We start from the raw sequence: 220,139 nt of genomic DNA, 5'->3' as shown, positions 1-220,139 counted from the left end.
AATAGGATCCTTGTGGGAGCTGGCTTGCCAGCGATGAGGCCAGTCCAGTCAATACATCAAGTGCTGACCGGACTACGACCGCTGCGCGCTCGATCGCTGGCAAGCCAGCTCCCACAGTTCAACCCCTGACCGCCGCCTCAATCGCCGCAATATCAATCTTGCGCATCCCCATCATCGCCTCGAAGGCGCGCTTGGCCGCAGCACGGTCTGGGCTGGTCACCGCCTCGACCAGCACCCGTGGCGAGATCTGCCACGACAGCCCCCACTTGTCCTTGCACCAGCCGCAGGCGCTTTCCTGGCCGCCATTGCCGACAATGGCACTCCACAAGCGATCGGTTTCGGCCTGGTCTTCTGTCGCGACCTGGAACGAGAACGCCTCGTTATGCTGGAACATCGGCCCGCCGTTCAACCCCACGCAGGGGATGCCCAACACGGTAAACTCCACGGTCAGCACATCCCCCTCCTTGCCTGAGGGAAAGTCGCCCGGCGCCCGATGCACTGCACCGACCTTGCTGTCGGGGAAGGTTTGCGCGTAAAAGGTCGCAGCCTCCAGCGCGGTGCCGTCGTACCAGAGGCAGATGGTTGTTTTATTGCTCATCCTGGTTCTCCACGGTTGGTGAATGGCAGGTTGATTCTAGTCATGAAGACAGCGCACATACGTGAGGATTTATACAGCATGACCAGAATCAGCATTGCCTGCGCCTCACCCACCCGTGACCTGGAAATCGCCGTGTTTTTGCATCAACGGCTGAACATGTCGATCAGCGGCGCCCGCAAGCTGTTGGCCCTCGGCGCGCAGGGCTTTTTCTATAGTGCTGACCTTTACGGCAATGACCATCTGCAGCGCGACAGCGACATTCGCGACATCCTGGCCTTCTTCCAGCAAAAACAGCTGGCGCTGCTGTTGGTGGAAACCGACGAAGGCCAGGCGCTGCCTGTAGAGGATCTTGAGCAATATTCAATACCCGAAGAGTACCTGCTGAACGCGCTGGATGCCTGCCGAGGGCGTTACCACTAGCGGCTTCATGCACCGCCAAGCTCACAACGCGCCATTCAACTGCCCCAGATCCGCTGCCAGTTGCAACCGGGCGGTGTACCAGTTGACCAGCGACTCCACGCGCCGCTGCTCGGCGATGGCCAGATCGTTCTGTGCCCTGAGCAGCTCGATGATGCTGCCCACCCCGGCCTTGTAACGCCCCAATGCCACCTGATGGGATTGCCCGGCGCTGGCGACAAAACTACGGCTGATCGCCAGCGCCCGGGTGCGCGCATCCAGAGCCTGGCGGCTCTTCCAGACGTTGAGGGCGACCGTGCGCTCGGCCTGCTCCACCGCCTGCTCGCGGGCACCGGCTTCGTAGTCGGCGGCACGGGCACGACGACGGCTAAGAAAGCCATCGAAGAGCGGCACGGTGATCTGCACCCCGACACTCCAGGTCTCGATCTGCTGGCGCGTCGACACCTGGTCGATCGGTGTGTCCTCCTGCTGGTAGCTGCTGAACAGCGACACCTTCGGGCGCCCCTCGGCACGCGCTTGATCTGCCTTGGCGCGGGTGGCGGACCACTCGGCGCGAGCCTTTTCGATGGCCGGGTGCAGGGCCCTGGCTTGCGCCATCAAGGCATCGACGCTGGCCATGAACTCGCCCTCCTGCCCCGCTGGCTCGTTCAAGGCCGTAAGCTTCAGCGGCGCCGAGGGTGACAGCCCGAGCGCGCTGGCCAGGGCCCCCTGGGCCGCCGCGTATTCACCCTCGGCCAGCACCCGTTCGAGCTGCGCCTGCTCATGGGTGGTCTGGGCCTGCAAGCGGTCGGTCTGCTCGCCGGCCCCGGCCTGGTATTTGGCCGTGGCCGCCTTGAGGCTGTTGGCCGCCAGCGATTCGGCGCTGCGCTTGGCCTCGAGCAACGCGGCGTTGGCCTGGACCTGGTAGAAGGCTTTGCTGGTGTCAAGCACCGTTGCCTGGATTTTTTCCACGCGACTGCTGGCGGCGGCATTCAACAACTGGCGGGCCCCCTCCACTTTCGCCGCCCGCAGGCCAAAGTCATACAGCACCCAGCTCAGGTTCACGCCATAGCTGTTGGTGCGGGTGTTCAAGGTTGAGTCCGCTTCGGGAAAGTTGTCATAGCGTGTCTTGCGGCTCGCCCGCCCGCTGCTGAGCTGGGCTTGTGCGGTCGGCCAGTACGCCGAGTGCTCGGCATCGAGGTTGGCCTGGCTGCTCAGCTGCGACAGCCAGGCTTCGCGCACCTCAGGATCGGCGCACAGGGCAATGGCGACTGCCGTGGACAACCCCAGCGGCTCGTCCAGTTGCACGCGACCGGGGCAGGCATCAAGCGGTTCGGCGGCCCAGCCCGGCGCAGCCAGGCTGGCTGCCAGCAACCCTGCCAGACACAGGCTGAGCAGGTGCCGGTTCATGACGACGACGCCGCACCGCGGATAATCTCGCCCGACTCGGCTGGCGCGTGCTCATCCGTCTCGATCAGCGGGCCGTCATAGACCACCCGGCCGTTGTCGAGCGCCAGCACCCGGCGCGCCGAGCGGATGGTATCGGGGCGATGAGCGACAATGATGCGGGTGATGTTCAGCGCTTGCAGCGCCTGGTTGACCGCCGCCTCCCTGGCGATGTCGAGGTGGCTGGTGGCTTCATCGAGAAACAGCAGCTTGGGCCGCCGGTACAGGGCCCGCGCCAGCAAGATTCGTTGCTTCTGCCCACCCGACAGTACCGTGCCCATGTCGCCCACCAGGGTGTTGTAGGCCATGGGCATCTGCGCGATGTCATCATGCACCGCAGCCATGCGCGCACACTGCTCGACCCAGCGCGGGTTGGCTTCGGCACTGAAAAAACTGATGTTGTCGGCAATCGAGCCGGCGAACAGCACATCGTCCTGCAACACCGTGGCGCTGATCCGCCGCAGGCGGTCCAGGTTATGGCTATCGATGGCAACGCCGTCGAGCAACACGCTGCCGCTGCTGGGCGTGAGGATGCCGAGCATGACGTTGAGCAAGGTGGTCTTGCCGCCGCCCGAGGGGCCGACAATCGCCAGTGAATCCCCGGCCTCGATGCGCACCGACACCTCATCCAGCACATAGGGTTCATGCTCGCCGTAGCGGAACTTGAGCTGGCGTACTTCAAGGCTCGGTACACACTCATCGGCGTCGCTGTCGCCGGCGGCCGGGAACTGCCTGTGTTCGGGTACCTGCAGCAGGATATCGGCCAGGCGCTCGCCATGCAGGCGCAGCATCAGCACATCGACCAGCTTGTCGATCAGCCCGGCCACACGGCTGTTGAACTGCTCCTTGTAAGCGTTGAAAGCGATAAGCATCCCGGCGCTGAACTGGCCCTCGAGCACCAGCCTTGCGCCGAGCCAGATCACCAGCAACGTCACCAGGCCAAACAACAGGCCGTTGAAGGCGCGATAGGCCAACTCCAGTTTCTGCGGGCGCAGGCCGGCGTTGATTTCCTCGACCAGCAAGCTGCCCCAGGTGCTGGCGCGCTGCTCCTGATGGCCGAACAACTTGATGGTGCGCACCCCGCGCATGCTTTCCAGAAAGTAGCTCTGCTGCCGGGCGGCGTGTACCAGTTGCTCTTCGCTGGCGCGGCGCAACGGGCCGAACCAGGCCCAGCGCGCCAGTGCATAGATGACCATGGCCAGCAGGGCGATCAGCGCCAGCAGCGGGCTGTAGGCGAACATCAGGCCCAGGGTCACCAGGGTCATCAGGCCATCGAGCAAGGCCTCGACAAACGAGGTGGTCAGGGTGTGCTGGATCGATTTAAGCGAGCCGAAGCGCGACACAATATCGCCCAGGTGGCGACGCTCGAAAAAGGCCACGGGCAAGCGCACCAGGTGGCTGAATACATTGATCTGCCATTGGCTGCTGAGCAGGGTGCCCAGGTACATCAAGGCCCAGGAGCGGGCCAGTGCCAGGGTTTGCTGCATCAGCAGCAGCAAGCCAAAACCGATCGCCAGGACCGCCAGCAGGTCGAGGTCGGCGCTGACCAGCACCTTGTCGATCACCGTTTGCAAAAAAAACGGGCTGAGCACAATACACAGCTCCAGCGCCGCCGCCAGCAACAGCACATGGCTCAGCACCCCGGCAAAGCCTTGCACCCGGCCCAGCAGCTGGCGCAAACGCAGCGGTGGGTTGGCCGGCCCCGGCTGGAAGTCGCCCTGAGGCCACAGCTCCAGGGCCACGCCGGTGAACGCCGTCGAAACTTCATCGAACGACAGTTTGCACACCCCGCGTCCCGGGTCGTGCACGGTTACCCCGCGCGGCCCGACCTCCTTGAGCACCACGAAGTGGTTGAAGTTCCAGTGCAGCACACAGGGCAATCGCAACTGCCCCAGCGCTTGCAGCTCCAGGCGCAACGGCCGGCTGGCCAGGCCCAACTGAGCGGCCATGGCCATCAGTTGCTTGAGGGTTGCGCCCTTCATTGACGGCGACAGCTTCTGGCGCAGCGAAAACAGGTCGTGGTGCTGGCCATGGTAACCGGCGATCATCGCCAGGCAGGCCTGGCCGCACTCGGCGGCTTCGGCCTGGAGCACCATGGGCAGCTTGCGACCGATGCCGAAGGCCAGCGATTGGCGAATATTCAAAGGCGTTTCCCTATGCCGCGCAGGGGTTCAAGCAGCCACTCATAGAGAGGCATGTTCTCCTGCAGGATGTCTGCGTCCAGTTGCATGCCCGAGCGCAAGCGCTCGTTCAATCCGCGCCCGAGCATGCTTTGTTGTTCGAGGGTGACCCTGACCCGGTACAACGGGCCCTGTTCGCGCTGCTGCTCGGAGACGCCGCCCACGGACATGATTTCATCGGCCGGCAGCGCACTGCGCGACACCGACGCCACAGTGCCGCGGGCCAGGCCAAAATGCTGATAGGGATAAGCCTGATAACGCAGCAGTACCGCATCCCCAGGGCGCACGAAGCCCACCGAGCGGCTGGGCACATAGAGTTCGGCATACAGCTGGGCATCCTTGGGCACGATGCTCAGCAACGGCCTGTTACTGTCGGCGCGGGTGCCATTGACCACGCCAATGGCCGTCACTTCGCCACTGGCCGGCGCGGTAATCACCACCTGGCGTTTGACTTCGCTTTCCAGCAGGCTGCCCTGGCTCTGCGACAAGCGCCGCTCAAGCTCAGCCAATTGCTTGCCCTGGTTGAACGGCAACTCGGCAAGCTCGGCGCGCAACGTCGCAATATCGTTGCGCAACGACAACAATGAACGGCTCAGTTCCTCGCTGCGCAGGCGCACTTCTAGCACCGCATCCTGCTTTTCCTGAAGCTGGTCGCGGGACACGTAGTCCTGGCGCTGCAGGTCGGCGTAGCGTGCGGCGATGCCCTGAGCCAGGCCCAGGCGCTGGCGGCTGATGTCCATCTGGGTGACGACTTTGTGCTGCTCGCTTTCCAGCACGGCCAGGCGCCGTCGCTTGCCCTCCAGCTCTTGCAGGTGCAGCGCCCGGGTAGTGGCGATCTCCTCGGCAAGGCTATCGTTACGGCGCTTGATCAAACGGCTGATGGCGACCTGCGCGCCACCGGCCTCGGCATACAGGTCACTGCCTAGTGCCATCAATGTCGCGCCCGCCTCGACGGTCTGCCCCTCGACTGCGGCCAGGCCTTGCACCACCCCCGCCTGCGGCGCAAACACCTTGATCAGGCCCCCCTGGGGTACCAGCACACCGGTCACGGTGGCGCGGCGGGTGTAGCTGGCGCAGGTCAGAAACACGATCAACAGCACGCTGAACAGCAGCGCAGCAAGTGCCGCCCAGCGCAGGGGCACGGGCGCCACCAGCAGCACACTGCCCAACTCCTTGTCACGCCGTGCGTGCACGGCTTCGCTCCTGAATAACATGCCAATCCATGACCCGGCGGATAACGTTAATCACACTGAACAGACTGTTCACCTGAGTCCGTAGCAGCATAACGGCGGGTTAATCCGCAGGCACTAGCACACTTGTACTATTGCACGTGAGCCCGTGGCATTACTAACTTGGCCGGGGATCGAAACAGCGAACAACTGTAATTAAAACTGTGATCGGTCTCTCATTTTTAAAATGAGTAATACGCTGCGCCCAGGCCCTCTCCTGGGGGGATCAACCTAGGACGAACCCACTGTATCAACGAGGTAACTATCTCATGACCCATGCACAAAACATCGACATGACCACCGCCACGCCAGCCGCCCTGCGGGTGCTGGACGATCAGGAAGTAGACCAGGTAAGCGGCGGATTTTCCGTCAGCGCAGGCTCCTGGACACTGACCGGTGGTTCCTACAACTTCGGCGCTGGCGCCGGTTACCGCTTTGACTTGTACAGGGGCGGTGCGCACCAGGGCAGCTATACCCTGTGCAAATAAACGCGGCACTTAGATGAGTTGGTTGTAAGTAAAGGGCCATTGCGGCCCTTTACTTAATATAAAACTCAACCGTGTGAGCAGGCTTGCCCCGCGATCTTTTACACCTGCCACAACATCAATTACCGTCCGCCACCTTGCGCTCGATTTCAGCGATCTTGCGGCTGAGCTCTTCGGCGGCGTCTGCCTGGGTACGATGGGTGGTCGGGGTGATCGGCCGGTTGGCAGGGTCGTTGTCTTCAGCAGGCTTGTCCGTCTCGTTGGCGGGCTTGTCGCGGTCATTGCTGTTCATTGCAGTTACCTCCCGTGTCATACCCTTTGGATAGCACAGCAGCCTCGGAGTTCTCATCGGCAACGGCTTGAAGTTGGCCTGGCTTCTGCGATGATGCCCGGCCAAAACGCACGTTCGCTTACCCCGCAGGATTGAACCACAATGGTTGACGCAAGATGGAACTGGCTGCCCTTGATGCTCCTGCCGGCCCTGGCCCTGGCCGCGCCGGAACCGGAACAGGAGCCGGTGCTCAAGCAGTTCAAGGAATGGGTTGTGGGCTGCGACAACACCCGGCGCTGTACCGCCGTTTCCCGTAGCGTCGACCAGGGCGTGGGCCTTGAGCTTGTGCGCGAAGCCGGGGCCGAAGGTTCCACCGCCTTGACCCTGTTCACCGACGCCAGTGTCGACCTGGGCGCCAGGCTGCTGATCGACGGCGGCCCGGCGCCAGCGGGATTTCGGCCAGGCTCGCAGGGGCAGATGCGTTATCACGCAAAAGGTGACGTCGCCGTGAGGTTGCTGCGCCAACTGCGCAACGGCCAGACCCTGTCATTGGACACTACCAACGGCCAGCACCCGGTATCGCTGCAGGGCCTGAGTGCCTCCTTGCTGTTTATCGACTCAGTGCAGGGACGCATCGGTCACCCCAGCGCTTTCGTAAACCCCGGCACGCGACCCGACAGCCAGTTGCCGCCAGCACCGCCGACACCCACCCTCGCCCCCTTCACACCGGCGCCAGGGGTGAGCGATGGTGAGCAGAAGGCCATCGCCGACGCAGTCATTGCCATCACCCGGCATGAATGGAGTGAACCTGAGTATGACAACTGGCAAGCCGAAGCCGAGGTCTCGGCCCTGGACGCGACCCATGTGCTGGTAGGCCTGCGCTACGGCTGTGCGGCCCAGGGCTGCATGTACAGCTATTACCGCGCCTTGCGAACCGCGCCCTATCAACCCACCTCGCTGCACATCTCGGTTCCCAAGCATGATGTGCTGGGCGGCGAGATGTATGGCTTTTTCAAGTTCGACCCGGCCCGCGGCGAGCTGACCCAGTTGCAGCCGGGAGGGCGCTACTGCGGCGCGAATGCAACCTGGCGCTATGACGGAGCCGTGATGCAGCTCAAGTCATTTAGCCGGATGAGCTGGTGCGACAGTGTGGATACCGCCCATTGGCCGCAGATCTGGCGTACCAAGGGATAGCGCCAGGCATACAGCTTGGCGCAGGCATTTGGTACACTCCGCGCTTTGACCCTAGAGCTCATGCGCATGGATGCCCTCACCCGCTTCGCCCTCAAGCCGCTTGCTGCGGGTCTCGGTGTGTTCACCCTGGCCGCTTGCAGCCTCATCCCAGCAGGTGGCGAGACCGACCCGCCAGGCGACGGCCACCTGCCCATGCACCAGCGTCAGGCCCCCGACTGGCGAGCCCTGAACCTGGACGCGGATCAGGACTGGCTGCTGATCGACCTAAACAGCCTGCAGCATGAGGGCGGCATTACCTACGCCTGGACCGGCATCCAGCGCCACCGCTATCCAATGCAATACGGCCACGCGGTGATGGCCCTGCACAGCCGCGAGCACCTGGCGTTTTATTGCGAGCGCCAGCTCATCAGCCGGCAAAGCCAGTTCTTCCTCGACAACGACAACCGCGTAGACAGCACCCGACTCAAGTCGCAGCCCTTCAGCGCGTTCTACCGTCAGGCCCCGCTGTACTATCAGCAGTTGTTCAACGCCGCCTGCCAACCGCCGGCCGAGCTTGCGCCGCTCAAAGCCCGTACGCCGTTGCCGCCGCCGTTCCTGCCGCCCAGGGCCAGGCCTGAAGTGCTTGCGGCCATCGCCGCCCTGGAGCTGCCGGCGCCACGCCTGACCCTGCACAGGCTGGACTATCGCTACGAGGCGAAGCTGACCGACGGGAACGCTACCGTCGACAGGCCGCGTCAGGTGTTCTTCAGCAACGACAGCCGCTCCGGCCAGCTGTTACTACAGGCCGTGGACCCGACGATAGCGCAACAGCTGCAACTGAGTTTTCGCGGCCTGTTCGATCTGGCCGCACGCGGTATCGACATCATGACCGGGCAGGAACAGGACGCCAGCGACAGCTTGACCGCGCTGTCATTCAACGGCGCCTGGCAAACCCTGCCCGCCCATGCGCAACTGAGCTACACCATCAGCTATGCCGGGCAAACCGCGAGCATTACACGCACCACCCACTGCCAGGTCGGCAAGGCGCGACCGGCCAGCACCTTGCACTCGGCCCTTCAGGGCAGCGCCAAGCCGTTGACCTGCACCTGGCAGAGCCCACGCGGCAACCGTTGGGTCGAAGGCTACAGCTACCTGAGCGACTATGGCGTGTTCGTCCGTACCCGAGAAGACAACCCGCTGGGCACCTGGCGCTGGAAAATCGAGTCGCTGCAGTGAGTCAATGCAGGACGGTGGCGAAAGTCGCGTCCATGCGCTCGCGGTCGTAGTCCAGCAGCCACGGCTGATGCTGACGGTACAGCAGCGAGAGCACGTCATGGTTGGGGCCCACCACATCCATGCCCCGATCGTCATAGGGCAAGGCCATCAACCGCTGGTTGAGGTTGAACAGGTAGACAGCGCAGCAAGGGTTCGGGCGAATGGTCCCCGGGTTATCGGCCAATGCGCACCAGAGCACCGGTTGCAGCAGCGACAGTGGCGCCTCGAAGGCGAGGTGCAGCCAGTACTCGGGCTGATGCTCTTCGAACCAGTCGTCCGGGTCCAGCCGCTGGCTCCACAGTGAGCGCTGGGCGGGGATGCGAATACCGGCGGCACGCAGATCGCGCAACACGTCGCGATGGGCAAAACCGTTACCGTTGGAGTGCACGCGCAGGCACACCACCATCGATTGCTCGCCGGCAAACAGGTCGCGGCACACCGTGGTTGCCTTGCTGACCGCCAGCAGAAAGCGCTCGAGGGTCCCGGCGCCTTCGGCCAGCTCGAAGCGCAGGCCTTGCGGGTAGCGATAGAACAACGGCCTGGCAAAGGCCAGGCCGCTGAAGATCTGTTGGATTTGCAGTTGTAGAGTCACATTACCTTCCTGGCTGTCGGCCCCACACTTCAGGGGCCAGAGTCCGTTCAGGCATACTACTGGAAATCAACTGGCTACCGCCACGCTGTCTACTGAAAGGAGTTCACATGGACGTACACTGCACCTCGATCGAAGAAGTTCGCCACCACATCGACGGCATCGACCGCGAACTGGTCGCCCTGCTCGCCCGGCGCGGCAACCTGGTCAACCAGGCGGCGGCGTTCAAGAAAACCCACGACGATGTCCGCGCCCCGGCACGGGTCGAGCAGGTGATCGCCAAAGTGCGCGCCCTGGCCGCGGAGTCCGGCGCCTCTGAAGAGGTGGTCGAGCGGGTTTACCGGGCAATGATCGCAGCCTTCATCGATGCAGAACTCAAGGCGCACGCGGCGCTGTCAGTGCAGCCTGCACCTTAGTTACGATCGCGGGGCGACGCTTCGACTTGCCCCGCGATGCCTCACTCAGTGCGGTGCGCGGGGGATGGTCTTGAGCAGGTCTTCAGGGCTGATGTGGCCCACCACCTGCTGCACGCTACCCGGTTGCGGCAGGCCGAGGATGTGGCCTTTCATCTTGCCGATCACGTGCATTTCGCACGGTTTGCAGTCGAACTTCAGGGTCAGCACTTCATCGCCGTGAATCAACTGCATCGGCGCGACCTTGGTGCGCACGCCGGTAACGCCCTTGGCCTGCTTGGGGCACAGGTTGAAGGAGAAACGCAGGCAGTGCTTGGTGATCATCACCGGCACTTCGCCTGGCTCTTCGTGGGCCTCGTAGGCGGCGTCGATCAGCTTGACCCCGTGACGGTGATAGAAGTCGCGGGCCTTCTGGTTGTAGACATTGGCCAGAAACGACAGGTGCGACTCCGGGTACACCGGCGGCGGGCTGGTCTCGGCCTTGCGGCCACCGCGCGGGTGCGCCTGGATGCGCGCGGCGGTCAGCGCTTCGATGACCTCGCGGCGCAGCGCCTTGAGCTGCGAGTTGGGGATGAAATACGCCTGCGGCGCATCAAGCTGAACGTCGGTGGCATGGTACTCGGTGGTACCCAGCTGGCCGAGCAGGTCGCGCAGTTGCTCCAGCGCCTGCTCCGGCTTGTTGGCCAAACCAAACGGACCGTCCAGGGCGACGCTGGCGCTGATGCCCTCCTCGCTGGTGGCGGTCAGCGCCAGGCGCTGCTCGCTCAACTGCGCAACCCAGGCCAGGCCGATACGGCGCTCGGCCGAGGTCTTCTGCAGGGCCTGCTGCCAGTTGTGGTCGAGGTTGCGGCTCAGCGGGTGATTCGGCCGCAACTGGTGCAGGCCCTTGGGCATCTCGTTGGGCTCAACACGGTAGCGGTAGCGCTTCTCGCCTTCTTCATCGAACTCGCCCTTGGGCTCGGCGATGTTGGCGCGAAAACCCACCACTTCGCGCTTGACCAGCACATTGAGGCCGTCGCCGTTGGACAGTGGCTCATGGGTGACCACCTGCAGGTCACGCTTGCCGACTTTTTCAACCACGCCCACCGGCAGGCCGGTGAAGGTCGGCGAGTCGAAGGCGCCGATGTCGATCTTGCGCTCGCTGACAAAGTAATCGGTGCTGCCGCGGTGGAAGGTCTTGTCCGGGTCGGGCAGGAAGAAGTGCGCGGTACGCCCGCTGGAGGCGCGGGCGAGGTCCGGGCGGTCTTCGAGCACGGCGTCCAGACGCTGGCGGTAGTAGGCGGTGATGTTCTTCACATAGCCCATGTCCTTGTAGCGCCCTTCGATCTTGAACGAGCGCACACCGGCCTCGACCAGGGCACGGATGTTGGCGCTCTGGTTGTTGTCCTTCATCGACAGCAGGTGCTTCTCGTAGGCGATCACCCCGCCCTTCTCGTCTTTAAGGGTGTACGGCAGGCGGCAGGCCTGGGAGCAGTCGCCACGGTTGGCACTGCGGCCGGTCTGGGCGTGGGAGATGTTGCACTGGCCGGAGAAGGCCACGCACAACGCGCCGTGAATGAAGAACTCGATCGCCGCGTCGGTTTCGTCGGCGATGGCACGGATTTCCTGCAGGTTCAGCTCACGGGCCAACACCAGCTGGGAAAAGCCGGCCTGGTCGAGGAACTTGGCCCGGGCCAGGGTGCGGATGTCGGTCTGGGTGCTGGCGTGCAGCTCGATCGGCGGGATGTCCAGTTCCATCACCCCCAGGTCCTGGACGATCAGCGCGTCGACGCCGGCATCGTACAGTTCGTGGATCAGCTTGCGCGCCGGCTCCAGCTCGTTGTCGTGGAGGATGGTGTTGATGGTGGTGAACACCCGGGCGTGGTAGCGATGGGCGAATTCCACCAACTGGGCGATATCGCTGACGTCGTTGCAGGCGTTGTGGCGAGCGCCGAAGCTCGGGCCGCCGAGGTACACGGCGTCGGCGCCATGCAAAATGGCCTCGCGGGCGATGGCGACATCGCGGGCGGGGCTGAGCAATTCCAGGTGATGCTTGGGCAGGGACATGTTTTTTAGTCAGGCTGTCACGGTCGAGGCGCGCATTGTAGCGGCGAAACGCCCGATCGGCACCCGTAGCCTGCCCGGTGGCCTGTGTAGGTCTATCGCTGGCAAGCCAGCTCCCACAGGTTCGGCGCTGTTCCCAGGATTAGCGCAAGACCTGTAGGAGCGGGCTTGACCCGCGATGAGGCCAGCCCAGCCACCGCAACAACTCAGGCCTTGGCCGCCATCGCCGTTACTTCCACACGCATGCCTTCCACCGCCAGCGAGGCCACGCCGACGGCGGCGCGTACCGGCCAGGGCTTGGCGAAGAAGCGCTGGTACACCTCGTTGAAAGCAGCACGCTCGGCCATGTCGGTAAGGTAGATGGTCAGGTGCAGGACCCGGTCCATGGAGCTGCCGGCACGCTCCAGGGCGACCTTGAGCGCTTGCAGGGTGCACTCGCTCTGGGCAGTGATATCGCCCAGTTCCAGGCTGCCGTCGGCACGGGTAGGGATCTGGGTCGAGACCAGGATGCCAGCGAAACCGGCAACGTCGGAAGAGATCGACTCGGCGTCCGGATCGGGGATGAAACTGATGTCTTGGTTAGCCATGGATATCTCGTGTCTGGGGAACTAAAAAAGGGCGGTCACCCGCCCCTTTTGCTTACTTGCCGCTGGCCAGCGCTGGCGTGCGCGGAGGCACCAGGCGCTTGGACCCGGTCGACTCAAACGCCGCCGCCAGGCGCAGCAACGACGAATCGTCGTAGGCGCGGCCGGCAAAGGTCAAGCCCACCGGCATGCCGATATCGGCCATCACGCCCATCGACACGGTCACCGTCGGCACGCCCAGGTGACGGATCGCCAGGTTGCCGTTGGCCACCCACACGCCGTTGCTCCAGGCAATGTCGGCGGACGCCGGGTCGACATCGGCGTTGGCCGGGCCAACGTCGGCGACGGTCGGGAAGATCACCACGTCGAGCTTGAGTGCATCCATCCAGTCTTCAAGGTCAATGCGCCGGGTCTGTTCCAGGCCGCGCAAGCCATCCGGCACGGTGCTGATCTGGTCCCACGGGGTGATGCCGCGCTCGGCCATGCGCACATATTCGTCCATGCCGGCCGCCAGGTCGCCTTCGCGGTTGGGCAGCGTGCCCGGATCATGCGGGAAAATCTTCGGCCCGTCGACGTCGACCAGGCGGTTGAGTTTGGGGTCGCCGTTGGCCTGGAGGAAATCATCGAAGGCCCAGGCGGTCAGGTCCCATAGTTCATGGTGGAGGAACTCCTTGGACACCAGACCGCGGTTGAACACGGTCGGCGCGCCCGGGCGGTCGCCCTCGCAGTTGGACACCAGCGGGAAGTCGACTTCGATCACTTCGGCACCGGCCGCTTCCAGCGCCTTGCGCGCCTGCTCCCACAAGGCGATCACCGACGGCCGGGTGTTGATCCGCTGCCCGGTCGGGCCACCGATGCCGGGGGCTTCGCTGGTGCCGGCTTCAGGGTCGGCGTTGATGTACATGCGCGGCACGCCGAAACGCTTGCCCTTGAGCGCGCTGGCATCGGCCGCAAGCTCGTGGTAGGACGCCGGGCGCACCGAGTCGACGCTCGGGATCGGTACCCAAGGCTGCAGGCGCCACAGGTCGCCGCGTTTGTCCGGGTCCTCGGCGACGACGATGTCGAGCACTTCCAGCAGGTCGGCCATGGTCCGGGCAAAGGGCACCACCACGTCCATGGTCGGCGTCAGCGGCCAGTTGCCGCGCACCGAGATCACCCCGCGCGACGGCGTGTAGGCACACAGGCCGTTGTTCGAGGCCGGGCCGCGGCCGCTCGACCAGGTTTCTTCCGCCAGGCCGAAAGCCGCGAAGCTTGCGGCGGTGGCGGTACCGGCACCGTTGGATGAGCCCGAGGCAAAGGGTGCCGTCAGGTAGTCGGCGTTGTACGGGCTTTCGGCGCGGCCGTAGGCCCCGCGCTGCATGCCGCCGTTAGCCATCGGCGGCATGTTGGTCTTGCCCAGGCAGATGGCGCCGGCAGCGCGCAGGCGTTCAATGGTGAAGGCGTCGCGATAGGCCACCAGGTCAGCGAAGGCCGGGCTGCCGGAGGCGGCGGTCAGGCCCTTGACCAGGTAGCTGTCCTTGGCGGTGTAAGGGATGCCGTCGAGCGGGCCGAGGGCCTGGCCCTTGGCGCGGCGCGCATCGGAAGCCTGCGCTTCGCTCAATGCTTCGGGGTTACGCACCACCACGGCGTTGAGCTTGGTGGCAGTGTTCGGGCCGTCGTACGCGTCGATGCGCGCCTGGTAGGCTTTAACCAGTTCAACCGCGGTGGTCTGGCCGGACTCGAGCGCAGCGCGCAGCTGGGCAATGGAAACCTCTGTGACTTCGATCATGCTGCTACCGCCGACTGTTGATGGCTGACTGGGTGAAGGCTTCCATCACAAGGGGTCTGGAACACAGGGACTTCACGGGTTTCAAGATGGGTTCTCATAGCTGTTCTCATTGCACGGCATGACGCTGCAGGGTCTGGACGAATTACCTGAGCGGCCTATTTAGCACCAAAAATGCCCACAGAGGAACGGGTGGCCAGCGGGCAGCGGTGCATTCAGCCGCATGCGGGGTTGCAAAATCGGGCTGAGCCCCAGCTCCGGCGCCAGCCTCGATTCAGCTTTACCCTTCCCGACGCCACGAGCATCATGCGCAGTTCGCGTTCACGGAGGACTTCGCACATGTTCAGGGCACTTTTCGACACGCTGTTCAGACGCACACCTACAGAGGAAGGGTTTGCCCGGACCTTCATCAAGGCCGCCCGTGCCAGCGGCTATGCCGAGCCCCTGGACTACCTGGCCGACGAATTTCGCCTGCGCTACGGCGACAGCGGCTATTTCAACCTGCACAACGCCTACCGCGACTACCTGAACGCCGACAAGTCGCGCAAAGCCGATGTGCTCGCCAGTTACCTGCGCGCCTTGATCGACACCCGCAACAGCACAGCGCCACAACCGCTGGAGCAGGTGCGCCCGCTACTGAGGCCGGTGATCCGCAACCTGGCGATGCTCGAAGAGATCCGCCTGCACCATGTGCGCAGCGAGGGCTGGGACTCGCCCTGCCCGCTGGCCTGGCAGCCGTTCTCGGAGGATTGCGTCACCTTGCTGGCGGTGGACTACCCCGACACCACCTCGACCCAGACCATGGGCCCGCAACAGGACTGGGGCATCACCCTTGAGCAGGCACTGGCAATCGCCCTCGACAACCTGCGCGACGCCAGCCCCGATGCCTTCGAACAGATCCTCCCGGGGTTGTACCAGGGCGCCTGGCAGGACGGCTACGACACCAGCCGGGTGCTGCTGCCCGACGTGCTGCAGCGCGTGCCGGTATTGGGGCAGCCAGTGTTCATGATGCCCAGCCGCGATGTGCTGATGGTCACCGGTGACAAGGACGCCGAAGGCCTGCGGCAGATGGTCGAGCTGTGCTTCCATGCCCTGGAAAACGGCCGCGCGCAGTCCAGCCGGATCTACACCTACCAGGACCGCCGGATCGTTCCCTTCCAGGTGCAGGACGGGCACCTGCAAGCGCGCCTGGGCGACCTGCAGCGCTTGTTGCACCACGGCCTCTATAGCACGCAAAAAGAGTTTCTCGACAAGATCCACGAAGCCCACCCCGAGGACATCTTCGTCGCCACCCACAGGCTCTACAGCGATGCCGACAACCCCGGCAGCAGCTTCTCGATAGCGGCCTGGACCGAGGGCGTGTTCACTTCACTGCCGAAAACCGACCGGGTGATCCTGGTCCAGCCTCAGGCCGATGGTTCGGCACAGACCCGGATGGTTGCCTGGCACGAGGTCGAGTCGCTGCTGGGCGAGCTGCTGAGCAAAGACGGCGAGCTCTACCCGCCACGCTTTCGCACCCTCGGCTTTCCCAGCGCCGAGCAGTTGAGCCAGTTGACGCCCATGGACTGACCCCGCGGCCTGCTCGCGCCCTTGACGCTGCACATCAGCCGCTCAGGCAGACGTGCGCCGCCCGGCGTTCTGGTAAAATTTGCCAACCGCTATCCACCACCAAGAACCACAGCGATGAAGCCCCTGAACCCGCCCCGCCACATTGCGTTCGTCGCCTACCCACAGATGGGCCTGCTCGACCTGACCGGTGCGCAAACGGTGTTCTGGGCGGCGTCCAGGGTCATGCAGGCGCGCGGTCTGCCCGGTTACCAACTGCATACCGCAAGCCTGGAAGGCGGCCTGGTACCCAGTGCCGAGGGCCTGGCCGTGGATACCTCGCGCCTGGAGCAACTGGCCGCCGTGGCCATCGACACCTTTATCGTCCCCGGCGCCCCGGCAATCTGCCAGACCCTGGACGACTACAGCACCCTCACCGACTGGCTGCACGCCAATGCCGCGCGGGGCCGGCGTATCGCCTCGGTGTGCAGCGGGGCCTTTCTGCTGGCCAAGGCCGGCCTGCTCGACGGACGCCGCGCCGCCACCCACTGGGCCATGTGCGACACCCTCAAGCAGGCATTCCCGGCCATCGAGGTGGATGCCGATGCGATCTTCATCCAGCAGGGTACGGTATGGACGTCGGCCGGGGTCAGTGCCGGCATCGACCTGGCCCTGGCCCTGGTAGAGGCCGACTGCGGTCGCGAGGTCAGCATGGCCGTAGCCCGCGAACTGGTGGTGTACCTCAAGCGCCCGGGCGGCCAGGCCCAGTACAGCACTCTGCTGCAGTCACAAAGCCGGGACGCCGCAGCGTTTGAGCACCTGCACCTGTGGCTGAGCGAAAACCTCGGCGACCCGCGCCTGAACGTCGAGCGCCTGGCCCAACAAGCGTGCATGAGCCCGCGTAACTTCACCCGCATGTACAAGCTCAAGACCGGCCGTACGCCGTCCAAGGCCATCGAACTGTTCCGCCTGGAAGCTGCCCGGCGGCTGCTGGAAAGCTCGACCGGCAACATCGAGCAGGTCGCCCGCCAGTGTGGTTTTGCCGACGAGGAGCGGATGCGCAGCACCTTCCAGCGCCACCTGTCGATCTCGCCGCGCGACTACCGCAGCCGCTTCAGCGGCACCGCCTGACCCGCCTGGCCGAAACTCAGGGGTATTTGGCCTGGGGCCGCCGCCGCCCTGCCCTTACGATTGCGCCATCGGCAGTCAGCCGTAGCGGTTGATGCCCCGTGGTCATTCGTCGTCAGGAGCTCTCCCATGCAACAGCACATTCTGGTTATCGGCGCAGGTTTTGCCGGCGTCTGGAGCGCCTTGAGCGCGGCGCGGCAGTTGGACCTGCATGACCGTCAGGACGTCACCATCTCGGTACTCGCCCCGCAGGCCGAGTTGCGCATGCGTCCTCGCTTCTACGAGGCCGACGCGCATACGCTGTTTGCCCCCTTGGGCGCGTTGTTCGAGGCGGTGGGCGTGCGCTTTGTCAAAGGCTCGGCAATGGCTATCGATGCCCAGGCGAAAACCGTCGGCTACCACAACGAAACCGGCACCTTGCAGCAACTGCGCTACGACCGCCTGGTCCTGGCGGCGGGCAGCCAACTGATGCGCCCGAACCTGGCCGGTATGCACCAGTACGCCTTCGATGTCGATGAACTCGAATCGGCAGTGCGCCTTGAGCAGCACCTCAATAGCCTCAAGTCCCGACCCTTGAGCCTTGCGCGCAATACCGTGGTGGTCGCCGGCGGCGGCTTTACCGGCATCGAAACCGCCACCGAAATGCCTGCGCGTTTGCGAGCGGTCCTGGGGGATGACAGCGAAGTGCGGGTGATCATTGTCGACCGCGCCAGCAAGGTGGCCGCAGCCATGGGCGAGGCCATCGCCCCGGCGATTGTCGAGGCCAGCGAGCAGCTGGGCGTCGAGTGGCTGCTCGGTGCTACGGTGGAGTCGGTCGACGCCCAGGGCGTGACCCTCGCCGATGGCCGGCGGATCGACGCCAGCACGGTGATCTGGACCGTCGGTTTTCGCGCCAACCCGCTGACCGAGCAGGTGCCCGGCGAGCGTAACGGCCAGGGGCGCCTGCAGGTCGATGCCAACCTCAAGGTCATCGGCCAGGAGCATATCTATGCCGCAGGCGATGTCGCCTACGCCGCCACCGATGAGCTGGGCAACTACTCGCTGATGTCCTGCCAGCACGCCATCGCCCTCGGCCGCCACGCCGGCAACAATGTCGCCGCCGACCTGCTCGGGGTTGCACCGCTGGCCTACCGCCAGCCCAAGTACGTGACTTGCCTGGACCTCGGGGCCTGGGGTGCGGTGTTCACCGAGGGTTGGGACCGTCAGCTAAAGTTGCTGAAGGCAGAAGCCAAGGCTCTCAAGGCCCAGATCAACACCGTGTGGATCTACCCACCGGCTGCGGATCGCAGCGCCGCCCTGGCCGCCGCCGACCCGCTGATTCCGGTGGCCTGACGTGCGGGGGGCTGGATAAAAACAGCACAAAGCGCCATCCTCCCCGCCTTTTGCCCGCGCGCCTGACCGGCCAAGGAGTTACCCATGCACGACCAGCCACTCGCTGCCGCCGATTTCGAGTTCCTCGAAGCCACCTTGCAGAGGTACGGCGATGACCATTCGGTGCTCAACGCCTCGGAGCTCGACGGTTATTTCACCGCGCTGGTTTCGAGCCCGGTGCAGGTGGACATCAGCGAGTGGTTCCCGGCCATCTGGGGTGGGCAGAACCCGGAATGGCAAAGCGCGCAGGAGTGCCAGCGCTTTGTCGAGCTGTGTGCCCGTCATTTGAACAGCCTGGCGACCCAGCTGGTTGAGGCGCCACAGGCGTTTGCGCCTCGTCTGGAGCAGACTGAACACCTGGGCCAGCCACTGCCACTGGCGGAGGAATGGTGCTTTGGTTACCTGCGCGGCATGGCCATCGCCAACTGGCCTGCGCTACCGGCGCCACAAGCGCAGGCGTTGCAGGTGATTACCGGATGGGCCGAGCAGGATGAATTCGAGCTGCCGGCGGATCTGGACGTGACCTTGCACCGTCAGCGGGTAGTGGCGATTGCCCCGGCGGCGCGGGCGTTGCATGACTACTGGTTGGCGCAGCGCTAGAACGCTTGTGCCTGTGTCGCCTGGATTGCGACCTCTGTGGGAGCTGGCTTGCCAGCGATGAGGCCCGGACAGCCAGCACATCGGGTGGTGTCTGGATTACGATCGCGGGCAAGTCCCGCTCCTACAGGTTTGGCGCTATACCTGTGGGAGCGGTGCCCCCCGCCTCAACTCACTTGAGGTCAAACCGATCCAGGTTCATCACTTTCGTCCACGCAGCAACGAAATCCGTGACGAACTGCTCCTTGGCGTCGGCACTGGCATAGAACTCCGACAGCGCCCGCAGTTGCGAGTTGGAACCAAACACCAGGTCAACCCGGGTGCCGGTCCACTTCAACGCGCCGGTCTTGCGATCGCGCCCTTCGAACGCGTCGTTGGCCGCCGACACCGGCTTCCATTCCACGCCCATGTCCAGCAGGTTGACGAAGAAGTCATTGCTCAGCGTGCCCGGCTGCTGGGTGAAGACGCCGTGTTTGCTCTGCCCATCGTTGACCCCCAACACCCGCAGGCCGCCCACCAGCACAGTCATTTCCGGCGCGCTCAGGGTCAGCAGTTGCGCCTTGTCGATCAGCAAGGCCTCGGCCGGTACCCGGTAGCTGTTCTTCAGGTAGTTGCGAAAACCATCGGCATTGGGCTCAAGAAAGCCGAACGATTCGACGTCGGTCTGCTCCTGCGAGGCGTCCATGCGTCCCGGGGTAAACGGCACGCTGATGTTGACCCCGGCGTTTTTCGCCGCCTGCTCGACCGCCGCACTGCCCGCCAGCACGATCAGGTCGGCCAGGGAGACTTTCTTGCCGCCGCCCTGGGCACTGTTGAAGTCGCTCTGGATGGTTTCCAGGGTGCTCAGTACCTTGGCCAGTTGCTCGGGCTGGTTGGCCTGCCAGAACTTCTGCGGCGCCAGGCGCAGGCGCCCGCCGTTGGCACCACCACGCTTGTCGGAGCCACGGAAGGTCGACGCTGCCGCCCAGGCCGTGGACACCAACTCGGCCACCGAAAGCCCCGAGGCCAGCAGCTTGGCCTTCAGTGCGCTGACATCGCTGTCATCGACCAGGGCATGGTCGACCTCGGGGATCGGGTCTTGCCACAGCAGCTCCTCGTTAGGCATTTCCGGGCCCAGGTAACGCGACAGTGGGCCCATGTCGCGGTGGATCAACTTGTACCAGGCACGGGCGAAGGCATCGCTCAACTGCTCGGGGTTTGCCAGGAAGCGCCGGGCGATTTTCTCGTAGATCGGGTCGAAGCGCAGCGACAGGTCGGTGGTCAGCATGGTCGGGTTGCGCCGCTTGGACGGGTCATGGGCATCGGGAATGATCCCGGCCCCCGCGCCGTTCTTGGGCGTCCACTGGTTGGCCCCGGCCGGGCTCTTGGTCAGTTCCCATTCGAAGCCGAAGAGGTTCTCCAGGTAGTTGTTGCTCCAGCGCGTTGGCGTGGTGGTCCAGGTCACTTCCAGGCCGCTGGTGATGGTGTCGGCGCCCTTGCCGGAGCCAAAGCTGTTGCGCCAGCCCAGGCCCTGCTCTTCAAGGCCGGCGGCTTCCGGTTCCGGGCCGACGTTATCGGCAGGGCCGGCGCCGTGGGTTTTGCCGAAGGCATGGCCGCCGGCAATCAGGGCCACGGTTTCTTCATCGTTCATGGCCATGCGCGCGAAGGTTTCGCGGATGTCCTTGGCGGCGGCGACCGGGTCGGGGTTGCCTTCCGGACCTTCCGGGTTGACATAGATCAGGCCCATCTGCACCGCGGCCAGCGGGTTTTCCAGATTGCGGCCCTGGTCGGTGCGGCTTTCTTCGTTGCCGTGCTGCTCGGGCTCGGCTACCAGGGTGCCTTCGCCGGGCTCCTGCATTGGCTGCGGGCCCTTGCCGTAGCGGGTATCGCCGCCCAGCCACTTGTTTTCCGAGCCCCAGTAGACGTCTTCATCCGGCTCCCAGACATCCGGGCGGCCACCGGAAAAACCGAAGGTTTTGAAGCCCATGGACTCCAGCGCCACATTGCCGGTAAGTACGATCAGGTCGGCCCAGGAGATGCTCCGCCCATATTTCTGCTTGATCGGCCACAGCAGCCGCCGGGCCTTGTCCAGGCTGACGTTGTCAGGCCAGCTGTTGAGCGGGGCGAAGCGTTGCTGGCCGGAGCCCGCGCCGCCACGGCCGTCACCGGTGCGGTAGGTACCGGCGCTGTGCCAGGCCATGCGGATGAACAGCGGCCCGTAATGGCCAAAATCCGCTGGCCACCAGTCCTGGGAATCGGTCATCAGCGCATGCAGGTCTTGTTTGAGGGCTTGAAAGTCCAGGCTTTTGAAGGCTTCGGCATAGTTGAAGGCATCGCCTTGGGGATCGGACTGCGGCGAGTGCTGGTGGAGGATCGTCAGGTTCAGTTGGTTCGGCCACCAGTCACGGTTCGTCGGACCACCGCCAGCGGCTTGACTGAACGGGCATTTCGATTCAGTAGACATGGGTGAGCTACCTTTGTATCCAGCGTTTTAGTTATCTCCACATCAGGTCCGGCCGGCACATGCCAGCACATCTTCAAGGCTAGTCCCGCCCCCGGTAGTCAGCAAATAGACGCAGTGTTACCCGTCGATAGCCATAATCTCTTATACCAACCCCAGGGACGGAGCAGATCGTAGGTGTAGCCGCCTCCCCCTGAGGTCATGATCATGAACAGCCGTGCGCGTCGCACCGCCTTCCACGAAGCAGGCCATGCCCTGGCCTTCTGGTGGAACGGCCTGGCGATCAAGCGGGTGACAGTGCGCACCCGCGCCGAAGCGCTGATCGGACCGATGGTTGATTTGCGTGGCAACCTGCAAGCGGTCAAGGGCCTGGTCGAGGCCGACTACCTGGTGCCATTGCCTGCCTTCGAGCCCCCGGGGATCGCCGAGTATCTGCCATCGATGATCGAGCTGATCGAACGCGATCTGCTCAACTGCTTTGCCGGGCCGGTGGCCGAAGCGGTCTATCGGCATTGCGCCGTTGATCGTTTCCTCACCACCAGCGGTGCCGGCGACCTGCGCCGGGCCCATGAACTGATCGCCCTGCTGCCCGCGCGCAAGTTGCTGGATGCCGAGCCGGTGGCGCTGGTGCGTTGTCACTGCCTGGTGCGACGTTACTGGCCGGCATTGCGCGCGCTGGCCGAGCAGCTGCGCGAGCGCGGAGCGCTGGATGGCGACACGCTGATCGCGCTGCTTTGCCAGTTGACCGGCGAGACGCCACAACGGCTCAGCAATCCGCTGACACCCCTGGATCAGCCATCACGCAGCGGTAGGAGCAGCGGCGCGACGCCTCGACTTGCCCGGCAATAAGCGCTTCAGCCCACCGACGGCACCTTGACCGGCTGGCCATGCTGACGGGTGGTGATAATGCCGATGAAGGAAATCACCAGCGCAAGGCCGATGGTGGTGGTCACCTCGGCACGGTGCTCAGGGGTCACCAGCATGACCCCGAGCGCTGCGCTGATGAACACGATGACCAGGTAGGTGAGCCAGGGGAACAGCCACATGCGAAACGTCAGCTCGACCTTCTGCTTGAGTAGCATCCGGCGCATGCGCAACTGCGACACGGCAATCACCAGGTACACCAGCAAGGCAATGGCACCGGAGCTGGCCAGCAGGAACTGGAACAAGCCGGCCGGGGCAAAATGACTGACCACGGTGATCACTGCACCCAGCACGGTGCTGGCGATGACCGCAGCGCGTGGTACGCCAACGGCCGAGGTCAGCTTGACCTGCCGGGGCGCTTCACCGCGCTTGCCCAGAGAGAACAGCATGCGCGAGGCAATGTAGATCGAGGAGTTCATGCAACTGGCCACTGCCACCAGCACCACCACATCCATCATCAGCTTGGCGTGGGGGATGTTCATCAGTTCCAGGGCGCGCTGGTAAGAGCCCACCGACGCCAGTTGCGGGTCGTTCCAGGGCACGATGGAAATGATCACGGCAATCGACAGCAGATAGAACACACCGATGCGCCAGATCACCGAGCGGGTGGCCTTGGCGATGTTCCTCGCCGGGCTCTGGGATTCGGCGGCGGCAATGGTCACCGCCTCCGTGCCGATAAAGCTGAACATCACCGTGATGAACGCACCGACCACCGCCGACACGCCGTTGGGCGCAAACCCGCCCTGGGTTTCAAGCAAACGGCCCAGGCCGCTGACCTCGCGCTCCGGCACCCAGCCCATCAGCACGGCTGCGCCGAGGGAGATGAAGGCGATGATCGCCACAACCTTGAACAGCGCGAACCAGAACTCGAACTCACCGTACTTGGCCACGCTGAACAGGTTGGTCGCGGCCAGGACGATGATCGACAACAGGGCAAACAGCCAGGTATCGACCATGGGCAGCCAGTTGTTCAGCACATGCCCGGCGGCCAGGGCCTCGATGGGGATCACCAGCACCCAGAACCACCAGTACATCCAGCCGATGGTAAAGCCTGCCCAGGGCCCGATGGCCTGGTCGGCATAGGTCGAGAACGAGCCGGTATCGGGGTTGGCCACGGCCATCTCGCCGAGCATGCGCATCACCAGGATCACCAGCAGGCCGGACAGCACATAGGCCAGGATTGCCGCGGGCCCGGCGGCGGCAATCGCATGCCCGGAGCCGACGAACAAGCCGGCGCCGATGATGCCGGCGATGGAAAGCATGGTGACATGGCGCGGCTTGAAACCCTGCGCCAACTGACCGCTCGAATCCTTGGAGCCCAGGCTGATCATTATATTTATTCTCTTGTGATCGGAACGCATGGCATTGACTGCTGGCGTCACCTTACCTGTGCTGCTTGACGGCGGATTTGCCTGAGCGCGCCGTTCGCTGTGTCTGATCTCGCCATGAAACGTTCGTGCCAGCTCAGTGCAACGCCCGCGTCACCAGGAAGTTAACCAACTCCGGCTCGTCGTCCAGTTCGATCGAACGTACCGGGCGCGGCAGGTTGTCGAGCACTATGCGCCAGAAGGCCTGGGCGGTTTCGTCCTGGTCGTAGTAACGCACCAGCCACTGGTTCTGCCCGCTCGCCAGCACCTGGCTGGCCAGGGCGCTGGCGATGCCTTTGCGCCGATAGCGCTTGAGGATGAACAGGTCGGCCAGTTCCAGGGCATCGAGGCCGGGCAGCTCGCTGCGTTCGATCAGCAAAAAGCCTGCGATGTAGCCGTCGACCAGGATCAGGTTGGCGCTCCACTGCGGCTCTTGCCAGTAGCGTTGCAAGTGTTCGTCGTGGACATAGAAACGGCCGTCGACCTCGACGTCTTCCTGCTCCCAGTCCGAAGACTCGTAGGCGTAGAACTGGTAAAGGTTGCGGATCAGCTCGGCCTGCTCGGGGCCGGTTTGCAACAGTTCGACAGTGAGGTCGCTCATGACTGGACCTCATACAGCGGAAGAATCGACGGCATTGGTATCTCGATAATTGAACGAACAGCGCGTATTGCGGGCGCTATTGTTTACAAAAGCCGGGGCCAATGCCATCGCTAAAACGTCTTACCTGCCGGGCAGCGCGGCGACCGCGTCGATTTCGATCTGCATGCCGTCCAGGGCCAGGCGCGGCACCGGGATCAGCGTGCAGGTCGGGGTCATGTTGGCGCCCCAGGCGCGCTGGGCTTCGGCGCCCCACAGGCGCAAGCGGGTTTCGTCGTGATCGACGATCAGCAGGGTCAGTTTGAACACATCGGCCAGGGTCGCGCCTTTGGATTGCAGGGCGATCTGCAGGTTGGCCAGGGCCTGGCGTGCCTGCTCGGCAAAATCGCTGGACAGCCGGCCCTCGAGGTCTTCCCCGCCCTGCCCGGCGATGTACAGCAACCGGGCATTGGCGGCGACTTCAGCCACATGGGAGTAGGCATTGCTAGAGGGGTCGTAGAGGCCTTCGGGGTTGGACAGGTGGAAAGCTGCGGTCATGGTGCTGCTCCGAGTGGTTGGAGCGGCGAGTATCAAACCTCGACCTAAGTAGAGGTCAAGCCTGATGTTGCCAGCGCTGCGCGCTGGATCGCTGGCAAGCCAGCTCCCACAATGAACCTGTATACATCGACCCTGTGGGAGCTGGCTTGCCAGCGATGTGAGCTGCAGCGGGTAAAGCCTCATTGCTCATGGCTCGCCCTCCTCAAGGATCAATGATGACTGCCGTGTTAATGTAGCCTCTCGCACGGATTCGACCAGAGAGCAGACATGCCCATAGACCTACCTGAAACCATCCGCCCGCTGTTCGTGGCTGCCGGCTGGCCTGCCCAAGTGACTGCCCCAGAGGCGGACATCGGGCCCAACGGCCACCCCGCCAACGACTTGCTCAGGGCGTTCAATGGCCTGTGCGTCGGCCACTGCGGCGCCGGTGAAGAATGCGCCGCCGGCGACATCGAGTTCAGGGCCAAGCCCGGCCTGCACGACGAAAAAGTCATCGTGGCGATGCAACGCAAGCTGAACACAACCCTGGTGTGCATCGGCGATGTGCACCACGGCCATGGCGCGCTGTTTGTCGACAGCCGGGGCGCCTGCTACCTCATGAGCCAGGTGCACGACGCCTTCTGGCTGCAGGGAAACACCTTCGCCGTTGCCGCAGAAGGCCTGTTGCTGGGCCGCAAGTCACAAACACAACTGCTGTGAAATTCAGGCGCAAATAAGGCAAATTGCTGGCCCCCTGCTACCCGCTTCGTAGGCAAACTCGCTTTCTTTTCAGCAAGTTAGGTAGGTGCTATGCGGGCTTATGGATTGACCCTGGCAGCGTTTTTTCTGGTCGCACTCCCGCTCGGCGCCCAGGCCAAAACCCTGGGCAACAATGACCGCTACATGTGCAGTTGGGGCTCGGACATCGCCGCCGGTGCCCAGCAATCGAAGCTGTCCGGGGTGACCCTGTACGCTGCGCGCAAGCGCCTGCAGGTGCGCAAATTCACCAAGCCGTGGATGCGCATGACCGCCATGGGCATCACCGAACAGACCTACAACAGCCAGTCACGCCTCAAGCCTGCGGCCATCAAGCAGACCTACTATGAGCAATGCGTCAGCCATGCGCTGGCACGGCGCTGAACACGCCGGCTGATTCGAGCGTTTCAATCAGCCGCTCCGGCCACACCGTGTCGGTGGTTTGCCGCAGTTCCTCGGCCGACCACCAACGATGGTCGGCCATCACTTCGACTTCCGAAGGCGTCCATCCCTGGCGGCACAGCTGCTGGTTCTGCGCCTGAATCAGGTAATACTGCTCGACCGAGGTAACCCACTCGCCGCTGGGCAACTGCATGGCGAAACGACGCTCGTTCAAGGGTGCGCCCACGGCGTCGACCTGGATGCCGGTTTCTTCGCGTAGCTCACGAATCGCAGCTTGCTCGAAGGTCTCCCCCTCCTCCACGCCGCCCCCCGGTGTTGCCCAGTAATCGTCGCCGGCCAGCGCGCCGTTGCGATGGACGAAGCGAAACAGCAATACGCTTCGGGAGGGGCTGATGACCAAAAGCCGGGCTGATTTTCGCTCACGCATCGTGGTGTTCCTGTCCTTGGTTTATGATCGCGGGCGAGATTCTACCGGGCCCTAAGGATGAACAACGACAAATCTGCGCTGACGACCATTGATTATCACGGCAGCTGCCTGTGCGGCGCCGTCAGCTATCACATCGACACCCAGATCAAGGCCGTCACCCATTGCCATTGCAGCCAGTGCCGCAAGGCCCATGGCGCAGCCTTTGCCACCTATGGCAGCGTGCCTGCTTCGGCCTTGAGCTGCAGCGATCCGCAAAGTCTATTGCGGGTGTTCAAGTCATCGCCAATGGTCAGCCGCAGCTTTTGCTCAGCCTGCGGCGCGAGTTTGTTCTGGGCCAATGCCAGTGGCGATTATCCAGACTGGATCAGCGTTGCGCTGGGCACCCTGGACACACCTTTCGAACCTGCCCGACAAAAACATGTGCATGTGCAGTCCAAGGCCTGCTGGCTGGTGATTGGCGATTCATGGCCACAACACCAGTGACCCGTAAAACATCAAAGCAAGGACGCCCCATGTATCGTTTGATCTACCCCTGCATCGGCGCATTCATGGCGCTGACTAGCACGGCTCAGGCAAGCAGCCTGTGCCCTGGCGCCAACACCGAAGCGCAGATGCTTGAATGCATGCAGCAGTCGTTGAAAAAATCCGATCGGCAATTGAATGAGCTCTACCAGGCCTTGGTCGCACGCTTCAAGGCGCAGGGTTCGGCGCCCGGACAACCCACCCAGGACCTGGCGCTGAAAAAAGCCCAGCGCGCCTGGATTGCCTTTCGTGATGCCAGTTGTGAGTTCGAAACGTACGAATCCGTTGGCGGCAGTGGCTTCGCTACAATCCATACCCATTGCCTGCTGAAGCAGACGCAAGCCAGAGTCCAGTACCTGAAGCGGGTTACCGGCATGCCCTGAAGGTTCAGACCGGCACGCTGGCAGCCTCGCTTTGCAGGGCTGCCTGCACCGCCGGCCTGGCCGCTACACGCTCGACATAGCCAGCCAGCGCTGGCCATTGCGCGATATCGATAGCGAACACCGGCAACCAGCCCAGCACGGTGAACAGGTAGGCGTCGGCGATGCTGAAGTCGCCCCGCAGGTAGTCATTGCAGCCCAGCACCTCGCTCAAGTAGTCCAGGCGCTTGAACAGCTTGTCGCGAAAGATCGCCTTGGCCGCCTCCGGCAGCTCGGCGTTGAACAACGGCGCGCTGCCGGCATGGATTTCCGAACTGATGAAGTTGAGCAGCTCCTGCAGCCGCGAGCGTTCCCAGCTGCCATTGGCCGGCGCCAACCTGGTCTCGGGCTTGAGGTCGGCCAGGTACTGGAGAATGGCCGGGCCCTCGGTCAATACCTCGCCATTGCCCAGCACCAGCGCGGCCACGTAACCCTTGGGGTTGATGGTGCGAAAGTCGCGGCCGTCGGCGCTGCGTTTGCTCTGGTTGTTGACCCGCACCAGCTCGAACGGCAGGCCGAGTTCGCGCAGGATGATATGCGGCGCCAGCGAGCAGGCATTGGGGGCGAAGTAGAGTTTCATCGGGCGTCTCCTGACAGTGTCGAGCGACACAGGATCAGCCAGCGCATGCCCAAGGTAAACTTAGGGTTTTACAAACTGATCATTAGCAACGCTTATGTCAGGTGACCCGTTCCCCTACCGGAACTTCAACGCCAAGCATGGCCTTGTGCACATGCTTGAGCAACGCCTGGGCGGCAGGCAATAGCGCCTGTGCTGACGAACCGAGCAGCCCGAAACGTCGGTAGATTGGCGGATCCAGGTCATACACCCGTAGCCAGCGCGGAACCTCGGGCAGCGTCGAGGCCGGCATGATCGACACGCCTAGGCCCTCGCCCACCAGCGCCAACGCCGTGTTCCAGTCGCGCACCGTCAGGCGCACATTGCTCAGGTTCAGCCCCGCCTGTTGCACCAGGCTCCGGCCATGCAAGTGACAGCCGCCCGTGGCGACAATGAACGGCTCATCGACCAGCTCGGCAAGCCCGAGCGGGCTCAGGCTCCCGCGCCGGGCCAAGGGGTGGCCAAGGGGAATGGTGGCCACCCAGCGATCATGCCCGAGCATCACCGGCGAACGTTCTGCCTGCGGGTTCATCACCACGCCCAGGTCGATATCACCCGAAGCCAGCCAGCTTTCGACCTCCTCGTCGGTGCCCTCCAGGCAGATCACCTCGATGCCCGGGTGCAGGCGCTTGAAAGCCTGCAACAGCGGCGGCAGCACCGAGGCGAACACGGACGGGAACGTCGCCAGGCGGATGCGCCCCAGGTGGCAACCACGGCTGGCATCGACCAGGTTCTGGATCGACTCAAGCTCGGCAATCATCCGCCGCGCGCGGACCAGCACCTGCTCGCCCAGCGCGGTAACGCTGGTGTGCTTGCGCTCGCGCACGAACACCTTCACCCCCAGTGCCTGTTCCATCTGGCTGATCGCCTGGCTGGCACCGGACTGGGTAATGCCGAAGGCCTCGGCGGCACGGGAGACATTGCCGGCATCGGCCACGGCCACCAGCAGCTTCCAGTGCATCAGGTTCATCATGATCGTGGTCTTCCTGGCAGCCAACACGCTGCCGCCGATCTTAGCGCCGTTGGACAAGCGCACAAAGCCCACCATACTAAGTCGTCACTGCGAGCACGTACGCCCGCAGTCTAACCAGACTTATCTGCGAAACAAGGAGTTCCCATGCCAGGTTGGTTCGAGTTGAACACCAGCAGTGACGGTCAGTACCGCTTTGTTCTCAAGGCGGGTAATGGCGAAATTATTCTTACCAGCGAGTTGTACAAGGCCAAGGGCTCTGCTGAAAGCGGCATTGCCTCGGTCCAGGCCAACAGTGGCGTGGACGATCGCTACGAGAAGAAGGAGGCCAGCAACGGCAAGTTCCACTTCAACCTCAAGGCCGCCAATCACCAGGTCATCGGCACCAGCCAGATGTATGCATCAACGCAGTCGCGCGATGCCGGCATCGCCTCGGTGAAGAGCAACGGCAGCAGCAAGACCATCAAGGACAATACCTGAGCCGATGCCCCCGCAAGTGCTACTCGTCTGCACTCGCGGGGGCTGCGGCTTGCCCCTCGGACGAGCCCCTGAGCTGCCCCTTGACGCGCATTGACACGTCGCCATCGACATAGATGAATACTCGCTCTCGACCGCTATCTTCGATAGCCAAGTAAGCACCTGCAGAATTGAAAATCACATGCACATCGCCGGTATAACCGTGCCCCGACAGGTGAATCTGGTCTTCACCCAGTACTTTTTGGAACCTGACCATGCCAGCGTAGAAGGATAGGCACAGAAGCATCCCGACAACCAGGTACAGGTACTCCTTCAACAACCGCCGCCGCAACGCCACCCGGCGCTTGTCACGAATTCGAGCGATCTGCGCCTTGCCGCGAATGAGAATGCCCGACTTGAGTATCGCCGCCGCGATGATCCCTAACGTCAGGCTGATAACCATGCCCCCGGCATCACTGAAGTCGAATTTCAAATAGGAAAAATTCAGCAGCAGCGGGAAAGCGATGACCATGACAAGGCCATAGGCAATTTTTTCCGCCAGCGGCGTTTCCTTGTGCAAGCGCACGGCTGCCTTGCGCAACCGCCCTGGCTTGATGCGCCCGGCGGCGTACACACAGGCTGCAAACGGCGCGATGAACGAATAGTAGAATTGCGAAATGGCGAAAGAAAAAACCTTCGCCACCAGATAACACAGCGTCACGTAGAAGGTGAAAACCCCGACAAAGCCAACCAGAAACGTGATGGAGATTATCGACAGCACTTCAAAAGGCACTGCCATGATAAAGCCCATGTAATGGGCGGTACCCAGCGAGGCCAAGGTTAACGCTACCTTGCCGGCCATGATCAGCCCTGGCTTGAGCTGCGACTGCCGAGATTGCGACAACAACTGCTTCCACATCTATCCAAGTCCCTTTGAGTTGTATTGTGAAGATTCAATTTCTAAAGCTGTAGCCTGCTGCGATCCGCCGCTTGGTCTCCAGCGTTAGTCAGAGCCAATACTCAACCCGGTCCGCCTCCACCGGGGTCGGCACTTCCCAGCGAAAGTACATGCGCTCGATGTCCTTGTTGCGCAGTGTGGTATCACGGCGGGCGTTGCGGCGCATCAGCTCGCGCTCGCTCTGCTCCAGGTACACCAGTTGCACATCGGCGTCATAGCTGTAGAGCAGGTCGAGCGTCTTCTTGCGCATCTGCTGCGACAGGTGCGTGCTGTTCCACACGAAGGGTTCGCGGCGGCGCAGCAAGGTCTTGGCCTTGTCGATGGCGTACTGCGCCACCGGCCCCTTGTCGCCGTGGCTCAGGCCCAGTTCCTGGCGGGCATCGTCGAACGACACCACGGCCAGGTCCGCCGCATGCTGGCTGACCCAGGTGTCCTTGCCGCTGGCCGGCAGCCCCGCCAGCATGATCACCTGCGAGCCCTGCACCTCACGGTACAGGCTGTACTGCGGCAGCACCGAGGCACCGCGAAAATAGCTGCGCCGGGTGTAGGCATCGGCAAAGGCCTTGGGCTGGTGCAGGCAGCCTTCGTCTTCGGCCAGCAGGCGGAACACCTCGATATCGTCGAGCACCCCCTGCTTGCCGGCAAAGCCGCGGCCCTGCATGTCGGCGCTGGCCACTGAGCAGAGCATCCACAGCGGCAACTCCCACGACAGGCGATGGAGGATCTGCTCGGCCGAACGCCCGCTTTTGTCCCCTGCCAGGGCAAAGAACGGCAACTGGTGCACGCTGATGATCCGGCAGATGGTTTCACGCAGCTCAAACGGCACGCCGGCCTGCCACAGCAGGATTCGCGCATCCACCGCGCCCCGGCGTGAGTGCCCGGGCTGGCCGATCTTGCCGGTGATTTCATCGATCACCGTGCACGACGGCTTGGCGATGTCATGCAGCAACGCGGCGTAGAACAGCACGAACTGCTGGTCCGGGCTGGCGCGTTGGTACGCAGGGTCGGCGAGCAAGGCATCGACCACCATCATGGTGTGGGTCCAGACGTCGCCCTCCTGGTGGTAGACCGGGTCCTGGGGGGTTGCCGCCAAGGCGCGCAGAGACGGGATCGCCTCCAGCAGCGCCAAGTAGTCGACCGCGCGGCCGGGGCCGGGCATCAGCCCTTGCAATGTGTTCATGTCCATAATCATTCAACTCCTTGTGCGGCCGCCGCAAGGCTGGCCCAGGTGACCTGGGGCTCGGGCGCATACAGGTCGACACCGGCTGCCAGCAGATTGGGGATGTACGGCTGGCGCAGGTGGTGTTCATCGGCTTCGAGGATGGCCTGGACGAAGTCGTGGCGCACCCATTTGATCCGCCCGGTGGTGTGTTCGGCGGTCTCGATTTTCAGGTACAGGCCTTCCATCAGGTCAGAGCGGTCGCCCTGGTTCCAGGCCTTGGCAAAGTCCAGTTGCTGGCGGGCGATGACCTCGGCGAAGGCGTCCTTCCAGCGCCGCGACTTGGCTTGGGAATGACCGACCAGGGCGAGCAAGTCTTTCAGCCGTGGCGGCGCAATGCCTTCGAACAGCACCGGCACCGACAGCACCGGGCCGCCCGCGAGCAACTGCTGGCGCCGCGCCGTGGAGAGGAACACCTGCTCCTCGCGGTCCCAGATATCGAACTCGAAGAACAGGTGCGGCAACTGGTCGTAGAACACGCTGTGGCGCTTGCTCATCACCTCGCCAAACAGCACGTAGCGGTCTTCCAGGTGCTCGAGCAGCCAATCTTCATGACAGGCCGCCCATTGCTTGAACTGGCTGAACTGGCGCTCGCGGCTGCCGCCAGCCAGGTAATGGCCACGGGACTGCAACAGCAGCTCGCCGGCGGCGGAAAAACTGATCGCGGCATTGGCGCCGTCGAGTTTTTCCTCGACCACCAGGTACTGGCCGTTCAAGCGGCTATAGGACAACTGGTCATGATCGCTATCGCCGGCTTGCAGGCGAGAACTTTGCAGGTGCGGAGTGCGCGGGTATTTGTACAGGTCGAGCTGCGCGAGCTCGCGGATATCGAGTGTCATGGGTCTTCTCCAAAAGGGGGAAAACCGACGACAGCGGGCAGGTGAAAGTGCGTGCGCAGGCAGGCACCAACAGGCTTAAACGTCCGTCGTCGGCATCAGGCGTGTTGGTTGGCGTGGGGCACTGGCTTCACCTAAATAATGAGGGGTGGTGGATCTGAGGGTGCGGATTGGAAACGAGATGGGGGTTGGCTGTCAAGCGGTGTGTTGTCTGGGATGGCCTCATCGCGGGTCAAGCCCGCGCCTACAGGTACTGCGCCCATCCTGTGGGAGCGGGTCTTGCCCGCGATCGAGCGCGCAGCGGTCGTAATCCAGTCAACACTTCATGTGCTGACTGCACTGGCCTCATCGCTGGCAAGCTCCCACAAATGTATCTGTGAAAATCTCAGGCAGATTGGCGCTGCGCGTCGTTGAGCGCTCCCCCCTTCGCGCTTTTACGCTCATGCCCCTGGCGCAAACGCAGCGCCGCCAACGCCGCCACCACCAGCACCACGGCGATGAACTTCAGGCCGTTCACGGCATTGCCGGTGCTCTGCTCGATCATGCCCATCAGCGACGGCCCGAAGAACCCGCCCAGCAGCCCGCAGGAGTTGACGAACCCCAAGCCGCCCGCCAGCGCCGCGCCTTTCAGGCGCGAGGCCGGGTACAGGAAGATGATCGACTGCACGACAAAGAACATCACTGCCGAGAGGCAAAAGCCCAGCAGGCTGATCACCGGCCCCGCCTGGGAGGCGATGGCCAGGCCCAGGGCCATGGTCAGCAAACCGCTGACCAGAATCCGCCGCGCCCGCTGCGCGCTGCTGGCAAAACGCGGCAAGACGATCGCCCCTGCCGCCGCCGCAAGCCAGGGCAAGGAGGTGAGAAAGCCGATCTGCACCACGCTCAGGTCACCGTACTTGCCGATGATGCCCGGCAGGAAAAAGATCACCGTGTAGATGGTGATCTGGTGGCAGAAGTAGACAAAGATCGCCAACAGGACCTGCGGCGTCAGGCATTGCTTGAATGAATGCCCACTGTGGCCCGCGCCCTCCTCGGCCTCGCTGGCCAACTGGCGCTCGATCTGCTCGGCTTCTGCCGGGCTCAGCCATGGCGCCTTGCTCGGTCGGTCGGGCAGTTTCTTCCATACCACGTAGGCGAAGAACACCGCCGGCAGGCCTTCGAGCATGAACATCCACTGCCAGCCGTGCCAGCCCATCAGGCCGTCCAACTGCATCAGCGCGGCGCCCAGCGGCCCGCCGATGATGTTGGCAAAACACACGCCGAGCAGGAAGTAACCGGTGGCGCGGGCACGTTGCTCGCGGCCGAACCAGTAGGTCAGGTAGAGCATCACCCCGGGGAACAGGCCGGCCTCGGCGATACCCAGCAACAGGCGCAGCACGTAGAACGAGGTCTCGCCCTGGACGAAGGCCATGGCTGCGGAGATCAGGCCCCAGGTCACCATGATCCGGGCAATCCAGAAGCGCGCGCCGACCTTGTGCATGATCAGGTTGCTGGGCACCTCCGACAGCGCATAGGTGAGGAAAAACAACCCGGCGCCCAACCCGTAGGCAGCCGCGGAAATCCCCAGGTCGACATCCAGTTGATGCTTGGCCAGGGCGATGTTGGTGCGGTCGAGAAAGCTCAGTACGTAGGCGGCAATCAGCAGTGGCATGAGTTTGACGAACAGCAACCGGTTGAGGGTTGCAGGATCACGGGGCACAGTCAGTTCTTCGGGCGATCGGGTAATGGTCATGGCACCAATCTCTAGTGTGACGGCAGCGGTGGGAAGGCCCCGGCCAACGCCGGCCGGGGCAGGCAGGCAAGCTAGAAGTCGACTGCGTAGCGGCCCTTGAGGTTGAGCATTTCCCGCGCCTCGTCGGGGCTGGCGACCCGCCCGCCGAGCGCTTCGATCACTGTGCGGATGCGCTTGACCTGGTCGGCGTTGGACGCCGCCAGTTTGCCCGGGCCATCCCACAGCGAGTCCTCAAGGCCCACGCGCACGTTGCTGCCCATCGCCAGGCCCATGGTGCCCAGCGGGATCTGGTTGCGCCCGGCGCCGAGGACCGACCACTCGTAGTTGTCGCCAAACAGGCGGTCAGCGGTACGACGCATGTGCGCCAGGTCCTCGGGGTGGCCGCCGATGCCGCCACGCAAGCCGAATACCGACTGGATGAACAGCGGCGCCTTGAGCAAGCCGCGCTGGAGGAAATGCGCGGCGGTGTAGAGGTGGCCGATGTCGTAGCACTCGATCTCGAAGCGCGTGCGGTTCTCGGCGCAGGCATTGAGGATGTAGGTGATGTCGCGAAAGGTGTTGCGGAAGATGCGGTCGTCGCTCTCTTCCAGGTACGGCCGCTCCCAGTCGTGCTTGAACTCGGTGAAGCGTTCGAGCATTTCGTACAGGCCGAAGTTCATCGAGCCCATGTTCAGCGAAGCCAGCTCCGGCTTGAGCTGGGCCACCGGTTGCAGGCGCTCTTCAACGCCCATGGTCGGCGCACCGCCGGTGGTGATGTTGATCACCACATCGCTTTGCGCCTTGATCTGCGGCAGGAACTGGCGAAACAGCTCGACATCCTGACTGGGTTTGCCGTCGAACGGGTCACGGGCGTGCAGGTGGACGATCGAGGCGCCTGCCTCGGCGGCGCCAATGGCCGCGTCGGCGATTTCCTGCGGGGTGACCGGCAGGTGTGGCGACATCGACGGCGTGTGGATAGCACCGGTGACGGCGCAGGTGATGACGACCGGGCGTTTCTTGGACATGCGAATTCTCCGTTTTTATTCTTGGTGAGAAAGCAATGCGGTAAAAGCGCGGGTGTTGCTCAGAGGTATTCGACGTTGCCATCGACGCTGATGGCTTGCCCGGTGATGTTGCGGGCGGCCGGTGAACAGAGAAACAAGGCCATGGCGGCGACGTCTTGCGCGCTGACCATGCGCTTGAGGGAAATCTTGTTCAGGTACTCCTTGCGCATCACCGCTTCGGGCACGCCCACTTGCGCGGCACGATCACGAATCACCCCGTCCATGCGCGGGCCTTCGACGATGCCGGGCAGCAAGGCGTTGACGCGGATATCGCTCTCGCCCAGCTCCGCAGCCAGGGACTTCATCAGGCCGACGATGGCCCATTTGCTCGCCGCGTAAGGCGTGCGCCAGGCGTAGCCGAGGCGCCCGGCCACCGAGGCGATGTGCAGCAGGTGGGCGTTGGGCGAGTCCTTGAGCAGTGGCACCGCGTGGTGGGCAAAGCGGTATTGCCCGGTGAGGTTGATGTCGAGGGTGCGCTGCCAATCGTCGTCGCTGATGGCGTCGATACCGGCGGTGGGCCCGGCAATGCCGGCGTTGTTGACCAGCACATCGAGGCCGCCGAACTGCTCGCGCTGGACCTTGAACACCGCCGCAACCTGCGCCGCATCGCCGACATCGGCGCGGGTGGCAACGCTGCCCGGGTAGCGATCACGAAACGCCGCCAGGGCCGCTTCGCTGACATCGCAGACATGCACCCGGGCGCCAGCTTCGAGATAGGCCGCCGCCAGCACTTCACCGATACCGGCAGCACCGCCGGAGATCAACACGCGCAGGCCCGGATACGGCAGCAGACGCTTGAGAACGCTCATGCTTTTTTCACTCCTGAAACAGACCGCGCACGGTCGTTGTTGAGCAGCAAACGCGCCAGGGAATCGGCGGCCTGCATGATGTCGTCGGTCACCGCTGCCCGCGCAGCCGCCGCATCGCGGCCGGCCAGGGCGGCGACAATGCGGTCGTGGGCTTGCATCGAGCGTTGCAGGTGGGCTTTGTCCGGGGCGACCAGGGCAAAGCAGGGGCCCATGTGCAGCCAGAAATTCTCCACTGCGGCGACGGTCAGCTCGGCCTGGGCCACGGCATAGATGCGCCGGTGAAAGGCGAAGTTGCCCCACAGGTAAGCCGGCACATCGACCTTGTCGGCGGCGGCCTGCATCTGCCTGCACAGCTCGGTGATTTCGGCCAGATCAGCATCCGTGAGATGGGCCACGGCCTTCTCGGCCAACAAACCTTCGAGGGCGACCCGGGCGTCGCGGATTTCGCGCAGGCGTTCGGTGGTCATCACCCGCACCCGCAAGCGCGAGGTTTCGGTGACTTCAAAAGCGTTTTCGGCGCTCAGGCGCTGCAGGGCTTCGCGTACCGGCATGGGGCTGGAACCCAGCGCTTCGGCCAGGCCACGGATGGTCAGTTTCTGCCCGGGCTGAAAGCGCCCGCTCATCAGCGCTTCGCGGATTTGCCGGTAGACCTGGTCTTGCAGGGTATCGCGGGACACCTGACGCAGGGCCGGCAACAGGACGGGACGATCGGTCATGGGAAAAGCCTGTGTTGTCGTTCTTGTGATCCGAATATGTGATCACAAATCAAATATGTCAAATAATATTCGATGCGCACGACGAAGCGCCTCTGCCTGGTTACGGACAAGGCAATGTGCAGGGTAATCGGTTCGTTCCGTGCGGCGGCAGGGGTTGGTCATTGTGCAGCGAATCGCCGCCAGCACCCGGGGCCCGGCTCACGTTGCCTTTTGCCTTGTAACGGGCCTATAGTCGCAGCCGGCGTCATCCACGCCACCCGTCCGCGGAAAGGGCTGCGCCCAGGTTGTACACCCCACATTCTTGTCTACGACTCCCGGCCTGACAGCGGACAAGGCTCGCACAAGGAGTTCGTATGTCCGCTCGACTGTCGTCGCCGTCCCACGACGGGCGCATCAACCTCGAACAACAACGCAAACGCGCCAAAGAGCTGCTCCAGCGCCTACGCTCGGGTGCCGCACCCGCACAGCTGGCACTGCTCAGCCCTGCTCCGGCCTCACCCCGCCTGGCCGATGCCCAGTGGCTGATCGCCCGCGACCTGGGCTTTGCCAGTTGGCCCACGCTCAAGGCGCATATCGACGCCATCGATTTTGCCGCCCGCCACCGGCAATTCGCTGCCGATGACGAAGCCGCTACCCAGCATTGGCGCTGCGGCAACGACATCAGCCACAGCTTGCGCCTGGCCGGGTTCACCGGCGCCTTCCACATGCTCAGCGACCCTCTGGTCATGGGCCCGGTGCGTGATTTGCCGACAGCGCCGTACCGCACCCTGCGCTGCGACTACATCAGCCAGGCCTATGGCCTGGAGCAGGTGCAGGTGCAGCGCAAGATGGAGGATGAATACGCGGCCCTGGCCCGGCTCGACGGCTGCCCTGGCGCGGTGCTCTGGTGCGAGGCGGATGCCTATGACCAGTTGTTTTTGATCCGCGTGCTGGCCGGGCTGCACAACCCGCCGCAGCGCCTGGAGCTGATCGAGATCGACCGCGTGCCCGGGGTCGAACGCTTTATCGGCATCGGCCAATTGGCCCCGGACGTGCTGGCCTGGTTGTGGCCGCAGCGCCGGGCAGTGGACGCGCCAATGCTGCAACTGGCGCGCGAGGCCTGGGCCGCGTATTGCGCACCGTCGCCGCAGGCCTGGGCACAGTTGGCCCATCGGCACGACCTGGCCCTGCCCTTGCTCGCCCCTGCGCTATTGCGCCAGCTGCAGGAGCTGCCCGGGGTGGACGATGGCTTGTCGCTCAGCGAACGCCTGGCGGTGCAGATCATCAGCGAATTCGGCCAGGTGCCGTTCGGCCGGGTGTTTGCCGAATTGATGGGCAAGCGCGAGCCGCTGCCCTATCTGGGCGACATGATGTTCCACGCCTTGCTGCGCCCGCTGATCGATTCGCCCACGCCGCTGCTCAACGAAGCCCAGGCTGAGCTGGAATGGCCGCGTCGGCCTTTGAGCCTCACCCCTTTGGGCGAGCAGGTGCTGGCGGGCCAGGCCTACTGGCTTGACCAGCAGGCCTCCGAACGCTGGGTCGGTGGTGTGCGCGTGCTGGCCGGGCAAGGTCACTGGGCGCTGGGCCGCGACCTGTGGCCGGTGTGGCGCGCAAAGACGGATTTTGTCGGGCAGAGGTAGCGCCGTGCCCATAGAGGCAGGTCGATACAGCGCCTGGCTCAGCGTTGCACGGCGGTGGTTTTCAGCCAGGTCTGAAAGTGCAGCGAGCCAACGATGGCACCGGCATCCGGGGTCAACGAACAGTCGTTGATCGGTGCGCCAAAATAGGTGGCCGCAGGGTCGGTAATGACTTCCCGGGCATCTTGATTGTGCTGCAGGTAGCTGCGCACGAAATCGGCCAGCGGCAGGCGATCGGGGCCGGCGACTTCCAGGGTGCGGTTGGCCGGCGCTTGCTCGACGAGGTTGGCCAGGGTCAGGGCCACGTCCGATGAGGCCACCGGCTGCAAGGTGGCGTTGGCCAGGCGCACGCAGTTGCCTTCGGCGCCGGAATAGGCAATGGCGCCCATGAACTCGAAAAACTGCGTGGCACGCAGGATGGTGTAGGGCCTGTTCGAGGCCTTGATCAGTTGCTCCTGGGCCAGCTTGGCGCGAAAGTAACCGCTGTCCTGCATGCGTTCGGTGCCGACCACCGACAGGGCGATGTGGTGACCAACCGCGGCCTTCTGTTCCGCGGCCAGCAGGTTGCGCCCCGAGGTCTGGAAAAATGCCAGCACGGCGGCGTCTTCGAAAGACGGTGAATTGGCGACATCGACCACCACGTCGGTGCCCTGCAGCGCCTGTTCCAGGCCTTCGCCGGTGAGGGTGTCGACGCCGGTCCGGGGCGAGGCGGCGAGCACCTTGTGGCCGTTGGCGCGCAGGTTGTTGCACAACTGGGTGCCGATCAGGCCGGTACCACCGATCACGACGATTTTCATGGCTGCTTCTCCCGAGGAGTGTCGCAACCCGTTATTTTACGCCGCGCAGCGCTGGCCCGCGCGTCAGCAGACGAGCGTCATCCTGGCTGATCCGGTACAGTACGCGCCGCTCGAGAGATAGATCCCGGGCCAATTGTCATGGAGTTATGCAGTGAAAAACCTGAGCAAAGTTGTCGCCTGCGGCCTGTTCGTCCTGGCCCTGGCAGGTTGCACCGGCACCCCGATGAAAACCCAGCAGTACAACGCCGACCAGTACACCGTGATCGGCCACAGCGAAGCGAGCGCCACCGGCTTGCTGGTGCTGGGCATCATCCCGGTGCGCCAGAACAGCCGCTTTGTCCGTGCGCAAAATGCCGCGATCAAGGCCAAGGGCGGCGATGCGATGATCAACACCCAGGTCCAGGAAAACTGGTTCTGGGCCTGGGTTCTGACCGGTTACACCACCAAGGTATCGGGTGATGTGGTCAAGCTGAACAACGTTCAGTAACGCCCGAACTGCGAGCGCTTCGCGCTCGATCGCGGGCAAGCCCGCTCCCACAATGGAACTGTACACACCACCCCTGTGGGAGCTGGCTTGCCAGCGATGAGGCCGGTACAGCCAGCACACCAGGTTTGCCTGAATTACGAGCGCTTCGCGCTCGATCGCGGGCAAGCCCGCTCCCACAGGGTTGGTGCTGGACCCGCGATCAGACCATCACCATAGCAAAAGCCGGTGATGCCAACCTTGCCGGTGGTTGCCGGATGCTTCATCAGCCATTCGATCACGGCGAAAGGGCCAAGGCGGTGCTCACTGGCTGAGGGCGATGGCCCACAAGCATAGTAGGCGTGGGCAAATAGCGTATGATCTGCCCGCCCTTCCACGAGGCTCCTCATCCCATGCCAATGAGCAAACGCGAACAGGCGCAGCTTGACCGCCGTCTGGTCGCTACCCTGACCAATGCCTGCGAGACCGCCAAGGCCGAAATCGTCGGTTTTGCCTGGCTCACTCACCTGGTCGACTACACCCGCTTCCCTTCCAGTTTGCAGGTGATCTGGGTATTCGAAAGCCGGGCCGCCAAAGACCACGCCCTGGCCAGCGGGCAAGGTGAGCGGATGATCGAGCTGACTGCTTTAGCGTTGCAGGACGCCGACGTCGAATTGCGCCCGCTTGCACCCCACGTGCAGTTCGACGTCGAAAAACGAGGCTGACACATGGCCAAGGACATCGAGAACCCCTGCATCGCCGTGTGCCAACTAAGCGGCGACCTGTGCCTGAGTTGCGGCCGCAGCAAGGACGACATCCGCAAATGGAAGCGCATGAAGCGCCCGGAAAAAATGGCTGCTGTGCAACGCGCCACCCAACGGATGAAAAGCCTGAAAAAAGCCAAAGGCTAACGCTTCAGGCACCTGCACCCTGAGTCAAGAAATCGATGAAGGCCCGAACCCGTAGCGGCACATGGCGGGCATGAGGGTACAGCAGGATGAACGGCCGTGAAGTGCCGCCATAGGGCGTCAGCACTTCCAGCAGCTGGCCGCTGTCGAGCTCCTGCTGCACAGTAAAGCGATACGCCTGCATCAACCCCGCGCCGCTTTTGACCAGAGTGGCGGTGGCGAGAAAGTCTTCCAGGCAGGTGATGCCACCGGCCACCTCCAGCTCCACGCGCTTGCCGTCGACCATGAACGACCAGGGCACCTTGCGCCCACTGCTGGGCAGTTCGAACTGAATGCACTGGTGAGTGGCCAGGTCATGCGGCGTCTGCGGCGTGCCCGCTTCACGCAGGTACTGCGGCGTCGCCACGATCACCAGCTCGGCGTCTTCCAGGCGCCGGGCGATCAGACGCGAGTCGGCCGGCTCGCGGCCGCGAATGGCCAGGTCGTAGCCTTCATCGGCAAAGTCGATGTTGCGGTTGCTGACGTGAATGTCGATCTGCACCTGCGGATACAACTGGCGGAACCCGGCCAGCCTGGGCAGCAAGCGAAAGTGGGCATAGGGCGTCGGCACGCTGATGCGCAGCAGCCCGGACGGCACGGCCTGGCCACCGCTGAGCGCACGCTCGGCATCCACCAGCTGGCTCAGGGCCTGGCGGCACTGCTCGTAGTAGCGGCGCCCGCCGTCGGTCAGGCGCATCTGCCGGGTGGTGCGCACGAACAGGCGCACGCCGAGGCGTTCTTCCAGGCGCGCCACCGAACGGCTGACCGCCGCCGGCGTCACCCCGGCCAGGGTCGCCGCGCCGGTAAAGCTGCTGGTTTCGGCAGCCAGGCAGAACAGCTCGATACTGCCCAGTTGAAGGTCGTCGAAATGGCGGGTCATGACGGCTCAATTGATTACATGGAGTATCAATTCAAATTCCATGCACACCATTTTTCAATACCTGCTTGCAAATTAAAGTCTGCCTCACCTGCCCGGCAACCCTGCCTGGCCCACTGGAGACTGACCATGCACACCGCCAAGACTGTCATCGTAACCGGCGCCTCGAGCGGCCTGGGTTTTGCCATCGCCAAGGCTTACCTTGAGCGCGGCGACAATGTGGTCGGCAACGCCCGCACCCTCGCCCGCCTGCAAGAGGCTGCCGCCAAGCTCGGCAACCCGGCCAACCTGTTGCTGGTCGAAGGTGATATTGCCCTGCCGCAAACGGCGCGCAAGCTGTTCGAGCAAGCCATCGAAGCCTTCGGCAAGGTCGATATCCTGGTCAACAACGCCGGGATCTTCATTGCCAAACCGGTCGCCGACTACACCGAAGCCGAGGTTGAAGCCATCGTCGACACCAACCTCAAGGGTTTCTTCTACCCGGCCCAGGCCGCAGCCCGGCACATGGCCAACAACGGCGCCGGGCATATCGTCAACATCACCGCCTCCATCGCCCTGCAGCCGAACATCAAGGTGCCGGCGCTGCTGCCGGTGCTGATCAAGGGCGGCATCAACCAGGCGGTGCGTGCCCTGGCCCTGGAGCTGGCGCCGTCGCAGGTGCAGGTCAATGCCGTGGCCCCGGGGATCATCGATACCCCACTGCATGGCGATGACCCGCAGACCCGCGAGGCCCTCAAAGCCCTGGCGCCCACCGGGCAGGTCGGCTCGCCAGAGGATGTGGTCGACGCGGTGCTCTACCTGACGGACTCTACTTTTGTCACCGGCACGGTGATTGCCGTGGACGGTGGTTCGGCGACGGGTACCTGGTAAATCACACAGAGGAAACAAGCATGCCGTATGTCCATATTCGCGTGACCGATGAAGGCGTCACCCGCGAGCAGAAGCAGCAGTTGATCGAACAGACCACCGAGATGCTCGAGCGGGTGTTGAACAAACCACCGGCGTCGACCTTCGTGGTGATCGAGGAAGTCAATACCGATAACTGGGGCGTGGGAGGCGAGACGGTGACGACGCTGCGCAAGCGAGAAAAAGGCTAACCCCATCGCCGGCCAGCCAGCTACCCCCCAATCGCACGGCGAAGGGACGGATGGCTGGCCCGCACGGTAGAATCGCGCCATTGCCGTTTCTGCCTGGAGTCCCCCCTACCGATGCCCGTCCTCCACCACTTCGTCGCCCCGCCCGCGGAGCCGATCAAAAGCCAGATCCTGCAGATGGTGGTCGACTACCTGACCGACATCAGCAGCGTCGCCCTGCCACCGAGCAACCCGCTGTACAGCCTGTACCAATACGGCATCGGTTTCGAAGTGCATCTGTACCTGGAGGCCATGGACGGCTCGCGTGGCATTCCGGTCGAGCTGATCGTGGCCATGGACCTCGACGATCCCGAGCAGGTGGTGGGCTTCCTGTTGTACCTGCCACTCACGGATGATCCCCTGGCGTGCTCGGTCGCCTACCTTGCCGTGCAGGCCAGCCACCGGCACCAGGGCATCGCCCGCGCCATGCTGGCGCAGATGACCGCACGCTACCCGCATGCCGAGCTTGGCTGCGTGGCAAGCAAGGTGCCGGTCTTCGAGGCCCTGGGCTTTCAGGTGATTGGCGCACGTGGCCCGCAGGTGTTGATGAACACCCGCGCCCAGGCCAGCGCCGGCATGGCGGCGGTGCTGGACATCGCACCGATCTACCGCACCCTGGAAGTGCAGCAGATTCACAGCTACCTGCTCAAGCAACACGGCAAGCGGGCCATGGTCGATGCCGAGAAACAGCGCGACCGCCACCTCGACCAGCTCAGCCGCAAGGCGCGGGCCCTGGCCCTCGAGCGCCTGGGTGAAGGGCCATGGCTGGACGGTGGTCGCGGGCTGCGGCTGGTCTAGCCGGCCTTCGCCACCTGGCTCATCAGCACCTGCAGCACGTACTGGGTGCCCTGCTCCACCTCGCCCTGGCGGCAGGCGATGCCCAGGTGCCGCCACAGACCCGGGCGCAGCGGGCGCATGCTGATTCGCCCGTCCGGTTCCGGCGCTGCCGACTCATGGGGCAGCAAGGTCGCGCCGTAACCCGCCGCTACCAGGCTTTTCACCGCATCGTTGTAGTTGAGCTGGATGCGCGCTTGCGGTTGCAGGCCGGCGCTGGCGAACCAGTCGTTGGTGACCCGCGACAGTTGGGTAGTGCTGTCGTTGAGGATCAAGGCGCGGCTGGCCAGCCAGGCCGGGCTGATGCGCGCCGGCGGCGACCAGCTTGCGGGGACGAAGGCCATGATCGGGTCGCGCCGCCACGGGCGAATCGCCAGGCCCTTGATCGCCGCTTGCGGCAGTGCCACCAGGCCGATGTCGAGGCTGCCGTCCTGCAGGCGGGCCAGCGATTCGCTGGAAGTCAGCACCTGTACCTGGACGTCGATGCCCGGGTGCTGCACGCCGAGGAGGTCCAGTGCCTGCGGCAGCAAATGGGCGATGGCGCCGGTCGAGGCGCCCAGGCGCACCCGCCCGGCCAGGCCCTGGACCTGACGCTGGACATCATCCAGCGCCTGTTCGGCATCGGCCAGCAGGCGCCGGGCGCGTTCGAGCAGGGTTTCACCGATGGCCGTGGGACGGACCTGCCCGCGTTTGCGCGACAGCAACGGCGCGCCGATGCGCGCCTCGAGGTCGGCAATGTGCAGGCTGACCGTGGGCGGCGCCAAGTTGAGCGCCCGCGCCGCCTGGGCGAAGGAGCCAAGGTCGGCGATCACCACCAGGGTACGCAGCCGGTCGAGGCTGATTTCACGCATGGGCTTGGCATTCAGAAAAAGTGAAGCTGAGCATCATGATATTCAAATTTTCTTTCGTCCAGCCGCAGGTGAAGATGGCCGCTCATTTGTAGCCTTTGCACGAGAGCATCCATGCACCAGCCCCTAGTCTTTATCGACGGCGACCAAGGCACCACCGGCCTGCAAATCCACGCTCGCCTGAACGGCCGCAACGACCTGCGCCTGCTGACCCTGCCGGCGGCCGAGCGCAAGAACCCGCAGCGGCGCGCCGAAGCGATCAACAGCGCCGACGTGGCGATCCTCTGCCTGCCGGACGATGCCGCCCGTGAAGCCGTGGCGGCCATCGTCAACCCGCACGTGCGCGTGATCGACGCCAGCTCCGCGCACCGCACCAGCGCGGGTTGGGTCTATGGTTTACCGGAGCTGGATGAACAACAGGCCGAGCGCATCGCCCGGGCCAAGCGGGTCAGCAACCCCGGTTGCTACCCCACTGGCGCCATCGCCTTGTTGCGGCCGTTGGTCAGCGCAGGGCTGGTGCCGGCGGACTATCCGCTGACCGTGAACGCGGTGTCGGGTTACTCCGGTGGTGGCCGTGCGGCGGTCGAGCAGCATGAAGGGCCGGATGCGCAGGCGGCCCAGGGTGTGCGGGTGTATGGCTTGCACCTGGATCACAAGCATGTGCCGGAGATTGCGCAGCATGCCGGGTTGTCGCAACGGCCGGTGTTCGTACCCAGCTATGGCAGCTACCGTCAGGGCATTGTGCTGACCATTGCCCTGCAGACCCGGCTGCTGCCGGCGGGCGTGACTGCCGCGCATGTGCAGGCGTGCCTGGCTGAACATTACCACGGTGCCCGGTATGTGCAGGTGGCGCCGCTGCAGCTAGGTGCGTCGGCGGTGCAACTGGACCCGCAAGCGGTCAACGACAGCAACGACCTGCGCCTGGCCGTGTTTGCCAATGAGCAGCATGGCCAGGTGCTGCTGACGGCGGTGTTCGACAACCTCGGCAAAGGCGCTTCGGGCGCGGCGGTGCAGAACCTGGAGCTGATGCTGGCGGCGATGGGCTGAGTGTGCATCGGGGCTGCTGCGCAGCCCATCGCCGGCAAGCCAGCTCCCACAGGGATTGTGCATGCAGGTCCACTGTGGGAGCCGGTCTTGCTGGCGATGGGGCGCGAAGCGGCCCCTCATATCACCTGCAACACTTGCAACGGCACCCACCCCGACGCGCGCCCCTTGCTACACCATACCCACCCGTTCAACTGCCGGCCACCCACCAGGCAATCACCGGCCTGCACCTCCAGCTCCCGGGCGCAGTAGTCTTCCAGGGCAATGCCCTGATCATCGCCAAGCCGCTCAATCACCTGCCCCGGCACCCAGCCAGCCGATTGCCCGGCGGTGCTGCACCAGTACCAATTGTCCCACCCCTCCTCACCGTCATAGCGCTCGCCGATGCTCAGTGGCGCCCCCTTGGCAAAGGTAATGGGCTCGGGGTATTCACTTCGGTGCGCTTCGATCACCCGGAACTTCACTGGGTTTCACCTCCATTTGAAAATCGCCGGCACTGCCGCCATCCTCAGCGGCCTGCCTCTTATGCGGATCGCTCAGCAGGGAAGAATATTGTCATGTGTGCAAGCTGCAGGATATCGGCCAGGGCGCTGGCTTGCGATCAGGAAATTACGTAGCATCCCTCGCTTTTTTCCCGACGGCACCCCGCTGCCGGGCCGCTCTTCAGGTAGGTCATGAGAACAACCCCGCTACGCACTGATGTCCTGGCAGGACTCACCACAGCCTTCGCCCTGGTGCCCGAGTGCATCGCCTTCGCCCTGGTGGCCCACCTCAACCCGTTGATGGGCCTGTATGGCGCCTTCATTATCTGCACCCTGACCGCCCTGCTCGGTGGCCGCCCAGGGATGATTTCCGGCGCGGCCGGCTCCATGGCCGTGGTCATCGTCGCCCTGGTGGTCACCCACGGCGTGCAATACTTGCTGGCCACCGTGCTGCTCGGCGGGCTGATCATGATCGCCTTCGGCCTGCTGCGCCTGGGCAAGCTGGTGCGCATGGTGCCGTATTCGGTGATGCTCGGCTTCGTCAACGGCCTGGCGATCATCATTGCCCTGGCCCAGCTTGAGCACTTCAAGGCCGATGGCGCCTGGCTCAGCGGTGCGCCGCTGTACCTGATGCTGGGGCTGGTGGCACTGACCATGGCCATCGTCTACCTGTTGCCACGCCTGACCCGCAGCGTGCCGCCGGCGTTGATCGCGATCCTTGCCATGGGCGTCGGGGTCTACCTGCTCGACCTGCCGACCCGCACCCTCGGCGACCTGGCGCACATCGCCGGGGACCTGCCGGCCTTGAACTGGCCGCAGGTGCCGTGGAACCTTGAGACCCTGCAGGTCATCGCCCCCTACGCGCTGCTCATGGCCCTGGTCGGCCTGCTGGAAACCCTGCTGACCCTCAACCTCACCGACGAGATCAGCGAAACCCGCGGCCACCCCAACCGCGAGTGCGTAGCGCTGGGCGTAGCCAACATGACCTCCGGGCTGTTCGGCGGCATGGGCGGTTGCGCGATGATCGGCCAGACCGCGATCAACTTGAGCTCCGGCGGCCGCGGGCGGCTGTCGGGCGTGGTCGCCGGGGTGATGATCCTGATGTTCGTGCTGTTTCTGTCGCCGCTGATCGAGCGTATTCCGCTGGCGGCGCTGGTGGGAGTGATGTTCGTGGTCGCCCAGCAGACCTTCTCGTGGGCGTCATTGCGGGTGCTGCACAAGGTCCCGGTCAACGATGTCCTGGCGATCATCGCCGTGACCCTGGTGACGGTGTTCACCGACCTTGCTGCGGCAGTGCTGTGCGGCATCGTCATCGCTGCGCTCAATTTTGCCTGGCAACAGGCCCGCGAACTGTATGCCGACAGCCATGACGAAAGCGACGGCAGCAAGCTCTACAAGGTCCATGGCACGCTGTTCTTCGCCTCGACCGCGCCGTTCCTCAACCAGTTCGACCCGGCCAATGACCCGGCCCAGGTGACCCTCGACTGCCGCCACCTGAACGTCGTTGACTACTCGGCGATTGCCGCGCTCAAGACCCTGCGCGAGCGCTACAGCAACAACGGCAAGCACCTGCGCGTGGTGCACCTGTCCGAGCGCTGCAAGCAGCTGCTCAAGCGTGCCGGGCTTGAGCACTAAGGCGCCTTACGGCGCGCCGAACATCGCCGTCCAGTAGATCCCGGCATCGCTTTTGGGGTCGACCGCGTAGGCCGCGCCCAGCTCGCTGAACAGCGGGTTCATCAGGTTGGCGCAGTGGCCGGGGCTGGCCAGCCAGCCATCGACCACCTTGCGCGGGGTGTCTTGCCCGGCGGCGATGTTCTCGCCGACCTGCTGGCCGGCATACCCGGCAAGCTCGGCACGATCGCCCGGGGTACGGCCGTCGCGGTCCTTGTGGTCAAAGACATTGTTGTTGGCCATGCCCCGCGTGTGGCTCTCGGCAGCGCCGGCCAGGGTGGCGTTCCAGGCCAACGGCGTGGTGGCGTTGAATGGCTGGCCGCCGCACTGGCGCGCCTGGCCGCGCGCGCTGTTGATCATCTCCAGGACCTTCTGCCCTTCGGCCTGCCAGTCGCCCAGACGCCCGGCCAGCAACGGCCGCGCCAGGACGATGCGCCAATCGCGGCCCTCGCGGCTGACCCCGACATCGACGAATTGCGGGTCGAGCACTACCTGGCAGAAACTCTCCTGCACCGCCTTCATGGCAGACTGCGCATCCCGCGGCCCAGACAGGCTGATGGCCTGGACGTTGACCATCGGGTAGCTCTTTTGCGCCAGGACCGCGCGCAGGTCGCCCATGCTGTTGGCCGGCAACACCAGGCGCGGATCGCTGGCCAGCGGCGGCAATTCCATCGAAGCCTGGCCGGCGCAGCGCTGGGCCTGGCTGCGGTAGGCGTTGATCGACTCGACCAGCTGCGACTCGTCACTGGCCTGGGCCGTCACGGTAAACGCCAGCCCCAGCGACACAGCCGCCAGGTGCACAACGGATGAGATGACGCGCATGTAAATCTCCCTTGAACGGACTGTGCCCATGATGCGCGATTTGTCCGTCAGCGGGCAGTGCCTGGGCAGCAAAACCTGCTGGTGGTCGGTTGGAATGATTGGTCGGCCGTGTTGTCGATTCAATAGAGGGCGCTCAACTGCAGGGCGCCGCTGGCGATAGCTACAGGCCGGCATTCAATTCGACGGGTTAGCAGTGAAAGGGGCTGACCATGCGCCTTGCCATTCTCATCACTTGCCTTGCTCTCGCCCTGCTCCTGGCGGATAGTGCCGCTGCGCAAAACCAGGCCCGGGAGGCCGAAGAAAAAGCCCAGGTGCTGGAGCAAAAAGCCGCCAGCAACCCCGATGCGCCACCCGCGCCCAGGTCCCAAGCCATCACCAGGACCGAAGTCCAGGCCGTCGACCCGGCCGGTGCAGCAGCGCTGGATGACGCCATCACCTGCCTTGCGCGCAGCATCTACTGGGAATCCAAGGGCGGTAAAGCCGCGGATATGGAAGCGGTGGCCAATGTGGTGATGAACCGGGTCGGCCACGCGGGCTTTCCCGATTCGGTCTGTGGTGTGGTCAAGCAAGGCTCGGAGCAAGGCGCCTGCCAGTTTTCCTGGTGGTGCGATGGCCGCTCGGACGATGTCCAGGAAGAGGTGCGCTACACCCTGGCCAAGGAGATCGCCCGCAAGGCCCTGAACAGGCAATTGCCTGATCGCACCGGCGGCGCCCTGTACTTCCACGACCGGCACGTGCGGCCGGACTGGTCGAAAAGCTATGCCCGAACGGCCGAGACCCGTGAGTTTCTGTTCTACAAGCCGCGTAAGGGCAAGTCACACTAGCTCAATAGAAGTCGTAATAGAGCGCCCACTCGCCGCTGGCGCGATGCTTCCAGAACATCAGGCTACCGCTGTCGACCACGTTGAGGTTGATCTTGGCATCGGATGAAATCTGGAAGACGAACTCGAAACCTTCGCCAGGGTCGACGCCCGATTGGCAGAACGACGGATAGCCGCCGATCTTGTGCTCGTAGGCGTGGGTGGTCACTTCGTAGTAGCTCTCGATGTCCCCTGCCCGTTCCAACTTGAGGATTTCCTCGACCAGGTCGTCCGGCACGCCCGCGCCATCCCACAGCGGATAGTCCTCGTCGAGTTTTTCAGCCCGCAAGGGGAAGGCCTTGAGGAAGGAATTGGCGACCGGCAGGTCCTTGCGCGCCAGCTCATCGTCAGCGCGGTATTCCCGGATCAACCAATTGTTGCCCATGGCTTCGAACTGATCCGGGAAGGGATAGCCGACGAACAGGGTGAGGGTGCGGATGCCCTTGAGCGCCGGGCTGCTGAACGGCAGGCTCGGCAGGTGGAACTGGGCCACGGGCAACAGCGGCTCGCCGTCGGCGTTGGTCGGTACGCCCTCATCCGGGCGGTAGAAGAATACCCGGCCGAGCCAGCTTTCTTCATCGCTGTTACTGGGGCGAAAACCACCGGCGAAAAAGCGCGTGGCGGGTTTGGCCAGGCGTTGTTTGATTGCTTGAATGTCCATATTACTCATCTATTTGACAGGCCCTATCGCGGGGCAAGCCCGCTCCTACAGGTGTGCTCTGCAGCCTGTGGGAGCGGCGCTTGCCCCGCGATGCATTTTAACTGCGCACCACCATCGCCTTGATGGTCTCGAACAACTCCTGCTGCGCCTGCTCCGCCGTAATCTCACCGTTCGCCGCAGAATGAGACAACGCCTCGGCCGCGCCGATCATCGCCCGCAATCCCGCGACGCCAATCTCGCCACGGCCACTGAACGGCTCCAGCAGCGCCCGGCATTTGCCCATGAACACCGCCTCGTACTCGCGCTTGAGCTGCTCAAGCTCCGGCGAGCTGGCCAGCGCGGCGATCACCCCGGGAATCTCCCGGCCCTGGGTCAAGACGCAGTCGACGTAGGAGCTGGCAATCACCGCAGCGGTACTTTCAAGCGTCGGCTCACTGGCGGCCAGGGCGGCATCCATCACCGCCGTCTGGCGCACATCAAAGGACTGATACAGCGCCGCAAGCAGCCCCGAACGGGTACCAAAATGGTCATAGACCACCGGTTTGGTAACCCCGGCCAACTCAGCCAGGCGCCCCAGGGTCAGGGCTTCGGTACCCTCCTCACGGATCAGGTGCCAGGCCACGTCCAGGAGCTGCTGCTGACGGTCTTCCCGGGACAGGCGCCGACGCGGTTGCGGATCGCTTGACATGCTTACCTACCAAAAGTAACTTACCAAAGGTAACTTATACCCAGCATACAAGTTATGCCCCTTCCCCGCAATTCGCAGGAGTCCTTGCCATGCACGCACTTGTGGTTGTCGCTCATCATGATCCGCGCTCGCTGACCCACAGCCTGGCGGCCACGTTCGCTGAAGGCCTGGCGCACAACGGCGATCGCGCCGAAGTCGTCGACCTGTACGGCGAAGGCTTCAACCCGCTGTTCGGCCCTGCCGACCACGCGGTCCACCATCGCGCAACAGCGCCCGCCGATGTGCTCGCCGAGCAGGCGCGCATCGACCGCAGCGATGCCCTGGTGCTGATCTATCCGGTGTACTGGTGGTCGATGCCGGCGCTGCTCAAGGGCTGGATCGATCGGGTCTTCGTCAATGGCTGGGCCTTCGACTTCAGCCCCCAGGCCCCCCTGGTGAAAAGGCTGCGGCACCTCAATGTGCACCTGGTCGGCGTCGGCGGCGCCGATGCCGCAACCTATGCCAGGCATGGCTATGAGCAGGCAATGAAGACCCAGATCGATCACGGCATCTTCGATTACTGCGGCGCCCGGGTGCTGAGCTCGACCTTGCTGCTGGACTCGGAAAGCGCAGACCCCGGCGCCCACCTTCAAAGCATGTTCGAGCGCGGCCGCACCTTGTTCGCCGAAGTGCCCGAGCCCCCTGAAGCGGCGGCCTGCTCGAGACCAAGCGATCCATTGATGCCGCTGGTGAGCTGAGCGGCTCAGGCATGTGACAGCAACGCAAACATCAGCCTGGCATCCTCGATGAACCGGCCGGCCTGGCCCAGCACGAACAGGCTGTCATCGGACTCCAGCGGCTGCGCCTCGAAGCCGCTGACATCCAGCGGCGCAAACCCCAGCACCACCCGCGTGGTCTGGGGCGTGCAGAGCTGTGCAATCAGCGTCTGCAGGTCGAGCGCTTGCCTGGCGAATACGTCATAGAGCGTCATAACGATGCGCCCATCATGGGCCAATGCACAGGGCTGGTAGCCCTCGCCCCAATAGCCATCCTGGTACCACTGCTCGAAATCGAACTCGAACGTCTGGTGGGTCAAGGCGTTGAAGCTGGCGCGCAGCCGCGTATCGTCCTTGAAGTGTTCCAGCAGACTGAACTGCTGGCCCGCGAGTGACAGGTCCATTCTCTTTCCCTTGCTTCGTCTGGGCGCCACCCTATAACTGCCCCCACGGACAGTCTGTAGGTAAATTGTAAAGCGGCGCCCCTGCAGGTGATTGCACCTTGCCTTACTGCACAGGTAATATTGAGAACGATTCACACTAACACCTTCGGAAACGCCAACCGGTGCCAACCTCCTCCACCCGCAAGCTGGGCTTTTTTTTCAGCGACCACCACCGTTGGCTCCTGCAGCATATCCACAAGCGCCTGCGCAACCGCGCCGATGCCGAAGACACCGCCGCCGAGACCTTCTGCCAGATGCTCGCGGCCCAGGTCGACCCTGCGAGTATCCAGCAGCCGCGCGCCTACCTGTCGACCATCGCCCGCCGGTTGATTTTCGACCGCCATCGCCGTCGCCAGCTGGAGCTGGCCTACCTGGAACGTTTGTCGGCCCTGCCCGAGCCGCTGGCGCCCTCCCCCGAGGAGCAACTGCTGCTGATCGAGGCACTGGTGAGCATCGACCGGGTGCTCGACGGCCTGCCGATGATCGTCAAGGCCACCTTCCTCTACAGCCAGCTCGATGGCATGAGCTACGTCGATATCGCGCGCAAGCTCGACCTCTCCGAGCGCACCGTCAGCCGCTACATGAAGCAAGCCCTGAGCCAGTGCTACCTCAGTGAGCTGGCGCCATGAACCCGCGCCGCCTCGACCCAAGCGCAGAAGCCGCCATCGACTGGATGGTGCGCTTGAGTTCGGGCAACACCGACGCCCAGTTGCACAGCGACTTCAGCCAGTGGCTGGGCAGCGACCCGGCTCACGCCCAGGCCTGGGCACACTTGCAAGAGCGCCTTGGCGGTGCCTGCCAGACCGTGCGCAACTTCGAGCGCCGCGCCCCCGGCCAGGCCGGTGAGGCTCGCCAGCTGTTGCTGCAAGCCAATGGCTCTCGGCGCGAACTGCTGCGTGCCTTCGTCGGTATCGGCGTGCTCGGCGGTGGCCTGTGGCTGGGTGCGCGCAGTGAGATGGGCGAAGCGCTGCTGGCCGATTTGCGCACAGCCAGGGGCGAGCGCCGGGACTTCACCCTGGCCGACGGCAGCCGGCTCAGCCTGAATGCCGGCAGCGCCGCCGACCTGCAGTTCGATGCCCGTCAACGGCTGGTGATCCTGCGCCGTGGCGAACTGATCATCCAGGTCGCCGCCGACCCGCAGCGGCCGTTGCGGGTGCGTAGCGCCCAAGGTGAAATGCGCGCCCTCGGCACGCGCTTTCTGGTCAGCCAGGAGGCCGAGGCCACGCGCCTGGTAGTGCTTGAGCATTCGGTACGGGCGCGGCTGTTCAACGGCAGCGAGCTGGAGGTGCAGGAAGGCCAGGCCGCGTTGCTGCGCGGCGAACGCATCGAGGCCCTGGGCAATGGCGAGCGCCAGCGTGCCGACTGGCTCAGCGGGCGCCTGAATGTGCTGGATGATTCCCTCGCCTCCGTGGTCGAGGCGCTACGCCCCTACTACCGAGGGTTTGTCCGGGTCGAACCCGAGGTTCGCGGGCTGCGCGTGCAAGGTGTATTCCCGTTGGACGAACCGCAGCGGGCCTTCGCCGCACTGGCCGAAACCCTGCCGGTCAAGGTCGATCAATACAGCCCCTGGCTGACGCTGATTCGGGCCAAGAATCAGCGTCAAGAATAATTTATGAAAATCACTCGTATTTGTGTCCGGTTTTCATTTCTCATCACACCTATCTCCTGACACGCCAACATAATCAGGAGAATTCCGTGCTCAACCCTTGGTCCCACGCCCTTCCTGTCGCCGTGGCCCTGGCTACGCTGGCCAGCACCGCCCAGGCCCAGGAACAGGCCCTGAGCTTCAACCTGCCCGCCACCTCACTGGCCAGCACCCTCAATGCCATCGCCAGCCAGAGCGGCCGTATCGTTTCCCTCGATCCGGCGTTGGTCCAGGGCAAGCAGGCACCGGCAATCGTCGGCAGGATGAGCGCCGTGCAGGCCATGCAAAAAGCCCTGGCCGGCAGCGGCCTGCAGTTGCTGGTCACCGAACAGGGCAACTTCAGCGTGCTGCCGAGCATCGACACCGGCAACGCCCTGGAGCTGGGCGCCACCAGCATCAGCGGCATCGGCGGCGGTGTCGATGCGGCCACTACCGAGGGCACGGGCTCCTATGCGGCGCGGGCGACCACCATTGGCAAGGGCAGCCATACGCTCAAGGAAATCCCCCAGTCGGTCACGGTGATGACCCGCCAGCAGATGGACGATCAGAACATTGTCGACCTCAAGGACGCGGTCAACCAGACCACCGGCCTGGTCGGCTTGCAAGGCGTAGGCCCGGGCCTGATCATTTCATCGCGCGGCTTTCAGATCGACGACTGGCAGTACGACGGCGTGGCGATCCCGCGCAACACCTACTCGCTGGGCAACTGGGCGACCCAGGACCTGATCTTCTTCGACCGCATGGAAGTGCTGCGCGGTGCCTCGGGCCTGTTGCAAGGCACCGGCAGCCCGGGCGGCACCGTCAACCTGGTACGCAAGCGCGGCCAGGCTACGCCGACCGTGACGGTCACCGGCAAGGCCGGCAGCTGGGACCACTACGGCCTGCAACTGGACGCCGGCGGCCCGTTGAACGATGCCGGCACCGTGCGCGGGCGCTTCGTCGCCGACGAGGACCAGAGCGATTCGTTCGTCGACTACGAATGGAGCAAGACCCATTCGCTGTACGGCGCGCTGGACTTCGACCTGAACGAGGCCACCACCCTGGGCTTCGCGGTCAGCCAGTCCAACGCCGAGTCGCGGCCGATGCTGCGCGGGTTGCCGCGCTATGCCGACGGCAGCGGCCTGGATGTGCCGCGTTCGACCTTTACCGGCTCGCGCTGGAACCATTCGGAAATCGACGTCACCACCCTGTACGCCGACCTTGAGCACCGCTTCAACGACGACTGGAAATTCCACGTTGGTGCGATCCGCATGAGTGAAACCAACGAGTCGACCCACCAGCGGGTACAGACCGTTGACGATGCCATCAACTTCGATGGCAGCGGTGTCAGCTATGCCGACTGGGTGACCGATTTCGACTCCACCAAGATCGGTGCCGACATGTACGTGGAGGGCAAATTCAACGCCTTCAACCTCGAGCAGGAAATCACCCTGGGTGGCAACTACTCGAAGCTGACCACCGATGACCTGTTCGCGCGCACCTTCAACGACAGCACTGACAACATCTTCGCTATCGACCATCACCGCCCGGACATCAACTACGACAGCTTGCTCGCCAAGCCCAACGGCCGTGGTTTCAGCAGTGGCTATGACGTGCGCCAGAAAGGCCTGTACGGCGTCTGGCGGGTCAAGCTGGCCGAGCCGTTGACCCTGGTGCTGGGTTCGCGGGTCAGCTGGTTCGACTACCGCTATGACTCCACCACGTATGCCGCCATCACCCGCGCCCCTTCGGTCAGCCCGACCAGCACCATGACCGAAAGCGGCGAAGTTACCCCGTACGTCGGCATCATCTACGACCTGAGCCATGAATGGTCGCTGTACGCCAGTTACGCCGACGTCTTCGTGCCGCAGACCGAACGCGCCGTCGGCGGCGCGGCGCTCAAGCCGATCATTGGCAGCAACTACGAAATGGGCATCAAGGGCGAACTGCTCGATGGCCGCGTCAATACCTCCCTGGCGGTGTTCCGCTACGACCAGGAAAACCGCGCGATCACCGACAAGGCCTCAGGCTTTGCCTGCGATGACTGGTACTGCTCCACCGCCGCCGGCAAGGTACGCAGCCAGGGTATCGAAGCCGAAGTCAGCGGCGAAGTGCTCAGCGGCCTGCAGCTGTTCGCCGGCTACACCTACAACACCACGACCTTCCTCGAAGACCCGGACAACAAGGGCAAGGTGTTCAGCACCTGGACGCCCAAGCACATGCTGCGCATGTGGGGTAACTACCAACTGCCGGGTGACTGGAGCAAGGTCAGCACCGGCCTGGGCTTCACCGCGCAGTCCCATACCCTGGGTTACGAGCATACCTACGACGTACCCGGCTACGCCGTGTGGAACGCGCGCCTGGCGTACCAGCTGACCCCGGAAGTGGGCCTGGCGCTCAATGCCAACAACCTGTTCGACAAGCACTACTACATCGCTGCCTACAACCAGCTCAACGGCAACAACAACTTTGGTGACCCACGCAACTTCACCTTTACCGTGAAGTACACGCCGCAGTTCTAGGTTGCTAGTGCCGGCCCCATCGCTGGCAAGCCAGCTCCCACAGTGGATCTGTGTACGCCGGACTTGTGGGAGCTGGCCTTGCCCGCGATCGGGCGCGAAGCGGTCGTAATCCAGGCACCACCTGATGTGCTGGCTGTACCGGCCTCATCGCTGGCAAGCCAGCTCCCACAGTGGATCTGTGTACGCTGGACTTGTGGGAGCTGGCCTTGCCCGCGATCGAGCGCGCAGCGGTCGTAATCCAGGCACCACCTGATGAGCTGGCTGTACTGGCCCCATCGCTGGCAAGCCAGCTCCCACAGTGGATCTGTGTACGCCGGACTTGTGGGAGCGGGTCTTGCCCGCGATCGAGCGCGCAGCGGTCGCAATCCAGACACCACCTGATGTGCTGGCTGTACCGGCCTCATCGCTGGCAAGCCAGCTCCCACAGTGGATCTGTGTACGCCGGACTTGTGGGAGCGGGTCTTGCCCGCGATCGAGCGCGCAGCGGTCGTAATCCAGGCACCACCTGATGTGCTGGCTGTACCGGCCCCATCGCTGGCAAGCCAGCTCCCACAGTGGATCTGTGTACGCCGGACTTGTGGGAGCTGGCCTTGCCAGCGATCGGGCGCGAAGCGGTCGCAATCCAGACGCCACCTGATGTGCTGGCTGTACCGGCCTCATCGCTGGTAAGCCAGCTCCGTATGCCGGACTTGTGGGAGCTGGCCTTGCCAGCGATCGAGCGCGTAGCGGTCGTAATCCAGGCACCACCTGATGAGCTGGCTGTACTGGCCCCATCGCTGGCAAGCCAGCTCCCACAGTGGATCTGTGTACGCCGGACTTGTGGGCGCTGGCCTTGCCAGCGATCGAGCGCGCAGCGGTCGTAATCCAGGCACCACCTGATGTGCTGGCTGTACCGGCCTCATCGCTGGTAAGCCAGCTCCGTACGCCGGACTTGTGGGAGCTGGCCTTGCCAGCGATCGAGCGCGCAGCGGTCGTAATCCAGGCACCACCTGATGTGCTGGCTGTACTGGCCTCATCACGGGCCAAGCGCGAAGCGCGTCGTAGACTATAACGGCCACTGCGCCAACGGCCAGTACTGGCCCTTGCGCGACTCGAACAAGGTGAAGTGCCGCGCGCGCAGCACAAAGGCTGCCGGCTCCAGGGCTTCAGGCTCACTGCCACGGTAGTCGCGGGCCAGGGTCAGGTGCGGACGGTAGTCCCGCGGGTCCTGGACAATGCCCAACGGCAGCATCGCCTGCTGCAACGCGTACGCCAACTGGCGCAAGGCCGCAGGCGTCTGGCTGGGCACCAGCACCAACGCCTTGGCCGGGCGCCACACCTCAAGCCGGTCGAGCACCAGCGTCAGCAACTCGCCGGGCACCTTGACACCCGCGGCAGCGGCCAGGATCGCCGGCAACTGAGCAGTGCCGGCGGCACCGACGAACATCAGGGTCAGGTGAAAGTTCGCCGACGGCACCGGCCGGGCGGCGCCCATATCCAGTTCGCCGCGCCATCGGGCAATGGCCCGGCGCTGTTCTGGCCCGCAATCAAGGGCAAAGAACAGCCGCTTGAACGGCTCACCGGTTTCGCCAATGCCTGGGGCCATGCCGTGCTCTCCTTGGGTCGAATGCTGAGTCTAACCCCTGCGCGGATGTGCCGTCAGTCGCCGAACTGATATTTTTATTTTCATAAAATTGATTTATGAAATTATTCATGTCATTTCTATGCGTACCCCACCCACCGGAGTCAAGAATATGAACAAGACCGGACTTCTAGGCGCACTGGCCCTCTGTGCCTGCAGCGCATTCGCCCAGGCCGACCAAGGCAGCCTGCGTATCGGCATCGAGGCCGCCTACCCGCCCTTCTCCTACCGCACGCCACAAGGCGAACTGGCAGGCTTTGACTACGACATCGGCAACGCCCTGTGCGCGCAGATGCAGGTCAAGTGTCAGTGGGTGATCCAGGAATTCGACGGCATGATTCCGTCATTGAAAGTACGCAAGATCGACGCGGTGCTGTCGTCGATGTCGATTACCGAGGACCGGCTGAAATCGGTCGATTTCACCGACAAGTACTACCACACGCCCGGCAAGTTCGCGATGAAGGCCGGCAGCCAGATCAACGATCCGGACACCGATCTCAAGGGCAAGCGGGTCGGCGTGCAGCGTGCCTCGACCTACGACCGCTTCGCCACCGAGCAGCTGGAAAGCGCCGGCGTCGAAGTGGTGCGCTACGCCTCGCAGAACGAAGCCTTTCTCGACCTTGCCGCCGGACGCCTGGACGCCACCCTCGCCGATATCGTCAACACCACAGAGAGCTTCATCAAGACCCCGGCCGGGCAAGGCTTTGCCCTGGTCGGCCCGGATATCAGCGATCCGCAGTACTTCGGCCGCGGCGCCGGGATTGCCGTGCGCAAGGGCGACAGCGCCAATCTGGCCAGACTCAACGCCGCCATCGCGGCGATCCGCGCCAACGGCACCTACCAGCAGGTGCAAAGCAAGTACTTCCCGTTCGATATCTACGGCCACTAAGCCCGGCTGGCGAGGACTTTCATCATGCTTCATGGCTACGGATCGAGCATTCTCGATGGCGCCTGGCTGACCATCAACCTGGCCTTGCTGGCCATGGCCATGGCCATCTGCCTCGGCCTGTTCGGCGCGGCCTGCCGCTTGTCGCCACTCAAATGGCTGGCCCGCCTGGGTGAGCTGTACACCACGGTAGTGCGCGGCATCCCCGACCTGGTGCTGATCCTGCTGGTGTTTTATGGCGGCCAGGACCTGGTCAACCGCCTGGCATTGGCCCTGGGTTACCAGCAGTACATCGACATCAACCCGTTCATTGCCGGGGTCTGCACCATGGGCTTCATCTTCGGCGCCTACCTCTCGGAAACCTTCCGTGGCGCCTTCCTGGCCATCCCCAAAGGCCAGGCCGAAGCCGGTGCAGCCTACGGCATGAGCGCCCTGCAGGTGTTCTGGCGGATCAGCGTGCCGCAGATGGTGCGCCTGGCGCTGCCAGGCTTTACCAACAACTGGCTGGTGCTGACCAAGTCCACCGCGCTGATTTCGGTGATCGGCCTGCAGGACATGATGTTCAAGGCCAAGAACGCGGCCGATGCCACCCATCAGCCGTTCACCTTCTTTGTTGCCGTGGCCGGCCTGTACCTGCTGCTGACCAGCCTGTCGCTGCTGCTGTTGCGCGGCGTCGAGAAACGCTACTCGGTCGGCTGCAAAGCCGCCGAACTGTGAGGGGAGTTGTTTGATGCTCGACTATCAGCTGATCTGGCAAAACCTGCCGCTGTACTGCAACGGCATCCTGCTGACTTTGAAGGTACTGCTGATCTCCCTGGCCTGCGGCCTGGCGCTGGCGATCCCGCTGGCCCTGATGCGGGTCTCGCGCAACTGCCTGCTGCGCTATCCGGCCTGGCTCTACACCTATGTGATCCGCGGCACGCCGATGCTGGTACAGCTGTTTCTGATCTATTACGGCCTGGCCCAGTTCGAAGCCGTACGCCACAGCGCGCTGTGGCCGTACCTGTCCAGCGCGACCTTCTGCACCTGCCTGGCGTTTGCCATCAACACCAGCGCCTACAGCGCCGAGTTGCTGGCCGGCAGCCTGCGGTCCACGGCCCGTGGCGAGGTCGAGGCGGCCCGGGCCATGGGCATGTCGCGCCTGACGATGTACCGGCGCATCCTGCTGCCTTCGGCCCTGCGCCGGGCCCTGCCGCAATACAGCAATGAAGTGCTGATGATGCTGCAGACCACCAGCCTGGCCTCGATCGTCACCCTGGTCGATATCACCGGCGCGGCTAAAACCTTCAATGCCCGTTACTACCTGCCCTTCGAGGCGTTCATTACCGCCGGGCTGATCTACCTGGCCCTGACATTCATGCTGGTGCGCCTGTTCAAGCTGGCCGAGCGCCGCTGGCTGGCCTACCTCGCCCCGCGCAAGCACTAAGGAGCTTTCATGCAGCAAATTGACCATGTTCTGCCCTGGAGCGCCTGCGGCACCCAGCGCACCCTACGCCTGTTTCGCTTCGGCAGCGGCCCGCGCAAGGCCTATATCCAGGCGTCGCTGCACGCCGATGAACTGCCCGGCATGCGGGTGGCGGTCGAACTCAAACGGCGCTTGGGCGAACTTGAGGCCCAGGGCCGGCTCAGTGGCGTGATCGAGCTGGTGCCACTGGCCAACCCGATCGGTATTGGCCAGATGTTCCAGGCCACGCACCAGGGCCGTTTCGAGTTCAACAGCGGCAAGAACTTCAACCGCGATTTCCCGCCCTTGACCGAAGCCCTGGTGGCGCGCCTTGAGGGCCAACTGGGCAGTGACGGCGCGGCCAACGTGGCAACGATTCGCCGGGCCATGGCCGCAGCCCTCGCCGAGTTGCCCGCGGCGCGCAGCGAGCTCGATGGCCTGCGCCGCGTGTTGCTGCAAAGCGCCTGCGATGCTGACCTGGTACTGGACCTGCACTGCGACTTCGAATCGGTGATGCTGCTCTACGCCCTGCCGCAGAACTGGCCAAGCCTGCGCTCGCTGGCGGCCCGCCTGGGTGCCGAAGCGGTGCTGTTGGCCGAGGACGCCGGTGGCGACGCCTTCGATGAAGCCTGTGCGGTGCCCTGGCTGCGCCTGCGCGAGTACTTCCCCGAGGCCGAGATTCCCCTGGCCTGCGTGGCCACCACCGTCGAACTGCGCGGCATGGCTGATACCGGGCGTGAACAATGCCAGGCCAGCGCCGAGCAGATTCTCGGCTACCTCGCCGACCAGGGGCTGATCAGCGGAGACTGGCCCGAGGCGCCCAGCCAGTGCTGCGTCGCCACGCCCTTTGCCGGGGCCCAGTACGCCTATGCCGAACACCCCGGGGTAGTTAGCTATCTGCAGCCCTTGGGGGCATGGGTGTCGGCGGGTGACCCGCTGTTCGAGGTGATCGATCCGCTCAGCGATCGCCACAGCGTGGTCAGGGCCAGCATCGACGGCATCCTCTATGCCCGTGAACGCCTGCGTTTCGCCCAACCCGGCCTGTGGCTGGCCAAGGTCGCCGGCACTACGCCGATACGCCACGGCCGCCTGCTCACCGACTGACACCAGCGAGTACTGACTGATGAACAAACTGCAAATCAACGACCTGCATAAAAGCTACGGCACCCACCAGGTGCTCAAGGGCGTCTCGCTGCAGGCCAGCGCCGGTGACGTGATCAGCATCATCGGCTCCAGCGGCTCGGGCAAAAGCACCTTCCTGCGCTGCATCAACCTGCTTGAGCAACCCAACGTCGGCGAGATCCTGGTCAACGGCGAGCAGCTGAAGCTGCGCAGCTGCCCCCGCGGCGGGCTCCGGGCCGCCGACCCGCGTCAGCTGCAACGCCTGCGTGCGCGGCTGAGCATGGTCTTTCAGCACTTCAACCTGTGGTCGCACATGAGCGCGCTGGACAACGTCATGGAAGCCCCGGTGCAGGTGCTGGGCATCAACCGCAAGGAAGCCCGCGACAAGGCCGAACACTACCTGCACAAGGTCGGCGTCAGCCATCGCCGCGACGCCTACCCTGCGCACATGTCCGGCGGCGAACAGCAACGGGTGGCAATTGCCCGCGCGCTGGCCATGGAGCCGGAAGTGATGCTGTTCGACGAGCCGACGTCGGCGCTCGACCCGGAACTGGTCGGCGAAGTGCTCAAAGTCATGCAGGACCTGGCCAGCGAAGGCCGGACCATGGTGGTGGTCACCCATGAAATGGGCTTTGCCCGCGAGGTGTCCAACCAGTTGCTGTTCCTCCACCAGGGCATTGCCGAAGAACGTGGCCACCCTCGTGAAGTGCTGGCCAGGCCGCAGTCCGAGCGGCTGCGCCAGTTTCTCGCCGGCAGCCTCAAGTAAGCCCCCAGGCCTCGCCCCGACTGCACGCCGGGGCGAGGCTTGGGATACACTGCGGCGCATCTTTCAGGGAGCCTTGCAACGGATGTCGAGCACGCCGAAGAACACCACCGTCTACGCCTCGCCGGTCATGCGCAAGCTGTCGGAAAGCCTCGCCGAGTTGCAACCGTCGTTGCGCAAGGTGGCCGACTACATCCTGCGTCACCCGCTCAAGGCGGCCACCCTGACCATCGAAGAGATGGCCCAGGCCACCGCCACCTCGCCCGCCGCCGTCAACCGCCTGGCCAAGGCCCTGGACCTGGGCGGCTACAGCGGCATGAAGGCCGAGCTGGTGAGCACCCTGCAACAAATGGTCTCGCCCGTGGACAAGCTGCGCAATGAACTGGCCCAGCGCCCCGGTGGCGAGTTCGGCCTGCACGAGCAGATCCACAGCGCCAGCAGCAACCTGGCGACCACCCGCAGCATCAACCCGGCGGACACCTTCGAGGCCTTCATCACCTGCCTGACCCAGGCCCGCAAGGTCTATGTGCTGGGTTTTGGCAACAGCGTCTACCTGGCGGGCCTGGCGGCCTCGACCCTGGTACCGTTCTGCGCCGATGCCTGCGCCATCAGCATGGAGGGCGGCAACGAAAACGCCGCCTACCGTCTGGCGGCGATCACTGACCAGGACGTGCTGTTGGCGATTTCCCTGCCGCGTTACTCCCAGGACACCCTGCAGCTCTCACGCTTTGCCCATGAGCGCGGCGCCACGGTGCTGGCGATTACCGACTCGCCGGCCTCGCCGCTGGCGCCCATCGCCCGTCATACGCTGTTCGCCGCCGCCGATCACCCGGTGCTGACCAGCTCCAGCATTGCCGTGCTGGCACTGATCGAAGGCCTGGTGGCCGGGGTCATGGCGCGTAACAAGGAAGCGGTGCAACTGGCCACCGAACTGACCGAGAGCGTGATGTCCTACCTGCATGTACCCGGCAACAAAATCACCCGCAAGTGAGGCGGCAAAGACGCGCAAGCTGAATTACGCTGTGTACGCGCCTGTGCGCACTCACTACCCCAGGAGCTGAACGACAATGGATTGTTTTTCACCCAGCGATAAGCTGTTCATGCATCAGGCCCTGAGCGAAGGTCGCCGCGCCTTGCCCGCCTGCCTGCCCAACCCGCCAGTGGGCTGCGTGCTGGTGCGCAACGGCCAGATCATCGCCCGCGGCTTCACTCAAGCGCCCGGCCAGCACCATGCCGAAGCCATGGCCATGGCCCAGCTGGACGGCGATGCCGACGACGTCACCGCCTACGTGACCCTTGAGCCCTGCTCCTTTCATGGCCGCACACCTTCCTGCGCCACCGCCTTGGTCAAGCGCGGCATCCAGCGTGTGTGCGTGGCCATGCTCGACCCCGATCCACGCAATGCCGGGGCCGGTATCGCACTGCTCGAGGCCGCGGGCATCGAGGTGCTGGTGGGCGTGCTGCAAGCCCAGGCCGCTGGGGACCTCGGTCGCTACCTCAAGCATCCGCCTGGCGCTGAACCGTTAACGCAAACGCTTGCGCCTAGCACTATGGTCGGGCACACAACCGGTAACATTTAGTACAAACCAGGGAGATGATTGTTTATGCTGGCGGGCTTATGCCATGGCGCATCGCCACATCGACAAGTATCCGCCCATGAAAATCTTCCTCGTTTTACTGTTCGTGTTCTCCATTGCCTACGTCCATTTCCGTGGCCGGGTGCGGCACAAAGTCACCCGCCAGCTGGGTGATCACTCAAGCTTCCTGGCCCCGGTCAACGTGTTCCTGTACCTGTTCTCCAAGCTGCCGGCCAAGCCTTACCTGCCGGTTGAATCCTTCCCCGAGCTCAAGCCGTTGCAGGACAACTGGCAGGAAATCCGCGCCGAGGCCCAGCAACTGCTGCATGTCGGCGAGATCAAGAGCTCGCAGAATTACGACGACGTCGGCTTCAACTCGTTCTTCAAGAGCGGCTGGAAGCGCTTCTACCTGAAGTGGTACGGCGAAAGCCACCCTTCGGCAATGAAGCTGTGCCCGCGCACCACCGAGCTGCTGCAAGGCATCGGCACGGTCAAGGCGGCGATGTTCGCCACCCTGCCTCCGGGCTCCAAGCTGGTGCGCCACCGCGACCCTTACGCAGGCTCGTACCGTTACCACCTGGGCCTGGACACGCCCAACGATGACGGCTGCTACATCTGCGTTGACGGCGAGAACTACGCCTGGCGCGACGGCGAGGCGGTGGTGTTCGATGAAACCTACATCCACTACGCCTCGAACCAGACCGAACACAACCGCATCATTCTGTTCTGCGACGTCGAGCGTCCGCTCAAGTACCGCTGGGCCACGGCGTTCAACCGCTGGTTCAGCCGCAGCGTGATGGCCGCGGCGGCCGCGCCCAACGATGCCGGCGACAAGACCGGTGGCATCAACCGGCTGTTCACCCGCATCTACAAGATCCGCGAGCGCGGCAAGGCGCTGAAGAAGCGCAACCGCACCCGTTACTACCTGGAGAAATGGGCGGTGGTGGCGGCGTTGGTGCTGGTGTTCATCTATATCTGATTCAGACCGCTATCGCAGGCAAGCCAGCTCCTTGTAGGAGCGGGCTTGCCCCGCGATGGGTCCCCTCCTAAAGTCCTGCTTTTCCCCGACCATCGACCAACGGCGCCCTGCCGCAAAAAAAACTAGCTTCACTGTTCTAGTTGCCAACCACACCAAGGTGAAGACAATGAGCATGATGGACTGGGATGCCTACCGTAATCAGTTGATGGCCGGCATTGGCGATCTCAAGCAACTCTCTCCCGACACGGTCAACGGTTACATGACCGCCAGCGGCGCCGGAGCCAAGACCAACCACCTGGACGCCAAGACCCGCGAGCTGATCTCCCTGGCCGTGGCGGTGACTACCCGCTGCGACGGCTGCATCGCCGTGCATTCGGCTCAGGCGGTCAAGCAAGGCGCCAGCCGCGAGGAAATCGCCGAAGCCCTGGGCGTGGCCGTGGCGATGAATGCCGGGGCGGCGCTGGTGTACTCGGCGCGGGCCCTGGATGCGGTGGGCAAGGCCGAGCAGTAAATTCCCCACAAGTGAGTGCGCGGCCAACGCCGCGCCTCACCCACTTCCTGGCATTTTCGCATAAGCTAGCAGGCGAACCGTTTTCAGGAACCCCCATGATCCACATCCGCCCCATGACCGCCGCTGACTTCGAGCGCTTCTGGCCGACCTTCCAGGCCATTGTCAGCGCCCGCGAAACCTATGCCTTCGACCCGGCCATGAGCCAGGAGCAAGCCCGCCAGCTGTGGCTGGACGCGCCGCTGCAGACCCTGGTGGCCGAAGAAGATGGCGTGCTGCTCGGCTCCTACTTCCTCAAGGCCAATGCCGCCGGCCCCAGCAACCATGTCAGCAATTGCGGCTACATGGTTTGCGATGCCGCCCGCGGGCGCGGTGTGGCCCGGTTGATGTGCGAGCATTCGCAACAGTTGGCGCGGGAGCTGGGTTTTCTGGCCATGCAGTTCAACTCGGTGGTGTCGAGCAACGAGGTGGCGGTGGCCTTGTGGCAGAAGCTTGGCTTTGCAATCGTCGGGCGCTTGCCCAAGGCCTACCGGCATGCGCGCCTGGGGCTGGTGGACAGCCTGGTGATGTACAAGTGGCTGGAGGAGCCGAAGCAGCCGGTGCTGATCGGACGCAAGAATATCGAGGCGGTGGTTTCGCGCAAGCGCGGGCGTTGAAACTGTATTGACTGTGCTGGCCTCATCGCGGGTCAAGCCCGCTCCTACAGGAGCCGGCTTGCCGGCTGATCTGCTCAGATTCCCAAGCCGTTGACTGCAAAGGCTTTCAGTGTTCAGATGCGCGCCAGTTTCAGGTGTCCTGCGCCGCCGTGCGCAGGGTGAAACGGGAAGCCGGTGCGTCATGCCAATGACTAGTCCGGCGCTGCCCCCGCAACGGTAAGCGAGCGAAGCCTTCGAAACACCACTGTGCTCCGGCATGGGAAGGTGAAGGCCTTCATGACCCTCGCAAGCCCGGAGACCGGCCTGAGGCTTTTGTTTGGCAACCCCGCGGTGGGCGGGCGCAGGCCGGTTGGCGTTCGCCTGCGCGCGCCATTCCTCCGTGCGTTGTTCCCTCCGGGATTCATTCTTCCTGTTGACTGTGGAACGACATGTCCCGTAACTCCAAGCTTCACACCCTGGCGGCCAATGCCCTGGCTCCCTGCCTGGCCTTCTGCGTGTCGGCTTTCGCCGATGACACCCGCCCTTCTACCTTGGCCCTGCCCTCGACGGCCATCACCAGCAGCAGTGACAACGAAACCATCAGCCTGGCCACCCCGCTGCCGACCGGCTCGCGCCTGAACCTCAGCGCCATGGACACCCCGGCCAGCACCAGCAGCCTCGCAGGCGAGGTCATCGAGGGACGTAACAACCTCACCGTGCAAGACGCCGTGACCCGTTCGCCGGGCATCACCTCGGTGGCCACCCCGGGCAACGGCAACACGGCGCTGTCGGCCCGCGGCTTCAGCGGTCACGGCTCGGTGATGACCCTGTTCGACGGTTCGCGGATGTACACCGGCGCCGGCACCCAGAGCTTCCCGGTCGACCCGTGGATGGTCGAGCGCATCGACGTGATCCGCGGCCCGGCCTCGGTGCTGTACGGCGAAGGCGCCACGGGTGCGGTGATCAACGTGATCGCGAAAAAGCCGTTTGCCGGCGAGATCCGCAACCAGCTGCGCCTGGGCTACGGGTCTTACGATCGCCAGCAACTGGGCCTGGACAGCGGCGGTTCGCTGAGCGAGCGGCTGAGCTACCGGATGACCCTCAACCGCCAGGCAAGCAACGGCTGGATCGACCGTGGCGACTCGAAGAACCTGGCCATGAGCGCCGCCCTGCGCTTCGACGCCAGCGACGACCTGAGCTTCACCCTCGCCCACGAGCGCGGCGACGCCGAGCCGATGAACTACTTCGGCACGCCGCTGATCGACGGCCATTACCGCGACAGCCTGGGCAAGAAAAACTACAACCTCAAGGATTCGGCTCAGCACTACCACGACGAATGGACCCGCTTTAACACTGATTGGGCCATCAGCGATTCGATCAGCGCCAGCAACCAGCTGTACTACCTCAAGAGCCGCCGGCACTGGCGCAACGCCGAGGACTACAGCTGGAACAACAGCGTCAGCCAACTGCAGCGTGGCAGTTACCTTGAAATCAAGCACGACCAGGAGCAGATCGGCGACCGTCAGAGTTTTACCTTCGACCATTCGCTGTTTGGCCTGGCCAGCAAGACCGTGGTCGGCGCCGAATACAACCGCATCCGTTTCGGCATCGACAGCAACTCGCCGTACAACGACATCGGCGGCGACTTCATCAACCCATGGCAGCCGGCGCCAGGGTACTTCCACAGTAAAGATCCGACCCGCCCGCAGACCGACAGCACCACCCGCACCTTTGCCCTGTTCGCCGAGAACCGCACGCAGCTGTCGGAGCGCTGGTCGCTGGTGACCGGCATTCGCCGCGACCAGAACCACATCGACCGCAACAACCTGGTCAACGACACCCGCACGGACCGCAGCCTCAACGGCGGCAACTGGCGCGCCGGGCTGGTGTTCGCGGTCAACGACGAGCTGAGTCTGTACGGCCAGTACTCCACCAGCGAAGATGGCGTCAGCGACCTGGTCACCTTGAGCCCGACTCAGCAGCAGTTCGACCTGACCGAAGCCAAGCAGACCGAATTCGGCCTCAAGCAACTGTTCTGGGACGGCCGCGGCGAGTGGACCCTGGCGGCCTATCACATCGTCAAGAAGAAGCTGCTGGTCGATAACCCCGACACCCATCAAAAGGAACAGGCCGGGCAGCAGACCTCCGATGGCCTGGAAGCGACCCTGGAACTGGCCCTGGCCAACCAGTGGCACGTCTCGGCCAACGCCTCGTTGGTGCGCGCCAAGTACGACGATTTCGACCAGACAGTGGGCGGGCAAACCGTCTCCCGTGCCGGCAACCGCCCAAGCAATGTGCCACGGCGTACCGCCAACCTGTGGGTCAGCAAAGGCTTGAGCCACAACGTGGATGCTGGCATGGGCCTGCGTTATGTCGATGAGCGTTATGCCGACACCGCCAACTCCCGGAGCGTGCCGGGCTTTACCGTGGTCGATGCCAACCTGGGCTGGCAGGTGCTGCCGGATGTGCGCCTGGGCTTGCAGTTGAACAACCTGCTGGACCGGCGTTATGCGGCCACCGCACACAGTGGCGAGCAGTGGCTGATGGGTGAGCCGCGGTCGTACTTTGCGACGGTGGATTACACCTTCTGAGGTGAACCCGGGCTGCTTTGCAGCCCATCGCCGGCAACGCCGGCTCCCATAGGGAGTTGCGATCACCGCTGGGCAAACCCGAAGTTGACAGCTTATGTATACTGGCAGGCGCTTGGCTCCCGGTCCGAACACCCTGCCATTGCCGGACTCGAAGCACGGCTGAGGCAACAACGCTAACCCCACTCATCGCCTATCGGGAGCGCCAAGGATGCTGCCAGGTTCTACCTCCTCGTCTGCCAGAGCCGCCCGGTTGCGCGGCAAGGTCGGTCTGTACTTTGTCGCCGCGCTGTCGGTGCTGGCCGGCATGACCGACGCCATTGGCTTCATGGCCACCGGCGATTTCGTTTCGTTCATGAGCGGCAACACCACACGCCTGGCAGTATCGCTGGGCGACGGCGAGCTGGGGCCGACCCTGCGCATCGCTGCCGTGCTGCTGGCCTTTGTCGTGGGCAACGCCCTGGGGGTGGTGATTGCGGGCCTGAGCGGTCGCCGCCCATGCCCATTGTTGCTGGTCATCGCCGCGCTGCTGGCACTGGCGGCGTTGCTGCCGAGCACGCTGCAACTGCCGGCCCTGGTGTCGGCAGTCGCCGCCATGGGCATGATCAACGCCGTGGTCGAGGAAGTGAACGGCCTGCCGATCGGCCTCACCTACGTCACCGGCGCCCTCTCGCGCTTCGGCCGTGGCCTGGGCCGGGCGCTGCTGGGCGAGCGCCGGCAAGGCTGGCGGGTGCAGTTGATTCCCTGGACCGGGATGTTCGTCGGCGCCGTGCTCGGGGTGCTGCTGGAGCAGGCTTTCGACCTGGCGGCGCTGCTGTTCAGCGCCGTGCTGGCGACGACGCTGGGTTTGCTCTCGCTGAAAATCCCGCGACGCTGGCAGCTCAGGTACATGCCCCGCTAGGCAGGCTTACAGGCAGGTGGCCAGGGCAGCCATGCGGCGCAGGGCGACACTGTCGTTGTGCTTGGCGTAGTAGCTGACTGCGGTGCTGCCGCCCTGGGCGCGGATGTCGGCAAAGGATTCGGCCTCGCGGGTGTACACGGTGAAGCCGCCTTGTTTGCCAGGCTCCAGGTAACCGCTGGCGTCGACGCCAAAGACCTCCTCGTCCTGCCAGCCGAACTGGATGCACTGGGCAACCACATCCGCCGCCTTGCTCGAACTGAAGGCCTTGGTGGGCGCCTGGCTGCGCGCCGCCTCCATGGCCGAAGACGCACAACCGGCCAACAACGCTGCAGCGACCATCGCCATTACTACCCGCATGACTCATCCTCGTCGAAAAAAAACGTGACTGTAGCATTGCCCTGGCGTCAAAGAGACAACCCGGATGCATAAAGCACCGGCCGCCCTGCAGTCGTGTGTCTTACAACCAGGAATGCGAGCCTCCGACCATGCACGTCTCCCGCACCACCCTGATCATTCGCCGCATCGGCGCCTGGTTGCTCGATACCCTGCTCGCCTTCGGCGCCTGGTTCGCCCTGGCCCTGTTGGGCCTTGGCCGTGGCGAAGACGGCATGCTGCTGATGCAACTGCTGTACTTTCCGCTGTTCGAGTACCTGATGCGCGGGCAAACACCGGGCAAGCTGCTGCTCGGGCTGAGCGTGATCAACCGTGCCGGCCAGCCCCCCAGTTTGCTCCAGGCGCTGCTGCGCGGCATCACCCGGCCGATCGAGGCAGCCTTCGGCCTGATCGTGGTCTGGCTGTGCGCCGAGTCGCGCTATTGCCAGCGGCCCGGCGACTGGCTGGCGCGCACCTATGTAATGGACACCCGCGACCTCAGGGCGCTGCGCCAGCAATTGAGCGAAGGTTGACCTACAGCGGCTCGTCGGCCTCTGCGGCTTCGATCGCGCGCTTGTTGCCAAAACCGATGGCCAGGCCGATAGCACCGGCCACATACAGCCCGGCCAGGCACAGAAAAACGGACGCCTCGAAACCGAAAATCAGCTGCGAAATACCCGCCATCACCAACACCAGCAGGCTGCCGAATACATTGGTATCGGCGTTCTTGTGATTGAGCAGAAAGGTACCCAGCACAGACAGGGCCACCAGGCTCAAGCAGATGGCAATGTAGGAGAAGGCCTTGTTATCCCAGATCAGGAACACATTGACCTTGGTGGTGTAGTCGATGATGTAGCCGATCAGCGTGATGCAGCCGATCAAACCGAAAGCCAGGGCGGTGCCCTTCCAGTTGCTGGTGTTCTGGCTCAAACCTTTCTTCCTTGAATGATGAAAAACGCCGGCAACTCTACCACCAATACCCGGTGATGCCCCTCGCGCTGCAGCACATCAACAAACACGCGGGGATTTTCTGCCAGACTTGCAGCCTTCAGGTACCAGGAAGATTGCATGAATCCCCAACTGCTCTGGGTGCTCGGCTTGCTGTTCGCCGCCGTGGCCCTGTTCATCGCCAATCGGCCGCGCATGGACGTGGTCGCCCTGCTGGTGATCGTCGCCCTGCCGCTGCTGGGCATCCTCAGTGTGCAGGAAGCCCTGGCCGGGTTCAGCGACCCCAACGTGGTGCTGATCGCCGCCCTGTTCGTGATCGGCGAAGGCCTGGTGCGCACCGGCATCGCCTACCGCATCGGCGAGTGGATGGCCGACCGCGCCGGCAACAGCGAAGCGCGGCTGATCGTGTTGCTGATGGTCTGCGTAGCCGGGCTGGGTTCGGTGATGAGTTCCACCGGGGTGGTGGCGATCTTCATTCCGGTGGTGCTGAGCATCGCTGCGCGGATGAAGGTCTCGCCCAGCCGCTTGATGATGCCGCTGGCTTTCGCCGGGCTGATCAGTGGCATGCTCAGCCTGGTGGCAACCCCGCCCAACGTGGTGGTGCACAGCGAACTGGTGCGTCATGGCGAAAGCGGTTTCAGCTTCTTCAGCTTTACCCCGTTCGGCCTGGTGGTGCTGTTGCTTGGCGTTGGCTACATGCTGCTGACCCGCCACTGGCTGGGCGGTGAAGTGCGCAAGGACGGCAGCGCGCAAACCCGCCGTACCCTGCTCGACCTGATCATCGACTACAAGCTTGCCGGCCGCGAACGGCGCCTGCGTGTGCGCCCCGGCTCGCCGCTGATCGGCCATAGCCTCAGCGAGCTGAAACTGCGCACCGAACACGGCGCCAGCGTGGTCGGCATCGAGCGCCAGCACAAGTTCACCACCCGCGTGCTCAGCCCCGATTCGAGCACCACGGTGCACGAAGGCGATGTGCTGCTGCTCGACCTGTTCGCGCCCAAGGACGACCTGCGCAGCCTATGCCAGGGCATGCAACTGGAACCGCTGCACTTCAAGGCGGCCTACTTCATCGACCAGTCCCAGGAAGTGGGCATGGCCGAAGTGGCGGTGCCGCCGGGCTCGCAGCTGATCGGCAAAAGCCTGCTGGAACTGACCTTCCGCAGCCGCTGGGGCCTCAACGTGGTCGGCCTGCGCCGCGACCAGGCCGCCATTGAAGAACAACTGGTGGAAGAAAAGCTCAAGCTCGGCGACACCCTGCTGGTGATCGGCACCTGGAAAGCCATTCGCCAGTTGCAGACCCAACCACGGGACTTCCTGGTGCTGAGCCTGCCGGCCGAAATCGACAATGTCGCCCCGGCCGGCAATCGCGCGCCCTATGCGCTGATCAGCCTGGCGGTAATGGTCGGGTTGATGGTCAGCGGCGTGGTGCCCAACGTGATTGCCGCGCTGATTGGCTGCCTGCTGATGGGCGCCGGGCGCTGCATCGACATGAACAGCGCCTACCGCGCCATCCACTGGCAAAGCCTGGTGCTGATCGTCGGCATGCTGCCATTTGCCCTGGCCCTGCAGAAAACCGGCGGCATCGCCCTGGCCGTGCACGGCCTGGTGCAAATGCTTGGCAGCGCCGGGCCCTATGTGATTCTCGCCAGCCTGTTCGCCATCACCGCAATCATCGGCCTGTTCATCTCCAACACCGCCACCGCGGTGCTGATGGCGCCGGTGGCGGTGACCACCGCCGAGCAACTGGGTGCCTCGCCCTACCCCTTTGCGATGATCGTCGCCCTGGCGGCTTCGGCAGCGTTCATGACCCCGGTGTCATCGCCGGTCAACACCCTGGTGCTCGGCCCCGGCCAGTATCGCTTCGGCGATTTCGTCAAGCTCGGGGTGCCGTTCACCCTGCTGGTGATGGTGGCCAGCGTGATCATGGTGCCTTGGCTGTTTGCCCTGTGACGGCACCGCGCTTTCGCTGCTGCAGGGTTTCGGCGGCTACCCGCCAGTCCCGCGCCCAGCCATCGAGCACCACCTTGAGGTTGTCGGCGGTCATCACCTGATCGTCGTTCTCCAACGGCAGGCCGGTGCCCTTGCGCACCACTTCGGCAACCACCGCGCGGCTGCCGCCATCGAGGAACGCCGCCTCGGTGGCGATCACGCTGTCGAGGTCGCGAATGCCCACCGCGCTGCTGACCCCGGCCGCCACCAAGGTCACCGGCAGGTACTCATAGAAGTGCAGCGCCTGGGTATGGGCCCCCACCGAGGTGATCGCCGGGCGCACGATCAAGGTGTGCGGCCCGGGTTGCTCGACCAGGTTGAGGACCTTGCCCAGTTCACGCTTGAGCGCCGCATCGTAGTACTGGGTGACCGCTTTGAGCGTGGCCGCGGGGATCTGCGCGCTGGCCCTGGGCATCGGGTAGAACTGGCTCGGGGCGATGTACACCTGGTTGTAGCGCTCCATGCGCAGCTTGGGGCTGACCCAGCGCAGCACCGCGTCACCGGAGGCGGTCTTGTGCTCGCTCAACTGGTCATAGTTGCGCAGAAAGCCCGAGTACTCCTTGGGGCTGACCTTGTTCTGGCTGCAACCGGCCAGCAACAGCGAGGCACTCAGCAGCGGTACGATCAATTGTTTACGCATCTCAGCCTCCGAAACCGTCATTGGCCGGGTTCGGGGTGCTGGTGGAGCGGTCCACGTGCAGCTCGCCCTGGCTCATGATCCAGTGCACCAGTTCGCCCAAGGGGATCTTGTAGCTGTACTCCATCCACTGGTTGCTGGTGGGGCTGTAACGCTCGAAATAGTGGCTGAGGATCATGTGCCTGCCGTCGCTGGACAAGCCCAGGCGCGAGTCCTGGTAACTGAGCAGCGCATTGCGCCAGAGTTCCTGGGTACGCAGGTCGAGGGTCAGCGACTGGCTGCTGTCGAAGCCGTTGGTCGGGTGTGTGGCCGGCATGGAAAACTCCCTTGAATGAACGGGCCACAGCGTGCCCCAGGGCTTTTGCAGGCTGATGTCCGCTTTGTGTCGGCGCTGCAGGAATGTTGCGAGATTGAAATAAATGACCGGCAGCGCAGAATGGTTTTAGATACGCACTTTTCACGGCCCATGGACCGCAACGTGAGCAGACTGCTGATTGTCGATGACGACCTGGAAATTTGTGCCCTGCTGAAGAAGTTCTTTGTCCGCCACGGCTATGAAGTCGACCTGGCCGGCAACGGCGAGGCCATGTGGGCGGCCATCGAACTGCAGCGCCCGGACATCATCATTCTCGACCTGATGCTGCCCGGCGAAGGCGGCCTGAGCCTGTGCCAGAAGCTGCGCGCCAGCACCGGCATCCCGATCATCATGCTCACCGCCATGGACGAGCTCAGCGACCGCATCGTCGGCCTGGAGCTGGGCGCCGACGACTACCTGGGCAAGCCCTTCGATGCCCGCGAACTGCTCGCCCGCCTGCGTGCGGTGCAGCGCCGGGCCGGTGAGCAGCTGCGGCCAAGCAGCGAGGAAAGCCGCCCGCTGATTCATTTCGACAACTGGCAGTTGGACGTCACCCGGCGCGAGCTGCGCACCCCTGAAGGCGTCATGGTGCCGTTGTCGGCCGGCGAGTTCGACCTGCTGCTGGTATTCCTCGAACACCCGCAGCGCATCCTCACCCGCGAGCAGTTGATTGACCTGGCCCGCGGCCAGGGCCATGAAGCCTTTGACCGTAGCATTGACGTGCAGGTCAGCCGCTTGCGGCGCAAGATCGAACCCGACAGCAAGCGCCCGGAGTTGATCCGCACGGTGCGCAATGGCGGTTACCTGTTCAGCGCCAAGGTCAGCCGCTCGTGATCCGCCTCGACCTGCGCCGCGACAGCATCAGCCGGCGCATTGCCCTGACCATCATCGCCGCGATGCTGACCTCGGTTGTGCTCAATGTATTGTTCGTGCAACTGGCCGGGGTCTGGGCGCGCCCGCCGTTGACCCAGACCGGCCTGCTCGAACAGATCGCCGTGACCACCCGCACCCTCGAAGCCGCGCCGCCTGAACTGCGCCCGACGCTGGCCAGCGCGGCCAGCAACCCATTGCTGCAAGTGCAGTGGAGCCGCCAGCGCGCCGACCTGCAACTGCCCGGTCCAGGGGCAAGAATTACCCTGGAGGAAGCCCCGCCGCTGCAGCGCCTGTTGGCCGACAGCCCGCGACACCTTGAAGGCTTTCAGCCCAGCGACTGGCCGGCAGACAGCCCTGATGCCCATTACAAACTGGTCATGCAGATCAACGATGGCAGCTGGCTGGCCTTCACCCCACCGTACCGCAGCTGGGGCCTGAGTGTGGCCATGCGCTTTACCATCATCGGCGTCCTGGCGCTGGTTGCCGCACTGCTGGTGGCCTGGGTCGGCACCCGTCAACTGGCCGGGCCCCTGCAGCGTTTCGCCCGTGCCGCGCGGCGCTTTGGCAGTGACTTTCGCGCCCCGCCCATTGGCCTTGAAGGCCCCCATGAATGGCGCCAGGCAATCACCGCCTTCAACACCATGCAGGCGCAGATCCAGCACTTCGTGGCCGAACGCACGCAGATGCTCGCGGCCATTTCCCATGACCTGCGCGCGCCCCTGACGCGCATGCGTTTGCGCGGCGAGTTCATCGACGACCCGGAGCAACAGCGCAAGCTGTTCCGTGATGTCGATGAAATGCAGAGCATGATCAATGCGGCACTGGGGTTCTTTCGTGACGAGACCCGGCTGGAAGAAACCACCCCGTTCGACCTCGCCGAACTGCTGCAGACCCTGATCGACGACTATCGCGATCAACACATCGATGTGGCCTTCGACGGGCCGTCCAACCTGGTCTTCATCGGTCGGCCGCTGGGCTTGAAACGCGCCGTGACCAACCTGCTGGAGAACGCCCTGAAGTATGCGCGCGAGCCCGAAGTGCGGCTGAGCAGCACCGAACACGCCATCGTGATCGACATCAGTGACCGTGGCCCGGGCATTCCCGACGCGTCACTGGAAGACGTGTTCATGCCGTTCTTTCGCCTGGAGTCCTCACGCAACCGCGATACCGGTGGCGTTGGCCTGGGGCTGTCGTCGGCGCGCTCGGCGGTGCGTGAACAAGGCGGCGAGCTGCAGCTGAGCAACCGCCGCGGCGGCGGCCTGGTGGCGCGTATCGAGTTGCCACGGTGATCAAGTGGCGACCGCGACGGCTTGAGCCGCGAGACCTGGGGCTGGCCCTCTACCTGCTCAGCCTGGTGCTACCCGCGGTGCACAGCGAGGAGCACAACTGGCTGCGCGAGGTCTACAGCCAAACCACCAACTCCGGCTTTCTGGCCTCCATCCTGGGCTTGCCGGTCATGCTGTTCGGCTACTTCGCCTGGCTGGCGAACCCATTGTTCCTGGCGGCGTACCGGACCCGCAGCGCCAGACGCAGGCTGATCTATGCCCTGCTGGCCTTGCTGGCCGGGTTGTCGGTGCAGTGGCAATTGGTGAGTTTGTATGACGAGGACGGTCAGTTCACCGTTACCGGATACACCTATGGGTATTACGTCTGGTTGCTGTCCTTTGTATGGTTGGGTGTTTGCGGCGCCAGGCGAGCAGGCGCCGGCTGATGAGTCGACTGGGCGGGCCTCATCGCTGGCAAGCCAGCTCCCACAATAGATCTGCATGCACCGAACCTGCGGGAGCTGGACTTGCCAGCGATCGAGCGCGAAGCGGTCGTAATCCAGACGCCACCTTATCTGGCAAGCCAGCTCCCACAATTGATCTGCACACACCGAACCTGTGGGAGCTGGCCTTGCCAGCGATCGGGCGCGAAGCGGTCGTAATCCAGACGCCACCTTATCTGGCAAGCCAGCTCCCACAATTGATCTGCACACACCGAACCTGTGGGAGCTGGACTTGCCAGCGATCGAGCGCGAAGCGGTCGTAATCCAGCCAACATGGCCTCATCGCGGCTCAAGCCCGCTCCCACAGTGGAGCTGTGTCCGCTGGACCAGTGGCGGCCAAGACAAAGGCAGGTTGCTCGTCTCAGTGTTGCAGCGACTCAAGGGTCAAGCCAGCCAGGTAGGCCACCTTCGGGTCAGCATCTTTGAGGCATTCCTGCAGCGCGGCCAGGGCCGCTGCTAGCTTGCGCTTGCCCAGGCGCCGGTTGTTCAGCACACAGGCGGCATGGCGGCGAATGGCGACATGCTCAGACGTCAGGCCGCGCACGGCTTCGTCAATATCGCTGGTGTCGATGGTGCAGTAACTGGAGCCCGGCTTGATCGTCTCCTCAGCTTCCGTTGCGCACTGCGGATAGCGCTGCAGCAGGGTTTCGAGGGGACGGTAATCCAGTACCAGCCGCTGCGCGCCCTGATCACGAAAAGCCCTGAGGCTGGCGCAACAGCCAGCCACCGAAAGGTTAGCCAGTTGCGCATCAGCCGCCTGCGCCAGCAACCAGTCAAAATCGCCCAGGTAACCCAGGGCGCTGGCACTCCAGCGACGCGTGCTCGGGTCTTTGCCGTTGACCACTTGCAGGCGCAACGCGTCGATTGCCGCCGCCTCGGCGACCCCGGCCAGGCCGAGGATCATCGCCGCCCGCCATCGCTGCGGGCCGTTTTGCAAAGTGTGCACCAGCGCAGCCGTTGCGCTGCGGCCACGGCCAATCAGCCAGCGGCTGGCCTCCTCACCATCAATAGCCTGGGGGCGGGAGAGGCAGTTCAGGTAGTAGCTGACCTGCTGGTCTTCTGCGAGCGTAGCGACACGACGGCGCTCCTGTTCGGTGGCGTCCTGCTCGGGGAAATGATGCACAAACTGGCGTGGCGAAAGGCTTTTGGCCGCCAGCTCCGGCCCGCCGTATTCATCATGGAAAAACACAATGAAGTCCTTGGCTACCCGTGGGTCTCTGGCGTAAATGCGGTTCAAGGCCTTGGCGGCGCGCGCCACAGTCCTCAAAAAGCGCTGTTCGGCGGCTTGCCAGGCATCAGGCCCGGCACGGTTGGCATAGGCCTGCAGCGGCTCATCCAAGGCATTGAGGGCAGCGTTGCCGTAATCCTCCAGCAACCAGTCCCAACGCCAGTCCGCCGGGTTCCACTGCACACCCCAGAAACCTTGCTGTTTGCGCCGGGGATGATCCTCATCCAGTGCCGCCAGGCTGTTGGCGGCAAACGATGGCAGGTCGATGACCCGTTCCTCTTCACGGTAGCTGGCATGAAAGGCGGCGCCGTAAAGGGGGGCGACCCCGTCGGCAAGCAACGCCTCGAGCGTTGCCCGAGCCGAGTCGACCAGGCTGTTTTCCAGCGCTTTCCAGTCCATGTTTGTGCCCCCCTCCCTGCGAGAAAAAACAAAAGCCCGACCGAAGTCAGGCTTGAAGGCGAGCAACTTGGCCCAGGTGTGGGTGCCTGTCAACTTCACGGTTGCTAGCGGCGACCAGCACAAGGCCTTAACGACGGCTTAACCGGCCAGGTTTTATCCTGAGCGTCCTCCCTTCAGAACGTTTGGCCCACTTCGGTGGGCCTTTTTTGTTGCTGCAAATTACAACGCTGGCGCGGAAACAAAATCCCGGAAACACAGTCTGAGTTATTACCTTCCCTACCGCCCTGCGGATCAAGGACCCTCAGTGCTGAAACAGCTGACGCAAATCGCCGTGATCGCCAGCGTACTGGCCGCCTCCGGTTGCTACTACCACGATTACGACCGCGACGATTACCGCCGTGGCGACCGTGACCACCGCTACTCCCGCGACTGGGATGATCGCGACGGTTACGAGCATCGCAGCTACAAACGCTACCGCGATGACGACCGCTACCGAAACTACGACCATGACCGCCGTCGCGACCGTGACGACGACGATGATGACGATTGATCTGCCCTGTTTCACCCCTAACTCCCGAATTACCTGAGGCTAAAAACATGCGTATTTCATTACCTGCATTGACGCTGGGTATCCTGCTCTCCCAGGGCGCCATGGCCGCCGGGGATGGTACTGCCGCCATCGGCGGTGGCCTGGGCGGGGCGCTGGGTAACGTGGTCGGTCAGCAGATCGGCGGCAGCACGGGCGCGGCCATTGGTGCCGGCGTCGGTGGCGCGGCCGGTAGCGCAGTGGGCGCGCGCAAGGGCAACCGCACCGAGGCCGCGATTGGCGGCGGCCTGGGCTCGGCCGGTGGCTCGGTGATTGGCAACCAGCTGGGCGGGCGAACCGGCTCGACCATCGGTGCCGGCCTGGGCGGCGCGGCCGGTGGCGCCCTGGGCAACAACATTGCCGATGACGACCGGCACAGTTCCGGTGGGCATAAACACAAGCACAAGCGTAAGTACAAACACCACTGAGTAAAAAGGCCCGCACATTGCGGGCCTTTTTACTCAGCAGCGGCTGTTTACTGTGGGATTCATCCCAATAACGCCCGAGGCCACCCCAGAATCTGCTTCTGCCGCGGCGTCGCATAGGTGCGCACCTTGGACGTACTCAACTTCAAGCGCACCAGGGATTCTGCCAACGCCACCGCCGCCGTCACCCCATCCACTACCGGCACCCCGGTGCGCGCCTGAATCCGTTCCTCCAGCCCGACCATGCCACCGCAGCCCAGGCAAATCACCTCGGCCTTGTCGACCGTGACCGCCTGCTCGGCTTCACGCACCACCGACTCGATCGCCCGCTCCGGGTCTTCCTCCAGCTCCAGCACCGCCAGGCCACTGGCGCGCACCGAGGCGCAGCGGCTGTCCAGCCCGGCCAGCTTCAGGCGGTCTTCGATCAGCGGCACGGTGCGGTCCAGGGTGGTGACCACCGAGTACCGATGGCCCAGCAACATGGCGACGCTGGCCGCCGCCTCGGTGATGTCCACCACTGGCACATTGAGCAGCTCCTGCAGGCCTTCGCGGCCGTGCTCGCCGTACCCGGCCTGGATTACCGCATCGAACGGCTGGTCATAGCTGAGTACCCGTTCCATCACCGCCACCGCAGCCAGGTAGCTTTCAAAATTGCCCTCCACCGATTCTGCGCCAAAACGCGGGGTCAGGCCGACGATCTCGGTGCCGGGCGAAGCCACGCTGCGCGCCTGGCGGGCAATGGCGTCGGTGATCGATACCGTGGTGTTGACGTTGACGACCAAAATTCTCATTGCGGTATTCCTTGTGCAGAACTCAGTGCTGGGCGCTGTCGACGGCAAAGTGCTCGCCGGAACAGTCCACGTAGTGTTTGTTGCGATCAGAGATCAGGTAGTACACGCCGCCGGCGATGGCGGCGCCGAAGAACCAGGAGAACGGCGTCAGGGCACTGAAGGCCGGCACCAGTGACAGCACCACGGCGGCGATGGCCGAGGGCACCAGGGCGGCCACCGCCTTGTAGTTGACCCCGCGGGTGTAGTGATAGGTGCCGCTGGCCGCTTCGCTGTACAGGTCAGGCACATGCACCTGGGCTTTGCGGATCAGCCAGTAGTCTACCATGATGATCCCGTACAGCGGCCCCAGCAGCGCGCCCAGGCCGGAGAGGAAGTAGACGATCACCAGCGGGCTGTTGTAGAGGTTCCAGGGCAGGATCAGCACCGCCAGGGTGGCGCTGATCAGCCCGGCGCGGCGAAAGTTCAGGCGGCTGGGCGCCAGGCTCGAGAGCACGAACGCAGGCGCAACGAAGTTGGCCATGATGTTCACCGCCACGGTGACGATCAGAAACGCCAGGCAACCGAGGACCAGGAAGGTCTTGTCGGGAATCGCGGCAACGATCTGGGTCGGGCTGTCGATCACCCGGCCATCGATGCTGAACTGCGCCCCGGCCAACACAAAGCTGATCACCGCAAACACCAGGATGTTCACCGGCAGGCCCCAGAAGTTGCCGACGCGGATGGTCTTGCGGCACGGCGCCGAGCGGGCGAAGTCGCAGAAGTTGAGGATCAGCGTGCCGTAGATCGCCAGCCACAGCGCGCCACCGGCAAACACCTGGGTCCACATGGCCCAACCGCTCAGCGGCTCACCGACCGACCAGGCCAGTTGGCCGTCGACCCGCAGGTACATCCAGATCGCCAGGATCAGCACGGTGGAAAGAATCACCGGCCCGGCGAAAGATTCGTACTTGCGCACCATCTCCATGCCGAAGGTGAGGATCACCAGCTGCACCAGCCAGATGGCGATAAAACTCGCCCAGCCGAGGCTGGACAGGCCGAGGATCGTGTCATGGTCGAAGCGTGCGAGGTCGGGCGACACCGCCACCAGCAGCACCCGCAACACCACCGAGGCCAGGTAGGTCTGGATGCCGAACCAGGCAATGGCGATCACCGCACGGATGATCGCTGGCAGCTGCGCGCCATAAATGCCGAAGCTCATGCGGCTGATCACCGGGAACGGTACCCCGGTTTTCTGCCCCATGTACCCCGAGAGGTTCATGAAGAAGTACACCAGCACGGCACCGATGCTCAGTGCTGCGAGCATCTGCCAGCCGGACAGGCCGAGGGCGAACAGGCCCATGGCGAAGGAATAGTTGGCGATGTTGTGCACATCGTTGGTCCACAAGGCAAAGATGCTGTAACCGCCCCAGCGCCGGCCTTCGACCTTGGTCGGCGCAAGGTCGGCGTTATGCAGCTTGGGGCTAAGCCCCCCCTGCTCGACCGATGCGGCCTGCGGCGGCAGGTAGGAGGTTTGCAGCGGGTTGGAAGTATCCGATTGCATGTTCCCCGGGCTCCTTCTGCAGCCCCTGAATGAGGGTACCGCAGCGAATTATTGTTGGATTTGAAGAGTGGGACCGCAGTGTTGGCGCTGCCCTGCGCCGATGCATACAAAGATTGAATACAATTTTTGTATTACGATTATCGATGAACAATTTGTGTGCCAGATGGCAGGCAGCGGAAAATCCTCCGGCGTCGTAAAAGGCCAATATCTCGTTGATTTTTATCTGATAAATATTTTTTTATGAGCTGCTGAACGGCTGATTAAACTGACCAAACGGTCAAACGCTAGAGGTAGAAAACTGAGAAATCAGGTAACGGGCCAGTGAATATGTACCCACTCAACAGCTACTTAAGTACACACATGAATATAAATATGTACCCAATCACCTGTGGGAGCTGGCTTGCCAGCGATGAGGCCAGTCCAGCCAGCACATAAGGTGGCGCCTGAATTGCGACCGCTTCGCGCTCGATCGCTGGCAAGTCCAGCTCCCACAGGTTCATCTGCTACACAGTGGTGCACAGCAGCCCACATTTGCGGCATGCTTATAAGGTCAAGGCATATCGGAGCTGGTAATGACGGAAAAACACCCCGCATCGACGGTAGAGCGCGTCTACCAAGGGGTTCACGAGGCCATCAGAAAGCGCACCCTGCGCCCCGGCATGAAGCTGGGCGAGTCGTCGTTGGCCGAGCTGTTCAAGGTCAGCCGCACCTCGGTGCGCGCAGCGCTCAAGCAACTGGAAGCCGACGGCCTGGTGTCCACCGAACTGAACAAAGGCGCCTGGGTATCACTGCCCAGCGACGATGACATCCGTTCGGTGTTCGAAACCCGCCGGCTGATCGAGATCGGCATTGTCACCGAGCTGTGCCGACGCGCCGACCCCGAGATCCTCGCGCCGCTGCACCAGCACGTTGCCGAAGAAGAAGCCGCCGCCGACGCCGGCGACCATGGGCGCTACGTCCACCTGCTCGGCGAGTTCCACCTGCGCCTGGCCGAAGTGCTCGACAACCCGGTGCTGCTCGATTGGTTCCGCAAGCTGATCGAGCGCGGCTCGCTGTACGCCTCGACCCTGGATGACGAGCGCCATGAAGCCTGTCGCGGCAACGAACACCTGCGCCTGCTGAGCCTCATCGAAGCCGGTGATCAGGCTGCGGCCATCGAGCTGGTGTGCACCCATTTGCGCGGTATCGAAGAGGCGATTCTCAAGGCCACGCAAACGCTCAAGGCCGACTATCACCCGCTCAAGCACCTGCTGGGCTGAGGCAGCGCCAGGCCCGGGGTTCGCATTCAGAAATCCACTGCAACCGATTCCAATATTTAATTTGTGGATAGGTACGGTCTTTCTATAGGGTGTGAATCAGTAGTAGGCAAAGGGCTGTGAAATGATCGATCGTGTATTCGTCAACGCTGTTGCTGCCGATGGCAGCCCGCTCAACCTCGCGGTTGCCGACGGGCGCATTGTCAGCTTGGGCAGCGAACGTCCGGCCAGCGCAGGTGCCGAAGTCATCGACCTGGCAGGCCACCTGGTGCTGCCAGGTCTGGTTGACGGTCACATCCATCTGGACAAGAGCTTTGTCGGCGACCGCTGGCACCCGCATCAACCGGCCGCCAGCCTGCGTGAACGCCTGGCCATCGAAAAGCGTGAACTGGCCAGTGCCCCGCCGATGCTCGAACGGGCCGAGGCGCTGATCCGCCAGGCGGTGTCGTTCGGCACCGTGGCCATGCGCAGCCATGTCGACGTCGACGCCACCACCGGCCTGCGCAACCTGCAGGCGGTGCTGGAGGCGCGGGAGAAATGGCGCGGCATCGTCGACATCGAGCTGGTGGCGTTTCCGCAAGCCGGAGTGATGTCCTGCCCCGGCACTGCCGAAGTGCTCGATGCGGCGATCCGTGAGGGCGCCGACGTGATCGGCGGTATCGACCCCACTACCCTCGACGGCGACGCCGACGGTCAGCTCGATGTGGTCTTCGGCATTGCCGAGCGCCATGCTGTAAAGATTGATATCCACCTGCACGAGCCCGGCCTGCAAGGTATCGAACAACTGCAACGGATCGCCGCCCGTACCCGTGCCGCCGGCCTCAATGGCCGCGTCGCGGTCAGCCATGCCTATGCCCTGGGCCAGGTCGACGACGAGGTAGTGGCGCGCACCGCCGCCACTCTTGCCGAAGCCGGAGTGGCGATCATGACCAATGCCCCGGGCGATCATGGCTTCCCGCCGATCCTGCGCCTGCGCGCCGCCGGGGTGAACGTGTTCGCCGGCAACGACAACATCCGCGATGCCTGGTGGCCCTACGGCAACGCCGACATGCTCCAGCGCGCCATGCTGATCGGCTACCGCTCGGGCTTCTACAGCGATGAAGAATTGAATGTAGCCCTGAGCATGGCCACCACGGCCGGTGCAGCAGTGCTGGGCAAAAGCGACTACGGTCTGAAGGTCGGCAACGAGGCGACTTTTATCGTGCTCAAGGCTGACAACGGCGCCGCCGCGGTCGCCGCCGCACCGGCCGAGCGGCGCCTGGTGCGCCGCGGCCAGCTGCTGCCGGCAGCGCCGACGCTGCAGTTCGAGGTGCGCGCCCGCTAAACAAACACATTTCTGCCGGCTTGCGCCGCAGAGAAAGACAATCGCCCACGGGCGATGCAACACAAAACCCCAGAACAACAACGACAGAAGGTGTTCCATGTCGAAGTCCAATTACTACGCTCCCCACGGCGGCCATCCGGCGCAGACCGAACTGCTGACCGACCGTGCCATGTTCACCGAGGCCTACGCGGTCATCCCCAAAGGCGTGATGCGTGACATCGTCACCAGCCACCTGCCGTTCTGGGACAAGATGCGCATGTGGGTCATCGCCCGCCCGCTGACCGGTTTCTCGGAAACCTTCTCGCAGTACATCGTCGAAGTGGCACCAGAAGGCGGCAGCGAGCGTCCTGAACTGGACAAGAATGCCGAAGCGGTGCTGTTCGTGGTCGAAGGCGAAATCGACATCACCCTGCAAGGCAAGCCGTACACCCTCAAAGAAGGCGGCTACGCCTTCATTCCGCCAGCGGCCGAGTGGAGCCTGCGCAACAACAGCGCCAAGAACGTCACCTTCCACTGGATCCGCAAGCACTACCAGGTGGTTGAAGGCCTGGCCCTGCCGGAAGCCTTCGTCACCAACGAAAAAGACATCGCACCGATCCCGATGCCGGGCACCGATGGCGCCTGGGTCACCACCCGTTTCGTCGACATGGCCGACATGCGTCACGACATGCACGTCAACATCGTCACCTTCCAGCCGGGCGGCGTGATTCCGTTCGCTGAAACCCACGTCATGGAACACGGCCTGTACGTGCTCGAAGGTAAAGCCGTTTACCGCCTGAACCAGGACTGGGTCGAGGTGGAAGCCGGCGACTTCATGTGGCTGCGCGCCTTCTGCCCGCAGGCTTGCTACTCCGGCGGCCCGGGCCCGTTCCGCTACCTGCTGTACAAAGATGTAAACCGTCACATGAACCTGGTGCTCAACCCACAGCGCTAAGGTTCACGGTTGCATGAAAAATCCCGCAGGCCACACGGCCTGCGGGATTTTTTGTTTATGGCGTCGGTGAATCAGCTGGCCGGCTTCCAGGCGCCCTGCTCTGCTGCCTCGCGGAATTTCGCCCGGTTGGCCGGAGTATCGGCGGGCTCCGACTCGCCAAAAATCGCCTTGAGCCAATGGCCGTCGGTGGGGTTGGGGAAGATGATGTACTGGCCGCCGAACTTGCTGCGGCTGGCGTCCACCAGCTGCGCACGCTGGTCGACCTTGTCGACATAGAAGCTGCGCTCGAAATCGTTGAGGTTGTCACCGAGCATCAGCAGCACGTTGTACTGCTCGGCGATCTTGTGCTGGGCCGGCTCCTTGTTCGAGCTTTCGCGCAGGATGGTCACGTGGGCTTCGTCGGCGTACGGTACCTTGAGCGCGCGCAGGTTGTTGAGCGCGTACTCGTAGGTCTTGTCGCCCTGGTCGCGGCTCGAAACGTAGAAGATCTCCACCCCGCGGGACTTGGCGTAGTCAAGAAACTCCAGCGCCCCCGGGGTCAGGGTCGGGCCATTGGCGGCGACCCAGCGGTCCCACACCGCGTCATCGAAGAACTCTTTGTCCTGGCCGATCAGAAAGCCCCAGTAGGTGTTGCTGCTGAGGATGGTGTCGTCGATATCGCTAATGATCGCAGGCTTCTTGTCGCCGGGCTTCTGCTTGGCCAGGGCCTGGTCCAGGCGCGCCTTGGCGACGTTGAAACCCTGGTAGTACAGCGCGCGGAATTCCGCCGCGGTCTGGCGCCAGGCCACCGCATCGACCAGCAGGTTGGAGCGCACAGCGGCGTCGGGGTTGGCGGTCTGCGCATGGACCAGGGGCGTGGCCAGCAACAGCAAGGCCAGGGAGATCGCGTTCTTGAGCTGAGGCATTCGGGGCGTTCCTTGTGATCTCCCGCTCTTGGATGGCGGGAGTGGGCTACTCATACCGCACACCGGCAGGGGCCACAATCGCCACGACGCGCGGGCGCAACAATGTGGCGCACCCGCACATCTTGGCTGGCTTCAAGGGCGGCCGGAGCGCGCAGTTCGTCACAGACCTGACGCCAGCGCGCTGCTGGCAAAGTAGTAGGTGCTCGGCTAGCATGCCGCTGAAAACCGGTGCTGACCGGTTGACCACACGGCCTTGAGCGGAAAGCGACACCCTTGCTGTTGAGCATCCCGACCCTGTTGCTGGTGGCCATTTTCATTTTCACCCTGATGGGCCTGCTGACCCTGCACGCCTGGAGCCGTGGCGTACGCGAGCAGACCCTCGGCTACCTGGGCGGCATGCTGCTGCTCGCGGCCTGCGGCGTGACCCTGATCAGCCTGCGCGGCATGGCCCCCGACTTTATTGCCCTGGTGCTGGGCAACGTTATCCTGCTGCTGGGCGCGGCACTGAACTGGACCGCCATGCGCGTGTTTACCGGCCGCCCGCCGCACCTGCCGGGGATGCTGGCCGGCGCGGCGGCCTGGTTACTGTGGGGGCTGATGCCGGGTTTCTACACCGACCTCGGCTTGCGGGTGACGGTGTACTCGATGCTCGTGGCGGCGTATGGCAGCTTGTCGATCATTGAGTTGTGGCGCAGCCGCCGGCAGTTCGAAGTCGCCTACCTGCCGGCGCTGATGCTGATGCTGGTGCACACCGGTTTCTACTGCGTGCGCAGCGTTGCCGACCACGGCGTGTCGCTGGATCAGGCAATCGCCAGCAATGGCCACGGCACCGGCTTCTTCTCGTTCATGCTGTTCGAATCGATGCTCTATGCCATCGGCATCGCCTATGTGACCCTGGCCATGGTGCGCGAGCGCACGGAGCTCAAATTCAAGGCCGCCGCCTACGCCGACCCGCTGACCGGCGTCGGCAACCGCCGGGCGTTCATGTCCTGCGGCGAAAAGCTGTTGGCCGACTGTGCCCGCCGTGGCGAACCGGTGAGCTTGCTGCTGTGCGACCTGGATCACTTCAAGCGCCTCAACGATACCCACGGCCACCAGACCGGCGATCAGGCCCTGATCGCCTTCGCCCAAGTCACCAGCAACAGCGTGTGCCAGGAGGATGTCTTCGCCCGTATCGGTGGTGAAGAGTTCGCTTGCCTGCTGGCCAATACCGACGCACAGACGGCACGGCAGGTGGCGCAACGCATCTGTGACAGCTTCTACGCTGTGCCGATGCTCGAACCCGGTTTTCTCAGCGTCAGCATCGGCATCGTCGGCGCCAGCGGCCCTGGCGAGCACGACCTTTCGCGCTTGCTGTCCAAGGCCGACAACGCCCTGTATGCCGCCAAGCGCCAGGGCCGTAATCGCGTGCATCTGTACCAGCCCTCTAGATGGCAGCCAACCGGGCATCCTGCAGATACGCTTTAAAGGGGTCGATCGACGCCGTCCCTACTCGCTCGCCAGGGTGCGCGCCAGCTCCGCGGCCAGCTCCTTGACCATGGCGTCTGCGGTCGGCCGATGAATGATCGCCACCTCCATGGCATCGATCGACGGTAGGCCATGCTCTGAGGTCAGCTGCAAATGCTCGGCGGTAACCGCCCGCAGCGGCAGCAGGCTGATGCCCATGCCGTTGGCCACCGCCGCCTGCAGGCCACTGAGGCTGGAGCTGGTGAAGCTGATGCGCCAGCGGCGGCCCATGCGCTCGATGGCGCCGATCATGTCGTCGCGGTACAGGCCGCGCGGCGGGAAGGTCACCAGCGGCACCGGGTCCTGGTCGAAGGCCGGGTTCTTGACGCTGTCGATCCACTGCAGCTTCTCCGGCCAGCAGGCCACCGCCTCACGGCTGTTGCGCCGCTGCTTGAGCAAAATCAGGTCGAGCTCGCCGTTGTCGTAGCTGGCGCTGAGGTCGCGGCACAGGCCGCTGGTGACCTCCAGCTTGACCTGCGGGTGCTTGCGGTTGAAGGTCGAGAGCAAATGGGTGGTGCGCCCGGCGGCAAAGTCTTCCGGCACGCCCAGGCGCACGGTCACCGCCACCGTGGCGCCAGACATCGCCTCGAGCATTTCATCGTTGTAGGCCAGCATCTGCCGGGCGTAACCGAGCAGCGTCTGCCCGGCGTCAGTGGGCAGCACGTCGCGGTTGCCGCGCTCGAGCAGCTTGTGCCCGACCATCTCCTCCAGCCGGCGGACCTTCTGACTGACCGTCGACTGGGTCGAGTGCAGGCGCGCCGCCGCCGTGGTGAAACTGCCGCAGTCGCTGACCATGACCACCGCGCGCAACAGGTCGAGGTCGAACAGCGGCCTATTCGATTTTTCACTGACAGACATGCTTTTATTTAACTTCTAAATAAGGAGCCCGACTTTTAACATGGCCCGACCCTGCGAGCAATCGCCCACCAGGAGGTACTGCCATGCTCCTTGAACGCCTGTCCACTCACCTTGCCGTGGTGTTTGCCATGCTCACATCGCTGACCGCCAATGCCGATGGCGGCACCCTCGAAAGCCAGCTGCGCAGCGCGGCCGAAAATGGCCAGGCAGCACAGGTACGCAGCCTGCTCGACCAGGGCGCCAAGCTCGAAGCCCGCGACAAAATGGGCCGTACCCCGCTGCTGCTGGCCACCCACAACAACCAGGTCGAAGCCGCCCGGGTGCTGATCGACGCCGGCGCCGACGTCAACGCCAAGGATTCCATCGAAGACAGCCCCTACCTGTACGCCGGCGCCCGCGGCCACAACGACATCCTCAAACTGACCCTGGCCCACGGCGCCGACCTGAGCAGCACCAACCGCTACGGCGGCACCGCGCTGATACCGGCGGCCGAACGCGGCCATGTCGAGACCGTGCGCCTGCTGATTGCCGCAGGCGTCGCCGTCGATCACGTCAACAAACTGCACTGGACCGCCCTGCTCGAGGCCATCATCCTCGGCGACGGCGGCCAGCGGCATGTCGACATCGTGCGGGAGCTGATCAAGGCCGAGGCTGATGTGAACCTTGCCGATGGTGACGGCATAACCCCACTGCAGCACGCGCGGCAACGGGGCTACAAAGAGATACAGGTGCTGTTGGAACGGGCCGGCGCCCGCGCCTAGCTGCTTTCCAGCAAACGATCGAGCAACCACAACCCCGCCGGCCCCGGCGGGGTCAGCTTCGACCAGGCCACATCCACCGCGATCGGCCGTGGCCAGCCGCGCAGTTTCAGCTCGGTGAGCTGGCCATGGCCGTACTGCTTGACCAGGCCGTGCGGCAACTCGGCCCAGCCAAAGCCCTCCTCGGTCATCTCCAGCAGCATCAGATAATCCGGCGCCGACCACACCCGCCCCTGGGGTTTGTTCACACTGTCGGTGTAGGTGTTCAAGTACAACTGACGATGCCCGGCCAGATGCGCCTGGGTCGGCTGCTCAAGCTGCGCCAGCGGGTGATTGCTGGCCACGAAAATCCCCATCTGCGCCTGCGCCGCCAGCCGCGTGGCGGCCACATCCGGCGGGTAGCCGGGTTGCGCGGCGAGCATGCCCAAATGTGCGCGGCCGCTCTGCAGCAGGTTCAGCACATCACCCGCCTCGGCGATCATGCATTCCAGCTCGATGTCCTGGTAGCGCTGCTCGAACAGCTGCATCACCCGGTTGTCCGGGTTGAGCTGGTGCATGTCGGAAAACACGATCGTCAGCCGCGGCTCGACCTTGTCCGCCAAGCGGATGCTCAGTTGGTCCAGGCGCTCGCTGGCGGCGAGGATCTCCTGCACATGGCCGAGTACCTTGCGCCCGGCTTCGGTCAGCACGGGTTGGCGGGCCTGGCGGTCGAACAGGGTGACGCCGAGGTCGGCTTCGAGGTTGGCGATTGCGGCGCTGATGGTGGATTGGCTTTTGCGTAGCTTGCGGGCGGCGGCGGAGAAGGAGCCCAGGGCGGCGGCTTCGACGAAGGCTTGGAGGGCTTCTGGAGAGTAGCGCATTGGGGGTATCGGTTTTATCGATGCAGGGAGCCACATTGTAGCGGGAAAAGCGATTTCAATACCGCGCTGGCGAAGCGTGCCCTGCCTGCATAACCCGCCACACCCGCGCAGCCGCCGCTAATTGAGGGTAAACAGGTCCCCTTCCACACTCCGGTCACCGTGTTTACGACGCTGCGCGGCAGCGTCGTAGACGATCAGCAAAAGCTCCCTGCTCTCCTCACCCGATTTGAACAAGCACATGCCCTCTGCATGATCGTCGCCTTTGCCGAACGGCACCTCCAGCACCGTCTCCAATTGATCGGCAAACACCACCTGCTCTTCATCGGCTGCGAAGCCGCCGCGCCAACGGAACACCGTGACCGGGCCGTCCAGGTCCATGGTCGGCCCCGCCAGAATCAGCAGGTCGTCGCCCCTGCTGCACAGGTCTCGCCCCCCCAGGCCGTTGAGCGCGAAGAAGTGCTTGCGGTAGCGGCGCCCACCCGGGCCGATCTTCTTGAGCACCAAGGTGTCGGTCGAGTCGCCATCGAGTTCGGGTTCAATCTCCAGCAGCACGGTCCAGCCGCGCAGCACCGGCCCCCGCAACCCCAACAACAGGCGCGAGCCGATGACGGCCAACCCTTCGATGTCGAAACCGTTGTCTTTGCCCGGGATGCGCAGAAAGTCGCGTAGCTGATCGTCCCTGGCAATTTCCGCGGTCAGGTCGTTGCCGAGCGCATTGCCATGCAACTGCGCCGCCGTACGTCCATCGCCATTCACCTTTGCGGCGAGCACATAGCTGCCGTTCTGCTGCACCACAGGGAGGCGCGCCAACAGAAAGCGATTGCCGTCTGCCTCTACGGTCGACAGGCGCTTGATGTTCTTCAGCGCAGACTTGTCGGCGTCCGCCTTCTTGCGCTTGAGGCTATGGGAGCCGACGATCCAGAGATACCCCCCGTCAGGGGCATAGGCCAGGCCCTCGATGTCGATCTCGGCTTCTGGATCGGGTATGGGCAGGTGCAGGTATTTCATGAGCGGGAAGGAGTGGTGCTCATCGCACGTCACGGCCTCACCGGGTGCTGCGGGCTGGATCGTCAGGCGTTCCAGGCTGGTGGTTTCGTCGTTGGCCAGCCACAGCGTGCCGCCGATCTGCAGGGCAACCGAAAGGCCATCGCGCAACGACGCAAATGCCGGATCAAAGCACAGCATCACGGTATTGGCTGGCTTGCTCATGGGGCTCTCCTGCGTTGAGGGGGTTACGCGAAGATGTGTATAGGCTAGTGGCTGTTTGTTAACAATCAAGGTTATTGGTAGGGGTCTAACTCTGCGGCAATTCTTGTTGTGGGGGCTGGGCGTGGGGCGTTTTCGTGCGTGCCGGGTTCCTTGGTCGCTGGCGTGGTTACCCGCGTGCAGCTGCCACCCCGTCGGGTAGAGTGGCCAAAAAACGACATAGCGTGAAGGGCTGCAATCGGCCAGTAGCGGACGTTCGTGAACCGAACAAAAGCCGCTTTTTGTAGGGTGCGCGGTGTGTTCATTAGGCCTTGAGGCTCGGTGCCTCGGTGCGTACGAGCAAAGCAGTTGTGGAGATTACGTGTTCGGCGGAAGCCGAAGAAGGCGCTAGCGGAAAGCGCCGCTGAAATGCCAATAGGCTGGCAGAAAAGTCGCCTGAACGAATTGCTGTTTTCGTAGTTCACTCGGTTGGGGGAATACCTCGAAACCAGGATGGGTGGTTTTCAGCAAGTGCTTGGCCTTTTCCAGACGCAGGGTCTGCAAGCAGGTTCCACCATGCCGAACACGTGGTCAGGAGACGCTGGAAGGTTTCGTGCGGGAGTAAAGTCTAGTCAAAACGTCCGCACAGCAGGCCTCTAGGATCTCGTCGGCTAGTGTTGAATCATCCGGACAAGCACGCGACAACATGAGTGCACCGACCACTTGGGCAATCACCACAATGCGTTGGGCACGTAACTCGCTTTCGGCCGAGTCCGCTTCGCCAGCTTTGCTCGCCAGCGTCGCCAGCATGCTTTCGAGGCCAGACGCAAACGCCGCTTTGATCTGCTCGGGCTGGCGTCCCGCGTCGGCAGACAGCGCTGCCATCGTACAGCCGTCACCCCGCGCGTCGCGATGTTCCCTGGACAGGTAGTACTTCACGAACCCCAGCCCATCCATCTCGTCCGCTCTGGCGGCGCCTTGTGCGAAACCACAGGTGGCCGCCTCCGCTAGCAGCTCGGCTTTGGACGCAAAGTGCTTGTAAAACCCGCCGTGGGTGAAGCCTGCGGCGGCCATCAAATCGGCGATACCCACGCCGTCGTAACCCCGTTCGCGAAACAGCACCGACGCCGTCTGGACAATGTGCGCGCGGTTTGCCTGCACCTGCGCTTTGCTGACTTTCATCTGCAGGACTCCTCTGGTTCGGCCATCAGAAATACCGGCATCATACATTGATGTTGATCATCATCAAAACTCTTGACAGTAAAGATGACGATCAACATCATAAATGGACTTTTAGTGAAACCGATCCGGCGCAGGTAACCTCATGACTGACAAAACCCTTTTCGAACCCTACACCCTTGGGCCGCTCACGCTCCCGAACCGTATCGTGATGGCGCCGCTGACGCGCAATCGTGCCGGTGCCGGTCTGGTTCCCAGTGAGCATGCCGCTACCTACTACAGTCAGCGCGCCTCGGCGGGCTTGCTGATTACCGAAGCCACGCAGGTCTCGGCGCAGGCTCAGGGCTACCAAGACACACCCGGTCTCTACACGCAGGCGCAGATCGACGGTTGGCGAAAAGTAACCGATGCCGTTCACGACAAGGGCGGGCGGATTTTTGTACAGCTGTGGCACGTCGGCCGTGTTTCCCACGTCGATCTGCAGCCCAATGGCGAAGCGCCAGTTGCCCCCTCGGCCATCCGCGCCGCGACCAAGACCTTCGTTAACAACGGTTTTGCCGATGTCTCCGAACCACGCGCACTGGCGCTGGATGAGCTGGCCGGCATCGTCGACGATTTCCGCCAGGCTGCGGCCAACGCTATTGCGGCTGGGTTCGATGGCGTTGAGGTGCATGGTGCCAACGGCTACCTGCTCGAGCAGTTCATCAAAGACGGCGCCAACGTGCGTACCGATGCCTATGGCGGCTCTATCGAAAACCGCGCCCGCCTCTTGCTGGAGGTCACTGCCGCAGTCGCCAAGGAGATCGGTGCCGACCGCATGGGCGTACGTATTTCTCCCGTCTCGCCGGCCAACGGTATTTCCTGCAGTGCTCCACAGCCGCAGTACGACTACATCGTCGACCAACTCAGCGCGTTGGGCATCGTCTATCTACACGTGGTGGAAGGCGCCACCGGCGGTCCCCGTGATGTCGCACCGTTCGACTTTGATGCGCTACGCAGCCGCTTCCAGAACACCTACCTGGCCAACAACGGTTATGACCTCGACTTGGCCAACACCCACCTGAACGCGGGCAAGGCCGATCTGTTTGCCTTTGGCCGCCCCTTCATCAGCAACCCGGATCTGGTCGAACGACTGGAGCAACGCGCGCCCCTGAACGCGCTGGATCCCACCACCCTGTATGGCGGCGGCGCCAAGGGCTACATCGATTATCCGACCCTCGAAATTTCCAGCGCCAATTAACCACCTGCTCATGCTGCGTGCGGCGGCATGGGTTCACCTTTTCGATCACGGGAAAACATCATGACCTCTAAGGCTACTGTTCTGATCACCGGCGCCTCGACCGGCATTGGCGCCATCTACGCACAGCGTTTCGCACACCGAGGCCACGACCTGGTACTGGTCGCCCGCGACCGGGCACGTCTGGACGCACTAGCCGTGCGTCTGCACGAGGAAACCGGTGTAGCGGTAGACGTTCTTGCGGCAGACCTCACTCAACCGGGCGATCTGGCGGCAGTCGAGACACGTCTGCGCGAGGACACCCAGATTGAAACCCTGATCAATAACGCCGGGGCTGCGATGTCCGGTCAGTTCATCGACCAATCCACAGACGATATCTCCCGCCTCGTCACGCTCAACACCACCGCACTGGTTCGCCTGGCCAGCGCCATCGCCCCGCGTCTGGCGCAGGCTGGCAAGGGTGCGATCGTCAATATCGGCTCGGTGGTTGGCTTCGCGCCGGAGTTCGGGATGTCGGTCTATGGTGCGACCAAGGCTTTTGCGCTGTTTCTGTCCCAAGGGCTGAGCCTGGAGCTCGCGCCCAAGGGCGTCTACGTGCAGGCCGTGCTGCCGGCCGGAACCCGCACCGAGATCTGGGAGCGTGCAGGCATCGACATCAACACGCTTGCCGACCTGATGAGCGTGGACGACCTGGTCGACGCGGCACTGGTCGGTTTCGACCGCCGTGAACTGATCACCATCCCGCCGTTGCACGACGCGGCGCGCTGGGAAGCGTTGAACGGTGCACGACTGGGCCTGATTTCTGACTTGCGTCAGGCGCAGGTCGCCGAGCGCTATCAGGTCAAGGCGTAAAGGCCGCTCCGGCACGTTGCCCCAGGAGAGAACCATGACAGCCCAGGTAAAACGCGCCGAACCAAGTGGCGTACCAAGCCCCAGCTACATCGACACCCCCACACGCTCGGTCACGGTTGGCAGCACTGCATTTGCCTACCGTGACCTGGGCCCGCGCAGTGGCGTGCCATTGATTCTGCTGAACCACTGGGGCGCGGTGCTGGATAATTTCGACCCGCGAATCGTGGATGGGCTCGCCCGCACGCGGCGCGTTATAGCCATCGACTACCGAGGCATTGGCGCCTCAGGCGGAACCGCACCAGTGACCATCGATGGGATGGCGCGGGATGTGATTGAACTGAGCAAGGCGCTGGGTTTGAACATCGTCGATCTGCTGGGTTTCTCTCTCGGGGGCTTCGTCGCACAGGACATCGTGCTGAAGGCCCCTGAGCGCGTGCGCCGGCTAATTCTGACGGGTACGGGGCCGGCAGGTGGAATCGGTATCGAACAGGTCGCCAAGGTCTCTTGGCCACTGATGCTCAAAGGTCTTTTGACCCTGCGCGACCCAAAGACTTATCTGTTTTTTACCTCCACAGCCAATGGCCGGTTGGCTGCCAGGGCTTTTTTGCAGCGGCTGAAAGAGCGCAAGTCAAACCGGGACAAAGGCCCGACTCCCTATGCCTTGCTGCGCCAACTGAAGGCCATCAAGGCGTGGGGCCGGCAGGCGCCTCAGTCGCTCGACCGCATCCGTGTCCCTGTCCTAATCGCCAATGGCGATCAGGACATCATGGTGCCGACCGAGAACAGTCACGACATGGCGCGGCGCATCCCTGGCGCGCAACTGGTGATCTACAACGATGCTGGGCATGGCGGAATTTTTCAGTATCACAGCGAGTTTGTGCACACAGCACAGGCCTTTCTTGAGGCCCAACCGGAGTCTATCGGGGCGATCAGCTCCCTTAGCGCAACGGAAACGATGAAATGAGTCAACCAACGGCAATTGTGTTCGGCGTGGGATCGGTACGCGGCGTTGGCGGGGCCGTGTGCAAAAGTTTTGCGCGCGAGGGCTATCACGTCATCGTTGTGGGCCGTACGCCAGCCAAGATCGACACGGTGGTGGCAGAAATCACCGCTCTGGCCGTCGGCAGCGCCGAGGCGTTACCAACTGACGTAACCGACGAAACCCAGGTAATGGCCGGTGCCATTGGGCCGGGGCACCGTGATCTTCACGGGCGCCTCAGGCAGCCTGCGCGGCAAGCCCGGCTATGCCCACTTCGCCGCTGCCAAAGCCGGGTTGCGCATGATCGCGCAGAGCATGGCTCGTGAGTACGGGCCCAAAGGCATCCATGTTGCCCATGTCGTCATTGACGGCGGAATCAGTGGAGATCGGCTTCAGGCCGTCTTTCCCGACAGAGACCTTTCCGCGTCGGACGGCCTGCTCGGCTATGCCATCGCCGACAACTACTGGCTGCTGCACCGCCAGCCGAAATCGGCGTGGACCCAGGAGCTCGACCTGAGACCGTTCAAGGAAAACTGGTAACTGCGTCGCCTCAAGCCCCCGGCCCCACGACACCCATTCGTTCAAAAACTCCAGAGAACCATCCCACCATGAAGGCGTTCATCATTGATCGTTACGGGAAGAAAGAGATTGGCCACATCAGCGAAATGCCCGCCCCTGAAGTACGGGATGATGACGTGCTCATCCAGGTTCACGCGGCGAGCGTCAACCCGTTGGATAGCAAGATCAAGAGCGGTGAATTCAAGCTGATTCTTCCCTACCGTCTGCCGCTTGTTATGGGCAACGACGTGGCCGGTAAGGTCGTGCGCGTTGGCGCCCGCGTTCGCGACTTCAAGCCGGGTGACGAGGTTTATGCGCGTCCGGATGATGACCGCATCGGCACCTTTGCCGAGCTTATTGCCGTCAAGGCGTCGTCAGTTGCAGTGAAGCCCAAAAACCTCAACATGGTAGAGGCCGCCGCCCTGCCGTTGGTGGCGTTGACTGCCTGGCAGGTGCTGGTCGAAACCGCTCAGTTGCAGAAAGGGCAGAAGGTATTTATCCAGGCCGGTTCCGGCGGTGTCGGATCCGTTGCCATCCAGTTGGCCAAGCACCTGGGCGCCTTTGTCGCCACTACCACGAGTACAGCCAATGTCGATTGGGCAACCGCTTTGGATGCGGACGTCATCATCGATTACAAAACGCAGGATTTTTCCAACGAACTGCGCAACTACGACGTGGTGCTGAACAGCCTGGGCAACGACGAGTTGAACAAATCTCTGCATATTCTCAAACCCGGTGGGCACCTCATCTCCATTTCCGGGCCGCCCACCCCGGCGTTTGCCGCCGCGCGTGGCCTGGCTTGGCCGCTCAAACAGGTGCTGCGTCTGCTGAATGCCGGTATCCGGAGAAAGGCAAGGCAAAAACAGGTGGATTACTCGTTTGTCTTCATGCAAGCCAGCGGCGCACACCTGCGCAAAATCACTGCCCTCGTCGAGGCCGGCGCCATCCGCCCGATCATCGACAACGTTTTTTCCTTCGCCGACACCGCTAAAGCACTGGCCTACGTTGAAAGTGGGCGCGCCAAGGGCAAGGTCGTGGTGAAAGTAATTTAGCCAGCAGCCCCCGTCGAGTTCGCAATCCAGGAGAAGACCATGACTATTTCTAAATCAGCCCGCGTTGGCACGCGCGCTATGGGCTGCGGCGACTGCCAACGGCCCTATCGACATCCTCATCAATAATGCTGGTTTCGGATACTTCCGCCGCTTCGACGAGGTCGACTGGACACGCGACGCGGAGCTCATGCAGCTCAACATGAACTCCCTGGTCGCCCTCGCACGATGCTTTGTAGACGCACACAAAACCACTAACACGCCCGCGTACATGGTGAACATAGCGTCCACCGGTGCATACCAGTCCGTACCCAACATGGCGCTCTACGCCGCCTCGAAAGCCTTCGTTCGCAACTTCAGCGAAGCGCTCCACGACGAACATAGCGGCACGCCCTTATCGGTCACCTGCATCTGCCCTGGCGGCACTGATACAGCCTTCCACAGTGCGTCAGGCGGCGACCACTCATGGATCGCCAACGCTTCGACCAAAAGCGCAGCGTTTGTCGCACAGTCCGCCATCCAGGCCATGTTGCGAGGCAAGCGCACGGTTGTACCTGGACTGTTCAATAAACTGACGTGTTTTGGCGTGCGTTTTCTGTCACGCCCTCTCGCATCACGGGTCACCACGTACGTGCTGGGCAAACCGACATTGGCTCTACCGGTACGCACTAAGGGTTGACCAAACGTCTGCTACTGGCCGTTTGCTGTCCTCCAGCAAGGGCTGCTTTGGGTCGATAGCAGCCGTTTGCGACTGGCCGCTTTCGCCCCATAGCGGACGGTGACGGCTCGGTTGTTGCTTCGACGCTTTTCAATAAGCATCATCGGGGTTCGACAAGGAGACGTCCCCATGACCAAACCTGTGCTTCATCTCATGTCAGGCAAGATTGCTTCCGGCAAATCAACGCTGGCCAAAAGCTTGGCAGCCGAACAATCCGCAATCCTGCTGAGTGAGGATCATTGGCTCTCACGGCTTTACCCTGATCAGATCAAGTCAGTGACCGATTATGTGCGCCTTGCACGCCAGATGCGGGAAGTACTGGGCCCGCTCGTCATCGATGTCCTGAAGGCTGGCGTGACTGTGGTTTTGGATTTTCCCGCTAATACTCCTCAAGATCGACAATGGCTGCGTGACTTGGCTGATGCAGCCGAGGTTTCTCATTGTGTCCATTACATCGAGGTGGACGATGACACCTGTCGAGACAGGTTGCATCTTCGCAACAACCGCGCCGAACATGAGTTTGCGGCGACTGACGCGGAGTTCGATCTGATCACTAGCTACTTTCGCGCCCCGGATGAGGGTGAGGGGCTCCAGATTGAAGTTCATCGTCTTTGACGGGCAGTAACATCGTGAGGCTGGGTTATCTGAAATGCCCGTTTTTGGGGCAGCTTTGGATCGAAAGCATCACTCGCAAACGAAAGCTAACGACCCATAGCAGACGGTCAGCACAGACAACCTTTCAAGTACACCAGGCACGGCCCCAGAACAGGTTGCCACACGATCTCATGCACAGACAGATCAGGTAAGGAGTTCGCCTGTGTCGTAGTCAAACCGGTAGACCGATTGATCGAAGTCTACGGCTCTAATATGGTCGTGCAACAAGTCAAAGCCTTCAGTAAAGATGTCTGCGCCCCACGCTTGCCAGATGAGTCGGCCATCTGTAGAAAAACGAGAGATCGCTAACTCTCCGTGAGCAATCAGTGCTCCCCGCTGACTTTGCCAATAGATACCAAAGCACGTGGCGACGTCGACCTGAAGGGACCAGAGAAGACGATAGGGATGCACGATTGAAATGCAGGCAATGTGATTGCCGACGGCCAACAGCATAGTGTCTTCGATAACCAAGGCCGAGTGTGCGTGGACATCGGTGGCACCACCCCCTGCACCCACTACCACGATCAATTCCCCGTTTAAGCTCACCCCATGGTTAGACCCTATCGAGTCCGTAAGTGGGATTTCAGATGCGTAACAGCGCCTGTTGTCAGTAGAATTGAACGAATGAGTCGGCTCATTAGTAACTGTGATCAATCCGTAATCGGTATGCAGATTCATTGGTTTCATCATCCGGAAGATCGATGATTATGCCTGTCCAGGGTGCTTGAGGGCGATGCACTGTGAGTGACGCCACTCTTGGTCATTGTCGACTGACACCTTTGGGTCGATGGCAGCCGGTCACGGATGACCGCACTCGACCCTTAGCGGACGTTTAGAGTAGAGAGAAAAATTTGCTACCCATTTGTCAAAGTTGGGCTTTCATCCGCGCCAAAGGCATCCGGCTGGGCGACTTGTTAGACTAGCCGGGTAAAACTTTTTCCTTCAGATTCAAGGCTCAAAATAGAGGACTCGATGTAATTTTTCTTCCATAGAAGCTTCCTGGTAATGTGGGGATCTTTTTTATGCTTTTCTATTTTGATTAAAAGATTGGACGTAACATTATCCTTCAGCTCGCAATGCGTAATTAATGCATCACCAAGTTGAATACTGCCTTCCATTTCCAAAATATAAAGTACATTCAGAATATACTCGGATTGGTCTGGAGAAACTATCGTAGGAATATACGATCTTTTTGGTAAAAACTTGTAGTGAGGAGAAGATGGACCGAAAACCTCTCCATAAATCCTTTTCTCATGTAGAAAAATTTTCTCGCCAAACCGTTGATCGATTAAAATTCTTGGTGTAACTGCTTTTGTTGATTCAATAAGATAGGCGTCCTCTACAGCAGGCCCAAAGAAACTTAGCTCATCAAAATAAGCACTTCCATATGTAACTCCACCTCTGACAAGATACCCTTCGTTCAGTAGGCGCAGCATCATTACTGAAGTATTAAGCAATGCGACCTGAAATAGCTTACTTAAGTCCTTTTTTGAGTCTTTCACGTCAGGCTTATATTTGTAAAATACGTAAGCGCAGTCAGAAAAACTAAAAAGTTTTCGAGTATAGGCGACATGCTCTTTTTCTTTGGTGCCTTGGAGATCCTGGCTCTGCTTCACTGACTCATGAAATATCCGGTGAATTTTGTATTTCTCTTCAAAGGAACTCATCTCCCTAGAACCTAAAATATCTAGGAAAATAACAATCATATCCTCATAGTTTCTCAAAATTTTCTCCAAGCAGCCTAGCGGCTGGATAAATCGAAACCAAGCTATCGATAGCTGCGGTGTAGTCCTCGGTGTCAGGAAGTTCCTGCCCGATAGCTTCTGAAGCTTTAGAGTAAAGGGTGTGGATCTATTTCTCTACCCTAAAATTCCGCTGTTGGCCGCAAGCCGCCACTCAAGGATGGCTACTCTCGGCCAGCAGCGGCATCTGGCCCGCCTTAGCGAAAACTTGCAGCCCTCAACATTGTCAAGGGGCTGCACTCTCAAAAGCCAACGTAATTTGTAATGCTGACTCACCGATTTATTAAAAACACGGGCTGTGCGCTTTCCCTATCACACACCCCGTCAGCCCATTCGTAGAACTAGGTAAGTATCATCTAGCTTTAAATGAAACTTTATGCGGGCTGGGGAGTTAAGCTCGGGGGTTGGTGGAGCCATACCTTGCTGACTCGAAACGCATCAAATTCGAAATCATCGGGGATAAGGTCGCGAGGTTTAATTGGACTATACATACCAAGTTGAACCCGGCGATTAAGTTCGGATTTAAGCCCTTCATCAAGATTATCCCACCACACAGGTGAAGCCCATGTATTTTCACAGAATGTGTAGCAGTATTTCACTAGCGCTGTAGATAAATCTTTGGGGGCAAGGCTTGTGAGAGAATCAATAAATCTTTTGCAAACTTTATTGTGCATGCTCAACCATGAGAATACAAAACATCCTTTGTTTTCATAGCTTATCGCATTATAGATCAGATGGCTCAACTTGCCGCCACGAAGGCCAAGATTCTGTAATCGCGCTCCGCTGAAGTCAAATTCCGGTTGAGTTGACCCACTTACTAAAATATCGGGGACGTCGCTAAGTTCAATGACAAAGTGATTCATCTCATCAAATCGCCCACTTAATAATAGGGTATCCATCTCGTTCTTAATCGAGTTCAACTCATCTAGCGCCAGCTTGATTCCGAACTCTTGCCGCTTAGCCTCCTTTTGAATAATTTCCTGGACCTGACGCGGCTGCCCTCGGTCGGAGATTTTCATAAAGTCAATGCCCAAAAGTTGTTCTTCTTTTGCGTAAAGCTCTCGGCTCGTCGAGCGATAGGCAAGCAAAAATAATTGCTCATTAGACAAAGTAATCTTCCGATCTTCAAGTGCTGCGAAAAGTTCTTTGTCGTGATATGAACAAAAGCCGGTAAAAGTAGAAGCATCATTGATCCCGACTTTTTTTGTTACCAAGACTCCTTCTGTTTTAATAAGTTCATTTAAGCTTGTCCTAGTGCCCATGACATGCCCATTTTCAGCGATTTGCTTAAGGCTTCCGCTTTTGGAGATAGTATGAGCCTTAATTACTTTGGTGGTGCACAAGCCGTCATTGAGTGTTTCAGCACAGCATGTTTTAGTATGCCTCTTTGTTTGCTTCTCAAAGTCCTGACGCTCCAGTGGCGGTTCATGCTCACGATTGAGGTGGCATTTTTTAAACTTTTTCTCAGAACCGCACCAACAGGCCTCATTCCTTCCGGGAATAATGAACATCCGTATCTCCTTTGATTTAGTAAAACATCTTATGTGCTTTGCTAGGGCAGTTCTTTAGTTGCAAAACCTTGCAGGGTGTTACCGGAGCGTGTCCGTTTTTCAAACGTCTGTCGGCCATGAATCTAAGCATGAAACGGACAAATCATAACAACAAATCGGGCAGAGTGCCATCATGACTTTTTGTAAGCTCTTGCTCTAGGGGAGTGGTTAAATGGTTAAAGTAATCTGTGCAAGATTGTTCGTGAGCGTAATGCCTATACCACCAACACATTGGACTTGGGCATAAGCTGCAAACTACTTTCGAGACATATCTTATAACAGGGCTGAATTTTCAAGCAGAACAATAGTGCACATCAGTACTGCAACGCTATTTTATATCAAATAGATGTGAGACTATGCGTACATCTCTAAAGCTGGAACTACTCTTTTTCTGCCTCTAGGTTCTGTACGAAATCCCGAGAAACCCAATCGACGTCCCTCGGAAGCTGAAGTTTTGTAGAGTTTCCAGCCATCTACGGAAAGGAATCCTGTGATGGCAAAGCGTTACGAACTCTCGGATGAGGCTTGGGCTGTGGTCGCTGATCTCTTCACCGAAACCCATGGCCGGGGGCGGCCCCGCCTGAGTGACCGCCTGATGCTCGATGGCGTGCTCTGGGTGCTCTGCTCAGGTGCAGCGTGGCGAGATATGCCGGAACGCTTCGGCCCGTGGTCAACGGTGTATCAACGGTTTCGGGGCTGGCGAAACCAGGGGGCATTCGATCAGATGCTCAAACGCTTGCACCTGAGATTGAATGAGCAAGGCTTGATCGATGTGCAAACCTGGATGATCGACTCAACCGCAGTACGTGCAACCCGAGCCTCTTCTGGCGCCGGGAAAAAAGGGGGCCTGACGAGCCTGCCGATCACGCTCTAGGCCGCAGTCGCGGTGGCCTGACAACCAAAATCCACATGCTCTGCGACGCCAACGGGACACCATTGCGCTTCCTCCTCTCTGGAGGTCAAGCCAGTGACATCAGCTATGCCCAACCCCTGTTGGACGAGGTTAGCATTCCATCGAGCCAACGTGGCCGCCCGCGTAAGCGCTGTAAATGGCTGCTTGCCGACAAGGGCTACGACGCCGAAGCGCTACGCCGTTACTGCGACCAATATCGAATGCAACCCGTCATCCCGCTGCGTTCGATGAAACGCAAACCCAAGCCTGGCTTACCAAGACTGTTTGATCGGCCCAAGTACCGACAACGCAACATCATCGAGCGCATGTTTGGCTGGCTGAAAGAGAACCGACGGATCGTGACGCGCTTCGACAAGCTCGCGAAAAGCTATGCTGCTATGGTCTCGCTGGCTTGTTCCATGCGGTGTTTGCGACATCTCTTTTCGTACAGAACCTAGATACATCCGGTCCGAAGGGCCTTCGACCCAAATAACGCAGTTGGCCTGCAATAGGTCTGCAGCTTGATAGCCTAGACGGTCAAGCGCCTGGGTGATATTGGCCTCGACAATCTTCTGTCCCAGCGCCTGGAAGATGTTCACGTCACTGCTGATGGCAGCATTGATTAGCGCTGCCGAATGGGTACTGATCACCAATTGAAGAGCCTTTTCCTCAGCGATCTGCAAAACTCGCTCGAACATGCGCCTCTGCAATCTTGGATGTATGTGCACTTCAGGCTCTTCGAGCAGGCAAATACTGTTATCTTGCACATGGTTAAGCCAGTGAAGTATCGCAGCACAGGCTTTCCAACCAGAAGGATACGAACTCACTTTGACATTGTTGGGCATGTCCATTCGTGGTTGACCCAATTCGCATTGATTGCGGAGCCAGGTGGAAACGACGCCTTCATCTAAAGCGTTGATGGCATTGCCATCCAATGGCACATGGGATTTGTTGGTATGGCTCTTCCAGTCGATTACTCCGGTGAGCAGTTCGGCGAGATCGTTGAGGTTTTCCAGTGCTTGAGCATTTACGTCTAGGGATGAGCCACCACAATTCAGATATTCGACCTGAACTAGTGCAGCTGGAGGGATTTTTCCTTTGGCCGGTTGTTCGGAAAATCTGTCCAATAATTTCTGAGTGATTTTCGTGAAATGACCGCCTGCCGGCCTGTAACCCATTTTACAAATGATTTTCTGGAATGTTTTGTCCATGGGAGTAGGGACGAAGCGATACAGATAGGCGCTACCGTCCTCGAACTCGATACAAAACTCTGGTGTGCAGCCAAACTCCGGGTTGTCCCGAGCAAGGGTTGGAAGGACGTCCGGCCAGCTCAAGGCTCTAATCATGTCAATGACCGTGGATTTACCTGCTCCGTTTTCTCCGATCAGCAAGTTGAATCTTGCGAGATTTAGCCGGGGGAGATGCTCAGCGGCTTGGCTGTAGTCGTGATGGTTGTCCTGCACAGATGCGTTGAGTTGTCGGATGGACTTGTAGCCAATGGATGTGATATGCATAAGAGAGCACCTCTTCCTTGAGTCGATTGACGTTGGGATGCATCGGACCAACCTCTTTACTGGGGTTCGTGATGCCAAGATTGCGGTGAAAGAGAGTAAAAAGGAACAGACTTACTGGGGGCGCGGTCCGTTTTTTGTTGGTTATTGTCTTTCATGACTGGCCGCTTTGGCTCGAAAGCGGAGGGGTGCGAGTGGCCGCTATCGACCCAAAGCGGCCCTTCTTGGATGCCAGCAAATTACAAGAGCCGAACGTATGGTAGGAGTTTGTACCGTACATCTTCCCTTGCTACGACTGAATAAAGCCTATGGCAGAGGAACATTTTTGGGTACTATTTTCCCCAGAAAATTTGACCGCTGACTCACTAGGAATTGACCTTTGACTACACACGCTCTCAACTACGAGGTAATGATTGCAGATTTAAAGCAAGTGGCGGATAAATTTATAAGCGTAAATCATTTCAAGGTGAAAAATGCGGAGGTCATTCTGCAGATATCCGACAGCCAAGAGATCAATGCGAGGGTTTATCTTTCCGCTAGCGATCAATACATTGTCAGGCTTTATCGTGGCGTATTGGAATCCTGCCTGAGCTTTGTTGAAGATACAGTAGATTCATATTACCCTTTGGTGGCAGCACAAACACACCTGGATAGAGAAACTTTCTTGCGTGCGACATGCTCATGCGTCACGGAATATATGTTTCTGCATGAGTACTGCCATGTCATTCGCGGCCACATCAATTATCGAGATTTTAGGAAGCCTTTGTGGGTCGAGCGCCCAGAACTTGAACTCCAAGATATACGGTTCTTGGAGTGCGATGCAGATATATATGCCGCCAACTTTCTTTTTGCTCGCACCTATTCTGTTTTCAAGGATCCTAAGGTAGCGATCAGATTATGCGATCTGATGCAGTGCTATGTGGTTGGCATCAGGTCAATGTTTGAAATGCTCTACAGAGTTAGTGAAGTAGAAGATTTGCTCCACGAAGAAAGTGAACATCCTCATTCGCTTGTACGAGCTTATATCGCCGTGTGCATGGGGGTCTCCGGTCCTGTCAGCGAGTGTTTAGATGAGGACGCGGAAGAATGCCGTGCTTTAGCGATGCGCGAACTCTTGAGCTACGAAGCTTTTCTATATAAAGATCGCCCAATCGACCCTGGTTTTCTACAAAGCAATTTCGAACGCGAGCTCAATATATGGACTACCCGTGAGCAGGACTTAGTATTTTTTAATTTGTTAAAAGTCCAAAAAGTTTCCATTTTCACGAAAGCTCGCGAATGGTTGCGAAGGTCGAAGCGATTCACCCGGGATTCAAAAATCCAGACCCAACCGTGATTAAAATTGTTTAGATCGACCAAGGTCTGCTCACCGGATTCACGGCTATGTGTTCGAGTTTTTTGGGCTCCGCTAGAAAAAACGTATCCGCCGATCTCCCCCTGATCTTCAGCGAGCACTAGAATTCTTATGTCCTAGAGCCGAAAAATTTGGTCGTTGGGTAAGCTAGAGGAACTGAGACGGCTTTCGAATGACCGCGATGGGTCCATAGCAGACAGTCGCGGCGGCCTGCTTTCTACCCGAAGCAGCCCTTACTGTAGAGCAGCTAACTGCCAAGTGGCCATTCTCTATGTTTCCTTGAATTGGTTAATTCAATTTGAGGCGGCAGGGTGCATACAAATCTCAAAGGTTAAAGACTTGCCGAGCGAGTTAATCTAATAAGCGTTAAGGCTTCTGCAATCGCTAACGATAATGCAATGTTGATGCCGCATAAAAATAGACTTGTTTACCCAGGATAATAGTCCAATGAAAGTTCAAAAGCCAAAGGGCAAACCTGCTTCCGACAACCTGCAACCCTCTGCTAGAAGCGAAGAATATTGGGAGCTTATAAAGCGCATTCTACTGGCTGGTGTGATGCTTTGTTTTTTGATTCTCGTTATCCCAAGCCAATGGAGGGTTGTTTATTCCGCAACAAGTGTGTTTTTGATTGCGATAGGAGTCGGCATCAGGATGGCGCAGATTAACCATCCAGGAAAATACGAATTTACCGAATTTCGGAGTGACGCAGTACGCTGGTACGAAAACCTTAATCGTCGCCACCAACTTTATCTTAATGTTACTATGTGCATCCCATTTCTTGGGTATTTATACGTACTGGACGCAAATGGTTTATTTGTCCCGGTCGCTGCATTATTTTTGATTTACTGTCTGGGTGTTGTTTCGTATGATGTATGTCGCATATATGCAATCATCTGCGAAACCTTTATTGGCAAGGGAGTTATCTCCGTTATATTTGTTATTGGCTCCAATCTCGCACTCAGCATATCGGGAAAAATAATCGGAGGAATGACGCATGTGCCCCCAACCACTTTCCCACACACTCTGTCTTTTTTAGCAATCCTTGCTGTTCCATTTTTGTTTGTTGCGGCGGGAACAGTTTTCATTTTTATAGCCAGCACAATGGCTCCACTTATTATTTATGGATCAAGCTTTGCGAAAAAAGCACCTCGATTTGTAAAGTGGTTTTTTGGAGTTGAGCTTGATGGCTCGAGAAGTCGCTATATTGTTGCGACGTTGATCTTTCAAGTGTTTTTTTATGTGGGTATTGGGACGTTGACACCTGCTGTAATGCTCGCTGTCATAAATAAATACAGCCAGCAAATAGAACTGACTATTGGTAGATCCATATACGAATTTGACATGTATCCCGGCACGGAGTGCAAGGCTGCTTTTGGCCATCGTCAAGCATCACTGGGTGATGAAAATTATATTCTCGCAAGTGAACAGTCAGCAGGAGTAGTGTTCGAGCCCCCCAGGAAGTGCTCTCTGTGACCGCTCCCTCACCTTGGAAAATTAAGTGTAGAGCGCGCCAGCGCAATGTGAGGCAACGAGGTGAGGTAAATTAGTCAACGCACCGCGAGGAGTGCCGTCGTAAGCGCTTCTACGATCTGCTTTTGGTCATAATCGCAGTTCATGAACGTCTGCTATGGGTCGATAGCAGCCATTCGCGAGAGACCGCTTTCGCCCCATGGCGCCGTTGGCGCACACCAGGATTCGGCCAGATGCGCCCACAAGCCACCCCAGTTCGTTGCAAGAGTTGGCCCGTCTGGCTAAAGCCGCTCACTCATAGATCTTGCCGCAGTACAAGAAAACGGCGAACTGCCGCCACGAATTGGATGGTAGAAGCCCTTGACTCAACCCGAAACCGCTACTTTCCGCCCATGAAATAGCACCCTCCAGAAACGCTTCTATCGTCGTGTTCTCCCAGTCAATACTTGTTGATTTGTCTGCCGCCAAAGCCCGGGCAAACCTCAAAAAGGTCTCAGCATCTCTGACCTGATCCAAATGTTCATGAAGCTCCACAACATTCTCCATGCAAAGTCTGCATCACAGGTGGTGCGCCAGTTTCTCCCATCAGCAATGCAATGTCTGTAATGGGTCAAAAGCTCCCATCAAGAATCCCAGCTTGAATCCCCACCCCAACCCCGTTACCCTCCCCCAGTCGCTGCAAATTCAGCGACTCGGGCTTGGCGGTCCGAGACGAAGGCGCAAAGCGCCCCACAATCACCCTCGCAGGCGCTTTTTTTGTGCCCGCGATGATGCTTTATGGCGGGCTGCGCATGGACTTCTTCGGAAGTGCCGGGTTCCTTCGTACCGGTCCGCCAACCTTGCGTAGTCCGTCACCCTTCCCTGCTTGGCGGCAGGCGGTGGCGGATCCTTTCTACGAAGGAGCACCACCATGACCAAACCCGTTCCCGATCCACCCCTCACCACTCAAACCAGCACCACCTTCGGCTCCTGCAACGGCAGCCACGATCCGCTGTTCGCCGTCCGCGCCGGTGTCTCGTCCGAAGACGCCCTGATCCACACCTCCATCCTGCTCAAAAGCGCCTACCAGACCAACGCCCACGCCTGTGAATTGGTCGATGCCGAGGTGCGCGGGTTGCTCTGGGCGACCGAGCAATCACTGGAGATGAGCCTCGCCCTGGTCGAGGCGTTGCTGGACGAGGTCGAAGCGCGCTCGGCAACCGCAGCGTTGTTACGGCGCTCGCTGCAAGCAGGCCAATCGGCGGTGGGGTAATCGCCTGCGAGTGTCCTGGGCCGCCGATGCGGCCCGCTCGTCCAGTGCCGAGCCTGGGCACCCGCCGCGTCGCCCCACTCCTTTGGCCCAAATCAAGCCGCCGGGCCTGGTTCGCGAGACGATGGCTGAAAGCCGGCCACCGCCTTGAGCTCAGGCAACGCCATCGATCCAATTGCGCGGCATTGCATACCAGCATCGAATGCGTCATCTGGACTCGCCCCGTGTCAACGTGCGTGTGATTGGGTCAGATTGCCCTGAATATATTCGCCACGTCCTTACGGCAGGCACGTTTAGTTGACCAGGCTCAGCCAGGGCCAGCGTTCACGATAGCTCGCCGCTTTTTGGCTGAACAAGCCAGGCAGCGGGTTCAGTTCGTTAAGCCTGAGCAGGTTGTTCTGAAGATCGTCCAGGCCATGTGTGCTGTATAGCGCCCCTGTGTAGACATCCACTCCCAGGCAGGTTGAGCTGATCAGGTAGCGATCTATGCCATCGGTTACTTTTCTCAATTGAGGATAGGCGGCGCCGAATTTCGATTCGTACCACAGGTGAACGCGGGCCTGATTGCGTACCTCTACGTTGACCTCAAGATGGGAGCAGGCATCGCGAACCCGTGTGATAACTCGATCCTCGGCCTCCCATGAAAGGTCCTCATCGAAATAGGCGATGTCGTAATCCTTGATACCCCATTCAGCGGGCTGTCCCGATTGATGATTCCAGAAGGTCTGGAACAGACACCCCGCTGTCAGCATGCAGTGAGGGATGTTCAGTGTCGGCAGGAGCGTAAGTAATGCGTGATTGATGGCGTTTTCTTGGGCGATCGCCAGCACGTGCTCGTTGGTCAGTGAATGCATCGTTACCCTCCATGGTGGCTGGGGTGAGCTTACCTGAGCGATGCCCGGGATGAATGATTTAATGTCCGCTTATAACTGTGGATGCAACCCAAAGCCGTCATCGGCCCATTACCCTAGTGCTTCGTTATTCTCCATCCATATCGCTCGAACTGAACCCTCGAGTGCCTTCGATTATTTCGTAACCGCGAAACTGAACGCCTGTTCTTGCAAGCTCGTTTTGATCAATGCAGCCAATTGTTGGGTGGCTGGTGTTGGGTCGTCGCCACCGCGGTGAAGCACATAGCCAAGGCTTGGCACGGCGGGTAAGCCAGAAACAACGGTGAGATGACTCGGCAGCCCGATGCGAGTTCGCAGCGTCAGGCCCAACCCGGCGGCGACGGCCGCCCAGATACCACCGACGCTGGGGCTGGTCAGGGCGATCCGCCAAGGTATTTGCGCGCAATCCAGCGCCTGGGTGGCGGCGCTGCGCAATACGCAAGGCGCGTCGAACATGATCAACGGCAGCGGTGAGTCATCAAGGGCAGTCAGCAATGGCGTATCGCGGGCCCCGATCCAGTGCATCTGGGTTTCGCCCAGTCGCGTGGCATAGGGCGACATGTACCCGGTGTCCCAGGTCAGGGCCAAGTCCAAGCCCCCGCTTTCGACCAGCGCCAGCAATTCGACATTTCGCGCAATCTTTACTTCCAGGCTCACCCTCGGGTACGTCTGGACGAAGCGTCGCAGGATATCGCTGAGGAAATGTTCCCCAAAGTCCTCTTGAAGCCCGAGGCGTATGGTCCCGGCGGCCTGGCTTTCATGCAGGGTCTGGAAAATGCTGTCGTTCAGCTCCAGCAACCGGCGGGCATGGCTGAGCAGTGTTTCTCCTACGGGAGTCAACACCAGCCCACGACCGGATTTAGCCAGTACCGGCGTGCCGACCTGCGCCTCGAGTTTCTTCAACTGGGCGCTCACGGCGGACGTCGATCGACCGAGACGATCCGCCGCTTTGGCGAAGCTGTTGAACTCCACGCCGGTGACAAAGGTGCGCAATACATCAAGATCGAAGGTCGGGCGGCGCATTCGATAGTCCACAAATTTGGGATGATTACCGCTATTAAATCTGATATTCGGCATTATCGCGAATTGATAGTTTTGCCCTGTCGATTAGCCAATCAGAGGGAAAACGTCATGAACCCATCCATGACCACTGCGCAAGCGCAACAGGCCGAATACCCGCAACCATTTGCCGAGTTGACCGAACATATGCTGTTCGGCGAGATGTGTACGCGTACGCAATGGACGCCTCGTGAACGCAGCCTCGCCACAGCCCAGGAGTAACCGGCCATGCCGTTTGCACGAATTTCACTGCACCGGGGCAAGTCCGCCGAGTATTTACAGGCGTTGTCTCAGGGTTTGCACGACGCCTTGGTCGAGAGCTTCGAAGTGCCGAAGACCGATCGCTTCCAGGCCATTCACCAACATGAGGTCGGAGAGCTGATATTTGATCCCCACTACTTGGGGGGGCCGCGTAGCCATGACTTTGTGCTAATCGCGATTACCGCTGGCCGTCCTCGAAGTGTTGAGACGAAACAGCGATTTTACCGCGGTCTGGTCGAGAAACTGGGGCGGACGACGGGACTGAACGCGGAGGATGTCATGGTGGTGATCACCACTACGGCCAGTGATGAGTGGTCGTTTGGTGGAGGGCGGGGCAACTAGCCTTCGGGTGAGTGCAGCGCCTGTATTCCATAATCGATAGCACCGGTAGGACATGCCGGTCAGACAGGCACAGCCTATTGGCGTACCTGCCAGTTTGGTTCAGCGCGCGTGCGGATGGTCGAGTACAGCCCTGGCTATTTGACCGATCACTGGTGTTGGAGGGGACATATCCTGCTGTGCCTGAAGGGTCGGTTGAATCCACCGCCGAAAGCGGTCGGTCGCCAACGACTGCTTCCGGCCAAAAGCGACCCTTGGGCAAACGATGAGTCCAGCATTTGCTGCATTAACTAAAGTTCGGCTCGGTCAACACGTTGCGCCCTGACGGGCGCAATCGCATGCGAAAAAGATAATCACGAAGCTTGGATGTTTTTTTCAGCCATTGTGCACTGTCGGGCACGCGTTCCAAATAATCGAGCATCGGCGTCAGGATGGCGTCCGCCATGCTGTAGTCCGCCCCGCAGAAAAATTGCTGCCCGCCCAACTGCTTCTCCAGCAGCCCAAGTGTTTGGGTAGCCATTGGTTCGGCGGTCGCCACAGCTTCTCTATCGATAGGGCGTGACGGTTGCGCAGGTGAAACCAGCAATAAAAGATAACGACGTATCAATCGATCATCGGCATACGTCGCCAAGGCAGCGGACCACTGATCGACCTTTACCCTCTGGGCCAAGTCTGCGGGTCTTAGGGATGCGTGCGCAAAGGCTTCATCCAGGTAGCGGCAAATGGTGGTTGTTTCGCTTACGCTCCGCTCTCCATGCAGCAATACCGGGACCTTGCCAAAAGGATGCAGTGCCTTGTGTTCAGGGCTGTGGAGCGTGATCGTTTTACCCTCCACGTGCATCCCGTGCGTGTAATCGAGCGCTTTCTCTTCGCAGTAAAGTCTGACACTACGCACGAAGGTGCTAAATCCAGGTCCCAGTATGTGCAATCGCATGAGTAGCTCCTTGAGGGAAGAGTCGGCAATTCTGGTCGGTATGACTTTATGTTCAAGAACATAAAGTCCCGTTTTGTCATACTCCCTCTCACGCTTTACTGAGGAGAAGACGTATGCCCTGGCCTGCTACACAGCGCGCAACCACTCGACAGGTGATTTTGGATAGCGCAGCACGACTCTTCGCACTGGAAGGTTTCGAAAAAGTCAGCATCGACTCAATTATGGAAAGTGCCGGACTGACCCGGGGGGGCTTCTATAGTCACTTCGCATCCAAAACGGAGCTTTACACCGAAGCGATTAGAAATGCCGCGAACGCGGGGGGCGCGATACTGGAACAGGCTGGTAAAGACGGTTTGCAGCAGGTAGTGAAAGACTACCTGCGCATGGACCATCGGGATGCAAGCCGTATGCACTGTCCGTTAGCCTTTATGGTCAATGATGCTGCTCAGCAGAACGGAGCCATCCAGGAGAGCTACACCCAAGTGCTCGAAGCTTTCATTGCACGTCTGGAATCCAGACTGAAATCGACGACAGAGACCGATACACGCCAGCATGCTTTGCAAATTGCCGTAGGGATGATTGGTGGCTTGGCACTAGCGCGAGCTGTGGCCGATGAGCAATTGGCGCAAGAGATTCTCACAGCCTGTCAACAGGGGTGTTTGCAGCTCGTTGAGCGATGACATGCCTTAGCAAGCAACGAAACGACTGCATGGGGTCGGTAGCAGCCACTTGCGAACGGCAGCACTCGACCATCACCGGCCGTTCAGGGCAAATTCACGTCCCTTGACCCACAACGCATACATTCCATCAACCAAGTCCTCGGCTATTGCCTGCTGCTTTACCGGATCACGTAGCGTAACCAGATCATCCCGCGGAAGCGTGACCAGGTCGATGTTGATTTCGGGGAAGCGCCAAAACAGGTCGGTGCTCTTGCCGGAAGAGCCTGGTATGGAGTCGCTCAGCTTGTGTAAATTTTCTCGTTCAGATGCCTTGGCTTCCTCAGGTATGCCATAGCCAAAGTAGAATCGGTGATTGAGTTCGATGTAGACGAACCCTGCCATAGCACCCAGGGCGAAGTACAAACCGTATTGGCGATTGCCGCGCGACTTGCTGTAGTAGTTGCGTATGGCATCGCGACTTGCGGTGTCTTCCGGCTTAGGCATGTCAGGGTAGGTCGCTTCACGGTAGGTGCGTATACGCCCCCAAAGCTGATCTTGCAGATCGATGAGCGCTTCTTTGTAAGCCTGCTCGATATCGGCTACCAGTAGCAGATTGTCTCCCTCCAATAACTTCTTTTTCAATTCACTCATGTACATTCCTCCCTGGTCCGTGGATGTCAGGTTCTTGAGCAGTTCGATGTACTGGAAAACGCTTTCGCGCAAGCCGGGATCTCGTGCAACCAAAGGCACACAGCGCTCTAGCCAACTGATAATGTCCGTTTCATAGCTGATCAGGTCCACCTTGACGCCTTTGCTGCTTTGCTCAGATGGCTCCGAACCATCGAGCGTCAGGTAGAGATTGGTAATGGCCGTGTACCCCTGCCTTCTAATCAACTGGTCATAACGGTAGATCTGCTCATCTTCGTCGTGATGGTAGATCTTGTTTTCTATAATGATGGCCTGGCCTTTGCTATTACGGATGAATATATCGATGTCCCTGAATTCGGCGTGGACGCTGGCGGTCTCTACGTCGAAGTCGTCAATATTAAGGACGTGGAGCAAGGTCTTGAGCAAGGCGTTACCACAACCGTGCGAAGCTTGCGGGTTCAGCAGGTAGGCCAGAAAGCGGGAGTGCAGGTAGACCTCATCGCTGTTGCTGCGCAGCACTGTAAACAAGTTAAAGCCGGGGTCGCGGTGATGGGTTGCGCGCAGAACGGCAGCCGCTTGGAACAGATCACTCATCGTGAATACTTTCCGTAATAGTCAGATAGGGATTTTTGTCGCCTCACGTTTTGCACAGACGACAGACAGCTTTTGGCCGAATGCCTCCCTCCGCGAAGGGCCGTTATCGACCCATGGAAGAATTGTGCGCTGTATTCAGCAATCTACTGGCGAGTCGACACGTTCGACGTAATCAGACTCGCCCTCTCCAGTCGCACCGGACAACCAACCCCAAACAAAGTGAAGCGTCGTGCGCCCATGATGGTCTTGGCCAATCTCGCCGCGCGACCAGCCAGCAAGGATCTCATCCGCAGTGGTAATGCAGTGATAAAGAAGCTCGATGGTGTTGCTGCCCGTCACCCGACCCACTTGACTGCCCATGCGGATCCGGCCACCGTGGTAAGTGCCAGTGATGGTCCCACCGTCGACGAGATAATGAAATACCGTTCCGTTACCCGATAGCCCTTGGGTGTTGTTGGCGACGGTGAATCGACGGTTGTTCAATCGTTCGTGAATTTCGGAAAAGCATTCCATAAGCCACTTGCCCTCACCTGGAAATCCATTTCAGAAGCGCACAGCCTATACGTAGATGGTTGGGGCTTCCATCTGAATGTCCGCTAAGGGTTGTGGATTCAACCGGTCGAAAGCGGACGGTCGCGATTGATCGCTTTCGACCCAAAGCGAACGTCCCTGGCCTGTCCGCTTCTACTACATGCTGACGCTGTTGGTCCCGCCCGGGAGAGCCTAATCCTAAGGTCCAGCCTGAATATCGCCAGGGCTACAGGACTTTAAGACCATTGGCAGTCTCGATGTATGCCTGCAAACCATATCGCTCACTGCGCAGGACACTGACCGGGCCGGAAAAGCCGATAGTCTCAAGGTGGTGTTCCACGCCCTCTGGATCGGGATGAACGATTTCCAAGCGTTGCAATTGGCAGCCGTTATCAGCGAGCGTCTGTGCTGGATGCTCCGAGTCGCCCCAGTCGATCAGGCTAGGCACGACCCCACCCAGCGGTAAGTGGCCGTCAGGCTGAATCGAAATATTCCACGACAGCGCTCCCCTGCTCATTGGCTCGATCATTCCAAAAGCCTTCTTGAGCCTTTCGTCTGCGGCATCTAGATGCTCTGTACGCGCCACCCAATGGGCCAGATAGGGAACTGCTTGTGCACTCAGCGCATCTAGGCCGAACCACCTTGGTCTAGTGGGTAAAGGCGCCGTACCGTCGGGGGCAATTACCTCGAGATAAAAAAATTCCCCTAAGCGCAGCAGCAGGTTATGTGTACTCATACGCGCATGCTTACCTCCCGGCTGCAACTGCACCCCCAGTTGTTGCTCGACGAGTTGCGCGCCTGAGGTAAGGGTCGGTGACACGATGACCAAATGATCCAGGCTGGAACGCCTCATATGCACAGCTCCAGGTTCAGAAGATCCTGTATGTCTTGTCGCCGCCTGATCATCCGAAAACTTGCGTTCTCAATCAGGACCTCGGGCAACAAAGGCCGACTGTTGTAGTTTGAAGACATCGAAGCACCATAGGCGCCCGAATCATGGATCACCAGAAGATCACCGACACGGGCCTGCGGCAGGTCTTGGCCGGCCAGGGCGTGTTCGTCCTGGGTGAAAACATCGCCGGACTCGCACAGCGGCCCAGCTACCATGGTGGGTTGCAAAGGGCGAGACACCGGAATCCCGTCGGCGTCTAGCAACGTCATGCGGTGGTAACTGCCGTACAAGGCCGGCCGTATCAAGTCGTTAAAGCCGGCATCAACCAGGATGAAAGTAGTGCGGCCCATTTGTTTCACGGCGCGGACCTCGGTCACCAGGTAGCCCGCCTCTGCGATCAGGTACCGGCCCGGCTCTATCTCCATTCGCACGGAATGACCAAGTACTTCCTCGATTTCCTTGCGGGCCGCCGCCCATGTCCGAGCGTAGCGCTGGATATCGACCGGCATGTCGGTGCGTCGATACGGAACAGACAGCCCTCCGCCAATCGAGAAAGCCTCGATATCCCTATCTAGCTGACCAACAAGCTCAATCATCGATCGAGCAACCTGCTCCAAGTGCTCGTAATCCACTCCTGAGCCGATGTGCATGTGCACGCCTACCAGATGCAAATCGTAGGTCCTGATACAGTCAAGCGCCTCGCCCAGCTGTTCGTGCCAAATGCCATGTTTGCTGTTTTCACCGCCCGTGTTGGTCTTGCGACTGTGTCCATGGCCGAACCCGGGGTTGATCCGAATCCAAACCCGGTGTCCTGGGGAGCGCTCGCCCAGCTGCCGGAGCATGTCAATTGAGCCCGCGTTCACTTCTATCCTTGACTCGATCACCCGGGCCAGGGTCACCTGGTCCAGCACATCGCACGTCAGCACCACCCCCGCTGGCTGGCCATCGAACGATGCCCCCGCAGCCAGGGCCCGTTCGATTTCACCTAGTGAGACGGCATCGAGGACCAGGCCTCGTGCCCGCATCAAGCGCAGGATATGCACGTTTGGATTGGCCTTCTGCGCGTAGCGAACCGTGTCGAAGTCTTGCAGATTTTCGATACGATCGATGATGGTTTTTGCGTCGTATGCCCATAGGGGCGAGCCGTGTCGGCGAACCGCGTCGGCCAATAATTCGAACGGTGCAGAGTCGATCATGAAGAGTCCTCGTTCAGGGGACCATGAGGATGGAACAAGACGAGTATTCATGAAAATAGCTTTTGTTCTGGAATCGATTCATATCTGATATGACTATTCCATTCTTTCTGGTACCGCTGTGAAGCTTTCCTTTCGCCATATCGAGATCTTTAGAGCCGTCATGTCAGCCGGAAGCGTCACGGGTGCCGCACGTCTGCTCTTCACCTCACAACCCACCATCAGCCGTGAACTGTCACGGTTGGAACAGCTGCTTGGGCTACGGTTGTTCGATCGCGAGGGTGGCCGCTTGAAGCCAACGGCGCAGGCGTTGCTGTTGATCGAGGAAGTTGAGCTTTCCTACATTGGCCTGGAGCGTATCGACCGGTACGCTCAGGCCATTCGCAACTTCGAACATGGAAGGCTGGCCATCACCTGCCTGCCGCTCTTCTCCCAGACCCTCCTACCCGAGGTATGTCGGCAATTCCATCAGCATCACCCAGGCGTGAGCGTAGGCATTACGGCTCAGGAGTCACCATTACTGGAAGAGTCGCTGGTCGCCCAACAACATGACCTTGGGTTAACCGAAGTCGAGCAGATCCCCCGAGGGACGTCCGGCGAATTGCTGTTCAGCGCCAGGATGGTCTGCGTGTTGCCGAACCAGCACCCCTTGTTACAGAAGACTCAGCTTGAGCTGAGCGACTTTCACGAGGTGGATTTCATCAACCTATCCAGCCTCGATACCTACCGGCAGCAGTTGGACCAGCATTTCAGAATCGCCGGAGTCAACAGGCGCACGGTCATCGAGACCACCAACGCGGCATCGGTGTGCGCTATGGTCAGGCAAGGGCTGGGCGTGGCGGTTATCAACCCGCTGAGTGGGCTGGAAGCCGCGCAGAGTGGGCTGTCGATTCGCCAGCTAGGTGTCTGCGTTCGTTACCAGGTGATGATGATTCGCCCCAACCACCGGCCAGGCTCGGCGGCAGTGGATTTGTTCAGTGAGGCGCTGCGAACGCAAGCCCGAAAAATGAGCGATATCCTGGCAAAAGATTGTTGAAAAGACCTTCACTTTATGTGCGATCTGGGGCCTTACGTTGGTGGATGGGACAGTTCGATGCGAGCCATGTACAGAAGCCGCGACCCCATTTAAGGATAATATCCAGACTAAAAACCTGACTTCAAGTTGTAGAGAAGGCATCCTGTTTCGGCATAAAAAATCGAGCAAACAATTCAGATTGCGACTTGATGTTCAATTTGCCGTAAATGTTGCGGCGGTGAACCTTTATCGTCTCCACCGAGAGGGAAAGCTTCCCGGCTATTTCTTTATTAGAGAAGCCACTCAGTAACAACCTCAGCACATCACTTTCGCGCGTCGTTATTTGTGCGCCCAGCGGGGTCATCGTTTCTGGCCATAGCGGTGGCTCCGCGTGATTTTTCCCGACGTCAGTTTCAAAACACATGCGCTGATGCATCAATGCAGTCACCCACGGCTTGACAATATCAAGTATTGTTATCTGTTCTTGATCAAAACGGACTTTGCTACCAACGGAAATGCACAAGGTTCTATCGGCGTCGAGCTGAACATTGTACTGCACCTCATCCGCAGAAATGTATTGCGCGAAATACTGATGATAATACTCAGTTTCAAGAAAATATTCTGGCGCAATATCCAGCAGGTGAAAGAAACCGCTCTGTGGGTTTTCTCGATTAGCGATATAAAATGGATCCAGCAAATAAAGCCCCTTCACGTAGCGATGAATGAACGCGTTCACCTCTTCCGCATCTGCCACCTCAGGAAGACTAACCACTTCCACTTGTTGACTGCTGAAAATCAATACAACCCAATTATCGATTTGCACGTATTCATTCAACACCCGAACCAGTGAACTCCAGAACTCTGGACGGTTCAACTGCATGATCAGCTTCCCAATCGATCGGTGCCAAGCCAGGCTCTGGAGGTCGAACGGCATTTTCTACCCCTTTTGGGTTAGGGATTCGTAGGTCAGGGGTAAGTATTCGTAGGTATTTACTATTCGGTAACGCCCGGTATATTCACTGCCAGGGCCTAGGATGGCCATGAGGGTACATCGTCTTGACAAGGATGTTGCATGAGAAAATCACATTTGCGAACCATTTTTTCGGCCACGCTTCTCTGTGTAGGGATAAGCACGTCAGTGGCGGCTGCAGAGCCTGGGATGTATCTGTATAACTGGTTCGGGCTTCTCGCACCGGAGACCCCAAAGGCGTTTGAACAGGAAACCGGCACCAGAGTGCACATGGATGCGTTCGACAGCGCCGACATCATGCAGAGCAAGGTAATGGCTGGGCGCACGGGGTATGACGTGGTTGTGGCCACCTCCGATGTGTTGCCAAGCCTGATCCAGGCGGGAGTACTCCAGCCGTTGGATCGTGAGCAACTGAGTAATTTGTCCCATATCGACCCTGATCTCTTGGCCCAGGTCGCGGTCAATGACCCTGGCAATCGCTACGCGGTGCCCTATTTATGGGGCACTACCGGCATTGGCTATGACGTTGACAAAGTCAAAGCGGCATTGGGTGATAATGCGCCGGTGAACAGCTGGGATTTGATCTTCAAAGAAGAAAACATCAGCAAGCTTCAGTCGTGTGGCGTGGCGATGCTTGACTCTCCAAGTGAGATCATTTCGATTGCTTTGCATTACCTTGGACTCCCTAGCAACAGTAAGAACCCGGATGATTACCAGAAGGCCCAAGCCCTGCTGTTAAAAATCCGCCCCTACGTCCTCTATTTCGATTCATCCCGAATCGACGCCGACCTGGCTGACGGCAATATTTGTGCAGTGGTGGGATGGGCCAATGGTGCCCTTGCTGCACAGGCCATTAACGAGAAGGCCAAGACTGGACGCAAGATTACCTACAGCCTTCCGCGCGAAGGCGCGCTGGTCTGGTCGGAAAATCTGGTACTGCTAAAAGACGCTCCCCACCCCAAGGAAGGCATGGCGTTTATCAATTATATGTTGCGACCAGAAATCATTGCCAAGACGTCAAACCACACGCTCTACCCTAACGCAAATAAAGACGCCACTGCGTTTGTCGAACAGACGCTGCGAGACAACCCTTGGATTTATCCAGACAAAAAGACTGTTGCGACACTTATTCCACTTGAGCCACTGCCATTGAAGCTGGAGCGAATCCGCACACGGGTCTGGACCAAAGTGAAGAGTGGTGTGTGATCTGACGTGATCTGTCGCTGTTGCTCGATGCAAGCCTTTATTTTTATACAGGCGTGGATCGAGCAGCACATTAATGCCTGCTACTCCCTTGAGCCCGAGATGACCCAGGGCCCTCTCCGACCCACTGATTAAACGCCCGGTGAAACACGCTCGCCTCGCGTTGGAGTTGGCGTCGGAAGCTGCCAATACTGATGGCCCTTGCTCTGGCCATTACGAGTAACGGCATTCGCGCAGCTGGGCTGAATGTACCCAGCGTCCTGACATTGCTGTCTGCGACAGCGTCAATTCAACACCTTAGGTAAAAAGAGAACAGCGGATGTTCAGCCCAGCCCATCAGACCCACTTCAGTTTGACAATCGACGGTTTTGAGCACGATTTCCAAGTGCTCGCATTCAGCGGAGAGGAGGCGATCAGCAGGCCTTACTTCTTCAACGTGGAACTTGTTAGCGAGCGGTCTGACCTGGATCTCGAAAGCCTCTTCGACCTTGAGGCTTTTCTGACCTTCGATGCGAAGGGCAACGGCATTCATGGACGGGTCTATCACATCGCTCAACGCGGTAACGGTCAGCGTTTGACGCGCTACAGCCTGGCCCTTGTACCGCACCTGTCCTACTTGCGCCACCGCATCAACCAGAGGATCTATCAACAGTTCTCGGTGCCGAAAATCGTTGCGTTGATATTGGAAGAGCACGGGATTTTGGGCGACGCTTATCGGTTTCATCTAGGGTCGACCTATCCCGAGCGTGACTACTGCATCCAGTACGATGAAACGGATTTGCACTTTGTTCAGCGCTTGTGCGAAGAAGAAGGTATCCACTTTCACTTCCAACACAGTGCTCAAGGCCACGTGCTGGTCTTTGGCGATGATCAGGCGGCTTTTCCCAGGATTGGGCAACCCACTGCCAATCTTCGTGCTATGCAGCGCCGCCACGCGGTTTATCGTCAAGCTGAAGGGCAAAGTGACCAGGCCCGGTTAGCCAGTGGCCATGTGCTGGAAATCTCCGGCCAGCCACGCCAAGCGTGGAACGCCCTATGGCTACTGACCCAGGTCATCCACGAAGGCAAGCAACCCCAGGTATTGAGTGAGCACGTCGCCAGTGGCCACACTGACAACCAGGATGACTTTCATCAGGGTTACCGCAACCGCTTTATGGTTCTGCCGTGGGACGTACTCTATCGTCCGCCTTTGACTCACATGAAACCTCAGGTGCCTAGCAACCAGACCGCTGTAGTCATCGCAGTGGAAGACGAGGAGACCCCGAGTGATCGGCGCCTTGGAAGGGTCAAGGTCCAGTTCCCCTGGGGCAGCGAAGATAGATTTGACGACAAGAATAGTTGTTGGCTGAGCGGGGCTGCCAATTGGAGTTGTGAAATTACGCCCCCGCGAACGGGCATGGAAGTCATGGTCACATTTCTCGAAAGCGACCCCGATCAGGGCCGCGGGCCGAAATACAGCGCCTCGGCGATGTACATCACCGGCCCGGCGCGCTCGGCGACGATGATTTCGTAGTCGACGCGGTTTTCCTGCAGCACGTCCACGCCGAGGATGCAGATGCACAAATCTACGCGCTACTTCGAGCCGCTGCTTCAGGGCTGCACAGAGGTGCAGTTCTCTGTACCACGACTTTACAAACTGCCTTCTTTGTAGAGCGATGATTGAAGAAACTCTGCAATCAGCGCTGTAACCTGCTGTTGGATCGCCTCGCGCGGGCGAGTGCTGTCGCCATCCTCGCAAATGATGCCATCGCCTGGTACGTCTTCTTCGAGCAGTACCTTCGCACCAGGTTTGCATACCGACAAGAAGCTGAAGTGGCTTGCGTCGCTGATTTCGACGTAACGGCTTGACGCCGCAGGCAGGCGTTTGGCCAGGTTGGCAGACTCCAACGCAGCGGGAAGTTCGTGCGACGGTGCGCCGGCAGCGATCACCAGCGCAGGTACTGGCAGCGCGGCCAGGCTTTCATCGGTCAGGCCCCGTGAAAGGCCCAGGTCCAATGTAACCACGGCAGCGACGCGTTTATCGCGCCAGTCGGCGGCCAATGCGGCCTTTGATTTTGAGCTGTTTGCAGGGTTTATCGTTGCGTAGACGGTGCAACCTGATAACTGCGGGTGTGCTTTGCATTCATTGGCGAAGCGGTCTGGATCGAAACGCGCACCGGCGATCTCCAGGGCGGTCAAGCCGCCGAGTGAATGGCCCACTACTGCAATTCGGCCATTGGCGACCACGCCGAACTTTTCAGGTTGGGTCGTGACCCTATCAATGACTCGGCGCATATCAACGGGGCGCTGCCATAACTGCGCCGCAGCCTGAGGGTTACGGTCCAGGGTCGTGGTGCCAGGGTGATTGATTGCCGCGACGATGTAGCCCCTATGGGCCAGAGCACTGGCAAGCCAGGTCTGGTTGTTCCAGTTGCCCCTGTAGCCGTGGGAGAGCACCAGCAATGGATGCTTGCCAGCAGCTGGCGGCGCGTTACGAACGGCAGAGGCACCGACAAACACCACATCATCGCCGATCAATTGCGTGGCTGCGGTCGTTGCACTGGGGTACCAAACGACCATCTCCAGTGGGCGGTCATTGTGCGAGTCCGCCAGTGTGGACGATTGGAAGCCGACAGGGTTCTCGTCAGCAAGGGCGATAGTCGTCAGACAAGTCAACAATAAGCCGCTGAAAGCTATTTTCAATGTCGTTTCTTCCTTGATTAGACAAATGCATTGCAACCTGAACCCGCGTTAGGCGCATCCACCTTCGCATGGATGGGTTTGCCCCGCAATGGCCTCGCGCTGGAGCAACTGCCCATCACCGGGCGAGCCTGCCCCGCAGACTGATGCCCTACCCCGCGCCCACACCTTTGACACAAATCAAAGCGCCGGGAGTGGTTCGCGAGACGATGGCTGCAAGCAAGGAACGGATCGATAAGCGGCCACCGCCTTGAGCTCAAGGCCATGTGCGCAGCATTGTATAAGGAGCCTCATATGACCTCGTTGAACCACGTACTGGTTGCCACCGACTTGTCCACCTCTGCCCGCAACGCGGCAGAGCGGGCTGCACTGTTGAGCAAGGCGCAGCATGCAGCACTGGATCTGCTCTACGTTGCCAACCCCGCCCCGTTCGAGCGTCTCAAGCAGGTAGTGGTACCTGATGAGCACTTGTTGAAACGCGTACTGGAGACGGCCGGAGAAAAAATTCACCAACTGGCAGCAATGCTCTTTCAGCGCTATGACATCGACGCTGGCGTACAGGTCGCACCCGGCGCGGTTGTCAGCGAAATCACCCGCGTAGTGCAGGACAAACGCAGCAACCTATTGGTGTGTGGGGCGAAGGGGCATAGCCTGGCCCGTCGCCTGCTGGGTTCTACCGTGCAAAGAATGCTGAGCCGTATGCTCTGCCCGTTGCTGGTGGTCAAGCAGGCACCCCGCGACGCTTACCGTACCTTGCTGGTTGCCGTTGATTTTTCGCCTTCATCGCTGCGCACCATCGAACAGGCAAAAGCTGTTGCCCCGCAGGCCGAGATCATACTCCTGCATGTGTTCGAGGCCCCCTTCGAGGGGAGCATGCGCTTCGCCCACATCGACCAGGACACCCTCACTCACTACCGCAACGTCATCAGGAAAGATGCCGTGGACCAACTCGCGGCATTGAGCGAGGCCGCTGGGCTGGCCAATGCCCGGCAAATCGTGGTGCACGGTGACCCCTCCTGGCGGATCCTTGAGCAGGAGCAGGAGTTGGACTGCGATCTGATCGTGATCGGCAAGCAGGGGGAAAGCGCTCTGGAAGAACTGCTGATCGGCAGCGTCACCAAGCATGTCCTCAACGATTCTCAGTGTGATGTGCTGGTGTCTTTGTAGGCTGTGTAGTGTCGAGGACGCTGAATCAGCGTCCTCGACAACACGACATTTCAAACTGCCGGCAGGCAGGTTTACCCCATCAGTAGCTATGCTTGATCTGTTGCCAGGCACTGGTAGCGACACCGTGAAAGGAGGTGTTCGAAATGCAACTGATCACGTTGAACATCGATAAGCCGCAGGTGACAAACTTCATTTTGGGCCAGACGCACTTCATCAAGTCCGTCGAAGACATCCACGAAGCGCTGGTAAACGCCGTGCCCGGTATCCAGTTTGGCGTGGCCTTTTGTGAAGCCTCTGGCAACTGCCTGGTGCGATGGTCCGGCACCGATACCGCCATGATCGAGCTTGCACAGAAAAATGCGCAAGCCATCGCCGCCGGCCATAGCTTCATCATTTTCCTGGGCGACGGTTTCTATCCGCTGAACGTGTTGAACACCCTGAAAATGGTTCCAGAGGTCTGCCGTATTTTCTGTGCAACCGCCAATCCAACCGAGGTGATTCTCGCTGAGACCGAACAAGGCCGAGCAATCCTGGGCGTAGTGGATGGCTTCTGCGCCACGGGTATTGAGGGCGACGCAGACATCCTGTGGCGCAAGAACCTGTTGCGCCAGATTGGCTACAAGCAGTGAACTGCTGCTGGTCATGGATGGCCAGCATCGGCCAGAACATCACGGCACCGTGAAACACTTGCCTTTGACCTGAAGGCAAAAGTCATTGTCCCCCAGGCTGCTGTTTCCACCCCGCGCCTGCACCCAGAATCCACTCCTGATTTGACGTCCCGTTCAGGAGAACCCGTATGAATGTCTTCAAGCCCCTGCTGCTCGCCACCGCCCTGGCCACCACCGCCCAGGCCTCCCTGGCCGCCGACTGGCAACACTCGCCCTACGGCCAGCACGACGAAATCGGCGCCGCCAACCTGCTCACCGCCGACGTGGTCAAGCAGGCGGTCGGCCTGGTCAAGACGGGCAAGACATACCCGTTGGCCGTCCCCGTGGACAAGAACCTTCCGGCTTTCCGCCATCGCAGCTTTCGCCTGTACAACGTGCAGGTCGGGCAGCAAGCCGGCAAGTCGCTGGGACCGAACCAGTTCACCTTCAACGATGAACTGGTGAACGCCTGGACCGGCGTTGGCACCCAACTCAACGGGATCGGCCATATCGGCATCGACAACGTGTACTACAACGGCAACAAGGCGGCCGACTTCGTGACGGTCGATGGCGTCACCAAGCTCGGTGTCGAGAAAGTGCCGCCGATCGTGACCCGTGGCGTGGTGCTGGACATGACGGCCTACTACGGCAAGGCCATCGTGCCCGGTGGCACGGAGTTCAGCGTGGCCGACATCCAGGCGGTGTTGAAGCAGCAAGGCCTGACCCTGCGCAAGGGCGATGTGGTGCTGTTCAACACCAGCTGGCTGGAATTGATCGGCAAGGACAACAAGCAGTTCCTGGAAGTGGAACCCGGTATCGGCATGGAAGCGGCGCAGTGGCTGGCCGACCAGGGCATCGTCGCCTTCGGCGGCGACACCTGGGCCAGCGAGGTTTATCCGAACCCGCATGGCAAGGACGAGTTCCCGGTCAACCAGTACATGCTGGCCAAGCGCGGCATCTACAACCTGGAACTGATCGACAGCCGTGCATTGGTGCGCGACAAGGCCTTCGAGTTCCTGTTCGTGCTCGGCCAGCCGCTGTACAAGGGCTCGACCCAGGTCAACATCAACCCGGTGGCCATTCACTGATAGCGCTCTGGCGTTAGTCGATGCGTCGCTTCACATCCGGTGTCTTCGCAGGCAACCAACATATCGTTTTTTACGATGGAACCTATTTTTAACATAAGCAAAAAAGCGATGAAAATGACGCCATCGAAACACACCTCAAGGTGACGTCATGAAACTGCAAGCCACCCACAAATCCTTCGCTGAACGCATCGTCCATGCCGTCGGCTTTGAAGTCATCGCCGTGCTGATCTGCGCGCCGATCGGCGCCTGGCTGCTCGACCGTTCGATGCTGGAGATGGGCGCGCTGGCGGTGATGCTGTCGACCGTGGCGATGATCTGGAACATGCTCTACAACGCGGCGTTCGACCGCTTCTGGCCCGTGAGCCGGGTAGCGCGTACGGTCAAGGTCCGCGCCCTGCACGCGGGCGGCTTTGAAACCGGCTTTGTGCTGATCGGCGTGCCGATTGCCGCGTTGATGCTCGATGTGTCACTGGTGCAGGCGTTTTTGCTGGAGATCGGTTTCTTCGCCTTCATGCTGCCCTACACCATGGCCTACAACTGGGTCTATGACCTGCTGCGTCAGCGCCTGCTGAGGGCGCCAGTCAGCGTGGCCCGGGCCCGGTAACGGTACGAGTAAAGCGCGTGGGCCTCTTTAGCATCGAGCTAAATAGTGGCATTCTGCACCCCATGGATATCTACGCGATTCGCAAGCACAACCTGGTGCAGTTGCTCGGCACCCAGCGCAAGGCCAGCTGTGCCGAGCGCTGGGGCATGAGCCCTGCGCACCTGAGCCAGATTCTGTCGATGCGCACGGAAAAAAACCTCGGTGATGAAGTCGCCCGCCGTATTGAACAGGCCGAACACCTGCCGGCAGGCTGGATGGATGTATTGCAAGGCGACGCTGGCGTGCCTGCCAGCAGCAAGGCGCTGAGCAGCGCGTTCGTCAGCATCGCCCACTTCGACATCCGCGGTTCCATGGGCAACGGCAACACGCCGCCAGCCCATGTCGAGGTGATCCGTGACCTGACCGTGCACCTGGACTGGCTGCGCGGCCAGGGCATCAGCTATTCCGGCGCGCATAACCTGGCGATCATCAGCGGCGACGGTGACAGCATGGCCGGCACCTTCAACGACGGTGACGCGTTGCTGGTCGACCGTGGCGTCAACGAGGTGCGCAGCGATGCCATCTATGTCTTCAGTCTCGACGGCGACCTGTTCGTCAAGCGCCTGCAGCGCCTGACCGATGGCGCCTTGCGAATGATCTCCGACAACCCGCTGTACCCGCCGGTGCTGATCGAGGGTGCGGCACTGGAAATGCTGCAGATTCATGGCCGTGTGCTACTGGTTTGGAACGCACGAAGAGTATGATGAGAAAACAACCGACCGCCCCGGTCGGTTAATCACCACTAAATGGCAGCAGCAGGATGTAGCGATTCCAGCAACGGATTGCTCGACCGAATCCGTGTGACTGAGATCGAATCATGAGCGGCAATCTGTGGGTGTGGGAAGAAGAAGAGCTGCTGGCACTGCGCAAGGCATTTGCCGCGCTCAAGGCCAGGCAGCGCCAGGCAGAGCGGGTGTCCCAGCGGCGCATGGCCGCCGAGCTGGGCGTCAGCGTGACCACCCTCAATGCCTATATGACCGGCAAGCGCGCGCTGGACATGAAGTTCGCATTGATGTTCGAACGCCTCACCGGCATCCCCACGCGCAGCTACAGCCCGCGCCTGGCTGACGAGATCGAAACCAGCAAGCATCAGCGCAAACCTGCGGTCTAGAGCCAGCCCGGCAATTGCGCCTGGGCATTGCTTGGCCTCGTGAAATTTATCTGGTAGTTTTTCATGAAAAAATACCAATAAAAATTCATGAGGTCCGCCATGTTCAAGCAATCCGCCCAGCATGTCGCCAGCTATTACGCCCAGACCTACCCCGCCCCTATCCCTCTGCGCCCTACCCTGCAGGAACGTCTCGATACCGAGGTGCTGATCATCGGCGCCGGTTTCAGCGGCCTGCACACCGCCTTGCGCCTGACCGAGGCCGGCAAGCGGGTGACCCTGGTGGAAGCCAGCCGGGTGGCCTGGGCGGCGTCCGGGCGCAATGGCGGGCAGGCGTTGCTGGGCTGGTCGTGCGACATGGCCCCCCTGGAAAAAGCCCTTGGCCAGGAGCGCGCACGGCGCCTGTGGGACAGCATGCGCTGGGCCGCCAGCGAGATGCGCGAGTTGCCCGAACGCCACGGCTTTGCCGTCGACTACCGGCGCGGCAGCCTGTGGGCGGCGGTGCTGCCCCGGCGCGTGGCCATGCTCCATGCGGCCCGGCGTGAGGCCGAAGCTAAATGGGGCTATGACCAGTTGCGGGTGATCGAGCGTGACGAATTGCCCGAATGGATTGGCAGCCCGCGCTACCAGGCCGCGCTGTATGACGCCGAAGGCGCCCACCTCAATCCGCTGAAACTGGCCCAGGGCCTGGCCAGCGCCATCGAGGCGGGCGGCGGACGGATCTTCGAGCAGAGCCGGGTGCTCAGCTACCGCGACACCCCGGCAGGCTTTGTCGCCCGCACCGACCAGGGCGAGATCCGCAGCGATGTGCTGATCCTGGCCTGCAACGCTTACATCGACCAGCTCGACCGCCCATTGTCACAGCGCCTGCTGCCGGTGGGCTCCTATCAGGTGGCCACCGCGCCCCTGGACCCGGCCCTGGCCCATTCGCTGCTGCCGCACAACAGCTGCGTGATCGACAATCAGTTCGTCCCCGACTACTTCCGCCTGACCCCGGACCATCGCCTGCTGTTCGGCGGCGGTTGCACCTACCTGGGCGGCATCCCCAAGGACGTTGCCGCCGCCACCCGCCCGGTGATGGAACGGGCCTTCCCGCAGCTGCAGGGCGTGCCGATCGACTACGCCTGGGGCGGCCATATCGATTGCAGCCTGCGCCGCACCCCGGACATCGGCCGCCAGGGCCAGCGCTACTGGCTACAGGGGTTTTCTGGCCATGGCGTGCTGCCAACCCTGGCCGGCGCCCGGGCGGTCAGCGATGCGATCCTTGGCAACCCTGATGTGCTGGCGCTGTACCAGGCCATCGACAACGGCCGCTTCCCCGGCGGCGACCTGCTCGCCGCGCCGCTGGAAGCTGCCGCCAAGGCCTGGTACCGCCTGCGTGACACTATCTGAGAGGACCATCCATGGACATGCAGGAAGAAATCGAAAGCCTGGCGATCCTCATCCGCGACCTGCGCAAGCACCGCAACCTGACTCTCGGCGAGCTGGCCGAACGCATCGACCGTTCGGTGGGTTTTCTCTCCCAGGTCGAGCGCGGCCTGTCACGGCCGACCGTGGCCGACCTGACCGCCATCAGCGAAACCCTGTGCGTGCCCACCACCTACTTCTACAACCTGAGCAAGCCACGGCAAGTGGACTGGGTCACCCGCCCCGGCGAACGGCGCACCCTGTACTACGCCGCCGGGGTCACCGATGTGCTGGTCTCGCCCAAGCTCAACGGTGGTTTTTCCATGCTCGAAAGCCACCTGGCGCCGGGCGCCAACAGCGGTGACGGGCACCTGGACGACAGCTCCGAGCAAGGCGGCTTTGTGCTCGAAGGCGAGCTGAGCATCTGGCTCGATGACGCACACGTACCGGTCACCCTGCACGCCAACGACAGCTTCCAGCTGCCGCCGCACAGCCAGTTCCGCTACGCCAATCTGACCGACCACACTACCCGGGTGCTCTGGGTATTCCGTTGAAACCAAGCGCAGGATCGCACGTAATGACAACAATCAAAGACTGCCCTGAACTGCTGAACGAAGTACGCGCGTTTCGCGCCGAGCATCCTCAGGTGCGTTATGTAGACCTGATCAGCCTGGACATCCCCGGGCACTTTTACGGCAAGCGTTACCCCATCGACATGCTCGAAAAGGTCGCCGCCGGCAGCGCCCTGAAATTGCCGCAGAACTGCGTGCTGCTCGGTGTTCAGGGCGGCCTGCACCCGATTGGTGATTATTGCTTCAACGACGGCGACCCGGATGCGCCACGGCGTTTGATCCCAGGCACTCTCAAGCCGGTACGCTGGGAGAACCAGCCACTGGGGCAGATGCTGATCAGCTCCGACGGCACCGATGCACCGATTGAATTCGAGCCGCGCGAAGTGCTTGCACGAGTCTTGCAGCGCCTGCGGCGGCGCGGCATCCGCCCGGTGGTGGCCTTCGAGCTGGAGTTCTACCTGTTCGACCGCACGCTCAAGGACGGCCTGCCGCAGTTCCCCCACGACCCGTTCAGTGGTGATCCGGATGACCAGCCGAACATGCACATCGAGCGCCTGTCGCGCTATTCCGATGTGCTGCGGGAAATGGTCGAAGCCGCCAACGAACAAGGCGTGGACGCCAACGTGATTACGGCAGAACTGGGCCCGGGCCAGTTCGAGATCAACTTCGGCCACTGCGACGATGGCCTGCGCGCCGCCGACTGGGCCGCACTGTTCTGCCGCAGCACCCGAGGCGTGGCGCTCAAGCACGGCATGCGCGCCAGCTTCATGAGCAAGCCCTACCTGGATGCCCCGGGCAGCGGCATGCACGTGCATGTCAGCCTCTACGACCCGCAGGGCAACAACCTGCTGGCGGCCGATGACCAGCGCCCGCTGCGCCATGCCGTGGCCGGTTGCCTGGAGCTGCTGCCGCACTGCATGCCGATCTTTGCCGCCAACCACAACGCCATGCGTCGCTACGGCGCTATGGTGAATGCCGCCAGCCGCGCCAGCTGGGGTTTTGAAGACCGCGACGCGTGCATCCGCATCCCCGAATCGGATGCGCGCAACCTGCGTATCGAGCACCGTCTGCCCGGCGCCGATGCCAACCCGTACCTGGTGCTGGCGGCGATCCTCAGTGGTCTGGAGCATGGCCTGGATGCTGGCAAGGAGCCGATTGCACCGCTCAACGACGACCGCAGCAGCGGCATCGACTTTCCCAAGGACATGCTCGCGGCGGTGGCGGCCATGCGTCATCACCCGGTGGTCAATGAGCAACTGGGCAGCGAGTTCGTCATGGTCTACTGCGAGAACAAGCGCCAGGACCACCTGGCGTTCATGCATGAGGTGAGTGCGCGGGAGTATCGCTGGTTTCTTTAACGACTGAAGGCAAAACCCTTGCTGGCTGCACCGGCCTCATCGCTGGCAAGCCAGCTCCCACAGGGTGGGGTGTATACAGATCCATTGTGGGAGCTGGACTTGTCACGTGATGTGCTGGCTAGCTCCCAGAGAAATTGCAGCCCGCACTTATTTAGCCATTGACGAAACTTTATCTTGAAGCTAAATATTAGCTCAAGCCCACATTCAATTCAGAGAGGGCCTACATCCAAAACGGAAGGAGAAACCCATGAGCGTCAACATCGACCGCCTCACTATCACCACTCCGGTGGCCAAGTCCAGCACCGACCCCACCGCCCTGGAACTGACCGGCGCCCAGGCCCTGGAGCAACTGCCCGAGGTCATCGCTACCTTGAGCGACGGTTCGGTCCGCTTCACTGCCCCGACCAAGGGCGCCTCCAGCAAAAGCACCCACCGCACCCGCTGCGAATGGAAAGAGCCCAGCTACTGGTCACTCAACAGCGCAGTCAAACACCACAACCACCAGACCATGACCCTGACCAAGGTCAACTCGGCGCAGAAGGTGGTGATCTCCCAGTTGCACGTCAAAGACGACGACAGCCCGACGGTCAAGGTGTTCTGGAACAAGGGCAAACTCACCTACGGCTTTCGCCAGAGCTACAACCAAACCGCCCCGGCCAGCGTCACCCTGTTGGCCAATGTGCCGCTGGGCGCCGCGTTCGAGATCATCCTCGATGTCACTGCCCAAGGCGTGGTCACCCTCTTCGCCACCTGCAATGGCAGCACCGCCAGCAGCGGCCCGCTGCAGATGGATTCCAGCTGGAACAGCCGCACTTTCAACTTCCACGGCGGGGTTTACAACCAGGTCGACTACAACGACAGCACACTCAGCACTGACGGTTCGATCTGCATCATCAGCGCGCTGGCGCTGGGTCACCATTAAGCCCTGAGCTGCCCGCCAGGCGCTGCTCCAGCCATTGGCAGAAGCTCACAGTCAAGGCCTCCCCTTCACTGTTGCGGTGTACCAGCCATGCCCACTTGGGGCCGCGCACGGTCTGCTCGGTCAGGGCCACCAGGCTGCCTTGCACGCGCGCCTGTTCGGCCAGCAAGGCACTCACCAGGGCAATGCCCAAGCCCTGGCTGGCAGCGTCCAGCAACTGCCCGGGGTCGGAAAAATTCAGGCCCTGCAGCTTCTGCCCTACGCCCTCGCCACCCTGGGTGTGCCAGTAGCTCCAGTCCATTTCCCGCTCGCCATGCAGAGTGGTCCGCTGCTGCACCTCTTGCGCCAGCAAGCGCGGGTGACAGGCCGGATACAAGCGATCCTGCAACAACACACGAAAGCCACAATCAGCCTGGGCGCTGATGTCGTCACGCACTGCAACGTCGATGGTTTGAGTGGTCATGTCAGGGATTTCATCGCTGGTGAACAGCCACAGGTCCACGTCCGGATACAGCCGGTGAAAGTCGCCCAGGTGCGGCACCAGCCAGTGCCGGGCAAATGCCGGCGTGGTGTTGACCACCAGTTGGTTGGGCTTGCGGTACTGCTCCAGGCGGCGGATGCCAACGGTCAGTTGCTGCAGCATCACCTGGGTGGTGCTGAGCAGGTCGTGGCCGGCATCGGTGAGCGATACGCTGCGCCCTTCGCGAAAGAACAGCGGTTGCTCCAGGTAACTTTCCAGGCTGCGGATCTGCTGGCTGATCGCCGACTGGGTCAGGTGCAGCTCTTCGGCGGCCTTGTGAAAACTGCCCAGGCGCGCCGCCGCTTCAAAGCCGCGCAAGGTGTTGAGGGGTGGCCAGTGTTTCAGCATGATTGATAAGCCCAGCTAATCATATATCGGCAAAATCCATCGTTTGTTCAGGGGCAAAGCCCAGTTATAGCATGGACACCCAGGCAATCCTGCTGAAAACAATTACTTAACTGAAGGCTATTGCAATGCACAACGACAGCGCCAACAACAACGGCTGGTTCATGCCCGCCGAATGGGCAAGGCACGCCGCCACCTGGATGGTCTGGCCGCACAACCAGGCCCTGTGGGAGTCGACCTGGGGCGTGACCCTGGCGAATGTGCAGGCCGATTTTGCCCGGGTCGCCAACGCCATCGCCCGCTTCGAGCCGGTAAAGCTGGTGGTCGACCCCAGTGCGGCCGCCCAGGCCCGGGCGCTGTGCGCGGCCAACATCGAGCTGATCGAAATCGCCGTCAACGACAGTTGGTGCCGCGACTCCGGCCCAAGTTTCATCTGCCACCCGCAGCAGGGCCTGGCCGGGGTCAGCTGGCGCTTCAATGCCTGGGGCGCCAAGTCGGCCCATGACCTCGATGAGGGCCTGGCCCGGCGAGTACTCAATGGCCTGGGCCTGCCGTGCTTCGGCAGTTTCCTGGCCAACGAAGGCGGCGCCATTCATGTCGATGGCGACGGCACGCTGATCACCACCGAATCGGTACTGCTCAACCCCAACCGCAACCCGGGCCTGAGCAAAAACGACATCGAGGAAATCTTCATCCGCCTGCTGGGGGTGAACAAGGTCATCTGGCTGCCGGGCGACCCGGATTACGTCACCGGCGACATGACCGATGGCCACGTCGACGGCGTCTGTGCATTCGCCCGACCGGGCGTATTGCTGGTCGATGCGACCCACGACCAAACCTCTACCTACGCCCAGGTGGCCAAAGAGAACCGCCGCGCCCTTGAACGGGCGACCGACGCCCGTGGCCGACACTTCGAGCTGATCGACCTGTACGAAGCCTCGGCGGCCGTCGATACCGACGCCGAAGTGTTCTGCGCCTCCTACACCAACTTCTACCTGTGCAACGGTGCCGTGATCATGCCGGCCTACGGCATCGACGCCGACCAGCAGGCCGCCACCACCCTGCAGCAAGCCTTCCCCGACCGCACGGTGGTGCCGGTACAGATCAACCAACTGGCCCACGGCGGTGGCGGCGTGCATTGCATCACCCAGCAGCAACCGGCCTGGCCACTGGCGGGGAACAACGCATGAGCGCCCTGACCGTCGCCAGCCTGCAACTGGCCTGCAACTGGAACCTGGCCGACAACCTCGACCGCGCCGAGCAGTTGGTGCGCGAGGCCGCGGCAGCCGGTGCCAAGCTGATCCTCTTGCCCGAGCTGTTCGCCACGCCGTACTTCTGCATCGAGCAATGCCACACGCATCTGGCGCTGGCCGAGCCTTATGACCACAGCCCGCTGTTGCAGCGTTTTGCCGCCCTGGCGGCAGAACTGGGTGTGGTGCTGCCGCTGAGCTGGTTCGAACAGGCCGGCAACGCCTACTTCAATTCGCTGACCGTGGCCGATGCCGACGGGCGCTTGCTCGGCGTCTATCGCAAGACCCACATCCCCAACGCCATCGGCTACCAGGAGAAGGAATACTTCAGCCCCGGCGATACCGGGTTCAAAGTCTGGGACACCGCCGTCGGGCGCCTCGGCGTGGGCATCTGCTGGGACCAGTGGTTCCCCGAGACCGCTCGCTGCCTGGCCTTGCAGGGCGCAGAAATTCTGCTGTTCCCTACCGCCATTGGCTCCGAACCCGGCGCCGCGGCGCTGGACTCACGCGACCATTGGCAGCTGACCCAGCGCGGCCACGCCGCCGCCAACATCCTCCCGGTGATCACCGCCAACCGCACCGGCGTTGAAGTGGCGCGCAGCGATGCCGAGCTGCACATGCGCTTCTACGGCTCCTCGTTCATCACCGACCACAAGGGCCGCCTGCTGGCCGAAGCGGATCGCGACAACACCTGCGTGCTGCTGGCCGAGCTGGACCTGGCACACATGCGCGAGGAGCGCCTGACCTGGGGCATCTACCGCGACCGCCGCCCGGAAATGTACGGCGCATTGTTGAGCCTGGATGGCCGTCACCCGCACACCACCTGGAGGCAAGGCGCATGAACAGCCTGAAAACCCTGCTCGCCCTCTCCCTGGCCCTGAGCTGCGGCCTGGCCAGTGCCGAAGATAAAGTACTGCGCCTGTACAACTGGGCGGATTACTTTGCCGAAGACACCCTCAAGGACTTCACCGCCCAGACCGGCATCAAGGTCATCTACGACGTCATGGACAGCAGCGAAACCCTGGAGGCCAAGCTGCTGTCGGGCCACAGCGGCTACGACCTGATCTTCCCCGGTGACACCGTGGCCGAGCGCCTGGCCCGCGCCGGCGCCCTGCAAAAACTCGACCCGGGCAAGCTCGAGCACCTGGCAGACATCGAGCCCGGCCTGCAGCGCCTGCACCAGCGCTACCCCAACTCGCGCGAGAGCACCGTGCCCTACACCTGGGGCAGCATTGGCCTGACCTACAACCGCGCGGCCATCGAGCAGCGCATCGCCAATGCCCCGGTCAACAGCCTCGACCTGTTGTTCAAACCGGAGAACGCCGCGCTGCTGGCCGACTGCGGCATCTCGATGATCGATTCGCCCGACGAGGTGCTGGCGGTGGTGCTGCACTACCTGGGCAAGGACCCGCGCAGCGGCAAGGCCGACGACTTGCTCGCCGCCCGCCAGATGCTGGGGGCGATCAAGCCGTACATCCGCAAGTTCCAGTCGCAGCCGGTGACCCAGCTGGTCAATGGCGATACCTGCATTTCGCTCGGTTACAGCGGCGACATGATCCAGGCCCAGCGCACCGCCGATGCCGCCGGTAAAAAGGTCGAATTCCGCTATCACATCCCGGTGGAAGGCACGACCATCTGGATGGACAGCATGGCCATCCCCGCCGACGCCGCCCACCCGGAATACGCCTACGCTTTTATCAACTTCGTCACGCAGCCGCAGCAGATGGCCGCCATCAGTTCCTTCACCGGCTACCCCACCTCCAGCGCCAAGGCGCGGCCACTGGTCGAGCCGCAGATGCGTGACAACCCGGACATCTACGTCAGCGATGCGACCTACGCGCGACTGATCCCGGGCAAGGACATTTCCCAGAAAGACATGCGCGCGCGCATGCGCACCTGGACCACCCTCAAGACCTCCTCGGCCCATTGAGCCGTTACTACGAGAGCCACACCGATGACACCCCGTCGTACCTTTCTCAAGCATCTGTCAGTCGCCGCCGGCATCGCCGGCCTGGGCCTGGGCCCGTTGCGCCTGGCCATGGCCGCTGACGCGCGCTGGTTCATGCCCGAAGAAGACCAGGCCCAGCGGCGGATCTTCCTGGCCTTCGCCGCCGCCGAAAATGTCTGGGAAGACCAGGCGGACGCGGTCAACAGCTGCATCGCGCAACTGGCCCGAACCATCGCCCGCTACCAGCCAGTCAGCGTACTCTGCCGCCCCGAAGACCTGGCTGAGGCGCGCCAGCAATGCGGCAGCGACAACTTCGAGTTCCTGCCGATGGCGCTGGACGACATCTGGATCCGCGACTACGGCGGCTGCTTTGTCATCGACGACGACGGCAACAGCGCGCTGATGGACTTCAACTTCAACGGCTGGGGCAACAAGCAACGCCACCGCAACGACAGCCGCGTGGCGGCAACGCTCAGCGAAACCCTGGGCGTGCCCTACCTGCAAAGCGAGCTGACCGGCGAAGGCGGCGGCATCGAAGTGGATGGCCACGGCACGGCGATCATCACCGAAAGCTGCTGGATCAACGCCAACCGCAACCCTGACTGGAGCCGTAGCGACGTCGAGGCCGAGCTCAAGGCCAACCTCGGCCTGCGCAAGATCATCTGGCTGCCGGGCATCAAGGGCCAGGACATCACCGATGCCCACGTCGACTTCTACGCGCGCTTCGTCGAGCCAGGGGTGGTGATCGCCAACCTCGACAACGACCCGGACGCCTACGATTACCGGGTCACCCGCAAGCACCTGGAAATCCTCAAACAGGCCACCGACGCCGACGGCCGCCGCTTGACCGTGCACCTGCTGCCACCGCCAAGCAAACTGCGCAGCAACCGCTTCACCCGCGACAACCCGGAGTTTGCCGCCGGCTACATCAACTACCTGCCGATCAATGGCGCGGTGATCGCGCCACAGTTTGGCGACCCGCAGGCCGATCAGCACTGCAAGCAATTGCTCGGCGAGCTGTACCCGGGGCGGATCATCGAGCAGGTCAATATCGATCCGATTGCCGCGGGTGGCGGCGGGATTCATTGCATCAGCAAGAACATGCCCGATACCCGGCAGTAATCCAGTCAGCCACTTTGTTAGCTTGACGGCGTGCAGCAGCAGGCCAATAATAGATCGATCAGTCAGTCTATTAATGAGCCCGCCATGAGAACCGTAGACCCGGAGAAAGTCGCCGCCAAACGTAAGCAGATCCTCGACGCGGCCATCGAGTGCTTCGCGCGCAGTGGCTTTCACTCCACCTCGACGGCGCAAATCTGCGCCGCTGCGGGCATGAGCCCGGGCAACCTGTTCCACTACTTTCCCAGCAAGAACGCGATCATTGAGGCCATTGCCCAGGACGACCAGCATGGCATGGCCGAGTTGATCGCCCACCACGCCAAGACCAAGGACAGCCTCACTGCCATCGAGAACATCGCCATCGCCATGATGGAGTTGTGCAGCGACCCCACCTACGCCCGAATCAGCCTCGAAGTCGCCGCTGAAGCCTTGCGCAACCCCGAGGTCGGAGCCCTGCTTGCCGCCAATGACACCCAGGTCAAGGCCGATCTGCAGGCCTTGCTCAAGCGTGGTATCAAAGCCGGGCAGATCGACCCGACGCTCGATACATCGATGGCCGCGACCTGGTTGATCGCCCTGACCGAAGGCGGCATCGGCCGCGTCGTGCTCGAGCCAGGCTTCAAGGCCAAAGCCCATGGACCGACGCTGCGTACGATCATCCGCAGGTTCCTGCAGATTCAGCCATAAGCCTCCTGACATCGGCCTGTCGTACTCGCTGTTGCCTCCCTTGTTGATGTGCCCACTCGAGATTGATCGCGATGGTATCTGTGCTGCGAGACAAACCCCGCCTGGTGATCCCCGGCCTGTTGTTACTGCTCGTGACTGGCTGGGTGCTGGTGATGCCTGCCAGCGAACAACCGGTCAGTGCCCCTGCGCAAGTGCCCCTGCTCAAGGTCAGCAGCGTGCTGGCCGAACCCGGCACCGTGAGCCAGACCCTCCAGGTGACCGGCAGCCTGGTAGCTCGCGACGAGGTGTCGATCGGTACCGCACTGCAAGACACACGCATTGCCAGGGTATGGGTCGAGGAAGGCGACACGGTGGTGACCGGGCAACTGCTGGCGCAACTGGAAACCGATACCCTCGACGCCCAGGTGCGCCAGGCCGAGGCAACCCTCAGTCGTAATGCTGCCCTGATCAAGCAACAGCAAGCGCTGGATATCGAGGCACAGGCCAGCCTGGCGCGGATCAATGAGCTGGGCAGCATCGGCGCGGTCAGCGCCCAGCAACTCGACCAGCAGCGCGCCCAGGCCCATGCCAGCGCCGCCGCGTTGGCCGCCGCCCGGGCCGAGCATCAACAGGCCGTCGCACAACTGAGTGACGCCCGCACTCGCCGCGACAAGGCCGACATCCTTGCCCCGGTCAACGGCATCATCTCCGAACGTCACGCCCGCTTGGGTGCCATGGCCGGTAGTGAGCCGCTGTTCAAGCTGATACGTGACGGGCAACTCGAGCTTGATGGCGAGCTGGCGCAAAGTGCCCTGCAGACGATTCGGGTCGGTACCGCGGTTCAGGTGCACGTCGCAGGAATGCCCGACAGCGTCGCCGGCACGGTGCGCTTGCTGGCGCCCAAGGTGGATGCTGGCAGCCGGCTCGGGCGTGTGCGCATCAGCCTCGCGGCAACGCCCGGGGTGCGCGCGGGCAGTTTTGCCAGCAGCAGGATCGAAACCGGCACCAGCACCGCTGCGGTGGTCATTCCGTTACGGGCGGTGACCTTTACCGATGACGGCGGCGCCACCGTCATGGTGCTCGATGACAATGGCCAGGCGAGCGTGCGCAGCGTGACCCTCGGCCAGCGCAACAGCCTGCGGGTGCAGGTCAGCAGCGGCCTTGCCGGCGGTGAGCGAGTGGTGGCAAGCGCCTCGGCATTCGTGCGCGACGGTGACGTGGTCAGCCTGGCGCAGGAGCCAGGACAATGAGCCTGGCGGTGTCGTCCTGGGCCATTCGGCGGCCCATCCCTACCCTGGTATTGTTCCTGGTACTGGCCGTGGCCGGCTGGGTTTCCTTTATCGACCTGCCGATCAACGCCAACCCGCGGGTCGACTTTCCGGTGATTACCGTCGCCGTTGTCCAGGTCGGTGCCGCGCCGAGCGAACTCGAGCATGCCGTCACTCAACGGGTCGAGCGTGCGGTGTCCGGCCTGGCAGGCATCCGCCACATCACCTCGACGATTGCCGATGCCATTTCGGTAACCACCGTGGAGTTCCAGCTCGGTATCGACCCCGACCGCGCCGCCAACGATATCCGCGACGCTATCGGGCAAATTCGCGCGGACTTACCGCAAACCATTGAAGAGCCGCTGGTCACCCGCATTGATGTCGAGGGCGGGGCAATCCTCAACTACGCAGTCAAATCCAGCGCCCGCAATGCCGTGGACCTGAGCTGGTTTGTCGATGACGTACTCGGCCGGGAACTGCTTGGCGTACCCGGGGTACAAAAAGTACAGCGTCTGGGCGGTCTGGAGCGTGAGGTCAAGGTCGAACTCAAGCCCGAGCGACTTGAGGCACTGGGCATCTCGGCCGACCAGGTCAACACCCAGTTGCTGCACAGCAACAGCAACGTGCCCGGCGGGCGGGCGATTCTCGCCGACAGCGAGCAATCCATACGCACCCTGGGCAGCGCCCTGACCGTGCAAGCCTTGAGTGAAACGCCAATCGCCCTGCCAGACGGACGTTGGGCACGCTTGAACGAGCTGGCAAGCGTAGTCGATGGCGCCGGCGAAATGCGCGCCCAGGCGCGCCTGAACGGTGAGCAGGTGGTCGGCTTTGCCGTATTTCGCGCCAAGGGTTCCAGCGATACCCGAGTGGCTGCAGGAGTAGAGGCTGCACTACAGCGCCTGCAGCAACATCACCCGGATATCGAGGTCCAGCAGGTCGCCTCGATGGTCGACTACACGCTGGCCAGCTACAACGCCGCGATCATGACCCTGATCGAAGGCGCACTACTCACCGTGCTGGTGGTGTTCCTGTTCCTGCGCAACTGGCGCGCGACCCTGGTGGCGGCCATCGCCCTGCCCTTGTCGATCCTGCCGACCTTTGCCGCCATGACCTGGTTCGGCTATAGCCTCAACAGCATCACCTTGCTGGCCCTGACCCTGGTAATCGGCATCCTGGTCGACGATGCGATTGTCGAAATCGAGAACATCGAACGTCACCTGGATCAGGGCAAGCGCCCCTACCAGGCCGCCATTGATGCCTCGGACGCCATCGGCTTTGCCGTGGTGGCGATTACTGCGACCATCGTTGCGGTGTTCCTGCCGGTGAGTTTTATCGGTGGCTTTGTCGGCCAGTACTTCACCCCCTTCGGCATCACCGTGTCGGCCGCGGTGTTGACCTCGCTGCTGGTGGCACGGCTGCTGACGCCACTCATGGCTGCCTACCTGCTCAAGCCCAAATCGATTGAGCATCAGCAGCATGCTACGCAGGCACCCGCCGGCTTGCTCGGTCGCTACCTGCGCCTGCTTGAGTGGGCACTGGCGCATCGGCGCAAGAGCCTGGTGATCGCGGCGGCTTTCCTGCTGGCCTCCTTTGCCCTGGTACCGCTGCTGCCTTCAGGTTTCATGCCGGTCAGCGATACCAGCCTGAGCCGCATCGATGTGTCCCTGCCGCCCGGCACGCCACTGGCGCAGACCGACCGGACCCTGCAACAGATGGCGGCAAAACTGCGCGAGCAGCCGCAGGTGCTGTTTGTCTTCAGCACCGCCGGCGGCGAAGATGCCTCCGGCACCACCGATGTCGCCAGTGGCCAATTACTCGTGCGCCTGGTGCCACCCGAGCAGCGCGATCGGAGCCAGAAGGCGTTCGAACACTCGGTGCGACCGCTTCTCGGCGAGTTCGCCGATGTGCGCTTTGCCTTTCGCAGCGACAGTGCGGCGCGAGACATCTCGGTGATTCTCGTCGGTGCCGACGCCCGGCAACTGTCCCAGGCCGCCTACGCGCTGCAAGGCGAAATGCGCATGATCAAGGGGCTGGCCAACGTCCAGGTCAATGAGCCCTTGCCGCGACCGGAGCTGTTGATCCGCCCGCGCCTGGATGAGGCCGCCCGCTCTGGCATCAGCGCCCAGGCCATTGGCACCGTGGCGCGGATTGCCACCTTGGGCGATATCAATGCCAATTCAGCGCGCTTCAACTTCCACGACCGGCAAGTACCGATTCGCGTGCAACTTGCCCAGGCGCAGCAAGGCGACCTCGACACCCTGCGCAATCTGCGGGTGGCCAGCGACAACGGCGGCACCCTGGCCCTGCACAGCGTCGCCGACATCGACTACGGCAGTGGCCCGACAAAGATCGAACGCTTCGACCGGCTGCGGCGAATCTCGGTGGACGCCGACCTCGCCGGCATAACCCTCGGTTCGGCACTGGAAGCGATCCAGGCCACACCTGCCTTGCAGCACCTGCCCCTTGGCGTGCGCGAGGTGGAGTATGGCGATGCCGAGTACATGAATGAAATGTTCGAGAAATTCGCCACGGCGATGACCTTCGGCATCCTCATGGTGTTCGCCGTGCTGGTCCTGCTGTTTCGCGACTTCCTGCAGCCGCTGACCATCCTCGTTTCCCTGCCCCTGGCAGTCGGCGGTGCCATCGGTGGCTTGCTGTTGTATGGCGCGGCCATCGACCTGCCGGTGGTGATCGGCTTGCTGATGCTGATGGGCATCGTTACCAAAAACTCGATTCTGATGGTCGAATTCATCATCGAAAAACGCCGCGCCGGCATGCCCCGGCAGCTGGCACTGATGCAATCAGGCGCCGAACGTGCCAGACCCATTGTCATGACCACCATCGCCATGGTGGCAGGCATGATTCCGGCGGTCCTCAGCAGCGGCGCCGATGCCGGCTTTCGCGCGCCCATGGCGATTGCGGTTATCGGCGGACTGGTGACCTCAACCTTGCTCAGCCTGGTCTTCGTGCCGGTGGTCTTCAGCTACATGGACGACCTGAACAATTGGCTGGCCCCGCGCCTGGCCACACTCACCTCGGTGACCGCGCATGACCGGGCGACAGCGCAACTACAACGAACAGTGGCAGAGAATGATCAGACCATTTGAAGAAAACGACATGGAAGCGGTTCTGGATATCTGGTTGGCGGCCTCGATCCAGGCCCATTCCTTTGTCGATCCAGCCGTTTGGCGCGCTCAGGTCGACAACATGCGCACACTCTATTTACCCGCCTCGCAAGTGTATGTCGCCGAAGACGACAGTAAAACGACCGGCTTTTATGCACTGCATGATAATAACCTGGCGGCGATCTTTGTCCGCCCAGCGTGCCAAGGCCAAGGTATTGGCAAAGCGCTAATTGCCCACGCCAAGCAGCAACGAACAGAATTGACCCTGTCGGTGTATAAAGAAAATCACGCCAGTGTCCAGTTTTATCTGGCGCAGGGCTTTACCCCCATCGCGGAAGCGGTGGATCAACACACCGGCCACCCCGAGTACATCATGCGTACCCGCAAACAGCAGATGTAAACGTTATTACCTCTGCCCGAAAGAACGTCCAGCACACAACTGGAGATTCCTGCCCTGCGGCAAACGGTATTGCCTGCTTATCAACATCGCCCGCCCTTCTATTATTCATCGCCTACTGTATGGCGCGGCACTACTGCGCTCGAAACTTTTGAAAGCCATTGACTGATTTGCAACTAACAAAGTTTTACATCCTGCACACGGATACTAACAACGAAGCCCCCTAGCATAAAAGATCCTTAGTTCACGAAACTCTCGTAAACCACCATGAAGACAACACGGATTTATACTGCATTGACCGGCTTCTGTCTGATAACCACTTCAGCGCACTTATTGGCCGACGATTGGCAATTTACCCTGCAAGGCGGCGCGGCCAATGCGCCGCGTTACAGCGGCAGCAGTGAACGCTCTACGGCACCAGTGCTTGGCTTCGAGATCGAAAGCCCTTACGGGTTCTTCCTCAAGGAAAAAGACCTGGGCTGGAAACAGGAATGGGACGACGCCAGTTTCAGCACCTACATCGGCACCAGCGACGAACGCAAAGACCGCAAGAAAGGCTATCGCGGCTCCGACCGTCTGCGCGGCATGGGCTCGATCAAATCCCGCGCCCTGGTGGGCATGGAAGGCTCCTACACCTGGGGGCCGCTCACCTTCGGCGCCACGTTCGAACATGCGCTGAAAAAAGACAGCAACAAAGACACCGGCTCCGCCTACCAGACCCTCGAGTTGAGTGTCGGCACCTCGCTGTACGAAGGTGATTTCGGTAGCCTGACCGGCAACGTCAATGCGCTGTTTGGTGACGCCGACTACGTCCGCACCTGGTACGGCGTCAGTGAGCAGCAAGCCGCCAACAGCCGCTTTGCCGCGCACAAGACCCATGGCGGCCTGGTCAGCCAGGGCGTCAACCTGACCTGGAGTCTGCCACTGGGCGAAAATACCCGCCTGCATACCCTGCTGGATGTACAGAACCTTTCCGGGCATGTCAGTGACAGCCCGATCGTCGACCGCCGGGTGCAAACCTCCATCGCCAGCGTGCTCGAGTACAGCTTCTAGAACGCCCACCCTTGTGCCGCAGGCTCCACGGGAGGTGCCTGCAGCCCTGTTTGACAACCGCGCGCGCCAGGCCGGAACATGAGCCCCTCACGCACACCAGGAGGTTCATCGCATGAGCAAGGCACCCTATGTCCCGCCTCGGGTCTGGCAGCACGACGCGCCGTCTGGCGGCGAGTTTGCCAACATCAACCGGCCAGTCGCCGGCCCGACACACGACAAGGCCCTGCCCGTGGGCAAGCAGCCGCTGCAGCTTTACTCCCTGGCCACGCCCAATGGCGTGAAAGTCACCATCCTCCTCGAAGAGCTGCTGGCGCTTGGGCATGCCGGTGCCGAGTACGACGCCTGGCTGATTCGCATCAGCGAAGGCGAGCAGTTCTCCAGCGGCTTCGTCGAGGTCAACCCCAACTCGAAGATCCCCGCCCTGTTCGACCGTAGCGTGCAGCCGCCGATCCGGGTGTTCGAGTCGGGTTCGATCCTGCTTTACCTGGCGGAAAAATTTGCCGAGTTCCTGCCCAGCGACCCGGCCGGTCGCACCGAGACCTTGAACTGGCTGTTCTGGCAGATAGGGGCAGCACCCTACCTGGGCGGCGGCTTCGGTCACTTCTATGCCTACGCGCCGGAAAAGCTCGAGTACCCGATCAACCGCTTCAGCATGGAAACCAAGCGCCAGCTGGATGTGCTCGACCGCCGCCTGGCTGAAAGCACGTACCTGGCTGGCGATCGCTACAGCATCGCTGACATCGCAGTTTGGTCCTGGTATGGCCAACTGGCGCTGGGCAGGCTGTACTCGGCGGGCGAGTTCCTCAGCGTGCAGGACTACCCCCATGTGCAACGCTGGGCACAGGCGATTGCCGAGCGCCCGGCGGTGGTCCGCGGCCTGCGCGTCAACCGCACCTGGGGCGATGAAAGCAGCCAGCTGCCCGAGCGGCATGCGGCGCAAGATCTCGACTGATCGAGGACCCTGTTCCAGGATGGAGCACTACACATCACTGCTGCAGGCGCTGTTCTTCTTCGCGCTGACCTTCGCCCTGGGCTATCTCTCGATTCGCCGCATGCGCACGCTGCAGGAAGCCGTCGACCGCGAGTTCCAGGCAGCGCTGCGCCGCCACCACATTGACAGCTACGAAGTACTGCGCGACCGTACCCGCAACCACTACCACCCGGAGGCGATCCAGGTGCATCGGATACTGCGCGATGACAAAGGCCAGCACTACCTGTATGTCCACATCAGCGACTCGCCCGGGGTGATGCAAGCCCTCAGCCGTGAGCGGGCTTTGGCGGCGTTAGCCTAGGCTGAGCAATCCCACCTTCGACCCATGGATGATCCTGTTGAAACCCCTCAAGCACCGTTTTCTCGCCATCGCCATGCAAGTGGTGCTCAACATCAGTACCTGGAGCGGCGGGCTCTACATGATCTGGGTATTGTTGGACCGTGATGCAACGCGGTACTTCGAAACCTACGTCGTCTTTGCCATCACCGGCCTGTGCCTGTTCTTCTTTACCGCACTGTTTGTGCGCTGCCCGGAATGCAACACGTCCATGCACCATCTGTACAAGCCTGGTGACGGACTGTTGATGCACCGGGGATTGCTGCCCCATGAGGTCTTCACCCAGAAGCTGATCGAGTGCCCTGCGTGCAAGCAGGTGGTGAAGTTTCGCGATTAGCGCACGCTGATAACGACCTTGCGTGCGAGCATCCCCACCAGCATGCCGGCGATCGTCAGGAGTACATCGGCGCTGAACTTCGCCGCGTAGTCAGGGGCGTAAATGCGGTCATGGGTGTAGAAGGTCGGACCGGTGTTGAACACCGTGTGGTAGCCATTGGGGAAGAATGCCACCAGGCACAGCACCACGATCAGACCCAGGGTCCAGCCGCCGGTACCGTCGTAGGATTGGCTACGAAACCAGAGGAGAATCCAGGTCAGCACGGCAGCGAAGATGGGGGTCCAGTATTGGCTGGTGATGGCGTCGTAGAATTCCAGGGTGAAGTACATGGCGTTGCTGAGTCCTTTCAATGAAACAGGTGGAGAGGGTTCTGTTGCCCGCCGCAAAAACGCGAAAGGTCCTGGGTTGTCAGGGCCTTCAGGTTGATGCCGGCATTCGCTGTGTGCGGTGCATTCTATCACGCTGCGCGCACTGACTCCGCACTTGTCCCGCCTCAACCGGCTGGCGCAATACGGACCGTTTCCAGACGGTCCAGGCCTACGCCGTAGAAGAACGAGAACGGCCGCCCGGCCTGATAAGCGAAGTTGCTGCACATTTCACGCAAACCCTCGCGCCCGGCATCGGCCAGGTCGAAGGGCTGGTACGGGTGCACGCCGAGCGATCCGAATTCAATCGACAGCCAGGACGAACGAAACTTGCCATAGGACATCTGACTGTCCACGCTGACCTTGAGCCCACCGGCCTCGAGGCGCACCCGCAAGTCACGGTCGTCAAAGTACAAACTCGCAGGAACGCGCAAGGCCATTTGATCGTGGGTGAGAATGTCCATGTCGCCCACCAGCTGTGCGCCGTCGGCCTTGAAGCGGGTGATGATGAACGGCAATGCCGTCTGCACGAAGCTGTCGACCTGACAAATTGCCTCGCCATTGACCGTGCGGCTACCGGCAAAGGCATGACGCCGCTCGCTGTCGCTGACCAGCGTATTGAGGCTCACCTCTGACGGAAACTCGAACCACAGCGCCAACACCTTGCGCCCCATTGCGACGACGTTTGCAGGGGCCTGCCCGATTTCCTGCCCCGCTGCATTCAATCGCCTGGCCTGGCTGTAATCAAGCGTCAGTTGCAGGCTGGGAACCACGGCCTTGCGCGCGCGCAGGATGGCTTCGAACTGACGGTTCAAACCCTGGCGCTGCGCAGGGGCAAGGGCATTCTCGGCACCGCGCAGCAGCAGCGTGTCGCTGCGCTGGGGGGCCAGCTCCAGCTGCAGCTGTTGCACGTCGAGTTGTTGCGCGGCCAGCACATGCTGCATGGCCTGCAAATACCCCTCGTGCACTTGCGTGGTGTCGTGGCGAGGATGGGCACCGCCCTGGAACTGCAGCTCGGCCAGCACCACCTTGTGGTCCTTGAGCAGCGCCACGGCGAGCAGCACACACAACCCAACGCCCGACCCAACCATCAGCTTCCATCCCGCGCTTTGACTCATTACCTGCCTGCTCCTTCAGATAGACCACAGCGTCTCGCTCAGCCACGCACTGGCACCCTTGCGCCATGCCGGCCCGAGCCAGGGCGGGGATGATAACCGGCATTGCCCGGCATTGCCGCTTCAACCGGGTTGACCAGCGGCAGGTACCACCGCGTAGGCCACCTGCTGCGCTTATACTGGCCGCAATGGGCCATGGAGGGACATCTTGGACAGCCTTGTGAAACGTCGAATCATCTTGAGCGTCAGCGCACTTGCCGGTTTTTTGCCCGTCACCCTGGTGTTTATCTGGGGCGCCTTGTACTTTCTCGCGGGAACCTTGGGCTCCTCCCCCATTGTCTGGGAGAACCTGCTCGTGGTGCTGGTACCCATTGCATTTTCGCTTTTCTGCCTCTGGGCATGCTGGAAACTCTACGCCATCTCAATGGCCACAACGCCCGAAGTCCGCCACAAACGCCTGCTGGTCATGGGTGTCCTGGGTACGATCCTCTGGGGGTTGCCCTGGGCTTATCTGGGCCGTGACTTCCCCACGACGATCTACATTTTCCTGATGCCCGGCCTCACCGCAGCGGTGATGCTGGGCATGGCGCTGAGCCGGCAAAGGTCGGCAGTGACGCGCGTTCAACCCGACGCGTGAACGGCCTGGCAGCTGACAATGCGAGCCAGCCCGGCCGACCCCGCGCCGCCTCCACGCCCCTGGCGGCCCGGCCAATGCGAGTAGCCATCCTCCCCCTCCCGTCATAGCATGCTTGCCTAACGGTCGGCACGCCAAACGGACTTGGAAGATGAACGCCAACACACAGCTCGACGCCAGCACCCTGGGCCTGAACGAACAGCGCCTGCGCGCCCTGGCCCACCGCGACACCCTGGAAACCTGCAGCCTCGACCAGTTGCGCGACGTGCAACTGCGCCGCCTGCGCTGGTCGCTCAAACATGCCTGGCGCAACGTGCCCTGGTACCACCATCAGTTCGAAGCCCAGGGGCTGCACCCCGAGGATCTCCAGCAGCTGGAAGACCTCGCCCGCTTTCCCTTCATCGGCAATGCCGAGTTGCAACATCACTATCCGTTCGAACTGTTCGCCGTACCCGCACACCAGGTCGTGCGCCTGCAGGCCTGCAATGACGGTAGCGCCCGCTCGCCGGTGATTGGCTACACGCGCAACGACCAGGAGGTCTGGGCGGCGCTGGTCGCGCGCTCGTTGCGCGCCGCCGGTGCCCATGCCGGCGACCGCCTGTACGTGCTCGGCGGGCAGGACGCCTTGGGTGCCAGCGGCGGCATCCAGTTGGGCGCCGAGCGTCTGAACTGTGCGCTGATCCCCCTGGCGGCGCGCCAGGCCGGCCAGCAGGTCCGCCTGCTCTGTGACTTCCAGCCGCAGATGCTGATCGCCACGCCTTCCCACTTGCTGGCCCTGGCCAACGAGCTGGAACGCCAGAACATCGCGGCGTCGGCACTGTCCCTGCGCATGGCCTTGATCGGCCCGCAACCCTGCAGCAGCGCCCTGCGCCAGGAGCTCGAACAGCGTCTGGGCATCCAGACCCTGGCACTCTACGGCGTACCGGCACTGATGGACCCGGGCATCGGCATGGAATGCCTGGAAACCCGCGACGGCGTGACCCTTTGGGAAGACCACTTCTACCCGGAAATCATCGACCCGGACAGCGGCACACCGCTGCCTGATGGCAGCTTCGGCGAAGTGGTGCTGACCAGCCTGAGCCGCGAGGCCCTGCCGATGATCCGTTACCGCACCGGCGATATCGGCCGCCTGCTGCCGGGTACCGCCCGCAGCATGCGCCGCCTTGAACGCCTCACCGGCAACAGCGCCACTACTTTGCGCCAGAGCGCCTGAACAGGACCCGGTCAATGACTACGATGCACCCATTAAAAGTCGCCGATATCCGCCGCGAGAGCGCCGACACTGTCTCGATCGCCTTTGAGGTGCCAGCGCACCTGGCCTCGACCTACCGCTTCCAGCAGGGCCAGTACCTGCAACTGGAGGCGCAGTTGCAAGGTGAAGCGGTACGGCGCTCTTATTCGATTTTCAGCGCCCCCACCGACGGCGAACTGCGCGTAGCCATCAAGCATGTACCCCAGGGACGTTTCTCGAGCTACGCCAACACCCAACTGGCGGTAGGCGACGCATTGCTGGTGATGCCACCCGCAGGCTCGTCGTACCGTCCTGAACCGCAGGCGCAGGTCCATCACTGCCTGGGCATGGCCTCAGGCAGCGGCATCACGGCGCTGCTGCCGATCATCAAGACGACCCTGGAAAACGATGAGCGCAGCCGCTTCACCTTGGTCTATGGCAGCCGCGACCGCGCCAGCATGCTGTTTGGCGAACGGCTGGAGGCACTGAAGGGGGTGTATGCAGAGCGTCTGCAACTGATCCTGCTGTTCAGCCGTGAAGCCAACAACAACGGGCTACCGTCCGGGCGCCTGGACATCGCCACCTGTGATTGCCTGTTCCGTGAATGGGTCGACGTCAGCCTGCTCGACGCGGCTTTTATCTGTGGCCCACAGGCCATGGTCGAGACGGTGGGTGGGGCGCTGAAGGATTACGGCCTGGCAGCCGAGCGCCTGCATTTCGAACGTTTTGCCGAGCCACAGCCTCTGCGCGAGGCGCTGCCCTCCTGAACCGCGCGGGCCTTGCGCTGCCTGGCAGCGCAAGGCGAACGTTCGCTCAATCGCGGTCGCGATGGTCGGCGACGCCGCGCATCCAGTAGCCCTTGCTGCGGACCAATCGACGTGGAATCGAACAGGCCTCAGTGAGGTAGTCACGCACCTCATTGACGCACTGCGCTTCGCCGGCGATCCAGAACTGCCCGACCCCCGACGGCAATTGCAGACTGTCGATACCCTGGAGCAACAGATTGCTGCCGGCGGGATGCTCATCGCGGAAGAACCACTCACAATTGACTGCGGCCAGTGAATCCAGCGCTTGCAGTTCGGTCATGGTTTCGGCCTCCAGCACCACCAGGGCGCGGTCCCCCGGCGACAGGCTCTCAAGGATGCTCATCACCGCCGGGGTGCCGGTTTCGTCTGCGGCCAGCAGCATCCACTCGGCATCTTCCTGGGGCTGAAACCCACCTCGCAACGCCGAGCAACCGATCTGATCGCCGAACTGTGCCTGCTCGACCCAACGTCCGGCCGGACCATGGTCATGGCGCACGAAGTCGATGTCGACATTGCCCGACTGCGGGTAGTGCCGGCGGATGGTGTAGGCCCGGCTGACCTGGCTGCCGCCACTGGGCAGGAACAGCTTCAGCCATTGCGAAGGCTGGCACGGTAGCGCGGTGGCGAACAGGTCGCCCTTGAAGGTGACACGCCGCACCAGCGGCGTGACATCGCGGATATCGATCACATCGAGGTTGTACTTCAACTTCTTGCGGAACTCGAACATGAATACTCCAGATTTACTTGGCTTTCGCCTTGGGTGAACTGGCCAGCCAGACAATGGCCAGGACAGCGCAGAACAGCCATGCGCTGGCGAGGGAGAAATCGTTCAGGGCCAGCATATGCGCCTGCCGGTCGATGGTTCGCGCCAGCGACTCGAGGGCGCCCTGGGCCGACAGCCCGAGCGAGTTGAGGTTGTCCTGGGCCTGGGCGCTCCAGTGGTCGAACGGCGTCATGCGCTCGGCCAGGTCGACCTGATGCTGGCGTGCCCGGTGATCCCAGAACGCAGGGCCCAGTGACACCGCGAAGCTGGCGCCGGTCATGCGCAGGGCGTTTTGCAAGCCGAGGGCCGCCGGAATTTTCTCCGGTGGCAGGCGCGACAGCGAGATCGCCACCAGCGGGGTGAACAGGAACGCCGTGCCGGCGCCCATCAGCACCGAGTTCCAGCCGATGAACTGAATGTCCAGGTTGGTCTCGAAGTACATGCGCCACAGTGATGCGCCGATCCAGCAAATGAACGCCATGCTCGCCAGTACCCGCGCGTCGGTATGCTGCATCAGCCTGCCGATGAAGGGCGCCAGCACCACCCCGGCGATCCCCAGGGGGGCGGTGGCGATACCGGCCCAGGTCGCGGTGTAGCCCATTTCGGTTTGCAGCCACAACGGCACCAGCACCAGCGAGGCGAAGTACAGGGCAAAGCCCAGGCTCACGCTCAGGGTGCCGATGGCGTAGTTGCGCTCCTTGAACAGGCGCAGGTCGAGAATCGGGTGTTGCGCGGTCAGCTCCCAGGTAATAAGGGAGGCGAACCCCAGCACGGCAATGACCGCCAGGACACGAATCGGCGTGGCAGAGAACCAGTCCAGGTCCTGGCCCTTGTCGAGCAGGATCTGCAACGAACCCACGGCAACCATCAGCAGCAGCAGGCCGACCACATCCACCGGCAGCTTGCGCGTGGGGTTGTCCCGCCCGCTCAGCACCTGGCCGAGGGTCAGCAGGATGAAGATGCCAACCGGCACGTTGATATAGAAGATCCACGGCCAACTGATGTTATCGGTCAGGTAGCCGCCGAGGATCGGGCCGCACACCGGCCCCAGGAAGGTGGTCATCGACCACACCACCAAGGCCGTTGTACGCCGCGCAGGCGGAAAGATCGCCACCAGCAGCGCCTGGGACAACGGCGCCAAGGGGCCGCAAACGGCGCCCTGGAATACCCGGAATACCAGCAGCGAAGTCAGGTTCGGGGCCAGGCCGCAGCACACCGAGGCCAGCACGAACAGCACCACGGCGCTGAGGAACAGCTTGACCTGGCCGAAGCGCTGGGCCAGCCAGCCGGTGAGCGGCAGGCCGATGGCCAGGGAGATGCTGAACGAAGTCAGCACCCAGGTGCCCTGGTCAGGGGCCACGCCGAGGTTGCCGGAAATGGTCGGCACCGCGACGTTGGCGATGGTGGTGTCGAGCACCATCATGAAGTTGGCCATGCCGATCGCCAGCGCGCCGAGGACCAGCGTGCCACCGCTCAATGGCTCGATGGGACGCTTGGCGCTGCTCATCGATCGTTCCTCGAGACGCTCAGTTTCGACACTTGCAGGTTCTCGGCGATGATCCGGTTGACCAGCGCTTCGCTGCCGCTACCGATGTTGCCGTAGACCTCGGTGTTGTCCTGGACGCTGGTGGGGGCCTGCTCGTCCGGCTCACCCAGGGTGGCCTTGGCGGTCATCGACAGGCCGATGCGCAGTGGGTGGCGCAACACCTCTTCGCGGTCCAGGGCGATGCGCACCGGTACCCGTTGCACCACCTTGATCCAGTTGCCGGTGGCGTTCTGCGCCGGGATGGTGGCGAACGCCGCGCCGCTGCCGGCTTCGATACCCTGGATGCGGCCGTGGTAGACCACGCTCTCGCCATACAGGTCGGCAAACAGTTCGACACGCTGGCCGACCTTGATCTGGCCCAGTTGCGACTCTTTGAAGTTGGCCTCGACCCAGACCTTGTCCAGCGGCACCAGGCCCATCAGAACAGTACCCGGTTCGATGTGCTGGCCCACTTGCACCGCGCGCTTGGTAATCAGGCCATCCACCGGCGCCGGGACCTTGGTCCGCGCCAACGCCAGGTAGGCTTCACGCACACGCTCGGCGGCAGCGGCCACCTGCGGATGGTTTTCCACGGTGGTGCCCTGGATCCGCGCCTGCAGGCCGACCAGTTTGGCCTCGGCCGCGCGCAGGCCGGATTGGGCGATCTGCGCAGCTTCCTCGGCGTGGTGCAGGTCTTCCCCGGACACCCCGCCCTGGGCAATCACTGAACGGCGCCGTTGCAGGTCCTGGTTGGCCCGGTTGGCTTCGGCCTGGCGCAGCTTGACCTGGGCGGTCAGGTCGTTTTCTTCGGCGAACAGGCTGTTGACCGTGCGTACGGTCAGGGCCAGTTGGTGGGTGGCGGCGTCCAGGCTCAGGCGCGCATCGGCCGGGTCGATTTCGACCAGGGTGTCACCGGCCTTGACCGTATCGGTGTTCTGGATGTTCACCGCGGTGGCCGTGCCGCGCACCTGGGCGGAAATCAGCACCACGTCGCCACGCACATAGGCGTTGTCGGTGCTTTCATAGAGGCGGCCATATACCCAGTACCACAGGGCGGCAGCCACGGCCGCCGCCAGGGCGACCAGGGTGATGAGCAGGAAAATCGGGCCGCGGCGCGACTTGGCCGGAGCCGGGGCTGGGGTTTGGGTGGCGTCAGTCATGGGAGGTTCCTGCAAGCGTAGTGGAGTTCTGATCAGCTTCTTTCCAGCCGCCGCCAAGCGCGCGTAGCAGGCCGGCATGGTTTTGCAGCGCCGAGGTTTTCAACTGGACCAGTTGCATGCGCGTATCGAGCACCCGGGTCTGGGCATCGAGCACATGCAGAAAATCGGTGAGGCTTTGCCGGTAACGCAGGTTTTCCAGGTCGTAGACCTGTTCGGCCTCATCCAGCCCCTGCACGGTTTTCAGGCGCTGGCCTTCGATGGCGCGCAGTTGCGAGACATGCCCGGCCACTTCGCTCAGGGCATTGACCAGGGTCTGGTTGTAACTGGCCACCGCTTCGGCGTAACCGGCCTGTTGCGCCCGGTACTGGCCACGCAGACGCCCGGCGTCGAAGATCGGCAAGGTCACCGCCGGGCCCACGCCATAGGTGCGGCTGTCGTGGTGGAACAGGTTCTGAAAACTGAAACTCTGAAAGCCTGCGAATGCGAGCAGGTCGATGTTCGGGTAGAACGCCGCACGCGCCGCGCCAATGCGTTTGCCTTGCGCTTCGACGCGCCAGCGCTGGGCGACCACATCAGGCCGGCCACCGATCAGCTCGGCAGGCAGATGCCCCGGCAAGGCCACGCTACGCCGAGGGTCGGCGACCTTGGGCTGCCATTGCTCGCCCCAGCCCGGACCCTTGCCGGCCAGGGCCGCCAGGCGCAGTTGATAACCGCGGGCGGCGCCTTGCAGGCGCGCCTGCTCGGCTTCGAGCAACGGGATCGGCCCCCGTGCCCGCACCACGTCGACCTGGGTGCCCAGGCCGGACTTCAGCCGGTCTTCGCTCAGGCGCAGGATGCTGCGGCGCTGCTCCAGGGTCTGGTTGACGATGGCCTGCTGCTCGAGCACGCCGCCCAAGGCAAACCAGGTTTCCACCAGGCTGCCGCTGAGCGCCAGACGGGCCACCGCCTGATCGGCCTGGGCGGCGCGCAGGCTGCCCACCGCCGCTTCGTTCAGGGACCGGTTCAGGCCCCACAGGTCGAGGTTGTAACGCCCTTGCAGCAGCGCTTGGCCATCGGTGTGCCAGACCCCGGCTTCATCGGCGCCGGTCTTGTAGTTCTGCGAATCCTGGCTGCGCAGGATCTGGGTCATGGCCGACAGGCTCGGCCGGGTGTTGGCCAGGGTAATGCCGGCGTCGGCTTGCGCCCGGTCGATGCGCGCGCTGGCAACCGCCAGGCTTGGCGATGTCTCCAGGGCGGCAGCCAGCAGGCGGTCGAGGTCGGCGTCGTTAAAGCTCAGCCACCAGCGATCATCCGCCTGGGATGCGGGTTGGGTCGCGGCGTGCTCGATGTCCAGACCGGCTTCGAGCTGTTCGGGTGACAAGGGTTTTGGCGGTTCGGGGCTATGCCCGGGGCTGACGCAGCCGGGCAATGCCAGCAGCAGACAGACCGCCAGCCAATGCTGAATCGAATGAGAGGGTTCCATCACAACATCCTTGGAGGGTTGGGTTGCAACGGGATGATAGGTAGCCCCTGGCATATTGAAAATTGCAATTAACCGAGACTAGACTTGCGTTTCTTGCAACAAGGAGCGTGCAATGAACCTACCTGATCTGAACCTGCTGCTGACCTTCGATTCGATGCTGCGCGAAGGCAGCGTCACCGGCGCCGCCGAGCGCATGAACCTGAGCATCCCGGCCATGAGCCGACGCCTGGCGAACCTGCGCGAGGCCATGGGCGACCCGCTGTTCGTGCTTGCCGGACGCCGCCTGGTGCCCACCCCCCTGGCACTGGAACTGGCGCCGCAGGTGCACAACCTGCTCGAAGAGGCGCGCAATGTGCTGGGCACTAAACAGAAGCTCAACCTGGGCACGGTAAAGCGAGTATTCACCCTGCGCACCGAGGACGGCTTCACCGGTGCCTGGGCCCTGCGCCTGAGCCAACGGGTGGCGCAACAGGCCCCGCATGTGACCTTGAGTTTCATGTCCCAGGGCAACGAGGATGTCGCCGCCTTGCGCGACGGCCTGATCGACCTCGACATCGGCATCGCCGGCCCCCTGGGGCCCGAGGTCTACAAGCAGCGCCTGTACATCGACACCTTTGTCGGCGTGGTCAACAACCAGCACCCCCTCGCGCGCCAGAGCAGTGTCAGCGCCGAGGACCTGGTGGCCTTCCCTCACCTGTCGGTGTCACGCCGCGGCCGCACCCGCGGGCCGCTGGACCTGGAGCTGGAAAAGGTCGGTTTGCAACGCAAGGTGCAGTTGGTGGTCCCGGGCTTTCAGGCGGCCATGCAACTGGCCAGTTCCTCGGACATGATTGCGGTGATCCCGCGGCGCTTCGTCGAATGGTCGTTGCCGCTGCTGCCACTGCACATTTTCCCGCTACCGCTGGAGACCCCCGGCGGCGAGTTCTGCCAGGCCTGGCACCCACGCGTGAACAATGACCAGGTACATCGTTGGTTGCGCCAACTGGTGCAGGAATGCTCCGGCAGCTGAATCGGTTGTCCTGCGACGGGCGCCAAATGCGAGCGCCCTGCAGCCGCCCCCTCAGACAAAAAAACCGCCCACAGTAGCCAGCGACAAAAAGCGCCCACAACCCCTCCTCCAGGCAATCGTAGATTGCGTGTTTCGAAATTTACATCCAGTCACACTTATCTCTAAGTTGTCGTCCGTGCAAACCAGCATTTACCCCATAACAACGGCGCGCCCCCCATGGGTAACCAGTGCGCGTGGTCTTATTGATACCGGAGCAGACTAATGATGGATCGTAATGGCTTCTCTCTTGATCGTCGGGGCCTTCAAACCTCGCAGGAGTACCTGGCAAGCCTGCGGGATGGCAGGGAAGTCTGGATCAACGGCGAGCGGGTCGAGGATGTCACCGAACACCCTGCGTTTCGCAACGCGGCGCTGATGAATGCGCGCTTCTACGATGCGCTGCATGACCCCAAGCTGCGTGACAAACTCACCGTTGAGATCGACGGTGCTCCCGGCCTGCGCTGCCACCGCTTCTTCCAGGCGCCGCGCACGGTCGAAGAACAGGTCGCCGCGCGCGATGCGATCGCCGAAACCGCACGCCTGAGCTATGGCTGGATGGGTCGCACCCCGGATTTCAAAGGCGCCTGGATCGGCACCTTCGGCCCTAACCGCGACCTCTATGGCGAGTACGCCGAGAACGCCACCCGCTGGTACAACTTCAGCCGTGAACGCCTGCCGTTCATCAACCATGCCGTGGTCAACCCGCCGGTCGACCGCAACCAGGACCCGAACACCTCCAACGTCTTCGTGCGCGTCGACGAAGAAACCGCGGACGGTCTCTACATCAGCGGCGCCAAGGTGGTGGCCACCGGCGCGGCACTGACCCAGTACACCTTCGTAGCCCACTACAACGTGATGTACCAGGACAAGAAGTACTCGCCGATCTTCATGATCCCCACCGGTGCCAAGGGCGTGAAGCTGATCTGCCGGACCTCCTACGAGCAGGCGGTGAGCAAGAACGGCAGCCCGTTCGACTACCCGCTGTCGAGCCGCATGGACGAGAACGATTGCATCCTGATCTTCGACCGGGCCTTCGTACCGTGGCAGGACGTGTTCATGTATGGCGTGGAGATGTCCAACAGTTTCATTCAGAAATCGGGTTTCTTCGGCCGCACCCTGATGCACGGCTGCACCCGCCTGGCGGTGAAGATGGACTTCATCTGCGGGCTGTTCCTCAAGGCCGTGGAAATCTGCGGTACCCGTGACTTCCAGGGCGTTCAGGGGGCAGTGGGCGAAGCCATCGCCTTGCGCCACATGCTCTGGGGCCTGTCCGACTCCATGGCCTATCGCACCGAAAACTGGAACGAGGAATTCCTGCTGCCCAACCTGGAATCGGCACTGGCCTACCGCGCCACCGCTGGCGATGCCTACAGCCGGGTGATCAACCTGATCCGCAAGACCGTGGCCAGCGGCCTGATCTACCTGCCGTCCCACGCCAAGGACTTCCTCAACCCCGAGGTGCGACCGTTCCTGGACCAGTACGCCCGCGGCTCCAATGGCATCGACGCCGAAGAACGCGCCAAGACCCTCAAGCTGCTGTGGGACGCGATCGGCACCGAATTCGGTTCGCGCCACGAACTGTACGAGGTCAACTACTCCGGCAGCTACGAGAAGAGCCGCCTCGACACCCTGCACATCGCCAGCCATTCCGGACGCACCGAGCAAATGCGCGCCCTGGCCGAACAGTGCATGGCCGAGTACGACCTCAATGGCTGGACCGCCCCGGACTTCAAAAAGGCGTACGCGGCACGTTGAGGCCGTCGCGTAACTGAACATTAGCTGTCGTCGAGGGGCTGCCGCCCACAGGCCAATCCCGCCTGTGGATACAGCCCCCTCACGCGTGCACCGCACGCTTGAGTGTACGCACACCTCCATGTGTGAATCCTTTCAGCGCTGCTGATGGATACACCTTAGAAGAACATTTCCAGCTTGTCGGCTGCGTTCTGTGCAAAAGTCCATTGCACGGTTGCAGGCGATGCAACATAGCGCCTGAACGCCGTCGCGCTCCCTCGCCGCGCCCTACCCGCCCTATTGCCATCGACGCCCTGGCCGATAACCCCTCCAGGCCCGACTGCCGTGCGAGCTCAACCTGATCGGCGACCTGGCCAGGACGGCTGTCTTGCGCCCTGATGGCGAGCACCGGGTAAAAACCATACAATTTTGCTGGCAGCATAAATAGGCTCATCGCTGATCAAGCAAAAACAAACTCCTATATTTTCTGTTTATACAAATAGAGCGGCAATCCATGCAAAAAGTGATTGGTATTTATGGTGCAGGCGGTTTCGGCCGAGAAGTTTTACCCTTGGTTCGCGCGCAATACCCGGATGAGCAACTGTGCTTTATCGTTGACGCAGCAGAAGAAAAACACGTCAACGGCTGCCCGGTCTACACCTTCCAAGAATACGTGGACCTGCCCCACACCGGGAAGTCTGTGATCATTGCCATTGGCAGCAGCACCGCACGTGAAGCGCTCGAAGCCAAGTGCAGGCAAGAGCACCTGGGCATCGCGTCGGTAACAGCATCCAGCTCAATCATTTTAGATTCGGTCGAGGTGGGCGAAGGCGCAGTACTCTGCCACTTCACCCACCTGACCTCCAATATAAAAATAGGCAAGCAATTCCACGCCAACATTTATAGCTACGTGGCGCATGATTGTGTCATCGGCGATTACGTCACCTTTGCCCCAAACGTTCATTGCAATGGCCATGTGCACATCGAAGATCATGCCTATATCGGCACAGGGGCAATCATCAAGCCGGGCACCTCAAGCAAACCGCTGGTTATTGGCAAAGGCGCAGTTGTTGGCATGGGTGCGGTTGTGACCAAGAGCGTGGCCGCTGGGGTAACCGTAGTGGGCAATCCCGCCAAACCCTTGCTGTGAACCACCTGAAGCGCTTGATGCGAGCGCTTCCAGAAGCTGCTGGGCAAGCGTCTGGCTTCAAGCAAGATCTGCGGGTCGTAGCCATGCTCGCCGGCGCAAGCCTCGCCTTTGGACAAACGCGTTGATAAGGACCGCTACATCTGTGCAAAACCGGGGCATGGTGTTGAGTCCTAGCAGAGGGCTGTGGCTCACGCGCCTGTAGTAGCCGGTACGCGGCCCGGGATGCCCATTGTGATCAGTACCAGCACAGCGGTAGCGAAACGGTATCGGCAACGAAGGTGAACGGCAAATCCAGGAGCACAAGCGGACCAATAAACTGTGCGAGCTGATATTCAACCTCAAGCCCCTCATAGCAGTCATACGAACCATGGGAAACTGCTGCAGTCCAGGCACAGCCACCCACTTGTGAGATGGCCAATATCAACATGAGCTTCTGTAGCATGTAATGTCCTTATTACCTTTCCGTTGTCTGTCCTATAGACGCTATCGTGAAAAGTTAGTCACCTACCTCACCCTGCGCGCCCAACGGCAACCAGCGATCCAGACTGCTCGGGTTGAGACAATCTCAAACATAGGGCAATCTTTCAGAGACGCATGCCCAGAAAAGGAGTTCTCAGATGGCATTTTCACCGAGGGAGCGAACCGCACTGCTCGCGCTCAAGGGCGTAGGCCCAACCGTTATCACCCGCCTCGAGCAAATGGGTATTGAATCGCTGGCAGAGCTCGGCAAAGCGGACGTCAGTGACATCCTGGCTCACGCATCAGCCGCACTAGGCTCGACCTGCTGGAAGAACAGCCCTCAAGCCCGAGCAGCCATTACCGCCGCCGTTGACCTGGCGAGAAGCACTCCAGAACACTCGCTCGCCGGCTAGCGTGGCTCAATCATCTGCGCAGGTGCCAACCAGCACCTTTCCAATGGTGGCCGGATAACGTTCAGACGGGGTTACCGGCGGTATAAAAAGGCAACGCATGGACCTGCAATTCAAGCGACTCAGTGAAATCAGCAGCGCCGATATCATCGAGCTCAACAACAACCCCGATGTCTTGCGCCACATGCCCTTGGGCCGCCCTGACTTTGACGAAGCCAAATGCTCAGCGTGGGTCGCCGAAAAAGAGTCACAGTGGCTGCTCAATGGATATGGCCCATGGGCTTTTTGGGTGAATCAGAAATTTGCCGGCTGGGGCGGTTTGCAGCAAGAACAAGGTGATGCAGACCTGGCCCTGGTTTTACACCCGGACTACTGGGGCTTGGGCAAGGCAATTTTTGATGAGATCGTTCGGCGAGCCTTTCAGGAGATGGGACTGGGGTCGGTCACTGTCTTGCTTGCGCCAAGCAGAACACGCATCAAGGGTATTCTTCGAATAGGCTTTCGCCGTGATGGAGAGGTCGAGGTCGACGGCATACGCTTCGCTCGCTACCGGCTGCTTGCGAGCACTCGCGCTTGCATCCAACGACGGTAACGGGTGATTTTCTGCGGCTGTTTGCCTATGGCTTTTCTCTCCCGTGCAGGGCTCGCCCCCGTGCAAACGGCCATAGAATTTGCAGCTGTCGACGCCAAGCGCCAACAGGTCAGTGAGCAGATCGCAACGTTACAGGCGCTGGACCGTCACCTGGTCGAACTCAAAGCCGAGATGAACGCGCTGTTCGGCCAGCAAACCCAGGCCTGTCCTCGTACGGCTGGATCGCTCGCCTGCCAAGATAGCTGAACGCCGACCTCAGGCTATCCTCCGCAGAGCGCGGGCTGAAGCCCAGTTCCCGGCGCGCCTTGGCGATGCTGTACTCCTGGCGCACGTCATGGAACAGGCGTACCTGGCTCAGCAGCAACTGCGCCGGCCTGCCGGTCAGGCTCGCTATCCGCTCCTGTACCCAGGCGACACACATCAGCAACCAGCGCGGTGCTCGCGGTGGCTGGCGATACCCCGGCACCCGTGCATTGGCCGCCTCCAGCAGATCGGCCAGTGACGAGGAGCGCTCGTTCGCGAGGATGTAGCGCTGCCCTGCCCGGCCCTTTTGCGCCGCCAGAATCAAGCCCTGGGCGACGTCACGCACATCGACGAAATTGAAGTGAAACCCCGGGTCCAGTGGCATCTGATGTTGGCGCACGGATTCGAGAAAGCTCATGGTGTCGGTCAGTTGCGTCGCATTGGGCCCGATCATGGCCGAGGGCAAGACCGAGACCATCCACAGGTCCAGCTCCCGCGCAGTCTGCCAGGCCATTCGCTCGGCGAGGATCTTCGACTTGTAGTAAGCGTTTTCGGTCTCGTCGTTCCAGGTGTCTTCATCCAGCGGTTGACCATCATGCCCGATCGCGGCCACCGAGCTGACGTACACGACCCGTTTCACGCCCGCGCGAGACGCGGCCTGCAACGCATTGCGCGTACCCCGCACATTAGGTTCGACGATCTCGGCTTCTGGCCGCCTGGCCCAATGCCTGAACACCGCCGCCACCTGGAACAGTACCTCGACCCCTGCCATCGCCTTGAGCAGGGACGGTTCATCCTGCAATTCGGCATAGACGAGCTCGCAATCCAGCCCGTCAAAGGGCTCGGTCCTTGTCGTATCGCGCACGCCGGCCCGCACACGGTAGCCCTGATCGAGCAACGCCCTGACCAGGGTATTCCCCAGATGCCCATTGGCGCCTGTCACCAGACACAACTTGCTCACAGAACCTCCTTGTGACAGAACCCTGCCGCGTTTAATCGCCACAGCTTAAAGTCTGTCCCTAGGGGCATAGTCAAGCGGATACTGGGCAGTAGTTCTGATTTCACACTTCGAGCGGGAAACAGCGTCGTCAGGTGATTCGCCAATGCCTGCCCGACCACGGCCATCCAAGAGCACGATTGCCGTCAGCGTCCCCCGCCGATCAGAACGTGTAGGCCACTCCTGCCTGCACCGTGCGCGGAGCTCCAGGGTAGACATAGCTATTGAAGGCCCCTTCGTCATACCCCTTGTTGAACACGTTCTTCACGTCCAGGTTCAGGCGCACGTGCTCGTTGACCTTGTAGAAGCTCAGCAGGTCCACCACGCTGTAGCGTTCCATGGTGTAGGTCAGCGCTTCGGTTTGGCCACTGCGATCGTCCACGTACTTGACCCCCACCCCCAGGCCCAGGCCCTTGGCCAAACCGTCCTGGAACTCGTAGGTGTTGAGCAGGCTGAAGCTGTTGCGCGGGATATTGGCCAGGCGTGTGCCGGTGGGCAGGCGATTGTCCTTGGTCACCTCGGCATCGACGTAGGCGTAGCCGCCGATCATCCGCCATTCAGGGGTGATGTTGCCCGCCACGTTGATGTCCAGGCCACGGCTGCGCACCTCGCCGGCCGCCAGGCTGTAGTCGGTGTTCAGCGGGTCGCGGGTGAGCACGTTTTCCTTGACGATGTGGTACACCGCGGCATCGACACTCAGTTGCCGATCCAGCGCCTCCCACTTCACGCCCAGCTCATAGGACTTGCCTTTCTCCGGGTCGAAACCACCGCCGCCGGCCGGCGTGCCGGTGTTGGGTTTGAACGAGCGGGCGGTGTTGGCATAGACCGCGACCGTGTCGGTCAGGTCGTAAAGCAGGCCAAAGCGCGGGGTGACGCCGTTCTGCCCTTTGCTGAAATCGCGGCTGTTGACGAGCTTGTCGTCATAGTCGTGCTCGAAGCGTTCAAAACGCACCCCGGCGAGGGCCTTGAGGCGCTCGGTCAGGGCCACCTGGTCCTGGATGAAGAAGGCCCAGGTCTGCAGGTTCTCCTTGTTCCAGGTGGTGATGGGGATCAGCGCCGGGCGCGCCTGGCCAAGTACCGGGTTGTAGATGTCGATCGGGTAGGCCGCCGAGGAGCGCTGGATGATCGAGTTGTAGTCGTAGTCCTCGTACTCGACGCCGGTCAGTAGCGTATGGGCGAAGCCGCCCGTGTCGAAATGACCGGTAAGGTTGAGCTGCCAGTCGCGGTCGCTCCACTCCAGCTTGCGGTAGTTGAAGTTGCGTTGCAGGGTGCGGCCGTCGGCCGGTGCGCCGTTGGCCTCCACGGCGTTGCCCTTGAGCGAGCCGTCGAGGAACTGGAAACCACCGCCCAGGGTCCAGTTGTCGTTGAGCAGGTGCTCGAAACGCACCTGGGCCATGTTGTTGTCGTTGTGCAGCAGGTTGTCGCTGCCTTTCTCCCAGATGTAGGTGTCGCGGGAGGCGCTGCCGGTCTGGGTGTTGTAGCGGGTCAGGCCGCGGTCGAGTGGGTGATTGTTGCGCATGAAATCGCCCTCGAAAACGATCTTCGTGCTGTCGTTGACCTGCCAGCTGATCACCGGTGCCACGTCGTAGCGTTCACTCTCGACATCGTCACGGAAGCTTTCACCGCCCTCACCGAGCACGTTCAGGCGGTAGGCGAGGCTACCGTCCTGGCTCAGCGGGCCCGTGGCGTCCAGGGTGGCGCGGTGCATGCCCTGGTCGTCGAACTGGCTGCCCAGGGTGACCTTCGATTCGGGCAGCGGTTGCTTGCTGACCACGTTGAAGGTACCGCCGGGGTCACCGCGGCCATAGAGGCTGGTGGCCGGGCCGCGCAGCACTTCCAGGCGCTCGACGGTGTTGGCGTCGGGGGCGTTGGGGTAGCCGCGGTTGATCGGGAAACCGTTGCGGTAGAACTCGCCGGTGGTGAAACCGCGTACGGTGAAAGTGGTCAGGCCCTGGCCGCCGAAGTTGTTGGCGCGGCCGACGCCGCCGGCATAGTCGAGGCCATCCTGCAGGCGGGTGGCGCCGGTGTCCTCCAGGACATCCTTGGGCACCACGCTGACCGACTGCGGGGTTTCGTGCAGGGCAGTGTCAGTGCGTGTCGCACTGGCCGAACGGTTGGCTTTATAGCCCTCTACAGGCCCATCGGCACGCTCGTAATCGATCGCGTCAGCATTGATGCTGACTGCTTCTAGCTGAATGTTACCCGCCGCAAGAGGCGGTTCTGAGGCCCATACGAGTGAAGGCGCAGCGTGGAGCAGACACAGCGAGACGATCGTGCGACGCATCGATTGCGGTTCCAGAACAGGGAAGAACGGACAGTGAGGGTGAGGCGCGGCGATGGTATATGGTAACAATTCGTATTAGCAATAATTTTCTGCAATCCCCCTCCCCTGGCGAGTCTCCTCAGCGGAATGAACGTCCGGGTTCACGCCACCTTTACGCCATCGAATCCGGTAAGCGTATTGGCCGGGCGCTTACCCCATCGTCAACTGTCTCCCGGTACAGGCCATTTCGACCGGTTCTGCCTGTAGCTCTGGCTCCCAGAAATCTTCCCATGTACTTTTAGCCATGGGAGTGGCGCCCCATCTGATCTCCTCGAGTGTTCGCCCGAGCGTCGGCCCCACCCGTGAGGCCATCGTACAAGTCGCCGCAGGACGAAAGACAGAGGCGATAAAACGGGCAAGACGCCCGCTACCTGCCTGAACGATATGTAAGGATCATGGATGATTGAGGTGAAGGATGTATCGCCCCCAGTTGGGCGAAAAGGGCAATACCAGGCCGAAGCATTACTGGTGTTCGTGGCCTTGGGATGGGGCCTGGGTTTTCCGCTGATGAAAGAAGCGGTGACCGGCAACCCGGTCCTGGTAATCCTCTGGCTGCGTTTCGCGCTTGCCGCACTGGTGGTGCTACCTTTCGCCTGGCGCAGCCTGAGCCAACTTAACCGTGCCGGGTTCAGCGCCGGCGTACTGCTCGGCACGCTGTTGTTCTGCTCATTCTTTTTGCTGATCTACGGCTTGCAGTACACCACGGCGGTCAACACCGGCTTTCTTGCCGGGCTATGCGTAATCTGGGTACCGCTGCTGGCAGGCCCACTGTTCAAAGTACCTACCGGTACCGGCACCAAGATCGGCGCGGTGCTAGCCCTTGCGGGGATCTTCGTGATGTCCGGTGCCGACGTGCAACAACTGCACAAAGGCGACCTGCTGGTGGTGTTTGGCTCGATATTCACGGCGTTGCACATCCTGGCCCTTGACCGGCTCGGTCACAAGGCTGGCAGCGCGGCTCTGGCCTTCATCCAGATCGCTACCATGGCCATTCTGGGCCTGCTGTGCAGTGTGTTTATGGTGGGTCAGGTATTGCCGACGCATCTGGATGCAAGTGTTGTTCGAGCGGTGGTGATCACCGCCGTATTGGCGACAGCATTTGCGTTCTGGGTCCAGACTCGCTTTCAACAACGGACAACCCCGGCACGAGCGACCTTCATCTATAACCTTGAACCGGTGTTCGCTGCGGTATTCGCAACACTGATTCTCAACGAGTCGTTGAGCCCGACGGTCTTTCTCGGCGGTGCAATCATTGTGCTGGGTATTGCCCTGTCGGAGTACTGGCCGGCCCTTCGCGGATATTGGCGCAGGCAAGCCGCGTCCTGACCGGGCGCACACCAGGAGACACAGAAGGAACGATGACCGCCTGAACGCCAGAGACGTGCAGGTGGTGACCGCACGGCGGCGATGATCCGTAGCGTATTTCTTTCCCAGGAAGGATCAAATGGCAGACAAAGTACACGACTACGAAGTTCAGGTAACTTGGATGGGTAATGAGGGCACAGGAACGTCAATTTACCTCGGTTGTTTTGAGGCCGAAGGTAATCTTGGCGTCGGGGTCTGACATCGAAAAAGCTAAGGCACTTCACCGGATCGCACACGAAAAATGCTTCATTGCCCGTTCGGTTAACTTCCCCGTCAGTCATGAACCCGAAATATCGATAAGCCTGGATAGCTAACGTAACTAGAAATGCTGCTCACGTAGATGGGCACCATTTCTGTTTCGCGCAGCTACCAACGGCAGCCCCACCCACTAGCGGCAGCACGGGCCATGTCAGGCGACGGGGCAAGTGGCGAGCCGACCAGCGTCATCACCAGGCCGATGGTCGCCGACGCCCATATATGGACGGCCAGCAGATAGAGCTGCCAGGTAAAGTCCTGGTCCGTCGCGAACGTCGGCGAGGAAGACGCTCAGCCAACAGCCAGACGATTGCGCCCAGCCGCTTTGGCGATGTAGAGCGCCTGGTCTGCTTTATCGAGCAACGATTGCCATTGATCCAGGTTCGCTCCCGGCATGGAGGAGAGGCCGATGCTCACGGTAACATGCCCAAAGGGACTGCTTTCGTGAACGATATTTTGTCCGTTCAATCGATCAAGCATCAGCTGTGCAACCACCGTCGCCCCTGCGATGTCGGTATTGGGCAGGATCACAGCCATTTCCTCGCCACCGTAGCGGGCCAGCAGATCGGTTGGCCGCCGGACACATTCTGCAAGCACACTACCAACCTCCCTCAGGCACGCATCACCCGCAAGATGACCATAGGTGTCGTTGTACAGCTTGAAATGGTCGATATCGATTATGAGTAATGCCAGGAGGGTCTCATCCCGCTGGGCTCGATGTACTTCCATGGCCAGCGTCTCGTCGAAGCAGCGCCGGTTCGCCAGACCGGTCAGCGCATCGTTCATTGCCAATCGCTCGAGCTGCTGGTTGGTCTCGAGTAGTTGCTGCTGCGCCACCAGCAACGCCCCTTCTATCTCGATCCTGCGTCGGATATCGCGGATCAGCATCCACCCGATGATTCCGGTGACCCCAAGCAGGCCCGACACCGCCAACAGCGACAACACCGCTTCGAGCTTCCAGGACGCCAGTGCCTCGCGCTTGCCCAACGCGACAGTGGTCACCAGCGGGAGCCTATCGCTTTTGCGAAAAGCGTAAAGCCGCTCCACCCCGTCCAGGCTGGAGGTGAATGAAGCCGTTCCCACCGTTTTATCGACCAGGTACTTGGCGTAGATCGGAGACGTTGAAAAATTGCGTCCCATGTCCTGCTCGCGAAACGGATAGCGCACCAGCATCGAACCGTCGGTGTAAGACAAACCGATTGCGCCTTCCTGCCCTAAATCGATCTTGCCGAAGAGCCGTAGAAAATTTTCGATCCCCAGGGTAACCGCCACCACTCCAGCAAAATTGCCCTGTGCGTCATTGAATCGACGGCTGATGGTGATCACCCATTCCTGGTTGGATCGGCTGCGGATTGGCAGGCCGATAAAGGGCTCGCGGGAAGGATCGTTGAGGTGATGAATGAAGTAAGCCCGGTCGCTGCTATTGGCGCCTGCCGGAATCGTGCGGTTGGATGACATCAACCACCGGCCTTGCTTGTCATAGATGGTGACGCCGCTCATCTGTGGCATCAGCGGCTGCTGACGGCTAACGAGCAGACTCAGGCGATCGATCTGCGCGGGGTCGCTGCCTTCCGTCTCCAGACGCTCGACCAGGCCAAGCAGCAAAAGCGAGCTCTGCCTGACGATGCCGTCAGCATAGGTGGCGAGCGCCTGAGTCAGGTTCAGTCCATGAATGTTGATTTCTTCCAGTGCTCGTTCTCGCGAGGCCACCACTTTCCACAAGGTCAGCGATGCCAAGGAACAGCCAATCACCAGTAGCAAAAGAATAACGAGGTGGATATCACGCTTCACGTCAGTACCTGATGGAGAGTCCGGATTCTCGCGCGGGCTGTCTAGGGCCGCAGCAGAAGGCAATTCCTGGCCTTGGCCAACAATACAAGGAGTGCAACGAAAGCGCAGCAGGGAAAGGCTGGTGGCATGTTTTGTCCATCGTGATCATTTCGCTTTTGGTGAGGATCAAAAGAAACCCGGTCGCCAAGCCGGGGTCTTCATTGGCCGCCATTCGTCCAATGCGCGGCACTCCTCACGGCTTTAGCATCTCTGAATGTTAAGCGTGGATGTCCCGCGCATCAGAACGGAGAGCCCGCATGGAAAGTGACGAGAATGCACCTGGTAACAGGTCGAAGCAGAACGTAACCCGAACAACCACTAACGAAACCGGCCATGATTCCCGGCGTGATGAGCCTGAGGTCCCTCTGCCGCCGGATGATGAGACACCTGTCGAGCAAGAGCTTTCTGACATGCATACCAACCATTCGCAACCAACCGAGCGTCCGCAAGCAGTCAATAAGGGCCGCACCGATCAGCCTGACGCCGACTCACAGATGAACGATCAGGATGAAAACAAGGAACCCCGCGGCGTACCTGCAAGCGACCCTGAATCGGGCGCCTGAGTCTATTCAAACATTCCGATTGCCCGCTCAGCGCGGGCATTTTCATGGCTCAAATTTACTGCAGCCAGGGTAGCCTTCGGGAGGCCTGGCCCCTGACAAAGCAGTAGTACAATGCTATGGAACAACACCGGCAGCCCGCGCACCTATTGCGCTTGCAAGCTACTCAGGTACTTTTTGCAAAAATCAGATTCTGAAATTCTATCGGCTCGGCCTTCCCAACCCTTATACGGAGCGTCGGGGGTGCCCATTATTTCATCCTTGACCTTGTCAGTCATGGCGGTTAGCTCTGCAGCGCTCTTATTGATACCGTGCGCTCGCATGTACTGCCCGGTTTCGAGGGCAGCGTTGGTAACGACTGATGGGTCGACGTTGCTCCCCATCGAATAGGCCACCGCACAACGGTTAGCTTGGTAGATGTGACCCTCAGGGTTCTCGCAGCCGTGTAAAAACAGAAACGCTGTTGCGATCAGCGCTGAGCAGGTTTTATAAGCCTTCATTTTCCTTCCCTGTAATGATTTTTGGCAGAAGCGTTCTCGGCAGGGGTTATACCGCGTGTTGCAATTGCCGCCGAGCGGATTGAAGGAGGTGGCCGATGGCGAGAACGCACGTTCAATTCATCGAGAAGGCGATCGCAAAGCGGAAATTTCAAGAAGAGGTGGCGCGGAGACACCCTACCGGGTGAAGTCTTTGGGACAATCCTTGGCCTGCCCAGATGCGCGCGAAATCTTGTCACGGTATCTTGCACCCACTAAAAGAATCGACTGCAGCCCGTCCTTTTCAAGCAATAAGGCAGAGCAGCCCAAGTTGCAAGATTCGCTCGATGTAAAGCAGACGTTCTGACCCGTGAACCGATAAAGATTCGCTGGCCAACCCGAGCAATCATACAGCCCCAGCCCGGGGCAGAAATACTCTTCAACCTCTCCGGCAGCGATTATATTGGATCCAATGGCATCCTGGAGGCTCCCTGCAGCAAAAACAGGCATACATGTAAATGTAGAAGCAAGGAGAAAGAGTGATCGTTTCAGCATGTGCAGTTCTCAAGCAGACTTAAATACAACTCTGTTCTTAAGATAGCTAATTTATATTCCAAATCAAATAATATCGATTAACCCTGCCGTGGGGTCCGGCAGCACGGCTCAGCGTTATGCGCTTTCGGATGCGCCCTGGGGAGCCGCTGGTTACTCGCTGACGCGTTACACCGCTACTACGATCGATATCGAATGCAGTCTGTCATCCCGCAGCGCTCGATGAGACGCAGCGCCAAGCCCGGCCTTGCGCCGGGATTGTCATGCCTGCCAATTGCAAAAAGCCCAGCACGGGGCTGGGCTTCGTCGGCGTACTCAAATGGCCTTGGACACGCTGCAGCGAATCGTATCAACGATCGTTCTTGGAAGACGACCTGACCGCGTTGCTCAGCCCTTTAGCATTATGATCACCCGGCGTGGTAGCGGAGATTGCAGTTGACTTGGACAAACCGCGGGTGTCCTTGGAATGAGCAATGCCGGAAGTAGAAGTGCCATGACCATTATCGTCATTGCGGTCGCTACCGTAGCGGTTACCACTCACGCCGTGATCACGTGTCGCCTTACCGGCATGATCGCCGCCAAAACTGGCACCGTTACTTTTACCACCATGGCTGCCATTTCCTGCACCCATGCCGCCACCGTGGCCGCCTCCGTTTCCACCGCCGTGGCCGCCGCCGTGGCCACCACCACCCCCTTCACCCCTTGCGTAAGCTGAGCCGATAGGAGAGAGATCGGCCGGCAACAGCGCCGCCGTCCCCATCACAAATGCACAGGCAAAAACGGCCACCAGGGTTTTCTTCATTTTTTGTACGGCTCCAGAGGTAGGACTAAGTACCTGGTAAGACTGACCACGATCTCTTAAGTTCTTGCCCTGCCGACGAAATGCAGCCACCGCTACTGCGGGCTCGGTCTCGCTTGTGTCTGTGAGGTACAAGATTACCTTTCATCGGCTACCCCATAACTGGTTTCGTAGGCGCTTGTCGAATGAAGGCAAATGGCCATAACCTGTGTGTGGTGGAAGATTCCACTACAAATAAATACACATGGAGTCATGCCTGATGAACGTCGTTTCTCTCGTGATTGCCGCTGTCCTTTCGTTCTCTTCGGTCGCTGCGTTTGCGCACAGTGGTGGTACCGACGCCAAGGGTTGTCACACCAACCACAAAACTGGCGGCTACCACTGCCACTAATCAGCCGCAAAGCCCGGCAGTTGCCGGGCCTCCACCTTGACTCACCCGAGGTGACCGGATCTTCCCTGCAGTCCCAGTGTCGTGCTTGGCTAGAGCTTGCGCAGTATTGCTAGAGACTTGGATGCTAAGCGTAGAAGTACCGGAGCCAATAGGCTTCCCGGCAGGCACTGTTAAAGCTGATGTGGCAAGGGCTAACCGTTTTGTCGAGCGGCTGGCGAACGATTTCGTAGCTAATCCAGCATTCAGCGCAGGCTGCGTCGCCGGGAAAGTTATCCTGCTCCGCGAGCCGTTTGATGAGTGCGCCGTCATCGAAGGCATAGATGTGTTCCTCAGCGCTGACGGTGAACCCCTGGTCGAGCCAGGTTTCTTGATTCGAATGTTCAAGATGCGCGATGCGCGGCGAGGACAACCCCAAGATGGCACTGACGTAGTTGGCGAGGTGATCCAAGTGAGCCATGGGCTATGTCCACAGGTGATTTAGAGCGGCTAGCGAAAGTGCCAAGGGAGAGGTGCAACTTTACTAGCCAGGTTAGCGGCTCGACAAATCTGCGTAAGCATCCGGCGAAGTCCTCGACCCGGATGCTGATGTCACATGCCCTAGATAGTTGCGAGAAGTAAACCGGTGGACCAGTCCTCACACCGAGTACTCATGAGCTGCGGCTGTGGGACGACACGGTTACTCATGTTCAGCGGCCAACATTGATCTGAACTGTAGAACAACCTCTGGCGATAGCCCCGCAGCTTCAAACACTGCGCAGGTGAAGCTAACAGGTGCAGGGCCTGGTGCAGTAATGATCCGGTCTGCAACCATAGCGCCTGTACAGCTGTGATACAGAGCCTCCCCTTTATAATTTGCAGCCTTCTGTTTTAGGAAATCAGCGCTGTTCGAGGTGTGAGGCGTCGTGTTGAGGAGGTCGGCCCTCGCCAGAGCCAGCGTTGCGCCACATATTCCAGCGATTGTCGCCCCCGCGAGTCGGCTAGCGCGAAGAAAGTCTCCAATATCTGGCGCTTCTGCTTGCTCCCAGACCATGCCTCCGACGATGACGACAACATCTGGTTTCCAGTCCAGGCATTGTTCCAAACTGCTATCCACCGTTACGGCCAACCCTCCCTGCGAGAAGAACTGCCCCGGAGCTGGGGCAAAAAAGCGGACGTCGATTCCGTAAAACGGTGATGCGGTGCCTGCAATGAAAGCGTATTCCCAATCAGCAAAACCGGGTGTCAGTACCAAACCTATGCGTGCCATCTGTCAGAGTCCTCCTTGAATCCCGGGAACATAAAGCGGTAACAACCGGATTTCAAGGCTTGTTTTAGGCAGCTCTTTGCCGATCACGTCGTCTTGGCTGCAGGGTCTCAACGCAGATATGCGACGATGTCGCCTGCGAACTTGCTCCGACCAGCGACAGGGAACAGGCCGCGAGCACTGGGCCAGACTGAACGCCCTGCCTCGCTACATGTTCCTGCTGCGCCCTTCTAGGCCCACCAACCTCCGCCGGCTTCAGCACTGGTGACAACTCACCGATATCTACCAACATGCCAGCTATCGGTGAGTTGTCACCGGCACCACTGCGCCTCACAGGGCACTCCGTCGTAGTCACCGTCCATCTCCATGCCTGGGCAATTTTGCAGAAAGTTTTTGGCCTCTTTGCACGAGGAGCATCTGGGAACAATATTTGCGCCCATCGCATTTGAATGGCGGTGAAACAAGCTTCGGAGCAATCGTAACTGAAGAGGCTGCTGTGGGAGGCGATAGCCGGACCTCAGTCAAGGATTGCAATTGAGGGGAAAGCTTCCAAGCCAACAGACCAACAACGAGCGCTACCAAAATCAGTTTCATTTTGATCCACCCGTGATGAGAGGCCGTTTGCATTTGCGCGTTGCCTGCTTTCCAGCGTAACCCACTAATCCACGTTCAGCCTGCCGGTAGGCAGGTGAGAAAGCGGCCACCGTCCACTTCCTCGCTCCCAGTCAGGTTCATTCCGACCCGGGCCATGCCGGTGATTTTCACGTCGAGCAGCTGCGGGAAAACATCGGGGCCTGGCCCTGAACCAAATATCCAGGCGCTGATAGTCGAGCGCCCAAGGCCTGACAATTACCGATCAGCAGCAGAACCGAGCGCCTGATGGAGCCTGTACGACACCAACATAAAGAGCCCCACCTTGAGAACTAGTGGCTAGATGGTTGCTCGCCAACCAGGGGAGGAATGCCGCCCAAGGCCTAGCGCTTGTGGCAAAAATGAGAATCGTCTGATTTCGAATTCGAGGTGGCGTAGGTAGCTTCACCTATCCATTTTGAACTAGTACGAATTAGCAATGAACTTACACAATTCGGAATTAACGCAAAGCAAGCAAGCAAGCAAGCAAGCAAGCAAGCAAGCAAGCAAGCAAGCAAGCAAGCAAGCAAGCAAGCAAGCAAGCAAGCAAGCAAGCAAGCAAGCAAGCAAGCAATTATAAATTAAAACCAACTTTACTTGCAAGTATTCTTATTGCAATTTCTGCTTGTGCGCCTACCGTGCAGCACGAAACTTCTGCAAGCACTCCCCTTCGCGATGAAGCCAACAAACTCAAAGCTGAAAACCCGGATTACCATTGGGAATTTGTTGAGAGGCCAGGCAAGTAATGGCACTCAACAACATAACATGGCTGCTGTTCACCCTATTGCTCTGCGCCAGCACTTCATCAATGGCCGCAATTTGCACACCAGTATCAAATTTCAAGACGCTTATACTAAATAGTTCACTTAGTGATATGAAACTTGATATCCCCCGAGATACACCTGATGGCACCACTGTCTACGAACAGTCTATGGGCAGCGTGGGCGACACAGCCTCATATGACTGCAGCGTCAACACCAATATGGGGCTTATTGCTAATCCGTCCTTCAGCACCCATACCACCAAGGGCTACTTGTTCGCGATGCCCGGGACCGGACTGTCCTGGTACATTAAAAGTGGGGATAAAAACGAGGGCCTGCCCTCCTATGACGACAACGTTGTAACAACAACAGGTAGTCGATATCTCATGGGTGCTACCTATACGCTCGGCTTGGTAAAAACAGGTAATATTCCCACCAATACCAAACCGATCAACGGGCTACTGGCCACCTATAAGAAAGGTGATCTGGAACTTATCAAGTTCTATCTTAACTTAACCATTACCCATCAATCTGCCTCCTGCAAAAGTCCGGACGTGCAGGTCAATATGGGCACTGATCACACCGTCAGCAGCCTTGACACTGCAAACACGCCCAAGGTCGCCTTCAACATTAACCTGATTGACTGCCCAAAGGCGATTAACAAGATCCATTACACGCTCAAAGCCAACACTTCCATTATTGATGCACGAGCGGGAATTGTTGAGTTAAGCGCCGACTCAATCGCTCGCGGGATTGGCCTTCAGCTATTCAACGAAAATAGTCAACCCATTGAACTCGAAAAGAGTCAGGTCTTCACCGACAGCACCGGCAACAGTGGTGGAAACTTCCAGATCCCCCTCAAAGCGGCCTACTACCGAATACCCAATGAATCACTCACACCTGGCACGGCAAACTCGAGTGTGACCTTCATCATGAGCTACCTTTGAAGCCTCCCTCAATGAAGGGTCTCGCTATAACCACTCAGGGCGCGCAGCTGGTATTCGGTGACAGCCTGGTAAAGCGACTCAGCCTCCAGCCGCAGGCGCTCGACTTCCTTTGCCGGTTGACCGGCATCCAGGGCTTCAGGATAGCGGCGCAGCGCATCGATGGCCTGCTGAATCAGCGGCTCGCCGGCCTAGATTACTCCCACCAGGGTCCTCTTCACGCTTTGTCGCTCTGGCCATTTGATCAAAGCAGTATAGGCCATCGGCCATTTCTTCTTAGCTGCAGAGCGCGCCAGATCAATGACGACCGCCAATGTCTGGTTCCGGCCATAAGCAGCCGCTGGACAGAGTAGTAACTAATAGGTAGCGTCGATCTCGTGCACTAAATCTTTACCGCAGCTGAGCTTGGCGTATTAAACGGAGGCGTTGCAATGACAACAATCGATGTGAAATCCCGATTCAAAGCAAAGCTTCTTCGTCCGGCAACGCCTGATAATGATACGTCCTGGGCGTTTGTAGTACTGCCAAAAGACGCGAGTGAACAGCTTCCAAGGCGAGGAAGGACGACTGTTGAAGGCACAATCAATGGGCACCATTTCCAGGCAACCCTTGAGCCGGATGGTCAGCTGAGCCATTGGTTGCAGGTAAGTACAGAATTACTCGAAGCCGCCGGTGCGGCCGTTGGGGATATCGTGACTCTAGCGCTAACCCCTGTGAAGAAGGAGCCCGAGCCCGACATCCCAGCAGATTTTCAGGAGGCACTGGCAGCCTCTCCTGAGGCTCGTACAGTCTGGAACAATACAACGACCATCGCACGAGTAGACTGGATACACTGGATCACTTCAGCCAAGCAACTTAAGACGCGCGCAAAACGAATTGGTAATGCCTGCGATATGCTTGCATCCGGTAAGAAGCAGGTTTGCTGTTTCGACCCGTCCGGCTACTACAGTAAGGCCTTCCGTGCGCCTGAGGCAGAAAATTGTTAAATGGGACATTCCGTTGAATACGCCCAATAATGCATTCAAATCGCTCACCGGGACCGGCTAAAAATGGCCTTTTAGCTTAATTGTCATGAATGTCTGCAGCGGGTTGTGGCTTCAACCGGTGGATGCAACACACTGGATTTTGCGAGGGCTTTGGAAGTTGCAGCAAAACAGTTGCTCGCACTTCAGAAACGGGAACGGTCCTGTGTCGCGAAATGAGGGCGCAGCCCTCGCAGCATTCGATAAGCACACGCGATCAGCCCCGTTCGCGAGCTTCAGCTACGCAATCGATCCCACTGCTGCACCATAAACACCCCCGCACTCCCAAGCCAGGCCAACCACGCGGATGCCACCTGCCAATGGCTGAACACCGCCAGCGGCTGGCCCATGAAGAACACGGTCGCAATCAACGAGAGCAGCAGCGCCATGCCCACCAGCGGCACTCGCAGCAGCGCGGTCAGCCAGCGCGGGGCGCCCCACCTTTTCAGCACAGTGAGGCCGCCCAACAGCAATGCCCCGATGATCAATAGAAACGGAATGCCAATCATGGCCATCGCCGGCTCCACTTCGCCGCCATCCTCGCCAGGCACGTAGAAGCTTGCGAACCAGAGCTCGCGGCACAGCACGTGGGTGAGATAGATCACTGCAATTGGCGCGAGCGGGTAGATCAGCACGCTGATCAGGGGGTTGCGGGTGTTCATGGTAGCCACATCCTTGTGCTTGGGTGCAGTCGACTACGGCAGTGGATAGCTCGGCTTGCAGTCCGGGTCGCGGAACGGTTCATTGCCGTAGGTGAATTCGTTGACCTCGCCGCCAGTGGAATAGGTGACAGCAGGTTTTGGTGTCAGATGCCAGCCATCTCCTTGTGCGTCGCGCTCGACCAGGCTGAAGTACATCATACACTTGCCTGACAGTAGCCGTTTATCCCGGCCGCAGACGCTGGGCAGAGATCAGCCCGACCGGCAACTGCGCCGTAACCGCCAGGCGCTAGCTCGGCCAGTCGGTCACCAGTAGCAACGCCGCCCCCCGCCGTGCGTGTCAGCCGCCACGCTAGCTGTGCGCAAAAACAAGGAGACGCCTCAGGACTTCTACGCCAATGACGCGGTATGGAATGCGGTCTACAAGAAAGCAGTACCGGAACTGAAAGACGCCATGGACTTGGCGTACCTGACGGGCCAGCGCCCCGCGGACGTACTGGTGATGAGAAGGGACGATATCGAGGCGGTTATCTGGTTATGCAGCAGTACAAGACACGCGAGAAGCTGCGCATCATGCTCTCGGTGGACGGCGTAGCTAACAGCCTGGGCAAGCTGATCAAGCAGATGGCCGCACGGAACCAGGAGCACAGTTCCAGCTACTTGATTGTCAGAGCGCGAGGTAAGCGCATGTCTGCACCGACGCGACGTAATCGCTGGGACGAAGCTCGAGTACTGGCCAGATCGACAGCTCTGGAGGAAGGCGACAGTCTCTTGGCACCCCGAATCACACAGTTCCAATTCCGCGATTCCGCCCGAAGGCGGCATCCGAAATCAAGGATATTGAGGACGCCAGCCTGCTGTTGGGACACACCAAGGGCGACATTACAGAGCGCGTCTATCGACGAGTTGGGGCCATCGCCAAGCCTTCAAAGTAGTGAGCGTTTTGGAAGTGATTCCAAAACGAATTGGAAGCGATATTCCCAAGCGTGTTCCCAAGGCCCAATTTTCCGCCCCTCAGAAACGCAAAAAGCCCTGACTAATCAGGGCTTTGAAGATGGCGGAAGCGTAGAGATTCGAACTCTAGGATAGTTGCCCATCGACGGTTTTCAAGTCTGCTAATTTTTATATATAAATCAATCACTTATGCAGACTTGTTTTCCGCAACCGCCATGCTTTCAATCCGCGCAAAGCCCCGCTACACAAGGGCTCAGGTTTCAGTTGCGGAACAGATTTACTCAAGTCTCGAGGGATGCGCCACACCGAAATCTCCAGGGAGGCGACTGCCGTTTGGAACCCTTCTAACCGATTAGTGGAGGGTATCCGAAGGCCCGCCTAGCGCACGTAGCTGATAATCCGTAACCGCACGAAACAGTGATTCAGCTTCGGCCAGGAGACGTTCTACCTCCTTGGCCGGACGGCCTTCGTCGCTCGCCACTTGGAAGCGCCTCTGAGCCTCGATGGCTTGCTGAATCAAGGGCTCTCCCGCCTCGATCATACCCTTCAGTGTTCTTTTCACTGCCCGACCTCCCGCTCGCCTGAAGTCAGTTTAGCGCCAGTCTGATCGACCCGATGATGGATTGGAGCAATTCTACCCACTCCACCCTAACAACAAGGGCTACAGGCATGTTGCCTTGTCTTTCGTACCACTTTTGTACCACTCATTTCTAATTGAACTGATGATTTCTCCTGGGTGACACCCCACCCGGAGGACTTCGAACCTCTAAAGTGCAGCAGCACGGGGCGAGCTAGCAAGAGGGCATCTCACGGCGTCCTGGCGAGCTTCACCGCCTTTGCCGATTACTGCTCCAACCCAGTCTTCTTGAGGCTCTAGGGCCTACATCACGGCAGTAAACGAATTCCGTTACCTTTTCGTCATTTCAGATCTTCCTCAGATCAGACAGATCTGATAGCTTTGCATACAAGATAGGAGTTCTTCGATTATTTTAATCTAGGGAAGAAACATGTTAGTTATTCGTCAGATCGGACGCGGCGGTTTTGGAAATGTTGATCTAGTTCAAGACACTGAAGGCAATCAGTATGCGAGAAAAACATTCAGCATCAACCAAGGTGCAGATTTTCCGCTTGAGCTGACGGATAACGTGAAACGACGTTTCGTACGAGAGGCGCAAGTACAAGCTGCGCTAAACCATAAAAACATCATGCCCGTACTTTCATCTAACCTTACAGACAACCCTCCTTCATTTTTGATGCCTCTAGCCTCCGCATCCCTATACCAAGATATCCAGTATGACCGAAGCTTAAACGGTAATGCTATGCAAGCGATTATGGACATCCTTGCAGGCCTAGAAGAGCTTCACTCGATTGATATAACCCACCGAGACCTAAAGCCGCAGAATGTATTGCGCATTTCCTCAACCGAAGGTGACAGGTACGTTATTAGTGACTTTGGACTTATATCAGTTAAGGACACTCAACTTTCAGTACTAACCCAAACGGGTATGCGAATGGGGTCTGACTACTATACCGCCCCCGAAATTGTCGGCGACCTTCGCATGGCATCTGCCCAATCTGACATATATTCCGTGGGCTGTATTCTCCATGATCTCTTTGGCGAAGGCACACGTATTCCATGTTTTGAAATCAAGGAAAGCGGCCCTTTTTCTGACATTATGCTGTGCTGCACTAGGCGTGAACCCTCACGCAGATTCGGCTCTGTAGCAGACCTACGAGAAGCCATAATTGCCCATGGCCAAATAAACGTTACCGCGGCCGAACCGCAAGTTGCAGACTTCATCACCCTTCTAAGTTCTGAGCAAGAAATTGATTTAGCAACTTGGGAACGAATCATAAATAAAATTGAAGACAACTACCCATCTCAAGACGTTAAAAATCTTCTTCAAGTAATTTCCCTCAATAGAATTAACGACCTCATCGCACGTGACCAGTATAAATCAGCTCGACTTGGCATCATGTATGCGCAATGGGTGGGTGGTGGTACATTCGATTTCTCTTCCTGCGACGGCATAGCGAATCGACTCCAAGCCTTCATGGCGGTTCCCGATTTAACTTGCCAAGCTGATGTTCTAGTCGCCCTACTTCTGATGGGAACTAGCCACAATCGCTGGTACGTAGAGCGAAAATTCGCTGCTCTGTGCAACTCCCAAATGGAAGATGGGCTCGCAAGACGCTTAGCCTTAGAACTTAGAGTACTTGGCCGCCAAGCATGTGCTGCGATCACACATCTCGAAGATAGCATACACACCAGCCGAAATAATTTTCACCCTACAATCGTCACAACTTTGAACCAGGTTTGTTAAGCGTGCAGATGTTTTCTTTTAGCGACAAGGGGCCTCGCAGCGCCAATCAAGACTCATATTATCTAAATAGACTTGATGATAAATTGGTTGCTTGCGTAGCTGATGGCGTCGGCGGAAACAATGCTGGAGAAACGGCATCCCAGGAAGCGATATCAGAATTCGTAAGAAATATCACACTTGGAGATAGCCCGACAAACAGCTTAGTCCATGCCCACAAGCATTTGCTTGAGCTTGCGACAAAAGAGCCAAGCCTTTCTGGCATGGCAACAACTTTTACCGCAATCATTTATGACGGCCAACGAATCAATGGCGTTCATTGCGGGGACTCGCGAGCTTACATCCTCCGTGGAAAAGGCCTAAAACAATTAACAAAAGATCATACAGAGATAGCAAAACTAGTTGCTGAAGGAAAAATCAGCAAAGAAGATGCTGCGCTGTACCCGCGAAAAAATGTATTGGCCAGCGCCCTTGGAACTCACAAGCCTTTGATAAGCCAAAATTTCACATTTGACATAGAGCCAAAAGACAGGTTATTGATAATATCAGACGGCATCTATGCAGATCTTTCCAAAAAAACAATATGCACCTTATCAATCGAAAATAACAACCTAGAGAAATTCTGCCTAAGTGTAATCAATGAAGTCCAGCGCGCCACACCAAAAGACAACTACACATTGATTGGTATTGAGTTTTAAATAGCGCGCAAGTCCTGACTATGTACAACTGACTCTCCAAAGCTGAGCAAGTCGGGTAGTGGAGTTACCGTCCATCATCTCTCGGCGCATGCCCCTAACTGGGGCTGCAGGTACGCTAGCAGGTCGAAATCCCTCCCCCGCCCCAGCGATCGTTTATCTGATCCAGCACCGTCATCACCCTGCTTGCCTCAGCCGGCCTAGTTTTGCCCTAAATTTTCCCCAATAAATCAATCCCCCAACGCCCGTACGCAGACCTCAGCGTGCCAACGCCTACCATTTTTTGCGCACGCTTTCGCCAAGCCTTAAACTGTATAAATATACAGCTACGCGAGAGCACCCATGCCTACAGACGAAGACGACATTCAACCCATTCGATTGGCTCTGGATGAAACACAGAAACCAACCATGGAATGGCTTATGGAAAACCTACCACTGGGCTTTCGCAGTGATCACTGCGCCGAAGCACGTACGATGCTTGGCTGGAGCATTGAAGCTTTGGCATTCCGCTCGGGCGTATCACCTGGTGCGATTAGGCGCCTGGAAAAAGGGGCCGGGCTGCGCCGCGTCACGATGCAGGCCCTCGCCTACGCCCTGGAGGCAGAAGGATTGTTTTTCCTGCCAGGGCACCAACCAATGAAGGGAGATAATTTAAGGGGCGCTACACCGTGCCCTAGGACCAGGGATGACTTTCATTTGATCGAATGATCTTCACCCAGGGGCAATCACTCAGTGAACAAGAAGCCACCGAGCAAGCCAGAAGCCCTGGCTCGCTGGAACGGATCGCTGCGCAATGAGCACCTAAGGCTGAGCAACCCCGAGGTCTACCTGCAGGTCATGCGAATGGCCACCGCCGATCTGCAGGCTCTCGAGCTGTTCGACCCGCTGGAAGTGCACGACTTAACCGAGCAAGCCCAAGCAGCCTACAGCGCTGCTCTGGAGGAGCAGTTCGCCCATGATCTGTACTGCAGAGCATCCACCTACGACGTTGTGCCGGTGGATGGGCACCGGCGAATCGGCTGCATCCGCCAGGGCAACTACTATAAGGAAAACAGAACGCAGGCATTCAGCTGCGACGGCATGGTGATCCAGGAGCCGGATCGAATTCGAGTCGTGCTGCGCACCTCAGGCGAGCTGGGGGTGATCCAGGGACTGCAGCTGGTTGGTGCCGACGGCGGGGTCTACCGCCTGGTTGAGACCGCGAGGATGATTGAAGGCAGGATGCTGCAGGGTGTTGATGACCCTGATGCATACCGCGTACTGATTGATCTGGCACAGGAAGCGTTTGAGGAGAAAGAGTGGGCGCGGTACCGCCTGTTGCGGGGCCGGGTGAGATACTCGCCATTCATATGTTGTCCGGCGTGCTGTGATTCGTTCGCTCAGCGCGAAGACTGTGAGACCTGCCATGAGCAGGGCTTCGTTGAAGTAGACTTGGCAGAACCCGAGTAAGCGGAAGAATGAACCAGTAGCGCGGGGACCAACGGAGATTCCTCTGTGACCGAAGTGCGCCGTTGCTGACGGCTGAGTAACGCCTACGGGGGATTCAGGGGGGGCCTCTTCGATTTTTTACGATCCAAATCCTAAGCTGATTTGCGAACGCAAACTACAACCCAAAATAGTTCTTTAAGATTAATTACGACCCAACTTAAAAGATTGACTACGACCACCCTCTAAGATTTAAACCCTAACTAACTTGTGACGATACGCATGCTGACCATGACCCCGATTTTACAATGGTGTATGAATCGGCCATCCGCTGGTAATTATCGAAGGGAAGTCTACCTCCTACTCGGCGAGTTGCCAGTACGGCAGGCCCTTGTAGAGGAAGGTACGAGCTCAATCGTAGCGCTCAGCGCATTCCACCCAAGAGAGATTCTCCGCGTAGATACTGGCCAGCCGCAGCCAGGCGACCGAAAGTTTCTCCTCGATGCGCAACCGCGAGGCCCGTGCTTCTAGGCCCCGCAGTGGCAGATCAGCTAGCCAATAGTAATATCCGGCCCATCTACAGTCTCAGAACTTGGATTACCAGGTGAGTAAGAGATCTTGAGTTGGTCCAAGGAGTTTTCTAATTTCTGCTTACCTTCCCCGTTCGACACCGTGGTGCCCCACCGCATTTGAGTGTACCCTTTATCGCTTGGGGTACACTGGATACTTTGGCCAGCACTAACCGGTGCGCACGTGAAAGTAATGGCCGGTTTTGCCTTCATACGTATTGGGTCCCACCACACCACGTTCGCGATCACGTTACGCGAGCCTCCGTCACTTTTCACGTCAGAAAGTGTGACACTGAACTCCGCCGAGTCGATGGGGAAAATTGCGTTATCATTGTGCAGAACCGGGGCGCAAGTGTAGCCAACATGCTGATTAAGATTAATCTGCACTGCAGTTGGCAGTTCCAGCGTAATCCTGATGTTGTTCTGATTGAAGAGGGTGAAGATTTCAGTTACCGGTGATGCGTCTCGATTTGAAAATCGTTCTTCGGCGATCTTAGACATTATAACTTCCCTATTTTCGCATTTCCATATGTACTGAAGTCCCGAATAAGAACTTCTCCATTTTATACGAATCCAACCTTGGATGCGTCTTGCTAGTAAAGAATGAAAAAACCCTCTTGTCAACACTTAGAAATTCCGACCTAAAATATTAAATTTAATTTGTTATTAATAACGGCATTCTTATCGCCAATAATTACAGAATATCTATTTTTAATGGCGCTTACGTAGTTACTAGGCTAGTGAACTGAAATAGGAAATTAAGGAAGATCGCTCTTGGTCTACTTGACAAGCCACGGACGCAGCTTTCCATAGGTAAAAAACAGCCAGGTTTTTACTGTAAACACAAACAGGCTTTAGGCTGCCGCGCTTTACGCACGGAGCAGGTTTCTCGGCTTGACTCTCAGGAAGGGGCTGCGAGCTCGGCGGACCAGTTGGATGTTGACGCATCCTGCTGGTCCGCTCCTTTTCACTTCAGCGCGTGATAGCGCGCACGTAGGCCTGACAGGCCTTGAGGGCGATCAATCCTTTGTCGCCTCGATCGGTGATGCTGATAATTCGTTGAGCATGTCTTGGGTCAAGGTTGGCTCGAACGGCGCCATGAACCACGCCGGTGCCGCTGGTGGTGGCTGGCACCCCACAGTCACCACCCTGGGCGGTGGCATCGAGTAGGACTGACAACCGCAGATCAGCAGTAGCAAGGCGGTCACGCAAGCGAGCCTGAGTCTGTTGGGCATCGAGCAGCTCCTGGTAGTGGGTTTGATCATTCGCCTGCAGGCGATCCTCCAGCGACCGACGCTGGGTTTGCTCCTGGCCGAGCCGATTGATCGCGGCGGTCGCGGCGTCTTCTCGCTCCCTCTGATGGTCAGTGTTCTGCAGGGCCAGCGCCTTCTCGTAGCTGTTTGCCTGCCAGACCCAGGCAGCACCGCCGCCCAGGGCAAGCCCCAGCAGCAGCGCCAGGGCCAGCAGTTGCCAATTCAGGCCCTTCACTGCAGCACCTTCAAGGCGCGCTCATACAGCTCTTCACGATCCGCCAGACCGTTGGTACCGCCGTTGATTTTCTTGGTGATGGCGAGAAAGTCGCCCTTGTCGGCCAGGGAGTTGAGCCCCGCCCGTTGCCAGTACCAGCCCGCCGACATCGCGGCATAGACCGGCTGCTCGAGCAGCTCAGGGGTGTTGAGCAATCTGCTGTCGCCGAACAGGGCTTCGCTGCAGGCTTGGTAGTTGGCACGCCCAGTGACCTGAATCAGCCCACGGCCGCGATACTTCTGGCCGTCGCCGTCAGCCTCTGGCGTGTTGCCCAGGCGCTGGGCCAGCCTGCCGGTGTCGTACTTCGCCAGGTAGGTGTCACCACCCAGCTCACGGACGTAGCGCAGCTGGCCAGACTCATGGCCGATCTGGGCAATGAACGCGGCCATGCGCAGGCGCGTGATGATGGCGTACTTGCCCATGGTGGCATTGAGGCCAGGAACAAAAACGCCGGCTTGTTTGCCGGCGTTGGGAAGGATCTGCAGCAGCTGCTGCGCGGTAATAGACATAGGTGGTTCTCCAGTAATGGCCACGTCAGGCCGATGGGGACAGCTCGACCACTTTCAGTGGCTTGGTTTCTTTCTTTTTCTTGCCTTTGGCCTTGGCCTTGCCCTTCTTGCCGCCGTTGCACTCGACCGTGGTGCTCCAGCCAGACTGGGTGAACACCTGCTCCACCGAGTCCACCAAGTACTCGCCATCAAGACCGCCCTTGAAGCCCTGGGCACTGATCATCCGCTCGGCAAACAAGTCAGCCCGCCCGGGCATCTCCAGACGCACACCGGCGGTGCTGCGGTTGAACGCGGCCAACCGGGCCTTTGCGGCTTGCTCGGCGGCGCTCTTGTTCGGGTAGATGTGTCGATCGGTGTGCACCGGCGGCAGGCCGTCGGGAACCTCATCGTTGCCCAGTTCGACCACCTTCAACTCCCCGCTCTTTTTGTCCTGGTGCTTGGCCTGCACCGCCTTCTGGGTCGACTTGTCACCCAGGCGAAACTGGTAGCGGCTGACGTCATGCCGGGTGATGGTGACCGTGCCCAGGGCCTTGCCGCTCGCGCTTTTCCCGGCCTGGCGCGGCAATACCAGCAACTTGCCGTCGCCGACCTTGGCGGTGCAGTCGTACTGCTTGGCCAGGCGGGTGATGAAGTTGAAGTCCGACTCGTTGAACTGGTCGACGCGTGGCACCTTGGTGGTCACCGGGCACACCGGCTGCCACCCGTTGCGTGCGGCCACGTCGCGGACAATCTGCTGCAGCGGCACGTCTTCCCAACTGCCGCTGCGCGTGGTCTTGCCGCTACCGCGCATGTCGCTGGCCTTGCCGCGTATGACCAAGGAATCCGGCGGGCCGGACAGCTCGACCTCATCCACGGTGTACCGTCCCAACCGGGCGAGCGCCTGGCCCGCGTAGCCCAGGAACACCTCGATGTGAGCACCGCGCGTAGGCAACGCCACTGCTTGATCGCGGTCATCAATGCGTAGCTCGAAGTCGTCTGACTCCATGGCGGGTTTATCCGTGGTGCGCAGCATCAGCAGCCGGTCATTGATCAACGCGGTAATGTCCTTGCCGTCAGCGACAAGGCGAAAAACTGGTTGCATGATTCCCTCTCCAGACATGCAAAACCCCGCACAGGGCGGGGTTTCGTTGGTAACAAGGTAAAGCCGATCAATCCCAGAGCCGCAGCAGCGCCTCGGTTGTGGTCGGCAGATCCGGCAGCACGATCAATACCCCGGTACGGTAGGGTTGCGGCTCGTCGGCCAACCCCTGGTTTGCATTGAGCACCGCCTCGACTGCGCCATTGAGGTGGCCGTAGTGGTGCTGACAGAGGGTGTCGAGCAGATCCCCGTCAGACGTTCTGCATGTCATCGCCATAGCTCACGAACTCCAGGCTGAAGGTTTGTTTACGCGGGATCCCGCCTGCCAGCAGGTTGCTCTGCTCTTCGTCCAGGCTGAGCAGGCACCAGTTGCCCAGCACTTCGCCGTACCCGGTGGTCAGGCTCAACGGCTGCAGGCGCCGACCGATAGTGCGCAAGGTGTCGAGCTGTTTGAGGCCACCCTTGTGCCCTGGGAAGATCGCGCCCTTGAGGCTGAGCTTGTCCTCCCCCTGGCCGATGGCCTGCTGGGCAATGCTGCGGCTCAGGCGCTCCTGGCCCGCCCAACGGAACGCGGTCTGCCGGCGCAGTTCATCGAACGCGGCGGTGTCGAGGTTGAAGAAGTACGGCTGTGCATTGGTCTGCAGCGGCTGCAGGATCAGCAGGTGCGGGAATGGCTTCACGGCCTCGGCCGCCGGAGTGGTTGACGGAGCCAGCGCAGCCGTGGGCATGATGTTGCCCAGGGACGGGCTGACCTTTCCGGCCAGTCGATTGATTTCCGCACCCGCTTTGCCCGCCTGCTCCTTGAGTGTGCCCATCCGTTCCTGGATCTGGGCGGCCGCTGCAGTGGCCTGGCCGTACTTGGCCGCGACCTCGCCAACCTTGGACTGGGCAGCGTTGATGCCGCGCATGGTGCGCTGCAGCTTCTCGCCCAGGGCAGGACCGATGAACGGAATATTTTCCAGCTCGGACGCCGCCCCGGTCATGTCGCTGATCGCGCCGTTGAGCGGGCCCAGCATGCCATCCAAGTTGCGCCGCCCAGCCTCTCCCGCCGCGACCAGGGACTTCAGCCCCGATTGCATTTGCTCCATGTAAGGCATGGCACCTCCTTATACGTGGGGTTCGTCGGACAACTGCCGGTTCGCGGCATTACGGCTGTATTCATCGAACAACCGCCGCAGGTGCGGGTCCAGGTCGCGAGCAAATTGAGCCGGGTCCTTCACATCGCCCTGTACGGTCAACTGCACACTCGGCGAGAAACTAAACTGCTGATCGACCTTTTGCGGCGCCTGCTTGGCAGGTTCTACTACCTTGGCAATAGCCGCTGTCGCGGCCGGAGGCGGCGTTGCCTCGGCCATGGCCCGCACAGCATCGCCGGGCACCGCCGCCTTGTCGGGACCATCCTGTTTGGCGACAGCCTCTTCCTTGTCTTCACCAAAGAATGATTTGCCCAACATGCCGCCCAGGCTCTCTCCGCCCATCCCGCCCAGGAACGCGCCAATAGCACCACCGATCAGCGTGCCAACGACCGGCACCACCGAGCCAATGGCCGCACCGGCGGCAGCACCGGCCATCGTCCCGGCCAGGCCACCGGCTGCGCTGCCATAGCCCTCGGCCTTTTCATCCTGGGTCGTCGCGTTCTGGTAGGTGTTCATGATGCCGATACCCGCGTCCAGCACTGCAGCGCCGGGCACGGCCTTAGTGGCCTTGAGGACGGGACTGAGCTTGCCAGCGGTTCCCGCAAGGCGCGTCATCAAGCCACCCGCCGCTGCAGGAGCTGGCACCGGGGTGGGTGGCCTTGGGACGCGGGGTGGTCGGGGGGCAGCCGACCGCGAGCCGTTGCGACCGCCACCCGAACCGCCCCCACCACCTTGCCCGGAGCGCCTGCGCGACGAGCCACCGCGTCGACGACGCGATCTGCCACCCTCACCGGCACCGCCTCCGCCGATTGCACTGGCGTTGACCACGAAGACCTTCTGCGGCTCGTTGCTTTCGCCCCCTTCAGCGCCGCCACCGTCTTCGTCATTGCTTGCGCGAAACAGGTCGAGCACCTTCAGGCCGGTATCGATGGGGTCGAACTCCTTGCTTTCACCGCCCTCCCCCGCCTCGTCGCCTTCGCCTTTGTCGCCCGCCAAAGCCTTGAGCCCTGTTTCCAGTAGACCAATGGCGATATCGCGCTTGCCAGCGGGCTTGTCATCCTCGCCACCGTCCTCGGCGTTGGTAACAAACACTTTCTGCACCTTTTCGGTACCGCCGCCCAACGAGCCGCGTGCAACGTTGAGCAACCCCTTGCCGAACTTGAACGCGCTGAAGGCCGACTTGAGCGCGACAAAGCCTGCGCCCAGCGCTACCACACCAGCGATCAACGGCTTGGCGTTATCCGAAAGCCCAGTGAACCCCTGAGCAGTGGCAGTGATCGCTTTGGCGACACCATCGGTCATCGGCCGAATGGCATCACCAATACTGCGCATCGAATCGTTGACAGCCTGGTATGTCTCCGCCCAGATCTGCGACGACGTCTGCCGACGCTCGGCCAGGTTCTTGTCGAGAATGCCCGACGCGTTCTGCGAGTCCTTCTTCAGTTGGTCATACAGCCCACGGTTGGCCGCGTAGGCCGTGAGCGCCGCCTTGACCTGCATGTCAGCGAAAATATCGCCAGTACGCAGGGACTGCTCCAGGGCGTTGAGCATTGCCTTGGCCTTTTCGGGGTCCGTCTCCTTGCTGATCTTGGCCTGGGCCTCGGCCATTTTCGCGGCCTTGGCCGGGTCAGTGGCCTGGATGTACTTCATCGCCAGGTCAAAGCTGGATTCCAGGGTCGACATGCCCTTTTGAATACCGGTGTTCAGGGACGCCTGATAATCAATGCCAGCATCCTTGTATGCCTTGACCACCTCCCCCGAACCGATCTTTTCCATCCAGTTCTTCAGGTTGTTAGCGGCCTCGTCCGAGCCACCGGCGGTCTTCATCTGCACCTGGAGCATCGCGCCCAGAGAGCTGACCGCATCCATGCCGGTGCTGCCGTTCTTCTCCATGCCCGCCAAGAGCTGCGGGAACCACCGTGCCATGTCGGCGGCCTCGAAGCTGCCCGCCTGCCCTTGCAGCGCAATGGCCTCCAGCGCCTGCTCCATGACCTTGGGGTCGGTGATCTTGGCGTTCTGCTGCAGCGCCTGGATCATGCTGGCCGTGTCGACGCCGCTGGCACCCTGGCCAATGGCGAACTTGGCCGCGACGGGGGCATAGTCCAAAGCCTTGTTTAAATCCATACCCGCGCCGACCAGCTGGTTGACCAGGTCAGCGACGTCATTGCGCGCCATACCAGTGTCATTGGCGGTTTGAATGACCGTGCGGGTCATCTCTGCTTCTTGCGGCTTGTTGGCGACATCAGCCTTGATCGCAATATCGCGGATGATCGCCTGATAGTCCGCGCTGATCTTGGTCGGTATCGCCACCGCACCGACACCCACCACCGCCTGGCCAACGCTCGACTTGAGCCCTGCCTTGCCCTGCTCGATCTGTTGATGCCCCTTGACCTTGAGGTCGGTGGCCCTGGCCGTACGCCCTAAGCGCTGGTACTCCTGATTCAGCCGCCCTACAGCCACGCCCTGCTTGCGCAGGGTTTCCAGGTTACGGTCCAGCTTGCGCAGCAACCCGGTGGCCGAGGCCGAGCCGCTGTCGTGCGCTCGCTTCCATTCGTCCCGCAGGCGGATCGTCTCGCCGATGGTGCTCTTGAGCACCTTGGCCTTGTTGCCCTGCTGCTCCAGTTTCTTGATATGGCCTTGGACTTCGGTGAAAGCAGACCGCATCGTCGAGCTGACGGCGCCGCCAATCACAAGCCCAAGTGACAGCTTGCTTCCCATGCTCTACCCCTTCTGCGCAGGCTCAGTCCGTGAGCCACCAGACCATGTCACTGAAAGACATGGCCATGAGTTCAGCGGCGGAAAAATGCAGCTCGGCGGCCAATCGCTTGGCCACCTGTTTCTGCACTACTGGGTCAAAGCTCGTCATCCTGCACCAGGCGAAAATAGCCCGCCTGCAGGCGGTTGTAATCCTTGATGGTCAGGCTCTCCAGGTCCTTGGTGCTGACCTCAGCCAACGACGCGAAAAGGGCCAGCTCGCGCTGTTCGTCATCGCCGCCCGAGGCTGCAGTGGCGGTACGCACGTCGCGCACCGTGGGTGCCCGCAGGTGCAGCTTGTCGACCTGCAGGCCATTGGCCTCGGTCGGTTTGCTCAGAGTGATCTGCACGCCATCGGTACGCAGCACCATCCAGGCCGGGTTTTTGGTTACCTTGCTCATCGGTTGTACTCCTTACAGGCCCAGGGCCGAACGTTGGGCGGCGAGCTGGTCGACACCGTTGATGACGCGTTTCATGCCAAGCGGATCGATCTCGTAGACCAGGCGACCGTCGACCTCCAGCTTGTAATAGGTGACCGCGACGTTGTGCTTGATCTCGGCCTTATCGCCGGGCTTCCAGTCGCCCATGTCGACCTCTTTCAGCGCACCGCGCAGGGTCACCACCACCGGGGTCACCCGGCCTTTCAGGCCCTTGAAGGCCCCCCGGAAAGTGCCGTTAAAGGCGGTGCCGTCCGCCAGGCCGAAGAACTTCAGCGACTCGCGGCGCACGCCGGTAGTAACAAAACCGGCCTCCTGCTTTTCCATCCCCTGGTCCAGCTCGATGGCCATATCCATGCCGCCGGCGCGGTGCTCTTCCATCTTCAGGGTGAGCTTGGGCAGAGTCAGGCTGGGCACATCGCCTTGAAAGCTGACGCCGTCGACGAACAGGTTCAGGTTGGCCAGGGTTTCGGGAATCATTGCCATGGGTTCACCTCCTTAGGCGTTTTGGTCGAGGACTTCGGTCAGCCACTGGTTGGTGACCTCGACGCGAAAGTTCGGGTTTTCGGCGGGCGGCACGTCGGTAAAGCGGATGTTCCAATACACCTTGCCCTGCTCCAGCTGGCTGGCCGTGTTCAGCTCGGGGTCAGCGAAGACTTCAAAGTTGATGATTGCGCCCTGGGCCTTGAGGTCGCGCATGAACGCCTGCAGGCCCTCGGTCACGTCCTTGACGTAGGTTGCGGTGATCGAGCGGTCGACTGCCCATTTGTGCCCGTACAGAATCGCGTCCATGACGATGTCCATGGTCCGCACGCGGGTGACGAACGCCCACTTCGGATCACTGCTCAGCGTGCGGTTACCCCACAGGCGGTAGCCGTCATCACGGATGATGGTGGTGATGTTGGCGTTGTTGAGCAGGTTGGCCCGGCAGGTTTCGTCGCCGTCGAGGAACTCGATCGGTCGGCCGGTACCGGTGATACCGACGAACTCCTTGTTCGACGGCGAAGCCCAGAAGCCGTACTCGCTGTCGGTCCAGGCGAACAGGCCGGCGACCCAGGCCGAGGCCGGGGCATCGACCGTGGCGTCTGCAGCGGTGTCCCAGTATTTGACCCCCGGATCGACCAAGTAGGCGCGCTTGGCGCCGAAGTTCTCGGCGTAGGCAATAGCCGCCTCGTCAGTGGTGTTCGGCCCGTCGATAATGGCGATGCCGCGCAGCTTGTCCGCCAGGGCCACCAGGGCGGTACCGACGGCCTGGGTCGCGCTGTGCTTGGGCGTTACCAGCAGCCGCGGCTGTGCGTTGAACCGGCTTTTGCCATCGAGCAGCGCCTGCAGGCCGGTACGGGTACCGTCGACCAGCACACCGCCAATAATCGCCGAGGTCTGCGCGGCGGCGTCCTCGAGCTTGGCCACGCCACAAGCGACGATCACCGCCTTGGCACGGGTGTAGACGGCCTTACAGGCCTTAGTGATCGCCGAGTCGAGACCGAAGGCGGCGACCGCTTCGCGCTCACTGGTGATCAGCACCAGGTCGTTGGCTTTGGCCGTTGCGCCTGGGCCAGGGGTAAAGGTGTCGACCAGGCCAATGATCGAAGACGACGGTAAGCCGATGGTGCGCGCGCCGGTGTCGACGTTGGTTACGGTAACGCCGTGAAAGAATCCACTCATGGACATACTCCAGAAAGGCAAAGGCCCTGCAGTGCAGGGCCCTCAAGAGGTGTTGCGGGAAAGAAAAAGCCCCGACAGTGCGGGGCTCTATTGGATTTGCTCAGCCAGCCAGGGCGGCGCCGCTGGGCGCGCCACGACCTCGGGAAACACCTCGGCTTGCGGCCAACTGCGCAAGGCGCGCCGATACACCTGAAGCGCCAGGTACTGCTCAGCGCTCAGGGTGGTTTGGCCAATCTCCTGTTCGTCGCGGTGGCGGGCCACCAGGCTGTCCGTAGCGGCCAATTGCTCATCACGCCAAGCCCGCTCAATGACTGACAATTGTTCAATCGACAACGGCGGACGCTCCACGGTGATCGGCTGGCCATTGCTATCGGCGCAGAGCACCCGCCCTTGGGATTCCTCGGCGCGCACCTGGGCATACCGCTCGGCGGTGATTGCGACGCCATCGACAGGCCAGCTAGCGGCCGACTCATACTGGTCTTTCAGCTCCACCAGGTAGAACGCCAGTTCACCGGGGGAGAAAACGTGTTCACTCATAGCGTAAGCCTCAGTAACCGATAGCGAGATAGGCAATGTTTCGCGCTGCCGGCGAATGCCCGGTACCGGTGCCGTACTCAGCCTTTAGCGATACGTTCTGGCGGGTCCAGGAGATAACCCGAGCAAAGGCGTCGTCGTCACCCGTCGCACCGTTCAAGGTCGTCGGAATGACCATCAGGCAGAAGTTGGGGAAAGCGGTTTGGAACGTCGCCGGGTAGACGGTTTCGGCCTGAGCCAGCACCGTGCCGTATTGGATCATCAAGCCCGTTTGACCATCCCGCCACCAACCGCTCCCGGCGCCAAAGCTTGAGGTATTGGTAATGCCAAACACGTTACGAGCTGCTGCTGGGTTGGCCGCGCCCATCAAGGCAAACAACATAGGCCCCATGTTGTCGGTATGGATAATCTTTCCCGTTGCCCCCCAATGCAAGTCACCGGCCGCACTCATCAGCAGGTGTTTGAACACCCGCTCAGCCCAGTGAAACGTAATAGCTGGGGCAAACAAGATGTCACTTTGCGCAGCGGCCACCTTGCCCGCTTCGCGAATCTGAATGGCACCGTCTTTGTAGTCCAGCCCTGGGTTTTTCGAGTTGAACGCCGGAAATTGGTCGCTCTGGGCACGTAACCCATCGGCAATACCGTAGCCCGCTAGGGTCGTGCGTTTCGGTGACAGTTCGTCCCAATCCATCCACTGGCTTCCCCCACGACGACGCCACAAGACGCGCTGGACTGAGTAAGGGAAAAGCAGCTGGAAACCTCCACCTCCATACACTTTGTGAATGACTGCCCCCTGCAAACCTTCGGGGGAGTGCAACGTGTAGGGGGTTACATAGTAGAGGCCCGAGGGGATGGATACATCGTCCATATCCGCGATAGTGGCGCTGGAGCTGACATCACCTAAACCGAGCGAGGCCAGGACGTTTCGTACAAACGCCGAGGTCGCGATACTGGTGTCATTGTCTGCTGTAGGGGGCGTGGGGGCCCGAGGGTCACCGGTCAAGATCGGGCTGTTAAAGTCCGTTTGCTGCAGCAGGGTATTGGTGGCATCGGTCATAATGCCGCTGACACACCCTTGGGTAATTTCGACGCCAGTCCCCGTCGCCATTTTGACCGTTAGTTTGAACGGCTGATTGGTGGCGTTCCGAATGACATACAGCCCCCAGCGGGTCGGCAGGACCACCGTGCGATCCCCGGTCAAAGCCCCATGCAGGTAAATGATTGCTGAACCGGCCTGAGTGGCATTCAGCGTGATCGTGCCTGAGCCGGACACGTCCACCGCTTGCAATCCGTTGATCGCAGTCTGGACATAGGCCGTCGTGGCGAGACTGGTGTCATTGTCCCCGGCCGCAGGTGTCGGGGCCCTTGGGTCACCGGTAAAAACCGGGCTCGCCAAAGCAGCCTTGGTAGCCAGCTGGTTCAGCATGGTGGTGGCAAAGTTGGGGTCGTTGCCCATGGCGGCGGCCAGCTCACTGAGCTGGTCCATGGCCCCCGGCGCACCGTTGACCAGGGCGTCGACCGTCGCCTTGATGGCCGCGTTGGTTTCCGCCTTGGTGAAGGCATCGGCAATATTGTAGCCCGCCAGGGTGGTGGCCCTGGCCGCCTTGGCCGCCAGGGCGTTGACCATTGTCCCGGCAAAGTTCGGGTCGTTATCGATGGCTCGCGCTATCTTATCCAACTGGTTGAGCAAACCCGGCGCGCCGTTGACGATGCCGTCGACAGCGGCCTGTACTTTGGAATCACTGGCCGTCTTGGTGTAGGCATCGACGATGCCATGGCCCGCCAGGGTCGTCGGGTTGCTGCCCTCGGTCACAATCCCGCGCTCATTGATCTGGACCTTGGTGTACGTGCCGGGAACCTTGTTTTTCGGCAGTACGTTCAAGATCGACGTGTCCACATACTCACGGGTCGCGAGCACCACAGACGGGTCAATCTTCAGCTGCACATTGGCGGCGCTGGTAACGATGATGTTGAGCCGTACCACCTGGGTTTTTCCCGTGCCCTGGCTCAGCAGCGGCTTGAAGCTGGGCGCGCAGTTGGCCACCGCCACCAGGTCACCCGCCGCGTCGTACAGGCCAATTTCGCGAATCCACCAGCCGCCCACGTCAGGCGGAATCACCTGCTCAGCGATGATGATGTTCGGGTTGCCTGGATCAACCTTGACCTGATTGAGCGGTGCCCGGCGGCGCTCGTTGATCAGCTTGGTTTGCGTCGGAGACGGCACCGGGTCCGTCAGGTTGGCATCACCGACGCCCATTTGGGAAAAGGTCCAGGGCACGCCCAGGGCGCTGGCGTTGGCCTGCTTGGCCTCCCCCACGGCGGTGAGAATGGCAAAGAACTGGCTGTTCTGGTCAGTCATGAGTACACGTCCAGGGTTTCAATATGGTGCTCTCGGCCGACATGGCCATAGGTACCGCTGACCACAATGTCGCGCGGGGTCGGCGGGTACACGTCGATTTCGTCACCTTCGGCCAGGCTCATCGCCAGGCGCAGGTAACCGCTGGTAGCAAGGGTGATCGCCAGCCCGGTGAGGTGACGGCTGACCGGCTTGGCGTCATCGATCAGCCGCGTCAGCTCCTGATACATCTCCTCAGTGATGCCGGTTTCCAGCACCCCGACCTGCAGGGCAAAGGTGCCCGGCACGCCCTGGGGCACCGTCTCCCACCACTCCCGTACTTCGATCAGGTAGCCCAGCGGCTCGACCACGCGGCGCAAGGCGCCGATGGTGCCCTTGTGCGCATGCACGTAGAACGCCGAGCGGATCACCGAGCGTTTGATAGCCTCGGGCCAAGCCTCGTCCCAGCGGTCCACCGACCAGGCCCAGGCCAGTTGGTGCAGCAGGTGAGCTGGGCAGGTGTCGGGGTTGTACAGCACCCGCAACGGCACCTCGGCGACTTCGTCCGTCGCGGCCTCAATGGCGCGTTCGAGCGGGGTACTGTTGAGCGGCAGCAGGCTCTTCATCTCAACTCCCCCGCTTGACGGTGATCCCTTCACACCAGGCCGCTTGCGACTTGGTCGGGCGAATGTCGGTCCAGTTCGTCAGCTCCACCCGGCTAACCCCGGCAATGTGCAACTGGGCGTCCACGCCCGAGCGGGCGACTTCAACGGCCAGGCGCCGCCGAGGGTTGACCCAGGCCAGCAGACGGCGCTTGCACTCGGCCAACGTTGCCTCGATCTCCGGGCCGTTACCGGACATGTACACCACCGCGTCGATCCGATAGCGCAGGATCTGCGCGCCCTGCACGACCAGCCGATCTCCCACCGGGCGCACATCGTCGTCACTGAGCCGGGTCCGTACCGTCTCCAGCAGTTCGGGGCCGGGCTGGCCTTCGCCCTCCAGGCCCAGCACCGTTACCACCACCGTGGCCGGTGACGGGCTTTCGGCGGTGGCGTCGGCGACCAGGCCCGAGGCGTTGCGCGCATGCAGGATGTAGCTGTTGCGCGGCCCGGCAGTGGTCAGCCCTTCATAGACCAGCTGGATACGCTCCCGTAGAGCGTCGTCCGCTTCCAGCACCGCCGGGACCGGCGGCACAGCGGTCAAGTCCTCGGCCTGCACCACCAGCCGCTGTAACCGCACATTGGCGGCCAACTGGTCCAGGTCGCTGCCCTGGGCGTAGGCCAACAACAGCGCCTTGGCTGCGTCGTTGACCCGTGCCCGGTTTTGCAAGCGCCGGTAGGCACCAAGCTCCAGCAGCTTGGTCACCGGGTCGCTCTCCAGGTTGGCGCTCCAGTTGTCCCCCATGAACTGGCGGAAGGCTGCCAGCTCCTCTTGGTACACCGCCTCAAAATCGAGGTCCTCCAGCACTTGCGGCGCGGGCAACGCCGTCAATTCGATGGTGCTCATGCCGTCACCTCAACTATTGCGCTTTCGCCCAGGTACAGGCCGGTCAACTGCAGGGTGATCTGCCCGCCGACAACGGCGATCACCCGCACCCGCTCCAGCCTCAAACGTGGCTCCCAACGCCCCAGGGCGCGGGCCACTTCAGCCTGCACCGCGCTCTTCCAGCCCTCGTTAACCGGCAGGTCTACATAGCGGCGCAACTGGCTGCCGTACTCGGGGCGCATACGCCGACTGCCCAACGGTGTGGTCAGGATGTCCGCAATGGACTGCCGCAGATGCGCCAGACCGGAAACAGGCTGACCCGTGTGGCGATCCATTCCGATCATGGGGTTACTCCGGCTGCAGCTTCAGGTCTGGGTGTTTGCCCAAGTAGGCCTGGGCGACGGAGTCGCCTGCCTCGGCGATCACCCGCGCCCCGGTCACTGCCAGGGAGCGGCCGTCCGGCAGGATCAACACGCGGGAGGTAAAGACCGTGTCGCGGTACACCTGGGCTGCCGCTTGTGGAACGGCCAACGGGGGTTCTATCTGCTTGTTTGCTTCTTTGGCCATGATGCCTCCAGGCACAAAAAACCCGCAAAAAGCGGGCATTAAAAAACTTCGATGAATAGCTCCTATGGAAGAGCGTCAGCCAACACGTACCAGAATTTGATTTCTTACCTCGCTAACACATTCCTTCAATCGGCTTACTGTGCATCCTCTAAGGCCGTATCGGTACGCTACTTCTGTAATTGCAACACCCTCAACCAGAACAAGGCGCACCAACGTCTTCGAATCGTTGCGCCTTCCGGTTAAGGGGTGATCACCGAGATTATCTCGCCTGTTCGGGCTTAAAACCCAAGCAAGTTCAAAATCCGACGCTGTCATCTTTTCAGCCATGACTGAGTACTCAATGTTTGTGGTTGGCCGTATTGCCACCGGTGTCGATGATCTTGCCGCCGCCGTTGATGTCGCCGGTCACACTCAGCGACCCGTTGATCTGTACCTGGCCCGCCAAGGTAATGCTGGTGGCCGTCGCAGCGATTGCACCATCCGTGACTACCACCGTGCTGCCACCGACCTTGATTGTCGCGGTCCCCGTGGGCAGTTCGATGGTGTAGCTGTTGGCCTGCCAGTCGTAGACCAAGGAGCCGCCATCTTCGAAACGCCATACCTCTACGTGCTCGCGGTTGTCCGGCTGGGCACCGGCATTGCCGTACAGCCCTGGCACGAACGTACCCTGCGCCGGCTCACCGCTTGGACTGATCAAGGCGCCCTGCTCGTCCAGGCTTGGCGAGCGCCAGTGCCGAGCCTTGCCGGCGGCCTGGCTGTGCCAGCGGACCCAGGCGCTGGTCCAACCCGCACCATCAGAAACCCGCACCAGCGCGGCAGCCAGATCAACCGCCACCACCCGGCACGGAATGATCAGACCGGCCAGCATGCGGTCATGCGCTGCAACTGCGTAGCTCATTCCATGGCCTCCGGCGGTTGGTAGTTGCCTTCGCTGCCAGGGCCGGTGTTGGGGCTGAAGCCCCAGACCAGCGAGCCAGGGGGTTGGTTGGGCCACGGCCACTCTTCCTCGCCGAGGTAGATGCCCTGCGTCCACTCGACAACCCACACTGCGCAGCTGTCCAGTTCGGGTCGGGTCCAGTCCTGCGCCGAGTTCACGAACTCGGCATGGTCGACCGGCAGCCCCCACGATTGAGTGCGCAGCAGCACTGCCATTTGCGCCGCCGCAAATGCGGCTTTCTGCTGGCATTCCACATCCTCACCAGCGACGATGAAGCGCACTTCCAGGCGGGCAATCAGTGCCGTTTCCCCCGTGCCTTGATCGAGGCCGGGCTCAAAACCTGCCAACTCGATCACTGCCGCTGGCAGATCTAGGCGTTCCTTCATGTACGGCATAGTGCAAACACAAGCCAAACCAGGGATTGCCCGGTCGATATGTTCTTCGATGGCTTGATAAAACAGCTCCAGGTTGAACTCATCCTCAGACACGGGCAGATCCTCGCAGGTACTTTTGTAGTTCAAAGTTCAGCTCCTGCTCCAAAACCTTCAACAGGTGCTCATGCGCTTGCTTGGTCCAGCGCTCGAAGTGCGGGCGCACGTCATCCAGGGATATCTTGGCTTTGGCCAGCGGGTAGCGGCTGCCGTTTTCACTGATCCAACCCGAACTCGCACCACCACCGCCAGAGACTTCGCTGTCGGGGTAGTCGCTGGCCTTGAAGTGCTTGCTGGCCGTGCGGATCCAGATGTCTGGCTGACCGCCATACACTCTCCGGTAGAACGCCCCCTCATAGCGGCGCCCCGCCACCGAAACGCCCGTCCGGCTTTGCCGAGGTCGGCCAGCGCGGCTGGACTCGATCGGGTTGATACCGAACCACAGCTTGCCATGGCCGTTGCCGCCGACCGGGTAAGCTCGCAAACGCTGCCGCACCGCACCAACGGCGATTTTCTCCTGCCGACTAACGGCCCGGGCGACATGCGTTCGTAACCAGCGCAGGGTTCTGTTAATCGCCCGGCGCTGGGCGGCGGCTGCTGCCTTGGGTACTAAAGCAGCGAAGTCGGCAAACGCCTTCAGGTCCGACTGGTCGGCCTGCAGACTGATTAGGCCACTGCTCGCCGACTGCTTTTGATAGCTGCCAACGCTCATCGAACCTCCCGCAATATCAGGTTGATCCAGCCCGTACCGTCCGGCTCCCGCTTGGTGATGACATAGCGTCCACCACCATCCTCAGGAGCGAGCAGGCAGACCAGGTGCTGCCCCTCCTTGATACCGTTCGCCTCTGCGATCCGTACCGCGAAGACCGGTTCGCGCACGCCGGTGTTGATGCGGCCGATCTTGGGTTGCAGCCACGGAGCCGAGAAGAACCCCGGCACCGGCTCGTCACGCCCTTCGATCATCGCCTCATCGCCCAGAACCTCCAGTAGCTGCGCGTCCATCGCCGCCACTTGGTCACGGAAGGCCATGGTTACTCACCGTCGTCTTGTTCGTCCTTGGCGGGGAGCTTCCCGCGAGGCGCGATTTTGCCTTCACCGAGCAGCAGCTCAAGGATCTCCTTGCTGGGCGGCGCGTAGGTTTCGCCCTTTTTGTAGATCTTGCTGCCGTCCTGAACGCAACCGTCTACCACGACGTATTCGATTTTCGCCGCCATGTCACACCACCTTCGCGTAGAGGAAAGCGTTGGGTTCCAGCATGCCGGCCAGTGCAGCACTCTGCAGCTTCAACCAACGTGCGCTCGGATCTGGGGTGACCCAGCTTTTCGGGAAGCGCACCGCCTCCACCAGGCCGCTCTCGATGGCGTCGATGTCCTGAATAGCGCCATACAACATCGCGTTACGCGTCGAAGTAGCGCCAAGGATCAAACCACCGGCAGGTACCATTTGCTGTTCGTCCCCCTCATCGTCCAGGTACCACTCGTCATACACGTACAGGTCGATGCCTGGGTCGTTCAGATAGCCCAGGTAAGTCACGCCGTCGGGCAGCAGCTCCGGCTTGATCAAGCCCATATCGACGCGGCGACTGTTGAGCTGTTTCAAAACAGTTTCGTTGCGCTGGAACGCGTCCTGGGCCTCGCCGCTGAGCACCGCGACGTTGCCGGTGCGGCCGGAGTCTTTGGCTATCTGCCGCTTCCACTGCCGCAGGTTGCCGATAGGGTCAGAGTCCGAACTGTTCCAGCGCCCGGTGGCAAGGGTGACCTTGTGGCTGTCTTCCATGAGGAAGTCGATGGTGTCATCCACACCTTCGCCCACTACACGAACGCGGCCGGTGCTCAGCGCTTGAGCGCACATCCACTCTTCGCGACGAGTGATCTCTTCGTCCAGCTCGGCCAGGTCACGCCCCAGTTGCTCACCGGCACGCTCCAGAGGGGTACGGGCAGAAAAGGGATTGTCACCGGCAGCACGCTTGAGGATCTGCTCGGCACGGGTCTTACGCTTCGGCTGGATGTATGGCGGGGTGTAAGTCTCGCTGCTGAAGCCGGTACGCAGCGAGATGCTGCCCGGCAGCGAAGGGTGAACGAACGGCGCCATCGTGCGCTGGCCTTTGACGATGTCGATGGTCACCGCTTCGGTACCGAAGGTCACCGGGTTGGCACCGTTGAAAAAGGTATTCATCAGAAAACGCCGTGGCAGGCTCATCTGCTCGACGGCGTCCAGCATGGTCAGGGTGTCGAAAATATCGGTCATGGGGGCTCCGGTCAGCGAATGAAGAGGCACAGAGGTCGCAGCGCGACCTTTGCGGCGGCCAGGGTCAGGCCCTCGCCGAGAGTGAGTTGACTGCCCAGCACTTGGCCGGTCAGGCGGATCGGGGCGTTCTTGGCGCCACCCGTGGTGTCGACGTCCTGGTCGAGGATCGCAGTCGGTACCTGCGACCCGTCCTCGGCAGTAGCCTTGCTCAGCAGGTATTCCTTGGTGGCCGTGACCTGGCCCAGGACGGCGCCACAGCTCAAGGTTTGCCCTGCAGCAATGACACCGGTATCCATCGCGATGGGGAAGTCGCCCGCAGACAACTGCCGTGGCTGGTAGGTAGTGCGTTTGGGGTTGCTCATGGGTGTTGTCTCCAGTTAACGGCGCGAGGCGCCTGAAACAATGGCGCTGACGGCGGCCTTGCGTTCACCTTGTTTGCCGTCGCCGCTAGGGGTGGCTCCAGTAACGCCCTGGGCATCGCTCTTGATGCTTGCCAGCGAAATACCGCGATCCTGTGCGGCCTTGAACATCACCAGCGCGGTCGCTTCAACAGAGCTGCCGTTATCGATGGCCGCCTCGATTTCCTTCTCGAAGCCCTTGCTGGCCAGCGCGTTGATACCTTTGATCCGCTCGCGCTCTTCGGTAGCAGCCTCGGTACGGATCGAGGTGATGTCCGGCTGGTCGGCCTGGGCAATCTCGATGGTGTTGACGTCGGTACCGGCAGCCAGTGCCGCACGCAGGTCTGCCGTGGTCTTGACGGTGGTCATGGTGTGTATCCTTGTGGAGGTGATGGCCGGTTTGGCCAGTTCGGTGATCAGGGCTTCCAACGAGCCCACGCGATGGGCCAGGCCGTGCTTGACGGCATCAGCGCCGACACGCAACCCGCCGTGGTCGCCCATCTCGGGGACTGTCTCGGCATCGACACCCAGGTTGCGGGCAACCTTGCTCACGAAGACATCGCCCAGGGCGTCGATGGTCTCGCCGAGCTTGCTGCGCCCTTCCTCGGTGGAGAGGTCCAGGCGCTTGTTCGGGGCGTTACGGCTGACGATCTGGTATCGCTTGCGGCCGCTGGCCGACTCGTTTTCGACAACCGCTTCGACAACGACGCCGATGCTGCCCGCCAGACTGGCCTCGTCGATGACGATTTCGCTGGCTGCCGAGGCGATCCAATAACCTGCGCTCGCCCCCGTGCCGCCGATGTACGCGACGATGCGTTTGCGGGAGCGACCGGCAAAGATCATCTCGGCCAGTTCGTTGATGCCCGACGCCACGCCACCAGGGCTGTCGATGTTGAGCACAATGGCCTTGACCTTCGGGTCATCCAAGGCGCGCTGGATATCGGTGGCCAGGACCTGGGTGCTGGTCGCGCCGCTGATCTCGGTGAACAAGTTGGCGTAGCGAAAGATCGGCCCTATGACCGGTACCACCGCCACGCCGTTGCGCAGGCTGACACTGCGGGTTTCTTCCAGCCGCTCGCCGCGCTTGGTCGCTAGTGCCACCGGATCGCCCATGCGATCAGAGATGGCCAACAGGTTGTCCAGGGCGTCGGGCAGCATCAGCCAGGGCTGCGAGGCAGCCAGCTCAAGTGCTCGCGGCATGCTTAATCCTCTTCGTTTTTGGGCTCAGGCGGGTTTTCCAACCCACCTTTGGGCAGGGCCTGCAGGTTGTGTTTGCGGCGCTGGTCGACCTCACGCACACGCTGGCGGAACACCTGCTGCCAGGGCTCACCGGTCATTGCTGCCGTTTCCAGGGTTTCGTTGCTGACGCCGATCTCGATGCGCTTGCCAGCGGCATTGGCCTCTTTGAGTTCATCGATGGCACCACGCGCCGGCCCGATCCAGATGGCCTGGCAGTACGCTTTGCGCTTGGCTGGGTCGCCGTAGCCCGGCAGATCGATCAGACCCCTGGCCACCGCTTCATCGATGACCAACTCGCGGCTGGGCTGGCAGAAGTCGCAGGCCAGCCACCAGCGGCGCAGGCTGTAGAAGCGCCAGGCCTGCAGCATCGCGGCGCGGGCAGCGCTGTAGCTGCTGCTGTAGTGCAACAGCAGCTCCTCCAATGGCAGTTCCAGGGCGGCGCCAATCTCTTTCACCACAGCGGTGAAGAACGGATCGAACTGGGCATTGGGCCGACCGGGGTTGGCCACCACCGGTTCCTCACCCACGCCGAGATCAACCACAGCGCCCTCGCCCAGGGCCAACTCTCCGTCGGTGGTGTCATCCCCGCCTGGGCTCTCTTCAGCCAAAGCCGTCATCGGCAGGTTGCCTGGCTGGAAGTCGCTGCTCTTTTTGATGAACACGGTGAACATGGCCGAGATCACCGCCGCCATAAGCTCGGCACTGGCGTAGCGCTCGAGCTTCTGCAAGGGTTCAAGCACCGGAGCCAGATAAGGCATGCCCCGCTTCTGGCCGGGCCGTTCCTTGTCCGCCATTACATGCAGCACGCGGCGGCGGCCTGTCTCAGCGCCGAACACGCTCAGCCGTTCCCAGCTCAGGGGCTTACCGGCGAGGTGTTCGCCGACATAGCCGGTGCACGCGTGATACGCCACGGGCGAACCCAGCCCGTCGAACTCGACGCCATCGACCAGGTCAACTCGGTCCATCCCGTTGTTCGGATTGCAGACCCGGTCGGATTCGATCAACTGCAAACGGGTGCTGAAGATGCAACCGGGGCGCTCCTGGTCCGGGCTGGCCACGAACACATCGCCAGCGGCCATTGACGACACCAGGACCAACGCCTGGAGCTGGTAATGGTTGAGCGTGGCCTCGGCATCGCACTCCCGTGGATCGTCGGCGTACAACGACCACAGGCGGTCAAGCTCACCGTTCAAGTCGTCCGCCGCCTCTTCGCTGATACCGAGCGCCGCATGGTCGACCTGGGCACGGCAGACCAGGCCGGTACCGACCACATTGGTCCGCAGCCGGGTGATCGCCGCACGGGCGATCAGGTGGTTGCGCATCGCATCGCGGGAGCGAGCCACCAACATCCGCCGTTCGTTCTGGTTGAAGTCACGGCGCGGGCTGCCCAAGCCTGGGAGCCAGCTGGCCATGCTACGGAGCATGCGCGAGGCACCGCGCCATCGGGTTTCGACTCCGCCACCGCCGCCCTGGGCAACGATCTGCTGGCCACCCACCGTAGCCTTGGCAAGCTTCAGGGCTTCACGCATCAGGAGGTCAGCAGCTCGCTCAGGCTTTTTGAATGGCCACATGCTCAAACCCTCACGTACGAAACGCGGTTGCGGCCACGGCGCTGGAGCGCAGCCGCCTCAGCCGCGACCTGCTCGGCGTACTGTTTCTCCAGCAGACGCAGGCTGTTGAGTTCTGCCATCTGGACCTCACGATCCGCCCGGCGCAGGCGCTGGCCGTTTTTCAGGACGGCCGAGATCGCCGCCCGAACTTCCGCAAGGCGTTGTTGTGCTTCTGTCATGGTGAACCTCGATTAGCTGACGCGGCTCCGAGTGCCACGCCCGCGAGTCACTGCGCGGCGCGGCACCGGCGCTACCGCCTGCTCAGTGTTGAAGAGGGTAGGCTGAAGCTGTTGCTGCTCCAGCTGGTCCCATTCGTGATCGCGCAGCAGGTGGGTCTTGAGGCTGCGCGCCGCGTGCAAGGCGTAAACCTCGCAGTCCAGGGCTTCGTTGCGCCGCCCTGCTTTCTTCTGCCAGACCATTTTGCTGGGCTGACGCGGGTGCGGCGCCAGCACCTCGTTGGTCACCTGCTCGTAGTAATCAGCGCGAATCTCGCTGTACCAGTGCATGCGGCCGGGCCCACTGCCCGAGAGCCGCATACGGCCATCGATCAGTGTCTTGGCCTTGTGGGTGCCAACGATGTAGACCCGCAGCCCGTACTTGGCGGCCTTGGTGTTGTCCTGGCTGGTGTCCGCTGACTGAGCCGGCTTGGTGAAGATCTCCCGGTCCCGGCTGTCGATCGATGCGCCCTTAATCGCCATGATGTTGAAGCGCTGCCGATCCCGAACGTAGGTGTAAACCGCATCGTTGGTGTTGCCGTCGGAGCTGTCGATACTCACCGCTGACACGGCCAACTGAGCGCCTCCCTCGGCGGCAATCGGCGTGGCGATGATCTTGTCCAACTCAATCCATACCGGATCGTGGGGATCGATCGGATTGCCCTCCAACTCGCCCCAGTACAGCCGCCAGGACTCTTCTCCCCTGCCCCAGCCCACGATCACCAGGGCCAGGCGGTCACCTTGAACGTCCACGCCGACGGTAACCAACAACACGCCTTTCGGCGCGGTCAACTCGGCGTAAGGTTCGGCGCGCTTCTCCAGCTCGTCCGTCTTGGGCGCATTGCTTTTGTACTCGTAGCACTCGCCCATCTGGCTGTTGGTGAACGCGATCATCGGGCCGTGGTTGCCGTTCGACGCGGCGTGTTCAGCCTGGAGCTTCTTCTCCATCAGCACTTCGAATCGAGAGCCGTGGAACGTGGCATACAGCTCATTGAGGATGTAACCCGCGATACCCCGAAACTCGGCGGTAGCCTCCCAACGGCCGTGCTGGAGGTTGGCGTTCTTCTGGTGGTCGTCCCAGATCTCGCCGCAATGAGGGCACGCGTAGTACGCCGTTTCAGGCCGACGCTTGCCATATACCTCGTGGTGATAGCTGGGATCCTCGTCGCAATGCAGGTGCTCGAAGCTCAGCGCATGCGACTGACCGCAGCCACTGCATGGCACCAGGCCAATGCGCTTGTCCGACAGCTCCAGCTCCGCGTCAATCGCCGAGAGCCCCTTGATGGTAGGCGTGCCACCGATAATGATCTTGGACCGCCGGAAGGTTTTGAGGCGCTCCTTGGCCAGCTTGATACTGTCCCCCTGCCCCCGTAGGTTGAGGTTGCAGTCATCTGGCTCTTCGACCGCGACCCGAGGCACCGGCGTGGACTTCACGCTGGAGGGGCTGTTTGATCCGACCATCTTGAGGAAGCCGCCAGGGAAGCGCTTGAAGTCCTGGCGCTGCTGCAGCTTACGGCTGCGCAGGTCGACCTTCTTACGCAAGCGCTTGGTCGCCGCGATCATCGGCTCCAGCTTTTCAGCGACGTACTGCTTGGCCGCTTCGGCCTTGGGAAACAGAATCAGGATCGGGGACGGATCAAGGTCGATCCACTTACCGATGGCGTTACCCATCACCCCTGAGGTCCAGGCCACCTGGGCGGACTTGCGACCAACGATCTCGAACACATTCGGATCGTCCAAAGCTTCCAGCGGGCCACCCGGCCAGACCAGGTGAGGCGTGACATCGAAGCGGTATTTACCAGGCTTGCCGGCCTCTTCAGTTGAGAGGTAACGGTACTTGGTGGCCCACTCGATGATGCTCATTCGTGGTGGCGGCGCCCATTTTCGGCACGCCCGGCTGATGCCCTTACTCGCCGTCTTCTTCAGAGCCCTCCTCATCGTCCGGCTCGTCAGGATCCCATTCGGGATCATCGTCATCCTCGTCATACGCGGACAACCTCCTGAGTATTAGTTCGATGGGCTCGCGGATCAGTTGGTCGTCAACTTGGACGCCGTACTGCGCGGACAAGGTTGCGGACAACTCATCCGGCAGAGTGTTGAGCAGCTCGATCTTGGCGGCGGTAATGACAGCCTCGAAGCGGGAAACCATCTCTGCCTCGATCACGACTTCGCCCAGGTCCTTGGCCAGCGCCAGCTCTTCGCGGTCGCCGCGTAGCCTGTCTAGCCGATCCCGTGTGCTTTCCTTCTTGCCGTTCAACGCAGCCTGGCGCATAAGCCACTCGATCACAGCCTGGGTGTCGTACTGGTTTTCGTTGCCGCGCCCCACGCCAAACTCGATCACCGGCATTCCGTCCTTCTGCCAGCGGCTGAGGGTGCGCTCATCTCGACCGACGATCTCACCAAGTTCGGCCTTGCTGACTGTCCTTCCCATTGCTAAGTCCTTGAAAAGACGGACATCCCTGCACACACCTCAGCTGCAGAGATTCCGCGAGTCCCCGTACCCGTGTAGGGGGCGGCCCAGGGGGAGGACCCAGAAAATCGGCAGCCCCACCCCCACCCCGCCTGGGTCACTGACCTGCACCGCCGCTCGATGGCGGCACATCGCAGACGCCCAGGCGCTTGGCGGCCCAGCGCTCGTACAACCCGATTGCCACGTCAGCACCAGCCATTGCGGTGAGGCAACCAATGGACGCCGCAGCCCAGATCGACACACCCATGGAGTACATGAGCATGATGGTCGAGAGCCCGCAGACGATGCAGGCACCCGACCGCAGGGCAATCCGGCGTACCAATCCCCAGCCTCGGGCACCGGCCTTGTCTGCCCGCCACATCTCGCCGGACACCCCGCCGACCAGGGCCAGTACGATGACCATCCAGATAGGCATATCAATCAGCGTTTGCTGCTCGCTCGTCATCGCTACTCCCCAGAATGCAAAAACCCGGCTCAATGGCCGGGTTTGGTGTGGTGTGAGAGTCGCTTTGCGCGCTCGCACGTCTCGAAGATGGGTACTTTTTACAGGTCGATTCCGGTGGCAGCAAGCGACTTTTAATGCCACCCCTGAATATGGGGTAAACGCCCTGAGAATGTCTGGCGAATGTAGGGGGAATACACCTGCCCGGCTTGCTTCTCGTTTGGTGTTGTCCCATAGGTCCCAAGGGAGTTGGTGACAGTGGGACGCTGCAACCTTCGACAATATCGGGTCTGTCCCACTGTCCTACTATTTTTACCCTTCTCTCGTGTATAGAGAGAATTTAATAACACGCTGCGCGCCATGCGCGCGTAACGTCACGCATGCGCCCTATACGTGTGCATGTGTAGGGAGGTGGGACGGTGGGACAGCCCGCGACTAACACGGGTTGCAGCAGTCCCGCCACCGGAGGGCATGGCAGGACTTTGCATTGGTGGCGGGACATAACAGAGCGAGTCATGCCGCCTTGCCCATAAGCAAGCCCTCAATGCACACATGCGCCGTATGCAGGCGCTGGTAATACGTGTCGCGACTACAGCCACAGTGCTGGTACTTCTGCGACAACAAGCTGTCTCGGTTGCAATAGTGCTCCTTGACCACAAGATATAGCTCCGGTGCCAGGTGCTTGTTGACGATGATCTCGATATCCGCTGACTCATCCAGCAGTACCCGACTCCCTCGGGTCCCGCGAATCAGTTCGCCTTTGCAGTCCATCAACAGGGCCAGCATGCTACCACCCCCTGAGCCGCCACAGAACTCCGGTGTGTGCAGCTCCTGGGCCCAAAGCTTGAGCATTTCATCGATGTGCTTGATCAAAAGCAAGCCTCCTTGACCGGTACCGACTGCTCCAGTTCGCTCGGCGTACCCCAGCCCTTGGGTTTCTGGTAAGCCCAGGGCCGGATACCACTCTTCGGCAAAGGCGGCATGCGCTTTCGCCGCCATCCCAGACGGTGCATGATCGCGCCCACGCGCATCTGCTCAGGCTTCCCCCAATGGCCGGAGTCGAGCTTCAGAGCCTGACTCAACAACTCTCCGCCAGTTGTGGTTTCGCCAATCTGCGAAGCTTCCAGCCACTCCAGAATCGGCCCTTCCCACTCATCAACGACAAAGCGTTCCTCCTGCTCTTTGGAGAACATCTCCTCCTCTTCGCGAGTCACCCACCATATGTCACCAGCCAAGTAGCAAAACATGGCCTCGGCCCATAGCTGGTCACGGACCTCGCGAAGTTTGTCGAGGTCGACCTTGATACACGCAACCGGCCAGTACCGTCGGTTCCCTGTGGCGTCCTTGAGATATTCGTCCTGGTTGGTGGTACCCACGAAAACACACTGGCGTGGCACATCGCTGGTTCTACGGCCATAGCTTTCGCGATAGGTGTCGGTAGAGGCCGAGAAGAACTGCTTGGCCTTAGTACTTTCTGCCTTGTTGAAGCTGTCTAGCTCCCCCAGTTCGACAATCCACTTACCACGAATGGCCTGGAACGCATCCTTGTCGCCGAGGGTGAACGGCGTGTCCATGAACCACTGACCGCCCAAGATGCTCATTGCCGTTGACTTACCCGCCCCCTGGGCACCTTCAAGGATCATCACCGTATCAGCCTTGCATCCTGGGCGCATGACCCTGGCCACCGCCGATATCATCCAGCGCTTGCCAACCTTGGCGCTGTAGTCGTTGAGGGTGACGCCCAGGATTTTGTGAAGCCAGACGCCGAGGCGCGGTACGCGATCCCATTCGAGCTTTGCCAGGTACTCACGGACCGGGTGGAAGGCGTTGTCATGCGCCACAACGCTGACCGCCTCGATCACATGAGTGGCTTTGACGCGCAGGTTGTACTGCTGGGCCAACCACTTCATCACCCGCGTGTCATCGATGTCGCTCCAGTCACCAGGCTCACCGCCATAGGGAGCTGCGCGAAGCTTGACGATCTTTGAACTAAAGGCGCTGTAGCCGATCACTCCGGTCCAGCGCTCGTCGTTACTCAAGATCAGCTCAACGTTCTGCATGTGCGCAATCAGGGCGCCGCTCTCGCTACGGGCCAGCATGTCTTTCCAGCCACCGGCAGCAGGAGGCTTGATCACCGCCATCACTTGGCGGCGCACAGCCTCAAGACCTTCGGCACAGTGCAGGTCGTTGAAGTCGGTCCACTTCACCTCTCGCTCACCGGAAAAGATCGGGGCGACCACTTGGCCGCCCACCACTAAGGCCGCGTTATTGGCTTTCTCTTCCCCTGGGTTCCAAGGGTCGCCATTCGGGCGTGTGGTCTTCCAGTCGTCATCGCGGCAGAGGATGATCGGCCGACCAGGGAAGCGCTCGCGCATGAGTTTGGCGACCGCGAGTAGATTTCCCGCGTCGAAAGCGACTGCCACCGCCTCCGAAGTCGCCATGTGCAGGCTTGCGCCGGTAGCGTATCCCTCACATACCAGGACCGGTTCGCCCGGCTCAGGATGGCCCCCGATCAAGTGAAATGCCCCATCCTTGGCCATGCCCGCTGGCCAATAGGATTTGTCGCGACCGGTACTCTCCTGCTTGTCTGGGTAGATCACCTGCAGGCCAACAATCTGGTCCTGAGCGTTTTGCATGGGCACCAGAAACGCACCTGTACGCGGTGCGTATCGAACCTTGAAGCCAACGATCTGCTTGCGGTCCAGATAGGTGCTACGCCCTTTCTCAGGCATCCGCTTGAACAATGCGGATGCCCGATTGGCTGCCCTGCGCGCTGCATTGGCCGCGACTTCGGCAGCACGACGCTTGGCGTCTTCCTGGCGAGCGCGCATGACCTCGCGCTCTTCAGTAGTCAGCCGCACTCCATCGGTTTTGACCTTCTGAGTTTCCCCTGTCCGCCAATCGCCGAAACTACCGAAGATCAGGGTGGTGCCCTTCTCCGTCCGGTGCTCGTGGAGCACGTACCAGCCGTTCTTTTCCTTGCCCTTGTCTTGCCGCGCCTTACAGCGGGTCAGCTTGCCGAAGGCAAGGGGCTGCTCAGGCTCGAGTCCATAATCCGCGAGCTGATCGATAACCTTATCCAGCATACCGAGCCCCCATCTTCTCGCTCAGTTCCTGACACTCTGCGCAACGAGTGCAGCCTGTGGCCGCCAGTCGGCGGGCCTCGGGAATCGGATCATCGCAATCGATGCAGTCCTTGAGAGACGCCTTCAGTGGCACCGCCTTGTGGGCAGCCAGTGCCATGTCGAGGTGCCACTGAGCGCGGTCATTTCCAATATCAGCGATGTCAGCCACGGCCAGCCCCCCGAGTGGTCTGGTTGACGTAGCGGGCGCGGTTGTACATCCCCAGCAACCCCTGAATGCCGCGAAAGACCTGGTGCTGAATTTCGGCTAACTCGTGGTCATCGACCTTGCCATCGCCAATATTGCGCGCCCAGGTTTCCGAGAGGTCGGCCACCTGCCGAAAGAAGACCGCGATACCCATGGTCAGGGTCTCGGGCATGTCTTCGGTATAGGCGCCGGAAAGCTCCTGCCAGATCGTATCGCCGACCAGGGCGTGCACCGCATCCAGGATCCGGCGATCCTTCGTCAGCTCCAGAATCTCGCCAAACTCCTGGATGTTGACCACGTGGCTGGGGTGAGTTGGTGACAGCTTGTGCTGCAGGGTGGTGGAGTTACGACCGGTGGTGGCAGCGATGGCAGCAGCACCGCCTGGATAATCACGCACAGCGTGATACAGCGCGAGATCGAGCGGCAAGATTTCCCGCTTGGCGCGCTCGACACAACTCAGAGCAGTTCGGCTCATGGCATTAATCCTTATAGGTTGCCAGTGCCAGCGGCATGTAGTGGTGGTACATTTGCCGCGTGGCTTGAAAGGGCCCAAACGCCGGGGTGGTCCACTAGACCTAACCGGCACCGTGCCGAGGCGTCGATCCGTCGACAACCTCTGGCGCAAAAGCCGCCCTATCTGTGGTGGAGAAAGGCGGCAACACCCTGGCATCCGTGCCAGGGTTACGCGGTCAAGGTAGGCGGATGCATGTGGTGTGCCCGCCTACCCTTACGCGGCCCGATAGCGCTGTGGTGGTGCTACCGGGGGAAATTAGGCGACCTTTGGGTCGCCTTTTTTCTATGCAGCTTGCACACCCCCAAGAGTCAAATCAGGCGGCGCTGACCTGCGCAGGTATGGCCAATCAATGTCGGGTCGCAACTCCTCACAGGTCACCAGTCCAGCAGTCACGCGGTCAATCGCAATAGCAAGCCCAGCACTGGCGCGACGATTGCCATACGCAACTTGCTTGAGCTGTCCGGCCGAGGTCTTACAAGCCTCCGCCAACGCCTCAACCTGAGCACTGCTCAAGCCTTTGATGTAATCGAGAAGATTCATATTCACCTCCAAATTCGAGGCGAGATTAGCAAACGCTAATCAACGTCGCAATAGCGCAACGTAATTTACATCGCGCTAACGTCACGGACATGATTTGCAGATGGATATCTATGAAAAACGCCTCATCATTCTCAAAGCCCTCATCGGCGAAAACCAGCTGAAGGACTTTGCGAGCGCTCATGCCGACGTTGACGCTTCCTACCTTTCACAAATCTTGAATGGTCATCGGACGCTGGGAGATCGCGCTGCTACCAACTTAACGAAGAAGCTGGGTATTCCTGCCGAAATACTGACCTCGGGTAGCTACACGGCAGCAGATCAAGACAGGATCACCAGGGCATGGCTTGTACTCGGGTTGAAACCCCCGGCCCTCCCTCACCCAGCTTTTTTTAATGGCTCGATCAATGAAACAGCCCAGCGAGTTGTGAATGAACGCCAGAATGCAGATCAGCTCCCTGCAGCCCCCGTTCCAGTTGTTGGCAAGGCGATTCTTGACCCCTCAGGCCACTTCAACGCCCTGGAGTTTCCATCAGAACAAGGTGAAGGCTATATCGATATAGTTAGCCCCGATGCCAGCGCATACAGTCTGAAAGTGGTTGGTAACAGCCTGCATCCTAGGATCAAAAATGGTGAATACGTACTGATCGAACCTGGCTGTCCATACCGAACGGGTGATGAAGTGCTGGTCACCACCGTAGATGGTAAAGCGATGGTTAAGGAGTACATCTACCATCGAGAGGGTCAGTACAGGTTCGATAGCATTAGCGATGGCTCCCCACCCACCTTTCTTGATGAGCGGTTCGTCGCAAAAATTCACTTCTTAGCTGCCATTCTCAAGGCTTCTAAACACCTAGATTACTAAATTTAGCATTTGCTATTGCATAATAATTTAGCTGTTGCTAATTTTGCCTCATCTCTCCACCACAGAGCTGAGGCATCACCATGCACACCACAAAAGCAACGCTGCACGTCCACCCAGCCGCGGCATCCACTTACCTGATCTTTGAAACCCGTCGGCTCGCAAGGCTGAGCGGCTGCGCGTTTGTCACTGTCAAACGTAACTCGCAGACCTGCCCTGCCCGTCCCATGGGCCCGAATGATGGGGGGCAGGCAGCATGAGCTATGCACTCCGTCAACCGTCCTTCATTCGCCTGAAGGCGCAGATGAGTCTCACCGGCCGTTTCAACCATGCGCTCTATGACAAGGTATCCCGTCGTACCGTACACGCCACAGTCGACACCGAGCGTAGCGCCCAACACCTTCACATAGTCATTCGCATGGGCTCAACGCTAAACAGTATCTGCTTGCCGTTAGACGCGAAATCGAACGCCAACCGGGTGGCCGATAACCTTGAAGCTATTGCGAACGGCAGGCTCGACACAGCTGATACCGGGATTACTCGCGAACTGCTAATCGCAGCAGCATAGGAGTGAGCCATGGAACGGACACTTGCTCAAACAGCCAAGTACTTCGGCATTAGCCGTCCAAAATTGATCGCACACATGCGTGACAAGCAGTTGATCGATGATCGCAATTTGCCCCGTTACCCAACCAGGGATCGGGAGTACCTGCGCGCAAAAGAAGGCAGCTGGTTTCATCCTGAGGTCGGCATGCAGTACAGCCAATCGACGCGGGTAAAACAGGCCGGCATCGCTTGGCTTGCCCAAGAACTGAACCTACAACTTCCGACACCACCGGAAGACTTCCGCCATGTGGCCTAGGCAATACGCCCGCCAGATCCTCGCTTTGAGAAGCCGAGAGGAGCGCAACGCTGCGCTCCTTGAGGTTCCCGAGCACTTGCGAGACCTGGTGCGGAAACACTGCGAGGTCACCTGGAGCCATCCGTCACGCCACAAGCTCAGGGAGAACCCGAAGCCTGATGAGCACTAAAACGCAAATGCCGTTGCGCCTGCCGTACGCGCCCGAGTCAACCACAGTGGAACTGCTCTATCGCACCTTTGGCGATGTGCTGATTCCATTGGACAAAGTCCGCGTGCAGTACTTCCGCAACCTCAACGAACAGTCCTTCACGGATCAACTGAACAGTGGGCGCATCCAACTGCCCGTCACCACTCTGGACAGTAGCCGCAAAGCACTGAAATTCGCCCACATCCGTCATGTGGCCGCGCTGATCGACATCCGAGCCCACCAGGCCGATGAAGAACAGGCCCGGTTAACGACTGAAGCAGAACCCAGCAGTACACCCAGCAAGGCCGCCACCACCGGACCACACACCACAAGGAGCAACATCTCATGACTCAAGAACAGATCATCGCCCTGGTCGTCATCTGCGCATTCGTTATTGGCCTATTTACCTACGCCTACATCATCGGTATGCGCCAAGGAATTGTGCGTGGAAGTGCACGCACCTTTGCCGACCAGGAGAAAACCATTAGCAAATTCGAGGCATCCCTACAGTTTCTTCGGGACGATCATGGACGCCTTGCAGCTCATTGCAAAAAGCTGCAGGACGCCAGTGCGTTCAAGGACCACCACACGCACCTACAGCAGATCGCCGAGACTTTGCGTATCGCAGCTGAGACCTTTAGCGCCTTCAAAACCGGCAAGAAACTTGAGCGGGACGCGCGAACCCTTCGCAACCACGCACTAGCCATGGCCGCCTTGATTGCCCCAATTGAACAGGAGCAAGCCGCATGAATCGCGCCCACCACCTACCCGGCTTGCTTCTCTCCGGCGTGCACTGCGCTGGAGCATGGCGCGCCGCTCACCAAGGATCGACACAGCACTTGCCTCCGGAGGAGCGCGGCACCGTACCTCAGCAGACAGATCACAAGTCCGTCACCGCGTTGCTCTGCAATGCTGCCAGCATCGACACGCTGAAGATAAAGAGTCTCTGCTGCGCAGCAGCAGGCATTATTTCTCCAGTCAGCAGCACCACTGAGGGACTGATACCCCATGGAAGGCTGCGCCAGGCAGCGCCTGCTGACACAACGCTCATCGCTTCAGATCGCCCGCACGCGCAGCCTGCCAAGGGGTATAAGCACCCGGGGAGCATCTAATGCCAACCAACCTCACAAGCGAAATACTGGCCGATGAGGAGATTGCAGCGATCACTGGCTACCTGACGCCCTCTCGCCAGATCGAATGGCTCAATCGGAATGGCTGGCAGCACGTACTCACTGCTGCCAGCCGCCCCGTGGTAGGCCGTGTCTATGCACGATTGAAGCTTGCCGGCATCAAGCCATCAGCCTCAAGTGCCGTAGCTGAAACCTGGACCTTAGATTTGGCACGAGTGAGCTGATCAATGCGCATCAAGAAAGCTGCCAACCGTGACCTGCCGCCGCGAATGCTGCGGCGGGTACGCACCCTCAAAAGCGGGGCCCAATGGGTAGGCTACTACTATGACGGTCGCGACGAGAATGGCAGACGAATCGAGATCCCGCTTGGAACAGACTTAGACGTGGCGAAAATGGAGTGGGCCAAGCTTGATCGCAAGGCCGTGCCCAAAATCGTGCGCTTGCTTGGGGATGTATTCAATCGCTATGAGCGTGATGTTATTCCCGGCAAGATGCCAAGGACCCAGAAGGACAACTTGCTGTCGCTGAAGCAACTTCGCGCTGCATTCAGCGATGCACCTATCGATGCTATCACCCCTCAGATCATCGCTCAGTACCGGGACAAACGTTCGGGCAAGGTGCGCGCCAACCGTGAGATATCCCTTCTATCACACATCTACAACATGGCCCGGGAATGGGGCATCACTGAGCGGGAGAATCCTGCAGCCGGCGTGCGTAAAAACAAGGAAAGACCACGTGACTTCTATGCAAGTCCAGAGATCTGGAATGCAGTTTATTCATGCGCTGTATCTGAGCTTCGGGATGCGATGGATTTGGCATACCTAACCGGACAAAGGCCAGCTGATGTGCTCTCTATGCGAGCAACCGATTGCGTCGACGGCCATCTCCAAGTGGCTCAGGGTAAGACATCCAAAAAGTTGCGAATACAACTAGAAACAAACGGTCAGACAAATGAGCTTGGACGACTTGTCGAACGCCTTTTAAAGCAGCGTAAGGAACGGGGCGCCCGCAACCCCTACTTGATCATCACCGGCGAAGGTAGAAATGTCAGTGCATCTATGCTGAGGCTCCGTTTTGACGACGCAAGGAAATTCGCAACCCATAACGCACGCGACGGAAAAGATGAACTACTGGCAGAAGAAATTCGAAAATTTCAGTTTCGAGACATTCGACCAAAGGCAGCTAGCGAAATTGGAGACCTAACCCATGCAAGCCGCCTTCTCGGACATACAGACAAAAGAATTACAGAGACCGTCTACCGTAGGATTGGAGAATCGGTGAAACCAACTCGATAGGGAAAAATAATTGCATTGCCGCTAAAGTTACAGCGGCAATGCATGAGAAGAAATTAGAAAACAATATTTACTATATCAGCCCCGGCATTTAACCCGCCCCGATAATCGCTACCAGTTTTGGGCAGCACATATGTGTAACGCTCGTCATCTTGATACGTCAATTTCCAATGCTTGCCTTCGCTCGTTAGCGAGAAGCCGAGCTCCTCGAATACATCCCTTACCTTTTTATTCATTTCACGGTAGCCTCGCAATACATCCTTCAAAGAGCGAGACTTCTCCTCACGCACCCCGTTAGACTCATTGCTATCAAGTATAGACTTTAACAAATGCTCACGCCTAGATCCTGGTCGGGCACTCTTCTTCAGGTAATCATCTAGCGCATCCAAGATTACGGAGAGTATTTCGCCCTCAAAGTAATCATCCTCATCCCCCGAGTCGATGAGAATACCACCTTGAACAGGGCGCATAGATTCCGAGTAACGAATGAGACTATTTAACCGCTCTATTTCTTTGCTCAATGCAGTGATAGTAGCATTAGTGTCAGCCTCATAGAGTGCTAGAACTTCATTTGCATCCTGCGCCGAAGCCCCCTCTTTCCGCAAATGCTCAATAGCAATTCTATTTTTTACGTGACCAACTTCATCCCAACTACACTTAACAGGTGGGATTAAAAAAGAAAGCGCTTCAGAGACCGTCTCGAAAATTTTATCTTCGAACACTTTTGCCTCATTTAGCCCCCTTCGACATAATGAAACTCCAGTGCCATTAGGCCAGTATATCCCAACAGCCCCACCATATACATTTCGAGAGAAAACATCACGTCTGATACTATGCGAGAAATCTCTGCTTGGCTCCACCATGACATGAGCCATGCCGCAAAGCTTGCGAGCCAATCTATCAGGGATAAGTGCGTGCCGATCACTTAAATTGGCACTGACATAAACAACAGGAAGCAAGCTTATATTATCGCCAACGATTACGCGCTTGGCAATCTCCCGACACGTCGCATCATCTTTAAGCCAAATCGGATGTATACTGATAGGAAAATCACCATCATCACCTCCACCAAAACGATCTATGAGACGAATAGCGATTAATGACTTCCTTAACCTTACACCCTCAATAGATGTAGTTGAAGCAGTTTCAGTAACAACACTAGATATGACGCTTACCCAGAAGATCTTATCGCATTTGCGCGCCGAAACCTCAGTAATATATTTTACGGCCCCATCTGACTTAGAATAGCGAAGCGAAGAAATATAAAGATCCTTCGATTCAGAGAACGAATACTCAATAAGTTCTCTGCCTTTTTGCCGAGAAAATTCGATAGTCGAATTAAATCCAGCAAACTCCTCCTGGGCAAAAAAAGTATGAGGGGAGTCAAGAATCCAGTTAATGCATTCCTGAAAGAAATCTTGGATTTTTGTCTCTGCACTTAATGGGAAATAAGACTTGATATTTTTCACCAGGACCCACCAAAACTGACGATTGGATCCGAACGATATCAATTTGACACTACAGCTGTCTAGCGCTGACAGCTAAGCAGTATGATGAGAGGTATAGATTATACAAGAGAACCGAGAGCAGAGGCTGGAGTGGTGCCAGCCTCGGAAGCAAGCCCTACCAAAGGCCCGAATCAAAAAATTGAATTGCTCATACCTCTTCGACCAAGAGTCTGTACTTATCTGATTGAAAAGGCACGAACCCCTGCGGCCAAGGTGTAACCGACTCGCAAAGAACCCGATACTGCTCTGGAGCAGTACAATTCACTTTCACGACACTCACTCGAGTAACCAAGTTAGGAGAGTCCATACCACAAGCCCTGTTCAGCCTAATCAGGTCTTCATTCAGGTAGTGGGGATAATAACCGATTGAGTTATTAGTTGCAGAATTAATGACAATCACGGCATTGGGATCTGCACTATTATTCGGCTGCAGAACACAAGAAAGTTTTGCGCCCCGCACAAGGCTCAGTACTTCAAGCTTTACATCATCAGAAAGATACGCAATCCCACTGATGAAAAATTTTAACCTATACTCACCAGCCTCAGTTCTCTCTGGGACTTTTACAATCCTGAAGTTATCTGTCTTCCTAGACCCACCTGACGCACTTAAGATCTCAATCGGCTTACTTTCACCTGGGAGCATATCCAACCAGGTTAACATTGAGTAATATTCCGGCCGACGCTCTGGAAGCAGTCTGTTTTGAAAAAATGGAAATAACTCGCTGGACGAATACTCTTTATTTAACTGATCCATTCGTGGAAAGCCAACGAACCTTTCGTTAAGAGCGCCTCGAGTATAAGAAAACTTAAAAAAACCATCGATTTCCGCTAGCTTTGCTACCGGCTCCCACATCGTAGTTCCTGGATCTTGCCAAACAACAAATGCACTACTCATAATTTTTCATCTGCCACTTTCTGAATGCTGGTTCTAAACTCTCCTCAAAGAAAGGTATTAGCGCCATCATATTCGACTTGTTACAAACAAGCATTTCAAGGGCAAACTTTTTCGACACATCGCTCATGACTTCCGTAGGCACTTTGTTGATAATAGCTTGCATTTCCTCCAACGTCAACTTCCCAAGGTGCTCAAGCCAACTCAGAGCTGCAGCTGGAGTCAGCACACCGAAGAACTGAAATGCCTTGAGAGTCCTAAGTCGCACCCCACGCAAATAGAAGTAAGACTTCGCACGAAGAACATACGTGGCTACTTGCTGCCCTTTGTCACGCGATAAAAGCCTTCGTTCCTTTTCTGCATCCGACTCATTCCTGCCCAAACTAGCCGCATGATCAAAGGTCGGGGCGAGATGGCGCTTCTTCCCAGTAACAATTAGCCCCCAATTCTCGCTATGCCTATCCTGGTTCGAGATCAATGAATCAAGCATCAGATAGCCCATAAAAAAATCAGCCGCTGTTTTCACCCCCGGCAAACTATTAAACCCAACTGGCTTATAGCGAATGATCCTGCGGAGAATCGAATACACACCCAGTATATCCTGCCTTTCAGCTTTGGCTAATTCTTCCTGCATAGCAAATGAGCTATAGTTTCTCAATACTTCGTTACCAGTCACCAAATAGGCGTTATTTTTCCCAATAAAGTTTTTGGTAATCACACCCCGAGACGAGCCATTATTAGCCAAGCTATAGTCCGCACAAGGAATAGAAAGAAACTTTGCTATTTCACATGCAATTTTCTCCGCCCAATCCTCCCCTCCCCTCGAAACCAAATTATGATTGGAGTCATATGTTTCGATAGACTTAAACAAATAGTCATGTCCATCGGGCCCTGAGCACCAATATTTCGACTTTGTACCTAGCGGTTCAACCTGATCTTTTTGATACTGGGAGACATCAAATATTTCATACTTCATTGTCTCACCGCTTCGCTTGGTTGGATCCGAAGAACAATATTAATGGGCACCCAGAGCATCCTCTTCTAGCCTAATCCCTCTCGAGAACAAGACCTTACAGAGATATCGAGCCCTGGTGAAGGGGTGTGAGACCCTTTGCGCTGACGCGGCCTCTATGCGCTTTCCATCCCAACCGCACGGTTTCGCCCCGTCGTAGGCTCAAGCCCAGAGCCTCCAAAAAAGAAGCCGAGCATCTCCAGATGGGAAGGCTTGCGGAAATGAACCCAAAAAATGCGGAAACGATGAGGGATGGACGGGGTACAAAATGGAACCCCAAAAACGCAAAAAGCCCTGAATAATCAGGGCTTTAGAAGTGGCGGAAGCGTAGAGATTCGAACTCTAGGATAGTTGCCCATCGACGGTTTTCAAGACCGTTGCCTTAAACCACTCGGCCACGCTTCCTCGTATTGCGGGCGCCATAATACCGAAATGAAACAAGCTGTCAAACTCTCTATGTGGCTGCTTTGCGCGGCTCTGTTATGATCTTTGCATCTGAACGTTTCAAACCCACAGGAGTGTCGCCATGCGCGAACAGGATTACGCCGTCAATCACGGCCAGCAGGTCGAGCAGCAGGAGGTCAGCCGCGTCCTGCGTAACACATACGGGTTGCTGGCTATCACCCTCGCCTTCAGTGGCATCATGGCCTACGTGGCGCAGCAGATGCGCGTTGGCTACCCGAACATTTTCGTGGTGCTGATCGGCTTCTATGGCCTGTTCTTCCTCACCAACAAGCTGCGTGATTCGGTCTGGGGCCTGGTCTCCACCTTCGCCCTCACCGGTTTCATGGGCTTTTTGCTCGGCCCTATCCTCAACCGCTACCTGGGCATGGCCGGTGGCGCCGAGGTGGTCAGTTCGGCGTTTGCCATGACGGCCCTGGTGTTCGGTGGTCTGTCGGCCTATGTGCTGATTACCCGCAAGGACATGAGCTTCCTCGGTGGTTTCATCACCGCCGGTTTCTTCGTGTTGATGGGTGCAGTGCTGGCCAGCCTGTTCTTCCAGATCAGCGGCCTGCAGTTGGCGATCAGCGCCGGCTTCGTGCTGTTCTCGTCGGTGTGCATCCTGTTCCAGACCAGCGCGATCATTCACGGTGGCGAACGCAACTACATCATGGCGACCATCAGTCTGTATGTGTCGATCTACAACCTGTTCGTCAGCCTGCTGCAACTGTTCGGCCTGATGGGTCGGGATGACTGATTGATTGCTGGTGTGATGCGTTGAAAGAAAGCCCGCTTCGGCGGGCTTTTTTGTGGGTGGGGTTTGGCAAGGCTTTGCCTTGCATCGCTGGCAAAGCCAGCTCCCACAGGGATAGGTGTCAACCTCAAGGCACTACCGTAATCGGGTGCGGGCCCGTAGAATGCGCTCCTTTTTTCTTCCGGGGCAGCACTCCCATGAGTTCAATCGAGCAAGGACCTGGCACAGCCGCACAGGCCAATGAACTGGTCCTCGGCCTTGAAGACCGGCCGCGGCCGTTGATTGCGATGCTGGCGGCGCTGCAGCATCTGCTGGCGATCATTGTGCCGATCGTCACGCCTGGCCTGCTGATCTGCCAGGCGCTGGGGGTTTCGGCCCGTGATACCAACCTGATCGTGTCGATGTCGTTGGTGATCTCCGGGATCGCCACCTTCGTGCAATGCCGTCGCTTCGGGCCGTTTGGTGCTGGGCTTTTGATTGTCCAGGGCACCAGCTTCAACTTTGTCGGGCCGTTGATCGCCGGTGGCGCGCTGATGGTCAAGCAAGGTACGCCGGTTGAAGGGGTGATGGCGGCGATTTTTGGTGTGGTGATTGCCGGTTCGTTCGTGGAGATGGGCATTTCGCGCATCCTGCCGTTCGTCAAACGCCTGATCACCCCGCTGGTGACCGGTATCGTCGTGCTGATGATCGGCCTGACCCTGATCAAGGTCGGCCTGATCAGCATGGGCGGCGGCTTTGCGGCGATGAGTAATGGCACTTTCGCCAATGGCGAGAACCTGCTGTTGTCGGGCGTGGTGCTGGCGATCATCGTGATACTCAACCGTATTCCGGTGGTGTGGATGCGCAGCTGCGCCATTGTCATCGCCCTGGCAGTGGGTTACGCCCTGGCCGGTTACCTGGGCCGCCTGAACTTCACCGGCATGCACGAAGCGGCGCTGTTCCAGGTGCCGGTGCCGCTGCATTTCGGCCTGGGTTTCTCCTGGGCGCTGTTCATTCCGATGCTGGTGATCTACTTGGTGACCTCGCTGGAAGCCATTGGTGATGTGACCGCCACCAGCAAGGTCTCGCGCCAGCCGGTGGAAGGCCCGCTGTGGATGCAGCGGATCAAGGGCGGCGTGCTGGTCAACGGCGCCAACTCGCTGCTGGCCGGGGTGTTCAATACCTTCCCAAGTTCGATCTTTGCCCAGAATAATGGCGTGATTCAGCTGACCGGCATTGCCAGCCGCCATATCGGTGTGTGGATCGCGGCAATGCTAGTGATCCTTGGCCTGTTCCCGAGCGTGGCCGGGGTGATCCAGGCGGTGCCGGAACCGGTGCTCGGTGGCGCGGCGATGGTGATGTTCGGCGCGGTGGCGGCTTCGGGGATCAATATCCTGGCCAGCATCAGCCTGGATCGTCGTGCGCTGCTGATCATTGCCGTGTCGCTGGCGCTGGGCCTGGGGGTGGCGCAGGTGCCGGAGTTCCTCGCGCATATGCCGTCGGCGCTGCGCAATGTGCTGGAGTCGGGGGTGGCGACCGGGGGGATTTGTGCCCTGGTGCTGAACTGGTTCTTGCCGGAGCATAAAGACAAGGCTTGAGACAGTGTTGAAGCCATCGCTGGCAAGCCAGCTCCCACAGGGGGCGAGGTAAGCCCTGAAGAGCCCGCGGCATGTTGCTGCGGGCTTTTTGCTTTATCATTCCCGCAGATTTGCTGAAAGAGCCTTCCATGAAGTTCGCCATTGCGGTTTTTTCTCCGGCCCATGCGCCCTCCTCGCGCCGCGCCCTGCGTTTTGCCCAGGCGGCGCTCGCCGGCGGGCATGAGATTGTCCGGCTGTTTTTCTATCAGGACGGTGTGCACAGCGCCTCGGGCAATGTCGTGGCGCCCCAGGATGAACTGGACCTGCCCGCCGAGTGGCGCGCGTTTGTCAGCGCGCAGCAGCTCGATGCCGTGGTGTGCATCGCCGCCGCCCTGCGCCGCGGCGTACTAAATGCCGAGGAAGCCCAGCGCTACCAGCGCCCGGCAGCCAACCTGCCGCCACCCTGGGAGCTGTCCGGGCTTGGCCAGTTGCATGAAGCGGCGCAAGGCGCCGATCGGCTGATGTGCTTTGGAGGCGATTGATATGGCCAAGTCCTTGCTGATTATCAGCCGCCAGGCGCCATGGGCCGGGCCATCCGCCCGCGAAGCGCTGGATATCGCCCTGGCCGGCGGTGCCTTCGATCTGCCGCTGGGCATGCTGTTTCTCGATGATGGCGTGTTCCAGCTCGCTCCCGGCCAGCAACCGGTCCAGTTGCAGCAGAAGAACCTCGCGTCCAACCTGCAGGCATTGCCGATGTTCGGTGTCGAGGAACTGTTCGCCGCCAGCAGCAGCCTGCAGGAGCGTGGCCTTGCCGCCGACACCTTGAGCCTGCCGGTGCAGGTGCTGGATGACGCTGCGCTGGCGGCGTTGATCGACCGTTTCGACCAGGTGGTGACCCTCTGATGAGCACCTTGCACGTGATTTGCCACTCGCCGTTTGGCGACAACCGCCTGAGCAGTTGCCTGCGCCTGCTGGGCAGCGCCGATGGCCTGCTGCTGTGCGGCGATGCAGTGTATGCCCTGCAACCGGGCAGCGAGCCGCTGCGCACGCTGCAGGCCAGCCAACTGGACGGACGCCTGTTCGCCCTGGACGAAGACCTGCAGGCCCGCGCCATTGCCATCAGCGACCTGGGCAAGGCCGTCGACTACCCGGCCTTCGTCGCGTTGTCGCTGCACTATGACAAGGTCAACAGCTGGCTATGAGTACCCTGACTGTCGGCGAGCGCAGCATCGCCCTGGATAAAGACGGCTACCTGGTCGAACTGAGCGACTGGTCCGAAGAAGTGGCCACCGCCCTCGCTGCCCATGAAGACCTGGAACTGACCGCGGAACACTGGGAAGTGCTGGCGCTGCTGCGTGACTTCTACCAGGAGTTCGAGCTGTCGCCGGCCACCCGTCCGCTGATCAAGTACACCGCGCTCAAGCTGGGCGCGGACAAAGGCAACAGCCTGCACCTGAACCGCCTGTTCAAGGGCACCCCAGCCAAACTCGCCGCGAAACTTGCGGGCCTGCCGAAGCCGACCAATTGCATATGACCGACCACAGCCCACTGATCACCGAAACCCCGGCCGAACACCCGTTTGCCCAATTCGTGCGCATCCTTGGCAAAGGCAAGCGCGGTGCCCGTGGCCTGAGCCGCGAGGAAGCCCGTGAGGCCATGGGCATGCTGCTCGATGGCAAGGTCGAGGAAACCCAGCTAGGCGCCTTCCTGATGCTGCTGCGGCACAAGGAAGAAAGCCCCGACGAGCTGGCCGGTTTCACCGAGGCCTTGCGTCAGCGCCTGCAAACCCCCGCCATCCCGGTCGACCTGGACTGGCCAAGCTACGCCGGCAAAAAGCGCCACCTGCCCTGGTACCTGCTGGCTGCCAAGTGCCTGGCCGCCAATGGCGTGCGCATCCTCCTGCACGGCGGCGGCGCCCACACGGCCGGGCGGCTGTACACCGAACAGGTGCTGGAACTGCTGCAGATTCCGCTGTGCCGGGACTGGCATGCGGTGTCGGAGGCGCTCGACACTCACCAGCTGGCCTTTATCCCGCTGCAGGACTGGGCACCGCGCCTGCAACGGATGATCGACCTGCGCAACACCCTGGGCCTGCGCTCGCCGATTCATTCCCTGGCACGGGTGCTCAACCCGCTGAATGCCCGCTGCGGCCTGCAGAGCATCTTCCACCCTGGCTACCAGGCAGTGCACCGCGAAGCCAGCCGGCTGCTCGGCGATACGACGATCGTGG

General features: G+C 60.7%; 237 protein-coding genes, 1 tRNA gene, 6 pseudogenes and 1 riboswitch (1 of these 245 running past the window's edge). Of the genes and pseudogenes, 126 read left to right on the top strand and 118 right to left on the bottom strand.

Going from position 1 to position 220,139, the window contains the following annotated elements:
• Positions 1-118 precede the first annotated feature (118 nt).
• The gene (locus tag BV82_RS11305) at positions 119-598 is read right to left on the bottom strand and encodes a VOC family protein (protein WP_036996085.1); all 480 of its coding nucleotides are present in this window, start codon (positions 596-598) and stop codon (positions 119-121) included.
• Positions 599-676: 78 nt separating this feature from the next.
• Here BV82_RS11305 and BV82_RS11300 point away from each other — a divergent pair, with 78 nt between their 5' ends.
• The gene (locus BV82_RS11300; protein ID WP_036996086.1) at positions 677-1,018 is read left to right on the top strand and encodes a hypothetical protein; all 342 of its coding nucleotides are present in this window, start codon (positions 677-679) and stop codon (positions 1,016-1,018) included.
• 21 nt (positions 1,019-1,039) lie between these two features.
• On the opposite strand, the gene BV82_RS11295 is transcribed toward BV82_RS11300, so the two are convergent.
• Genes BV82_RS11295 through BV82_RS11285 form a run of 3 tightly spaced genes read right to left on the bottom strand, consistent with a single transcriptional unit; the run spans position 1,040 to position 5,834 of the window.
• A complete protein-coding gene (locus tag BV82_RS11295) occupies positions 1,040-2,404 on the bottom strand; it encodes a TolC family protein (protein ID WP_010225608.1) in 1,365 nt (454 codons plus the stop codon).
• A complete protein-coding gene (locus tag BV82_RS11290) occupies positions 2,401-4,536 on the bottom strand; it encodes a peptidase domain-containing ABC transporter (protein WP_420831751.1) in 2,136 nt (711 codons plus the stop codon). Before BV82_RS11290 ends, BV82_RS11295 begins: the two co-directional genes overlap by 4 nt.
• Before the next feature lie 44 nt (positions 4,537-4,580).
• Positions 4,581-5,834 (bottom strand): HlyD family secretion protein, encoded by a 1,254-nt coding sequence (locus tag BV82_RS11285; protein ID WP_036996088.1) that lies wholly within the window; start codon positions 5,832-5,834, stop codon positions 4,581-4,583.
• 284 nt (positions 5,835-6,118) lie between these two features.
• On the opposite strand from BV82_RS11285, the gene BV82_RS11280 reads away from it, so the two are divergent.
• The gene (locus tag BV82_RS11280; RefSeq protein WP_010225604.1) at positions 6,119-6,337 is read left to right on the top strand and encodes a hypothetical protein; all 219 of its coding nucleotides are present in this window, start codon (positions 6,119-6,121) and stop codon (positions 6,335-6,337) included.
• A 115-nt stretch (positions 6,338-6,452) separates the two neighbouring features.
• On the opposite strand, the gene BV82_RS11275 is transcribed toward BV82_RS11280, so the two are convergent.
• Positions 6,453-6,626, bottom strand: a complete 174-nt coding sequence (locus tag BV82_RS11275; RefSeq protein WP_162835463.1) for a hypothetical protein — start codon at positions 6,624-6,626, stop codon at positions 6,453-6,455.
• Between the two features lie 141 nt (positions 6,627-6,767).
• On the opposite strand from BV82_RS11275, the gene BV82_RS11270 reads away from it, so the two are divergent.
• Positions 6,768-7,799: a DUF1176 domain-containing protein gene (locus BV82_RS11270; protein ID WP_081839681.1), complete on the top strand. Its 1,032-nt coding sequence runs from the start codon at positions 6,768-6,770 to the stop codon at positions 7,797-7,799.
• 66 nt (positions 7,800-7,865) lie between these two features.
• The gene (locus BV82_RS11265; protein WP_036996091.1) at positions 7,866-9,014 is read left to right on the top strand and encodes a hypothetical protein; all 1,149 of its coding nucleotides are present in this window, start codon (positions 7,866-7,868) and stop codon (positions 9,012-9,014) included.
• A 1-nt stretch (position 9,015) separates the two neighbouring features.
• On the opposite strand, the gene BV82_RS11260 is transcribed toward BV82_RS11265, so the two are convergent.
• On the bottom strand, positions 9,016-9,645 hold the full coding sequence (locus BV82_RS11260; RefSeq protein WP_036996092.1) for a DUF3885 domain-containing protein: 630 nt from the start codon (positions 9,643-9,645) through the stop codon (positions 9,016-9,018).
• Positions 9,646-9,752: 107 nt separating this feature from the next.
• Between BV82_RS11260 and BV82_RS11255 the strand changes: the two genes are divergently transcribed.
• Positions 9,753-10,058 (top strand): chorismate mutase, encoded by a 306-nt coding sequence (locus tag BV82_RS11255; protein ID WP_036996093.1) that lies wholly within the window; start codon positions 9,753-9,755, stop codon positions 10,056-10,058.
• Between the two features lie 45 nt (positions 10,059-10,103).
• Here BV82_RS11255 and BV82_RS11250 read toward each other — a convergent pair whose 3' ends face one another.
• From BV82_RS11250 to BV82_RS11240, 3 genes are all read right to left on the bottom strand, one after another.
• Positions 10,104-12,101 carry a peptidase U32 family protein gene (locus BV82_RS11250; RefSeq protein WP_010225595.1) on the bottom strand — a complete coding sequence of 666 codons (1,998 nt, stop codon included), beginning with the start codon at positions 12,099-12,101 and terminating at the stop codon, positions 10,104-10,106.
• Positions 12,102-12,304: 203 nt separating this feature from the next.
• Positions 12,305-12,685 carry a RidA family protein gene (locus BV82_RS11245; RefSeq protein WP_010225593.1) on the bottom strand — a complete coding sequence of 127 codons (381 nt, stop codon included), beginning with the start codon at positions 12,683-12,685 and terminating at the stop codon, positions 12,305-12,307.
• A 52-nt stretch (positions 12,686-12,737) separates the two neighbouring features.
• On the bottom strand, positions 12,738-14,450 hold the full coding sequence (locus BV82_RS11240) for an amidase (protein WP_036996096.1): 1,713 nt from the start codon (positions 14,448-14,450) through the stop codon (positions 12,738-12,740).
• A gap of 336 nt (positions 14,451-14,786) precedes the next feature.
• Here BV82_RS11240 and BV82_RS11235 point away from each other — a divergent pair, with 336 nt between their 5' ends.
• From BV82_RS11235 to BV82_RS11220, 4 genes are all read left to right on the top strand, one after another.
• Positions 14,787-16,016 (top strand): DUF1444 domain-containing protein, encoded by a 1,230-nt coding sequence (locus BV82_RS11235; protein ID WP_036996097.1) that lies wholly within the window; start codon positions 14,787-14,789, stop codon positions 16,014-16,016.
• A 114-nt stretch (positions 16,017-16,130) separates the two neighbouring features.
• Positions 16,131-17,123 carry a GlxA family transcriptional regulator gene (locus BV82_RS11230; protein ID WP_010225588.1) on the top strand — a complete coding sequence of 331 codons (993 nt, stop codon included), beginning with the start codon at positions 16,131-16,133 and terminating at the stop codon, positions 17,121-17,123.
• 126 nt (positions 17,124-17,249) lie between these two features.
• Positions 17,250-18,452, top strand: a complete 1,203-nt coding sequence (locus BV82_RS11225; protein WP_036996098.1) for an NAD(P)/FAD-dependent oxidoreductase — start codon at positions 17,250-17,252, stop codon at positions 18,450-18,452.
• An 84-nt stretch (positions 18,453-18,536) separates the two neighbouring features.
• Positions 18,537-19,091, top strand: a complete 555-nt coding sequence (locus BV82_RS11220; RefSeq protein WP_010225586.1) for a UPF0149 family protein — start codon at positions 18,537-18,539, stop codon at positions 19,089-19,091.
• 169 nt (positions 19,092-19,260) lie between these two features.
• On the opposite strand, the gene katG is transcribed toward BV82_RS11220, so the two are convergent.
• Positions 19,261-21,531, bottom strand: a complete 2,271-nt coding sequence (katG, locus tag BV82_RS11215; protein WP_036996101.1) for a catalase/peroxidase HPI — start codon at positions 21,529-21,531, stop codon at positions 19,261-19,263.
• 204 nt (positions 21,532-21,735) lie between these two features.
• On the opposite strand from katG, the gene BV82_RS11210 reads away from it, so the two are divergent.
• Entirely contained in the window at positions 21,736-22,377 is a 642-nt protein-coding gene (locus BV82_RS11210) for a hypothetical protein (protein WP_036996143.1), read from the top strand.
• Positions 22,378-22,382: 5 nt separating this feature from the next.
• On the opposite strand, the gene gabP is transcribed toward BV82_RS11210, so the two are convergent.
• The 3 genes from gabP to BV82_RS11195 all read right to left on the bottom strand — a co-directional run bounded on the left by gabP (position 22,383) and on the right by BV82_RS11195 (position 24,954).
• Positions 22,383-23,783: a GABA permease gene (gabP, locus tag BV82_RS11205; protein WP_010225583.1), complete on the bottom strand. Its 1,401-nt coding sequence runs from the start codon at positions 23,781-23,783 to the stop codon at positions 22,383-22,385.
• Positions 23,784-23,916: 133 nt separating this feature from the next.
• Positions 23,917-24,420: a GNAT family N-acetyltransferase gene (locus BV82_RS11200; RefSeq protein ID WP_036996103.1), complete on the bottom strand. Its 504-nt coding sequence runs from the start codon at positions 24,418-24,420 to the stop codon at positions 23,917-23,919.
• A gap of 120 nt (positions 24,421-24,540) precedes the next feature.
• Positions 24,541-24,954, bottom strand: a complete 414-nt coding sequence (locus BV82_RS11195; protein ID WP_010225581.1) for a RidA family protein — start codon at positions 24,952-24,954, stop codon at positions 24,541-24,543.
• A 267-nt stretch (positions 24,955-25,221) separates the two neighbouring features.
• On the opposite strand from BV82_RS11195, the gene BV82_RS11190 reads away from it, so the two are divergent.
• Positions 25,222-25,653: an SUKH-3 domain-containing protein gene (locus tag BV82_RS11190; protein WP_010225580.1), complete on the top strand. Its 432-nt coding sequence runs from the start codon at positions 25,222-25,224 to the stop codon at positions 25,651-25,653.
• 90 nt (positions 25,654-25,743) lie between these two features.
• A complete protein-coding gene (locus BV82_RS11185; protein ID WP_010225579.1) occupies positions 25,744-26,073 on the top strand; it encodes a hypothetical protein in 330 nt (109 codons plus the stop codon).
• Here BV82_RS11185 and BV82_RS11180 read toward each other — a convergent pair.
• Positions 26,048-26,518 carry an NUDIX hydrolase gene (locus BV82_RS11180; RefSeq protein ID WP_036996105.1) on the bottom strand — a complete coding sequence of 157 codons (471 nt, stop codon included), beginning with the start codon at positions 26,516-26,518 and terminating at the stop codon, positions 26,048-26,050. The genes BV82_RS11185 and BV82_RS11180 overlap by 26 nt on opposite strands.
• A gap of 57 nt (positions 26,519-26,575) precedes the next feature.
• Between BV82_RS11180 and BV82_RS11175 the strand changes: the two genes are divergently transcribed.
• Both BV82_RS11175 and BV82_RS11170 read left to right on the top strand, forming a co-directional pair.
• Entirely contained in the window at positions 26,576-27,001 is a 426-nt protein-coding gene (locus BV82_RS11175) for a GFA family protein (RefSeq protein ID WP_010225575.1), read from the top strand.
• Complete coding sequence (locus BV82_RS11170; protein ID WP_081839682.1) at positions 26,983-27,423, top strand: lysozyme inhibitor LprI family protein; 441 nt, start codon at positions 26,983-26,985, stop codon at positions 27,421-27,423. Before BV82_RS11175 ends, BV82_RS11170 begins: the two co-directional genes overlap by 19 nt.
• A gap of 4 nt (positions 27,424-27,427) precedes the next feature.
• Here BV82_RS11170 and gstA read toward each other — a convergent pair whose 3' ends face one another.
• Positions 27,428-28,039 (bottom strand): glutathione transferase GstA, encoded by a 612-nt coding sequence (gene gstA / locus BV82_RS11165; protein ID WP_036996107.1) that lies wholly within the window; start codon positions 28,037-28,039, stop codon positions 27,428-27,430.
• A 97-nt stretch (positions 28,040-28,136) separates the two neighbouring features.
• Positions 28,137-29,048 carry a LysR family transcriptional regulator gene (locus tag BV82_RS11160; RefSeq protein ID WP_036996144.1) on the bottom strand — a complete coding sequence of 304 codons (912 nt, stop codon included), beginning with the start codon at positions 29,046-29,048 and terminating at the stop codon, positions 28,137-28,139.
• 144 nt (positions 29,049-29,192) lie between these two features.
• Here BV82_RS11160 and BV82_RS11155 point away from each other — a divergent pair, with 144 nt between their 5' ends.
• Positions 29,193-29,525 carry a YegP family protein gene (locus BV82_RS11155; protein WP_010225568.1) on the top strand — a complete coding sequence of 111 codons (333 nt, stop codon included), beginning with the start codon at positions 29,193-29,195 and terminating at the stop codon, positions 29,523-29,525.
• Between the two features lie 19 nt (positions 29,526-29,544).
• Here the strand turns inward: BV82_RS11155 and BV82_RS11150 are convergent, their stop codons facing one another.
• The 7 genes from BV82_RS11150 to BV82_RS11120 form a co-directional block, all read right to left on the bottom strand.
• Positions 29,545-30,420: a hypothetical protein gene (locus tag BV82_RS11150; RefSeq protein ID WP_010225566.1), complete on the bottom strand. Its 876-nt coding sequence runs from the start codon at positions 30,418-30,420 to the stop codon at positions 29,545-29,547.
• A gap of 88 nt (positions 30,421-30,508) precedes the next feature.
• Positions 30,509-31,645 carry an AAA family ATPase gene (locus tag BV82_RS11145; protein ID WP_036996109.1) on the bottom strand — a complete coding sequence of 379 codons (1,137 nt, stop codon included), beginning with the start codon at positions 31,643-31,645 and terminating at the stop codon, positions 30,509-30,511.
• A gap of 2 nt (positions 31,646-31,647) precedes the next feature.
• Positions 31,648-32,517 (bottom strand): RNA ligase family protein, encoded by an 870-nt coding sequence (locus BV82_RS11140; RefSeq protein ID WP_036996112.1) that lies wholly within the window; start codon positions 32,515-32,517, stop codon positions 31,648-31,650.
• 382 nt (positions 32,518-32,899) lie between these two features.
• The gene (locus BV82_RS11135; RefSeq protein ID WP_010225558.1) at positions 32,900-34,246 is read right to left on the bottom strand and encodes an MFS transporter; all 1,347 of its coding nucleotides are present in this window, start codon (positions 34,244-34,246) and stop codon (positions 32,900-32,902) included.
• A 71-nt stretch (positions 34,247-34,317) separates the two neighbouring features.
• Positions 34,318-35,250: a 3,5-dioxohexanoate:acetyl-CoA acetone transferase gene (gene kce, locus BV82_RS11130; RefSeq protein ID WP_010225556.1), complete on the bottom strand. Its 933-nt coding sequence runs from the start codon at positions 35,248-35,250 to the stop codon at positions 34,318-34,320.
• Positions 35,251-35,309: 59 nt separating this feature from the next.
• The gene (locus BV82_RS11125) at positions 35,310-36,098 is read right to left on the bottom strand and encodes an SDR family oxidoreductase (RefSeq protein ID WP_010225554.1); all 789 of its coding nucleotides are present in this window, start codon (positions 36,096-36,098) and stop codon (positions 35,310-35,312) included.
• Entirely contained in the window at positions 36,095-36,814 is a 720-nt protein-coding gene (locus BV82_RS11120; protein ID WP_010225552.1) for a GntR family transcriptional regulator, read from the bottom strand. Before BV82_RS11120 ends, BV82_RS11125 begins: the two co-directional genes overlap by 4 nt.
• Positions 36,815-37,167: 353 nt before the next feature.
• Here BV82_RS11120 and BV82_RS11115 point away from each other — a divergent pair, with 353 nt between their 5' ends.
• Positions 37,168-38,433 carry a DUF1835 domain-containing protein gene (locus tag BV82_RS11115; protein WP_036996114.1) on the top strand — a complete coding sequence of 422 codons (1,266 nt, stop codon included), beginning with the start codon at positions 37,168-37,170 and terminating at the stop codon, positions 38,431-38,433.
• 38 nt (positions 38,434-38,471) lie between these two features.
• Here BV82_RS11115 and BV82_RS11110 read toward each other — a convergent pair whose 3' ends face one another.
• Positions 38,472-39,227: an SDR family oxidoreductase gene (locus BV82_RS11110; protein ID WP_010225548.1), complete on the bottom strand. Its 756-nt coding sequence runs from the start codon at positions 39,225-39,227 to the stop codon at positions 38,472-38,474.
• Positions 39,228-39,378: 151 nt separating this feature from the next.
• Between BV82_RS11110 and BV82_RS11105 the strand changes: the two genes are divergently transcribed.
• Complete coding sequence (locus BV82_RS11105; RefSeq protein WP_010225545.1) at positions 39,379-39,714, top strand: hypothetical protein; 336 nt, start codon at positions 39,379-39,381, stop codon at positions 39,712-39,714.
• Between the two features lie 200 nt (positions 39,715-39,914).
• On the opposite strand, the pseudogene BV82_RS11100 reads toward BV82_RS11105, so the two are convergent.
• A pseudogene (locus tag BV82_RS11100) lies at positions 39,915-39,998 on the bottom strand (CocE/NonD family hydrolase); the annotation flags it as partial.
• Positions 39,999-40,103: 105 nt separating this feature from the next.
• On the opposite strand from BV82_RS11100, the gene BV82_RS11095 reads away from it, so the two are divergent.
• The gene (locus BV82_RS11095; protein ID WP_051636786.1) at positions 40,104-40,415 is read left to right on the top strand and encodes a hypothetical protein; all 312 of its coding nucleotides are present in this window, start codon (positions 40,104-40,106) and stop codon (positions 40,413-40,415) included.
• Between the two features lie 3 nt (positions 40,416-40,418).
• Positions 40,419-40,601, top strand: a complete 183-nt coding sequence (locus tag BV82_RS11090; protein WP_010225542.1) for a DUF1289 domain-containing protein — start codon at positions 40,419-40,421, stop codon at positions 40,599-40,601.
• A gap of 4 nt (positions 40,602-40,605) precedes the next feature.
• On the opposite strand, the gene BV82_RS11085 is transcribed toward BV82_RS11090, so the two are convergent.
• The gene (locus tag BV82_RS11085) at positions 40,606-41,517 is read right to left on the bottom strand and encodes a LysR family transcriptional regulator (protein WP_010225539.1); all 912 of its coding nucleotides are present in this window, start codon (positions 41,515-41,517) and stop codon (positions 40,606-40,608) included.
• 126 nt (positions 41,518-41,643) lie between these two features.
• Here BV82_RS11085 and BV82_RS11080 point away from each other — a divergent pair, with 126 nt between their 5' ends.
• The 3 genes from BV82_RS11080 (at position 41,644) to BV82_RS11070 (ending at position 43,445) form a co-directional block, all read left to right on the top strand.
• A complete protein-coding gene (locus tag BV82_RS11080; RefSeq protein ID WP_036996115.1) occupies positions 41,644-42,384 on the top strand; it encodes an SDR family NAD(P)-dependent oxidoreductase in 741 nt (246 codons plus the stop codon).
• A gap of 20 nt (positions 42,385-42,404) precedes the next feature.
• Positions 42,405-42,611, top strand: coding sequence for a tautomerase family protein (locus tag BV82_RS11075; RefSeq protein WP_010225536.1), 207 nt, complete (start codon positions 42,405-42,407; stop codon positions 42,609-42,611).
• 111 nt (positions 42,612-42,722) lie between these two features.
• Positions 42,723-43,445, top strand: coding sequence for a GNAT family N-acetyltransferase (locus BV82_RS11070; protein ID WP_010225535.1), 723 nt, complete (start codon positions 42,723-42,725; stop codon positions 43,443-43,445).
• Here the strand turns inward: BV82_RS11070 and BV82_RS11065 are convergent.
• The gene (locus tag BV82_RS11065) at positions 43,442-44,332 is read right to left on the bottom strand and encodes a LysR family transcriptional regulator (RefSeq protein ID WP_010225534.1); all 891 of its coding nucleotides are present in this window, start codon (positions 44,330-44,332) and stop codon (positions 43,442-43,444) included. The two genes, BV82_RS11070 and BV82_RS11065, sit on opposite strands and share 4 nt — an antisense overlap.
• Before the next feature lie 111 nt (positions 44,333-44,443).
• Between BV82_RS11065 and argC the strand changes: the two genes are divergently transcribed.
• Positions 44,444-45,376, top strand: coding sequence for an N-acetyl-gamma-glutamyl-phosphate reductase (argC, locus tag BV82_RS11060; RefSeq protein WP_036996116.1), 933 nt, complete (start codon positions 44,444-44,446; stop codon positions 45,374-45,376).
• Between the two features lie 116 nt (positions 45,377-45,492).
• On the opposite strand, the gene BV82_RS11055 is transcribed toward argC, so the two are convergent.
• Complete coding sequence (locus BV82_RS11055) at positions 45,493-45,837, bottom strand: SH3 domain-containing protein (RefSeq protein ID WP_010225532.1); 345 nt, start codon at positions 45,835-45,837, stop codon at positions 45,493-45,495.
• Between the two features lie 210 nt (positions 45,838-46,047).
• On the opposite strand from BV82_RS11055, the gene BV82_RS11050 reads away from it, so the two are divergent.
• Positions 46,048-47,490, top strand: a complete 1,443-nt coding sequence (locus BV82_RS11050) for a SulP family inorganic anion transporter (RefSeq protein WP_036996117.1) — start codon at positions 46,048-46,050, stop codon at positions 47,488-47,490.
• Positions 47,491-47,496: 6 nt separating this feature from the next.
• Here the strand turns inward: BV82_RS11050 and BV82_RS11045 are convergent, their stop codons facing one another.
• Entirely contained in the window at positions 47,497-48,348 is an 852-nt protein-coding gene (locus BV82_RS11045) for a CAP domain-containing protein (RefSeq protein WP_010225530.1), read from the bottom strand.
• A 209-nt stretch (positions 48,349-48,557) separates the two neighbouring features.
• On the opposite strand from BV82_RS11045, the gene BV82_RS11040 reads away from it, so the two are divergent.
• The gene (locus tag BV82_RS11040) at positions 48,558-49,172 is read left to right on the top strand and encodes a cell wall hydrolase (RefSeq protein ID WP_036996118.1); all 615 of its coding nucleotides are present in this window, start codon (positions 48,558-48,560) and stop codon (positions 49,170-49,172) included.
• 1 nt (position 49,173) lies between these two features.
• Here BV82_RS11040 and BV82_RS11035 read toward each other — a convergent pair whose 3' ends face one another.
• A complete protein-coding gene (locus BV82_RS11035; RefSeq protein ID WP_036996119.1) occupies positions 49,174-49,869 on the bottom strand; it encodes a DUF1963 domain-containing protein in 696 nt (231 codons plus the stop codon).
• A 97-nt stretch (positions 49,870-49,966) separates the two neighbouring features.
• On the bottom strand, positions 49,967-50,557 hold the full coding sequence (locus tag BV82_RS11030; protein WP_010225524.1) for a TetR/AcrR family transcriptional regulator: 591 nt from the start codon (positions 50,555-50,557) through the stop codon (positions 49,967-49,969).
• Positions 50,558-50,646: 89 nt separating this feature from the next.
• On the opposite strand from BV82_RS11030, the gene BV82_RS11025 reads away from it, so the two are divergent.
• A complete protein-coding gene (locus BV82_RS11025; RefSeq protein ID WP_036996120.1) occupies positions 50,647-51,294 on the top strand; it encodes an NAD(P)H-dependent oxidoreductase in 648 nt (215 codons plus the stop codon).
• A gap of 5 nt (positions 51,295-51,299) precedes the next feature.
• Here BV82_RS11025 and BV82_RS11020 read toward each other — a convergent pair whose 3' ends face one another.
• Entirely contained in the window at positions 51,300-51,716 is a 417-nt protein-coding gene (locus tag BV82_RS11020; RefSeq protein WP_010225520.1) for a hypothetical protein, read from the bottom strand.
• A 161-nt stretch (positions 51,717-51,877) separates the two neighbouring features.
• Between BV82_RS11020 and BV82_RS11015 the strand changes: the two genes are divergently transcribed.
• The 3 genes from BV82_RS11015 to BV82_RS11005 all read left to right on the top strand — a co-directional run bounded on the left by BV82_RS11015 (position 51,878) and on the right by BV82_RS11005 (position 55,901).
• Entirely contained in the window at positions 51,878-52,384 is a 507-nt protein-coding gene (locus BV82_RS11015; RefSeq protein ID WP_010225519.1) for a sigma-70 family RNA polymerase sigma factor, read from the top strand.
• Positions 52,381-53,364 carry a FecR domain-containing protein gene (locus BV82_RS11010; RefSeq protein WP_010225517.1) on the top strand — a complete coding sequence of 328 codons (984 nt, stop codon included), beginning with the start codon at positions 52,381-52,383 and terminating at the stop codon, positions 53,362-53,364. Before BV82_RS11015 ends, BV82_RS11010 begins: the two co-directional genes overlap by 4 nt.
• Positions 53,365-53,450: 86 nt before the next feature.
• Positions 53,451-55,901 carry a TonB-dependent siderophore receptor gene (locus tag BV82_RS11005; RefSeq protein ID WP_036996121.1) on the top strand — a complete coding sequence of 817 codons (2,451 nt, stop codon included), beginning with the start codon at positions 53,451-53,453 and terminating at the stop codon, positions 55,899-55,901.
• A gap of 1,045 nt (positions 55,902-56,946) precedes the next feature.
• Here the strand turns inward: BV82_RS11005 and thpR are convergent.
• A complete protein-coding gene (gene thpR, locus BV82_RS11000) occupies positions 56,947-57,486 on the bottom strand; it encodes an RNA 2',3'-cyclic phosphodiesterase (RefSeq protein ID WP_036994705.1) in 540 nt (179 codons plus the stop codon).
• A gap of 148 nt (positions 57,487-57,634) precedes the next feature.
• Here thpR and BV82_RS10995 point away from each other — a divergent pair, with 148 nt between their 5' ends.
• From BV82_RS10995 to BV82_RS10940, 12 genes are all read left to right on the top strand, one after another.
• Complete coding sequence (locus tag BV82_RS10995; RefSeq protein WP_036994704.1) at positions 57,635-58,411, top strand: ABC transporter substrate-binding protein; 777 nt, start codon at positions 57,635-57,637, stop codon at positions 58,409-58,411.
• A 24-nt stretch (positions 58,412-58,435) separates the two neighbouring features.
• On the top strand, positions 58,436-59,125 hold the full coding sequence (locus BV82_RS10990; RefSeq protein WP_010225298.1) for an ABC transporter permease: 690 nt from the start codon (positions 58,436-58,438) through the stop codon (positions 59,123-59,125).
• A gap of 13 nt (positions 59,126-59,138) precedes the next feature.
• Positions 59,139-59,834: an ABC transporter permease gene (locus tag BV82_RS10985; RefSeq protein WP_374045246.1), complete on the top strand. Its 696-nt coding sequence runs from the start codon at positions 59,139-59,141 to the stop codon at positions 59,832-59,834.
• Positions 59,835-59,843: 9 nt separating this feature from the next.
• Positions 59,844-60,956, top strand: a complete 1,113-nt coding sequence (locus BV82_RS10980; RefSeq protein ID WP_010225302.1) for a succinylglutamate desuccinylase/aspartoacylase family protein — start codon at positions 59,844-59,846, stop codon at positions 60,954-60,956.
• 19 nt (positions 60,957-60,975) lie between these two features.
• Complete coding sequence (locus BV82_RS10975; RefSeq protein WP_036994702.1) at positions 60,976-61,740, top strand: ABC transporter ATP-binding protein; 765 nt, start codon at positions 60,976-60,978, stop codon at positions 61,738-61,740.
• A gap of 82 nt (positions 61,741-61,822) precedes the next feature.
• The gene (locus BV82_RS10970; protein WP_010225307.1) at positions 61,823-62,728 is read left to right on the top strand and encodes a MurR/RpiR family transcriptional regulator; all 906 of its coding nucleotides are present in this window, start codon (positions 61,823-61,825) and stop codon (positions 62,726-62,728) included.
• Between the two features lie 76 nt (positions 62,729-62,804).
• Positions 62,805-63,317, top strand: a complete 513-nt coding sequence (locus tag BV82_RS10965) for a bifunctional diaminohydroxyphosphoribosylaminopyrimidine deaminase/5-amino-6-(5-phosphoribosylamino)uracil reductase RibD (RefSeq protein WP_010225309.1) — start codon at positions 62,805-62,807, stop codon at positions 63,315-63,317.
• A gap of 76 nt (positions 63,318-63,393) precedes the next feature.
• The gene (gene lpxO, locus BV82_RS10960) at positions 63,394-64,293 is read left to right on the top strand and encodes a lipid A hydroxylase LpxO (RefSeq protein WP_010225312.1); all 900 of its coding nucleotides are present in this window, start codon (positions 63,394-63,396) and stop codon (positions 64,291-64,293) included.
• 166 nt (positions 64,294-64,459) lie between these two features.
• Positions 64,460-64,804 carry a carboxymuconolactone decarboxylase family protein gene (locus tag BV82_RS10955; protein ID WP_026001434.1) on the top strand — a complete coding sequence of 115 codons (345 nt, stop codon included), beginning with the start codon at positions 64,460-64,462 and terminating at the stop codon, positions 64,802-64,804.
• A 95-nt stretch (positions 64,805-64,899) separates the two neighbouring features.
• Positions 64,900-65,457: a GNAT family N-acetyltransferase gene (locus BV82_RS10950; RefSeq protein WP_036994699.1), complete on the top strand. Its 558-nt coding sequence runs from the start codon at positions 64,900-64,902 to the stop codon at positions 65,455-65,457.
• Between the two features lie 115 nt (positions 65,458-65,572).
• A riboswitch (cobalamin riboswitch) is annotated at positions 65,573-65,778 on the top strand.
• A gap of 107 nt (positions 65,779-65,885) precedes the next feature.
• Entirely contained in the window at positions 65,886-68,027 is a 2,142-nt protein-coding gene (locus BV82_RS10945) for a TonB-dependent receptor (RefSeq protein ID WP_036994697.1), read from the top strand.
• Between the two features lie 208 nt (positions 68,028-68,235).
• Positions 68,236-68,925, top strand: a complete 690-nt coding sequence (locus tag BV82_RS10940) for a YoaK family protein (RefSeq protein WP_026001435.1) — start codon at positions 68,236-68,238, stop codon at positions 68,923-68,925.
• 6 nt (positions 68,926-68,931) lie between these two features.
• Here the strand turns inward: BV82_RS10940 and BV82_RS10935 are convergent, their stop codons facing one another.
• Positions 68,932-69,282, bottom strand: coding sequence for a hypothetical protein (locus BV82_RS10935; protein WP_026001436.1), 351 nt, complete (start codon positions 69,280-69,282; stop codon positions 68,932-68,934).
• A 128-nt stretch (positions 69,283-69,410) separates the two neighbouring features.
• Between BV82_RS10935 and BV82_RS10930 the strand changes: the two genes are divergently transcribed.
• Positions 69,411-69,830, top strand: coding sequence for an RDD family protein (locus BV82_RS10930; RefSeq protein WP_010225322.1), 420 nt, complete (start codon positions 69,411-69,413; stop codon positions 69,828-69,830).
• 1 nt (position 69,831) lies between these two features.
• Here the strand turns inward: BV82_RS10930 and BV82_RS10925 are convergent, their stop codons facing one another.
• Both BV82_RS10925 and BV82_RS10920 read right to left on the bottom strand, forming a co-directional pair.
• The gene (locus BV82_RS10925; protein ID WP_036994695.1) at positions 69,832-70,227 is read right to left on the bottom strand and encodes a hypothetical protein; all 396 of its coding nucleotides are present in this window, start codon (positions 70,225-70,227) and stop codon (positions 69,832-69,834) included.
• Entirely contained in the window at positions 70,224-70,367 is a 144-nt protein-coding gene (locus BV82_RS10920) for a hypothetical protein (RefSeq protein ID WP_158467534.1), read from the bottom strand. Before BV82_RS10920 ends, BV82_RS10925 begins: the two co-directional genes overlap by 4 nt.
• On the opposite strand from BV82_RS10920, the gene BV82_RS10915 reads away from it, so the two are divergent.
• Complete coding sequence (locus BV82_RS10915) at positions 70,366-72,195, top strand: SLC13 family permease (protein WP_036994693.1); 1,830 nt, start codon at positions 70,366-70,368, stop codon at positions 72,193-72,195. The genes BV82_RS10920 and BV82_RS10915 overlap by 2 nt on opposite strands.
• Here the strand turns inward: BV82_RS10915 and BV82_RS10910 are convergent.
• Both BV82_RS10910 and BV82_RS10905 read right to left on the bottom strand, forming a co-directional pair.
• Positions 72,167-72,874 carry a DUF3313 domain-containing protein gene (locus tag BV82_RS10910; RefSeq protein WP_036994691.1) on the bottom strand — a complete coding sequence of 236 codons (708 nt, stop codon included), beginning with the start codon at positions 72,872-72,874 and terminating at the stop codon, positions 72,167-72,169. The genes BV82_RS10915 and BV82_RS10910 overlap by 29 nt on opposite strands.
• 1 nt (position 72,875) lies before the next feature.
• The gene (locus tag BV82_RS10905) at positions 72,876-73,187 is read right to left on the bottom strand and encodes a hypothetical protein (RefSeq protein WP_010225328.1); all 312 of its coding nucleotides are present in this window, start codon (positions 73,185-73,187) and stop codon (positions 72,876-72,878) included.
• A 150-nt stretch (positions 73,188-73,337) separates the two neighbouring features.
• Here BV82_RS10905 and BV82_RS10900 point away from each other — a divergent pair, with 150 nt between their 5' ends.
• Genes BV82_RS10900 through BV82_RS10890 form a run of 3 tightly spaced genes read left to right on the top strand, consistent with a single transcriptional unit; the run spans position 73,338 to position 75,810 of the window.
• On the top strand, positions 73,338-74,060 hold the full coding sequence (locus tag BV82_RS10900) for a response regulator (RefSeq protein WP_010225330.1): 723 nt from the start codon (positions 73,338-73,340) through the stop codon (positions 74,058-74,060).
• The gene (locus BV82_RS10895) at positions 74,057-75,388 is read left to right on the top strand and encodes a sensor histidine kinase (protein ID WP_010225332.1); all 1,332 of its coding nucleotides are present in this window, start codon (positions 74,057-74,059) and stop codon (positions 75,386-75,388) included. Before BV82_RS10900 ends, BV82_RS10895 begins: the two co-directional genes overlap by 4 nt.
• Complete coding sequence (locus BV82_RS10890) at positions 75,385-75,810, top strand: hypothetical protein (RefSeq protein WP_036994688.1); 426 nt, start codon at positions 75,385-75,387, stop codon at positions 75,808-75,810. Before BV82_RS10895 ends, BV82_RS10890 begins: the two co-directional genes overlap by 4 nt.
• Before the next feature lie 418 nt (positions 75,811-76,228).
• Here the strand turns inward: BV82_RS10890 and BV82_RS10885 are convergent, their stop codons facing one another.
• Positions 76,229-77,494 (bottom strand): DUF4303 domain-containing protein, encoded by a 1,266-nt coding sequence (locus tag BV82_RS10885; RefSeq protein WP_036994686.1) that lies wholly within the window; start codon positions 77,492-77,494, stop codon positions 76,229-76,231.
• 304 nt (positions 77,495-77,798) lie between these two features.
• Between BV82_RS10885 and BV82_RS10880 the strand changes: the two genes are divergently transcribed.
• Together BV82_RS10880 and BV82_RS10875 are read left to right on the top strand one after the other, a co-directional pair.
• Positions 77,799-78,044, top strand: a complete 246-nt coding sequence (locus BV82_RS10880; RefSeq protein WP_010225335.1) for a hypothetical protein — start codon at positions 77,799-77,801, stop codon at positions 78,042-78,044.
• A 47-nt stretch (positions 78,045-78,091) separates the two neighbouring features.
• Positions 78,092-78,508, top strand: a complete 417-nt coding sequence (locus BV82_RS10875) for a glycine zipper domain-containing protein (protein ID WP_026001438.1) — start codon at positions 78,092-78,094, stop codon at positions 78,506-78,508.
• Positions 78,509-78,567: 59 nt separating this feature from the next.
• Here BV82_RS10875 and BV82_RS10870 read toward each other — a convergent pair whose 3' ends face one another.
• Positions 78,568-79,296 (bottom strand): aspartate/glutamate racemase family protein, encoded by a 729-nt coding sequence (locus BV82_RS10870; RefSeq protein WP_010225337.1) that lies wholly within the window; start codon positions 79,294-79,296, stop codon positions 78,568-78,570.
• A 22-nt stretch (positions 79,297-79,318) separates the two neighbouring features.
• Positions 79,319-80,836: an NCS1 family nucleobase:cation symporter-1 gene (locus BV82_RS10865; protein ID WP_036994684.1), complete on the bottom strand. Its 1,518-nt coding sequence runs from the start codon at positions 80,834-80,836 to the stop codon at positions 79,319-79,321.
• A 572-nt stretch (positions 80,837-81,408) separates the two neighbouring features.
• On the opposite strand from BV82_RS10865, the gene BV82_RS10860 reads away from it, so the two are divergent.
• From BV82_RS10860 to BV82_RS10850, 3 genes are all read left to right on the top strand, one after another.
• Positions 81,409-82,095 (top strand): GntR family transcriptional regulator, encoded by a 687-nt coding sequence (locus BV82_RS10860; protein WP_026001439.1) that lies wholly within the window; start codon positions 81,409-81,411, stop codon positions 82,093-82,095.
• Positions 82,096-82,216: 121 nt separating this feature from the next.
• Positions 82,217-83,416: an amidohydrolase family protein gene (locus BV82_RS10855; protein ID WP_100782265.1), complete on the top strand. Its 1,200-nt coding sequence runs from the start codon at positions 82,217-82,219 to the stop codon at positions 83,414-83,416.
• 97 nt (positions 83,417-83,513) lie between these two features.
• Positions 83,514-84,350: a bifunctional allantoicase/(S)-ureidoglycine aminohydrolase gene (locus tag BV82_RS10850; RefSeq protein ID WP_010225345.1), complete on the top strand. Its 837-nt coding sequence runs from the start codon at positions 83,514-83,516 to the stop codon at positions 84,348-84,350.
• Positions 84,351-84,421: 71 nt separating this feature from the next.
• On the opposite strand, the gene BV82_RS10845 is transcribed toward BV82_RS10850, so the two are convergent.
• On the bottom strand, positions 84,422-85,255 hold the full coding sequence (locus tag BV82_RS10845; protein WP_010225348.1) for a 5'-nucleotidase, lipoprotein e(P4) family: 834 nt from the start codon (positions 85,253-85,255) through the stop codon (positions 84,422-84,424).
• Between the two features lie 273 nt (positions 85,256-85,528).
• On the opposite strand from BV82_RS10845, the gene BV82_RS10840 reads away from it, so the two are divergent.
• Positions 85,529-86,722: a GGDEF domain-containing protein gene (locus tag BV82_RS10840; protein ID WP_051636741.1), complete on the top strand. Its 1,194-nt coding sequence runs from the start codon at positions 85,529-85,531 to the stop codon at positions 86,720-86,722.
• 21 nt (positions 86,723-86,743) lie between these two features.
• Here BV82_RS10840 and BV82_RS10835 read toward each other — a convergent pair whose 3' ends face one another.
• Complete coding sequence (locus BV82_RS10835) at positions 86,744-87,619, bottom strand: LysR substrate-binding domain-containing protein (protein ID WP_010225354.1); 876 nt, start codon at positions 87,617-87,619, stop codon at positions 86,744-86,746.
• Positions 87,620-87,747: 128 nt separating this feature from the next.
• Between BV82_RS10835 and BV82_RS10830 the strand changes: the two genes are divergently transcribed.
• Positions 87,748-88,380, top strand: coding sequence for an ankyrin repeat domain-containing protein (locus tag BV82_RS10830; protein ID WP_420831750.1), 633 nt, complete (start codon positions 87,748-87,750; stop codon positions 88,378-88,380).
• Here the strand turns inward: BV82_RS10830 and BV82_RS10825 are convergent.
• The 3 genes from BV82_RS10825 to BV82_RS10815 form a co-directional block, all read right to left on the bottom strand.
• Positions 88,377-89,237, bottom strand: coding sequence for a LysR family transcriptional regulator (locus BV82_RS10825; protein ID WP_036994680.1), 861 nt, complete (start codon positions 89,235-89,237; stop codon positions 88,377-88,379). The two genes, BV82_RS10830 and BV82_RS10825, sit on opposite strands and share 4 nt — an antisense overlap.
• 117 nt (positions 89,238-89,354) lie before the next feature.
• Positions 89,355-90,446: a DUF3616 domain-containing protein gene (locus BV82_RS10820; protein WP_036994678.1), complete on the bottom strand. Its 1,092-nt coding sequence runs from the start codon at positions 90,444-90,446 to the stop codon at positions 89,355-89,357.
• A gap of 567 nt (positions 90,447-91,013) precedes the next feature.
• Complete coding sequence (locus BV82_RS10815; RefSeq protein ID WP_010225362.1) at positions 91,014-91,604, bottom strand: TetR/AcrR family transcriptional regulator; 591 nt, start codon at positions 91,602-91,604, stop codon at positions 91,014-91,016.
• A 142-nt stretch (positions 91,605-91,746) separates the two neighbouring features.
• Between BV82_RS10815 and BV82_RS10810 the strand changes: the two genes are divergently transcribed.
• From BV82_RS10810 to BV82_RS10780, 7 genes and pseudogenes are all read left to right on the top strand, one after another.
• On the top strand, positions 91,747-92,841 hold the full coding sequence (locus BV82_RS10810; RefSeq protein WP_010225364.1) for an alkene reductase: 1,095 nt from the start codon (positions 91,747-91,749) through the stop codon (positions 92,839-92,841).
• A 60-nt stretch (positions 92,842-92,901) separates the two neighbouring features.
• Positions 92,902-93,690 (top strand): SDR family NAD(P)-dependent oxidoreductase, encoded by a 789-nt coding sequence (locus BV82_RS10805; protein WP_010225366.1) that lies wholly within the window; start codon positions 92,902-92,904, stop codon positions 93,688-93,690.
• Positions 93,691-93,724: 34 nt separating this feature from the next.
• Positions 93,725-94,654, top strand: a complete 930-nt coding sequence (locus BV82_RS10800; RefSeq protein ID WP_036994675.1) for an alpha/beta fold hydrolase — start codon at positions 93,725-93,727, stop codon at positions 94,652-94,654.
• Positions 94,651-95,209 (top strand): annotated as a pseudogene (locus BV82_RS10795) (SDR family NAD(P)-dependent oxidoreductase). Before BV82_RS10800 ends, BV82_RS10795 begins: the two are co-directional and overlap by 4 nt.
• A gap of 68 nt (positions 95,210-95,277) precedes the next feature.
• Positions 95,278-96,279, top strand: coding sequence for an NADP-dependent oxidoreductase (locus BV82_RS10790; protein WP_036994674.1), 1,002 nt, complete (start codon positions 95,278-95,280; stop codon positions 96,277-96,279).
• A 64-nt stretch (positions 96,280-96,343) separates the two neighbouring features.
• Positions 96,344-96,955 carry an SDR family NAD(P)-dependent oxidoreductase gene (locus tag BV82_RS10785; protein WP_051636740.1) on the top strand — a complete coding sequence of 204 codons (612 nt, stop codon included), beginning with the start codon at positions 96,344-96,346 and terminating at the stop codon, positions 96,953-96,955.
• Between the two features lie 168 nt (positions 96,956-97,123).
• Positions 97,124-97,609 (top strand): P-loop nucleotide/nucleoside kinase family protein, encoded by a 486-nt coding sequence (locus tag BV82_RS10780; RefSeq protein WP_036994673.1) that lies wholly within the window; start codon positions 97,124-97,126, stop codon positions 97,607-97,609.
• Positions 97,610-97,792: 183 nt separating this feature from the next.
• Here BV82_RS10780 and BV82_RS10775 read toward each other — a convergent pair whose 3' ends face one another.
• The 3 genes from BV82_RS10775 to BV82_RS10765 all read right to left on the bottom strand — a co-directional run bounded on the left by BV82_RS10775 (position 97,793) and on the right by BV82_RS10765 (position 100,901).
• Positions 97,793-98,326, bottom strand: a complete 534-nt coding sequence (locus BV82_RS10775) for a hypothetical protein (RefSeq protein WP_233673739.1) — start codon at positions 98,324-98,326, stop codon at positions 97,793-97,795.
• 236 nt (positions 98,327-98,562) lie between these two features.
• Entirely contained in the window at positions 98,563-99,372 is an 810-nt protein-coding gene (locus BV82_RS10770) for a hypothetical protein (RefSeq protein WP_100782273.1), read from the bottom strand.
• 392 nt (positions 99,373-99,764) lie between these two features.
• A complete protein-coding gene (locus BV82_RS10765) occupies positions 99,765-100,901 on the bottom strand; it encodes an SEC-C domain-containing protein (protein WP_051636739.1) in 1,137 nt (378 codons plus the stop codon).
• A gap of 532 nt (positions 100,902-101,433) precedes the next feature.
• Between BV82_RS10765 and BV82_RS10760 the strand changes: the two genes are divergently transcribed.
• Positions 101,434-102,290 (top strand): IS5 family transposase gene (locus BV82_RS10760; RefSeq protein ID WP_085989524.1). Its coding sequence is split into 2 segments (ribosomal slippage): positions 101,434-101,782 and positions 101,782-102,290, totalling 858 coding nucleotides; the frame shifts between segments, so codons are not numbered across the junction.
• A 171-nt stretch (positions 102,291-102,461) separates the two neighbouring features.
• Here the strand turns inward: BV82_RS10760 and BV82_RS26360 are convergent.
• Positions 102,462-102,677, bottom strand: a pseudogene (locus BV82_RS26360) (AAA family ATPase); the annotation flags it as partial.
• 1,045 nt (positions 102,678-103,722) lie between these two features.
• Here BV82_RS26360 and BV82_RS10755 point away from each other — a divergent pair.
• Entirely contained in the window at positions 103,723-104,679 is a 957-nt protein-coding gene (locus tag BV82_RS10755; protein ID WP_036994666.1) for a hypothetical protein, read from the top strand.
• A 465-nt stretch (positions 104,680-105,144) separates the two neighbouring features.
• On the top strand, positions 105,145-106,170 hold the full coding sequence (locus BV82_RS10750) for a hypothetical protein (protein WP_145959281.1): 1,026 nt from the start codon (positions 105,145-105,147) through the stop codon (positions 106,168-106,170).
• 288 nt (positions 106,171-106,458) lie between these two features.
• Here BV82_RS10750 and BV82_RS10745 read toward each other — a convergent pair whose 3' ends face one another.
• Entirely contained in the window at positions 106,459-106,701 is a 243-nt protein-coding gene (locus BV82_RS10745) for a DUF7660 family protein (RefSeq protein WP_026001442.1), read from the bottom strand.
• Between the two features lie 376 nt (positions 106,702-107,077).
• Between BV82_RS10745 and BV82_RS10740 the strand changes: the two genes are divergently transcribed.
• Positions 107,078-107,419, top strand: a complete 342-nt coding sequence (locus BV82_RS10740) for a DUF6124 family protein (protein WP_036994664.1) — start codon at positions 107,078-107,080, stop codon at positions 107,417-107,419.
• 290 nt (positions 107,420-107,709) lie between these two features.
• Here BV82_RS10740 and BV82_RS10735 read toward each other — a convergent pair whose 3' ends face one another.
• Both BV82_RS10735 and BV82_RS10730 read right to left on the bottom strand, forming a co-directional pair.
• Positions 107,710-108,270, bottom strand: coding sequence for a nucleotidyltransferase family protein (locus tag BV82_RS10735; protein WP_036994663.1), 561 nt, complete (start codon positions 108,268-108,270; stop codon positions 107,710-107,712).
• Between the two features lie 171 nt (positions 108,271-108,441).
• Positions 108,442-109,329 (bottom strand): LysR substrate-binding domain-containing protein, encoded by an 888-nt coding sequence (locus BV82_RS10730; protein WP_036994662.1) that lies wholly within the window; start codon positions 109,327-109,329, stop codon positions 108,442-108,444.
• Between the two features lie 108 nt (positions 109,330-109,437).
• Between BV82_RS10730 and BV82_RS10725 the strand changes: the two genes are divergently transcribed.
• From BV82_RS10725 to BV82_RS26355, 3 genes and pseudogenes are all read left to right on the top strand, one after another.
• Entirely contained in the window at positions 109,438-109,587 is a 150-nt protein-coding gene (locus BV82_RS10725; RefSeq protein ID WP_158491187.1) for a hypothetical protein, read from the top strand.
• Positions 109,588-109,593: 6 nt separating this feature from the next.
• Positions 109,594-109,968, top strand: coding sequence for a tautomerase family protein (locus tag BV82_RS10720; RefSeq protein ID WP_036994734.1), 375 nt, complete (start codon positions 109,594-109,596; stop codon positions 109,966-109,968).
• Positions 109,969-110,004: 36 nt separating this feature from the next.
• Positions 110,005-110,202 (top strand): annotated as a pseudogene (locus BV82_RS26355) (DHCW motif cupin fold protein); the annotation flags it as partial.
• Positions 110,203-110,251: 49 nt separating this feature from the next.
• On the opposite strand, the gene BV82_RS10710 reads toward BV82_RS26355, so the two are convergent.
• Complete coding sequence (locus BV82_RS10710; RefSeq protein ID WP_036994661.1) at positions 110,252-110,899, bottom strand: glutathione S-transferase family protein; 648 nt, start codon at positions 110,897-110,899, stop codon at positions 110,252-110,254.
• A gap of 113 nt (positions 110,900-111,012) precedes the next feature.
• Between BV82_RS10710 and BV82_RS10705 the strand changes: the two genes are divergently transcribed.
• Positions 111,013-111,579 carry a TetR/AcrR family transcriptional regulator gene (locus tag BV82_RS10705; protein WP_010225401.1) on the top strand — a complete coding sequence of 189 codons (567 nt, stop codon included), beginning with the start codon at positions 111,013-111,015 and terminating at the stop codon, positions 111,577-111,579.
• 72 nt (positions 111,580-111,651) lie between these two features.
• Here the strand turns inward: BV82_RS10705 and BV82_RS10700 are convergent, their stop codons facing one another.
• The 4 genes from BV82_RS10700 to lysA all read right to left on the bottom strand — a co-directional run bounded on the left by BV82_RS10700 (position 111,652) and on the right by lysA (position 115,419).
• A complete protein-coding gene (locus BV82_RS10700) occupies positions 111,652-112,800 on the bottom strand; it encodes a PDDEXK-like family protein (protein WP_036994660.1) in 1,149 nt (382 codons plus the stop codon).
• A 135-nt stretch (positions 112,801-112,935) separates the two neighbouring features.
• Complete coding sequence (locus tag BV82_RS10695; protein WP_036994659.1) at positions 112,936-113,313, bottom strand: avidin-fold protein; 378 nt, start codon at positions 113,311-113,313, stop codon at positions 112,936-112,938.
• A gap of 244 nt (positions 113,314-113,557) precedes the next feature.
• On the bottom strand, positions 113,558-114,184 hold the full coding sequence (locus BV82_RS10690) for a VOC family protein (RefSeq protein WP_036994658.1): 627 nt from the start codon (positions 114,182-114,184) through the stop codon (positions 113,558-113,560).
• Positions 114,181-115,419 (bottom strand): diaminopimelate decarboxylase, encoded by a 1,239-nt coding sequence (gene lysA, locus BV82_RS10685; protein ID WP_036994657.1) that lies wholly within the window; start codon positions 115,417-115,419, stop codon positions 114,181-114,183. Before lysA ends, BV82_RS10690 begins: the two co-directional genes overlap by 4 nt.
• A gap of 118 nt (positions 115,420-115,537) precedes the next feature.
• On the opposite strand from lysA, the gene BV82_RS10680 reads away from it, so the two are divergent.
• Positions 115,538-116,452: a LysR family transcriptional regulator gene (locus BV82_RS10680; protein WP_036994656.1), complete on the top strand. Its 915-nt coding sequence runs from the start codon at positions 115,538-115,540 to the stop codon at positions 116,450-116,452.
• A 121-nt stretch (positions 116,453-116,573) separates the two neighbouring features.
• Here the strand turns inward: BV82_RS10680 and BV82_RS10675 are convergent, their stop codons facing one another.
• Positions 116,574-117,365, bottom strand: a complete 792-nt coding sequence (locus BV82_RS10675; protein ID WP_036994655.1) for a response regulator transcription factor — start codon at positions 117,363-117,365, stop codon at positions 116,574-116,576.
• 138 nt (positions 117,366-117,503) lie between these two features.
• Between BV82_RS10675 and BV82_RS10670 the strand changes: the two genes are divergently transcribed.
• Together BV82_RS10670 and tssI are read left to right on the top strand one after the other, a co-directional pair.
• Positions 117,504-118,607, top strand: coding sequence for a polyamine ABC transporter substrate-binding protein (locus BV82_RS10670; protein ID WP_010225414.1), 1,104 nt, complete (start codon positions 117,504-117,506; stop codon positions 118,605-118,607).
• Positions 118,608-118,923: 316 nt separating this feature from the next.
• Complete coding sequence (tssI, locus tag BV82_RS10665; RefSeq protein ID WP_244993538.1) at positions 118,924-120,117, top strand: type VI secretion system tip protein TssI/VgrG; 1,194 nt, start codon at positions 118,924-118,926, stop codon at positions 120,115-120,117.
• 116 nt (positions 120,118-120,233) lie between these two features.
• On the opposite strand, the gene BV82_RS10660 is transcribed toward tssI, so the two are convergent.
• A complete protein-coding gene (locus BV82_RS10660) occupies positions 120,234-121,286 on the bottom strand; it encodes an alpha/beta hydrolase family protein (RefSeq protein ID WP_036994652.1) in 1,053 nt (350 codons plus the stop codon).
• A gap of 291 nt (positions 121,287-121,577) precedes the next feature.
• Here BV82_RS10660 and BV82_RS10655 point away from each other — a divergent pair, with 291 nt between their 5' ends.
• From BV82_RS10655 to BV82_RS10610, 10 genes are all read left to right on the top strand, one after another.
• Entirely contained in the window at positions 121,578-122,450 is an 873-nt protein-coding gene (locus BV82_RS10655; protein ID WP_010225422.1) for a universal stress protein, read from the top strand.
• A 143-nt stretch (positions 122,451-122,593) separates the two neighbouring features.
• Positions 122,594-123,079, top strand: coding sequence for an adenosine-specific kinase (locus BV82_RS10650; protein WP_010225424.1), 486 nt, complete (start codon positions 122,594-122,596; stop codon positions 123,077-123,079).
• A 167-nt stretch (positions 123,080-123,246) separates the two neighbouring features.
• Complete coding sequence (locus BV82_RS10645; protein WP_036994649.1) at positions 123,247-124,185, top strand: cyclase family protein; 939 nt, start codon at positions 123,247-123,249, stop codon at positions 124,183-124,185.
• A gap of 148 nt (positions 124,186-124,333) precedes the next feature.
• Positions 124,334-124,789: a multidrug/biocide efflux PACE transporter gene (locus BV82_RS10640; protein ID WP_010225427.1), complete on the top strand. Its 456-nt coding sequence runs from the start codon at positions 124,334-124,336 to the stop codon at positions 124,787-124,789.
• A gap of 62 nt (positions 124,790-124,851) precedes the next feature.
• Complete coding sequence (locus BV82_RS10635) at positions 124,852-125,532, top strand: S24 family peptidase (RefSeq protein WP_036994648.1); 681 nt, start codon at positions 124,852-124,854, stop codon at positions 125,530-125,532.
• 113 nt (positions 125,533-125,645) lie between these two features.
• The gene (locus tag BV82_RS10630; protein WP_010225429.1) at positions 125,646-125,939 is read left to right on the top strand and encodes a helix-turn-helix domain-containing protein; all 294 of its coding nucleotides are present in this window, start codon (positions 125,646-125,648) and stop codon (positions 125,937-125,939) included.
• Between the two features lie 99 nt (positions 125,940-126,038).
• Positions 126,039-127,328: an NAD(P)/FAD-dependent oxidoreductase gene (locus tag BV82_RS10625; protein ID WP_036994646.1), complete on the top strand. Its 1,290-nt coding sequence runs from the start codon at positions 126,039-126,041 to the stop codon at positions 127,326-127,328.
• Between the two features lie 11 nt (positions 127,329-127,339).
• On the top strand, positions 127,340-127,897 hold the full coding sequence (locus BV82_RS10620; protein ID WP_036994645.1) for a helix-turn-helix domain-containing protein: 558 nt from the start codon (positions 127,340-127,342) through the stop codon (positions 127,895-127,897).
• Positions 127,898-127,920: 23 nt separating this feature from the next.
• A complete protein-coding gene (locus BV82_RS10615; protein ID WP_010225433.1) occupies positions 127,921-129,273 on the top strand; it encodes a glutamine synthetase family protein in 1,353 nt (450 codons plus the stop codon).
• 247 nt (positions 129,274-129,520) lie between these two features.
• Positions 129,521-130,195, top strand: coding sequence for a polysaccharide lyase family 7 protein (locus tag BV82_RS10610; protein ID WP_010225436.1), 675 nt, complete (start codon positions 129,521-129,523; stop codon positions 130,193-130,195).
• Here BV82_RS10610 and BV82_RS10605 read toward each other — a convergent pair.
• The gene (locus BV82_RS10605; RefSeq protein WP_036994644.1) at positions 130,167-131,060 is read right to left on the bottom strand and encodes a LysR substrate-binding domain-containing protein; all 894 of its coding nucleotides are present in this window, start codon (positions 131,058-131,060) and stop codon (positions 130,167-130,169) included. The two genes, BV82_RS10610 and BV82_RS10605, sit on opposite strands and share 29 nt — an antisense overlap.
• Positions 131,061-131,185: 125 nt before the next feature.
• Here BV82_RS10605 and BV82_RS10600 point away from each other — a divergent pair, with 125 nt between their 5' ends.
• From BV82_RS10600 to BV82_RS10545, 12 genes are all read left to right on the top strand, one after another.
• A complete protein-coding gene (locus BV82_RS10600; protein WP_010225440.1) occupies positions 131,186-132,247 on the top strand; it encodes an agmatine deiminase family protein in 1,062 nt (353 codons plus the stop codon).
• Positions 132,244-133,149, top strand: coding sequence for an N-carbamoylputrescine amidase (aguB, locus tag BV82_RS10595; protein WP_010225442.1), 906 nt, complete (start codon positions 132,244-132,246; stop codon positions 133,147-133,149). The genes BV82_RS10600 and aguB overlap by 4 nt, the downstream gene beginning before the upstream one ends.
• On the top strand, positions 133,146-134,237 hold the full coding sequence (locus tag BV82_RS10590) for an extracellular solute-binding protein (RefSeq protein ID WP_036994642.1): 1,092 nt from the start codon (positions 133,146-133,148) through the stop codon (positions 134,235-134,237). Before aguB ends, BV82_RS10590 begins: the two co-directional genes overlap by 4 nt.
• Positions 134,238-134,261: 24 nt before the next feature.
• On the top strand, positions 134,262-135,377 hold the full coding sequence (locus BV82_RS10585) for an agmatine deiminase family protein (protein WP_036994640.1): 1,116 nt from the start codon (positions 134,262-134,264) through the stop codon (positions 135,375-135,377).
• A gap of 84 nt (positions 135,378-135,461) precedes the next feature.
• The gene (locus tag BV82_RS10580; RefSeq protein WP_036994637.1) at positions 135,462-136,061 is read left to right on the top strand and encodes a TetR/AcrR family transcriptional regulator; all 600 of its coding nucleotides are present in this window, start codon (positions 135,462-135,464) and stop codon (positions 136,059-136,061) included.
• An 80-nt stretch (positions 136,062-136,141) separates the two neighbouring features.
• Positions 136,142-137,290, top strand: coding sequence for an efflux RND transporter periplasmic adaptor subunit (locus tag BV82_RS10575; RefSeq protein ID WP_158491186.1), 1,149 nt, complete (start codon positions 136,142-136,144; stop codon positions 137,288-137,290).
• Entirely contained in the window at positions 137,287-140,415 is a 3,129-nt protein-coding gene (locus BV82_RS10570) for an efflux RND transporter permease subunit (RefSeq protein WP_036994634.1), read from the top strand. The genes BV82_RS10575 and BV82_RS10570 overlap by 4 nt, the downstream gene beginning before the upstream one ends.
• A gap of 10 nt (positions 140,416-140,425) precedes the next feature.
• On the top strand, positions 140,426-140,833 hold the full coding sequence (locus tag BV82_RS10565) for a GNAT family N-acetyltransferase (protein WP_437127814.1): 408 nt from the start codon (positions 140,426-140,428) through the stop codon (positions 140,831-140,833).
• A gap of 264 nt (positions 140,834-141,097) precedes the next feature.
• Positions 141,098-141,883 (top strand): MipA/OmpV family protein, encoded by a 786-nt coding sequence (locus BV82_RS10560; RefSeq protein ID WP_036994631.1) that lies wholly within the window; start codon positions 141,098-141,100, stop codon positions 141,881-141,883.
• A gap of 112 nt (positions 141,884-141,995) precedes the next feature.
• Positions 141,996-142,835 (top strand): glutathione-dependent disulfide-bond oxidoreductase, encoded by an 840-nt coding sequence (gene yghU, locus BV82_RS10555; protein WP_036994629.1) that lies wholly within the window; start codon positions 141,996-141,998, stop codon positions 142,833-142,835.
• Positions 142,836-142,854: 19 nt separating this feature from the next.
• A complete protein-coding gene (locus BV82_RS10550) occupies positions 142,855-143,175 on the top strand; it encodes a hypothetical protein (protein WP_036994627.1) in 321 nt (106 codons plus the stop codon).
• A gap of 37 nt (positions 143,176-143,212) precedes the next feature.
• A complete protein-coding gene (locus tag BV82_RS10545; protein WP_145997591.1) occupies positions 143,213-143,548 on the top strand; it encodes a hypothetical protein in 336 nt (111 codons plus the stop codon).
• Here BV82_RS10545 and BV82_RS10540 read toward each other — a convergent pair.
• Together BV82_RS10540 and BV82_RS10535 are read right to left on the bottom strand one after the other, a co-directional pair.
• Positions 143,545-143,877 (bottom strand): hypothetical protein, encoded by a 333-nt coding sequence (locus tag BV82_RS10540; RefSeq protein ID WP_036994625.1) that lies wholly within the window; start codon positions 143,875-143,877, stop codon positions 143,545-143,547. The genes BV82_RS10545 and BV82_RS10540 overlap by 4 nt on opposite strands.
• Before the next feature lie 164 nt (positions 143,878-144,041).
• Positions 144,042-145,031: a hypothetical protein gene (locus BV82_RS10535; RefSeq protein ID WP_010225465.1), complete on the bottom strand. Its 990-nt coding sequence runs from the start codon at positions 145,029-145,031 to the stop codon at positions 144,042-144,044.
• A gap of 205 nt (positions 145,032-145,236) precedes the next feature.
• Here BV82_RS10535 and BV82_RS10530 point away from each other — a divergent pair, with 205 nt between their 5' ends.
• The 3 genes from BV82_RS10530 to BV82_RS10520 all read left to right on the top strand — a co-directional run bounded on the left by BV82_RS10530 (position 145,237) and on the right by BV82_RS10520 (position 147,660).
• Positions 145,237-145,665, top strand: coding sequence for a hypothetical protein (locus BV82_RS10530; RefSeq protein ID WP_036994624.1), 429 nt, complete (start codon positions 145,237-145,239; stop codon positions 145,663-145,665).
• Positions 145,666-145,813: 148 nt separating this feature from the next.
• Positions 145,814-146,875: a phenylacetate--CoA ligase gene (locus tag BV82_RS10525; protein WP_051636737.1), complete on the top strand. Its 1,062-nt coding sequence runs from the start codon at positions 145,814-145,816 to the stop codon at positions 146,873-146,875.
• Between the two features lie 14 nt (positions 146,876-146,889).
• Complete coding sequence (locus BV82_RS10520; RefSeq protein WP_050990030.1) at positions 146,890-147,660, top strand: FAD-binding oxidoreductase; 771 nt, start codon at positions 146,890-146,892, stop codon at positions 147,658-147,660.
• Positions 147,661-147,706: 46 nt separating this feature from the next.
• On the opposite strand, the gene BV82_RS10515 is transcribed toward BV82_RS10520, so the two are convergent.
• Genes BV82_RS10515 through BV82_RS10500 form a run of 4 tightly spaced genes read right to left on the bottom strand, consistent with a single transcriptional unit; the run spans position 147,707 to position 152,609 of the window.
• Positions 147,707-148,426, bottom strand: a complete 720-nt coding sequence (locus tag BV82_RS10515; protein WP_010225473.1) for a siderophore-interacting protein — start codon at positions 148,424-148,426, stop codon at positions 147,707-147,709.
• A gap of 13 nt (positions 148,427-148,439) precedes the next feature.
• A complete protein-coding gene (locus BV82_RS10510) occupies positions 148,440-149,969 on the bottom strand; it encodes a DHA2 family efflux MFS transporter permease subunit (protein WP_036994623.1) in 1,530 nt (509 codons plus the stop codon).
• Positions 149,966-151,147 (bottom strand): HlyD/EmrA/EmrK family protein, encoded by a 1,182-nt coding sequence (locus BV82_RS10505; RefSeq protein WP_010225477.1) that lies wholly within the window; start codon positions 151,145-151,147, stop codon positions 149,966-149,968. The genes BV82_RS10510 and BV82_RS10505 overlap by 4 nt, the downstream gene beginning before the upstream one ends.
• Entirely contained in the window at positions 151,140-152,609 is a 1,470-nt protein-coding gene (locus BV82_RS10500) for an efflux transporter outer membrane subunit (protein WP_051636736.1), read from the bottom strand. The genes BV82_RS10505 and BV82_RS10500 overlap by 8 nt, the downstream gene beginning before the upstream one ends.
• Before the next feature lie 112 nt (positions 152,610-152,721).
• On the opposite strand from BV82_RS10500, the gene BV82_RS10495 reads away from it, so the two are divergent.
• From BV82_RS10495 to BV82_RS10485, 3 genes are all read left to right on the top strand, one after another.
• Positions 152,722-153,618, top strand: a complete 897-nt coding sequence (locus BV82_RS10495; protein WP_036994622.1) for a LysR family transcriptional regulator — start codon at positions 152,722-152,724, stop codon at positions 153,616-153,618.
• 261 nt (positions 153,619-153,879) lie between these two features.
• Complete coding sequence (locus BV82_RS10490) at positions 153,880-155,412, top strand: 4-hydroxyphenylacetate 3-hydroxylase family protein (protein WP_036994621.1); 1,533 nt, start codon at positions 153,880-153,882, stop codon at positions 155,410-155,412.
• A 490-nt stretch (positions 155,413-155,902) separates the two neighbouring features.
• On the top strand, positions 155,903-156,538 hold the full coding sequence (locus tag BV82_RS10485) for an acetyltransferase (protein ID WP_010225484.1): 636 nt from the start codon (positions 155,903-155,905) through the stop codon (positions 156,536-156,538).
• 235 nt (positions 156,539-156,773) lie between these two features.
• Here the strand turns inward: BV82_RS10485 and BV82_RS10480 are convergent, their stop codons facing one another.
• Positions 156,774-156,980 (bottom strand): YceK/YidQ family lipoprotein, encoded by a 207-nt coding sequence (locus BV82_RS10480; protein ID WP_010225486.1) that lies wholly within the window; start codon positions 156,978-156,980, stop codon positions 156,774-156,776.
• Between the two features lie 175 nt (positions 156,981-157,155).
• Here BV82_RS10480 and BV82_RS10475 point away from each other — a divergent pair, with 175 nt between their 5' ends.
• On the top strand, positions 157,156-157,410 hold the full coding sequence (locus BV82_RS10475; RefSeq protein ID WP_010225488.1) for a hypothetical protein: 255 nt from the start codon (positions 157,156-157,158) through the stop codon (positions 157,408-157,410).
• Positions 157,411-157,507: 97 nt separating this feature from the next.
• Positions 157,508-157,999 (top strand): GNAT family N-acetyltransferase, encoded by a 492-nt coding sequence (locus BV82_RS10470; RefSeq protein WP_036994619.1) that lies wholly within the window; start codon positions 157,508-157,510, stop codon positions 157,997-157,999.
• Between the two features lie 160 nt (positions 158,000-158,159).
• Here the strand turns inward: BV82_RS10470 and BV82_RS10465 are convergent, their stop codons facing one another.
• Entirely contained in the window at positions 158,160-159,203 is a 1,044-nt protein-coding gene (locus BV82_RS10465; RefSeq protein ID WP_081839636.1) for an NAD-dependent epimerase/dehydratase family protein, read from the bottom strand.
• Positions 159,204-159,402: 199 nt separating this feature from the next.
• Positions 159,403-161,523: a TonB-dependent siderophore receptor gene (locus BV82_RS10460; protein ID WP_036994618.1), complete on the bottom strand. Its 2,121-nt coding sequence runs from the start codon at positions 161,521-161,523 to the stop codon at positions 159,403-159,405.
• Between the two features lie 438 nt (positions 161,524-161,961).
• Here BV82_RS10460 and BV82_RS10455 point away from each other — a divergent pair, with 438 nt between their 5' ends.
• A complete protein-coding gene (locus BV82_RS10455) occupies positions 161,962-162,888 on the top strand; it encodes a DMT family transporter (protein WP_051636735.1) in 927 nt (308 codons plus the stop codon).
• Between the two features lie 585 nt (positions 162,889-163,473).
• Here the strand turns inward: BV82_RS10455 and BV82_RS10445 are convergent.
• A complete protein-coding gene (locus tag BV82_RS10445; RefSeq protein ID WP_036994616.1) occupies positions 163,474-164,973 on the bottom strand; it encodes a sensor domain-containing diguanylate cyclase in 1,500 nt (499 codons plus the stop codon).
• 296 nt (positions 164,974-165,269) lie between these two features.
• Here BV82_RS10445 and BV82_RS10440 point away from each other — a divergent pair, with 296 nt between their 5' ends.
• Entirely contained in the window at positions 165,270-165,575 is a 306-nt protein-coding gene (locus BV82_RS10440) for a hypothetical protein (protein WP_036994615.1), read from the top strand.
• Positions 165,576-165,718: 143 nt separating this feature from the next.
• Here the strand turns inward: BV82_RS10440 and BV82_RS10435 are convergent, their stop codons facing one another.
• Positions 165,719-166,072: a hypothetical protein gene (locus BV82_RS10435; RefSeq protein WP_036994614.1), complete on the bottom strand. Its 354-nt coding sequence runs from the start codon at positions 166,070-166,072 to the stop codon at positions 165,719-165,721.
• An 877-nt stretch (positions 166,073-166,949) separates the two neighbouring features.
• Entirely contained in the window at positions 166,950-167,402 is a 453-nt protein-coding gene (locus BV82_RS10430) for a hypothetical protein (protein WP_081492838.1), read from the bottom strand.
• Positions 167,403-167,643: 241 nt separating this feature from the next.
• On the opposite strand from BV82_RS10430, the gene BV82_RS26715 reads away from it, so the two are divergent.
• A complete protein-coding gene (locus BV82_RS26715; protein WP_349628569.1) occupies positions 167,644-167,790 on the top strand; it encodes a YHYH domain-containing protein in 147 nt (48 codons plus the stop codon).
• 124 nt (positions 167,791-167,914) lie between these two features.
• Here BV82_RS26715 and BV82_RS10420 read toward each other — a convergent pair whose 3' ends face one another.
• Positions 167,915-168,247: a hypothetical protein gene (locus BV82_RS10420; protein ID WP_051636734.1), complete on the bottom strand. Its 333-nt coding sequence runs from the start codon at positions 168,245-168,247 to the stop codon at positions 167,915-167,917.
• A gap of 219 nt (positions 168,248-168,466) precedes the next feature.
• Positions 168,467-169,036 (bottom strand): DJ-1/PfpI family protein, encoded by a 570-nt coding sequence (locus BV82_RS10415; protein ID WP_010225504.1) that lies wholly within the window; start codon positions 169,034-169,036, stop codon positions 168,467-168,469.
• Positions 169,037-170,102: 1,066 nt separating this feature from the next.
• Here BV82_RS10415 and BV82_RS10405 point away from each other — a divergent pair.
• The 3 genes from BV82_RS10405 (at position 170,103) to BV82_RS10395 (ending at position 172,354) form a co-directional block, all read left to right on the top strand.
• Positions 170,103-170,243 (top strand): hypothetical protein, encoded by a 141-nt coding sequence (locus BV82_RS10405; RefSeq protein ID WP_215444974.1) that lies wholly within the window; start codon positions 170,103-170,105, stop codon positions 170,241-170,243.
• A 165-nt stretch (positions 170,244-170,408) separates the two neighbouring features.
• Entirely contained in the window at positions 170,409-171,371 is a 963-nt protein-coding gene (locus tag BV82_RS26345; protein ID WP_081492839.1) for a fimbrial protein, read from the top strand.
• A gap of 428 nt (positions 171,372-171,799) precedes the next feature.
• Positions 171,800-172,354, top strand: coding sequence for a YdeI/OmpD-associated family protein (locus tag BV82_RS10395; RefSeq protein ID WP_036994611.1), 555 nt, complete (start codon positions 171,800-171,802; stop codon positions 172,352-172,354).
• A 272-nt stretch (positions 172,355-172,626) separates the two neighbouring features.
• Here the strand turns inward: BV82_RS10395 and BV82_RS10390 are convergent, their stop codons facing one another.
• The 3 genes from BV82_RS10390 to BV82_RS26335 form a co-directional block, all read right to left on the bottom strand.
• Positions 172,627-173,052 carry a hypothetical protein gene (locus BV82_RS10390; RefSeq protein WP_036994610.1) on the bottom strand — a complete coding sequence of 142 codons (426 nt, stop codon included), beginning with the start codon at positions 173,050-173,052 and terminating at the stop codon, positions 172,627-172,629.
• A gap of 33 nt (positions 173,053-173,085) precedes the next feature.
• Positions 173,086-173,250, bottom strand: a complete 165-nt coding sequence (locus BV82_RS10385) for a hypothetical protein (protein WP_158491185.1) — start codon at positions 173,248-173,250, stop codon at positions 173,086-173,088.
• Between the two features lie 1,105 nt (positions 173,251-174,355).
• Positions 174,356-174,544, bottom strand: a complete 189-nt coding sequence (locus tag BV82_RS26335) for a hypothetical protein (protein WP_036994606.1) — start codon at positions 174,542-174,544, stop codon at positions 174,356-174,358.
• 466 nt (positions 174,545-175,010) lie between these two features.
• On the opposite strand from BV82_RS26335, the gene BV82_RS10380 reads away from it, so the two are divergent.
• Together BV82_RS10380 and BV82_RS10375 are read left to right on the top strand one after the other, a co-directional pair.
• Entirely contained in the window at positions 175,011-176,327 is a 1,317-nt protein-coding gene (locus tag BV82_RS10380) for a serine/threonine-protein kinase (protein WP_081839634.1), read from the top strand.
• An 8-nt stretch (positions 176,328-176,335) separates the two neighbouring features.
• Positions 176,336-177,022, top strand: coding sequence for a PP2C family protein-serine/threonine phosphatase (locus BV82_RS10375; RefSeq protein WP_223253846.1), 687 nt, complete (start codon positions 176,336-176,338; stop codon positions 177,020-177,022).
• An 18-nt stretch (positions 177,023-177,040) separates the two neighbouring features.
• Here the strand turns inward: BV82_RS10375 and BV82_RS26330 are convergent.
• Positions 177,041-177,224, bottom strand: a pseudogene (locus tag BV82_RS26330) (DUF4113 domain-containing protein); the annotation flags it as partial.
• Positions 177,225-177,361: 137 nt separating this feature from the next.
• Between BV82_RS26330 and BV82_RS10370 the strand changes: the two are divergent.
• Both BV82_RS10370 and BV82_RS10365 read left to right on the top strand, forming a co-directional pair.
• Positions 177,362-177,727, top strand: a complete 366-nt coding sequence (locus tag BV82_RS10370; RefSeq protein WP_223253843.1) for a helix-turn-helix domain-containing protein — start codon at positions 177,362-177,364, stop codon at positions 177,725-177,727.
• A 24-nt stretch (positions 177,728-177,751) separates the two neighbouring features.
• Positions 177,752-178,468 (top strand): hypothetical protein, encoded by a 717-nt coding sequence (locus tag BV82_RS10365; protein WP_051636732.1) that lies wholly within the window; start codon positions 177,752-177,754, stop codon positions 178,466-178,468.
• Between the two features lie 527 nt (positions 178,469-178,995).
• On the opposite strand, the gene BV82_RS10360 is transcribed toward BV82_RS10365, so the two are convergent.
• From BV82_RS10360 to BV82_RS10195, 35 genes and pseudogenes are all read right to left on the bottom strand, one after another.
• On the bottom strand, positions 178,996-179,514 hold the full coding sequence (locus BV82_RS10360) for a hypothetical protein (RefSeq protein WP_036994603.1): 519 nt from the start codon (positions 179,512-179,514) through the stop codon (positions 178,996-178,998).
• A gap of 471 nt (positions 179,515-179,985) precedes the next feature.
• A complete protein-coding gene (locus tag BV82_RS10355) occupies positions 179,986-180,501 on the bottom strand; it encodes a lysis system spanin subunit (RefSeq protein ID WP_036994602.1) in 516 nt (171 codons plus the stop codon).
• Positions 180,498-181,049: a glycoside hydrolase family 19 protein gene (locus tag BV82_RS10350; RefSeq protein WP_036994601.1), complete on the bottom strand. Its 552-nt coding sequence runs from the start codon at positions 181,047-181,049 to the stop codon at positions 180,498-180,500. The genes BV82_RS10355 and BV82_RS10350 overlap by 4 nt, the downstream gene beginning before the upstream one ends.
• A gap of 25 nt (positions 181,050-181,074) precedes the next feature.
• Positions 181,075-182,130, bottom strand: coding sequence for a phage late control D family protein (locus BV82_RS10345; protein ID WP_036994600.1), 1,056 nt, complete (start codon positions 182,128-182,130; stop codon positions 181,075-181,077).
• A 67-nt stretch (positions 182,131-182,197) separates the two neighbouring features.
• Positions 182,198-182,404 carry a tail protein X gene (locus BV82_RS10340; RefSeq protein ID WP_036994599.1) on the bottom strand — a complete coding sequence of 69 codons (207 nt, stop codon included), beginning with the start codon at positions 182,402-182,404 and terminating at the stop codon, positions 182,198-182,200.
• On the bottom strand, positions 182,379-183,224 hold the full coding sequence (locus BV82_RS10335) for a phage tail protein (protein ID WP_036994598.1): 846 nt from the start codon (positions 183,222-183,224) through the stop codon (positions 182,379-182,381). The genes BV82_RS10340 and BV82_RS10335 overlap by 26 nt, the downstream gene beginning before the upstream one ends.
• 9 nt (positions 183,225-183,233) lie before the next feature.
• Positions 183,234-185,981, bottom strand: coding sequence for a phage tail tape measure protein (locus BV82_RS10330; RefSeq protein WP_036994597.1), 2,748 nt, complete (start codon positions 185,979-185,981; stop codon positions 183,234-183,236).
• A gap of 134 nt (positions 185,982-186,115) precedes the next feature.
• The gene (locus tag BV82_RS10325; RefSeq protein WP_036994595.1) at positions 186,116-186,418 is read right to left on the bottom strand and encodes a phage tail assembly protein; all 303 of its coding nucleotides are present in this window, start codon (positions 186,416-186,418) and stop codon (positions 186,116-186,118) included.
• Between the two features lie 12 nt (positions 186,419-186,430).
• The gene (locus BV82_RS10320) at positions 186,431-186,940 is read right to left on the bottom strand and encodes a phage major tail tube protein (RefSeq protein WP_036994594.1); all 510 of its coding nucleotides are present in this window, start codon (positions 186,938-186,940) and stop codon (positions 186,431-186,433) included.
• 12 nt (positions 186,941-186,952) lie between these two features.
• Positions 186,953-188,119, bottom strand: coding sequence for a phage tail sheath subtilisin-like domain-containing protein (locus BV82_RS10315; protein ID WP_036994593.1), 1,167 nt, complete (start codon positions 188,117-188,119; stop codon positions 186,953-186,955).
• Positions 188,120-188,206: 87 nt separating this feature from the next.
• Positions 188,207-188,656, bottom strand: a complete 450-nt coding sequence (locus BV82_RS10310; RefSeq protein ID WP_036994592.1) for a phage tail assembly chaperone — start codon at positions 188,654-188,656, stop codon at positions 188,207-188,209.
• Between the two features lie 10 nt (positions 188,657-188,666).
• Positions 188,667-188,915, bottom strand: coding sequence for a gp53-like domain-containing protein (locus tag BV82_RS26710; protein ID WP_420831749.1), 249 nt, complete (start codon positions 188,913-188,915; stop codon positions 188,667-188,669).
• 1,625 nt (positions 188,916-190,540) lie between these two features.
• Positions 190,541-191,012, bottom strand: a pseudogene (locus BV82_RS26705) (phage tail protein); the annotation flags it as partial.
• Positions 191,009-191,614, bottom strand: coding sequence for a phage tail protein I (locus BV82_RS10300; RefSeq protein ID WP_036994590.1), 606 nt, complete (start codon positions 191,612-191,614; stop codon positions 191,009-191,011). The pseudogene BV82_RS26705 and the gene BV82_RS10300, both read right to left, overlap by 4 nt.
• A 1-nt stretch (position 191,615) precedes the next feature.
• Positions 191,616-192,497, bottom strand: a complete 882-nt coding sequence (locus BV82_RS10295) for a baseplate assembly protein (RefSeq protein ID WP_036994589.1) — start codon at positions 192,495-192,497, stop codon at positions 191,616-191,618.
• Complete coding sequence (locus BV82_RS10290) at positions 192,494-192,820, bottom strand: GPW/gp25 family protein (protein WP_036994587.1); 327 nt, start codon at positions 192,818-192,820, stop codon at positions 192,494-192,496. The genes BV82_RS10295 and BV82_RS10290 overlap by 4 nt, the downstream gene beginning before the upstream one ends.
• A 4-nt stretch (positions 192,821-192,824) precedes the next feature.
• Positions 192,825-193,043, bottom strand: coding sequence for a hypothetical protein (locus BV82_RS10285; RefSeq protein WP_051636731.1), 219 nt, complete (start codon positions 193,041-193,043; stop codon positions 192,825-192,827).
• 337 nt (positions 193,044-193,380) lie between these two features.
• Complete coding sequence (locus BV82_RS10280) at positions 193,381-193,941, bottom strand: phage baseplate assembly protein V (protein ID WP_036994586.1); 561 nt, start codon at positions 193,939-193,941, stop codon at positions 193,381-193,383.
• On the bottom strand, positions 193,938-194,468 hold the full coding sequence (locus BV82_RS10275; RefSeq protein ID WP_036994585.1) for a hypothetical protein: 531 nt from the start codon (positions 194,466-194,468) through the stop codon (positions 193,938-193,940). Before BV82_RS10275 ends, BV82_RS10280 begins: the two co-directional genes overlap by 4 nt.
• On the bottom strand, positions 194,461-195,123 hold the full coding sequence (locus BV82_RS10270; protein WP_036994584.1) for a hypothetical protein: 663 nt from the start codon (positions 195,121-195,123) through the stop codon (positions 194,461-194,463). Before BV82_RS10270 ends, BV82_RS10275 begins: the two co-directional genes overlap by 8 nt.
• Positions 195,120-195,440 (bottom strand): head-tail joining protein, encoded by a 321-nt coding sequence (locus BV82_RS10265; RefSeq protein WP_036994583.1) that lies wholly within the window; start codon positions 195,438-195,440, stop codon positions 195,120-195,122. Before BV82_RS10265 ends, BV82_RS10270 begins: the two co-directional genes overlap by 4 nt.
• 2 nt (positions 195,441-195,442) lie before the next feature.
• Positions 195,443-195,625: a hypothetical protein gene (locus BV82_RS10260; protein WP_036994582.1), complete on the bottom strand. Its 183-nt coding sequence runs from the start codon at positions 195,623-195,625 to the stop codon at positions 195,443-195,445.
• Between the two features lies 1 nt (position 195,626).
• Entirely contained in the window at positions 195,627-196,658 is a 1,032-nt protein-coding gene (locus tag BV82_RS10255; protein ID WP_036994581.1) for a major capsid protein, read from the bottom strand.
• An 11-nt stretch (positions 196,659-196,669) separates the two neighbouring features.
• Entirely contained in the window at positions 196,670-197,020 is a 351-nt protein-coding gene (locus tag BV82_RS10250) for a head decoration protein (RefSeq protein WP_036994580.1), read from the bottom strand.
• A 15-nt stretch (positions 197,021-197,035) separates the two neighbouring features.
• Positions 197,036-198,256 carry a S49 family peptidase gene (locus BV82_RS10245; protein WP_036994579.1) on the bottom strand — a complete coding sequence of 407 codons (1,221 nt, stop codon included), beginning with the start codon at positions 198,254-198,256 and terminating at the stop codon, positions 197,036-197,038.
• A gap of 2 nt (positions 198,257-198,258) precedes the next feature.
• Entirely contained in the window at positions 198,259-199,866 is a 1,608-nt protein-coding gene (locus tag BV82_RS10240; RefSeq protein ID WP_036994578.1) for a phage portal protein, read from the bottom strand.
• Between the two features lie 2 nt (positions 199,867-199,868).
• A complete protein-coding gene (locus BV82_RS10235; protein ID WP_036994575.1) occupies positions 199,869-200,084 on the bottom strand; it encodes a hypothetical protein in 216 nt (71 codons plus the stop codon).
• A gap of 12 nt (positions 200,085-200,096) precedes the next feature.
• Complete coding sequence (locus BV82_RS10230; RefSeq protein ID WP_317620809.1) at positions 200,097-202,106, bottom strand: phage terminase large subunit family protein; 2,010 nt, start codon at positions 202,104-202,106, stop codon at positions 200,097-200,099.
• The gene (locus BV82_RS10225) at positions 202,027-202,551 is read right to left on the bottom strand and encodes a terminase small subunit (RefSeq protein WP_036994573.1); all 525 of its coding nucleotides are present in this window, start codon (positions 202,549-202,551) and stop codon (positions 202,027-202,029) included. The genes BV82_RS10230 and BV82_RS10225 overlap by 80 nt, the downstream gene beginning before the upstream one ends.
• Before the next feature lie 136 nt (positions 202,552-202,687).
• Complete coding sequence (locus BV82_RS10220; RefSeq protein ID WP_036994572.1) at positions 202,688-203,035, bottom strand: phage holin family protein; 348 nt, start codon at positions 203,033-203,035, stop codon at positions 202,688-202,690.
• 510 nt (positions 203,036-203,545) lie between these two features.
• Positions 203,546-203,905, bottom strand: a complete 360-nt coding sequence (locus tag BV82_RS10215; RefSeq protein ID WP_036994571.1) for a PA0613 family protein — start codon at positions 203,903-203,905, stop codon at positions 203,546-203,548.
• Positions 203,902-206,118, bottom strand: coding sequence for a VapE domain-containing protein (locus BV82_RS10210; protein ID WP_036994570.1), 2,217 nt, complete (start codon positions 206,116-206,118; stop codon positions 203,902-203,904). Before BV82_RS10210 ends, BV82_RS10215 begins: the two co-directional genes overlap by 4 nt.
• Positions 206,108-206,275, bottom strand: coding sequence for a TraR/DksA C4-type zinc finger protein (locus tag BV82_RS10205; RefSeq protein WP_244993546.1), 168 nt, complete (start codon positions 206,273-206,275; stop codon positions 206,108-206,110). Before BV82_RS10205 ends, BV82_RS10210 begins: the two co-directional genes overlap by 11 nt.
• 43 nt (positions 206,276-206,318) lie before the next feature.
• The gene (locus BV82_RS10200; RefSeq protein WP_036994568.1) at positions 206,319-206,837 is read right to left on the bottom strand and encodes a phage regulatory CII family protein; all 519 of its coding nucleotides are present in this window, start codon (positions 206,835-206,837) and stop codon (positions 206,319-206,321) included.
• A 321-nt stretch (positions 206,838-207,158) separates the two neighbouring features.
• Positions 207,159-207,416 carry a transcriptional regulator gene (locus tag BV82_RS10195; RefSeq protein WP_036994567.1) on the bottom strand — a complete coding sequence of 86 codons (258 nt, stop codon included), beginning with the start codon at positions 207,414-207,416 and terminating at the stop codon, positions 207,159-207,161.
• 100 nt (positions 207,417-207,516) lie between these two features.
• On the opposite strand from BV82_RS10195, the gene BV82_RS10190 reads away from it, so the two are divergent.
• The 8 genes from BV82_RS10190 to BV82_RS10155 all read left to right on the top strand — a co-directional run bounded on the left by BV82_RS10190 (position 207,517) and on the right by BV82_RS10155 (position 211,749).
• Positions 207,517-208,278 (top strand): S24 family peptidase, encoded by a 762-nt coding sequence (locus BV82_RS10190; RefSeq protein WP_051636729.1) that lies wholly within the window; start codon positions 207,517-207,519, stop codon positions 208,276-208,278.
• A gap of 253 nt (positions 208,279-208,531) precedes the next feature.
• The gene (locus BV82_RS10185; protein WP_036994566.1) at positions 208,532-208,843 is read left to right on the top strand and encodes a hypothetical protein; all 312 of its coding nucleotides are present in this window, start codon (positions 208,532-208,534) and stop codon (positions 208,841-208,843) included.
• 9 nt (positions 208,844-208,852) lie between these two features.
• Positions 208,853-209,137, top strand: coding sequence for a phage antirepressor KilAC domain-containing protein (locus BV82_RS10180; protein WP_036994564.1), 285 nt, complete (start codon positions 208,853-208,855; stop codon positions 209,135-209,137).
• Positions 209,138-209,295: 158 nt separating this feature from the next.
• Positions 209,296-209,673 carry a pyocin activator PrtN family protein gene (locus tag BV82_RS10175; protein WP_036994561.1) on the top strand — a complete coding sequence of 126 codons (378 nt, stop codon included), beginning with the start codon at positions 209,296-209,298 and terminating at the stop codon, positions 209,671-209,673.
• Positions 209,670-210,074 (top strand): hypothetical protein, encoded by a 405-nt coding sequence (locus tag BV82_RS10170; RefSeq protein ID WP_036994560.1) that lies wholly within the window; start codon positions 209,670-209,672, stop codon positions 210,072-210,074. Before BV82_RS10175 ends, BV82_RS10170 begins: the two co-directional genes overlap by 4 nt.
• Positions 210,071-210,436 carry a hypothetical protein gene (locus BV82_RS10165; protein ID WP_244993537.1) on the top strand — a complete coding sequence of 122 codons (366 nt, stop codon included), beginning with the start codon at positions 210,071-210,073 and terminating at the stop codon, positions 210,434-210,436. The genes BV82_RS10170 and BV82_RS10165 overlap by 4 nt, the downstream gene beginning before the upstream one ends.
• On the top strand, positions 210,436-210,678 hold the full coding sequence (locus BV82_RS10160) for a DUF4224 domain-containing protein (protein WP_081839632.1): 243 nt from the start codon (positions 210,436-210,438) through the stop codon (positions 210,676-210,678). Before BV82_RS10165 ends, BV82_RS10160 begins: the two co-directional genes overlap by 1 nt.
• Before the next feature lie 3 nt (positions 210,679-210,681).
• The gene (locus tag BV82_RS10155) at positions 210,682-211,749 is read left to right on the top strand and encodes a tyrosine-type recombinase/integrase (protein ID WP_036994559.1); all 1,068 of its coding nucleotides are present in this window, start codon (positions 210,682-210,684) and stop codon (positions 211,747-211,749) included.
• Positions 211,750-211,802: 53 nt separating this feature from the next.
• On the opposite strand, the gene BV82_RS10150 is transcribed toward BV82_RS10155, so the two are convergent.
• The 4 genes from BV82_RS10150 to BV82_RS10135 all read right to left on the bottom strand — a co-directional run bounded on the left by BV82_RS10150 (position 211,803) and on the right by BV82_RS10135 (position 215,563).
• Positions 211,803-213,215 (bottom strand): hypothetical protein, encoded by a 1,413-nt coding sequence (locus BV82_RS10150; RefSeq protein WP_145997590.1) that lies wholly within the window; start codon positions 213,213-213,215, stop codon positions 211,803-211,805.
• Between the two features lie 187 nt (positions 213,216-213,402).
• On the bottom strand, positions 213,403-214,149 hold the full coding sequence (locus tag BV82_RS10145; RefSeq protein WP_145997589.1) for an HIRAN domain-containing protein: 747 nt from the start codon (positions 214,147-214,149) through the stop codon (positions 213,403-213,405).
• On the bottom strand, positions 214,142-215,122 hold the full coding sequence (locus tag BV82_RS10140; protein ID WP_145997588.1) for a HipA domain-containing protein: 981 nt from the start codon (positions 215,120-215,122) through the stop codon (positions 214,142-214,144). The genes BV82_RS10145 and BV82_RS10140 overlap by 8 nt, the downstream gene beginning before the upstream one ends.
• Before the next feature lie 353 nt (positions 215,123-215,475).
• Positions 215,476-215,563: transfer RNA gene (locus tag BV82_RS10135), tRNA-Ser, on the bottom strand.
• Between the two features lie 121 nt (positions 215,564-215,684).
• On the opposite strand from BV82_RS10135, the gene BV82_RS10130 reads away from it, so the two are divergent.
• The 7 genes from BV82_RS10130 to BV82_RS10100 form a co-directional block, all read left to right on the top strand.
• Entirely contained in the window at positions 215,685-216,356 is a 672-nt protein-coding gene (locus BV82_RS10130; RefSeq protein WP_036994557.1) for a Bax inhibitor-1/YccA family protein, read from the top strand.
• A gap of 194 nt (positions 216,357-216,550) precedes the next feature.
• The gene (locus BV82_RS10125; RefSeq protein WP_010226719.1) at positions 216,551-217,930 is read left to right on the top strand and encodes a nucleobase:cation symporter-2 family protein; all 1,380 of its coding nucleotides are present in this window, start codon (positions 216,551-216,553) and stop codon (positions 217,928-217,930) included.
• A gap of 128 nt (positions 217,931-218,058) precedes the next feature.
• Positions 218,059-218,451 carry a sulfurtransferase complex subunit TusD gene (gene tusD, locus BV82_RS10120; protein ID WP_010226720.1) on the top strand — a complete coding sequence of 131 codons (393 nt, stop codon included), beginning with the start codon at positions 218,059-218,061 and terminating at the stop codon, positions 218,449-218,451.
• Position 218,452: 1 nt separating this feature from the next.
• A complete protein-coding gene (tusC, locus tag BV82_RS10115) occupies positions 218,453-218,812 on the top strand; it encodes a sulfurtransferase complex subunit TusC (protein ID WP_036994556.1) in 360 nt (119 codons plus the stop codon).
• On the top strand, positions 218,812-219,111 hold the full coding sequence (tusB, locus tag BV82_RS10110; RefSeq protein ID WP_010226722.1) for a sulfurtransferase complex subunit TusB: 300 nt from the start codon (positions 218,812-218,814) through the stop codon (positions 219,109-219,111). The genes tusC and tusB overlap by 1 nt, the downstream gene beginning before the upstream one ends.
• A complete protein-coding gene (locus BV82_RS10105; RefSeq protein WP_010226724.1) occupies positions 219,108-219,443 on the top strand; it encodes a TusE/DsrC/DsvC family sulfur relay protein in 336 nt (111 codons plus the stop codon). The genes tusB and BV82_RS10105 overlap by 4 nt, the downstream gene beginning before the upstream one ends.
• Positions 219,440-220,139: the 5' portion of a glycosyl transferase family protein gene (locus tag BV82_RS10100; protein WP_036994555.1), read on the top strand. Its footprint extends 293 nt past the window's final position; only the first 700 of its 993 coding nucleotides appear in the window; the start codon lies at positions 219,440-219,442; the stop codon falls past the right edge of the window. The genes BV82_RS10105 and BV82_RS10100 overlap by 4 nt, the downstream gene beginning before the upstream one ends.

Origin of the sequence: Pseudomonas donghuensis, from assembly GCF_000696345.2 — a bacterium.
GTDB classification, from domain to species: Bacteria; Pseudomonadota; Gammaproteobacteria; order Pseudomonadales; family Pseudomonadaceae; genus Aquipseudomonas; species Aquipseudomonas donghuensis.
The sequence above is the reverse complement of the archived record's forward strand: the minus strand, read 5'-3'. Positions and strand labels throughout refer to the sequence as shown.

Coding starts and splice junctions, on each gene's coding strand:
- BV82_RS11225 (WP_036996098.1), top strand. CDS start 17,250: ATGCAACAGCACATTCTGGTTATCGGCGCAGGTTTTGCCGGCGTCTGG.
- BV82_RS11190 (WP_010225580.1), top strand. CDS start 25,222: ATGCCCATAGACCTACCTGAAACCATCCGCCCGCTGTTCGTGGCTGCC.
- BV82_RS10815 (WP_010225362.1), bottom strand. CDS start 91,604: ATGAAAGTCAGCAAAGCGCAGGTGCAGGCAAACCGCGCGCACATTGTC.
- BV82_RS10810 (WP_010225364.1), top strand. CDS start 91,747: ATGACTGACAAAACCCTTTTCGAACCCTACACCCTTGGGCCGCTCACG.
- BV82_RS11300 (WP_036996086.1), top strand. CDS start 677: ATGACCAGAATCAGCATTGCCTGCGCCTCACCCACCCGTGACCTGGAA.
- BV82_RS10185 (WP_036994566.1), top strand. CDS start 208,532: ATGAGCTATGCACTCCGTCAACCGTCCTTCATTCGCCTGAAGGCGCAG.
- BV82_RS10805 (WP_010225366.1), top strand. CDS start 92,902: ATGACCTCTAAGGCTACTGTTCTGATCACCGGCGCCTCGACCGGCATT.
- BV82_RS10635 (WP_036994648.1), top strand. CDS start 124,852: ATGGATATCTACGCGATTCGCAAGCACAACCTGGTGCAGTTGCTCGGC.
- BV82_RS10855 (WP_100782265.1), top strand. CDS start 82,217: ATGATCGATCGTGTATTCGTCAACGCTGTTGCTGCCGATGGCAGCCCG.
- BV82_RS10155 (WP_036994559.1), top strand. CDS start 210,682: ATGCGCATCAAGAAAGCTGCCAACCGTGACCTGCCGCCGCGAATGCTG.
- BV82_RS10585 (WP_036994640.1), top strand. CDS start 134,262: ATGACACCCCGTCGTACCTTTCTCAAGCATCTGTCAGTCGCCGCCGGC.
- gstA (WP_036996107.1), bottom strand. CDS start 28,039: ATGAAACTCTACTTCGCCCCCAATGCCTGCTCGCTGGCGCCGCATATC.
- BV82_RS10270 (WP_036994584.1), bottom strand. CDS start 195,123: ATGAGCGTTGGCAGCTATCAAAAGCAGTCGGCGAGCAGTGGCCTAATC.
- BV82_RS11305 (WP_036996085.1), bottom strand. CDS start 598: ATGAGCAATAAAACAACCATCTGCCTCTGGTACGACGGCACCGCGCTG.
- kce (WP_010225556.1), bottom strand. CDS start 35,250: ATGTCCAAGAAACGCCCGGTCGTCATCACCTGCGCCGTCACCGGTGCT.
- BV82_RS10360 (WP_036994603.1), bottom strand. CDS start 179,514: ATGTCTAAGATCGCCGAAGAACGATTTTCAAATCGAGACGCATCACCG.
- BV82_RS10690 (WP_036994658.1), bottom strand. CDS start 114,184: ATGAGGCGTTCCAGCCTGGATCATTTGGTCATCGTGTCACCGACCCTT.
- BV82_RS11135 (WP_010225558.1), bottom strand. CDS start 34,246: ATGACCATTACCCGATCGCCCGAAGAACTGACTGTGCCCCGTGATCCT.
- BV82_RS10495 (WP_036994622.1), top strand. CDS start 152,722: ATGAACCTACCTGATCTGAACCTGCTGCTGACCTTCGATTCGATGCTG.
- BV82_RS10650 (WP_010225424.1), top strand. CDS start 122,594: ATGCAACTGATCACGTTGAACATCGATAAGCCGCAGGTGACAAACTTC.
- BV82_RS10335 (WP_036994598.1), bottom strand. CDS start 183,224: ATGCCTTACATGGAGCAAATGCAATCGGGGCTGAAGTCCCTGGTCGCG.
- BV82_RS10985 (WP_374045246.1), top strand. CDS start 59,139: ATGCTCGACTATCAGCTGATCTGGCAAAACCTGCCGCTGTACTGCAAC.
- BV82_RS11050 (WP_036996117.1), top strand. CDS start 46,048: ATGAGAACAACCCCGCTACGCACTGATGTCCTGGCAGGACTCACCACA.
- BV82_RS11115 (WP_036996114.1), top strand. CDS start 37,168: ATGTCCGCTCGACTGTCGTCGCCGTCCCACGACGGGCGCATCAACCTC.
- BV82_RS10300 (WP_036994590.1), bottom strand. CDS start 191,614: ATGAAGAGCCTGCTGCCGCTCAACAGTACCCCGCTCGAACGCGCCATT.
- BV82_RS10265 (WP_036994583.1), bottom strand. CDS start 195,440: ATGGCCTTCCGTGACCAAGTGGCGGCGATGGACGCGCAGCTACTGGAG.
- BV82_RS11035 (WP_036996119.1), bottom strand. CDS start 49,869: ATGGACATTCAAGCAATCAAACAACGCCTGGCCAAACCCGCCACGCGC.
- BV82_RS11030 (WP_010225524.1), bottom strand. CDS start 50,557: ATGTCAAGCGATCCGCAACCGCGTCGGCGCCTGTCCCGGGAAGACCGT.
- gabP (WP_010225583.1), bottom strand. CDS start 23,783: ATGATCAGCCTGGGCTCCAAGGATTCGAGCGGTCAGTTGGCGCAGGGT.
- BV82_RS11265 (WP_036996091.1), top strand. CDS start 7,866: ATGGATGCCCTCACCCGCTTCGCCCTCAAGCCGCTTGCTGCGGGTCTC.
- BV82_RS10205 (WP_244993546.1), bottom strand. CDS start 206,275: ATGGCACTGGCTGCCCACAAGGCGGTGCCACTGAAGGCGTCTCTCAAG.
- BV82_RS26335 (WP_036994606.1), bottom strand. CDS start 174,544: ATGATCGAGGCGGGAGAGCCCTTGATTCAGCAAGCCATCGAGGCTCAG.
- BV82_RS10655 (WP_010225422.1), top strand. CDS start 121,578: ATGACCTCGTTGAACCACGTACTGGTTGCCACCGACTTGTCCACCTCT.
- BV82_RS11280 (WP_010225604.1), top strand. CDS start 6,119: ATGACCCATGCACAAAACATCGACATGACCACCGCCACGCCAGCCGCC.
- BV82_RS10315 (WP_036994593.1), bottom strand. CDS start 188,119: ATGAGTGGATTCTTTCACGGCGTTACCGTAACCAACGTCGACACCGGC.
- BV82_RS10380 (WP_081839634.1), top strand. CDS start 175,011: ATGTTAGTTATTCGTCAGATCGGACGCGGCGGTTTTGGAAATGTTGAT.
- BV82_RS10900 (WP_010225330.1), top strand. CDS start 73,338: ATGGACCGCAACGTGAGCAGACTGCTGATTGTCGATGACGACCTGGAA.
- thpR (WP_036994705.1), bottom strand. CDS start 57,486: ATGGCCCCAGGCATTGGCGAAACCGGTGAGCCGTTCAAGCGGCTGTTC.
- BV82_RS26715 (WP_349628569.1), top strand. CDS start 167,644: ATGGAGTCATGCCTGATGAACGTCGTTTCTCTCGTGATTGCCGCTGTC.
- BV82_RS10500 (WP_051636736.1), bottom strand. CDS start 152,609: ATGGAACCCTCTCATTCGATTCAGCATTGGCTGGCGGTCTGTCTGCTG.
- BV82_RS10230 (WP_317620809.1), bottom strand. CDS start 202,106: ATGACGAGGATGACGATGATCCCGAATGGGATCCTGACGAGCCGGACG.
- BV82_RS10525 (WP_051636737.1), top strand. CDS start 145,814: ATGAACGCCAACACACAGCTCGACGCCAGCACCCTGGGCCTGAACGAA.
- BV82_RS10245 (WP_036994579.1), bottom strand. CDS start 198,256: ATGCCGCGAGCACTTGAGCTGGCTGCCTCGCAGCCCTGGCTGATGCTG.
- BV82_RS10750 (WP_145959281.1), top strand. CDS start 105,145: ATGAAAGTTCAAAAGCCAAAGGGCAAACCTGCTTCCGACAACCTGCAA.
- BV82_RS10820 (WP_036994678.1), bottom strand. CDS start 90,446: ATGAGCAAGCCAGCCAATACCGTGATGCTGTGCTTTGATCCGGCATTT.
- BV82_RS10160 (WP_081839632.1), top strand. CDS start 210,436: ATGCCAACCAACCTCACAAGCGAAATACTGGCCGATGAGGAGATTGCA.
- BV82_RS10285 (WP_051636731.1), bottom strand. CDS start 193,043: ATGGCCAAAGAAGCAAACAAGCAGATAGAACCCCCGTTGGCCGTTCCA.
- BV82_RS10915 (WP_036994693.1), top strand. CDS start 70,366: ATGAATCCCCAACTGCTCTGGGTGCTCGGCTTGCTGTTCGCCGCCGTG.
- BV82_RS10995 (WP_036994704.1), top strand. CDS start 57,635: ATGAACAAGACCGGACTTCTAGGCGCACTGGCCCTCTGTGCCTGCAGC.
- BV82_RS10735 (WP_036994663.1), bottom strand. CDS start 108,270: ATGCATTCACTGACCAACGAGCACGTGCTGGCGATCGCCCAAGAAAAC.
- BV82_RS10620 (WP_036994645.1), top strand. CDS start 127,340: ATGGACATGCAGGAAGAAATCGAAAGCCTGGCGATCCTCATCCGCGAC.
- BV82_RS10490 (WP_036994621.1), top strand. CDS start 153,880: ATGATGGATCGTAATGGCTTCTCTCTTGATCGTCGGGGCCTTCAAACC.
- BV82_RS10145 (WP_145997589.1), bottom strand. CDS start 214,149: ATGAGTAGTGCATTTGTTGTTTGGCAAGATCCAGGAACTACGATGTGG.
- BV82_RS11255 (WP_036996093.1), top strand. CDS start 9,753: ATGGACGTACACTGCACCTCGATCGAAGAAGTTCGCCACCACATCGAC.
- BV82_RS10370 (WP_223253843.1), top strand. CDS start 177,362: ATGCCTACAGACGAAGACGACATTCAACCCATTCGATTGGCTCTGGAT.
- BV82_RS10375 (WP_223253846.1), top strand. CDS start 176,336: ATGTTTTCTTTTAGCGACAAGGGGCCTCGCAGCGCCAATCAAGACTCA.
- BV82_RS10535 (WP_010225465.1), bottom strand. CDS start 145,031: ATGAGTCAAAGCGCGGGATGGAAGCTGATGGTTGGGTCGGGCGTTGGG.
- BV82_RS10320 (WP_036994594.1), bottom strand. CDS start 186,940: ATGGCAATGATTCCCGAAACCCTGGCCAACCTGAACCTGTTCGTCGAC.
- BV82_RS10865 (WP_036994684.1), bottom strand. CDS start 80,836: ATGCAATCGGATACTTCCAACCCGCTGCAAACCTCCTACCTGCCGCCG.
- BV82_RS10395 (WP_036994611.1), top strand. CDS start 171,800: ATGACAACAATCGATGTGAAATCCCGATTCAAAGCAAAGCTTCTTCGT.
- BV82_RS11150 (WP_010225566.1), bottom strand. CDS start 30,420: ATGTGGAAGCAGTTGTTGTCGCAATCTCGGCAGTCGCAGCTCAAGCCA.
- BV82_RS10695 (WP_036994659.1), bottom strand. CDS start 113,313: ATGGAATGCTTTTCCGAAATTCACGAACGATTGAACAACCGTCGATTC.
- BV82_RS11160 (WP_036996144.1), bottom strand. CDS start 29,048: ATGATGAACCTGATGCACTGGAAGCTGCTGGTGGCCGTGGCCGATGCC.
- BV82_RS11070 (WP_010225535.1), top strand. CDS start 42,723: ATGCCCGTCCTCCACCACTTCGTCGCCCCGCCCGCGGAGCCGATCAAA.
- BV82_RS10250 (WP_036994580.1), bottom strand. CDS start 197,020: ATGAGCAACCCCAAACGCACTACCTACCAGCCACGGCAGTTGTCTGCG.
- BV82_RS10460 (WP_036994618.1), bottom strand. CDS start 161,523: ATGCGTCGCACGATCGTCTCGCTGTGTCTGCTCCACGCTGCGCCTTCA.
- BV82_RS10835 (WP_010225354.1), bottom strand. CDS start 87,619: ATGTCTGTCAGTGAAAAATCGAATAGGCCGCTGTTCGACCTCGACCTG.
- BV82_RS11120 (WP_010225552.1), bottom strand. CDS start 36,814: ATGACCGATCGTCCCGTCCTGTTGCCGGCCCTGCGTCAGGTGTCCCGC.
- BV82_RS10170 (WP_036994560.1), top strand. CDS start 209,670: ATGACTCAAGAACAGATCATCGCCCTGGTCGTCATCTGCGCATTCGTT.
- BV82_RS11045 (WP_010225530.1), bottom strand. CDS start 48,348: ATGCGCGTCATCTCATCCGTTGTGCACCTGGCGGCTGTGTCGCTGGGG.
- BV82_RS10295 (WP_036994589.1), bottom strand. CDS start 192,497: ATGAGCACCATCGAATTGACGGCGTTGCCCGCGCCGCAAGTGCTGGAG.
- BV82_RS10195 (WP_036994567.1), bottom strand. CDS start 207,416: ATGAATCTTCTCGATTACATCAAAGGCTTGAGCAGTGCTCAGGTTGAG.
- BV82_RS10990 (WP_010225298.1), top strand. CDS start 58,436: ATGCTTCATGGCTACGGATCGAGCATTCTCGATGGCGCCTGGCTGACC.
- BV82_RS10610 (WP_010225436.1), top strand. CDS start 129,521: ATGAGCGTCAACATCGACCGCCTCACTATCACCACTCCGGTGGCCAAG.
- BV82_RS10455 (WP_051636735.1), top strand. CDS start 161,962: ATGATTGAGGTGAAGGATGTATCGCCCCCAGTTGGGCGAAAAGGGCAA.
- BV82_RS10385 (WP_158491185.1), bottom strand. CDS start 173,250: ATGATGTACTTCAGCCTGGTCGAGCGCGACGCACAAGGAGATGGCTGG.
- BV82_RS10550 (WP_036994627.1), top strand. CDS start 142,855: ATGGAGCACTACACATCACTGCTGCAGGCGCTGTTCTTCTTCGCGCTG.
- BV82_RS10830 (WP_420831750.1), top strand. CDS start 87,748: ATGCTCACATCGCTGACCGCCAATGCCGATGGCGGCACCCTCGAAAGC.
- BV82_RS10870 (WP_010225337.1), bottom strand. CDS start 79,296: ATGAGAATTTTGGTCGTCAACGTCAACACCACGGTATCGATCACCGAC.
- BV82_RS11250 (WP_010225595.1), bottom strand. CDS start 12,101: ATGTCCCTGCCCAAGCATCACCTGGAATTGCTCAGCCCCGCCCGCGAT.
- BV82_RS10955 (WP_026001434.1), top strand. CDS start 64,460: ATGAGCATGATGGACTGGGATGCCTACCGTAATCAGTTGATGGCCGGC.
- BV82_RS10180 (WP_036994564.1), top strand. CDS start 208,853: ATGGAACGGACACTTGCTCAAACAGCCAAGTACTTCGGCATTAGCCGT.
- BV82_RS10730 (WP_036994662.1), bottom strand. CDS start 109,329: ATGCGCCGCCCGACCTTCGATCTTGATGTATTGCGCACCTTTGTCACC.
- BV82_RS11200 (WP_036996103.1), bottom strand. CDS start 24,420: ATGAGCGACCTCACTGTCGAACTGTTGCAAACCGGCCCCGAGCAGGCC.
- BV82_RS10140 (WP_145997588.1), bottom strand. CDS start 215,122: ATGAAGTATGAAATATTTGATGTCTCCCAGTATCAAAAAGATCAGGTT.
- BV82_RS10800 (WP_036994675.1), top strand. CDS start 93,725: ATGACAGCCCAGGTAAAACGCGCCGAACCAAGTGGCGTACCAAGCCCC.
- BV82_RS10175 (WP_036994561.1), top strand. CDS start 209,296: ATGAGCACTAAAACGCAAATGCCGTTGCGCCTGCCGTACGCGCCCGAG.
- BV82_RS10825 (WP_036994680.1), bottom strand. CDS start 89,237: ATGCGCTACTCTCCAGAAGCCCTCCAAGCCTTCGTCGAAGCCGCCGCC.
- BV82_RS11075 (WP_010225536.1), top strand. CDS start 42,405: ATGCCGTATGTCCATATTCGCGTGACCGATGAAGGCGTCACCCGCGAG.
- BV82_RS10430 (WP_081492838.1), bottom strand. CDS start 167,402: ATGAAGAAAACCCTGGTGGCCGTTTTTGCCTGTGCATTTGTGATGGGG.
- BV82_RS11090 (WP_010225542.1), top strand. CDS start 40,419: ATGGCCAAGGACATCGAGAACCCCTGCATCGCCGTGTGCCAACTAAGC.
- BV82_RS10480 (WP_010225486.1), bottom strand. CDS start 156,980: ATGCTACAGAAGCTCATGTTGATATTGGCCATCTCACAAGTGGGTGGC.
- BV82_RS11040 (WP_036996118.1), top strand. CDS start 48,558: ATGCGCCTTGCCATTCTCATCACTTGCCTTGCTCTCGCCCTGCTCCTG.
- BV82_RS10485 (WP_010225484.1), top strand. CDS start 155,903: ATGCAAAAAGTGATTGGTATTTATGGTGCAGGCGGTTTCGGCCGAGAA.
- BV82_RS11085 (WP_010225539.1), bottom strand. CDS start 41,517: ATGACCCGCCATTTCGACGACCTTCAACTGGGCAGTATCGAGCTGTTC.
- BV82_RS10975 (WP_036994702.1), top strand. CDS start 60,976: ATGAACAAACTGCAAATCAACGACCTGCATAAAAGCTACGGCACCCAC.
- BV82_RS10260 (WP_036994582.1), bottom strand. CDS start 195,625: ATGGCGGCGAAAATCGAATACGTCGTGGTAGACGGTTGCGTTCAGGAC.
- BV82_RS10860 (WP_026001439.1), top strand. CDS start 81,409: ATGACGGAAAAACACCCCGCATCGACGGTAGAGCGCGTCTACCAAGGG.
- BV82_RS10240 (WP_036994578.1), bottom strand. CDS start 199,866: ATGTGGCCATTCAAAAAGCCTGAGCGAGCTGCTGACCTCCTGATGCGT.
- BV82_RS11230 (WP_010225588.1), top strand. CDS start 16,131: ATGAAGCCCCTGAACCCGCCCCGCCACATTGCGTTCGTCGCCTACCCA.
- BV82_RS10520 (WP_050990030.1), top strand. CDS start 146,890: ATGACTACGATGCACCCATTAAAAGTCGCCGATATCCGCCGCGAGAGC.
- BV82_RS11080 (WP_036996115.1), top strand. CDS start 41,644: ATGCACACCGCCAAGACTGTCATCGTAACCGGCGCCTCGAGCGGCCTG.
- BV82_RS11295 (WP_010225608.1), bottom strand. CDS start 2,404: ATGAACCGGCACCTGCTCAGCCTGTGTCTGGCAGGGTTGCTGGCAGCC.
- BV82_RS11275 (WP_162835463.1), bottom strand. CDS start 6,626: ATGAACAGCAATGACCGCGACAAGCCCGCCAACGAGACGGACAAGCCT.
- BV82_RS10725 (WP_158491187.1), top strand. CDS start 109,438: ATGAACCCATCCATGACCACTGCGCAAGCGCAACAGGCCGAATACCCG.
- BV82_RS10935 (WP_026001436.1), bottom strand. CDS start 69,282: ATGCGGGTAGTAATGGCGATGGTCGCTGCAGCGTTGTTGGCCGGTTGT.
- BV82_RS11285 (WP_036996088.1), bottom strand. CDS start 5,834: ATGTTATTCAGGAGCGAAGCCGTGCACGCACGGCGTGACAAGGAGTTG.
- BV82_RS10435 (WP_036994614.1), bottom strand. CDS start 166,072: ATGAAGGCTTATAAAACCTGCTCAGCGCTGATCGCAACAGCGTTTCTG.
- BV82_RS10875 (WP_026001438.1), top strand. CDS start 78,092: ATGCGTATTTCATTACCTGCATTGACGCTGGGTATCCTGCTCTCCCAG.
- BV82_RS10345 (WP_036994600.1), bottom strand. CDS start 182,130: ATGCAACCAGTTTTTCGCCTTGTCGCTGACGGCAAGGACATTACCGCG.
- BV82_RS10965 (WP_010225309.1), top strand. CDS start 62,805: ATGGATTGTTTTTCACCCAGCGATAAGCTGTTCATGCATCAGGCCCTG.
- BV82_RS11110 (WP_010225548.1), bottom strand. CDS start 39,227: ATGAAAATCGTCGTGATCGGTGGTACCGGCCTGATCGGCACCCAGTTG.
- BV82_RS10850 (WP_010225345.1), top strand. CDS start 83,514: ATGTCGAAGTCCAATTACTACGCTCCCCACGGCGGCCATCCGGCGCAG.
- BV82_RS10420 (WP_051636734.1), bottom strand. CDS start 168,247: ATGGCTCACTTGGATCACCTCGCCAACTACGTCAGTGCCATCTTGGGG.
- BV82_RS10980 (WP_010225302.1), top strand. CDS start 59,844: ATGCAGCAAATTGACCATGTTCTGCCCTGGAGCGCCTGCGGCACCCAG.
- tusC (WP_036994556.1), top strand. CDS start 218,453: ATGGCCAAGTCCTTGCTGATTATCAGCCGCCAGGCGCCATGGGCCGGG.
- BV82_RS11065 (WP_010225534.1), bottom strand. CDS start 44,332: ATGCGTGAAATCAGCCTCGACCGGCTGCGTACCCTGGTGGTGATCGCC.
- BV82_RS11145 (WP_036996109.1), bottom strand. CDS start 31,645: ATGGACATGAACACATTGCAAGGGCTGATGCCCGGCCCCGGCCGCGCG.
- BV82_RS11125 (WP_010225554.1), bottom strand. CDS start 36,098: ATGAGCGTTCTCAAGCGTCTGCTGCCGTATCCGGGCCTGCGCGTGTTG.
- BV82_RS10510 (WP_036994623.1), bottom strand. CDS start 149,969: ATGAGCAGCGCCAAGCGTCCCATCGAGCCATTGAGCGGTGGCACGCTG.
- BV82_RS10235 (WP_036994575.1), bottom strand. CDS start 200,084: ATGACAGAAGCACAACAACGCCTTGCGGAAGTTCGGGCGGCGATCTCG.
- BV82_RS10280 (WP_036994586.1), bottom strand. CDS start 193,941: ATGAGCTACGCAGTTGCAGCGCATGACCGCATGCTGGCCGGTCTGATC.
- BV82_RS10210 (WP_036994570.1), bottom strand. CDS start 206,118: ATGCTGGATAAGGTTATCGATCAGCTCGCGGATTATGGACTCGAGCCT.
- BV82_RS10920 (WP_158467534.1), bottom strand. CDS start 70,367: ATGCAATCTTCCTGGTACCTGAAGGCTGCAAGTCTGGCAGAAAATCCC.
- BV82_RS10165 (WP_244993537.1), top strand. CDS start 210,071: ATGAATCGCGCCCACCACCTACCCGGCTTGCTTCTCTCCGGCGTGCAC.
- katG (WP_036996101.1), bottom strand. CDS start 21,531: ATGTCTACTGAATCGAAATGCCCGTTCAGTCAAGCCGCTGGCGGTGGT.
- BV82_RS10225 (WP_036994573.1), bottom strand. CDS start 202,551: ATGGGAAGGACAGTCAGCAAGGCCGAACTTGGTGAGATCGTCGGTCGA.
- BV82_RS11170 (WP_081839682.1), top strand. CDS start 26,983: ATGGCCACAACACCAGTGACCCGTAAAACATCAAAGCAAGGACGCCCC.
- BV82_RS10200 (WP_036994568.1), bottom strand. CDS start 206,837: ATGAGCCGAACTGCTCTGAGTTGTGTCGAGCGCGCCAAGCGGGAAATC.
- BV82_RS10790 (WP_036994674.1), top strand. CDS start 95,278: ATGAAGGCGTTCATCATTGATCGTTACGGGAAGAAAGAGATTGGCCAC.
- BV82_RS10255 (WP_036994581.1), bottom strand. CDS start 196,658: ATGACCGATATTTTCGACACCCTGACCATGCTGGACGCCGTCGAGCAG.
- tusD (WP_010226720.1), top strand. CDS start 218,059: ATGAAGTTCGCCATTGCGGTTTTTTCTCCGGCCCATGCGCCCTCCTCG.
- BV82_RS11290 (WP_420831751.1), bottom strand. CDS start 4,536: ATGGTGCTCCAGGCCGAAGCCGCCGAGTGCGGCCAGGCCTGCCTGGCG.
- BV82_RS10765 (WP_051636739.1), bottom strand. CDS start 100,901: ATGTTCATTATTCCCGGAAGGAATGAGGCCTGTTGGTGCGGTTCTGAG.
- BV82_RS10780 (WP_036994673.1), top strand. CDS start 97,124: ATGACCAAACCTGTGCTTCATCTCATGTCAGGCAAGATTGCTTCCGGC.
- yghU (WP_036994629.1), top strand. CDS start 141,996: ATGAGCAAGGCACCCTATGTCCCGCCTCGGGTCTGGCAGCACGACGCG.
- tssI (WP_244993538.1), top strand. CDS start 118,924: ATGTTCAGCCCAGCCCATCAGACCCACTTCAGTTTGACAATCGACGGT.
- BV82_RS10705 (WP_010225401.1), top strand. CDS start 111,013: ATGCCCTGGCCTGCTACACAGCGCGCAACCACTCGACAGGTGATTTTG.
- BV82_RS10590 (WP_036994642.1), top strand. CDS start 133,146: ATGAACAGCCTGAAAACCCTGCTCGCCCTCTCCCTGGCCCTGAGCTGC.
- BV82_RS10190 (WP_051636729.1), top strand. CDS start 207,517: ATGGATATCTATGAAAAACGCCTCATCATTCTCAAAGCCCTCATCGGC.
- BV82_RS10570 (WP_036994634.1), top strand. CDS start 137,287: ATGAGCCTGGCGGTGTCGTCCTGGGCCATTCGGCGGCCCATCCCTACC.
- BV82_RS10470 (WP_036994619.1), top strand. CDS start 157,508: ATGGACCTGCAATTCAAGCGACTCAGTGAAATCAGCAGCGCCGATATC.
- BV82_RS10670 (WP_010225414.1), top strand. CDS start 117,504: ATGAGAAAATCACATTTGCGAACCATTTTTTCGGCCACGCTTCTCTGT.
- BV82_RS10415 (WP_010225504.1), bottom strand. CDS start 169,036: ATGGCACGCATAGGTTTGGTACTGACACCCGGTTTTGCTGATTGGGAA.
- BV82_RS10615 (WP_010225433.1), top strand. CDS start 127,921: ATGACAACAATCAAAGACTGCCCTGAACTGCTGAACGAAGTACGCGCG.
- BV82_RS10540 (WP_036994625.1), bottom strand. CDS start 143,877: ATGTACTTCACCCTGGAATTCTACGACGCCATCACCAGCCAATACTGG.
- aguB (WP_010225442.1), top strand. CDS start 132,244: ATGAGCGCCCTGACCGTCGCCAGCCTGCAACTGGCCTGCAACTGGAAC.
- BV82_RS11240 (WP_036996096.1), bottom strand. CDS start 14,450: ATGATCGAAGTCACAGAGGTTTCCATTGCCCAGCTGCGCGCTGCGCTC.
- BV82_RS10600 (WP_010225440.1), top strand. CDS start 131,186: ATGCACAACGACAGCGCCAACAACAACGGCTGGTTCATGCCCGCCGAA.
- BV82_RS11235 (WP_036996097.1), top strand. CDS start 14,787: ATGTTCAGGGCACTTTTCGACACGCTGTTCAGACGCACACCTACAGAG.
- BV82_RS10930 (WP_010225322.1), top strand. CDS start 69,411: ATGCACGTCTCCCGCACCACCCTGATCATTCGCCGCATCGGCGCCTGG.
- BV82_RS11140 (WP_036996112.1), bottom strand. CDS start 32,517: ATGACACTCGATATCCGCGAGCTCGCGCAGCTCGACCTGTACAAATAC.
- BV82_RS10475 (WP_010225488.1), top strand. CDS start 157,156: ATGGCATTTTCACCGAGGGAGCGAACCGCACTGCTCGCGCTCAAGGGC.
- BV82_RS10910 (WP_036994691.1), bottom strand. CDS start 72,874: ATGCGTAAACAATTGATCGTACCGCTGCTGAGTGCCTCGCTGTTGCTG.
- BV82_RS10340 (WP_036994599.1), bottom strand. CDS start 182,404: ATGGCGATGACATGCAGAACGTCTGACGGGGATCTGCTCGACACCCTC.
- BV82_RS11025 (WP_036996120.1), top strand. CDS start 50,647: ATGCACGCACTTGTGGTTGTCGCTCATCATGATCCGCGCTCGCTGACC.
- BV82_RS10640 (WP_010225427.1), top strand. CDS start 124,334: ATGAAACTGCAAGCCACCCACAAATCCTTCGCTGAACGCATCGTCCAT.
- BV82_RS10105 (WP_010226724.1), top strand. CDS start 219,108: ATGAGTACCCTGACTGTCGGCGAGCGCAGCATCGCCCTGGATAAAGAC.
- BV82_RS11245 (WP_010225593.1), bottom strand. CDS start 12,685: ATGGCTAACCAAGACATCAGTTTCATCCCCGATCCGGACGCCGAGTCG.
- BV82_RS10290 (WP_036994587.1), bottom strand. CDS start 192,820: ATGATCGGAATGGATCGCCACACGGGTCAGCCTGTTTCCGGTCTGGCG.
- argC (WP_036996116.1), top strand. CDS start 44,444: ATGCACCAGCCCCTAGTCTTTATCGACGGCGACCAAGGCACCACCGGC.
- BV82_RS11155 (WP_010225568.1), top strand. CDS start 29,193: ATGCCAGGTTGGTTCGAGTTGAACACCAGCAGTGACGGTCAGTACCGC.
- BV82_RS11095 (WP_051636786.1), top strand. CDS start 40,104: ATGCCAATGAGCAAACGCGAACAGGCGCAGCTTGACCGCCGTCTGGTC.
- BV82_RS10700 (WP_036994660.1), bottom strand. CDS start 112,800: ATGAGTGATCTGTTCCAAGCGGCTGCCGTTCTGCGCGCAACCCATCAC.
- BV82_RS10405 (WP_215444974.1), top strand. CDS start 170,103: ATGAACTTACACAATTCGGAATTAACGCAAAGCAAGCAAGCAAGCAAG.
- BV82_RS10905 (WP_010225328.1), bottom strand. CDS start 73,187: ATGCCGGCCACACACCCGACCAACGGCTTCGACAGCAGCCAGTCGCTG.
- BV82_RS10710 (WP_036994661.1), bottom strand. CDS start 110,899: ATGCGATTGCACATACTGGGACCTGGATTTAGCACCTTCGTGCGTAGT.
- BV82_RS11195 (WP_010225581.1), bottom strand. CDS start 24,954: ATGACCGCAGCTTTCCACCTGTCCAACCCCGAAGGCCTCTACGACCCC.
- BV82_RS10645 (WP_036994649.1), top strand. CDS start 123,247: ATGAATGTCTTCAAGCCCCTGCTGCTCGCCACCGCCCTGGCCACCACC.
- BV82_RS10970 (WP_010225307.1), top strand. CDS start 61,823: ATGTCGAGCACGCCGAAGAACACCACCGTCTACGCCTCGCCGGTCATG.
- BV82_RS10130 (WP_036994557.1), top strand. CDS start 215,685: ATGCGCGAACAGGATTACGCCGTCAATCACGGCCAGCAGGTCGAGCAG.
- BV82_RS10740 (WP_036994664.1), top strand. CDS start 107,078: ATGACCAAACCCGTTCCCGATCCACCCCTCACCACTCAAACCAGCACC.
- BV82_RS10845 (WP_010225348.1), bottom strand. CDS start 85,255: ATGCCTCAGCTCAAGAACGCGATCTCCCTGGCCTTGCTGTTGCTGGCC.
- BV82_RS10505 (WP_010225477.1), bottom strand. CDS start 151,147: ATGACTGACGCCACCCAAACCCCAGCCCCGGCTCCGGCCAAGTCGCGC.
- BV82_RS11175 (WP_010225575.1), top strand. CDS start 26,576: ATGAACAACGACAAATCTGCGCTGACGACCATTGATTATCACGGCAGC.
- BV82_RS10560 (WP_036994631.1), top strand. CDS start 141,098: ATGAAGACAACACGGATTTATACTGCATTGACCGGCTTCTGTCTGATA.
- BV82_RS10940 (WP_026001435.1), top strand. CDS start 68,236: ATGCTGCCAGGTTCTACCTCCTCGTCTGCCAGAGCCGCCCGGTTGCGC.
- BV82_RS11220 (WP_010225586.1), top strand. CDS start 18,537: ATGCACGACCAGCCACTCGCTGCCGCCGATTTCGAGTTCCTCGAAGCC.
- BV82_RS11185 (WP_010225579.1), top strand. CDS start 25,744: ATGCGGGCTTATGGATTGACCCTGGCAGCGTTTTTTCTGGTCGCACTC.
- BV82_RS10220 (WP_036994572.1), bottom strand. CDS start 203,035: ATGACGAGCGAGCAGCAAACGCTGATTGATATGCCTATCTGGATGGTC.
- BV82_RS10565 (WP_437127814.1), top strand. CDS start 140,426: ATGGAAGCGGTTCTGGATATCTGGTTGGCGGCCTCGATCCAGGCCCAT.
- BV82_RS10775 (WP_233673739.1), bottom strand. CDS start 98,326: ATGAATCTGCATACCGATTACGGATTGATCACAGTTACTAATGAGCCG.
- BV82_RS10325 (WP_036994595.1), bottom strand. CDS start 186,418: ATGAGCAAGGTAACCAAAAACCCGGCCTGGATGGTGCTGCGTACCGAT.
- tusB (WP_010226722.1), top strand. CDS start 218,812: ATGAGCACCTTGCACGTGATTTGCCACTCGCCGTTTGGCGACAACCGC.
- BV82_RS10945 (WP_036994697.1), top strand. CDS start 65,886: ATGTCCCGTAACTCCAAGCTTCACACCCTGGCGGCCAATGCCCTGGCT.
- BV82_RS10515 (WP_010225473.1), bottom strand. CDS start 148,426: ATGTTCGAGTTCCGCAAGAAGTTGAAGTACAACCTCGATGTGATCGAT.
- BV82_RS10310 (WP_036994592.1), bottom strand. CDS start 188,656: ATGAGTGAACACGTTTTCTCCCCCGGTGAACTGGCGTTCTACCTGGTG.
- BV82_RS11270 (WP_081839681.1), top strand. CDS start 6,768: ATGGTTGACGCAAGATGGAACTGGCTGCCCTTGATGCTCCTGCCGGCC.
- BV82_RS26710 (WP_420831749.1), bottom strand. CDS start 188,915: ATGATCCAATACGGCACGGTGCTGGCTCAGGCCGAAACCGTCTACCCG.
- BV82_RS10885 (WP_036994686.1), bottom strand. CDS start 77,494: ATGGACTGGAAAGCGCTGGAAAACAGCCTGGTCGACTCGGCTCGGGCA.
- BV82_RS11020 (WP_010225520.1), bottom strand. CDS start 51,716: ATGGACCTGTCACTCGCGGGCCAGCAGTTCAGTCTGCTGGAACACTTC.
- BV82_RS26345 (WP_081492839.1), top strand. CDS start 170,409: ATGGCACTCAACAACATAACATGGCTGCTGTTCACCCTATTGCTCTGC.
- BV82_RS11210 (WP_036996143.1), top strand. CDS start 21,736: ATGAACAGCCGTGCGCGTCGCACCGCCTTCCACGAAGCAGGCCATGCC.
- BV82_RS11180 (WP_036996105.1), bottom strand. CDS start 26,518: ATGCGTGAGCGAAAATCAGCCCGGCTTTTGGTCATCAGCCCCTCCCGA.
- lpxO (WP_010225312.1), top strand. CDS start 63,394: ATGAAAATCTTCCTCGTTTTACTGTTCGTGTTCTCCATTGCCTACGTC.
- BV82_RS10630 (WP_010225429.1), top strand. CDS start 125,646: ATGAGCGGCAATCTGTGGGTGTGGGAAGAAGAAGAGCTGCTGGCACTG.
- BV82_RS10625 (WP_036994646.1), top strand. CDS start 126,039: ATGTTCAAGCAATCCGCCCAGCATGTCGCCAGCTATTACGCCCAGACC.
- BV82_RS10390 (WP_036994610.1), bottom strand. CDS start 173,052: ATGAACACCCGCAACCCCCTGATCAGCGTGCTGATCTACCCGCTCGCG.
- BV82_RS10605 (WP_036994644.1), bottom strand. CDS start 131,060: ATGCTGAAACACTGGCCACCCCTCAACACCTTGCGCGGCTTTGAAGCG.
- BV82_RS11010 (WP_010225517.1), top strand. CDS start 52,381: ATGAACCCGCGCCGCCTCGACCCAAGCGCAGAAGCCGCCATCGACTGG.
- BV82_RS10350 (WP_036994601.1), bottom strand. CDS start 181,049: ATGTCTATTACCGCGCAGCAGCTGCTGCAGATCCTTCCCAACGCCGGC.
- lysA (WP_036994657.1), bottom strand. CDS start 115,419: ATGATCGACTCTGCACCGTTCGAATTATTGGCCGACGCGGTTCGCCGA.
- BV82_RS10330 (WP_036994597.1), bottom strand. CDS start 185,981: ATGGGAAGCAAGCTGTCACTTGGGCTTGTGATTGGCGGCGCCGTCAGC.
- BV82_RS10720 (WP_036994734.1), top strand. CDS start 109,594: ATGCCGTTTGCACGAATTTCACTGCACCGGGGCAAGTCCGCCGAGTAT.
- BV82_RS10675 (WP_036994655.1), bottom strand. CDS start 117,365: ATGCCGTTCGACCTCCAGAGCCTGGCTTGGCACCGATCGATTGGGAAG.
- BV82_RS10950 (WP_036994699.1), top strand. CDS start 64,900: ATGATCCACATCCGCCCCATGACCGCCGCTGACTTCGAGCGCTTCTGG.
- BV82_RS10440 (WP_036994615.1), top strand. CDS start 165,270: ATGGAAAGTGACGAGAATGCACCTGGTAACAGGTCGAAGCAGAACGTA.
- BV82_RS10125 (WP_010226719.1), top strand. CDS start 216,551: ATGAGTTCAATCGAGCAAGGACCTGGCACAGCCGCACAGGCCAATGAA.
- BV82_RS10580 (WP_036994637.1), top strand. CDS start 135,462: ATGAGAACCGTAGACCCGGAGAAAGTCGCCGCCAAACGTAAGCAGATC.